This window comes from Halomicrococcus gelatinilyticus (genome assembly GCA_024227995.1).
Lineage (GTDB): Archaea > Halobacteriota > Halobacteria > Halobacteriales > Haladaptataceae > Halomicrococcus > Halomicrococcus gelatinilyticus.
Window position 1 is genome coordinate 1,926,469 of sequence record CP100465.1, and the last position, 216,782, is coordinate 2,143,250.

A 216,782-nucleotide genomic window follows, 5' to 3' on the forward strand; every position below is an offset into this window, starting at 1 on the left:
GGCAGCCGTCGAGGACGACGAGCGCGTCCCACTCGCGGTCGTAGACGGCGTCGCCGTAGTCGGTGCGCTCGCCGACCCGCCGGAGGACGCCCTTGTAGAACTCGTACGCGGACGTCTCGGCACCGCGCCACCCCTCCTCGCGGACGCGCTCGTGCGTCTCCGCCAGCCAGTCGCCGAAGGTCATCCGTCGGCCCCCGAATAGCGGATGCGGTCGACGGCCTCCCAGACGCCGCGCCGCCAGAGCCAGTCGTTGACCTTCCCGAGCGCGGTGTCGGGGACGACGCGTTCCTCGTAGCGTTCGGGGTACTCCCGCTGCAGCCGCGTCTCGAGTTCGTCGTCGATGCGGGCGCGCGTCCGGGGCGGATGCTGCATCACGAGGTCGGGGTCGTACCGCGTCGGGCCGCGTTCCTCCATGCGCCAGCCGAACTCGGTGTCGTCGCGCCAGCCGGCGTACTCGCTGCGGAAGCCGCCCGCGTCGAGCGCCGTCTCCCGGTCGAACGCGAGGTTGCAGCCGACGTACATGCCGGTGCCGCGGTAGGTACGACCGCCCTCGACGCGCCCCTCGACGCAGACGACGTCGTCGTCCGCGAACGCCGCCCGGACGCGGTCGACCCACTCCGGCGGCGGCACGCAGTCGTCGTCGGTGAGCGCGACGACGTCCGCTTCGGCGGCCTCGATGCCGGCGTTGCGCGCCTCGCAGATGTCGAGGTCGGCGTCGTCGACGACCAGCACCTCGAACGCGTCGGCCGTCCCCGCGCGGAGGGCGTCGACCACCTCGTCGTGGTCGTTGGTCGGCAGCGTCGGGACGACGACGGAGACGTCGGGGTCAGCCGACGCGTACGGTCTCCGTATCATCGATCTCGACTGCCGCGCGCCTGTCGGCGGCGGCCACGTGGGCACGGCTGACGACCGTCTGCAGGTTCTCTGCGAACGATGCGTAGTCGTAGCGGCCGGCGAACTCCCGTATCTCCTCGGGGTCGAAGTCGTCGGGGTCGAACCGCCGGACGGTCTCGCGCAGCGACGCCACGGTCGGCTCGAACGCCAGGCCGGTGGTCCCCTCGACGACCTGGTGGCGCGTGAACCCCTCGTCCACGCCGAGCAGCGGCTTGCCCGCCGAGAGGGCCTCCGCGCCGACCAGTCCGAAGTCCTCGTCCTTCGGTGCGTAGACGACCGCCGTCGCCCGGGCGACGAGGCTCTCGACGTCGTCGACGTAGCCGCGTATCTCGACGTTGTCGTGGCCGGCGGCCATCCGTTCGAGGCGCTCCCGTTCGGGACCGTCGCCGGCGACGAGCAGGCGTTCGTCCAGCCCGGTGAAGGCCTCGACGATCAGGTCCATCCGCTTCTCGGGGACGAGCCGCGACCACGTCACGAAGTAGCCGTCGTCGCCGTCGTCGCGCCAGTCGCCCGTGACCGGCGGGTAGACCACGGCGGCGTCGCGGTCGTAGAACCGCCGGATGCGGTCGCGGACGAGTTCGCTGTTGGCGACGAACCGGTCGACGTAGTCGTTGGCCTCCTTGTCGAGCGCGCGCCAGAGTTTCGCGTATCCCCGCACCGCGAACCCGACGCCGGGGTAGTCGAGCGCGCCGAGGCGGTCGCGGTAGCTGTCGTACAGCCAGCGCGGCGGGCTGTGGGGGTAGTGCACCACCGTCTGGTCGACCGCCGGCACGTACGACTTCGACAGCGGCGCGCTCTCCAGCACCACGTCGTACCGTTCGAGGTCCGGGTGCGCGTCGGTCATGTCGAGCGCGACCGACAGCGTCTCCAGCGGGTTCATCCCCTCGTTCTTCCACTCCAGTAGCCGACCGGAGAGCCCGCGCGTGTACTTCGATTGTTTCATCGGGACGACCGTCACGTCGCCGGGGAGGTCGGTCCCCCCGGCCACGTAGGTCGTGAAGATGGGCGCGTCGAGCACCCGGGCGGCCTCGACGGCGAACCGCTCCCCGCCCCCCATCCCCGGGAACCTGTCGTGTAACACCGCTACCGAAACGTCCTCTATCCCGTAGTTCATCTACTACTCCCTGGGTTCGGCGATGCTACGGCCGTCTTACGTATAAATTGAATGTAGTATTTGAAACAGTGTCTGCTCTCGGACTGCTCTCGCCGTTCACGGTGCGGGGGACGTCATAGGTCGTAGAGCTCGCCGTACTTCTCGGTGACGTAGTCGAGGAAGTAGTCGGCGGTGAGCGGTTCGCCGGTGGCTTCCTCGACGAGTTCGTCCGTGGTGTAGCGCTGGCCGTGGCGGTGGACGTTCTCGGTCAGCCACTCGCGGATGGGGCCGAACTCGCCCTCGCGGATGAGCGCCGTCGGGTCGTCGAGTTCGTCCTCGATGGTCGCCCAGAGCTGGGCGGCGAGGACGCTGCCGACCGTGTAGTTCTGGAAGCCGGCGAACCGGCTGGACCAGTGGATGTCCTGGAGACAGCCCTCCGCGTCGGTCTCCGGGCGGACGCCGAGGTACTCGTCCATCAGGTCGTTCCAGCGGGCGGGCACGTCCTCGACGTCGAGGTCGCCGCCGACGAACTCCTTCTCGATCTCCGAGCGGAGGATGATGTGCATGTGGTAGGTCAGCTCGTCCGCCTCGGTGCGGATGCAGTTGTCCGTGTACACCTGGTTGACCGCCTCGTAGGCCTCCTGGACGGTCACGTCCTCTGCCTGCGGGAACCGCTCCTGGAACGTCGGCAGGAACCCCTCCCAGAACGCCTTCGTGCGACCGACGTGGTTCTCCCAGAACCGCGACTGGGACTCGTGGATGCCGGAGCTGCGCGACTCGCCCAGCGGCGTCCCGTACGCCTCGTCGCGGAGCCCGAGCTGGTAGGTGGCGTGGCCGAACTCGTGGACGGTGCTCGTCAGTGCGCCGAGGGGGTCGGACTCGTCGAAGCGCGTGGTGACGCGCGCGTCGAACTGGTTGCCGGACATGAACGGGTGGGGCGCGGTGTCGAGGCGGCCGCGGTCCCAGTCGTAGCCCACGTAGTCGAGCACGTCGCGGGCCAGCGCTTCCTGGGTGTCGACGTCGTACTCGCCCGCGAAGGCGTCCGTCGCGATGTCGGCCCCCTCCGTCCTGATGTCCTCGATGAGCGGGACCAGCCCCTCGCGGAGCTCGTCGAAGATGCGCTCGACGGTCGACAGCGGGAGGTAGGGCTCGCCGTCCTCGAACAGCACCTCGTAGGGGTCCGTCTCCGGGTCGACGTGCTCGGCGCGCTCGACGTGGAGTTCGCGTAGCCGGTCGAGGTAGGGCGCGAACGTCTCGAACTCGTCTTCTTCTTTCGCCTCGCGCCAGGCCTGCTGGGCCTCGCTGACGGTCTCCGACAGCTCCTCGACGAGGCCGCTAGGGACCGTCACCTCGCGCTCGTACTCGCGCCGAATCTCGCGGACGACGGCGGCCTGCTCGTCGTCGAGGTCGGCGTCGGCGAGTTCGTCCAGCAGTTCGCCCGTCCGCTCGTCGGTCAGCAGGTCGTGTCTGACCGACTGGAGCGTCGACAGCTGTTTCGAGCGGGCGGGCGTCCCCTCGTCGGGCATCTTGGTCTGCTGGTCCCAGTAGAGCACGCCGGCGGCGTTGCCCACGTTCGAGATGCGTTGCACCCGGTCGTGCAGTTCCGCGTACGCTTCGTCAGCGTCGGTCTCGGCAGTTGCCATGCGCGTTGGAACTCCGTCACTCGTTATCAAGGTCCGGATAGCGGAACCGCGGCGCGGAGGAGTAGCTCTCGGGGAGTAGCGACGAAGAGAAGCGCCGTCGCCAGGGCTCGAACCTGGGACAACCACGTTAACAGCGTGGTGCTCTACCAGCTGAGCTACGACGGCTTCCGAACGCACTCGTTTGTTGACGCAGTTCGTTCATAGGGCTTTCGCTTTCACCCGACGGCATCGACACGCTTTCACCTCCGCGGGGGGACGTACCCGACAATGACAGCTTTCGAGGACGCCGTCGCGACGGTTCGCGAGCGGGTCGAACCGGACCGGGCGGAGCGCGAGCGCCTCCGCGAAGTCGTCGCCCGTCTCGTCGAGCGGACCGAGGCGGCCGTCGCCGACCTGCCCGTCGAGGCGGACGTGCTCCAGGTGGGCAGCACCGCCCGCGGCACGTGGCTCAGCGGCGACCGCGACATCGACCTCTTCGTGCGCTTCCCGCCGGACCTCGACCGCGACGACCTCGAATCCTGCGGGCTGGACGTCGGTCACGCGGTCCTGCCGGACGGCCACGAGGAGTTCGCCGAGCATCCGTACGTGAAAGGCGAGTTCGAGGGGTTCGACGTCGACCTCGTCCCCTGCTACCGGGTCGAGTCCGCGACCGACATCCGGTCGGCCGTCGACCGCACGCCGTTCCACAACCGGTACCTCCAGGCGCGCCTCGACGACGGCCTCGCGGGCGAGGTCCGCGTGTTCAAGCAGTTCCTCGCGGGCATCGGCGCGTACGGCAGTGACCTCCGGACGAAGGGCTTCTCCGGCTACCTGACCGAACTGCTCGTGCTCGAACACGGCGGCTTCCGCGACCTCCTCGAAGCGGCCGCCGACTGGCACCCGCCGGTCCGCTTCGACCCCGAGGACCACGGGACCCGCACGTTCGACGACCCGCTGGTGGTCGTCGACCCGACCGACCCCGAGCGCAACGTGGCGGCCGTGCTCTCGGACGCCAACCTCGCGCGACTCCAGCACGCCGCCCGCCAGCAACTCGCCGACCCCGACCCCTCTATGTTCTTCCCCGACCCGCCCGCCCCGCTCTCCGCGGCCGACGTCCGCGACTATCTCGCCGACCGCGGGACCACGCCGGTCGCCCTCCGCTTCGCCGCCCCGGACGTCGTCGAGGACCAGCTCTACCCGCAACTGGCGAAGTCGCTGTCCGGCGTCGGCGACGCGCTCGACCGGCGCGACTTCGACGTGCTGCGCGCCGACCTGTTCGCAGACGACTCGGCGGTCCTCCTCTTCGAACTCGCGGTCGCCGAGCGGCCGGCGGTCGAGCGCCACGAGGGGCCGCCGGTCCACGTCCGCGAGCACGCGACGGGGTTCTACGAGGCGTACGCCGACGACGCCGACGCGTACGGCCCGTTCGTCGACGGCGACCGCTACGTGGTCGAGCGCCCGCGCGAGTTCACGACCGCGACCGACTTCCTGGCGAGCGACGCGCTGTTCGACGCGGCGCTCGGCGTGCACGTGGCCGAGGCGCTGCGCGACGACTACGCGGTGCTCGCCGGCGACGAGGTGGCGACACTCGCGGAGGAGTTCGGCGTCGAACTCGCGCGGTACTTCGACCCCGGACCCTGAACGCTGGACGCTGAGCTAGCGGTCTGCCTGTCCTCCGCGAAGAAGCGGGCGCGTCAGTCGGCGGAGAGTAACGGGTGCGTCTCGCGAACCTCGTCGATCAACTCCAGGACGTCATCGTTGGCGCCCTCGTCGGAGACGACCGGTTCGCGGCCGTCGAACACCTCGTGGACGATGCCGACGCCGTCCGAGAGGGTGTCGAGGCTGTAGCCGCCCTCGAGGACGAACGCGAGCGCGGCGTCCGTCTCCTCGGCCGCCTCGCGGACGCGCGCGGTGAGCATCCCGTAGCCCTCGGTCGATACCCGCATCCGGGAGATGGGGTCGTGGCGGTGGGCGTCGAAGCCCGTGCTCACCAGCAGCAGGTCGGGGTCGAACGACGAAAGCACCGGCGCGACGAGGTCGTCGAACGCGGTGCGGTACTCGGGGTCGCCCGACCCGGCCGGGAGCGGGGCGTTGAGCGTCGTCCCCGCCGCGTCGCCGTCGCCGACCGCGTCGACGTCCCCCGTGCCCGGGTAGAGGCCGTCCTCGTGCAGCGACGCGTAGAACACGTCGTCGTCCTCCTCGAAGATCTCCTGCGTCCCGTTGCCGTGGTGGACGTCCCAGTCGAAGATGGCGACGCGGTCGGCGTCGCCGGCGTCGAGCGCGTGCCGGGCGGTGACCGCGACGTTGTTGAAGAAACAGAACCCCATCGCGTCGTCGACGAGGGCGTGGTGGCCCGGCGGTCGCCCGAGCGCGAACGGCGTCTCGCGCCCTGCGTCGCCGGCCAGCGCGGCCGACGCCGCCCAGCGCGCGAGGCCCGCACTCTGGAGTGCGGCGTCCCAGGTCGCCTCGACGGCGACGGTGTCGGGGTCCCAGTTGCCGCCGCCGTTCGCGCAGAACTCGCGGAACTCCTCGACGTAGTCGGCGTCGTGGACAGCGGTCACCGTCGCCTCGTCGGCGGGGTCCGCCTCGACGTACTCGACGCCGTGGCGGCGCGCGAGCGTCTTCCGGATGGCGCGCAACCGGTCCGGGCTCTCCGGGTGGCGCCCGCCGGTGTCGTGTTCCAGACAGACCTCGCTGTAGCCGAACTTCATTCGAACAGTTCGAAGTACGTCTCGATGTCCTCGGCCTTAACGGTTCTGCGGTCGGCGTGCCGCGCGAGGACGGCCGCCGCCTTCGCGACGTTGTCCGCGTAGTCCTCGAGGATGTCCGCGAGCGCGATTCGCGCGTTCATCGATACCCGGTAGTCGTCGCCGATGTCGAGTCGGGCGATGCGGTCGACGGGCGCGACGGGCAGCGTGAGGTCGTTCTTGTCGACGACCTGTTCGACCTCGAAGTCTTCGGCCATCAGCGTCTTCCGTCCGTCGGCGGTCGCGCGCTCGGCCGCGTCCGCCGCGAGTTCGGCCCCGTGGACCTGGATGCGATGGGCCAGTTCCTCGGCGGCGTCCGCACTGACTCGGAGATCCCCCGCATTCCGTCGGATGATGGTGTCGACCGGCGCAAACGGAAGCTCAACGCTCATGGTCCAAAGGCGGAAGCCTGTTGTCCTTAATCTTTCCCTACCGTCGTTTCCTCGAAACCCGAACTCGACAGACAGCCGCCAGCAGGTCTACAAACGTTGCTCCCGACCCCGTTCGTGTGTCCGACGAACACGAACGCGACCGCACGATGGCGAAGGAGAAAGGCGAGGAAGAATCGCCGACCGAGGACGAGGCCGAAGCAGAGCACGCTCGCGAGGAGGAACTGGAGGACGAGACCAGGGTCGAGCACGACCAGGCGCGCGAGGACGCCGCTGCCGAGGAGCAGAACGTCGACGACCACCGCGACGGAGAACCACACCAGAGCTAGCGGTCGCCGGCTCGCGACCGCCGGCCGGTCCTGAACTGCACTCTTCTGCGCTAGAACACGTCGTCGGCGTCGAGGCGGCCGTCACGCAGCTCGCCCCGCGCGGTGACCTCCTGCCCGAGGTGCACGTCGGCGTCCGTCTCCACGCTGACCGTCTCGTCGCCGTCGTCGAGCACCACGGGACTTCCCGCCTGCACGACCGTCCCGGTGAACTCGACGTGCTCGCCGTCGCTCGCCGGTTCGTCGCTCGTCGCACCGCCCGCCGTCGACGCACTCTCGTCCGTCGTTCCCGACGAGTCGTCGCCGAACGCGTCGAGGCCGGTGTCGGCTCCGCTACCGCCGTCGCCCGTCGACTCAGCCGAACCACCGCCCGCGCCGACGTCGTCGCCGCTCTCGAGGACGGTCACCGTTGACTGCCAGCCGGCGGATCCCTCGATGTCGTCCTCCCAGCCGTCCTGGACGTCGATGTCGGCGAACTGGACCTTGTCCCCGGGCGCGATGTCGCGGTCGGCCTTCTCGCCCCAGAGGGCGATGCGGATGTCGCCCGTCTCGTCCTGCACGCGCACGTTGCGCACCTGCCCCTCGGAGCCGTCGTCGCGGTCGAACGTCCGTTTCGGGTCGGCCGACCGGACGACGCCGGCGACGTCGGCGGTGTCTCCGAGCTGCAGGTCGGCGATGTCGGTGCTCTCGGGGACGTACTCGACCTCCTCGTCGATCTCCTCGACGGCGCCGCGGTTGCCGACGTGGAGTTCGAGGTTGCCGTCGCGCTCGCGGACGTAGCCGTCGACGATCTCGACGGAGATGCCGGGGTCGAGCTCCTCGGCGAGGTCGGCCCGGTCGTCCCAGAGCGTGACCCGTACGCGGCCCGTCTCGTCGCCGACCGTCAGGTTGGCGACCTTCCCCTGCGAGCCGTCGTCGCGGTCGAAGGTGCGCACCGAGTCGGTGTCGAGCAGCTTCCCGCGGAGGTTCACGTCCGAGAGGCCGAGCGAGAGGTCCTCGACCGCGTAGGTGTCCTGTATCTGGACGTCGACCTCGGTGTCCTCGTCCGGTTCGGCCTGGTCGACGGCGACCTCGGTGCCGTTGTAGCCGTCCTTCGGGCGGCCCTTGATGCGCAGCACCTGCCCCTTCTCGAGTCCCTCCTCGGCGGCCTTCGCCTGCTCGTCCCAGAGCGAGATGCGGATGGACCCGGTCTCGTCGGCGACTTCGACGTTCAGCACGTAGCCGTCCTCGTCCTCGCCGTCGCGTTCGAACGTCCGCACGTCGCCGACGCTGACGACCTTGGCGACGAACTTCGCTTCCTCCATACCGGGTTCGACGTCCGCGACGCCGTTCACCTCGTTCTCCCCGAGTTCGTGGGCGATGAGCATCGCGGCGGTTTCCTCGTCCGCCAGCCCGCCCATCTGGTCGACCTTGTCCTCGACCGCTTCCCGGAACTCCTCCAGAGAGACGTCGGCGTCGAGGTCCCCGTGTACGTCCTCTATAACGCCCATAATCGTACTGAAATGGTGGATTGGCCGTTGCTTAAGCGTTGTCCTTGACCTGGAGACCCGCCGCAGTCCCGCGATTTGATCGTCGTTCCGCTCACGCCGACGTTTTGTCCGTTTTCCTCTATAAACCTACGCGAACCGGGACATCGGTCGCGTCGGTCCGTCTCCGCTCGGGGCTCGTACCCTCCGGCGTCGCCGCGCCCGCCGGCGTCCGTCACGCGGTGGTCGTCTCCGGCGTCGCGGTCGCGACGGTCCGCCGTCCCGCCTGTCCGTCGTGGACGACCGCGACGGACGACGGGAGCGCGCCCTCGAACGCGAACGTCGCCCGGTACCGGATCTCGGTGATGCAGTCGGCGCAGGCCGTCCCCTCGCTCGCCTGGCGCGTCGTCTCCACCATGACGGTGAACGCCCCGTCCTCGTACCGCGCGCTCGCGATCCGGGCGACGGCGCAGGAGTCGCTACCGCTGATGGTCCCCTCGACCGTCAGCGTCGCGGCGTCCCGGTCGAACGCCAGGGACGCGTCGCCGCCGACGGTGCCGCACCCCGAATCGAGCACCTCGAACGAGTGGTTCCGCAGCGTCGGTCTTCCCTCTGTCGTCCCGGCCGTCGCGTCAGTCGTCGTTCCGGTCGTCCCGTCGACGGGCGCTGCGGCGTCCGTCGCGTCGCGATACCGGTCGATGCAGCCCGCGAGGAGGCCGACGCCCGCCACCCCTCCGGCCCGGAGCACGTCTCGGCGATTCATGGTCGTCCTTCGCTTCCACTTCCAAAAACGCTCGTGGTAGCGCAAAGAGGGATTTGAGTGACCGCCGACTCGACGACGTCGTCGTCGCCCATCGCGTTCCGTCGCACCGTCGTGTCACGACGACGGTCATTGAGTCGCCGTCTCACTGCACCGGAAGACCGTAACCCCTATTACCCAAACCACGAAAGGAGAAGATGAGTCCTGATAGGGTAGTGGACTATCCTCTTGGCTTGCGGAGCCAGGGACCGGAGTTCAAATCTCCGTCAGGACGTTTCTGCCGACGCGACGTCGACGAGCGACGCGTCTTCCCGGTCGACGGTAGCCGCCACACCGACGAGCAACTGCTGTGTTTCCTGCTTCGACTGCCCGTCCGGTAGCTACCGCTCCGGTCGTCGCGTCCATCTCCGGTCGTCCCGTCGCGGCTCTACGGTCGTAGCTCCACGATGGCCCTGTCAGGGCCTCTCGTGGCGCTCGTCCCGTACCGAAGGACTTTTGAGCTCGGCGCGAATATTTACTCGTGTATGAGTAAAAGTGTTCACCTCCGGCTGTTCGCACAGGACTTCAAGAAGTGGGCCGCGAAGAAGCTCGCCAAGTAGAACCATCCTTCCCGGCGATCTGCGGTCGAGGCGGTCCCGGCGCGCCGTCCGGCGCGCGAGGCCGTCGCTCGAAGGAACTTTTCGCCAGTAGCGAGTACGGGATGCGTATGGACGCGCATCTCCGGGCCGGCGTCGCCATCTTCAACGCGGGCGAGCACCACGCCGCCCACGACGCCTGGGAGGACCACTGGCTCGACCTGCAGCGCGGCACCGACGACGAGCGGTTCCTCCACGGTCTCATCCAGTTCACCGCCGCCGTCCACCACGCCCACGGCAACAACTGGGCGGGCGTGCGCGGCCTCGCCGAGAGCGGCGCTGGCTACCTCGCCGACCTGCCCTCGACGTACCGCGAGGTGAACGTCGGGCGCGTGCGCGAGTACCTCCGCGCCGCGAGCGCCGACCCCGAACACGTCGAACGGGTCGCGGTGCCCCGTCTCACCCACGAGGGAACCGCTATCGTGCCCGAGGACCTCGACTTCGAGGCGGCGGGCGTGGCGGCTCACGCCCTCGCCGAGGAGTACGCCTACGACGAGACGGTGGTCGAGCGCGGCGTCGCGTTCGGCCGCGCCGACCTGGAGGACGGGCGCGCGACCAGCCCGTTCGTCACCCTCGTCATGGACTTCGCGCGCGACGAGGCCAACCGCGGACTGGTGTTCCAGCGCCTGCGCGAGCACGTGAGCAAGCGCCAGCACCGCGAGGAGGACGTCGAGGGGTTGTTCGACTGACGTCGCACGCGACTGGAGACGGTGAGAAAGTGCGCTACGCGTCGTACTCCGCGGAGTTGTCCTGCGGGTCGTAGTCGAGGACCTCGCGGGCGCGGTCGATGGAGTAGTACTTGCGGTCGTTGTCCGAGATGCCGTAGACGATCTCGTACTCGTAGTCGGCCTGCAGGCAGCGGTCGAACAGGTGCGCGCAGTCCCGATGGGAGAGCCACATCGCCTGCCCGCGCTCGTAGTCCTTCGGCGGGTGGTTCTTCGTCAGGTTGCCGATGCGGACCGCGACGAAGGGGAGGTCGTGCTCGTCGTGGTAGTAGCGGCCGAGGGTCTCGCCGGTCGCCTTGCTCACGCCGTAGAGGTTGCTGGGCCGCGGTAGTTCGGTACCGTCGAGGCGGAACTCGTCGTGGGAACGGTAGAGGTCGGGTTTGCGCTCCTCGGTCTCGTAGGAGCCGACGGCGTGGTTCGAGGAGGCGAAGACGAACTTGTCGACGCCGACGTCGACGGCGGCCTCCAGGACCGTCCGGGTCCCGTCGATGTTGTTCTCGAGAACGCTGTTCCAGGGCGCTTGCGGGCGCGGGTCGCCGGCGAGGTGGACGATGGCGTTGACGCCCTCGGCCGCCTCGCGGACGGCGTCGTAGTCCGTGATGTCCGCGACGTGGAACTCGTGTGGCGTCTCCTCGGCTGGGGGTTCGCGGTCGAGCAGTCGCCAGTCGTACGACTCAGACAGATCGGCGAGGATCGCCGACCCGACGCGGCCCTCGGAACCCGTGAGCAGAACGGGGTCGTCCATTCACGTGGAGGAAGGCAAACGAGCGATAAGAACCATACGATTTGCGAGCGGACTCAGGCCAGTCGCGGCAGGAGCAGTTTCTCGTAGCCGAGCTTCGCGCCGGCGACGAGCGCGACCGCGCCCATGACCGCGAACCACGCCGCGAGCGTCAGGTGGCCGTCCGTGGCGTTCTGGAGGCTGTCGTACTCCGCGACGACGCCGATGGCGGTCAACAGCACCGACCCTGCGGCGTACAGCAGGACGGTCCCGATCTCGATGCCCGCTTCCAGCAGCGAATCGTGCATACCCGCTCTCGGCACCCGCCACGCAAGTAGCTTCTGTGTCAACGAACTGTCGGCTACGGTCAGGAATCGTTTTCTTCTAGCGCGGATATCGCTCACGTATGGGTCGCTACGGAGACATCGACTATCCGACGTACACCAAGTACGGCTTCCTCTTCGGCGTGTCACTGCTCGCGCTCGGTGCACTCGGCGAGATCGTCGGCACCGCACTCTACGGTTCGCTACCGGGCTGGGAGAACGTGCTCTTCACCGAGATGGAGGCGATCGGCGTCGTCGCGATGCTGCTCTCGCCGTTCGTGTTCGGCATCCTGCTGCCCCTGACGGAGTGACGCCGTCCGCCCGTCGACTGCACGCACCCCCGGCACGTGAAACGGTTCATCCGTCCGACGTGTCGTGTACGACGGCCGTTGGAGGCCGGCCACACGCTTACGACTCCGACCGGTGAACGTTTGTATGGACTGGCGAACCGTCGTGGCTGGATTCACAGCAGGTGCTGGACTCGTCATGGGATGGCTAGAATCCGGTACGATCGGTGGGGCCGTTCTCTCAGCCGTCTTCGTCGTGGGGCTTTTCGCGGTCAGCTGGGCGATCGACGACCGCCTCTACGACCCCTGAAGACAGAGCCCGCGCCGAAGACAGAGCCCGCGCCGCTACCTTACGCTTTGCGAGCGAACGCGAGGTCGCCGTTGACGCTCTCGATGTACGCCGTGACGGTATCGCCCTCGCGGGCGCCCGAGACGAAGATGGTGTACTTGCCGCGCTCGGCGACGCCGTCGCCCTTCCGCCCGGTGCCGGTGATCTCCACCTGGTAGGTCTTGCCCTCCTCGACGGCCTCCTGCTGCTGGTGCTGCTGGGTGGCCGTCCGCTTGGTGACGGGCCGGAACGCACCGCAGGCGTCGCAGCGGAGCATCAGGTTGCGGTTCTCGCGGACGAGTCGGGTGTCCGGCAGGCCACACTCCGTGCAGAGGACGAACTCCTCGACGTACGCGTCGAGCGCGGCGTCGAAGTCCCGCTCCGAGAAGTTGCCGCTGTACCGCGCGCGTCCCTCGTCGAGGGTGCCGCTGGTGCCGAGCTGGCGCTGGAGCGCGCTGTGGACGTGTTCGGGGTCGCGCGAGAGCGCCTCCGCGATGGCGTCGAGGTTGGTCAGGCGCGTGAACGAGCCGTCCTTCTGGGCCGTCGCGCTCGGGTAGGAGAACCGGTCGTCGCCGCCTTCGAGGTCGGGGACCTCGTCGAGTCCCCTGTCGAGAGCTGAATCGTAATCCATACCTCTGGGAGGGTGTCGGAACGGAAAGACCCTTCCCTTCTTCGTCGTCCGACCCTCATCCGCCCTCTTCGACCGCGGCGTCGCCGTCCTCGCCGCCGTCGGTCGTGGCGTCCTCGACCCGCGCTCGTCGCCGGATGGCGCGCTCGACGAACTCGCTGGACAGGTCGTCGACCTCGCCGGCCTGCACGCGCCAGAGGTCGGCGTAGAGGCCGTCCGCGGCGAGCAGTTCCTGGTGGGTCCCCCGCTCGACGACCCGCCCCTCGTCGAGCACGAGGATCTGGTCCGCGTTGCGGACGGTCGAGAGGCGGTGTGCGATGGCGAACGTCGTCTTGTCGGCGGCGACGTCGGCGATGCTCCGCTGGATGAGCGCCTCGGTCTCGGTGTCGACGTGGCTCGTCGCCTCGTCGAGGACGAGGATGGCGGGGTCTTTCAGTATCGTCCGCGCGATGGAGACCCGCTGGCGCTGGCCGCCGGAGAGTTTGACCCCGCGCTCGCCCACCGCCGTGTCGTACCCCTCCGGCAGGTTCGTGATGAACTCGTGGGCCTGCGCGGCCTTCGCGGCTGCCTCGATCTCCTCGTCGCTCGCGTCGAACGTGCCATAGGCGACGTTCTCGCGGACCGTGCCGTCGAAGAGGAACGGCGTCTGGCCGACGTAGCCGACGACCGCACGCAGGCTGGTCGGCGACGCCTCGCGGACGTCGGTGCCGTCGACGCGGACGGTGCCCTCGTCGACGTCGTAGAGCCTGACGAGGAGCTTGAGGACGGTGGACTTGCCCGCGCCCGTGGGGCCGACCAGCGCCAGGGTCTCGCCGCGCTCGACCGCGAAGGAGAGGTTCTCGACGATGACCTCGTCGTCGTAGCCGAAGCTGACGTCGTCGTACTCGACCCGGCCGGCGGTGACGTCGAGGGCCGGCGCGTCCGCGTCGGCGACGAGGCGGCCGCGCTCGGTCAGCAGCTCGAACACGCGGTCGCTGGAGGCGCTCGCGCGCTGGTAGGCGTTGACGACCTGGCCGAACTGGGCCATCGGCCAGACGAACTGCTGGCTGAGGACGACGAACGTGACGAACTCGCCGGGGGCCAGCGACCCCGAGAGCGGGCCGGGCGGCCCGGCGAGCAGCCAGTAGCCGCCGACCGCGAACGTGACGACGAACCCGAGACCGGTGATCAGGCTCAGCCCGGGGAAGAAGGTGATGCGCGTGCGGATGGCGTCCCAGTTGGCGTCGTAGTACCGCCGAGAGGCGTCGGCGACGCGCGCGCTCTCGAACCGCTCGGCGCGCTCGGTCTTGATGACCGCGATGCCGCCGAGGTTGTTCTCCAGGCGCGCGTTGAGCGCGCCGACGCTCGCCCGCATCGTGGCGTACTTCGGCTGGATGACCCGCACGAAGCCGTAGGTGAACGCGGCGAGCAGCGGCACCGGCAGCAGCGCGACGAGCGCGAGCTGGGGCTGGAGCGAGACCATGACGAGGCCGATGCCGAGCACCGTCACGGCGATGGTCAGCCCCGTGCTCACGCCGTCCGTGAGGAACGACTCGAGCTGGTTCACGTCGTTGTTGAGCACGCTCATCGTCTCGCCGGTCTGGCGGTCGTCGAAGAAGCCCATGTCGAGCCCCTGCACCGCGTCGTAGGTGTCGACCCGGAGCGCGTGCTGGACGCCCTGCGCGAACGCGTTCCACCCCCAGTTCTGCAGCCACGAGAACAGCGCGCCGACGACGAACGACCCCGCGATGACGGCGATGGACAGCGCGAGCTGGTCGAGCGCGGTCGCCGGCACCCACTCCGCCGGCACCAGCGGGAGCCGGTAGGGCCGCTCCCGGAGGAAGACCCCGTCGATGGTCAGCCCGAGGACGAGCGGCGGCACCAGCCCCAGCAGGCGCGCCAGCAGCGTCGCCACCACGCCGGTCGCGAACTGGACCGTGCGGCCGCGCCCGTAGGTCGCGTAGAGTCGCCACATCGACCCCCCACCGTCCTCCCACGCCGGACCGTCGCCTTCTCCGGGCAGACCGGCGTCCTCCCGCCGCGTTGCGTCGTCCTCCCCCGGTGTCGCGTCGCCGTCCTCCCGCCGCGTTGCGTCGTCCGTCCGTGTCTCGTCACTGTCGTTGAATCGTACCACCGACCGAACGAGCTAGGGGCCGCGCGGCTTTGTGCCTTTCAGTCGGGGCTGACCGGTCGCCGTCGGACCGCCGGCACGTCCGCGTCTTCGCCGTCGTGCGCTTCCACTTTCGCTCCGCTTTCGTGAGCAACCGACAGGCATAGGCCGGTCCGGTGGCTGTTCTCGTATAGATGAGCAAGGAGTACATCGAAGTCCGAGGAGCCGAGGAACACAACCTCAAGGACCTCGACGTCCGGATTCCACGCGAGTCGTTCACCGTGGTGACCGGCCTCTCGGGGTCGGGGAAGTCCTCGCTCGCCTTCGAGACGGTGTACGCCGAGGGGCAGCGCCGCTACATCGAGAGCCTGTCGGCCTACGCCCGAAACTTCCTGGGGCAGATGGACAAACCGCAGGTCGAGAACGTCGAGGGCCTGTCGCCGGCCATCTCCATCGACCAGAAGAACGCGGCGAACAACCCGCGGTCGACGGTCGGGACGGTGACGGAGCTCCACGACTACCTCCGCCTGCTGTACGCCCGCGTCGGGACGCCCCACTGCCCGGAGTGCGGCCAGGAGGTCGGCGAGCAGAGCGCCCAAAACATGGTCAGCCGGGTGCTCGAACTCCCGGAGGGGACCCGCGCGAAGATCGCCGCGCCGGTCGTCCGCGACCAGAAGGGCGCGTTCGAGGACCTGTTCGACGACCTCGTCTCGGAGGGGTACAGCCGGGTCGAGGTCGACGGCGAGGAGTTCGACCTCACCCTCGACCGACCGGACCTCGACGAGAACTACGACCACGACGTCGACGTCGTCGTCGACCGCATCACCGTGAGCGAGGAGGCGCGCAGTCGCATCACCGACAGCGTCGAGACGGCGCTGGAGGAGGCCGACGGCGCGATGAAGCTCATCGTGCCCGACCCGCCCGCGGACGTCGACATCGGTGGCGCGACGGTGCGGTCGACCGGCGACCTGGCGAGCGAGGCGCAAAGCGCCTCGGATGCGAGCGGTGGAACCGCGGGCGAGGGCGACGACCGACTGGTCGTCGAGTTCTCCGAGGACCTCGCCTGCACCCACTGTGGCATCGACTTCCGGGAGATCGAGACCCGGAGCTTCTCGTTCAACAGCCCGCACGGCGCGTGTCCCGAGTGTGAGGGCATCGGCGAGACCAAGGAGGTCGACGAGGACCTCGTGGTCGTCGACGAAAGCAAACCCCTGAAACACGTCTTCGAGCCGTGGAGCTACCAGCGGTCGTACTACCGCCGCCAGCTCGACAACGTCGCCGACCACTTCGGCGTGAGCGTCGACACGCCGTTCGAGGACCTCGACCCCGACGTCCAGGAGGCGTTCCTCTACGGTACCCGCGAGTCGGTCCACTTCGAGTGGACGACGAAGAACGGCGTCCGCGAGAAGGACGAACCGTTCGAGGGCGTCATCCCGAACCTCGAACGCCGCCACGTCGAGACCGAGAGCCAGAGCACCCGCGAGCACATCGAGGACTACATGGCGGTCACCGAGTGTCCCGAGTGCGACGGGACGCGCCTGAACGACCAGAGCCGGTCGGTGCTCGTCGACGGCACCTCCATCACCGAGGTGAACCGGATGTCCATCGGCGACGCCCTCGCCCACTTCGAGGGGCTGGAGGCGAACCTCTCGGAGCGCGAGACGAAGATCGCCGAGGAGATTCTCAAGGAGATCCGCGCCCGCCTCGGGTTCATGGAGGAGGTCGGCCTGGAGTACCTCACCCTCGACCGCGAGGCGTCGACGCTGTCGGGCGGCGAGAGCCAGCGCATCCGGCTGGCGACGCAGGTCGGCTCCGGCCTCGTCGGCGTCCTCTACGTGCTCGACGAGCCGTCCATCGGCCTCCACCAGCGCGACAACGACCGCCTGCTGAACACCCTGGAGGGACTGCGCGACCTCGGAAACACCCTGCTCGTGGTCGAACACGACGAGGAGACGATGCGCCGCGCGGACAACGTCATCGACATGGGCCCCGGCCCGGGCAAGCGCGGCGGCGAGGTCGTCGTCCAGGGCGACGTCGACGAGGTGATGGCCCACGACGACAGCATCACGGGCGACTACCTCGCGGGGCGCAAGGACATCCCCGTCCCGGACGAGCGCCGCGACAGCGACGCCACGCTGACGGTCAGGGGCGCACGCCAGCACAACCTCAAGGACGTCGACGTCGACATCCCGGTCGGGGAGTTCACCGCCATCACCGGCGTCTCGGGGTCGGGCAAGTCGACGCTGATGCACGACATCCTCTACAAGGGGCTGGCCCGCGAGATGAACGACAACACGAGCGTCGACCCCGGCGACCACGACGCCATCGAGGGAATCGACAACGTCGAGAAGGTGCGGCTCATCGACCAGTCGCCCATCGGACGCACCCCGCGGTCGAACCCCGCCACCTACACCGGCGTGTTCGACTACATCCGCGAACTGTTCGCGGAGACGAAGCTCGCCAAGCAGCGCGGCTACGAGAAGGGTCGCTTCTCGTTCAACGTGAAGGGCGGCCGCTGCGAGGAGTGTGGCGGCCAGGGCACCGTCAAGATCGAGATGAACTTCCTCTCGGACGTGTACGTCCCCTGCGAGGAGTGCGGCGGCGAGCGCTACAACGACGAGACGCTCGACGTCACCTACAAGGACGCGACCATCTCGGACGTGCTCGACATGAGCGTCGAGGAGGCCTACGAGTTCTTCGAGGCGAACAGCCAGATCCGCCGTCGGCTGAAGCTGCTGAAGGACGTCGGCCTCGACTACATGAAGCTCGGCCAGCCGTCGACGACGCTCTCGGGCGGCGAGGCCCAGCGCATCAAGCTCGCCGAGGAGCTCGGCAAGAAGGACAGCGGCGACACGCTCTACCTGCTCGACGAGCCGACGACGGGCCTGCACAAGGAGGACGAGCGCAAGCTCATCTCGGTCCTTCAGCGCCTCGCCGACCAGGGCAACACCATCGTCGTCATCGAGCACGAACTCGACCTCGTGAAGAACGCCGACACGGTCGTCGACCTCGGCCCCGAAGGCGGCGAGAACGGCGGCGAGGTCGTCGCGACCGGGACCCCGGAGGCGGTCGCGCGCGACGAGGACTCCTTCACCGGGAAGTACCTCCGCGACAAGCTTCCGGACGTCGACCTCGACGGGCCGCGTGCAGAGCAGCGCGCGCCGGCGGCGATGGACGACTGAGACGCTGACGCGGCGCACGGCCGCCGTCCTCGGCGTCGCGCGTGTGCCTGCGGACGGGTCGCACGGGTACCGTCCGTGACCGGTTCCGTTTCTGGACGGTCGACGGTCACGAATCTGACGCGACGCGATACGGGGGCTCCTGTCCAGAATCGCCTCGAGAAGTGCTCTCTCGGCGTGAATGCTAGCGTTGTCCGTCCGAACTGCGGGCTTAAACCCCGATATTGTAAGGTGGATTACAGTGGGGTTCGGCTAAGCACTGGATAACAAAGTGCCGTCCGCGGTAATCTCACGGTCGCGGAACGACGGGTGGCCATGGCACAGATACAACAACCGATTGCGGGTTCCAGATAGCATGAGTTCGACTGACGGTACTCCACAAAAGCTCTCCGAGGATCTCATCTTCGACATCCTCAAAAACCGGCGACGTCGCTACACGCTCCATTATCTCAAGCAGCAGGACCGTCCGGTCGAACTCAGCGAACTCGCCGAGCAGGTGGCGGCCTGGGAGAACGACACGACCGTCGAGGGGTTGTCCGCCAACGAACGCAAGTCGGTGTACACGTCGCTCTACCAGACCCACCTCCCGAAGCTCGCTGACGCTGGTATCGTGGATTACAACCAGAGTCGCGGGGTCGTCGAACTCTCGGAGAACGCCGCCCAGCTGGAGGGGTACCTGCGCCCGCAGGACGAGTTCCCGTGGATCAGGTACTACCTCGGCCTCGCCATCGTCAGCGCCGTCCTCGTCCTCGCCGACTGGCTCGGTATCCCGCCGTTTACCGCCATCCCGGACGAGATCTGGGGCGTCATCATCGTCGCGGCGTTCGCCCTCTCGGCGCTGGTCCACTACGTGCGCCGTCGTCATCTCGGCGACGCCGAGCGACCGCCGACCGCACGGTGACTGCGCGGACGGTCGAGTGAACCGGCCGCGGCGAGAGCCGGTACGGACGGACGGCCCTCCCCACGCGAGACGGCGCGTCGCGCTGACGGTCTCGCGTGCGACGACCTCACCGTCGGCGACCTCGCCGTAACCGGACGGTTCTGCCGAGCGGACGCGAACTACCGGCTGCTAGCCACGGTCTTCGTCGGCGTACAGCGGCTCACTCGTCCGATGTCGCCAGTCGACGGACGGTGGCCGATTGCGGGGGTAGCGCTCGCTTACGTTCCGCTTTCGCGTCGCTTTCCCGACGGTCGTGGTGGCGGCCGACCGTCGCCGCAGCTATCATCTGAACGACACGAACGCGACCCCGACGCCGTCGACGGGTACTGACGCTCCGGCGGAGCGCAGGACGGGAACATTTATCAGCGAAGGCGGGTTCAATCGAAGTATGAGCGTGACTGCGTCGGTAGTACGTCTCTAGCGTAGCGAAACGTTACGAGTCGGCCGCGTTCTCCCTGACAACTCGCAGCGACACGACTGACATTCTCCAGAACACATGACTGACGTGCCAGACGATTACGACCCGGAACGTATCGAGCAGAAGTGGCGGACGGAGTGGCAGGAGTCCGACGTGTACCGGCCGGACGAGGACGCCGACCTGGACTACGTCATCGACACGCCGCCGCCGTACCCGACCGGCAACCTCCACATCGGCCACGGTCTCCAGTGGTCGTACATCGACTTCGCGGCCCGCTTCCACCGACTGCAGGGGGAGAACGTGCTCTTTCCGCAGGGCTGGGACTGCCACGGCCTCCCGACCGAGGTGAAGGTCGAAGAGAACCACGGCATCCACCGGACGGACGTCTCCCGCGAGGAGTTCCGCGACCGCTGTATCGACCACACGGAGGAGCAGATCGACGCGATGAAGGAGACGATGAACGAACTGGGGTTCTCCATCGACTGGAACGCCGAGTACCGGACGATGGACGCCGACTACTGGGCGAAGACCCAGCGCTCGTTCGTCGAGATGGACGACTACGTCTACCGCGACGAACACCCCGTCAACTGGTGTCCGCGCTGCGAGACCGCCATCGCGGACGCCGAGGTCGAGAACGAGGACCGGACGGGGACGCTGTACTACGTCACCTTCGAGGGCGTGGGTAACGACGACATCGAGATAGCGACGACGCGACCGGAACTGCTGCCAGCCTGCGTCGGGATGGCCGTCGACCCCGACGACGAGCGCTACGCCGACCGGGTCGGCGACACCTTCGAGGTGCCCCTGTTCGGCCAGAAGGTCGAACTCATCGCCGACGACGACGTCGACGGCGACTTCGGGACCGGTGCGGTGATGGTCTGCACCTTCGGCGACAAGCAGGACGTCGACTGGTGGGCCGAACACGACCTCGACCTGCGCCCGGTGTTCACCGAGGACGGTCACCTGAACGAACTCGCCGGCGAGTTCGAGGGGCTCCCCATCGACGCGGCGAAGACCGAGGTCGCGGAGTCGCTGGACGACGCGGGCTACCTCAACGACTCGGAACCGACCGAGCAGTCGGTCGGCACCTGCTGGCGCTGTGACACGCCCATCGAGATCCTCTCGAAGGAGCAGTGGTTCGTCGAGGTCCGCCAGGACGAGATCCTGGAGCAGGCCGAGCAGGTCGAGTGGATCCCCGACCACATGCAGGCTCGCCTGGAGGAGTGGACCGAGGGGATGGACTGGGACTGGGTCATCTCGCGCCAGCGCGTGTTCGCCACGCCCATCCCGGCGTGGGAGTGCGACGAGTGCGGCCACTGGCACATCGCCGACCGCGAGGACCTGCCGGTCGACCCGACGGAGGACGACCCCGTCGTCGGCGACTGCCCCGAGTGCGGTGCGGACGCGTGGGTCGGCGAGACCGACGTGATGGACACCTGGATGGACTCCTCCATCACGCCGCTGCACGTCTCGGGCTGGCCCGACGACCTCGACCTCGACGAGTTCGACCCGGTCGGCCTGCGCCCGCAGGGCCACGACATCATCCGGACGTGGGCGTTCTACACCCTCCTGCGCACTGCGGCGCTGGCCGACGAGCACCCGTGGGACACCATCCTCGTCAACGGGATGGTGTTCGGCCCGGACGGCAACAAGATGAGCAAGTCGCGGGGCAACGTCGTCGCGCCCACCGAGGCCGTCGAGGAGTACAGCGCCGACGCCTTCCGGCAGTCGCTCGCGCTCGGCGGCCAGCCCGGCAGCGACATCCAGTTCCAGTGGAAGGAGGTCAAGTCGGCCTCGCGGTTCCTGACGAAGGTGTGGAACATCTTCCAGTTCGCCGCCAGCCACTTCGACGAGGACACCGCCGACGTGGCGGACCCGGCGTACCGCGACGCCGACCGCTGGATCCTCTCGAAGCTCTCGCGGACCGCCGACGCGGTCGAGGCGGACATGGCCGACCACCGCTACGACACCGCGCTGCGGACGCTGCGGGAGTTCGTCTGGGAGGACCTCGCGGACGACTACCTCGAACTCGTCAAGGGTCGCCTCTACGAGGGCCGTCCCGGCGAGCGCGACGCCGCCCGGCACGCGCTGTACACCTGCGTCTCAAGCGTCGTCCGGATGCTCGCGCCGTTCTCGCCGTACCTCACCGAGGAGGTGTACGACCACCTCCCCGGCACCGAGGGCAGCGTCCACCGCGCCGACTGGCCGGACGTGGCGATGCACGACGAGCAGGCCGAACTGGCCGGCGAGGTCATCGCCGAGGTCGCCGGCGAGGTCCGCGCCTGGAAGTCCGACGAGGGGATGGCGCTCAACGCCGACCTCGACCGCATCGAACTGTACGCCGACCTCGAACGCGCGCCGGACACCTACGACCTGAGCGAGACGGTGGCCGCGCCGGTGTACATCGAGCAGGGTCGCCCGAACGTCGAACTCGCCCCGGTCGACGTCGACCCGGACCACTCGTCCATCGGGCCGGAGTTCCGCGACCGCGCGGGTGCCGTCGTCGGCGCGCTCGAAGCCGCCGACCCCGCCGAACTGAAGGCCCAGAAGCAGACCCACGGCGAGGTCACCCTCGACGCCGGCGGCGAGGAGGTCACCCTCGACGGCGACTGGTTCGCGGTCGAGGAGGAGTACCGCGCCGAGAGCGGCGAGGAGGTCGAGGTGCTGGAGACCGAGCACGCGACGGTCCTCGTGTTCCCCTGACCGACGCCCGTCAGTCAGCGAGGACCTGACCGTCGAGATTCACGCTCGACGCCCGAACTGCGCCGCGAACTTCCCTCAGAGCTGCTTTTGCATGCAGGTCGCCGAGTCCGGACACAGCTCCGCGAACTCGGTCGTTCCCTGGATGCTCGACGGGACTGTCTCCCGGGCGACCGCCTCGTACCCGCGCTGGTTGAAGAACGCCGCTGCGGTCGTGGTCAGCAGGTAGAGCGTCTCCACCCCGCTAGTGCGTGCGCGGTCCTCCAGCGCGTCGCACAGCGCCGTCCCGTACCCCTGTCCGCGGTTCGACTCCGCGACGACCACGGACCGAAGGAGTCCGTTCGCTCCGTATCTCTCGATTCCGCCGATTCCGACGACTTCCGTCCCGGAGCGGGCGACGAAGAAACACTCCGGCTTCGAACGGACGTCCCGATGCGGAAGCTCGTTCGTTTCCAACAGGGATTCGACGCGAGCGACGTCGTCGTCGCTCGCCTGCCGGACGGTCAGCGATGGCGCGGTCATGCAGTATCGCTGTCCTCCTGTGAAGGCGTTCGGGCACTGCGCTGTGGTCGACGCATCGGTCAGCACACCTCGTCGGCGGGGAGCTGTCTGACTGTTATTCGGGCCCTGCCGCCGAGGTCGAACGCGAACCCCTCGCAGTCGTAGAAGCAGCGGACCAGCGCGTGGGCGCGGCGCCCGCCGACGACCAGGCCGCCGGCGGCCGCGATGGCCGCGGTGCCGACTAGGGGTCGACTCGCAACCCACGGCAGCACGGGGATCGCGGCGACCATGGCGTAGCTCAGGAGGACCTTCCGCCAGGTCGGCTGTTCGATTCGTGGACGGTCTCGTGGATCAGACGGTGGTCTGTACATTGATACGGTATCCTGTGTACTGGCGTCTGTCGTGGCTGTTCCAACTGACGCGGCCGGCGGCCCGCTCGTCACCGCGACGATGGCGCTCGTGCGGGCCCGTTCTCAGGCTACGACTCCGCCTCCGTGGCTGGCTTCTCGGCCTCGATCCTCGCCGAGACGACGTAGTCGCTCAGGTCGCGCTCGTCGTCCCAGTCGCGGATGAACTCGTCGCTGTCCGACTTCGGCTCGATGGATACGGCCGTGAATCCGGCGTCGGTCAGCATCGCCTCCAGCGCGGAGATCGACGCCGCTCCGCCGACGCACGCCGCCACCGACGACGGGTCGGCCTCCAGTTCGGTCGGTAGCTCCGTGGTCAGGACCACGTCCGAGATGGCGATGCGTCCACCTGGTCGGAGGACGCGATACGCCTCGCGGAACACCTGGGACTTGTCCGGCGAGAGGTTGACGACGCAGTTCGAGATGATGACGTCCACGGATGCGTCGGCAACCGGGAGGTGTTCGATCTCCCCCAGGCGGAACTCGACGTTCGACGCGTCGTTCTCTTCGACGTTGTCGCGGGCCTTCTCGACCATCTCGGGCGTCATGTCGACGCCGATCACGTGGCCGTCCGGGCCGACCTCCTGGCTCGCGAGGAAGCAGTCGAAGCCGCCGCCGGAGCCGAGGTCGAGGACCGTGTCACCCGCCTCAAGGCTGGCGATGGCGGTCGGGTTCCCGCAGCCGAGGCCCAGGTTCGCGTCCCCGTCGACGGCGTCGACGTCGTCGTCCGAATAGCCGAGCTTCAGCGACTGATCGGCGGCGGTAGTTCCACAGCAGGCGTCGTCGTCGCTGTCGTCGCTGCAACACGACGACGCTGTGGTCGACGACTCCTCGGCGATGCCCCCGTACCGTTCGCGCACCGCGGTGCGCTGCGCTGCCGGGTCGAGACCGTCGCCGTCCGCACTGCTGCCGTCCGTGCCGTCGCCGTCCGCGTCGACGGCGGGAGCCTCATCGGCCATTCTCTGCCCTCCTGTCGTCGAGGACGCGGAGCAGTCGTTCGGCGGCCGGCGTCGCGGTGTAGTACCGCCACCGTCCCTCCTTCCGCCGCTCGACCAGTCCGGCGCTGAAGAGCCGCGAGAGCGCCTGGCTGACCGCCCCCTGGCTCACGCCGAGCGCGGGCTCCAGTTCGCACACGCAGACGTCGTCGTCGGCCTCGGCGATGAGCCGAAGCGCCTCGTACCTGGTGTCGTTACCGAGGGTCGCGAGGATGTCGACGTCCGCAGCTACCTCCGACTCCGACAGCGAATGGGAGTGACTGGCCGAACAGCATCCGGTCTCTTGCTGGCGTTCCGTCTCGGCTCGCTGACTGTCCGTCTTCTGCCCACTCATTTTAGCACGTGCTAATATTAGACTTCGCTAATATAAGTCTGCTGGTCAACTGACGGTCGGGACTGGTGCGGACGAAGGCTGGAGCTACGGCGGCCAGGAACCGGTTCCGGACCCGCGATTCCGGTCGCTCACGGGGGGACGAACGCCGAGAAAGGGTCTATGGACGCGATTCGACGGCGCGTCAGAGCACCTGCCGCTGGCAGGAGCCACAGAGGTTCTCCTCTTTCACGTCGACCTCGCGGACGGTCGGCGAGAAGTTCATCACGCAGCGGGAGTTGTCGCAGTGTTCGAGGCCGATGGTGTGGCCGATCTCGTGGACGACCTCCTTGCGGACGCGGTCGGAGAAGACGTCGCTCGCCGACTTCGTGGCGAGGCCGCCGTCGGAGGAGGTCTGCAGGCGGTAGGTCGAGATGACGCTGCCGGCACCGTCGAGGTAGGCGAGGCCGAAGACGTAGTTGCGCCGCCGGTAGAAGAGGTCGCGGGGCGTGATGGCGATGTTCTTGTCGCCGGTGCCGACCCGTCCCGCGAGTTCGATGAAGTCCTCGGCGCGGTACTGGTCGCGGTTCGGGTCGTGGGACCCGGCCGGAATCTCCTGCCGTTCGTGCACCGTCACGTCGCTGTCGTAGACCGACCGCAGGGCGGCTGATGCCTCCCGCTTGACCCGTCCCGTCACGTCCCCCACGGGGACGATGTCAATCAGCATAGCAACCCATATGGCGGGGCCCCCCATAAACATCCCGCCGTGAAGCCGACCACCCGCGACGCCATCGTCGCCAAACTGGCCGACCGCGACGCCGCCGTCGAGGTTGGCGTCGGCAATCGTCACGACGTCGCCACCGCACTCGCGGCGGCCGGCGTCGCGGTGACCGCGACCGACGTCGTCCCCCGCGACGTCCCGGGAGACGTCGAGTTCGTCGTGGACGACGTGACCGACCCCGCCCCCGACGTCTACGCCGACGCCGAGGTGCTGTACGCGCTCAACCTGCCGCCGGAGCTCCACCGGCCGTTCGCGGCCGTGGCCCGCCAGCACGGGGCCGACGCCGTGTTCACGACGCTCGGCGCGGAACAGCCGGCCGTGGCCGTCCGCCGCGAGACGATCCCCGGCGACACCCTGTTCTGGGCGCGCGAGTAGGTTCCTCGTGCGGACGGAGTCGTCCGGTCGCGCGAACCGGCTCTTTGATACGCCGAACCAACGCACACCACAAAGTATTCGAGCGACGCGTTAGGACGACGACACATGGAGTTCGACATCGAGAACGGCCCGAGCAATGCGGTCCTCGTCGCGACGCTGGACGCTGACGAGCGCATCGAGGCGGACCCGGGGACCATGATCTCCCGGAGTGCTGCCGTCAAAAGCGACGCGACGAGCAACGGCGACGGTGCGACGGGCATGCTCAAGAGCGCGCTCAGCGACGAGCGCGAGGTCCTCAAGACCGTCTTCGAGGCGGAGGCGGACGGGAGTACCGTCACGCTCGGTCCCGACCTGCCGGGCGACATCACGCGCGTCGACCTGGCGGAGACTGGCCGCGTGAAGGTCCAGTCCGGCGGCATCGTCGCGTGGACGCCGGACGTCGAGAAGTCGACCGCCGTCAACGAGGCGGGCAACTTCTTCTCGTCGGGCGAACTCACCGTGCTGGCGCTCGACGGCGACGGCGTCGCCTTCCTCTCGGCCTTCGGCGCGCTGCGCCAGCACGACGTCACGCCCGAGGACCCGCTGGTCGTCGACGAGGACCACCTGCTCGCCTGGACCGACGGCCTGGACGTCAGCCGGACGAAAGACTCCAGCCTGAAGTCCTCGCTGCTCGGCGGCGAGGGCTTCGTCACGCGGTTCGAGGGCGACGGCCACGTGTGGCTGCAGACGCGCGACCCGCTCGTGCTCCGCGGGAACAACGCCTGACCGTACTCGAACAGTTCATTCTGTTCGTTGGCGTCTCTTTCCGGGACGCAGTTCGGATGCGGTTCTCCACCTCCGTGTCGGAAACCCGGTCGGCCGGCGGCCTGGCGGATTGAAAGGGCGAGGCTGGTTCGGCGTCTCCGCGAGCGCAGCGAGCGGATGGCTCGGACGACTCGCGGTGCTCGTCGTCCGGCGAACCCCGGCGACGAAAGCACCGCAGCCGCCGGAGGCGGCGAGGAGCACACCGAGCCGCGGGAGTCGAACCAGGCGAGGGCTTTCTGGCGGTCCTGCTGAATCGCTTCGTTTCGACCGCGCGTACTCTCTACACCCCTTCCAGAGCGCCAACCTAGTTTAGCCCGGCGTCCGAAGGGCCGGTATGATCGAACCGGACCTCGCCGACAGGGTCGCGCTCGTCACTGGGAGTTCGAAGGGCGTCGGCCGCGAACTGCTGCTCTCGCTGGCCGACTGCGGCGCGGACGTGGCCGTCCACTACCGCAGCAGCGACGAGCGGGCGCGGGAGGTGGCGACGGTCGCCCGCGAGCGCGGCGTCGACGCGACGGTCGTCCAGGGCGACGTGACCGACCCGGACGACGTCGACGCGCTGTTCTCGGCCGTCGAGGAGGACCTCGGGAGCGTCGACGTGCTGGTGAACAACGTCGGCCCGTTCGCGCCGAAGCACTGGGAGGAACTGTCCGTCGAGGAGTGGAACGCCGTCCTGCTCGGGAACGTCAACAGCACCTACCTCGCGTCGCGGCGCGCGCTCGACGGGATGCGCAAGCAGGGGTACGGCCGCATCGTCAACGTCGGGTACGCCAGCGCCGAGAAGGGCCTCGTCGCGCCGAAGAACGCGCCGTACTTCATCGCCAAGGCGGGCGTGCTGACGTTCACGCGGATGCTCGCCGCCGACACCCAGGACGACGGCATCACGGTCAACGCCGTCTCGCCGTACGTCGTCGAGAACTCCGACGTGTTCCCGGACGAACTCCCCCGCGGACGCCCCGCGGAGTTCGACGACCTCTCGCAGGCGGTCCGTTTCTTCCTCGAAGAATCGAGCGGCTACCTCAGCGGCGTGAACGTAACGGTCGACGGCGGGTGGCTCCCGGAGAAGGTGTAGCCGTCGGCGCGAACGGTTAACTCGCCGCGCGTCGAACTCCGACGTGCCATGTCATCGGGGGAGAAACCGACGCCGGTCGAGATTCCGGTGGACGGCGTCACGCTCGAAGGCGACCTCGGGATTCCCGAGGGGGCGACCGGACTGGTCGTCTTCGCGCACGGGAGCGGCAGCAGTCGGAAGAGCCCGCGCAACCAGTTCGTCGCCGAGCGCCTGCGCGACCGGGGGCTCGGGACCTTGCTCTTCGACCTGCTCACCGAACAGGAGGACCAGCGGTACGAGACGCGCTTCGACGTCGACCTGCTGGTCGACCGCCTCGTCGCGGCGAGCGAGTGGGTCGACGAGGAGGCCACGACGCGCGACCTCCGGGTGGGGTACTTCGGGTCGAGCACCGGCGCGGCCGCCGCGCTCCGGGCCGCGGCACGCCGGGACGTCGACGCCGTCGTCTCGCGCGGCGGCCGCGTCGACCTGGCGTCGGCGGTGCTCGGGGAGGTGACGGCGCCGACGCTGTTCGTCGTCGGCGGCGCGGACCACACGGTGCTGGAACTCAACCGCGAGGCATACGACGACCTGACCTGCGAGAAGTCGCTCGAAGTCGTGGAGGGCGCGGGCCACCTCTTCGAGGAACCCGGCGCGCTGGAGGCGGTCGCCGACCACGCCGGCGACTGGTTCGTCGACCACCTCGCGTGAGCGCGCGAGCCCTTCCGCTTTTTGCCGCCGTCGTCGTAGCCGACGGCATGTCTCACGCCGGACCGTCCGCCGCCCAGCGCTTCTACGGGCGGTGGGCGCGGCTCTACGACGTCCTCGCGTCGGCAACCCCCGGACTCGCCCGCCTGCGCGACCTGGCGGTCGACCGCCTCGACCTCGCGCCGGGCGACACCGTCGTCGAGATGGGCTGTGGCACCGGCGCGAACTTCCCGCACCTGCGCGACCGCGTCGGCCCGTCGGGGACGGTCGTCGGCGTCGACTTCACGCGAGAGATGCTCGCACAGGCCCGCGACCGGGTCCGGCGGGAGGGCTGGACGAACGTCCACCTCGTGCAGGCCGACGCCGCCTCGTTCGCGCCCCGGGAGCCGGTCGACGCCGTGCTGGCGACGTTCGTCGTCGGGATGCTGGACGACCCCGCCGCGGCCGTCGACGGGTGGGTCGACTCGCTGCGCCCCGGCGGTCACCTCGCGCTGCTGGACGCCGCCCAGAGCGGACGAGCCTCCGCCTGGCCGGTCGACGTCGCGTTCCGCGGCCTCGTCCTCGCGTCGACGCCCGGCGACCGGTCCGGGTTCGACGACCCGCCCTGGCAGGTGCTCGACGAGCGGGTCGCGGCGGCGCGAGCGGCGCTGGCCGAGCGCGCGGTCGACGTCGCGGACAGCGAGCACGTCCTCGGCGTCGTCCGCGTCACCGGCGGGCGGGTCCCCTGAACCGCGCTGGCGTCGTCAGTCGTCCGCGGGCGAGGGGCTGGGCGTCATCTCGACGTCGCCGCCGACGCCGAGTTCGTCCAGCGCGACCTGGGCGGCGCGCTTGCCCGACAGCAACATCGCGCCGAACGTCGGTCCCATCCGGGTCAGGCCGTACGTCGTCGCGGTCGCCAGCCCCGTGGCGACGAGGCCGTCGTGGACCGTCCCGGTGTGTTCGACGACCTCGTCCTCGCTCTTGGCGACCCACATCGAGTCGTGACCGGGCGAGTCGTGGCCGGGCGCGCCGTACTCGTCGTCGCCCGACCGGTCCATGCCGGTGGTGTGCTCCTGGGCGTGCTCGATGCCGGGAGCGTCGAGGACCCCTCGTTCCTGCAGCTTCGAGACGACGACCGCCTCGTGGCCCGTGGCGTCGACGACGAGGTCGGACTCGACCGCGATGGGGTCGACGCAGGTCAGTTCGCGCGGCAGGGCGTGGACCGGCGTCCAGTTCATCACGACGCCGCCGACGTGGTGGCCCTCGCGGACGACCACGTCGGTGAACTCCGTCATGTTCTGCATCTTCGCGCCGGCGTCGCAGGTCGCCTCGATGAGCGCCGAGCAGGCGTGGGGCCCGTTGGCGACGTAGAGGTCCTCGCTCTCGTCGCTCGCCTCGTAGGGCACGTCGAGTTCGTCGAGGACGGACTGGGCGGGGTCGCGCACGGTGACCTTGTTCATCAGGAAGCCGCCGAGCCAGAACCCGCCGCCGAAGTAGTTGTTCTTCTCGACGACCATCGTCTTCACGCCGCGCTCGGCGAGTTCCTTCGCGGCCGTCAGCCCCGAGGGACCGCCGCCCACGACGACGACCTCGCTCTCGCTGAAGTCGATGAACTCGTCGCTCCACTCCTGGCCGATAGCGCGCGTTACCTCCGCTTCGCCGACGTCGCTGAAGCCGTTGAACTCCTGCATACCACCTAGTGATATACCTGGGTGGTTGAAAGTAGTTTCCCCCGGGACTCGGCGTCGTCGTCTGGAACGCGACTCGCACCGGGCGTCGCGGTCGAGGACAGGATTGCCGCCAGAGGGGCCGAACGGCCGGAATCACGGTTTCGGTTCCGGCGACGGTCTGTCTGACCATCAGGGTTATATGGGTGGTGTGCCTTACCATAGCACGTATGGCTTCCGCACCAACCGGCGACGCTGACGAATCCGTTTTCGACCAGTTCCTGTCCGACCGTGGTCACGAGACAGAGCAGGTAGACTGGGAACGGGAGTACAACAAGAAGCAGTGCCCGGAGTGCGGCGGACTCCACGACCTCTCGGCGGCCGACTGTACCGTCTGTGGGTGGTCCCCGTAGCGGCGACCAGCGACCGACCGAACCGCCTTCCGAACGCCATTTTTAGGAGTGTCCCTGCCGGAGAGCGTGTGCGCCGACGATTCCGGCGCGGAACGAGCCCGCACGGAAGTCCACCAGTGCACGGGTTGGCCAGCGAGCAGGCCCGCCAGGGCGCGACGTCCGTCGCGGACCGCGGCCGCGGTACGGCGTGGCTACTCCCGGTAGGCGCGCCCACGTGAGCCTACAGGGCGGTGATGATGCCCGCGCCGACGACCACCAGCGTCGCGCCCGCGACGACGCCCCGCGTCACGCGTTCGAGGTCCTTCAGGAGGAAGTAGGCGAACCCTGTCGTGAACAGCGGCGCGGTCCCGGTCAGCGGGTCGACGACGGCGATGCGGCCCTCCGGGAGCGCCAGCGCGGCGAACAGCGACAGCAGCGCGACCGCCGTGAGGAGGCCGCTGACGGCGAACCGGCCGTAGGTCCGCCGGGGGGCGTCCAGCACGTCCCGGCGACCGCGCGCGACGGCGTACGCCGCGAGCGCGACGAGCGCGGCGGTCTCGTTGATCGCGACCGCCTGCAGCGGCGTCGCCGGCGTGACGTCGAGGCCGAACCGCCGGACGACGTTGCCGACGGCGAACGCGGCCGCGGCGGCGAGCGGGAAGGCGAGGTCGCGGGGCTGCCAGCCGCGGACGTCGCCGCCTTTGGCGAGCGCGAGCACGGCGAGGCCCGCGACGAGCACGACGATGCCGACCGCCGTCGCGACCGACACCGGTTCGCCCAGCCACGCGAACGCCAGCGCCGTGGCGAACAGCGGGCGCGCGCTGATACCGGCGCTGTTGACGCTCGCGCCGACGCGGTGGACGCCCTCGAACGTCGCCAGCCGGCCCACCGCGGTGCCGACGAAGCCGGCGAAGAGGAAGACAGCGATGGCGCTCGGGGCGAGCGCGGCGAGCGGGTCGGTGCCGCGCAGCGCGAACAGCGCGACCCAGTAGATGGTGCTGTCGACGACGACCACGACCAGCGACGCCTGGAGCGCGCTCCCGCCGGCGTCCATCCCTCGCTTCGAGACGACGGGCTCGAACCCCCACAGCAGCGCGGGGACCAGCGAAAGCGCGTACACGTCGAGCGGTGACGCCATCGCCGGTACTCGCCGCTCCGGCGGCTTAGCTGGTGCGGTCCCGTTCCGGTCGTTCGGTCGGTGCGGTCCGGCTTCGTGGATTCGTTGCAGCAGCGTCGAAGGATGCCGATAGACATTTAGTGTAACATAAAAAATTGGTTCGTGGGAGAGAGAGCATGCCAGAGTGCAAGAACTGCGGCACGTTCGTAACCGCCGACTACGCACGGGTGTTCACCCCCCAGGGAGTCGACGAACCCCGCGTCTGCCCGGAGTGCGAGGACAAGATACGTGACGGCGCCGACGTCCGCGAGGCGCGCTCGCCCCGCGGCAACTGACGCCGTCGGACCGTCCCGTTTTCCAAACAATCGAGGCCGTCGCGCCGTCTCGATTCACGTCGTTTTATGGGTTCCCGTCACCTGTGGTGGTGTAATGACGACGACCGAGGCCGAGACGGACGCGAAAGTGACCCGGCTGTTCGGTGGACCGGGAAGCGGTAAGACGACCGAACTGCTGGACCGCGTCGAGGACATCCTCGACCGCGACGACGTGGACGTCAACGACGTGCTCGTGGTCTCCTACACGCGAGCGGCGGCGAACGAGGTCCGTGAGCGCCTCGCGGAACGGCTCGACGTCGACCCCCGGACGCTCCAGGGGAACGTCTGTACGATGCACGCGAAGGCGTACGAACTGCTGAACCTCTCCCGCGGCGACGTGGTCGGCGAGAGCGACAAGGAGGAGTTCTGCGAGGAGTACGGACTGGAGTACGAGGACGAGTACAGCGGCTCCGGTCGGCGGACCGCGCGCTCGACGACGCTGGGCAACAAGATAATCGCCACCTCGCAGTGGCTCCAGCGCACCCGGCGCGACGTCGCCGACTGGTACGACGTCCCCTTCCAGTGGAACGAGGAGGAGGTCCGTCTGCCGCCCGAGATCGACCCGAACGCCCAGGAGGGCAACAAGTACACGCCGACCTGGCCGAGCGACGACGACCGCTTCGACGTCCCCGAGGCCATCCGCGGCTGGCGCACGTACAAGGGCGAGAACGACCTCGTCGGCTTCGCGGACATGCTCGAACGGGTGAAGCAGCGCTCGCTCCTGCCGAACGTCGACTACCTGGTCATCGACGAGTTCCAGGACATCACCCAGCTCCAGTACGACATCTACGAGGAGTGGAAGCCGCACATGGAGAACGTCCTCATCGCGGGCGACGACGACCAGGTCGTCTACGCCTGGCAGGGTGCGGACCCGCAGCTGCTGCTCGGCGAGGGCGGCAACGACGTCATCCTCGACACCTCCCACCGTCTCCCCTCGAAGATACTGAAGGTCGTCCAGCAGGAGGTCGGCCACATCGACGAGCGCCAGGAGAAGAACCTCTCCCCGCGCGTCGAGGGCGGCACCGTCGAGGCCGTCGAGAGCCCGTCGATGTTGGAACTCGTGCGCAACGTCCGCTACACCGTCGAGGAACACGACGGGACGCTGATGGTGCTGTTCCGCGCCCGCTACCAGATGTTCCGGTTCATCGACGAGTTCATCGACGAGGGCATCCCGTTCAGCACGCTGACCGACCAGCGGATGTGGACCGACCGGCTGAACCAGTACGTCGACGCCGTCGAGAAGGTCGACCGCGATGAACCGGTCGACGGCCTGGAGGCCCGACGGCTCGCCGACATGCTCGCCGACTCGGCGTTCGGAACGAACGAGCGCGACGACTTCTTCGACGACATCGACGAGCGCAAGGAGGAGGCCGGCGTCGACGACCTCACCGAGATCGAGGTCGACCCCGAGTTCGTCACCGACCACGTCCCGTTCATGCCCGCGCCGTCGTCGGCCGCCGACATGGTCCGGAAGGTGACGAGCTACCAGCGCAACTCGATGGAGGCGTACTTCGCGGGCGACTACCGCGACATGGACCGCGACCGCGTCCGCGTCGGCACCATCCACAGCGCCAAGGGTCGCGAGGCCGACCACGTGTTCGTCGCCACCGACCTCACCGAGAAGGTGGTCGAGCAGATGGCCGCCTCTATCGACGACGAGACCGAGGTACCCGAGGTCGACGAGTTCACCTCCCGGACCGACCCCGTGCCCATCCTGACCGACAACGAGCGCCGCGTCTTCTACGTCGGGATGAGCCGTGCCCGCGAGCGCCTCGTGCTCATGGAGAACCTCGTCAGCGGCGCGCCGACGCTCCCCATCGACGTCCTCCTGGACAACGAACCGGGCGAGATGACGGTCGAGGACGTGCTCGGCGAGGAAGTCGAGACCACGCCCTGAACACCCGGCGACTCTCCTCCGTACTTTTCCGGTCCGTCCGCGGTCCCGGTCACTCCTCGTCGTCGGTCGAGGTCACTCCTCCTCGTCGTCGGTCGTGGCGACGCGGCCGGCGACGCGCTGGGCGACCGCCGCCGGCAGGTCCGAGGGCGTCGTCAGCCACTCCTGGAGGACGACCATCAGGACGCCGACGGCGACGAACGCGCCGCCGACCAGGGCGTCGCCCGCGACCAGGCGGTCGACGCCCAGCAGGGCGACGGGGAGCGCGAACACCAGCGTCGCCGCCAGGCTGACGGTGTCGAGGATGCCGAGGTTCATGCACGCCGGTAGCCTGCGGGCGAGTAAAAGTCCGCCGGGAGTCGGTGAGTGCACGGTTCGCCGACCGCCCCGTTCGGCGAACCGTCCGCCGGAGGGGCGACCGGCGTCGTGGCCGGACGGGGGTACGGTCGCGGTCCGGCGTCGCGACCGGCTTCCGGAAGGACTTTCACCCGACCGCCACCACGAATCTGGTATGTTTACCGGAATCGTTGCGGAGTCGGGCGAGGTGCGCGAGGTCGTCGACGACGAGGGCGGCCGGCGGTTGACCATCGCTGCCGACGAGGTGCTCGACGGGCTGGACCACGGCGCGAGCGTCAGCGTCAGCGGCGCCTGCCTCACGGTCGAGGCGTTCGACGACGAGACGTTCGAGGTGTTCCTGGCCAGCGAGACGCTGGAGAAGACGTACTTCGACGTGGTGGAGGTCGGTGATTCGGTCAACCTCGAACGCGCGCTCCGGGCCGACGCGCGCCTCGACGGCCACTTCGTCCAGGGGCACGTCGACACCGTGACCGAGGTGGTGGACGTCCGGGAAGTTGGCGAAGACTGGGAGTACGAGTTCGCGGTCCCCGAGGCGTACGACGCCTACGTCGCCGACAAGGGGTCGGTGGCGCTCGACGGCATCAGCCTCACGGTCGCGGAACGGGGCGAGGAGACGTTCACCGTCGCCGTCATCCCGACGACGCGGGAACTGACGAACCTCTCGGGGAAGGAGCCCGGCGACCCGGTCCACCTCGAGGTCGACGTGCTGGCGAAGTACGTCGAACGGATGCTGGACGACTAGTCGCTGGCGGCCGAGGCCGCGGTCCGCTCGTACATGCGACGGTAGCGCGACAGCTTCCGGTAGAGCAGGAAGCCGAAGATGCCGTCGTAGACGAGCACGAAGCCGACGAACGCCGCCGACTCGGGAACGCTCGGGTAGAACGCGGTGACCATCGCGGGGACGACGCCGACAAGCGAGTTGTAGGTCGCGTGGATGAACGACGCGACGATCAGCCCCTTCACGACGATGGGGCCGGCGTTCTCGCGGTTGAACTTCGCGAGCCCGAGGTAGTAGCCCGCGAACGCCGAGTAGATGACGTGGCCCGGCCCGGCGAACAGCCGGAACACAGCCGTCCGGCCGGCCCGGAAGAACGTCTCGGCCGTCGTCGACGTCGCGAGGACCTCCTGGCTGATGTAGATGGCGTTCTCGATGGTGGCGAAGCCCAGGCCCGCCATCGCGCCGTACACCGCCCCGTCGACGACGGCGTCGAACGAGGGCCGCCGGTAGGGGTAGAGCCGTATCGCGAGCCACTTCACCGTCTCTTCGACGGGCGCGACGACGATGTAGAAGAAGAGCACCATCCCCACGACGGGGACGCCCTCGAACGCCGGGAGCGCCAGGGTGTTCACGACGGCGGCGAACCCGGCGAACAGCACGCCCAGCATGAAGGTCCCGACGAGCAGTTTCAGCGGTTCGCCGGTCGTCACGTCGGCGTGCCAGATGTACGCCGCGAGCGCGGTCGCCGGGACGACCGACAGCAGCACGAACGCGCCGACCCAGGGGTCGGTGAGCGCCGCCAGGCCGCCGAGGGCGAACTGGGCGGCGAGGATGACGGCCGCGAGCAGGACGACGACGACGCGCGTGATCGTCACGATGCCGCCGTAGACCCGCGCCGCGAACCAGTCGAGGCGACTGCGCTCCTCCCAGGTCGAGACCCCGTAGAGGTCGACGGAGTCGTCGGCCGAGCGTGCGACCGGGTCCCGTGATTCGTCCATGCGGTGGGATGCGTACGGGGAGGCGGTAAATCGTTCGGCGACCGACCATTATTATCCCTAAAATGTATTTATATTCCATTCATTCTCGTAGGGGTGTGCTTATCACTGACTATCGGGGACGCTGTACCAACATGGCTCCGTACAGTTCGAGCAGGGGGATGATGTACTCCGCACCCCCGACCGCAGACGACACGACCGAGAAACGAAACGAGACACGATCCGCGGACGCCGTCGCGGCCGACGGCGGGGCGGACGACGCGCTCGACGAGGAATCGACGACGGACGCCGGATCGCCCAACGAGATCGGCGCTCCCGGCGTGACCGACGCGAACTGGACCGGCAGCGTCCCCGCCGACGACTGACTCCGGACGACACTTCTGGGTCGCGTCGGCGGGCCGCCCGGCGACCGACCTCGCCACCCTCAAAAGGTCACCCCACGAACTGGGTGACATGCCAGCTACCGCCGACCGTTACGTCGTTCTCCGACCGCCGGAACCAGCACGTCCGGCGTCGCCGCGACCATGAGCACGGTGCGCGTCCGCGGCATCTACACGACCGCGCTGACCCACCTGCTCACCGACGAACGTGACGAGTACGACGTGGTGCAGGCGTCGCCGCCCATCCGGCGACGCTTCGACCGCGAGTTCGGGACCGCCGAGTACGACGCCACCGTCGAGACGACCGACGACCGGCAGGGGGTCGGCGTCTTCGGACCGGACGCCGCGGCGGTCGCCGCCGACCTCGCGGACGTCGGCCGCGACACGTTCCGCTGGACCGACGCCGCGCCGCGCGGTGCGGTGTTCCACGGCGTCGTCGACGAGACGCTCGGCAGCGGCGCGGTCGTCGACCTCGGGGACCGCGAGGGGTTCCTCCCGTTCCGGACGGTCGACCGCCGCGTGGACGAGGGCGACCGCGTGCGCGTGCAGGTCCACGACCCGGCCGCGCCCTGGGAGAGCGACCGGCCGCTGCTGGGGACCGACGTCGAGGTGTTCGGCGGCGTCGCCAGCCTCTCGCAGGGCGTCGGCAGCGTGGTCGCCAGCGCGCCGGACGACGCGAGTCGACGCGAGCTCGCCCGGACGACCGAGATGCTCCCGACCGAGGTCCCCGACGACTGGGGCGTCCGCTGGGAGTACGCCGCGAGCGAGGCGAGCATCGACGAGATGGACGCCGCGCTCGCTCGGGCCGTCGACGCGGCGACGACGGTCGAGGACGCGCTCGCCGACGCGCCCGACCCCGGCGAGCACGCGACCCAACTCGTCGCCGCGCCGGAGGAGACGGCGTGGCTCTGGTTCGGCCGCGAGTCGCGGTTCGAACTCGACGCCGTCCGCCGCGCGGTGGCGACCACGATGCCGGGTCACCACCGGGTTAAGGCCGCCGACGAGGCCGCCAGCACCGCCGTCGACTTCGTCGAGGACCTCTGCGCGCCCGCTGAGTCGTTCCCGACCGGGGCCGCGCTGCGGCAGTTCGGCCCGGCGGAGGGCGCGAGCGTCGCCATCGACCACGGCAAGCCGGACGGCCGCTGCTTCTCGCTCGGTCGCGGCGAGGTGACCGACTGCGACCCGGAGGAGGGGACCGTCACCGTCCGTCGGCAGATGCGCGGCGGCGGCGACTACGACGCGCTCGGCGTCCCTCGCGAGGACGGCGACGTGGCGGTGACGAAGCTCCGGGAGGGTCGCTGGTGGTACCCGACGGTGTACCGGGACGAGGACGGCGACGCGAAGGGCACCTACGTCAACGTCTGCACGCCTGTCGAACTGTTCCCGTCGTCGGTCCGGTACGTCGACCTCCACGTCGACGTGGTGAAGTTCCCCGACGGCCGCGTCGAGCGCGTTGACGACGACGAACTCGACGCCGCCGTCGAGGACGGCGACGTCTCCGAGGCCCTCGCGGAGAAGGCGCGCTCGGTCGCCGCGAGCGTCGAGTCGGCGCTCAGGTGAGGTCCGACCGCCGCGAGATGATCGCCGCGGTGAGCAGCGCCACCAGCAGTGCGGCCCCGCCGATCCGCGGGTGGTCGAGGACCGTCGCCGGGTCGAGCAGCGACCCGTCACCCTGGCCGTCGCCGGGCGTCGTCGCTCCCGGCGAGTCCGCCACCCTGAGCGTTCCCGCCCCGACGCCGTCGACGGCGAGCCGGCGCTCTCCCGTCTCGTTCGCGCTGTAGGTGAACGTCACCCGCTCCGAACCGTCGGCCGGCACCTCGACCCGTTCGCTGGCGACCACCTCGCCGCCGACGGTGAGGTTCGCAGCGACCGTTCTCGCACTCTCCCCGCCGTTCTCGACGGTGGCGGTCACGGTGACCGTCTCGCCCGGCGCGACCGTCGTCGCCGAGAGCGTCGCGTTCGTGACGGCCACGGCGCCGGGCCGGTGGACGTCGACGGTCGCCGTCGCGGTGACCGCGTTGCCGCCGTCGTCGACGACCGTCACGTTGACGTCGCGGGTTCCGGCGGCGTCGTAGGTGTGCTCGACGGTCGGCCCGGTCGTGGTCCGTTCGACGCTCCCGTCGCCGTCGAAGTCCCAGCGGTAGCGTTCGACGTCACCGTCCGGGTCGGTCGTCCCGCTCGCGTCGAGGGTGACCGCCTCGCCGACGAAGCCGTCGGCGGCGGCGAGCGCGGCGTCGGGCGGAGCGCCACAGCCGCCGGACCGGACGACCACCGGTTCGCTCATGTCGAGTTCCGTCCGCGTGGGACTGGACGCGTTGCCCGAGACGACCGCCCAGGACGTGATCGGCTCCGTCGGCCTGTCGGGCGTGTAGAGGGCGGCGTCCTCGTTGAACGTCGGCGCGATGGTGAGGCTGAAGTCGCCGGCCAGCCCGCGGAAGACGCCGCCGTCGGTGCGCGACCCGCCCCAGCGCCAGTCGATGCGGTTCCGGTCGAAGCGGTCGTCGCGGCCGTCGTAGGTGTCGTCGACGAGCACCCACTCGCCGCTGTCCGGCAGGCCGTCGAACCGGAAGGTGACGGCGCTGCGGGGGAGCGGCCGCACCTCGCGGGCTGCCCGTTCGTCGTGGACGACGACGAGGCTGACGACGCCGTCCGGCCCCTCGTAGAGGAACAGCGAACTCGCGTTCTCGCGCGTGAACCGGTCGGGCACGAACGAGCTGTACCGGTAGCTGCTCTCGTTGGTGTACGGCGTCCGGTAGTCGTAGAACTCGTCGACGCGCTGGTTCCCCTGGAACGGCTCGACCGGGACGCAGGTGTCGCCCTGCTTCACCGAGAACGTTCCGGCGTCGGCGGCGGGCGCGTCCGGCAGGTCGTCGCCGGGCAGCCCCGGCGGCGGCCCGGGCGGCAGGGCGACCGCGAGGCCGCTCAGCACGACCGACGCCACGACGAGCAGCGCGACAGCGGTCGCGCCCCGTCTCATCGGTCGTCCGGCCCCCGCGATGGGTCGCGATTCGTCCAACTGTCCTCCGGTCCGGCGTGCGGGTCGTCGGGTGAGACGACCGACGCGCGGGCGGGGGGTGTGCTCTGCTCCGCCAGGCGACGCTCGGTCACCGCGTCGGTCGTGGTCTCGGGGCGGCTCACTGCCGACCCGAACGGGGGACGGGGTCTTCGTTATACGCCGCCTGACGGCGAGTAGACGCGCACTGACGTCACGCTACCCGGCGAGCGCCCCGAGCACGGCGTCGCCCTCGACGTACGCCAGCCAGCCGGCGAACGGGAGCGAGACGACCAGCCACGTCACCCTGAACGGGGTCGGGTCCCCGGCGACGGTCGCGTCCAGCGCGGCGACGCCGGCCCAGGCGACGACCCACAGCGCGCCGACGAACAGCGCGTGCTGTCGGCGGGACGGGTCGCGGCCGAGGACGACGTACGCGCCAGGGAGGGCGACGACGAGCAGCGGCAGCGCGAACACAACCTGCGTGAACGGGTCCGGCGGCGAGAAGACGGCGCCGAGCAGGAAGGTGACCAGTAGCGCGAGCGGGAGGGCGTTCCCGGCGCGTTCCAGGGAGACCATGCCTGACGGGTCGCGTCCGCGGAACTTAGTCCTCCGCCAGCAGGTCCGGCAGGTCGTTCACGGAGTCGAGAACGGCGGCCGCGCCGGCGTCCTCGTACTTCCGCCGGCCCGACTCGCCGGTGAGCCCGCCCGTGAGCACGCCGACGCCGTGGTAGTCGCGGTCGGGGTCCGCCTCGGCGGCGTTGACCGCCGTCCGCACGTCGTCGAGCGTGTCGCCGACGAAGACGACGCTCCCGGCCTCGAACCGCTCTGCGAGCGTCGTCAGCGCTCGCGGGTGGGGCTTGCCCTCCTCCCAGTCGTCCATCGTGAACCGGCGGTCCGCCGGCACGTCGACGCCGGCCCGCTCCAGCGCGATGTCGGCCTCCGCCGCGGGGCGGCCGGTGACGACGCCGACCGGGTACCGCTCGGTGAGCGTCGCGACCGTCTCCGGGTCGACCAGCACCGGTTCGTCGTCGATGTATCCCAGTTCGTCCCCCGCGCCGTCCGCGTCCTCGGCGAGGTCGGGCTCGCCGCCCTCGATCTCGGCGTACAGGTCCGGACCGAGGTAGAGCTGCTGGAACACGTCGCGCAGGCGCTCGCGGTCCCACGCCTCGCGGACGCGCTCGGCGGCCGCCGCGGACAGCGCGTCGTCGACGACCGCCTCAGCGGCCGCGACGCCGCTCCCCGTCTCCGCGATGCGGTCGGTGAACTCGTCGACCGACGCCGACAGCCCCTCGCGGCTCGCGAGGACGTACAGCGCGGCGGCGTCCGTGAGCTCCCAGTCGTTGTTGAACCCGCCCGCGTCCTTGAACGCCTGCACGTCCGCCTTCGGGATGGTGTCCCCGTAGACGTGGTCGACGGCGTCGACGATGGCGCGGCGGTAGGAGTCGGCGACGTCCACGAGCACCCCGTCGATGTCCAGCACGACAGCGTCGGCTTCCATGCCCGTGCGCTGGCGGCGAATCGCCAAGGGTCTGCCGGATTCGCGCCGCCGGTCGCGACCCGTCCCGGCTGGTTCGACCGCCGTTGCGCTCCCGGATGAACCGCTCCCCCACCTTTATCATTCTGGGTGGCGGCGTGGTAGCATGGCGATAGAAACCGTTCTGCTCGCGGTAGGACCGGGGGACGAGGACCGGGCTGACCAGCTCTCCTCGGCCGTGGCCGACGTGGCCGGGCCGGCCGGCGCGACGGTCGTTCTCGCGCACGTGTTCACCGACGACGAGTTCGAGGAGGTGGTCGACCGGCTGGACTACGACCCGACGGGCCAGCCGAATCCGGACGAGGTCGCGGCCAGGCACGCGACCATCCGCTCGCTCGCCGACGACCTCGACGAGGCCGACGTGGGCTACGCCATCCGGGGCGCCGTCGGCGAGCACGGCGAGACCATCGTCGACCTCGCGGAGGCCGTCTCCGCCGACAGCGTCTTCGTCGGCGGACGCAAGCGGTCGCCCACCGGCAAGGCCGTCTTCGGCAGCACTGCACAGGAAGTGATGCTCTCGGCGCCCTGTCCCGTCACCTTCGTCCGGACGGACTGAGTCAGGCCGTCAGCCCCTTCGCGACCGAGTCGAGTAGCAACTCGCGAATCTCCGCGTACCAGCCATCCCCGTACTCCCCGAACTCCTCCTCGTAGAGCGCCAGCAATCCGATCGACTTCATGAGACCGAAGAACGGCAGCGGGTCGACCGCCCGCATCTGGCCGTCGCGCTGCCACGCCTCGAGGATGGGCGCGAGCGCGTCCAGCATGACCTGCATCTCCTCGGCGATCGCTTCCTCGGAGACGTCGCGGTAGACGGTCTCGTGCTCGTTCTCGAGGACGACCCGCTGTATCGGCGGACTCTGCTCGATCCAGGTGAGATACACCTCGAACAGCGTCCGCAGGCCGGTCTCCGCGTCCTCGACGCCGTCGAGCTCGCTCGCGAGCGCGTCGAGGAAGTCGTCGCGCTCGCGCACGAACACCTCGAAGTAGAGCTCCGACTTCGAGTCGAAGAAGCGATAGAACGTGCTCTTGGCGATGCCGACCTCGTCGGTCACGTCCGCGACGTTCGTCTTCTCCGGCCCCCACCTGAGGAACAGTTCCCGTCCCGTCTCGATCAGGTTCTCCCGGATCTCCGCCCGTTCCTCGTCGCTGAATCCCCGCATGGACGACCGATGACTCCATGATTCATTAAGTTTTTACTTTCCCACGTCGTCCACCGACGGGAGACGCCGTCGGCCAGCGACCCGACTCGTCGGTCGTCCGTGCGTCGGGGTCGTCGCCGGACGGTGCGAGACCGAACAGTTCGCCGACCGGTCGGCGGCACAGAACTCGCTGGCGAGTAAATGCTTGTAGTTAAGTGTGCAGGCGGTCGTTTGTACAGCTAAATGGGCTACTACGCGGGCGTCGACCTGGGTGCGACGAACGTCAGGGCGGCAGTCGCCGACGAGGAGGGGACGGTCATCGCGACCCACGACCGTTCCACCCCACAGGGCCCGGCCGGTATCGCCGTCACGGAGGCCGTGCTCGGATGTCTGCGCACGGCGTGCACGTCGGCGGACGTCGCGCCGTCGGAGATACGCGCGGCGGGCATCGGCAGCATCGGGCCGCTGGACCTCGCCGAGGGGACGGTCGACAATCCGGCGAACCTGCCGGACAGCATCGACCGCATCCCGCTGACCGGTCCCGTCGAACAGTTGATAGAGAGCGACCAGGTCTTCCTCCACAACGACACCAACGCCGGCGTCATCGGCGAGCGCTTCCACAGCGACCGCAACCCGGACGACATGGCGTACGTCACCATCTCCAGCGGCATCGGTGCCGGCGTCACCGTGGACGGCAACGTCCTCTCCGGGTGGGACGGCAACGCCGGCGAGGTGGGGCACATGGTCGTCGACCCGCAGGGGCGACGCACCTGCGGTTGCGGCCGCGAGGGCCACTGGGAGGCGTACTGCTCGGGCGACAACATCCCCGAGTACGCCCGGATGCTCGCCGACGAGTCCCAGGTCGACACCGCGCTCCCGCTCGACGACCCCGACTTCTCCGCGCCCGACGTGTTCGAGTACGCCGGGATGGACCAGCTCGCCGACCACGTCGTCGACCAGCTCGTCCACTGGAACACGCTCGGTCTCACCAACATCGCCCAGGCGTACGCGCCCATCGTCATCTACGTCGGTGGCGCGGTGGCGCTGAACAACGAGGAGCTCGTCGTCGACCCCCTCCGCGACCGCATCGACGACTACGTCTTCAACAACGTCCCCGACGTCGAGCTCACCACGCTCGGCGACGAGGTGGTGCTGAAGGGCGCAATCGCGAGCGCGATCACCGACGGGACGGGCGACCGCAGCCGGATGCGGAGCTGACGGGAACACTTATCATCGCACCGCGAGAGCCCGCCAACGTGCTCCGCGACGCCCTCCTCTCCCCGGACCGCTTCTTCCGCGACCGGACGCGGGCGACCCTCCCGCGTGCCGCCCTCGTCGTCACGCTGGTCGCGCTCGTCTCGACGCTGTCGATCGCCGGTATGGGCTGGTACCTCGGCCAGCAGGTCGACGTGACCACGCAGGTCGACAACCCCGCCTACCCGGGCGATCTGCTCTGCGACGGCGACGGATTCGGCACGACGCCGTCCGGCTGTGACGCCCCGAAGACGAAGACCGTCGACGTCGGCGCGAAGCTCTGGGACGAGTTCGTCCAGCGGCTTCCCGTCGTGTTCCTCGGATCGTACGCGGCGTGGCTGCTGTTCGGCGTGCTCCTCCACGCGTCGTCGTGGTTCGCCGGCGGCGAGGGGTCGTTCTCGGACACGCTCGTCGTCACCGCGTGGGGAATGGTGCCCAGCATCTTCCAGACGGCGGTCGGTATCGGCCTGTTCTACCTGTCCGTCCGGAACGCCGACTTCGCCACGACGCCCGAGGCTCTCGTCCAGCAGTTCCGGACCCTGACCCGGGCCGCTCGGGGTGGCAACGCTGTCATGACCCTGTTCGTGACCGCCTGGTCGTGGTACGTCTGGAGCTACGGCCTGAAACACCGCCGCAACCTCCCGACTGGACAGGCCGCGAAGGCGGCCGGCGCGGTCGCCGTCCTCGTCGTCGTGCTCGACCTGCTCTGACGACGCTCTCGGGCCGCGCCGCCGTTCGTCGGACACCGAGATATTTACGCCCCCCGCGCCGAACCTCCGCACATGATACTCTCCGACGCGGACATCATCCGTCGCCTCGACGAGGGGGACCTCGTCGTCGAACCCATCGACGACCCGGCCCTGCAGATCCAGCCCGCCAGCGTCGACCTGCGCCTCGGCGAGACGTTCCTGGAGTTCAAGCGGACCAACATCCCCTGCATCCACCCCGACAGCGAGCAGGAGGTCGAGAGCTACGTCGACGAGACGACCGTGCCGGAGGGCCAGGAGTTCATCCTCCACCCCGGCGACTTCGTCCTCGGGACGACGAAGGAGCGCGTCGAGATTCCCGCCGACCTGCTCGCGCACGTCGAGGGGCGGTCGTCGCTCGGCCGCCTCGCGGTCGTCGTCCACGCGACCGCAGGCGTCGTCGACCCGGGCTACCGCGGCCAGATCACGCTCGAACTGTCGAACCTCGGCACCGCGCCGGTGGCGCTGACGCCCGGCACGCGCATCTCCCAGCTCATCTTCACCGAGCTGAAGAACGCCTCCGAGCGCCCCTACGGCAGCGAACGCGGGTCGAAGTACCAGGACCAGCAGGGGCCGCAGGCCTCGCGCATCGGCGGCGACGAGGAGTTCGGCGGTGAGCAGACGTGAAGTTCGCCGAGGAGATCGTCGTCGAAGAGTTCCTCCCGACGTTCCGGTCGATGCTCGCAGCGGACCTCCGCGAGCGCGGGCTGACCCAGAGCGAGGTGGCCGACGCGCTCGGCGTGAGCCAGAGCGCCGTCTCGAAGTACGCCCACGGCGAGGTGGCCCAGAACGACCGCGTCCGCGACGACGAGCGCGTCCAGGCGCTCGTCGCGGAGGTCGGCGAGGGGCTCGCCGACGGCAGCATGAGCCCCGTCCAGGCGCTCGTCGAGGTCGAGGTGCTCGTCCGGCGACTGGAGGACCACGACCTCATCGCCCAGCTTCACGAGGAGGCGATGCCGGAACTGGAGGGGTACGGCGGCGACTTCAACGTCCACGACCCCGACGACGAACTGCGCGCCACCGAGCGCGTGCTGACGTCGATGCGGCGCGCCATCCGCGTCGTCGAGAACACCAGCGGGTTCGCCTCGCTCATCCCGGCCGTCGGGTCGAACCTCTGTGAGTGCCTGCCGGACGCCGAGGGCATCGACGACGTGGCGGCCGTTCCGGGGCGCATCTTCGACGTGAAGGGGCAGGCGACCATCCCGGCGGAACCGGAGTTCGGGACGAGCGAACACGTCGCCTCGGTCCTGCTGGCCGCGCGCGAGCACGGCACCGACGCCCGCGCCGCGCTGAACCTCCGCTACGACCCCGACCTGATCGACCGCCTGAAGGAACTCGGCCACGTCACCGCCGAGTTCGACGCCGAGTACGACGACGTCGACGAGGCCGTCGGCGAGGCGCTGTCGGCGACTCCGGACGCGACCGTGCTCTACCACACCGGCGGATACGGCATCGAACCCATCACCTACGTCCTCGCGGACCGCGCCGACGAGGCGGCGCGCGCCGCCCGCAAACTGGTGTAGGGCGTCCGACATCCGCGCCGTTCGACGACCGCGCCCGCCCGGCAGGACGGGCGAGCTATCACGTTCCTGACCCCCGGGAAATCGATATGCACAAAGTATATACCGAATCGGCCTCTCGTTTTACACACCTCGGGTAGGGGTACACGAGGTATTCTTTCAGCGCCAGAGGACGAGCGCCAGCCGTCGGTATCTCTCGCCGACCGGCTGTTCCGGACCTGTCACTTCCCGGTTTCGAGGACGACGCGCTCGTCGTCGACGTCCGCCACGTCGTCGTCCTGGATGGCGTAGGTGTCGTCCCCGTACTGCCCGGCGTCGAACCGCGTCTTCAGTTCCTCGACGACGTCGTCGGGGGCCTCGACGTGCGCGGTCCCGTGCTGGACGTCGGCGACCATCCCCACCTCCGTGCCGTCGGCGTCGAGCACTCGCTTCCCCTCGTCGTCCGTCGAGAGTGCGACCGTCATCGGCAGAACAGAGTACGGCGTCGGGTTTCAGGGCTGTGGCCGACGCGGCGTCGTCGAGCGTGACGTCACGGTCCGCCCGCACGCCGTCGGTGGCGTCGTCGAGCGCGAGTCGTGGTCGGCGCGCCGTCGGTGGCGTCGCCGGCGGCGGGCACGGTCGTCTCTACGGCAGAAACAGGGGGACGAGCACGAGGACGAGTCCCAGCACGAGCACGCAGAGACCGTAGGCCTGGCACCGGACGACTCCGAACCCGCCGGACTCGGTCCCTGGGGAGGCGAGGTGGAGCGACTGGCCGAGCACCAGCACGTCCCGCGGTCGCGTCGCCATCGCGGCGCCGATGCCAGCCAGCAGGAGTCCCACGAACGCCGGTTCGACCGCTATCATATCTTCACTACATAGAGTATATAGTAAAATCTCTTTCGACTGGTACGACGGACGAAAGCCGTCAGTACGCCGCTCGCAAGACGTACGTCATCGCGCTCGCGCCGACCATCCCGCCGGCACCGAGGCTGCCGACGATGGCCATCGCGCGCCGCGAGTCCGCCTCGGTCCAGTCGGACCCGGAGTCGAGGTGGTCCTGCATGGTCTCGACGGCCTCGCCCGCGAACACGGACCCGGACCAGCCGAGCAGCGCGAACCCGAAGGCGAGCGCGCCGACGGCGAACACCTTCGTGCTGGCGAACCGGATCGATTCGCCCGCCGCGACGACCGTCGAGACGCCGACGCCGCCGACCGCCACGCCAGCCAGTCCGTACCGGACGATGAGGCGGACGCGGGGGCGGAGGGTGGCGCGCGCGTCCATCAGTCGACGGTCTCCCGCATGCGCGGGTCGAGCGCGTCCCGCATCCCGTCACCGAGCAGGTTGAAGCCCAGGACGGTCACGGCGAGGAACAGGCCGGGGAAGAACGACCACCACCACTGGCCGGTCAGCAGGCCCTGCTCGACGCCGTTGGACAGCATCAGGCCCCACGAGGGCGTGCCGACGCTCGCGCCGAAGCCGAGGAACGACAGCGCCGCGAGGTCGATGATGGCGAGGCCGAAGTTGAGCGTGCTCTGGACCGTGATGGGCGCGAGCGAGTTGGGGAGGATGTGGCGGACGAGCACGCGCGGGTCCTTCGCGCCGAGCGCGACCGTCGCGTCGATGTACTCGTCCTCCAGCACCTTCAGCGCCGCACCCCGGACGACGCGGGCGAACCGCGGGGTGTAGACGAGCGTCAGCGCGGCGACCGCACGCCAGAGACCCCAGTCCTCGGGGAAGATGGCGACCAGCGCCAGCGCGAGCAGCAGTGCGGGGAACGCCAGCAGCACGTCCATCGAGCGCATGATGACGTTGTCGGCGACGTCGCCGTAGTAGGCGGCGAGCGTCCCCAGACCGACGCCGAGGACGGTGGACGCCCCGACCGTGATGGTGCCGTACTTCAGCGCCAGCCACGCCCCGTACATCGTCCGGTGGAAGATGTTGCGCGCCTGGACGTCGGTCCCGAACGGGTACGACCCACAGGACCCCGCCGAGGCGAAGATGTCGAGGACCGCGCGCTCCCCGCACGGCCCCTGCAGGGACGGGTTCGTGCCGAACTGCGACGACGACAGCGCGCCGACGTCGAGCAGCAGTCGCGACGCGACGGCGGTGACGACCATCCCGCCGATGATGGCGAGGCCGACGACCGCGAGCCGGTTCGACAGGAGTTCGGAGAGGAACGGCGACGCGCGCAGACGTTCGAGGAAGCCGCGCGTCGTCACGTCCTCGCTCTGGGTTTCCGTGCTCATTGTTCGATCCTCGGGTCGAGATAGGAGTAGGTGATGTCGACGCCCAGGTTCACCAGCGTGAACAGGAACGCGAACAGCAGGACGGTGCCCTGTACGACGGGGTAGTCACCGACGCGGATGGCGCTGACGAGCAGCGTGCCGATGCCGGAGATGCCGAACACCGTCTCGGTCAGCACCGCACCGCCGAGCAGCGTTCCGAACTGGATGCCGATGACGGTGACGACGGGGATGAGCGCGTTCCGGAAGCCGTGTTTCAGCGTCGTGATCTTGACGCCCTGACCCTTCGCGCGGGCGGTCCGCATGTAGTCCTGGCGGACGACCTCCAGCATCGACGAGCGCATCATCCGCGAGATGAGCGCCATCTGGTAGACGCCGAGGACGACCGTCGGCAACAGCAGGTGCCGGGCCGCCGAGACGAACGCGTCGACGTCGGCGACCAGCAGCGTGTCGATGGTGATGATGCCCGTGATGGCCGGCACCGAGTACTGCGTGGCGATGCGGCCGCTCGTCGGGAGCACGCCCAAAAACTGGGCGAAAAACAGGATGAGCAGCGGGCCGCTCCAGAAGATGGGCACGCTGATGCCCGTGAGCGCGCCGACGCGGGTGAGGTGGTCGGTCACCGTGTTCTGCTTGACGGCGCTGATTATCCCGAGCGGAATCCCGAAGAGGATGCCGAGTATCTGGCCGTAGATGGCCATCTCGATGGTGACCGGCAGCCTGTCCGCGAGGACCTGCGTCACCGGCGTTCCTTTCTGGATGGAGTACGACTGGCCGAACTCAAGCTGGACGGCGTCGAAGAGGAACCGGCCGTACTGCACCCAGATCGGGTCGTTGAGGCCGAGCTCGCGCTCGACCTGCTGGACGAACTCTTCGGACGCCCGCTGCCCCGCGATGACGCGGGCCGGGTTCCCGGGCGAGAGATGGAGGATGGCGAAGACGAACGTCGCAACCCCCAGCAGCACCGGGATGAGCAGCAGGAGCCGCTTGATAACGAACCGCTTGCTAATCATCACCTAGCTGGATGAGGGTGGGAGACAAAAAAGATGCGTTACGCGGTCCCTGAAGTCGGCTCCGGTTCCCGATTCGAGAGCCCGGTCAGCTCGCGGTCAGGGGGTCGGTTCGCGGTCCGGGAACCGGTTGCGGTCCCGGGTGGTCGGTCGCGCCTCGCGGTCTACAGTTTGACTCGCGAGAGGAACGGACCGCCGATCTTCGCGAGGTTGAAGTTCTTCACGTCGTCGTGGACGCCACGGATGACCTCGGTGTGCGTGACGAACACCCACGGGGCCTCGTCGTGGGCGATCTTGCCGGCCTCCGTGTAGTACTCCTCGCGCTTGCTCTTGTCGGACTCCTTCTGGCCCTTGTCGAGGAGTTCCATGAACTCCGCGTTCGCCCAGGCGGCGTAGTTGCCGGTGTTCCCGTTCTCCATCAGGTTGCTCCACTCGATCCAGTCCTGCCCGTCGGGCGACTCCATCTGGGGGTGCAGGAGCGGGTAGAAGAAGTTGTCCGGGTCGCCGTTGTCGGACATCCAGCCGATGAACCCGGCGTCGTGCTTGCCCTTGTCCATGTAGGTGGTGTGGGCGTCCCACTTCTGCTTCGTGATGTTGACCGTGACGCCGACGTCCTTCAGGTTGGACTTGATGGTGTTCGCCGTCTGGGTCGGGGACGGGAAGTACGGGCGCGGGTTGGTCATCGTCGCCAGTTCGAAGGTGAACCCGTCGCCGTAGCCGGCCTCCTCCAGCAGCGACTTCGCCTTCTCCACGTCGTGCGGGTAGGGGTCGAGGCTCTCGTTGTAGCCCATCACGCCCGGCGGGAGCGGGTGGCTGGCCTGCGCGGCCATCCCCTTGTAGATGTTGTTGACGATGGACTCCGTGTTGATGGCGTAGTTGATCGCCTGACGGACCTTCTTCTTCCGGAAGGCCTCGACGCGGGACATGTTCATCACCATGTACCCGATGTTCATCCCTTCGGTCCGCTCCAGGCTCGCGCCGTCGCCGTTCTTGACCTGCTTGGCGGGCTGGACGCCAAGGCCGTCGACGATGTGGGTCTCGCCGTTCAGCAGCGAGGAGGCGCGCGTGGAGTTCTGCGAGACTGCCTCGAAGACGACCTCGTCGACGTGCGGGCCCTCGCCCCAGTAGTCGTCGTTGGCCGTCAGGCGGATGGTCGTGTTGCCCTTGTTCCAGTTGTCGAACTCGAACGGGCCGGTCCCGACGGGGTCGTCCATGACCGCCGCGCCGTCCTCTTCGATCTGCTTCTTCGAGAGGACCGACAGCGCGAACACGGCCAGGTTGGCCAGGAACGGCGTGTACTTCGACGAGAGCGAGATGGTCACGCCGTAGTCGCCGTCCTTGCTGACGTCGTCGACCTTCCCGAGCAGGTACGGGCCGTAGATGGAGCCGTGCGTCCCGCTGTCGTAGACCTTGTTGACGTAGTACTCGTACTCCTCGTCGAGGAAGCGCCGGTACGTCGCGATGAAGTCGTCGGCCGTGAACTCCTCGCCGTCGTGGAACTTCACGCCCTCGCGGAGGGTGAGATTCGCCTCGGTGCCGTTGAGCTCGTACTTCTTGGCGAGCCCCGCGGTGAGGCTCGTTCCGCCGGGCTTGAAGTGGACGAGGCGGTCGAAGATCTGGTTCGTGACCTTCGCGTCCTCGCCGCTGGTCGTGTCCTGGGGGTCGAGCGTCGCCGAGTCGGCACCCCGGGAGTACGTCAGCGGGCCGCCGTTCCCGCCGCCGTCGCCGTCGTCGCCGTCGTCGCCGTCGTCGCCGCCGATACATCCCGCAAAGCCGGCCGCAGCCGCAGCACCGCCAGCCGCTTTCAGAAAGCTACGCCTGTCAGTACCACTGTCGCGTGGTGCCATAAACCAGAGTGGCGGTGAGCTCTATATAAACATACCGAAGCGTTAGGAGAAAACAACGTTGTGGGATGTTACCGAATCCCTACTGGTTGCCCAGCGACACGAGCCGGAGGAACGGTCCCGAGATGAGCTCGAGAACGTACCCGTTCACGCGGTTGCTGACGCCGCGTAGCTCCTGGGCGTGGTCCATGAACACCCACGGGGCCTCGTCGTGGGCGAGCCTGCCGGCCTGCCGGTAGAGGTTCGCCCGCTCCTGCTCGTCGTACGTCGTCTGTGCGCGCTCCACGAGGTCCATGTAGTCGGTGTTGGCCCACGCGGCGGCGTCGTTGGTGTTGAACCCCTCGGTGTCCCAGCTCACCCAGTCCTGGCCCTGCGGTACGTCGTCCTGCGAGATGCCCGGATGCAACAGCGCGTAGTAGAAGTTGTCCGGGTCGGCGTTGTCGGTCATCCAGCCGAGGAAGCAGGCGTCGTGTTTCCCCTGGTCGATGTACGTCAGGAAGGGATTGAACGGCTGGCGGTTGATGGTGACCGTGACGCCGATCTCGTTGAGGTTCGATCTGACCACCTGCGCGGCCTGCGCCGGGTTCGGGTTGTAGGTGCGCGGGTTCTGGAACGTCGCCAGCTCGAACTCGAGGTTCTCGTAGCCGGCCTCCTGCAGCAGTTGCTGGGCGCGCTCCGGGTCGTGCGGGTACGGATCCAGGTCGTCGTTGTACCCGAGCACGTTCGACGGGATGGGCTGGCTCGCCTGTTCGGCGATGCCCTGGAAGATGTTGTTGACGATAGCCTCGGTGTTGATGGCGAGGCTGATGGCGCGGCGCACCCGCCGGTCCCGGAACGCCTCCACGTTCGCCATGTTGAACGCCATGTAGCCGACGTTGATGCCCTGTTCCTGGATGAGCTCCGCGTTGTTGGCCTGGTCGACGATCTGGGACGACTGTGCGCCGAGCCCGTCGATGATGTCGACCTCGCCCGTCGACAGCGCCTGCGCGCGCGTGGAGTTCTGCCCGATGGCGGTGAACACCACCTCGTCGACCTGGGGCCCCTCGCCCCAGTAGTCGTCGTTGGCCGACAGCCGTATCTGCTGGTTGCCCTTGTTCCAGTTGTCGAACTGGAACGGACCGGTGCCGACCGGCTGGTCCGACAGGTCCTGGCCGAGGTTCTGGATGGCCTGCTCGGAGAGCACGCTCGACGCGAACATCGCGAGGTTGCGCAGGAACGGCGCGTACCGCTGGTTCAGCTCGATGGTGAGGCTGTAGTCGCCGTCCTTGTTGACGTTCCCGACCCAGTTCCCGAGGGTGAAGGAACTGTACGCCGAGACGTACTCGTCTCCGGGGTAGTTCTCGTAGTCCGGGTCGGTGAACCGACGGTACGTCGCGATGAAGTCGTCGGCGGTGAACTCCTCGCCGTTGTGGAACTGCACCCCCTCGCGGAGCGTCAGCGTCGTCGTCGTTCCGTCGAGGTTCCACTCCGTCGCCAGCCCCTGCGTGAGCGAGGTCTCGCCCGGTTCGAACGCGATGAGGGTGTCGTATATCTGGTTGGTGACCTTCACGTCCTCGCCGCTGGTCGTGTTCTGTGGATCGAGGGTTCCCGAGTCGTTGCCGCGGGCGTACGTGAGCAGACCGCCGCCCTGCTGGTTGCCCTGCTGGCTCGCCGCGCCGGTCCCCGCCCCCCTGGCCGGGTCGACCGCTGCGGCCGCCGCCGCGCCGCCCGCTGCCTTCAGGAACGTTCGCCTCGAAACGTCCGTGTCGTTTGGTATCATCCGGCGAAGACGTCAACGATTATGGTGATAATTCTGCCGGACAGGACAGGGACGACGGGGGTTTGGTTCAATTCGAGAACCGGTCGAGAATCATACCGTTCGGCCACCGAAACAGAATGGCTAGTTCGGCTGGTCGTAGAGGTGACACGCCGACGGGTGGGCCTCGTCCTGCAGCACCGGGTCGACCCGCTCGCAGACGCTCTCGAACTCCTCGGCCAGCAGCGACTCGGCCGCCTCCCAGTCGCCGTCGGCGAGGTGGTCGAACGACTCCTCGACGACCCGCCGCGGCCGTCCCGTCGGTTCGACGGCGAACAGGCGCTCCCAGAGGACGTCGTGGAACGCCGCCGTGTCTCGTCGACCACCGTCGGCCGCGGTCGCCTCCTGCGTGGGCGCGCCGCCGCGGGTGTCGGCCTCCTCGCGGACGGATTCGAGGTTGATGGCGCGGTCCTCGACCCGGCCCCGGTAGTCCATCACCTGCCGGTAGGCCGCCTGTTCGATGTCCATCCCTTCTGGCGGGATGACCTGCGGACAGCGCGTCCGGAAGTGACAGCCAGAGGGCGGGTCGATGGGCGAGGGGACGTCGCCCTCGAGGATGACCCGGTCCTCGGTGTCGGCGCGCGGGTCGGGTTCCGGGATGGCCGACAGCAGCGCCTGCGTGTAGGGATGTTTGGGGTCGGCGAACAGTTCGTCGGTGTCGGCCACCTCGACGATCTCGCCGAGGTACATCACGGCGACGCGGTCGGAGATGTGCCGAACCACGGAGAGGTCGTGGGCGATGAACAGGAAGGTCAGCCCGAACTCGTCCTGGAGGTCCTCCAGGAGGTTGATGATCTGGGCCTGCACGGAGACGTCGAGCGCGGAGACCGGCTCGTCGGCCACGATGAAGTCGGGGTCGACCGCGAGCGCCCGCGCGATGCCGACGCGCTGGCGCTGTCCGCCGGATATCTCGTGGGGATAGCGGTCGCGCTGGCCGGGTTCGAGGCCGACCGCCTCCATGAGCTGGGTGACGCGGGCACGCCGGACCGCGCTGGTCGAGCGCGTCGACACCGACACCGAGATGCCGCCGTCGCGCTCGTCGACCGTCGCGGCCAGCCCCTGCGGGACGCTGGCGACGACCTCGCCGCCCTCCCGGGTCACGCGGACGGGGACGCGCGCGACGCCACCCTCGGCGTCGACCAGCTTGTCCGCGTCGTCGTCGACGTCGACGTCCACGGGGCGGTCGACGCTACTGTCGACCGCTGCGACGGTCTCGACGTCCGGGTCGGATTGGGGCAGGTCGTGGATGTTCAGCGGTTCGGCGATGGTGTTGCCGACCGTCATCCGGGGGTCGAGGCTCGACAGCGGGTCCTGGAAGATCATCTGCATGTCCTTCCGGAACTCCCGGAGCTCGTCGTCCTCGAGGTCGGCGACGTCGGTCCCGGCGAACAGGACCCGGCCGTCGGTCGGCTCCTCGAGGCGGAGCAGCGTCCGGCCCGCGGTCGACTTCCCGCAGCCTGACTCGCCGACGAGGCCGAGCGTCTCGCCCTCGTAGATGTCGAAGGAGACGCCGTCGACGGCCTTCACGCTCTCCGACTCGCTGGAGAGCCACCGGTCGAGGACGTCGTCGGCGCGCGAGAAGTGTTTCTTCAGCCCATCCGCTCTGAGCAGCGAGTCGCCCGTCTCGTGGTCACTGGCCGTGACCGTCGACTGGTCCTCGACGTACTCGCTCTCGTCGAACGATTCGAGGATACACTTCGCGCGGTGGTCGACGTCGTCGGGCCCGTGCTGGAGGTTCGGGATCGCACCCTGCGTGCACTCCGGCTGCGCCCACGGGCATCGGTCCGCGAAGTGACAGCCCTCGGGCATGTCGATGAGGTCGGGGACGTTGCCCTCGATGGGGGTGAGCCGCTCGCGGTCCTCACGCGGGACGGATTCCAGCAGCGCGTAGGTGTAGGGGTGGCTCGGGTTGTGGAAAATCTCGTCGACCGGCCCGACCTCGACGAGGTCGCCCGCGTACATCACGGCGACGCGGTCGCAGACCTCCGCCACGACGCCGAGGTCGTGGGTGATGAACAGGACGGACATGCCGAGTTCCTCCTGCAGGTCGTCGATGAGGTCCAGTATCTGGGCCTGGATGGTCACGTCGAGCGCGGTCGTCGGCTCGTCGGCGATGAGCAGCTTCGGCCGGCAGGCGAGCGCGATGGCGATGAGGACGCGCTGGCGCATCCCGCCCGAGAACTCGTGGGGGTACTCCTCCACGCGGGACTCCGGTTCGGGGATGCCGACCTCCTCGAGGATTTCGATGGTCTCTTCGAGCACCTCCTCGTCGACCTCGTCGCTCAGCTTCGGCGCTATCTCCCGGACGGCGTTCCACCAGTTGTCCTCGCTCTTGTCGCCGTGCCGGTGGAGGCGGAGGCTCTCGGCGACCTGCTCGCCGACGGTGAGCGCGGGGTTCAGCGACGTCATGGGGTCCTGGAAGATCATCCCCATCTCGCCGCCGCGGATGTCGCGCATCACCGACTCGGGCGCTTCCATCAGGTCGACGTAGCCCGCCTCGACGGTGACGAACGTCTCCTCGTCGTCGTCGGGGACGGCGACGCCGTCGGGGTGCTGGCGGGCGAGTCGCCCGGCGAGCTCGGTCTCGGACAGTTCCTCGTCCGCCGGAATCGCGCCGTCAGGGGCGGCCCCCCGGTCGACGGTCGCTTCCTCGACGACGACGAAGCCGTCCTGCCCGTCGGTCGCGACGCCGTCGGGATACTTGCGCGCGAACCGGGCGACGGTGTCGGCGTCCTGGAAGCGGACGTCACCCGCCGCGACCTCGCCGGGGTCGTCGACGAGCTGCATCGCGGAGAGGGCGGTGACGCTCTTGCCGGACCCCGACTCCCCCACCAGCCCGACCGTCTCGCCCTCGCGGATGGTCAGGTCGAAGTCGTCTACCGCTTCGACCGTCCCTCGCTCGGTGTTGAACTGCGTTTTGAGGTTGGAAATGGATAGCAGATCAGTCACGATTACGCGGCTATGGACGGTGCGCGGCAAAAAATGGTTCGGTCGTGTGTATCATGAACCACGTTCCCACGGAGACGACGCTCCTCACAGTCGCTCCGCCGTCCTGCGATAGATGCGGTAGCAGCGTTCGAGCACCTCGACGCTCACGCTCTCGTCGTCAGTGTGGGCCTCCCCGGGTTCGGAGGGGCCGCAGACGACGCAGGTCGTGCCGGCCTTCGCGAGCCACCCGGCGTCCGTGGCGTGGGGCTTCGTCACGAGCGCCGGCGCGCCCGCCTGGGCGTCGCGGGCCGCGGCGAGCACCGCCTCCGCGAACGCGTCGTCGTCGCAGCGCATCGGCGGGAGGTCCTGGTCGACCGTCCACTCCACGCCCGGGACCGCCTCGACGGCGTCGAGGGGCGCACGCTCGCCCGGCACCGTACGCTCGTCGACCGTCACCTCGCACGTCTCCGGGACGACGTTCCACGCGCTTCCACCGTCGATGCCCGTGACGGCGACGCTCCCCGTCAGTCGCTCGCCGGCGACCTCGACCGTCGGCACCTCGCAGTCGCGGACGACGTCCGCCGCGTCGCAGGCGCGGTACACCGCGTTCTCGCCCGCGTCGGGTTCGCTGGCGTGGGCGGCTTCCCCGTGGGCCGTGATGGTGCTCCCGCGGCGGCCCTTGTGCGCGACGGCCACGTCGGTCACGCCGTCGGTTGAGTAGCCCGTCGACCCCTCGCCGACGAGCGCGTAGTCGGGCGCGAACCCGTCGTCGATGGCCGCGCGCGCTCCCTCCCCGCCGACCTCCTCGCCGACGAAGCTGGCGAACACGAGTTCGCAGTCGGGGTCGCTGTCCCGGAACGCGAGCATCGCGGCCGCGACGCCGCCCTTCATGTCGGCCGTCCCGCGGCCGTGGAGGCGGCCGGCGCGCTCGGCGACGGCGAACGTCTCTCCCCGCTCGGCCCACTGCGCGTCGGCCGGCGGCACCACGTCGTGGTGGCCGACGAGCGCCAGCGACGTGCCGCTCCCGCGCCGCGCGACGACGTTGCCGACCGCGTCGCGGGTCACCTCGGCGTCCGTCTCGGCGCGCAGCCACGCCTCGATGCGGTCGCCCGCCGCCGTCTCGTCGTCGTGGCTCGGGATGGCGACGAGGTCCCGGGTCAGTGCGACCAGTTCGTCCCGTCGAGTCTCGTCCATGCGCGGGCGTTGGCGCGCGGGCAGTTAGTTGTCCGCCTCGCGGCACGAGGGCAACGAGAGTTTAAGGGGGATGACGGGCCAACTGCCAGGCATGATAGACACCGTCGTCGTCGCCACCGATGGTTCCGAAAGCGTCACGCGAGCGGTCACCGTCGCGCTGGACCTCGCGCGCCGCTTCGATGCGGACGTACACGCCCTCTACGTCGTCGACAGCGGTGAGGTAGAGTCCTCCCCGGAACCCATCCAGGACGAACTCCACGAGGCCCTGGAGGAGCAGGGCACCGAGGCGCTCGACACCGTCCGCGAGCACGCCGACCGCTCGGTCACCACGGCGGTCCGGGAGGGCGACCCCGCCGCCGAGATCACCGAGTACGCCCGCGAGCAGGGCGCCGACGTGGTCGCGACCGGGACGCGGGGCCGTCACGGCGAGAACCGGTTCCTCATCGGCAGCGTCGCCGAGCGCGTCGTCCGCAGCTGTCCGACACCCGTGTTGACGGTGCGCCAGCTGGAGGACGGCGCGGCGTAGGCGACCGAGACGCCCGTCTCGGTCGCATCGGTCACGCCCGTCGTGCGGGGCGAGAGCTACGTTCTCCGGCCGGCGTCACGAAAATATATGCGTTCCCGCGAACAGGAGTGGGTATGGCCGCCATCGAACTGGACGGCGTCTCGAAGCGGTTCGGGAACGTCGTCGCCCTCCGTGACGTCGACCTCGTGGTCGAGGAAGGCGAGGTGTTCGGCTTCCTCGGCCCGAACGGCGCCGGGAAGTCCACCACCATCGACGTACTGCTCGACTACGTTCGCCCGACGACGGGCACCGCTCGCGTGTTCGGGCACGACGCCCAGCGCGAGACCCGGAGCGTCCACGAGCGCATGGGCGTCCTCCCGGACGCCTACCACACCTACGGACACCTGACGCCCACCCAGCACGTCGCGTTCGTCGCCGAAGCGCGCGGCGTGGACGCCGCTCCCGAGCAGGTACTGGACCGCGTTGGCATCCTCGGCGCTGCGGACCGCCGCGTCGAGGGGTTCTCGAAGGGGATGCGCCAGCGCCTCGTGCTCGGGATGGCGCTGGTCGGCGACCCCGACCTGCTCGTCCTCGACGAACCGACGACGGGGCTGGACCCCAACGGCGCGCTGGCGATGCGCGAGATAATCCGCGCGGAACAGGAGCGCGGCACGACCGTCTTCTTCTCCAGCCACATCCTCGAACAGGTCGAGGCCGTCTGCGACCGGGTGGGCATCCTCCAGGACGGCGAACTCGTCGCGGTCGACTCCATCGACGGCCTCCGCGACGCTGCGGGGGCCGAGGCGACGCTGTCGGTCACGGTCGACCGCGTGCCGCCGGACGCCCCCGCCGCTGTCCGCGCCGTGGAGGGCGTCGCGCGCGTCGCCGTCGAGGGCACCACGGTCACCGTCGCGTGCACCGACGCCGCGAAGAAGCCTGCGCTCGACGCGCTGGAGCGGGCGGGCGCGACCGTCGAGGACTTCGACACGGAGGAGGCGTCGCTAGAGGAACTGTTCGCGACGTACACGACGGAGGTCCCGGCATGAACTGGCGCGTGTTCGCGAAGAAGGACGTGCTGGACGCCTATCGGACGTGGCGGCTCGGCATCACCGCCGTCGCGTTCGTCCTCTTTCTCGCCGTCCCGACCTACTTCCGAATGGACAGCGCGTTCGCCGACGACCCGAGCTTCTTCTCCGGCGTGGGCTTCGTCCTCTTCCTCGTCCCGCTGGCGGCGCTGATGCTGAGCTACGACGCCGTCGCCGGGGAGCGCGAGCGCGGCAGCCTGAAGCTCCTGCTCGGGTTGCCCGCCACGCGCCGGGACGTGGTGGCCGGCATCGCTGTCGGGCGGAGCGTCGTCGTCGGTACCGCGACCGTGGTGGGCGTCGTCGCGGCGGCGCTGGTGTTCGTCGCGCTCGGCGGCTCGTTGCCGGTCGGGTCGTTCGTCGCCTTCCTCGCGCTCGCCGTCCTCCTCGGGGCGGCCTACGTGGGGCCGGCGGTCGGCCTCTCGGCCGCGCTCTCGACGGCCAACCGCGCGATGGCGGCCACCGTCGGCTTCTTCCTGCTGACGCTGCTGGGCTGGTCGTCGATCCCGAACCTGCTGCGGTACGTGCTGAACGGGTTCGCCGCCCCGCCCGGCCCGAAGCCGGAGTGGGCCGTCTTCCTCGACCGCCTCAGCCCGGTGAAAGCGTACGACGCCGCGTTCTCGGGCTACGTCGAGACGGAGGGGGCGCTGGTCTCGTCGGGAGACGCCTTCTACTTCAGCGACTGGTTCGGCGTCCTCGTCCTCGTCGCGTGGGCGGTCGTCCCGGTGGCGCTCGGCTACCGCCGCTTCCGGCGGGCCGACCTCTGACGCGGGTCGACGCGTCACCGCTCCGGTCGCGGCACCACCTGCGCCGCAGCGTCGACGCGTAACCGGGAACTCTTTGCGCCGGGCGACGGAGCACGGGTATGGAAGACTGGCTCATCGACGACGACGATCTCTCTCTGGAACGGAAGTCGCTGCTCCCGGGCGAGGGCTTCTTCGTCCCCGACTCCGTCGAGGAGGCGAAGGAGGAACAGGAAGCGAAGGAGGCCCTCGACGGCGCGGAGGTCGCCGTCGTGGCGGACCCGGACGCCGACGGCCTGGCCGCGACGGCGCTCGTCCGCGAGGCCTACGGCGAGGCGGCGCTCATCGACGCCGGTCCGCACGACCTGGCGGACGCGCTCGAACGCGTCGCCGCCTACACCGAGCCCGGCGCGACCGTCGTCGTCTGCGACCTCTGCCCCGACGCGTTCGACCCCATCGCCGCGGAACTGGCCGTGCTGGTCGAGGAGTCCGACGGCGTCGCGTGGTACGACCACCACCAGTGGGACGACGCGGTCGCCGAGGCGGTCCGCGACGCGGGCGTCGACCTCGTCGTCGGCGAGTCCGAGGAGGAGTGCACAGCCGACGTGGTCGCGCGCTCGCTCGACTACGACTTCCCGGAGTACCTCGTCGAACTCGCCGCCGTCACCCGCGACCACGACCTCTGGCTGCGCGAGGACCCGCGCAGCGACGACCTCGCCGACTACGCCTACTGGGCCGAACCGGAGGAGTACATGGCCGTCGTCCAGGAGCACGGCGCGGACCTGCCGCCGGAGGTCGAGGCGTTCATCGCCGAGCGCCGCGTCGAGAAGGAGGCGCTCATCGAGCGCGCCGTCGACCGCGCCGACCTGAAGACGGTCGGCGACTGGACGGTCGGGGTGACCTACGGCCGCTGCTCGCAGAACGAGGTCGCCGAGGCGATGCGCGAGGAAGGTGCCGACGCCTCGGTCGTCGTCAAGCCCGCCGGCAGCGCCTCCATCCGCGGCACCGACGAGTTCGAGCGCTGCCACGAGGTCGCCCGGCAGGTCAACGGCGGCGGCCACCCGAAGGCTGCGGGATGCAAGCCGGACGTCTACGACGACATGCTCGACTACGCCCACCACTGGACGACCCAGGGCGCGGTCACGAAGCGCGTCATCCTCGACGCGTTCCGCACCCTTCCCGAGGAACCGGCGGGCGAACAGGACTGACGCTCCGGGTCGCTTAACCCCGGTCGCGCCGACGCCCCGCTATGAACCGAATCGACGTCCTCGACGTCCTCGACGCCGACGCGCCCGTCGTCGGCATGGTCCACCTGCCCGCGCTGCCGGGCGCGCCCGACTCCGACGGCGACCTCGAAGCGGTCGTCGAACGCGCGCTGGCGGACGCCCGGGCGCTCGAAGCCGGCGGCGTCGACTCCGTGCTAGTCGAGAACTTCGGCGACGCACCCTTCTACCCCGACGCGGTGCCGAACCACGTCGTCGCCTCGATGACCCGCGTCGCGACCGCGGTACGCGACGCCGTCGACGTGCCGCTCGGGGTGAACGTCCTCCGGAACGACGCCGACGCCGCTCTCGCGGTCGCCGCCGCGGTCGACGCGGCGTTCGTCCGCGTGAACGTCCACACGGGCGCGCGGGTGACCGACCAGGGCGTCGTCGAGGGGCGCGCCCACGAGACGCTGCGTCGCCGCGCCGAACTCGACGCCGACGTCGCCATCCTCGCCGACGTAACCGTGAAACACTCCGCGCCGCTCGCCGACCGGCCGCTCGACGAGGTGGTCGCGGAGACGCTCGACCGCGGCCGCGCGGATGGCCTCGTGATCAGCGGCCCCGGTACGGGTCGAGCGGTGGACGCCGACCGCCTCGCGGCCGTCGTCGATCGCCGCGACGACCTCGGCGCGGATGCGCCGGTGTTCGTCGGCAGCGGCACGACGCCGGAGAACGCGGCGGACCTGCTCGCGGTGGCCGACGGCGCCATCGTCGGCAGCGCGTTCGAGGAGGGCGGCGAGGCCGGCAACCCCGTCGACCGAGAGCGCGTCGCGGCCCTCGTCGACGCGGTGTGAGCGGCTACGGCCGGCGGAACTCGTAGTCGAAGTCGTCGCCACGGACGACGATAGCGCCGCCGTCGTGGTCGAAGAGCAGGACGTCTGCGACCGCCTCGAAGTCGTGCAGCGGCATGCCCGCGCTCACCTCGCCGTCGCGGCCGACCGAGAACGACGCGCTGTCCATCTCTGCGACGATGCGCTCCCCGGCGGCGTCGACGCGGCCGGTGTCGGCGAACCGCCGGAGGCGCTCCTCGACGGCGTCGAAGTCGTCTGTCGTCACGCGGTCGTAACGGGCGTCCTCGGGGTCGGTGGGCATGGAACGTTCCCCCACTGCGCGCGGCAAAACCGTGCTGGCCGTCGATACCGTCTACCTGTCGCCGGCGACCCACTTGTCGGAGTAGGCCGTGCCGCAGTCGCAGTAGGCGTAGGCGTGGATGACGTCACCCTCGCCGTACAGGCCGCCGACCTCCTCGTTCTGCTCCTCGGCGAACGCGAAGACGAACTCGGGGTCGTGGTCGGCGTCCTCGCCGCTCTCCGCGTCCCCGCTCGCCGCCGGGCACTCGCCGCCAGCGAGGTCCGCGTCGATGCGCCCCTCGGTGCCCATCGCCCGCTTGGCGAACCCCATCGCCTCCATCCCGGTCGCGGTCTGGAAGACGCTGCGGCCCGTGTCGCCGGGGACGACCAGCAGGGTGCCGCCCGGCACCGACTCGCCGTGCTCCGCCAGCGAGTCGCCGGAGACGAAGGAGTCCGCGAGGAAGAGCGCGACGTGGTCGGGGCGGTCGCCGGCCAGGAAGGCGTCGCGGTCGGTCATCGGTCCTCGACCTGCTCGGCGATGTTCGCGAGGCCCTCGTCGGGGCCCTCAGTGGCGTCGTAGACGGTGCGCTTGCCAGGTTCGCGGAGGCCGTACCGGAACCCCTCCGAGACGACGTCCAGCAGGACCGACTGGTCGAACTCGCGGTTGCTCGCCTCGAACCACTCGGCGAGGCGGTTCTCGCCGTCGCCAGGGTTGCGGGCGAGGGTGGGCGTGTCGTAGGCGCCGCGGACGAGGCGGCCGTCGCCGGTCAGCGGTCGCTCGATGCGCGCGCGGTACTCGGTGTCGTCGATGACGAGACGGACGAGTTCGTCCGCCGGGAACGCGTCGGCGTCGTCCGCGGGGATCTCGACGCACGGGCGGTCGGTGGCGCCGCTCCGGGTAATCGTCGCCCGGACGGTGTCGACTGTCTCGCTAGAAACCCGCTGGGTCATGTTGCCGAGAATGGGGCGCGGATGTTTGAGTCCTTTGCTAGAGGCGAAGGACCATCTCCAGTTCGAAGCTCTCCGAACTGGCGGTCTCGAACCCGACGTCCTCGTAGAGGCTGACCGCCGCGCGGTTCCACCGCTCGACGGTGAGCCAGACCTTCTCGACGCCGTTGTCCTTCCCGTGGCCGAGCAGCGCGCGGATGAGCTTCGAGCCGATGCCCGCGCGCTGGTACGTCTGGTGGACGAAGATGGCGAGCTCCCAGGCCTCGTCGCCGTCCGGGACGAGCGTGGCGTGGCCCGCCACCTCGTCGTCGTGCCACGCGACGACGTTCAGCCCCTCGACGAGCGTGTCCACCCAGTCGCGGACGCGCGACTCCATGGCCGGTGGGATGCCCTGCGCGCGGTCGGCGGGGTCGAAGTCGACGTACATCTCGACCAGCGCTTCCTCGTCGCCCTCCTCGTACGCCCGCACCTCGACGTCGCGTCCCTCGCGGTCGGTGAACGAGAGCGGCGGCTCCGGGAACGGGCCCGCCCGCTTGTCCGGGAAGCTCCGGTCCTTGGCGTTCATGATTCTCGGACGAGTTTCACCGTGACGTGGGAGTTCAACAGGACGAACTCCGCGATGTGACCCAGCTTTATCTTGCCCATCGGGCTCCGCTGTCCCCCGCCGAGGACGATCTGGTCGAACCCCTCCCGCTCGGCCACGTCGAGTAGCTCGCTCCCCGGGTCGCCGGACAGCGTCCGCACGTCGACGGCGAGCTCGACGTCGGCGAGCGCCTCGTCGATCCGCTCGCGTATCTCGTCCGGCGTCCGCTCGCTCTCGGGATTCTCGACGATGCCGATGGTGAGGTCGTCGCCGGCCGCCGTCGCCCGTTCGAGCGTCTGTTCGAGCGCCGTGAACGAGTCGTCGCTTCCGCCGATTCCCAGCAGCACTTTCATACCACCCACTTCCGGACCGGACGTCAAAACAGTTCGCCCCTCGCGCCGGTCTCGTTTCACTGTCCGGCACCCGTGACGTCACCGGTCGGGTCGCGTACGGGCCGCCGCTGTCACCGTGTTCCGGACGCGCCTGCGCCCGTCACACCGACGACACTCTTTTCCACCCCCGTTCGTAAGGTCGGGTATGCCAGACGATTCCCCGCTCCCGGCGGAGACGGACGAGGACGCCGACGACCGGCCGGCGTCGTCCGCCGACCGGCGGACCGCCGCGGACGACGCTGCAGACGTGGACGCCGCGGACGACGCGAGTGCAGACCCCGCAGACGATGCCGCCGACGCGGACGACGGCACGGGCCCCGGCGTCGCGGACTCCGCGGTCGACGCTTCTCCGGACGGCGACGGTGCGACGGATGCTGGTCCCGCTGCCGACGCTCCCGGAGCGGACGACGCGACGCCGGACCTGCCGCCGGACGTCCAGAAGTACGAGCGGTTCAAGAAGATGGACGGCGCGCAGTACGACCGCGTCAACGAGTTCCTCCGCGAGCGCACGTACATCACCGCCCGCGAGTGGGCCATCGCGCGACTCTGCGCCGACTTCCGGACGGAGACCGGCGTCGAGATGACGAAGATCGGGGAGAACCTGCCCCACCTCATCCCGTTCATGACCGACACCTACACCCCGCAGGCGGTCAACCAGGCCCGGTCGAGCTTCGAGGAGAAGGTCCACAAGGCCGGCGCGACGTTCCTCTACGGCGCGATGTGTAACTTCTTCACCGCCGAGGAACTGGACGACCTGATGTACGAGGTGACGGAGGTGGCGAAGTTCCTGCTGGAGGTCGAGGGCGTCGACCTCTCGGTCGAGGAGGAACTGGCCGCCGAGGACCGCATCTCCGACGTCATGCGCGAGGTGCGCGAGTCGAGCGAGCAACTCCGCCACGACGAGGTGGAGTGCCCCAACTGCGGTCACGAGATCCGCTCCGACGCGGAGTGAACCTCGTCCCTACTCCGCGTCCGTCGTCCCGGAATCCGTCGACTCGCCGTCGTCGCCCTCCCCGGACGGTTCCGGCGGCTGGAACGCGCTCCCGTCGTCGTGGGTGAACCGGATGCGGTCCTCGCTCAGCGTCCGGACGAACGTGTACATCGTCCCCGTCTCGGCCGCGACGTCGAGCATCTCCTGTGCCCCCTGCACGTCGTAGTACGCGGGGTAGAGCACGGCCGTCTCGGCGTCGTGGTCCTCCATGGCGACGACGAGGTAGACCATCCCCTCCGCCCGCGCGCTGAACGCCTCGAAGGAGTCGAACCCGACGCCGTCGTCGAGCAACTCCTCCAGGTCCTCGAACTCGTTGTCGGGGAGGAGCACGTCGAGGCCGTACTCGGCCACCTCGCCGTCGTCGTCGGTGTGGACGACCGGCGTCACGTCGCCGGGGTGGCACATGAACGCGTACCAGCCCTGGTCGGCGTACTGGTTCGCCGTCACCTCCATGTCCTCGACGACCTCTTCCCAGAACTCCATCGCCCGACTGTTCGCCGTCAGGTTCGCCGCGTCGCGGTCCATACTCTCACACCGCGTCCTTTTCGGCCAAAAGCGTTGTGTCATCGACACGCACGCTGACCGCTCCGCAGTCGGGGGATCGGCGGCACCGTCTCCCGGTCCGGAGCGCCGTCGTCGCCGGTTCCGGAACCCACGACTTGATAACCGTTGACAGTAAATTCAGCGGTGATGGCAACCGAAGCCGCAGACGCGGACGTGGACGCGTACGAGCAGTTCCTCCAGAAGGTGCAGCGAATCCACAACGTCAAGCACGCGGGCATGATCCTCTCGTGGGACCAGCAGGTCACGATGCCGGAGGGCGGCACGCCTGCTCGCTCCCAGCAGAGCTCCACGCTCTCTGCGATCAGCCACGAACTGCTGACCGACGACGAGATGGGCGAGTTGCTCGACGAACTCGAGGACCGCGACCTCGACGACGAGCAACAGGCCGTCGTCCGCGAGGTTCGCCGCGAGTACGAGCGCGCAGCGCGCGTGCCGAACGAACTGGTCGAGGAGCTCACCCAGACCACCTCCGAGGCGCTGCCCAAGTGGGAGCAGGCCAAGGAGGAGGACGACTTCTCCATCTTCGCGCCGACGCTCGAGAAACTGGTCGAACTGCGCCGGGAGTACGCCGAGCACATCGACCCCGACCGCGACCCATACGAGGTGCTGTTCGAGGAGTACGAGCCCTACCTGGGCATCGACACCGCCGAGGAGACGCTCGAACGCCTCCGCGACGAACTCGTCCCGCTCGTCGACGACATCCGCGACAGCGACGTCGAACTCGCCACGCCGTTCGACGGGACCTACGACGCTGACACCCAGGAGGACCTGGCCCGCGACACGCTCGACGCGCTCGGGTACGACTGGGACCGCGGCCGCCTCGACACCGCCGCCCACCCCTTCTCCAGCGGCAACCAGTTCGACGCGCGCGTCACCACGCGCTTCGACGAGTCCGACCCCCTCGGCGCACTGACGAGCACCGTCCACGAGTTCGGCCACGCCACCTACACCCAGGGCCTTCCTGACGAGGAGTACGGGACGCCGCTGGGCGAGTCGCGCGACCTCACCGTCCACGAGTCCCAGTCGCGGCTCTGGGAGAACCACGTCGGCCGCTCGCGCGCGTTCTGGGAGCGGTTCCTCCCCGAACTCGCCGAGCGGTTCCCCGAGGCCGACGACGTCACCGTCGACGAGATGTACGAGGCGCTCAACCGCGTGTTCGAGGACAACCTCATCCGCGTCGAGGCGGACGAGCTGACCTACCACATGCACATCGTCGTGCGGTTCGAGATCGAGAAACAGCTCATCCGCGGCGAGATCGAGGTCGAGGACGTCCCCGAACTGTGGAACGACAAGTACGAGGAGTACCTCGGCATCCGCCCCGACACCGACGCCGAGGGCTGCCTGCAGGACATCCACTGGAGCCACGGCAACTTCGGCTACTTCCCGACCTACTCGCTCGGCAGCGTCCTCGCCGCCCAGCTCTACGCCGCCGCCGAGGAGGAGATCGACGACCTGGAAGGGAAGATTCGCGAGGGCGACTTCGAACCGCTGCACGAGTGGCTGACCGAGAACGTCCACCAGCACGGCGCCCGGTACACCACCGACGACCTCATCGAGGAGGCCACCGGCGAGTCGTTCACCGCCGACTACTTCCTCGACTACGTCGAGTCGAAGTTCGCCGACCTGTACGACCTCGACCGGTAATCGCTGATATCCCGTTCTACCGTTTCTCCACGCGCTCGCTCGCGTCGCCCAGCAGGCTGTCGAGTATCTCCGGCGTCGTCGGGTGGTAGGCGCGGTCCGGCACGTCGCGGACGTCCATCCCTGTCTCGACGACGACCTGCATCGTCTTCGCCATCACGTCGGCGTGGTAGTGCAGCCCCTGGTAGCCGAGCACGGTGCCGTCGGCGGCGTCGACGACCAGTTTCGCCAGCCCCTCGGCGGCCTGCTTGGTCCTGAACACGCCGTCGTCGCTGGCGTGGCGGGTGACCGCCACCACGTCGCGGCCGATTGCCTCGGCCGCCGTCTCCGAGAGGCCGACCCGGGCGAAGGGGTAGACGCCAGCGCCGGCGAACATCACGTGGTGGTGGACGTTCTCGTACGGTTCGAGCGACTCCCCGCGGGCGTGCGCGAGGATGTTGTCGGCAGCCGTGTGCCCCTGCTCTTTGGCGACGTGGAGGATGGGCTCGCGGCCGTTGGCGTCGCCGACGACGAACGTCCGGGGGTCGTCGCGGGCCTGCATGGTGTCCGCGACCCATCCGGGTCCGGGTTCGAGCGCAGTGTGTTGCAGGCCGAGGCCGTCGAGGTTGGGTCGCCGCCCGGTGAACAGGAACAGGTCGTCGGCCTCGATTGCGCGCTCCTCGCCACCCAGTTCGACGTGGAGGCGGACGCCGCCGTCGTCGGTGGGTTCGACGCGCTTCTCGTACGTCTCGGTCAGGACGTCGACGCCGAACTGGTCGCGGTAGATGTCGAGCAGTTCGTCGCCGAAGGCGTCGTCGGCCTCGTCGAGCGGCCGTGCGTCGTGCTCGATGGCGGTGACGTCCATCTCGGCCGCCTCGCTCAGGTATGGGACGAGTTCCAGGCCGACGAAGCCGAGGCCCATCACGACGCCGGAGTCGGGGAACTCGGTCGCGTCGAGGACGTCGGCGCTGGTCATGAAGTCGACGTCGTCGAGGCCCGGGAGGTCGGGGACGTTCACGACCGACCCCGTCGCGACCACGACGTAGTCGGCGTCTATCTCGCGGTCGCCGACCGCCACGGTGTGGTCGTCGACGAACCGTGCGGTGTCGTGGACGAAGGTGACGCCGTCGCGCTCGGCCAGGTCGTGGACGCCGGCCCGGCGGTGCTCCGCGAAGTCGAGCACGTGCTCGTCCTTGACGTCGACGACCTTCTGGAGGTCGACGGCGGGCGTCGCCTCGACCCGGGGGTCGTGGCGTGCCCGGTAGTGGTTGGCCGCGGCGGACAGCACCTCCTTCGAGGGCATACAGCCCCGGAGGATGCAGAGCCCGCCGCCGGGGTCGCCGTCGTCGATCAGCGTCAGTTCCACGTCGGGGTCGTCGACCAGTCGCCGCGCCACGGCGACGCCCGCGCTTCCGTACGCACCGATGATGACGACGTGCGTGCTCATGGTGGCGAAGAGGCCAGCCGCGCATTTAGGGGTTTGTCAGTCGGCGGGAACGGCCCCCTGTCGTCGATACCGGCGGACTCGTCCCCGTTCGACGGTCGCATCGGACTGGCGGCCGGCTACCCGGCGCGCTATCGCGATATCTCGCGGGCGTCGGCGTCGACGACCGCCTCGACCTCCTCGCGCGTGACGACCGCCACGTCGCCCGGAATCGTCCGCTTGAGCGCGGCGGTCGCGGTGCCGTACTCGAGCGCGGTCGGCACGTCGTCGCCCGCGATGCGACGTGCCAGGAACGCGCCGACGAAGGCGTCGCCCGTTCCGATGGGGTCGACCGTCTCCGTCTCGACGGCCGGGCACTCGTGGACCGCGTCGTCGTGGAGTGCCAGTGCGCCGGCGTCGCCGCGCGTCACGACGACCGTCTCGAACCCGTGGTCGTCGGCGAGGCCGCGCGCGATCTCGGCGGCCGACCCCTCGCGCGCCAGCACGTCGCGGGCGTCGCGCTCGGCCGTCACCAGCACGTCGACGGCGGAAAAGAGGTCGGTCAGCGTCGCCCGGGCCGACGCCGGCGACCAGAGCTTCCCCCGGTAGTTCACGTCGAAGGTGGTGGTCGTCCCCGCCGCCTGCGCCGTCTCGAGCACGTCGGCGACGGTCGATTCGAGCGTGTCCGAGAGCGCCGGCGTGATGCCGCTCGTGTGGAACGCGGCCGCGTCCCGGACGGCGTCGAGCGGCAGGTCGTCCGGGCGGGTCGTCGTGACCGCGGCGTCCGAGCGGTCGTAGACGACGTTCGTCCCTCGCGGGGCCGCCCCGTGTTCGAGGTAGTAGGTCCCCTGGCGACCCTCGTCGCTCCACGCGACCGCCGTCTCCAGGCCGTGGGACCGCAGTTCCGTCGCGACGCGACGCCCGAGCGGGGAGTCAGGTAGCTTCGAGGCCCAGACGGCGTCCGCACCGAGTCGCTCGGCCGCGATGGCGACGTTGCTCTCCGCGCCCGCCGCCCGGAGTTCGAGCGTCGCCGTGGTCTCGAGGCGCTCGTGGTCCGGCGGCGAGAGGCGCAGCATCGTCTCGCCGAAGGTGACGAGGTCGGTCATGTGCGCGAGGATGGCAGCGACGCCCATAGTTCGTCCGGTCGTCGACCGGGCACCGCCAACCGGGCGTCGTCGTCCGTCGGTCCGATCTACGCCTCGACTGTCGTTCCACCGTCGGTGGAACGTTCTCTCCCCGTCAAGTATATCATACTTTGATGACAAACACTCTCGGGAGCCCCTGCCGACCGAGCATGAACGAACCTCCACAACCGGACCCAGACGGCCAGTCGTTCGACGAAGCGCTCTCGGCGAGCGTCTACGACGTGTTCCCGGACGTCCTCTACGCGTTCGACCTGGACTGGCAACTTCGCCGCTGGAACGACAGCCTCCTCGAACGCACCGGGTACACGTCCGACGAGATCGCCGACATGAGCCCGCTGGAGTTCGTCCCCGAGGACGAGCGCGACCGCATGCGCGCCATCGTCGAAGACGTGCTGACGAACGAGGAGACGCGGCGGGCCGAGTCGGAACTGCTCACCCGGGACGGCGAGCGCATCCCCTTCGAGTTCAACGGGTCGCCGATGACGGACCCGTCCGGCGACGTCGTCGGCCTGGCCGGCGTCGGCCGCGACATCTCCGCGCGCAAGCAGCGCGAGCAGGAACTCCGGCAGTACGAGACGCTGTTCGAGACCATCGACGACGGCGTGTTCGTCCTCGACGAGGAGATGCGGTTCGTCGACGTGAACCAGGCGTTCGCCTCGATGGCGGGGTACGACCGCGAGGAACTGTTCGGGGAGGACGTCTCGACGGTCAGTCGCGACGTCGACCTCGATGCGGCGGTGCGACTGTCGGAGGAGATACGCGACAGCGACCGTGACGTGGCGTCGCTCGAAAGCCGCCTCGTCACCGCGGACGGTGACTTCGTCCCCCTGGAGACGCACTTCTCGCTCCTCCCGAGCGACGCGGAGTTCGAGGGGACCGTCGGCGTCAGCCGCGACGTGAGCGAACGGAAGGCCCGCGAGCGCGAACTCCGGCAGCGCCGCGACCAGCTGGAGACGCTGAACCGCATCAACGTCGTCATCCGCGAACTCGTCCGGTCGCTCGCGACGACGGCTTCCCGCGAGGAGATCGAGGAGACCGTCTGCACCCACCTGGCCGACTCCGATCTCTACCAGTTCGCGTGGATCGGCGAGCGCACGCTCGACGCAGACGTCTCGGTCCGCGCCGAAGCGGGCGCGGACGTCGGAACGCGCGGGATAATCGGGGACGCTGCCGACCGCGAGGGGTGGGAGCGTCCGGCCAGCGTCGCGCTGCGGACCGGCGAGATACAGGCCGTCAACGACGCTACCGTCGACACCGAGATGTCCACGACCGTCGAGAAGTTCACCCGCGACCTGCCGGTCCAGTCCGGCATCGCGGTCCCGCTCTCCTTCGGGGAGACGACCTTCGGCGTCCTCGTCGTCTACGCGACGCGGACGGACGCCTTCGGCGAGCGCGAGCGGGCCGGGTTCGCGGCGCTGGGCGACCTCGTCGCGTTCGCCATCAACGCCGTCGAGAGTCGACGACTGCTGTTCGCCGACACCGTCGTCGAACTGGAGTTCCGGCTGGCGGACCCTGGGGCGCTGTTCGTCGGCCTGTCCGACGACCTCGACTGCGAGTGTCGACTCCGGGACGCGATCCCCGCCGAGGACGAGACCATGCTCTGTTACGTCGAGGTGACCGGCTCGTCGCCCGAAACCGTCCTCGACGCGATCGACGACGCCGAGGCGGCCGACGGCGCGCGCATCGTCGAAAGCGGCGACGACGTGGCGCTGATCGAGTTCCGGATAACCGGCGCCTCGCCCATCGTCACGCTGGCCGGACACGGCGCGTCCATCACGCGCGCGGTCGCCGACGTCGGCGAGGCGCACGTCGTGGCCGAACTCGCCCCGGACGCAGACGTCCGCTCCATCGTCCAGTCGCTACAGTCGACGTTCCCCGCCATGGAACTGGTCGGAAAACGCGACGTCGAACGCCCCGCTGGTACGGTTCAGGAGTTCCGGACGGCGCTCGACGACGCCCTGACGGACCGCCAACTGGTCACGCTGCGAGCGGCGTACCGTGCAGGCTACTTCGACTGGCCGCGCGCCAGCACCGCCGAGGAGGTGGCCGAGGGGCTCGACATCTCGTCGGCCACGCTCCACCAGCACCTGCGGAAGGCACAGAAGAAGGTACTCGAAGCGTTCTTCGCGGGCTAGCTACCAGGGCGCGAAGTCCGGGTCGACCTGCCGCTGTTCGCGGTCGATGCTCTCTATCTTCGCGACGTCCTCGTCGTCCAGTTCGAGGTCCAGCGCGTCGAAGTTGTCCTCGATGTGGGCGTCGCTGCTCGCCTTCGGGATGGCGACGACGTTCTCCTTGCCCATCAGCCATGCCAGGCTGACCTGCGCCTCGCTGACGCCGTGCTTCTCCGCGATCTCGGTCAGTTCGTCGACCTCGAACACCTTCCCGCGCGCCAGCGGGGAGTACGCCACGAGCGTGAGGTCGTGCTCCTGGGCGTAGTCGACGAGTTCGTCCTGCTGGAGCAGCGGGTGCATCTCCACCTGGTTGGCGAACAGGGGTGCGTCGAGCAGTTCCCGTGCCGCGTCGAGGTGGCGCGGTTCGAAGTTGCTCACGCCGACGCGCGCTATCTTGCCGGCGTCGTACAGTTCGTCGAACGCGGGGAGGGTCTCCTCGGCGTCGTACTCGCCCGCCGGCCAGTGGACGTACAGCAGGTCCACCGCGTCGACGCCGAGTTTGTCCAGGCTCTCGTCCGTGCTCGCCAGGACGTCGTCGTGCGCGAGGTTGCTGATCCAGACCTTCGTCGCGAGGAAGACCTCCTCGCGGTCGACGTTCGCGGCGGCGATGCCCTCGCCGACGTACTCCTCGTTGTCGTAGGCCTGGGCCGTGTCGACGTTCCGGTATCCGAGGTCGAGCGCGTGCGCGACGCTCTCCGCACAGGTCTCGGCGTCGGTGTTCTGCCACGTTCCCAGTCCGAGCTTCGGCATCTCTCGTCGTTCCAGCGTTCCAGACATCGGTGTCGCCGACTTGGCACAGCGCCCGGAAAGCGGTTACGGCGTCGGAAAGCGGCGTCCGTCTGCCGTCCTGTGTCTTCCGTCGCCGAACGGCGCGAACGGGGAACGTTCTCCGTCGCGGTCCGTCCCGGACGGGAGCGTCCGCCTACTCGCGGACGTTCTCGCCGGCCGCCGCGCCGAACGCGCCGTCGGCCGGTCCGACCCCGTCCGGCGTCAGCGACGCTTCGGGGTCCTCGTAGACGACGTGCCCGCGCACCATCGTCAGCTCCGGGAAGACCCCGGTCATGCCCTCGAACGGCGTCCATCCGCACTTCGAGTGGAGGTCGTCGCCACGGATCTCGCGGGTCGCGTCGGGGTCGACGAGCACGAGGTCGGCCATCCGACCCTCCTCGATGCGTCCCTTCCGGGGCAGGCCGAACACCTCCGACGGATTGCGAGCCGTGAGGTCGGCGACCCGCTCGTAGCTCAGGGTGCCCTGCCGGGCCTGCTCCAGCAGGAGCGGCAGCATCGTCTCGACGCCGGGGACGCCGCTGGGCGCGTCCCAGATGCTCGCGTCCTTCTCCTCGCGGGTATGGGGCGCGTGGTCGGTCGCGACCACGTCGACCGTCCCGTCCGCGACTCGCTCGAACAGCGCCTCGCGGCGGTCCTCGCTCCGCAGCGGCGGGTTCATCCGGCCGAACGTCCCGAGGTCGTCCAGGTCGTCGCGCGAGAGGAACACGTGGTGGGGCGTCACCTCGCAGGTCGCGCCCGCGTCCGACGCCGCGTCCACGGCCTCCGGCGTGCTCGTGTGGGCGACGTGGACGCGCGCGCCCACCTCCTCGGCGAGTTCGAGCGCCCGCTCGACGGCCGCGATCTCCGCCTCGGCCGTCCGGTAGGCGCTCCAGGCGTCGGCGTCGTCCCGCTCGCGGGCCGCCTCGTCGAACAGGTCTGCGTCCTCGGCGTGGACCGTGACCACCCGGTAGGCGTCGCTCGCGCGCTCCAGCGCCTCGCGGAACAGGTCCTCGTCGATGCCCATGTCGCCCGTCGAATCGGCGAGGAACACCTCGCCGAGCGCGAGCAGCGGGCGCTCGAACAGTTCGTCCGGGTCCCAGTCGGCCGTGACGCCGCCGTTGATGCCGTAGTCGACGTGCGACGCGGTCGCCAGTTCGGCCTTCTCGTCGAAGGCCGGGCCGTCGACCGTCGGCGGGTCCGTGTTCGGCTGGTCGACGACCGTCGTGACGCCGCCGGCGGCCGCGCTGCGACTCCCCGTCTCCCACGTCTCCTTGTGCGGGAAGCCGGGCTGGCGGAAGTGGACGTGGGCGTCGATGCCGCCCGGAAGGAGCCGTCTCCCCGAGGCGTCGATTACCTGGCCGGACTCGGTGAGCGACGAACCGACGGCGGCGATGCGGCCGGCGTCCGTGTCGATTCGAACGTCGCGCTGGCTGCCGTCGGCGAGCGTCGCGTCCCGGATGGTGAGCATACCGGCCGTTGTCCGGTCAGTCGGTATAAACTTTCGCGTCGAGCCGCCGACGCTTCTCCGTCACTCCTCGGCCGCTTCCACGTCCGGTTCCGTCCCCGGCTGCGGCGAGGCGGACCCGGCCCGGTCGACGGTCTCGACCGACGGGTCCGCGTCGCCGACGAGCAACTCCTCGACGAGCGCGACGACGCGGTCCGGGTCCGCCTCGCCGCCCGCCCGCTCGATGCTGCCGACCGAGTCGGGGTCGAACGGGACGTCGAGCGCGGCGTAGATCGGGTCCAGCGCGCCCGCGATCTCGTCGTGGTCGGCGACGAGGACGACGCCGGAGACCAGCGCCGCACCGCTGCGGACCCGCTGGGCGACGCCCGCGATCTTCCCCTCCCACTGGAGGGAGTAGTCGCCGGGACAGAACGACCGCGGCGGTTCGCCGTGCTGGGCGGGGACGTCCAGCCGCCAGAGCGCACGCTGGACCGCCTGGGTCGTCTCGGCGTACCGCCGTTCCATCCCCGTCCGGATGTCGTCGAGGGGGACGGTCCGCGCGAACGCGACGGTCGTCCCGGTGTACGCGACCGCCCGTCCGCCGACGCTCCGCTCGACCGGTTCGAACCCACAGGCCCGGGCGACCGACTTCGCCACCTCGAAGTCGTCGGTCCGCGCGTCGCGTCGCCCGAACGCGACCTGGCGGTGGGGCGTCCACACGCGGACCGCGGGCTCGCCGGTCTCCGCGGTGTCCGCGAGCATCGCCGCGGTCACCGCCCGGTCCTCGTCCCGCGTCCCTGCCCGGCCACGGAGCACGCGCATACGCACCCATTGTGACCCAACGTATGTAAACGCTGGCCGTTCCAACCGGGGGTATGGTCACCCTCTCCGACGGGGCGCTCGCCCACTTCCCGCGCTTCTCGCTGTACAACTCGCCGTACGTCGCCCACGACGAGGGCTGCGCTATCGACCTCTACCCCGGTGCGTCGGACCCGACGACGGACAGCAGGGCGGCGTCGGCGGACGACCTGGCGGCGTCGACGGACACCTCGGGGGGTCGACCTCGCGCGACGCGCGCGCCCTCGCCCGTCGCGGGCGAAGTAGTCGAGACGCGCACCGTCGACGCGCCACCGAAGCCGTACGCGGTCGAACACGACCACCTCGTCGTGGTCGACACGGGCGAGCACCTCGCGCGGATGCTGCACGTCGACCCCGCGGTCGAACCGGGCGACGAGGTGGCCGTCGGCGACTCGCTGGGTGAGCTCGTGCGCTCTGGGTTCTTCGCGCCCTGGGTCGGCAACCACGTCCACCTCGGCTTCCGGGAGCGAGACGCCGACCCCCTGCGCGCCTCGGGGTCGCTGCCGGTTGACGTCGACGTCTCTCTCGACCCCGTCCAGTGGGACGGGACGGGGCGGGTCGTCCGACGCGGCGGGACCTACGTGGTACTGGACGCGCCCGAGCACCCCGCACCGGGCGAGCGGTTCGCGGGCATCGCCGCCGGCGACGGGACGGTGCTCGACGGGGGCTTCCCGCACTACGCCGGCGGAGGAGCGTTGCCTGCCGACGGGACGTGGGTCGGCGACCCGGACGGCGGCGGTGCGTCGGCGAGCGGGGCAGTGGGGACCGGGACGCACGAGTCCCCGGTCTCGCTCGCCGGTCGGCGCGTCGGCGTGGCGAACGGTCGGACGGTCTCGTGGGACGACGTCGAGGTGTGCGCCAACGGGACGCCCATCACGGGCGTCTCGCTGTTCCTCTCCCGGGACGAGTTCGGCGCGAAACTCGTCTGTCCCGACCACGACTTCGCGGTGGGCGAACGCGTCGAGGTGACGGTCGTCTGACCGGGTCGCGTTCGGTCGTCGTCAGTGGATGGTTCGGTTCACCTCGCCGGTTCTGGTCCCGGCATCACTGATAAACGTTCGTCGCCCGGTCGGTCACGCTCAAACCTATCGGTGGAGAAATTATTTTGCGACGGGGAGCGAACGCCCGCCTATGCGTTCCCGCTCCCGAATCGGCACGGTCGTCGGTCTCGCGATGTTCGTCGTCGCCGTCGTCGGCTACGTGGTCTACGGCTGGCGGTTCGGCGACGGCGTGAGCAGTCCGGTCGCGATGGCGCTGGCGCTCGTGGCCGTCGCCGTCGCCGTCGCGCTGAACGTCCGGAAGGCGCTGTAGTCCGTCAGTCGAAGGCCACGTCGTCGAGGAAGACGCGCTCCCCGAACAGCCAGTCGGCGTGCTCGGTGGCGTACTCGTGGTGCTCCTCCTCGAGGTAGCCGATGGCGTCCTCGACGAGCACCGGTCTGTAGTCGCGGAGCCCGGCGCTACCGGCGGTGTGGAGGACGCAGACGTTCGCCAGCGTCCCGCAGATGAGCAGGTCGTCGATGCCGTGTGCGTCGAGGTGGCCTTCGAGGTCCGTCCGGTAGAAGGCGTCGTAGGTGTGTTTGTCGACGACGTGGGCGTCCCCGACCGGCAGCTCGTCGACGATCTCGGTCTCCCACGACCCCTCGACGACGTGTTCGCCCCAGCGCTCGAACTCGTCGTAGTAGTGGTTGCCCTCGAACTGCTCCGGCGGGTGGACGTCGCGGGTGAACACGACCGACGCTCCGGCGTCGCGGGCGCGCTCGACCAGCGATCCGACGGGGTCGATGACGGCCTCGCTCTCCGGCGCGTGGAGGCTCCCGTCCGGGTGGCAGAACCCGTTCTGCATGTCCACGACGACGACCGCAGTGGAATCGGGGTCGAAGGTCATGCGTGACTGTATGGACTGTCGACACGAAACGCTTTCGCAACCCCGGGAGCGGTCGCCTTTCACGAGATTTTTTCACTGAGTAGTCCTACGTGTTGGCACACGAATGCGAACCGTCACCGCCATCGCGGTCGCCGCCATGCTCGTCCTCGCGGGCTGCTCGCAGGCCCCCGGTACCTCCCCGACCGGTCCGGACGCGTTGGAACAGTCGCCCGCCGGGCAAGACGGCTCGGCAGCTACCACTCCGTCCGACCCCACGTCCGACAGGCTCGGCTGGGAGAACGGCGTCTGGTACAACGAGACGGTGTCGGTCACCCGAGCCGACGGCCTGAACGAGACCGAACTGGACGCGGTCGTCAACCGGTCGATGGCGCGCGTCGAGCGGATCCGCAAGCTGGAGTTCGAAGAGACGGTCCCGGTCAAGGTGATCTCGCGCTCCGAGTTCAAGGAACAGCAGCAGAACAGGACGACGCCGGCGAAGCGGCGCCTGTTCGACAACGTCAAGTACGAAGCCCTGATGATGATCGGCGAACCGGACGACTCCATCGACGTCCAGACCCAGAACGCCGGGGCGTCGGTCGGTGGGTACTACAGCCCGAAGAAGGAGGCCATCGTCATCGTCTCGAACAACGAGACGGCGCCGAAGATGAACGAGGTGACGCTGGCCCAGGAGCTGTTCCACGCGCTCCAGGACCAGAAGTTCAACCTCTCGTCGTTCGACCAGTCGACGCGCGAGAAGCACAACGCCGTCGACGGCCTCATCGAGGGCGACGGCAACTACGTCGACTACCTCTACGAGCAGCGCTGCAAGGACGAGTGGGAGGGGACCTGCCTGATGCCGAACGCCGACGGCGCCGGGAGCGGTGGTGGCGGCGGCCTCGCGAACATGGGCCCGTACCTGCTGAAGTTCCAGCCCTACAGCGACGGCCCGCCGTTCGTGAAGGGGATCCGCGAGCAGGGTGGCTGGGAGGCCGTCAACGACCTGTACGAGAACCCGCCCGCGAGCACCGAGCAGGTCATCCACCCGGAGAAGTTCCGTAAGGACGAACCCACCTCGTTCACCATCGACGACAACACGAGCGACGGCTGGACGCGCCTGAAGCCGCCGGGGCGACCGAACTACGGCGAGGTCGGCGAGGCGGGCATGCTCTCGATGTTCATGTTCCCGGGCTACGAGAGCAGTCGCGAGGTCCAGATCGTCCCGCTCGACAGGTTCCTCAACACGAAGGACGGCAATATCCAGACGCTCGACCCGCTCAACTACGTGAGCGAACCGAGCGCCGGCTGGGACGGCGACCGCATCGCCGTCTACACCAACCCCGGGACCCCGCGCGGGGAGACGGGGTACGTGTTCGAGACGCGGTGGGACTCCCCGCAGGACGCGACGGAGTTCGCCGACGCGTACCGGCGACTGCTGCAGTACCGGAACGCGGAGCAGGTCGACGGTCGCGCGAACACGTGGCGGATCCCGGAGAGCTCCGACTTCGACGACGCCTTCCACGTCGAACGGCGCGGGGACACCGTCGTCGTCGTCAACGCGCCGACCGTCGAGGACCTCTCGGACGTCCACGCCGGGGCCGCGCCGAAGCAGTAGACGGGACGGCGACCAGTCGGGCCGGACGCCACCGCCCGGACGCTGCTGCACTCCCCGCGCGAATCCGGACCCTTTTTCTCGCCTCCGTCGCATACCCCGGGGCATGACCGACGAAGCGGGCGGCGGGCGGTTCGACGTCGTTCCCGACGAGGCGATCCGCGACGGCAGCGCGACCGACGCGTACTTCCTGCGGACCGAGACGACGCTCGACGCGGTGGGGGCGAACCCGCGCGTCGTGGCCGAGGTGACCGCCGACCAGTTCCCGACCGGCGAGTTCGAACTGCTGGCGGGCGTGAAGGACGCGGCCCACCTGCTCGAGGGGCTCCCGGTCGACGTCGACGCCATGCGGGAGGGGCGACTGTTCGACGGCGGCCCCGTCCTCACCATCGAGGGCCGCTACCGCGACTTCGCGCGCTACGAGACGTCGCTGCTGGGGTTCCTCTCGCACGCCTCCGGCGTCGCGACGAACGCGCTGGCGGCGCGGCGGGCCGCCCCCGACTCGACGGTGCTGAGCTTCGGCGCGCGACACGTCCACCCCTCGATCGCCGCGATGGTGGAGCGTTCGGCCCTGCTCGCGGGACTGGACGGCTTCTCGCACGTCGCCGCCGGCGAGGTGCTGGGTCGCGAGCCCGGCGGGACGATGCCGCACGCGCTCGTCATCTGCCTCGGCGACCAGGAGCGGGCGTGGCGGGCGTTCGACGACGCCGTGCCAGCGGACGTCCCTCGCGTCGCGCTCTGTGACACCTACTCCGACGAGAAAGACGAGGTGCTGCGGGCCGTCGAGACGCTCGGCGACGACCTCGACAGCGTCCGCATCGACACGACCGGGTCGCGCCGCGGCGACTTCCGACACATCCTCCGCGAGCTGCGGTGGGAGCTCGACGCACGGGGCCACGAGGACGTCGGCGTGTTCGCCAGCGGCGGCCTCGGCCCGGCGGACCTCCGGGAGCTACGGGACGTCGCGGACGGCTTCGGCGTCGGCAGCTACGTCAGCAACGCCGAACCGGTCGACTTCGCGCTCGACATCGTCACCGTCGACGGCGAGCCGTCGGCCAAGCGCGGCAAGCTCTCGGGGAAGAAACAGGCGTATCGGACGGGGGATGGCGGCCATCACGTCGGCCTCGCGCGCCACGACGGTCCAGCTGACGGCGAACCGCTCCTCGAACCGCTGCTGCGCGACGGCGAGATAGTGCGCGAGTTCGACCTCGACGCCGCGTCGGCACGCGCTACCGCCGACGCTACTGCGGTCGGATTTCGGGACTGAAGGCGACGCGTCGGTTATATCCGCTCGATGCTGCCTTCCGGTTCGCGTTCGCGGAAGACCGGCCCCTCGACGAGCAGGACGGTGACGTCGTCGTCCTCCCACGCGCCGCGCGGGAGGTCGGCCTTCCGGCAGGTGCGGTCGAGGTACTCGAACTCGTTCCAGTCGTTCTCGACCGGGAGCGTCGGGAACATCGACGCGCTGGTGCCGCGTCCTTCGACGGCGACCCCGTGCGTGCCGAGTTCGATGTCCTCCGCCGGGTTCTCCGTCTCGACGGTGTTCTCGACGACGAAGACGGAGATCTGGAGGTTCGAGAGCTCCGGCGGTTCGACCTCCGACCCGCAGGAGTCGTCGCTCGCCGCGGAGATGGCGGAGTCGACGATGACGTGTCCGAGCTGTTCGCTCGTGTCGTGTGCACCGGCGCACCCGCGCAGGCTCTGGCGCCCCCGCGTCGACACGAGTCGGACGAACACCCCGGTTCGTGCGTAGAACGCTTCACGCATGCTTCCGGGCTGTTCACGTTGTCCGTTTATCACGTAAGAATCGACCGCCTCCCGTGCCAGCTCGACCGCGCGCGTGCCATCCTCGTAGGTGAGGGTCACTGCCTGTGCCTCAGACATACGTAGTGTCTTATGCACAGGTCCATCTTCAACGCTTCCCTTCAAACTGGGCGATTTTAAGGCGATATTACCGGTTCGTAGGCAGAAATTTCCACCTCGGCCGACGTAACGAACCGGGGTCGTCGTTCCGCTCGCGCGGCGGTAATCACCCCTTACCGGCGGTATGCCGTGGTTGAACGTCCCACGGTAGGCAGTTCGGAGGGCGCGTCTCCCAGGGGGTCGACGCTCCAGCGGCCCACCGGACGTCGCTCGCGCGCGGTCGCCCGTGCCTCGACGGAGGTTCGCCGTGACGGCGACACCGGTCGGCGCTCCGCGGCGCGACCGCTGCGGTTCGCCGTCGGACGTCGAAGAACGGGCGGTCGACGGTGTGCAACGACCGTCCCGGGAGACAGATTGCACCGTCCAGGGTGAACGCGATCGGTGGAATCGGGGGTGCCGACCGTCGCTGGTCGACGGAGAGGTCGTGCGGCCCCGGACCGGCGGGGCGCGCGGTGACGAAGCAGTCCGCAGTCCTCAGGGCGTCTCGTTCGTCTCGATGCTGATGTCCGCCTTCGGGTGGGCGGTGCAGGTCAGGACGTACCCCTTCTCGACCTCGTCGTCGCTGAGCGTCTCGTTGGTGCTGTGGACGACGTCCTCGGGGTCGCCCTCGACGATCTTCCCACCGCAGGAGAGACACTGGCCCTGCCGGCAGGAGTACGGCAGGTCCCAGCCCTCGTCCTCGCCCGCGTCGAGCAGGGTCTCGTTGTTGGCGACCTCGATGGTCGCGCCCTCGTTGACGTACTCGACGTCGTAGTACTCGATCTCGTCCTCGGGGATGGCGTCGGGGTCGAAGCCTTCCTCTTCCTCCTCGCCCTCCTCGCCTTCGAGTTCGCCCTCGGTACCGGCGCCGACGGCGACAGCGCCACCGCCGCCGCCGATGGAACGGTTCATCGGTTCGGGGAAGTCGGTCTCGGGAACGGTTTCGGCCCGCCGTTCGAGCACCTCCTGGGAGATGTCGTCCGCGGGTCGCCACTCCGTCCCCTTCGTGAAGTGAAGGGCCACCGCGACGAGCGCGAGCAACAGTCCGAGTCCCAGTCCCAGTGTGTTCACCATATGTCGGGGCCTACGGAATGGTGGTTTAACTGCATTGTGATTGAAGCGAGCGGATTCCCCCGCCGACTCCCGGTCGGTCCCGGTTCGCGCGCCGCGTCCGCGCCGCCGTGCCGGTGGACCGCCCGCGACGCCAGACGCTCCGGAGCGACGACCGGACGCTCCGGGACCGCCGGCGAGGCCGGGCCGTCACGGGGCCTCGACGCGTTCCTTCAGCGCCTCGAGGCTCCGCCCCTCCGCGATGAGCGTGTCCACCTCGCCGTCCTCGTCGCGGACCGGGCGGATGAGGACGTCGAGCAGCACGCGACCCTCGTTGCCGCTCCCGTCGTCCTCGACGACGTTCCGGGCGTGGAACCGGACGAAATCGCCGTCGGCAGCCGCGTCGATCCACGAGCGCAGGTCCTCGCGGACGTCGTCGGGCCACCACGGCGTGCGCCAGAACTTCTCGTCCTCGACGTCGTCGGCGTCGGCGTCGACGGCGTCCAGGGCGGTCTGGTTCACCCGCGTGACCGTGCCGTCGGTCTCGAGGAGCCCGATGAAGGAGTTGGGGTCGTGGAAGACGGCGTCGAAGCGGTACCGGCTTTCGCGGAGGGCGCGCTCGGTGCGGTGCTTCTCGACGGCGTTCTCGACGGTGTTCGCCAGCACGGCGAACTGGTCCGTCCCGACCTCCTTCTGGAGGTAGTCGGTCACGCCCGCCGATATCGCCTCGCTGGCGATCTCCTCGCTCCCCTTGCCGGTGAAGAGGACGAACGGCAGGTCCGGCGCTCGCTCGCGGACCGCGGCGAGCAGTTCCAGGCCGTTCATCCCCGGCATGTCGTAGTCGCTGACGACGCAGTCGTACGGTTCCGCGTCGAACCGTTCGATGCCGTCTGCTGGGTCGGTCTCCACGTCGGCAACGAGGGCCGTCCCCTCCCGCTCCAGGAAGACGCTCGCCATCTCCGCCAGGTCGGGTTCGTCGTCGACCACCAGCACGCGAACGTCCTCGGCCATGGCCAGTTCTACTCGCCTCGGAACATAAATTTGGTGCACTAATCATATCAAGATTGATGGGTTTGCGGTGTGACGACCCAGGAATCGGGGAAGGCCGGAAGTTATAACCTCGGAGCACGACGATTCCACCAGTGATGGCGCTCCTCGAACTCAACCTCGAAAAACCCGCCCTCGTCGAGGAGCGGGTGACCGAGACAGGTACGTCCCGCTCGACCGGCCCGTCCGGGACGGACGACGGCGGACGCGGTCCCGGCCTCCTGGCGGTCGGCGTTCTCGCGGCGGTCCTCGTCGTCGCGCTCGCCGTCCGGCGACTCCGCTCCTCGTCCGACGAACAGTCGACCGATACCGCCGCCGACGAGACGAGTCGACTGCCGCTCGTCGGTAGCAGCGTCGCTCGCGTCGCCGGCCTCCTCGGCGTCGTCGTCGGCGTCGTCGCGTTCGCGCGGCGACTGCGGACGAACTCCTGACGAACGAACTCCCGACCGCTTCCACTTTTCTCCCGGCCGACGCCCCGACGAGCGACTGCGCGATGAGCGACTCAGTCGTCGCCGCGTCGCAGGTGGGCCCAGGTGCCGAGCCCCACGCTCGCCAGTCCGGCGAGCACGCCGACTCCCGCCTGTCCGGCCGACAGCACGGCGTCGTTCTCTTCCGCCCCGTCGTCCTGGTCCGGCGTCGACTGCCGCGGCGCCGTCGGTTCGCTGGCGTTCCCGCTTCCGTTGCCGACGAGGGCGGGCGGACTCGACTGCTCGCCGGGGCGGTTCGGGAACGTGTACAGCGCCCCACGCCCGTCGTCGCCGCGTCCCATGCTACTCGCGACGAAGAACCGCCCGTTCACGCGCCTGGCGGTCCAGAACGACGTCTCCTGTGGCTTGCGCCACCACGCGAGCTGCCGGGGGTTGGAGGGGTCGCTCACGTCGTGGATCTTGACCCCGCCCTGGTACCACGAGGTGAACAGGCGGTCGCCGACGAGGTCGAAGTTGTGGGCGGTGGTCCAGACGCCGCTCGACGACGACCCCCCGCCGCTGCAGTCGTGACAGCCGCGGTGGGCGACGCCGCCGGCGACTCCCGCCGCGCCGACGCCGACCGCCAGGTCGAGGCTCCCGACGTCGGCGGCGACGCCCGCGCCGAGACCGCCGAGGCCGTAGGACGGGTTCGGGGTCGCCGGCGGTGCGATGGTCGACAGATTCCGCGGTTCGGTCGGCGTCGAGACGTCCCAGAGTTCGACACCGGCGGGCCCACCGCTGCCGTCGTCGGGGTTGGCGTCCCACGCCTCCTTGCCCACCCCGAGCAGGGTGGCGTCGTCGTTGGTCATCACGTAGTGGTGGTTGCCCGGTCGCCCGACGACGGCCTCGTTGGTCTGCCCGGACGGTATCTTCGCGAGTTCGTCGAGGGGTCGCCCGCCGAGGTGGGCGACGTAACTCGGATCGGCGGGGTCGCTCACGTCGACCACCCACGTCCCGGCGTCCCACTGGGCGAGGTAGGCGACGCCGTCCTGCACCCAGAGGTCGTGCAGCGTCCGCACCCAGGCGTCGACCTCCGACCACGCCCGGTCGTGGTCGAGCATCGACCAGCGCCCCACCTCCCGGAGGTCGTCGCCGGTGACGTCGACCATCACCAGCGGGTTCGCGTCGCCGTCGTTGCCCGTCAGGTAGGCGACCCCGTCCTTCAGGTCGACGTTGTGGATGGGGACGTCCATCTCGTGGATCCCGGTCCGTTGCGGGTCGGCCGGGTCGCTCACGTCGTACAGCAGGAGTGCGTGGACGCCCTTGCTGTCGATGGGGTTGGCCGGCCCGGCGACGACCAGGCGGTCGCTCTCGACCTTCGCGTCCCAGATCTGTGTGAGCGGGCCGTGCTCGCGGTCGGCGAGCAGACCGCGCCGCTCGGCGAGGACTGCGGGACTCGCGGGGTCGCTCACGTCCACCGTGGCGAACCCGTCGGTCGCGGCGACGTAGGCCGTCGTCCCGTCCGGCCCGACCACCGCTTCCTTCGCGTTCTCGATGTCGACGCTCCCGAGCGGTCCGTACCCTTCGCGCGCGACGCCCCGGGACGCGGCCGTCGCGCTCACACCCCCGACGGCGGCGATGCGGAGGAAGTCTCGCCGACGCATGGCAGCGTGGACGGGCGCCAGCGAGATAAGTTCGGGGGCGCTGCGGGCGCGAGTAGCCAGCGTTTTAGGCCCCGCCGACGACCCCCGGACGTGACATCCTCGCCCGCCCTAAAGGGCGGGGCTTCCTACAAGGGAAGCCTCGCGTCGAGGGAGGTTTCAGGACTGAAACGCCGCAAGCGTCGTCTGTCCAGGTTTCGGACTCGGCGTGCGGTGTCCTGCGGTGCTGTCACAAGCACTCCCGTCCCGAGGCGAGTCATCGCCCGTCGGTTTCAGCGACAGGCTCTCTCCCCACGGGTTGAGGCGGCCAGCGATGTTGCCCGCCGCGTTGATGTCTGCTTGATACTCCGTCACCCAACACTCATCGTTCGTGCATCGGAACTGTGCCTGCGAACTCCGAGAACCAGGGTGTCCGCAGGCGTGACACGTCTGACTCGTGTACGCCGGATTCACGAACCGCACCGGGATTCCCGCTTCGAGGGCTTTGTCCTCGATGCGCCCGGTGAGTCGTGCAAACGCCCAGTTGTGAAGACTGCGGTTCATCCACTTGCCGTAGTCGAGATGTTCGCGGATGTACGACAGGTCTTCGAGAACGATAACGGGTTTCTCGAACTGTTGGGCGTACTCGACGGCTTCCCGAGACGCCTTCTCTACGATGTCCGTGAGAGCGTTCTGATGGTGGTCGAATCGCTCGTCAATCCGCCACTCGGCGGCGTCACGCTCTTGGAGACGGCGGAGCGTCGTGAACATCTCCTTGCGGAGGTGTCGCGCTCGCCCGCCGTCGAACAGCATTGGGTTGGTCGGAGTATTATCCTGACAGGCACAGCCCGTCAGGAGTTTGGATTCCCCGATGTCGAATCCGACCGGCGTCGGGTCGTCCGGCTCCTCTGGTTCCGCGACCTCGTACTCGACGGTGACGTGAAGCACCCACGTCGTTCTGTGTTCTTGCAGTCGGAACTCTCCGACCGTCACGTCGCCGTCGAGCAGGTCCGTCCACAACTCTCGTTGAGCGGGGTTGATGCAGAGCGGTATCCAGAAGGCGTTGCCACGTCCGGCCTGCGGAACGCGCCAACAGAACTCGTGCGTTCGTTCCTCGGAGTGGTCGAGACGCCACCCACGGTTCGTGAATCGAACCGGATGGTCATCGTCGAGTTCCGAAGCGTTGTACGTGTCGCGGAGTTGCGGGACGTAGTTCTTGAGCGCGTCCTTCGCGTAGGACGTGAGGGTGTAGCCGGTGACGACATCGTTGACCGCCGACTGCGTGTCCGCACCGCGCTCGAACGATTCGGCGAGGGCACGGCGGTAGGCCGCCATGGTACGCTGAAGCCGATGCTCTTTGTGCGCCGTCGGTGGCGCGAGCGTGGCTTCAAGCGTTTTGGTGGCGGTGGCAGTCATCCGACAGTACAGTTAACACGACCAAAGCACATAAACTGCACGGATACGATAAAGATGTATGAGCAAATCAATACGGTTCGAAGTGGAGGACGAACAGTACGAATGGCTAAGCGACCTCAAAGACAAGCGCGGTTACACGTGGAAGGGCCTCATGTTAGAGGGCGCGAAGGCACTCGACACCGACGGAACGCAGTAGTTGGACAGACGGCCAAGTGGCGCATTCCTCCTCGCCGCAAGCGGCGGGGTTTCCTGCTTGAAGAAGGATGAAACAGGCAATCGTCGCACGGGCCGACCTCGGGATGGGCGAGGGGAAACTCGCCGCCCAGGTCGCTCACGCGTCGCTGTCGGCCTACGAGGACGCCGGCAGTCGGGCACGCAAACGCTGGAAGGGCGAGGGGCAGAAGAAGGTCGTCCTGCAGGCCAGCTGCGAGGACGCCGTCTTCGCGCTGGCGGAGAAGGCGAACGCCGAGGGACTGCCGAACGCGGTCGTCCGCGACGCAGGACACACGCAACTCGACCCCGGGACCGTCACCGCACTGGCGGTCGGTCCGGCGGACGACGACCTCGTGGACCGCGTCACCGGCGACCTCTCGCTGTACTGACCCGCGGCGACCCGCTCCGAACGCTTCGAGCGACCTTCACGACCGCGTTCTCCCGCAGTGTCCGTCGCCGCCGCCGTCGAACGGAAGTCGGCGCGACCGACACACGTAGGTGGAGGACTCTTGCCCGTCAACTACCTCCGTTCGAGTGAAGGTTCGATGAGCAACCAACCACACTCCCCGGTACCGTCCTCCCGCCATGGCACAGAGTCGCCGACCGACGCGCTCTTCGAGGTACTGGCGAGTCGCTACCGCCGCCTCGTTCTCGCGGAACTCGCCCGGAGCCGGACGCCGACGACCGTGCCCGAACTCGCACGTCGGGTAACGGCACAGGAGATCGGCTGCCCGGTCGCCGACGTCCCGGACGACGAGTGCGACAGCGTCGAGAGCGTGCTGTACCACGCTCACCTCCCGAAGCTGGCGGACCACGAGTTCGTCGAGTACGACCCCGAACGCGCCGTCGTCGCGTCCAGTGCCCGGACCGTCGACGCGATCCCGTTCCTCGAACTCGTCGTCGCGGAGTGAGTCGCGTGGCCCGGCGTCCGCGGCCGGCAGCGGTCGGAGCGTAGCCTTTAGTTTCCGCGGTGCGGAGTCGGTGACGGATGCGCGAGGCACACCCCATCGAGGCGGCGGTCGGCATGGAGTACTACGTCAGCGACGCCGAGGGCGTCGGCGGCCACCTCAGGGACGCGGACGCGGCGTTCCGGGTGCGCGAGATAGAGCAGTTCGACGCCGAACCGCTCGACGCCGACCCCGGGTCGTACCCCCACCTCGTCGTCAGGGCGACCCTGCGCGGGTGGGACACCAACGACTTCGCCCGCCGTCTCTCCGACGCGCTCGGCATCAGCCGCGAGCGCGTCTCGTGGGCCGGAACCAAGGACAAACACGCCGTCACGACCCAGCTCTTCAGTCTCCGGCACGTCGACCCGGCGGCGTTGCCCGACGTCAGCGACGCCGACGTCGAGGTCGTCGGACGGGCGGGCCGGGCGCTCCAGTTCGGCGACCTCGCGGGCAACGAGTTCGAGATCGTCGCCAGCGACCCCGACCGCCCGGAGAACGTCGCCGCCGTCACCGACGAACTCGCGGCGTTCGCCGGCGGCGAGTCGACGCAGGCGAACGGTGACGTGGTCCGCGACGCCGCGGTCGGCGTCCCCAACTTCTTCGGCCAGCAGCGGTTCGGGAGCCTGCGCCCCGTCACGCACGAGGTCGGCCTCCACGTGGTACGCGAGGAGTGGGAGGACGCCGTCATGGCCTACGTCGGCAACCCCTACGAGAGCGAACCCGAGGACACCCAGCAGGCGCGCCGCCGCGCCGAGGAGTGCGCGCCCGACTGGCCCGCCGTCCTCGACGCGCTCCCCCGGAAGCTGGGCTTCGAGCGCGCGATGGTCCACGAACTGGTCGAGAACGGCGGCGACGACCCCGCCGACTTCCGCGCCGCGCTGGAGACGCTGCCGACGAACCTCCAGCGCCTGCTGGTCAACGCCGCCCAGTCGTACGTCTTCAACCGGGTCCTCAGCGAGCGCCTGGAGCGAGGGCTTCCCTTCGACCGTCCCGTCGCGGGCGACGTGGTCGCGTTCGCCGAGACGGTCGACGGCTTCACGGTGCCCGACACCGACCGCCTGCAGCGCGTGACCGAGAGCCGGCTCCGGACCGTCGAGCGCCACTGCGAGCGCGGGCGGGCGTTCGTCACCGCGCCGCTGGTCGGCACCGAGACGGAACTCGCCGACGGCGAGCAGGGCGACATCGAGCGCGCCGTGCTCGCCGACCTCGGCCTCGAACCGGGGGACTTCGACCTGCCGGGCGAGTTCGACTCGACGGGGACGCGCCGCGCCGTCCTCGTCCGGACGGACCTCACTGTCACCGCCGACCCGCTCACCTTCGAATTCGCGCTCCCCTCGGGGTCGTACGCGACGACGGTCCTCCGAGAGTACCTGAAGACCGACCCGGTCGACATGGGGTGACCAGAAGACCGTCCTCGTCTGGCCGTCCGCGTCGGGCGTCCGCGTCCGGTCGCCCGCGCCTGGCCGTTCGCGTCCGTCGGTAGCGCCTCTCACACCGCCGAAAGCGCACGTTCGTGCATATCTCGCCCGTCGAACCGGCGATAGTTCAGCACGGAGATGGAAACTACTTAGTCGAGTCACGGCAACTCCCGTGCATGACGAGTGTCAAGGAGTTCCGGGTCGAACGCGAGGCGACCCCGGACTCGCTCGGGCAGGGGGCCTTCGTCTTCACCGACGACTACTCGGTGTTCGACTGGGGGAAGATGCCCGACGAGATTCCCGACAAGGGCGCGAGCCTCTGCACGATGGGCGCGTACAACTTCGAACTGCTCGAAGCGGCGGGCATCCCGACGCACTACCGCGGCGTCGTCGACAGCGAGACGCGGTGGGGCGCGGACGACGGCGAGGTCGTCCCGCTCTCGGAGGCCGAGTCGCGGCCGACCGAGATGGCCATCGACCTCACGCAGGTGCCGAACCTCCCGCGGGAGGGCCGCGACTACGACTACGAGATGTTCCACGGCGCGGCCGACGACAACTACCTCATCCCGCTGGAGGTCGTCTTCCGCAACAGCGTCCCCGTCGGGTCCAGCCTCCGGCGGCGCACCGACCCCGCGGACCACGGCCTCTCCTTCGACGAGTGGCCCGACGGCGCGGTCCAGCTAGAGGAGCCCATCGTCGAGTTCTCCACGAAGTTCGAGGAGAGCGACCGCTACCTCTCCCGCTCGGAGGCCGACCGTATCGCCGGCGTCGCGGACGTCGACGACCTCGAAGCGGTCGCTCGCGAGGTGAACCGCGTCGTCACCGAGCACGCCGCCGAGGCCGACCTCGTCCACGAGGACGGCAAGATCGAGTGTCTCTACTACGACGGCGAGATCCGCGTCGCCGACGTCGTCGGCACGTTCGACGAGAACCGCTTCACGTTCCACGGCCAGCAGGTCAGCAAGGAGTTCCTTCGGCAGTACCACAAGCGCGAACAGCCGACCTGGGCCGACGCCGTCGTCGAGGCGAAAGAGGAGGCGAAGACCAACGACGTCGCCGACTGGAAGTCGCTGTGCGACGCCACCCCGGAACCGCTCCCCGACGAGGTCGTCACCGCGGCGCGCGACCTCTACGCCGCTGGAACCAACGCCTACGTCGACCGCGAGTTCTTCGACGCGCCGTCGCTCGCCGACGCCGTGATGGCCGTCAACGACCTCTGAAGACAGCCGCGACCTGTCCTTTCCTGCCCTGCCGACCACTGCACACCGCGATGTCTTTCGGATGCGTCCGCTCCCGCCCGCACGACCGTGACGACGCGGGAGAGACGACCAGCTGACGGCGAACAGGACGGAAAACTGCCAGAAACGATTCCGGAAGACGGTCGTCGACGCTAGCCTAGGAGCACTCGCTCCAGCCGCATGACTCGCAGGTCTTGCAGCCCTCCGAGAAGTACAGCGACATCGAGCCACACTCGGGACACTCGGGGCTCTCCCCGGCGTCGATGATGCTCTGCTGGTCGCTGTCCGCTCCGTCGGTGGTCTCCTTCGTGGTCACGCCGGCGGTGGCGGTCGCGCCGCTGCCGTCGGTCTCGGGGACGCTGGCGTCCGCATCGGCCTCGTCGGCCGTCTCTTCGAGGGTCTGCTGCTGCGGGTACGCCTTCTCGACGTCGCCGTCGAGGTAGCGCTGCATCGCCGTGCCGATGGCGTCCGGGATGGAGTTGATCTGCTCGCCCTTGTCCCAGGCGACCTTCGGACTGCGGATGCCGCGGAGTTCGTTGGCGATCTCGCGCGGGTCGACGCCGCTGCGCAGCGCGGTGCTGATGGTCTTCGCCAGCGCCTCGGTGAACGAGGCCGTGAAGCCGCCGGAGTTGCCGATGTTGGCGAACAGCTCGAACGGCTGGCCCTGCGCGTCCTCGTTGATGTTGACGTAGAGCTTGCCGTAGCCGGTGTCGATGCGCTGGGTCACGCCGTGGAGCACGTCCGGGCGCGGACGCTTCTTGCCGAGTTCGACCTCGTCGGTGTCGAGGATGGCTTCGAGGTCCTCGCCCAGGGCCGCCTGGACGTCCTCGTTGTCGAGGAAGCCGTCGATGCCGCCGAAGACCTCCTCGATGGTCTCGACGATGCTCTCGGCAGCCTCGCTCTCGTCGGCGAACTCCTTGTTGTCGGCGCGCGTGGTGAGCACCTGCTTGCTGCGGGTGCCGTCCCGGTAGACGGTGACGCCCTTGCCGCCGTTATCGTAGATGTACCGGTACACCTCGTCCATGTCCTCCTTCGTCGCGGAGTTGGGGAAGTTGCAGGTCTTGCTGATGGCGGAGTCGACGCCCTCCTGGCAGGCGCACTGCACGGCGGCGTGGTCCTTGCCGGAGAGGTCGGAGGTGACGACGAACAGTTCGCCGATGGCGTTCGGGACGGTCGACAGCCCCTCGACGCCATCGAACTCGTTCGCTGCCATCTGTTCCTGAGCCTCCTCCTTGACGGCGTCGACGTCGATGTCGTTGGCCTCCAGCGTGCGGAGGAAGTAGTCGTCGAACTCGACGAGCATCTCGTCGCCCTGGACGTCGTCGGAGACGTTCTTGTAGTAGGCGACGTTGTAGATGGGTTCGCAGCCGCCGGTGGTGTTGCCGACCATCGAGGTGGTGCCGGTCGGCGCGATGGTCGTCGTGTTGTGGTTGCGCATCGGGAAGCCGTCTTCCCAGTTGTCGGCGTCGAGGCCGGTCTGGTGCTCGAACCACTCGCGGTACTCCGTCGGGTTCGCGTACTTGCTCTTGTCCCACTCGTCGAACGAGCCGCGGACCTCCGCGAGTTCGTGGGAGGTCCACTTCGACTCGTGGTTGATGTGGGTCATCAGCTGACGGGCGATCTCGTTGCCCGCCTCGCTGCCGTACTCGACGCCGAGCTGGATGTACAGCTGCGCGAGGCCCATGACGCCGAGGCCGATCTTGCGCATCTCCCGGACCTTCTGCTCGATCTTCTCGACCGGGAAGTCCGACATCGTGACGACGTTCTCGAGGAACCTGGTCCCCCACTCGATGCGGTGGTCGAACTCCTCGTAGTCGACGGCGTCGCGGAGGAAGGCGTCGACCGCCGCCTCGAAGGAGTCGTAGTCGTCGCCGTGCTCGTCGTACCAGACGCGCCAGTCGGGCGCCTCGTTGTCGGCGAGCGTCGAGAGGTTGATGTGGCCCAGGTTGCAGGCCTCGTACTCCTCAAGGGGCTGCTCGCCGCACGGGTTCGTCGCGAGGATGCGGTGGTCGGGGTGCTTCTCGACGTCGAAGGAGTGCTGCTTGTTGACGCGTTCGAGGTAGATGACGCCGGGTTCGCCGTTCTCGTGGGCACCCTCGACGATGCGGTCCCAGAGGACCTCGGCGGGGAGCGACAGCTCTTCGCCCACCTCGACGTACTCGCCGAGGCCGAACATGTCGTAGAGCTCCTTCGTGTGCTCGGTGGCGACGTGGGCCTCGCCCGTGCGCGGGTTCGTGAACGTGAACTCCTCGCCGTTCTGGAGCGCCTCCATGAAGCCGTCGGTGACGCCGACGGAGATGTTGAAGTTCGAGAGGTGGCCCTCGGCGGCGTTGCGGAGGTGCTTGGGGACGCGGCCGTCCTCGTCGATGAGTTCGCGGGCCTCCTCCAGCGCCTCCTTGAAGGAGTTGTGCGTGTAGTCGTCGGGGTCGTTGAGCCGCAGGGTCTCCGCGAGACTGACGTCCTTGTTCTTGGCGTGGATGAACTGGATGACGTCGGGGTGGGAGACGCGCATGACGCCCATCTGTGCGCCGCGCCGGGCACCGCCCTGCGCGATGGTCTCGCACATCTGGTCGTACGTGCGCATGAAGGTGATGGGGCCGGACGCGATGCCGCCCGTCGAGCCGACGGCGTCGCCGTAGGGGCGGAGCTGCCAGAACGCGTAGCCCATGCCGCCGCCGGACTGGAACACCTGGGCCGCCTCCTTGGCGGTCTGGTGGATGTCGTCGATGTCGTCGTCGGGCGAGTCGACGAAGCAGGCCGAGAGCTGCTGGAGCTCGTCGCCCGCGTTCATCAGGGTGGGGGAGTTGGGGATGAACTTGAGATTCTCCATCAGGCCGCGGAACTCCGACTCGACGGACCGGACGTGGTCCTGGATGTCGTCGGGGAGCTCCGGAACGACCGTCTCGTAGGCGAACTTGTTGACGTTGTAGATAGACAGCGCCGTCTCGGCGTCGTCGTCGGCCGTGGTGCCCGTGCCGAACACCTCGGCGGCGAGCTCGTCGCGCCGGGGGTGGTCGGGCTTGAGCTGGTCGGGCGTGACCGTAATCTCGGTGCCCTGCTTGTCGGCCTCGTACACTGCCTCCGCGAGGGCGATGTTCCGGGCGACGCGCGGGAACAGGTCCTCCTGCTCCTCGATGAGGTCGCCGTCGGCGTTCTTGCGCAGGTAGCGCGCGGGAAGGATGTTGTGGTAGGCGTTCCCCGTCAGTCGGTCCTCGAGGGTCTCGCCCCGGGTCCGCTTGACCGGTAGCGTGACCTCGTCGGCGTCCGCGTCGTGCGCGCCGCTCATGCGATCGTCACCGTCCCCGTTTCCGTGCTCTGTCTCCCGATTCTTCGTTCGGTGCGTCGGTGAACCCGTTTCATTCGTGACGGAGAATCCATCTTACCCCACCTAAATTAAGCTTACTTTCCCTGGTTCAATTCTACTTGCACTCGTGCGGAGATGGGTCTGGCGGTTCAAAATATCGCTCGACTGACCGTCGGGTGCGTCACGGTCCCCTAACCACACCTAACATCCGGAAGGTTATAAGAGTGTTCAGACCGCGGTGAAAGTGTTCGACAACGGTGAATTACCGCCTGTAACGACCGATTGACACCGCTGCGTCCCGCAGTCAGGGTCCCGCGTCAGATTCTCTCCCGCCGGTACGTTTACCCCGCAGCAGGTCGACTGTCTCGACATGCTTTCACCGCTCCTGGCGCTGAACACCACGACCGCGCTGGCCGCACTCGCCCTGCTCGCGGTGCTGTTGCTCGTCGGTCGTCTCGTCCTCAACGTCGCGTGGAAACTCGTCATGCTCGCGCTAGCCGTCACCGTCGCGCTGTACGGCTTCGGCGTTCTGGTCGGCTGACCGGCGCGCTCAACGGGTCGTCGGCGTCGCACCGTCGCGGACCGTCCCCGCCTCCACGCCGTCGACGAAGTTCGCGACGACGTCGCGTCCGTGCGCGGTCAGCACGCTCTCGGGGTGGAACTGCACGCACTCGATGGGGTGTTCGCGGTGGCGGACGCCCATCACGAGTTCCTCCTCGCCGGCGGCACCCCCGTCGTGCTCCCCGCCCGTACTTCCCTCGGTCGTGTCGTCGCCGACCGCGTGCGTCGTCGTCGCGGTCACCGCGAAGCAGTCCGGCACCTCGGTCGCCACCAGCGAGTGGTATCGACCGGCGCGGAACCCCTGCTCGATGCCGGCGAAGACGCCCCGGCCGTCGTGGTCGACGGGGAACGCCTTGCCGTGGACCGGCTCCGGCGCGCGACCGACCGTCCCGCCGTAGGCGTACACCGCCGCCTCCAGACCGAGACAGACGCCGAACGTCGGCACCTCGGTGGCGAGTTCGCGGAAGACGTCGAGGGTGACGCCGACGTCGCGCTCGTTCTTCGGGTGGCCCGGGCCGGGGCTGACGACCACGGCGTCCGGGTCGGTGTCGCGCACGTCGGCCAGCGAGGCCGTGTTCTTGAGAACCGTGGTCTCGGCGCGTTCGCTGACGTACTCGACGAGGTTGTACGTGAACGAGTCGAAGTTGTCGACGAACGTGACCCGCGTCATCGCGACACCTCCGTCGGTTCTGGGGTCGGGTCGTCGCTGGCCTCTTCCGGGACCCGCTCGATGCGCTCCAGCGCCGCGAGCACGCCGTCCATCTTCTGCTCGGTCTCCGCGAACTCGGCGGCCGGGTCGCTGTCGGCGACGACGCCCGCGCCGGCCCGGACGGTGATGCGGTCCGGAGCGTCGTCCGCGCGTTCTCCGTCGGCGTCCGCGTCGGGGTGTGCGTCCCCGGACTCGACCGTCGCGGTCCGGATGACGATGGCGACGTCGGCGTCGCCGGTCCAGGAGTAGTAGCCGACGCCGCCGCCGTAGACGCCCCGGGGCGTCCGTTCGAGGTCGTCGATGATCTCCATCGCGCGTATCTTCGGCGCGCCCGAGAGCGTCCCGGCGGGGAAGGCGGCCCGCGTCGCGTCGAAGGCGTCGGGGCCGTTCTCACCGTTCCCGTCGGCGTCCGCGAGCGTTCCGGTCACCGTGCTCTCGATGTGCTGGACGTGGCTGTACTTCAGGACGTTCATGAACTCGGGGACGCGGACGCTACCGGGTTCGCTGACGCGACGCACGTCGTTGCGCGCGAGGTCGACGAGCATCGCGTGTTCGGCGCGCTCCTTCTCGTCCGCCAGCAGTTCGCCCGCGAGTTTGCGGTCCTCCATCGGACTCGCGCCGCGCTCGCAGGTGCCGGCGATGGGGTTGGCGACCACCTCGTCGTCGCGGACCGAGACGAGCGTCTCCGGACTCGCGCCGACGACTGTCCGGTCGCCGTACCCCAGGAGGTACATGTACGGCGAGGGGTTCACCTCGCGCAGGGCGTCGTACAGCCCCAGGGGGTCGACGTCGCCGTCGAGGCGTCGCTCGCGCGAGACGACGCCCTGGTAGATGTCGCCCGCCGCGACGTGCTCTTTCGCGCGCCTGACCGCGTCCTCGTACGCCTCGCGCGGTCCGGCGTGCTCGTCGGCGGGGACGAACCCGTCGGTCTCCAGCGGTTCGGCCGCACTTCGTTCGAGTCCTTCGCGCACGCGTCCGACGTCCGCGAGCAGTTCGTCGTACACCGCCCCGGGGTCGTCGTCGGGCCAGACGACCGGGGTGAGCGACAGGGAGACCCCGTCGGCGACGTGGTCGAAGACGACCGTCGTCGTGCTCAGGACGAACTGTGCGTCCGGGAACCGCGATTCGGGTCGCTCGACGCCGCGCTCGTCGAGCCAGAGGTCGTAGACCGCGTCGTAGGCGAGGAAGCCGACGAGGCCGCCGGGGAGCGGTCCCGCGTCGTCGAACCCGCGCCGCGGCAGGTCCGGCAGCGCGCCGCGGAGTCGGTCGAGGACGTCAGCATCAGCGTCGGCGTCGTCCCCCTGTGGTCGCAGCAACTCCGCGTACCGGTCGTCGCCCAGCGCCTCGACGCGGGTCCCGTCGGGGTCGACCGTGACGACCGCCGCGGAGTCGACGCCGACGAAGGAGTGGCGGGCGTGGCGGTCGTCCGCGGTCGGGGCGAACGCCCCGTTCGGGTCGCTGGAAGCGACCTTCTCGGCGCTCTCCAGCAGGAAGTCGTACTCGTCGTCGCCGAGCGCGGCGTACGCCGCGAGCGGGTCCACGTCCACGTCGAGGTCGGTCGCGACGTGGACGACGACCGGTTCGTCTCGACCCGCCGCCCGCTCGACGAACGTCTCGCGGTCGATCATGGACTGACGATGCGTCTGGCCCGCCGTGCGTTCGCGACGAACGACCGGACGGCGTCGGCGTCCTTCTCGCCACCCGTGGCCTCGACGCCGGTCGCCACGTCGACCGCGAAGGGGTCGACGGCGTGGACCGCCTCGGCCACGTTCGCGGGGTCCAGGCCGCCGGCGAGCACGACCGGCGAGTCCAGACCGTCGACGAGGTCGCCCGCGCGCTCCCAGTCGTGGGTCTCGCCCGTGCCGCCGGTAGCGGCCGCGTCGAGCAACAGCGCGTCCGCGACGCCGTCGTAGTCCGCCGGACGCTCCGACGTGGCGTCGACGGCCCGGACGAGGTCGGCGTCCAGGGTCGAGGCGAGGAACGCGAGGTCGCCGCGGCCGGTGCCGTGGACCTGCACCGCGTCGGGGTCGACCGACCGCGCGAGTTCGACGACGCGACCGGGGTCGTCGGGCATCGTGACGAGCACCGTCGTGACGAACGGCGGGACGCTCCCGGCGAGGTCGGCGGCCCGCCCGGGCGATATCTCGCGCGGCGAGTCGACGGGGACGTCTACCAGCAGGCCGACCGCGTCGGCACCCGCGTCGACGGCCGCCTGGAGGTCGCGCTCGCTGGTGATACCGCAGACCTTCACCCGCGTCATGCGGACACCGTCCGCGTCATCGCCGCGAGCTGCTCGGCGGCGTCGCCGTCGTCGATGGCCTGCTCTGCGCGCTCGACGCCGTCCCGGAGCGACGTCGCCTCGCCGGCGACGTAGACGGCGGCCCCGGCGTTGGCGACGACGATGTCGCGCTTCGCCCCGCGGACGTCGCCCTCGACGATGCCGCGCAGGTCCGCGGCGTTCGCCTCGGGCGTGCCGCCGGCGACCGCCGTGACGTCGTGGCGGTCGACGCCCAGGTCCTCCGGCTCGAGCCGGTACTCCTCGACCGACTCGCCGTCGACCTCGGCGACGGTCGTCTCGCCGTGGACGGCGATCTCGTCCATGCCGTCGCCGTGGACGACCAGCGCGCGCCCGACGTCCATCTTCGCCAGCGAGCGCGCGAGCACGGGGACGAGGTCGGGGTCGTAGACGCCGACGACCTGCGCGTCCGCGCCGGCCGGGTTCGTCAGCGGGCCGAGCACGTTGAACACGGTCCGCATCCCCAGCTCCTGGCGCGGGCCGATGACGGCCTTCATCGCGGGGTGGAACACGGTTGCGAGCATGAAGCCGATACCCTGCTCCTCGATGGCGCGTTCGACGGCGGGCGGTTCGGCGTCGATGGTGACCCCGACCTCCTCCAGCACGTCGGCGCTGCCCGACGAGGAGGAGACGGAGTAGTTGCCGTGCTTCGCGACGGGGACGCCCGCGCCGCTGGCGACGATGGCGGCCGTCGTGGACACGTTGATGGTGTCGTAGTCGTCGCCGCCCGTGCCGCAGGTGTCGACGAGCGGTTCGCGGTCGGGGTCGATGGTCCGCGCTGCCGCGCGCATCCCCCGGGCGAATCCGGCAATCTCTGTCTCCGTCTCGCCCTTCGAGCGCAGGGCGGAGAGCAGCGCCCCGATCTGGGCGTCGGTCGCGCCCTCGAACACCTCGCTGGCCGCGTCCTGCGCTTCGCCGAGGGTGAGGTCCTGTCCGTCCGCCACGCGTTCGATGTGAGCCTTCATGCTGGAACACCAGTGTACTGTTTCGGGTTACAATGAACAACATAGTACACTGACTTAAATCTGCTGGGTGGAGAAACGCCATCGAACCAACAGCCTGCGGTCGATTCCGAAACCTTCAATTATCCCTGCCGCCAACGATGAGATGCGTTCGAGAAGCCGACTGGGTTTGTGGTCTAGTTGGTTATGACACCTCCTTGACATGGAGGAGGCCGGCAGTTCAAATCTGCCCAAACCCACTCGTTCTGTGCCGAACGAACTCGTGAGGCACGAATCTGTCGTTTGGCAGTTTGAACTAGACGAGACGAACGCCCGCGAACGAAGTGAGCAGGAACGTCTCGGCGCAGTTCAAATCTGCCCAAACCCACTTTCCTTCCGCGAACTACACGGCGAGCCATCCGTGCTGCCGTGATTCGACCCTTGCGTCAACTGCGCTCGACGGAACGGCTACTGTCCAGCCGTGTTCCTCTCGCGCCTCCGGCGGACGACGACTATCACGAGGACGACGAGACTGGCCGCGACGTAGAGTACGCCGGCGACCCAGACGCCGATCAGTTCGGCGATGCCGACGAGGTACGGGACCACGAGCAGGACGGGCACGAGTCGCTGCCGTCGCTCGATCCGGTCGAGCCGGCCCCGGAGCGCGGATTCGTCCATCCGGTGACGGAACGGAACGTGGTCCTAAACTCGTTCCTCTGTAACGTGTCGCGTCCGTCGAGCCCCGAGAACTGCCAGAAGTCACCGTGGAGTCGCGCCTAGCGGTCCTCGAGGTCGGGCGTCTGTGCGCCCATCCCCGGCGCGTTCCGTGCTTCCACCGTGTGCGCGATGGCGATCAGCGTGAACCCGGCGGCGAGGATGCCCGCGAGGAGGAGACCGGCCAGTCCGTTGAACGGGGGCACCCCGAGGGCCGCCGCGACGATGGCCGCGACCCCGACGCCAGCAAGCGCCAGGTAGCGGCGGCACCAGGTGATGTCGTCGCGGGCGTCCATCTCGAGGTAGGGGTCGATCTGTTCGGCCGCGGTCGACAGCTCCACGATGCCACGGTTCTGGTTGTAGTCCACGATGCCTGCGTCGTCCAGTTTCGGTAGATGGGACTGGTAGAGAGCAGTGTAGACTCGTTTTCGTTCGGCGGCCGAGATCGCGTCGACGGTCGTGTCGTTCTCCCACGCCGCCACCTGCTCGGCGAGGTCGCTCAACTGGACCGTACCGTCGACGCTCTTCAGATAGTGGAGCGCGTACCGACGGCGCTGGTTCTTCAGAACGTCGAACACCATGTCCCGCGAGAGGAGCTCGGCTTCCGAATCGGGTGCTCCGTCGGAGTCGAGAATGTCGGAGACGTGCTCGGCCATCCCGGACTTCTCCCCGTCTGTTTCGTCGTGATCGTCGCTGCCTGCACCGGAGGAGTCGCCGATAGTACTCATTACTATGCCACCCCAAGCTCGTAACCCAGCATGGATTCGAACATTACCGGGTTTAGCCTTTGTTATTCACCATTTACCGGTCGGAAACTTACCATTACCGGAAACCGCAGCCCCGTCGTACCGCCGCGCCGTCTCGCGGTAACGGCTCCTTACCGTTCGAAAACGCCGGTCTGGACCGTGGGCGGTTCCGGGTCGAGTGCGACCGCATCCTCCGTCCTGTTCGTGCCGGATGGGTGAGCTCGGTGGCGTCCGGGGCCGGTGTGTTCTTCCGGGGTCGGTCGACGTGGTCCGGTTCGTCTCACTCCCCCCGGTGGAGGTTCTCGTGGACGCCGACGACGAGCGCGGGGACGACTATCATGAACAGGTGCTCCTCGACGGGGATGCCGAGCAGTTCCACGCCGGTCCGGAGCCGTATGGCGAACACGCCGATGGCGAGCGTGTACCAGTCCCAGACGTAGGCGACCGGGTAGAGGACGAGAATGGTCTTGCCGGCGCGCTCGACGGCGTCGGCGCGGATCAGCAGCGCCAGCGCGACGCCCCCGAACGCTATCTCGGAGGCGAGATACGTGTACGGACCGAACCACGCGCCGACGTCGGGGAGCAGACCGGCGATGTCGGGCGGAAGGCTAGCGATGGTAGACGGCACGGCGGAACGTACGCGGCGGGACGGCAAAAGTCTCCAGAAATGCGGGAATTGCGACAAAGTTCAAGAGCGAGGAGCGCCTCGTTCAAAACGAAGATGGATATCTCTACCATTGCGACCACGGACTACTACGAGATCGAGGCCGAGGAACGTCTTGGAAAGGCCCGTTCGACGTTCGAGGAACATAATCCGAAAGGCATCATCGTCACCGAGGCCGGCGACTACGAAGGTGTCATCACGCAGAAACAGCTCCTGCAGTCTCACATCGAGGACCACACGAAGGTGTCGACGCTCACCAAGCCCGCGCCGAAGATCGGTCGCGACGCAGACGTCCGTGACGTCGCCCGCGAACTCGTCGAGGGCGGGACCAAGGTCGCACCTGTCTTCGAGGACGACGGCACTCTCTGGGGCATCGTCGACGAGGACATGATCCTCGATGGCGTCCTCGACAACCTCGACGCGCTCACCGTCGAGCAAATATACACCGAGGACCCCATCTCGGTGCCCGAGAGCGCGACGCTCGGCCGCGTCATCAACCTGATGCGAGAGCACGGCATCTCGCGACTGCCCGTCGTCGACGACGACGGCTTCCTCACCGGCGTCGTCACGACCCACGACGTCGTCGATTTCGTCACCCGCAACGTCGAGAAGTCGACGGAAGGCGAACGAACCGGCGACAACGACCGGATGCTCGACCTGCCGGTCTACGACGTGATGACGTCGCCCGCCTCGACGACGTCCCTGTCCGACACCGTCGAGGACGCCGTCCGTCGCATGCTGGAGGAGGACTACGCCGGCCTCGTCGTGACGCCCGAGGACGACGACCGCGTCGTCGGCGGCGTCATCACCAAGACGGACGTGCTCCGCGCGCTGACGTTCACCGAGGAGGACCACATGGACGTCCAGATCACCAACGTCAGCCTGCTGGACACCATCTCCCGCCAGCACATCCGCGAGAGCATCGAGGAGATCACCGACAAGTACCAGAAGATGCAGGTGCGCCACGCCCACGTCCGCTTCCACGAGCACAAGGAGAAGCTCCGGGGCACGCCGCTCATCCAGGCGAAGATCCGCCTCCGGACGAACCGCGGCCAGGTCGCCGGCTCCGGCGAGGGATACGGCGCCGAGCAGGCGTTCAGCGTCGCCCGCGACACCCTCGAACGCAACGTCCTCGAACTGAAAGGCCTCGAGAGCGACCGCGAGTACGAGGGCCAGCTCCTCCGGAAGCTGGGAGAACTGTAACGCGAACGACGGCGGGAACGAACCGCGACGGCGACCGCTCGCCGTCGTCCGATATTTTCTGCGAAAAACGAGAGCGAGCGCCGAGTTACTCGAACGCCGCCAGCACGCCCTGGCCGTCGGTGTTCCCGATGTCGGGCAGCGACGCGCGCTCGGGGTGGGGCATCATCACCGCGACGTCCTCCGTCTCGCCGAGGATACCCGCGACGTTGCCCTTCGACCCGTTGGGGTTCGCCGCGTCGGTGACGTTGCCGTCCTCGTCGCAGTAGCGGAAGAGGATGCGGTCCTCCGTCTCCAGTTCCGTCAGCTTCTCGTCGGTTATCTCGAACCGGCCCTCGCCGTGCGCGATGGGGACCTCGACGACCTCGCCCTCGTCGTAGGCCTCGGTCCACGGCGTGTCGGCGTTCTCGACCCGGAGGTGGACGGGTTCGCACTGGAAGCGGGCGCTCCGGTTTGTGGTGAACGCGCCCGGGGTCAGCCCAGACTCGCAGCCGACCTGTGCGCCGTTGCAGACGCCCAGCAGCGGGACGCCCGACTCGACGGCGTCGCGGATCTCGGCCATCACGGGGGAGTTGGCGGCGATGGCGCCCGCGCGGAGGTAGTCGCCGTAGGAGAACCCGCCGGGGAGCATCACGCCGGAGACGTCGTCCGGCAGGCCGTCCTCGTGCCAGACGATCTCGGCGTCCACGCCGAGGTGGTCGAGTGCGCGCTCGGCGTCGCGGTCGCAGTTGCTGCCGCCGAACTGGACGATTGCAACTGTCATTTCTGTTCGACGTCGACGGCGTAGTCGTGGATGGTCGGGTTGGCGAGCAGTCGCTCGGCCATCTCGTCGGCGCGCTCGGCAGCCGCCTCGGCGTCGGCCGCGTCGAGGTCGATCTCGAACTCGTCGGCCGAGCGCAGCGCCTCCAGTTCGAAGCCGAGGCGCTCCAGCGCCCGCCGGGTGGTCTCTGCCTCGGGGTCGAGGACCCCCGACTTGAGTCGGACGGTCACCGTCGCGGTGTAGGCAGTCATCATCCGTTGGTGGTCGTCCATGCTCAAAAGCTCTTTTGGAACGACTGCGTTATCCACGAACGTGGATACGGCCGGGGAGTGTTGCGCCTGACCGAACGCTTATCTCCGGACGCGGTCATCCCCGACGGTACATGGTAGGCCCCCGACAGCGGCCGGTGGAACGATGACAGCCCGCGACCTGACCGAGATAACCGTCGTCGGCGAGGACGACACCGGACTGATCGCTCGCGTCACCACCCTGCTCTTCGAGCACGGCGTCAACATCGAGGACGTCGACCAGGCGGTCCGCGACGGACTGTTCCGGATGACGATGCACGTCGACGCGACCAACGCCGACGCCAGCGAGCACCGCCTCCGGCGCGAACTGGCGGAACTCGGGGACGACCTCGGCGTCGACGTCCGGGTCCGGTTCCCCGCGGACCGCGACGCCCGCCAGCTCGCGGTGCTGGTCACCCGGGAGTCCCACTGCCTGCAGCGACTCCTCGACGCGCGGGAGGCGGGCGAACTCGACGCGGAGATCGGCGTCGTCATCGGCAACCACGACGACCTCCGGCCGCTGGCCGAGCGTCACGGCATCCCGTTCCACGACGTCGGCGACGAGGACGGCAGCCACGACGAGGAGCGCTTGCTCGAACTGCTGGACGACTACGACACCGACCTCGTCGTCCTCGCGCGGTTCATGCGCATCCTCAGCCCGAAGGTGGTCTTCCGCTACGAGGGGCGCATCGTCAACATCCACCCCAGTCTCCTGCCGGCGTTCCCCGGCGCGAAGGCCTACCGGCAGGCGAAGGAGGCCGGCGTCCGCGTCGCGGGCGTCACCGCCCACTACGTCACGACCGACCTCGACCAGGGCCCCATCGTCACCCAGCGCGCGTTCGACGTCCCGGACGGCGCGAGCGTCGACGACATCCGGGAGCGCGGCCAGCCCCTGGAGGCCGACGCGCTGCTGGAAGCGGTCCGATTGCACCTCAACGGCGACGTCGCGGTCCACCGCGGCCGCACCGAACTGCGCGACCCCGGCCGCGAGTACCAGCTCGGCCTCTCCGACGTGGCCGACGCCGCGACGCCCGACCATCCCGTGGACGGCGAAGTCGAGATGACGAGCGACGACTAGAACTCTGCTTCGACCGCGGCGGCGACGGCCGGCACGACGCGTTTGACCTCTGCACCGCTCTCGACGAACACGAGCACCCGTGGCGGCGTCACCGCCTTCGGCCGGACGCGCAGGCCGGCGTCGCTCGCGGCTTCCTCGACGGCGTCGACGCCCGTCGCGAACTCGACGTGCGCCCGGTCAGGGTGGACGTGGACGCTGCCGAGAATCTCCTCGCTCCCGTCGTCGTCGCTCTCCCCGCCGGTGCCGTCTTCGCCTCGCAGTGCTATCTCGTACGCCAGCGCGCCGTCGACGGTCGGCTCCACGTCGTCGTCGGCGTTCACGACGGCGAGGCGGTCCAGTGGTGGGTCCTCCCGGCCGTCGAGTTCGGACGCAAGGAGTTCGGCGATGCGCGTGCCGTCCGTGATTCGGTCCTCGACCATACCGGGCGTTGGCGCGGCCGGCGCTTAGGCCTCCCGTCTCGCGGTCGGACCCGCACGGAGAACGGCGGTGCCGCCGGCGGTCACTCGTCGGCCTTCAGTTCGTCGAGCGCGGCCGTCGCCTCCTCGTGCACGTCGAGGTCGCGCCGGCGGGCGTAGACGACCGCGGCGGCCTCCACGGTCAGCCCGAGTTCCTGCTGGAGTTCGTTGACTTCGGCGACTGCGGTCTGCTTGTCGGTGCCCGCGGAGACGACCTGGTCGAGGACCTTCTCGAACGTCGACTGCTCGCGGAGCAGGCTCTCGTCCGGGACGAACTCCTCGGGGACCGACACGTCGCTCGGGTCGAACTCGGCGACGAGGTCGCCGTCCTCGCGCGCGAGCAGCCCCTGGCTCGTCGCGACGTCGACGAGGCGCTTGGCCTGGTCCGGCGAGAACCAGTCGCGGTCCAGCGACAGCGCGACGACGTACTCGCTCTCGCTCATCCGCTCGCTGCCGGTCTGTCGGAACGGTGCTGCGACCGCTATCCGCAGGCTCATCGTCCCGCCGTCCCGCCCGCGGCGGCCTAAATCTGCCGATGTCGGCCGCCCGAATCGAGTCATTGAAGTACGACGTACACGACCTGCCGTACATGAAAGACCAGGGAGGCTCCACGCGCAAGCGGACCGGCGGCCGACTGAAGCCGCTCCACAAGAAGAAAAAGCACGAGCTCGGTCGCGAGCCGACGGAGACGCAGGTCGGCGACCCCGACTTCCGCACCATCGACGCGCGCGGCAACACGGAGAAGACCCGTGCGCTCACGACGAACGTGGTCAACGTCACCGACGACGGCGAGACGGTCAGCGCCACCATCGAGGACGTCGTCGAGAACGACGCGAACCCCAACTACGCCCGCCGGAACATCATCACCAAGGGCGCCGTCATCGAGACGAGCGAGGGCCGCGCCCGCGTCACGTCGCGTCCCGGCCAGACCGGTCAGGTCAACGCCGTCGCCGTCGAGGAGTAACTGGTTCTCCGCCGCGCCCGTTCGGGCGTGCCGAACCGTTCTACACGCCGACGAGCGACTGCTGTCCCGTTCCGTGGTCACGCTGTCGACGACTCTATCGGGAGCAGACGCGACTACGGCCGGTCGGAGAAACGGCGGGTGCCGGAAAAGGGCCGGGAGGGCGTCCTGGCCGACTCAGGGGTGCGGTGCCGCCTTCTGCATCGCGGTCTCGGCGATGTTGCCGCCGTAGTCGGCGCAGCGGGAGAGGGAGTCGACGACGAGCCGGAGGAGCTGGGCCTGCTCGGCGTCGAGTTCCCGGACGACGTCGCTGACGTGGCGGTTCTGGCGGTCGAGTTCGCGCACCCGTTCGCGAGCGTCGTTGGCGAGCTCGGTCGCCTCGTCGCCGTCGTCCTCGAACAGCGCGTCCATCGCCATGTCGACGACCTCGGTGGCGTCAGCGTGGAGTTCGTCCAGCGCGTCGCAGGCCTCCTCGGGCACCTCGTCGAGGTCCAGCGCGATGTGGGCGATCTTGGCCGCGTGGTCGGCGATGCGCTCCAGCTGACGGGCGCTGGAGTGGAAGTCGAAACACGTCTCGCGCGGGACGCCGATGTCGATGGCGGCGCTGGGGTTCCGCAGCGCCGAGCGGAACACGCGCGAGACCATGAACCAGAGGCGGTCGACGTCGTCGTCGCGCTCGATGACGTCGTTGGCGAGGTCGTCGTCGTCCTCCTTGAGCGCGGTCAGCGCGTCCTCCAGCATCGTCAGAGCGACGAGCCGGATGCGCGTGACGGCGTTGTGGATGGACAGCTCCGAGGAGTCGAGCAGGTCCTGGAGGACGACCCGGTCGCCGGTCTCCTCGATGACTTCCAGGCCGACGAGTCCCTGCGTGGCGTCGCGGATGGTGCGGCGCTGGTCGGCACTCACGCGCGGCGTCTCGAGGCTGATGACGTCGAAGCCGCTCACGTACAGCGTGAAGACGGTCCGGGTGAGGTTGGCCCCCTCCAGTCCCGTGATGTCGAACGACCCCTCGATGGTGTCGTCGGCCGTGCGCGGCGACAGTAGCATCGAGTCGCCCTCGGGGTGGAACTCGACCCTGCTTCCCGCTTCGATACCGTTCTCGTTCGCCCAGGACTTGGGAATCGAGACCGTGTACGTGGACCCGCCCGTCACCTGCACCTTCCGGGTTTCCATGGCCGAGGTTCGTGAACGTTGGACTATAAAAGTACCTGTATCTATATATCGGCGAGAACGGACACGTTGGGGCCCGGAAAATCAAGCGATGTTTGGAGAGAATTCAGGATATACTGTCGATTACTTTAGCTTCCCTGCCGTACGGTGCGTTAGATTACGGGACTTTCACCGGGTGTCCCGCCGTCTATCCATCCCGATATGCATGACTACGTACGTCTATATAGATATAATAGAAGGGTATTTACTCATTCTTCGGCAAATCGGGAACGATGCGTGATAGTCCTCTAGACCGTCGGAAAGTGCTACTGGCGAGCGGGGCGGCGGCGGCGTCGCTCGCGGGCTGTCTCAGTACGAACTCGACCCCGCCGGGTGACGCGGGGTCGGACTCCGACGGGTCCGGAAACGACGACACGAGCGACGGGGGGAACAGCGTTCGACCACTCAGCGCCGGCGGCTCCTCGACGGTGTACCCCATCGTCAGCGGTGCCGCGTCCGTCTGGAAGGCGAACCGACCGGCCGGCGACGAGGATTACTGGCAGCCGAGCGAGTACGGCATCCAGACCGACGAGAACCTCGCGGAGTACTGGGGTGGCCTGTACGGTTTCGACGACGGGTCCGGTGCTCCGTTCGACGTGACCGTCGGCCTCAGCCACTCCGGCACCGGCATCAAGAAGCTGAAGAACGGCCAGACGGACATCGCCAACGCCAGCGCGCCGGTGTCGGCCGAACTCCCGGAAGCCGACGAGTCGACGCTGGAGAAGTTCGCGAACCACGTCGTCGGCGTGGACGCCCAGCCCATCGTCGTCAGCAAGGAGATCTACGACGCCGGCGTCACGAAGCTCACCGCCGAGCAGGTGCGGAAGATCTACGAGGGCCAGATAACGAGCTGGTCGGAGATCGACTCCTACAGCGGCCCCGACAGGGCGATCCAGGCGGTCGGCCGCGCCGAGGGTTCCGGCACCGACACCGCGTTCCGGTCGAACCTGCTGGGCGACTCGAAGGCACCGATGCCCGGCCTCGACGTCCGCAAGGGACAGAATCAGAAGGTGAAGTCGCTGGTCGAGAAGTCCGACAACGCCATCGCCTACATGGCCCTGGCGTTCGTCGGCGGCGACGTCGAGACGATCGCGCTGTCGTTCGACGGCACCGAGTACGTCCCGGGCGAGAACCTGGCCGACGAGGACTATCCACTGTCGCGCGACCTCCACTGCTACACGTGGGAGGGTACCTCGAAGAAGGAGGCGGCCTTCCTGCGACTGATACTCTCGGACTACGGACAGCAGAACTTCGTCGAACCGGAGGGCTACTCGAAGCTCACGAAAGAACGCCAGAAGAACCAGATCGACAAACTCCCCGACCCAGAGCGGTGACATGCTGAGCAACGTACTTCAGGCGAGCGGCTTCGGCGGTTTCGTCGAGAACACCGACCGCCGAACGAAGGCGACGAGCGCCGTCGTCGTCTTCGCCGTCCTGGCGATGGTCACGTCGTTCCTCGCCAGCCCCGGACTGCTCGCGTTCCCCACGCTCCTGTTTTTCGCCGCGGTCGCCTACGGCTGGGTGACCGACCAGGAGACGACGGCGAAGCTCCTGATGTTCCTGATGACGGTGTCGACGATCCTCGTTCTCGGACTCATCATCGTCTATCTCATCTCGCGGGCGCTCCCGGTGTTCGAACTGATGGGGCTGGACCTCGTGTTGAAGACCGACGTCGCCGGAGCGAGCTCCAGCAACCCGGACCTCTGGGACCCGACGAGCGACCTCTACTCGCTCGTGCCGATGATCTGGGGCACGCTGGTGACGACGTTCATCGCGATGCTCATCGCCGCCCCCGTCGGCGTCGCCGGCGCGGTGTTCATCAGCGAGATCGCACCCCCGTGGGCGCGGGAGATACTCAAACCGAGCGTCGAGACGCTCGCCGGCATCCCCTCCATCGTGTACGGGCTGCTCGGGTACACCATCCTCAACTCGTACGTGTTCGAGGAGTTCCAGACCCCGACGTTCGGGAGCCTGTTCCTGGTCGGGACCGTCATCGGCGCGATGGCGCTCCCGACGGTGGTCTCGGTCGCCGAGGACGCCATCTCCAGCGTCCCCGAACCGATGAAGAGCGGGGCGCTCGCGCTCGGCGCGACCGACTGGCAGACCATCAAGACCGTCACCATCCCGGCGTCGTTCTCCGGCATCTCCGCCGCCGTCCTGCTCGGCGTCGGCCGCGCGATGGGCGAGACGATGGCCGCGACGGTCATCATCGGCCACTCGCAGAAGCTCCCGGACCCGCTGTACGACGTCTTCGGTAACACCGAGACGCTGACGACGCTCATCGCCAGCCAGTACGGGAACGCGACGCCCACGCAGCTGTCGGCACTGTTCGCCGCCGGCGTCGTGCTGTTCGTCACCGTCCTCGTCCTGAGCGTGGCGTCGCAACTCATCGAACGTCGCATGAAGCGCAAGCTGGGTGGGAAAGAATGAGCTACGAGAACGCGGTACTGGTCGAGGACGAATCGTCGTCGATGGAACAGGCTGCGGCCGGTCTCGTCGGCCTCAGCCTCCTCTCGATGATACTCGGCTGGACGACGCTGTTCCAGTGGACGACCGCGACGGGGACGCTGTTCGGCGTCGCCCTCTTCGACCTGTTCGGCGTCGCGCTGACGCTGAACGGACTGGGCATCGTCGCGCTCGGCGCCGTCTCCGCCGCCGGCATGGCCGAGACGACGCCGAGCGACTCCGCCGGGCTCCTCACCGGTGCGCTGTTCGGTCTCGTCGGCCTCGCCGCCGGCGGGCTCGTCGCCTCGCAGACGTTCGGCCTCGGACTCGTCGGCTGGGTCGTCGTCGCGCTGCTCGCCGGATTCGGCGTCGCGGCGGTGACGGTCCTCCCGCGCGAGGACGTCGGGTCGACGCTCCCGACCGGCGCGCTCTCGGCGCTCGTCGGCCTGCTCGTCCTCGGCGGCGTGTTCACGCCCGGGTGGACGTGGTCGCCGAACGACTTCTCGGCGACGTTCGGCGGCGACGTCGTCGTGCCCCTGCTCGTGGTCTTCGTCGGCCTCGTGAGTGCGTGGGGTGCGGCGAAGGCCCACGAGGGCTTCGGCACGCGCGGCCGCCAGACCGGCGCCTACCTGCTCATCGGGATGACCGCGGTCGCCATGCTGGCCGTCCTCCTGCTGCTCATCGGCCAGGTCCTGAAGAACGGCTGGGGACCGCTCACGCAGAAGGTCAAGTTCGGGCTGTTCACGGAGCCGATGTTCTGGTTCCACATGCCGGTCCTCGACGAGTACGTCATCCTGGAGGCACCCGGCGTCTGGTTCCACTGGCCGTTCACCATGACGGGCGAGACGCTCGGCGAGGAGACGGTCAACGGCGTCGCGCCGGCCATCGCCGGCACCTTCTGGCTGGTGCTCGGCGCGGTCGTGTTCTCCGTCCCGCTGGGCGTCGGTGCCGCGGTGTTCCTCACCGAGTACTCCGCGAACGAGGCGTTCACCAGTGCCGTCGAGATCGCGACCAACGGCCTCTGGAGCACGCCGAGCATCGTCTACGGCCTGTTCGGCTACGCGTTCCTGGTGCCGCGGCTCGGCAACCAGTCCACGCTGCTCGCCGGCCAGCTCGTGCTCGGGTTCATGATGCTGCCGCTGGTGCTCATCACCAGCTACGAGGCCATCAAGACGGTGCCCGACGAGTACCGCGACGCGAGCGCGGCCCTCGGAGTCACCAAGTGGGAGACCATCAAGAGCGTCGTACTGCCGGCGGCGATGCCGGGCATCATCACCGGCAGCATCCTCGGCGTCGGTCGCATCGCGGGCGAGACGGCACCCATCATGCTGGTCGCGACCATCAACAACGTCCCGGCACCGGAGGTGCTCGGGTCGTTCCAGTTCACGACGGGCGCTCCGTTCGTCGAGAACACCGCACTGCTCCAGTCGATCAACGCGCTCCCCTACGAGGTGTACTCGAACATCACGCAGGGCGAGACGGCACACGCGTGGGGGACCGCGCTGATGCTGCTGATAGTCGTGCTGTCGTTCTACGCGGTCGGCATCTCGATGCGCATCTACTTCCGGAGGAAACTACAGCAATGAGCAACGCACAACCATCCACGGCGAGTACGGAACCGTCACAGACCACCAGCGGCGAGAGCGCGGAGGAGATCCGCGAGGAGTGGACCGACTACGCGTTCGCGGGCGAGCCGAAGATCTCCGTCGAAGACCTCGACGTCCACTACGGCGACGACCACGCGCTCCAGAGCGTCTCGATGGACATCCCCGAGGAGAGCGTCACCGCGCTCATCGGGCCGTCCGGCTGCGGGAAGTCGACGTACCTGCGGTGTCTCAACCGGATGAACGACCGGATCAAGAGCGCGCGCGTCGACGGGTCGGTGGAGATCGACGGCGAGGAGATCTACCAGGAGAACGCCAACCTCGTCGAGTTGCGCAAGCGCGTCGGCATGGTGTTCCAGTCGCCGAACCCGTTCCCGAAGTCGATCCGCGACAACATCACCTACGGCCCGCGCAAGCACGGCGACCTCGACAGCGGGCTGTTGGCGTCGCTGCTCGGCCGCAGCACCGACGAGAAGGAAGACGAACTGGTCGAGCGGTCGCTGAAGCAGGCGGCGCTCTGGGAGGAGGTCAACGACCGCCTCGACGACAACGCACTCGGGCTGTCGGGCGGCCAGCAACAGCGGCTCTGCATCGGCCGCTGTCTCGCCGTCGACCCCGAGGTCATCCTCATGGACGAGCCCGCGAGCGCGCTCGACCCCATCGCCACCGCCAAGATCGAGGAACTCATCCAGGAACTCGCGGAGGACTACACGGTGGTCGTCGTCACGCACAACATGCAGCAGGCGGCCCGCATCAGCGACCAGACGGCGGTGTTCCTCACCGGCGGCGAACTCGCGGAGTACGGCGAGACCGAACAGATCTTCGAGGACCCCAACAGCCAGCGCGTCGAGGACTACATCACCGGCAAGTTCGGATAGATGGTCCGGGACGGCTTCGACGACGAGCTGGCGGCGCTGCGCGCGGACGTCGTCGAGATGGGCGACGTCGTCGTCGAGCGCCTGGAGACGGCGCTGATGGCGCTGGAGGAGCGCGACGCGGCGCTGGCCCGCGAGGTGGTCGACGGCGACGACGAGATCAACGAACTGTACCTCGACCTCGAGAGCGACTGCATCGATCTGTTCGCGCTCCAGCAGCCGCTCGCCGGCGACCTGCGGTTCGTCGCCGCGTCGTTCAAGATCCTCACCGACCTCGAACGCATCGCGGACCTGGCGGTCAACGTCGGCTCGTACACGCTCGCGCGGGACCACGAACTCGTCCCCGACGTCGACCTGCTCCAGATCGGCGAACTCGCCGTCGAGATGGTCGAGGACGCGCTGGCGGCCTACGCCGAGGAGGACGCCGACGCCTGCGTCGCGGTGGCCGACCGCGACGACGAACTCGACGCCCTCTGTGAGCGCGTCGGCGAACTCGTCGTCCGCCACCTCACGTCCACCGACGACGACCCGACGACGGAGTGGCTGTTCACCGAGGTGACGAAGCTGTTGCTGACCGTCCGCGACATCGAGCGCGTCGGCGACCACGCCGTCAACGTCGCCGCGCGCACGCTGTACCTCATCGACAACGACCCCGATCTGCTGTACTGACGGCGCTTCCTCCGGGGTTCGTCCCCTCTTTCGAGATTCGAACTTCTTCTACGTCATCGACAACGACCCCGATCTGCTGTACTGACGGCGCTTCCTCCGGGGTTCGTCCCCTCTTTCGAGATTCGAACTTCTTCTACGAAGGTCGTCGCCTAGCCGCGCCGCTCGTCGAGGATGAGTCGCGTCTTCGTCTCGATGACCTCGTCCAGCTCCCGGGCGCGCGTGATGAGTTCGTTGACGCCCTGGGTGTCGGCGGCGTCGACGACGAGCACGATGTCGTCCTCGCCGGAGACCTGCCAGACGAAGTCGACCTGCTCCCACTCGGCGAGCCGGTCGGACATCGTCGTCGTGTTCACGGCGACGTCCACGCCGATCTCGATCATCGCCTTCACGTTGCCGGTCCGGGTGGCGACGGTAAACCGCTCGATGACGCCGTCCTCGGTCATCCGTTCGACGCGGTTCCGGACCGTCCCCTCCGAGGTGCCGACCTCGTCGGCGATCTCGGTGTAGGGCATCCTGGCGTCGCGTCGCAGGAGATCCAGTATCTGACGGTCGAGTGCGTCCATGCCGGTGGTTGCGGCCGGTGGAACTTGGCTGTTACGAATATCGTAACATCGCTTCGAAAGCAAGGTTTATGATGCCGGCTTTCATATGAATCTCGTAATGGCTGGTGCCTACGTCGCACTGGAGGGCGGCCGCGTCGTCGAAGCGCGCTGTCGTGCTCCGGGTACAGGCCGTGGAGAACTGGTATTCACTACAGCGTACACGGGCTACGAGGAGAGCCTGACGGACCCCTCCTACGAGGAGCAGGTACTCACGTTCTCGTACCCCCTCATCGGCAACTACGGCGTCCGAGAGGAGCGCTTCGAGAGCGACCGCGTGCATCCCACCGCGGTCGTCGCGCGCGAGCTGACCGACGACGTCGCCGAGTGGCTCGACGAGGAGGACGTCCCCGCCGTGGACCACCTCGACACGCGCGACCTCGTCGGCGGCATCCGCGAGGAAGGGGCGATGAAGTGCGGTATCGCCGCCGGCCCCGACGCCACGCCCGAGGACGCGCTCGCCGAACTGGAGGCGTGTCCGGGCATGAGCGACCACGAGAACATCGGCGCGCAGGTCAGCGTCGCAGAACCCGAGGTCCACAACGCCGACGCCGACGGCGCCGACGTGGCGCTCGTCGACTGCGGCGCGAAGGGCAGCATCGTCGAGTCGCTGGTCGACCGCGACGCGACCGTGCACGTCCTGCCCCACGACGCCACGCCCGCCGACATCGAGGAGGTCGACCCCGACCTCCTGTTCGTTTCGAACGGCCCCGGCGACCCTGCGAATTTCGAAGCGACCCAGGCGCTGGTCGAGACCTACGCCGGCGACGTCCCGCTGGCGGGCATCTGTCTCGGCCAGCAGATCATCGCCCGCGCGCTCGGCGGCACCACCGAGAAGATGGACTTCGGCCACCGTGGCGTCAACCAGCCCGTCCGCGACCTGGAGACGAACCGGGTCGTCATGACGACCCAGAATCACGGGTACACCGTCGCCGACACCGGCGAACTCGACGTCACGCAGGTCAACGTCAACGACGACACCGCCGAAGGACTGGAGAGCGACGAACTCGACGTCATCACGCGCCAGTACCACCCCGAGGCCAACCCCGGCCCGCACGACACCCTCGACTTCTTCGACGACGTCCTCGACATGACCGGCCCCCGTCGACGACTCGTCTCCGCGGACTAGCTAGTCCCCCTCACCAGCCGATTTCTACCGCTCTCCCAGCGGTTTCGCTCGTCACTCCCCCGCCGTCTCGCCTGCTGACTCCGCTGGCGACTCGCCGTTCGACTCCTCGACCGCGATGGACGTCTCGGTCGGCGAACGCCAGTCGAGTTCGACGAGGCCGCGCGCCCGTCCGCGCAGGCCGTCGCGGCTCACCACCTCGAAGGTGCGGTTCTCGCTCTCGGGCGTGAACGGCGCGGCGACCATCAGCCGCGCCACGTCCGCCCGAGGGATGGAGCCCGAGACGGTCGCGCCGCCCTCGCCGACGAGCACGTCGCCCGTCGGCGGTGCGTCGGTCAGTCCGCCGGGACGGAGTATCGTGTGTGAGACTCCGGACGTGCGGAGCGCGGCCTCAGCCCTGTTTTTCGCCTGGAGCACGCGCCGGATGACCAGTCGGAACGGCGTCGGCATCTGCTCGCGGGAGTCGCCGACGCCGAGCGAACTCTCCATGACGAACCGCTCAACGTCGGCGGCGACGGCGGCGTTGACCAGGTTCTCGACGCCCTCGCCGTCCACGAGGTCGCCGACGAGCATCCGCCGCGCGGACTGGGTCCCGACCGCGCAGAGGACGGCGTCGCAGCCGGCGACGGCGCGCGCGGCGTCGTCTCGGTCGAGGAGGTCACCGACGACGACCTCGTCGGCACCCCGTTCGTTGAGGTCGCGCTCCTTCTCGGGCGAGTGGGTCAGCGCCCGCACCTCCAGGTCCGCGTCGGCGAGCAGGTCGAGTATCTCGCTGCCGGTGCCGCCGCTGGCGCCCGCCACGAGGATCCGTTCGATGTCGGTCATGGCCCGTGGCGACGACGCCCGGGAGTAAATGCCTCGCGGCCGACGCCCCCTGCCCTCGCCGGGCCGATGACGGCCCTGCCACGGCCGCCGTCCCGGGATTCAAGCGTCGTCGGGGCGAATCCGGAGGCTTTTGCCCCGGAGGTTCCAAGAGTCGCCCGTGACTGACGCCGAGAAGATTTCGACCGGGTGCCGGCCCATCGACGACCTGCTCGGTGGCGGCTTCGAGCGCGGGACCGTCACGCAGGTGTACGGCCCGCCCGCCGCGGGCAAGACGAACGTCGCGCTCGGCGCCGCCGTCGAGGCGGCGAGCGAGGGCGGCACCGTGGTGTACATCGACACTGAGGGGCTGTCCGTCGAGCGGTTCGAACAGGTCGCCGACGCGCGGGCCGAGGACGTCGACGACGTCGCCTCCCGCATCATCATCAAGGAGGCGTACGACTTCGAGGAGCAGGAGGAGGCGGTCCGCGACGTCTCGGAGTTCGCCGAGCGCGCCGACCTCGTCGTCCTCGACAGCGCGACCGGGTTCTACCGCCTCGAACGCGCCGCCGACGAGTCCGGCGGCGAGTCGCTCCGGAAGGTCGCCAGCGAGGTGACCCACCTGCTCTCGCTCGCCCGCAAGCACGACATCGCCGTCGTGCTCACGAACCAGGTGTACACCGACCCCGACTCCGACGGGACCCGCCCGCTCGGCGGCCACACCCTCGAACACTGGACCGGCGTCGTGCTCCGCGTGGACCGCTTCCGCGGCGGCAAGCGCCGGGCCACCCTGGAGAAACACCGCTCGAAGCCGGCCGGCGAGCGCGCACAGTTCCGCATCACCGACGCCGGCATCGAGGGCGGCGACGACGCCGTCTGAACCGTCCGGCCGGTCCCCGCGAACCTTCTCGGTCCCTCGCCGTCTCGCCCCGATTATTTCTCGCCAGCAAAACAAAGATAAAGGCGCGCTCCGAACGACGACCATGGGAAAGTCCGTCTTCAGCAGCTCCAACGCGCTGACGTACACGGAGGTCCACGCAGCGATCATCGGCGTCGTCGTGGGCGTTCTCGCGGGGTACGCTCGCGTCGTCGGGTACGAGACCGTCGCCGTCGGTGGCGGCGTCGTCTTCGTCGCGCTCGCGCTCGGCCTGGGCGCACGCGGCGAACTGCCGGCAGCCCAGACGACGCTGCGCCGCGAACCCTGGTACGGGCTCGCGGCGTTCCTCGTCGGCGGCGCGCTCGTCACGGTGCTGTGACCGCTCGTGCGTCGTCGAGCAGTTCACCGCGTCCGTCGCGACGGTGAGCGGCGTCGCTGGCGCGTCGCGGTGCGAGCGAGGAAGAAGCCGAGAAGTCCGCTAGTCCGCTAGCCCCACCGCTCGTCGTTCTTCGGCCGGTCGTCGACCGACTCGACGGCGAGCGGCTCGTCGCGCGCGGCGAGCGCCTCCAGTGCGGCCTCGGAGGAGGGAACGGTCGAGTAGTACGGCAGTTCCTCCTCGATGGCCATCCGAAGGGCGTCCGGGTCGTCGCTGACCAGCAGGTCGAGGTCGCCGTTCTTCACCGCCTCGGCGGTGTCGTCGAACTCGCGGACCTCGTAGTACTCGCTGAAGCCGTCGACGGGGAGTTCGACGGCGGCGACGCCGCCCTCGGGGAGCGGGTTGTCGGCGGCCGACTGGGCCTTCTCGTAGGCCTTGCCGAACGTCTCGGCGGTGCCCATCACCTCGCCGGTGGACTTCATCTCGGGGCCGAGACGCGGGTCGCTGTCCGGCAGGCGGTCGAACGGCAGCACGACCTCCTTGACGCTGAACTGTTCGGGCACCTGCTCGTCGACGTCGAGGTCGTCGAGCGACTCGCCGGCCATCACCTTCGCCGCGAGCTTGGCGATGGGGACGCCGGTCGCCTTCGAGACGAACGGGACGGTGCGCGACGAGCGGGGGTTCGCCTCGAGGACGTACACGTCGCCGTCCTTGACGGCCAGTTGAACGTTCAGGAGGCCGACGGTGTCGAGCGCGGTCGCGATGTCCTCGGTCACCTCGCGCACCCGGGCGAGTTCGTCGTCGGTCAGGCCGCGCGGCGGGATGACGCAGGCCGAGTCGCCGGAGTGGATGCCGGCGCTCTCGACGTGCTCCATCACGCCGCCGACGACGGCGCGCTCGCCGTCGCTCACGGCGTCGACGTCGAGTTCGACGGCGTCCGCCAGGAACTCGTCCACGAGGATGGGCTTGTCCGGGGAGACGCGGACGGCCTCCTCGATGTACTGGCAGAGCTCGTCGTCGTCGTGGACGACGTCCATCGCGCGCCCGCCGAGGACGTAGGAGGGGCGCACGAGCACGGGGTAGCCGATGTCGTGGGCCAGTTCGAGCGCCTCCGCCTCGCTGGTCGCGCTGCCGCCTTCGGGCTGTTCGATGCCGAGGTCGTCCATCAGGCGGTTGAAGCGGTCGCGGTCCTCCGCGAGGTCCATCGCGTCGACGGTCGTGCCGAGGATCTCGCAGTCGAGGCCGCGCCGGTCGAGTTCGGTCTCCAGCGGGTGGCCGATGTCGACGGAGGTCTGGCCGCCGAACTGGACCATCACGCCGTCGGCGTTCGTCGCCTCGACGACGTCGGCGACCTCCTCGGCGGTGATGGGCTCGAAGAACAGGCCGTCGCTGGTGTCGTAGTCCGTCGACACCGTCTCGGGGTTGTTGTTCACGACGTGGGTCTCGATGCCCATGTCGCGCAGGGCGCGCACCGCGTGGACGGTGCAGTAGTCGAACTCGACGCCCTGTCCGATGCGGATGGGGCCGCCGCCGACGATGACGACGCTCTCGACGTCCGTGTTCACGCGGAGTTCGTCGCGCCCGCCGAAATCGGTCTCCAGCGCCGAGCGCGCGGAGTAGTAGTACGGCGTCGAGGCGGCGAACTCGCCCGCACAGGTGTCGACCTGCTTGAACGAGCGGTCGGGCGCGCTCGCCTCCACGTCGCCGACGAGGTCGCCGTCCGCAGCGCCCGTGCTGTGGGACGCTATCGGCGTCTCGCCGCCCTCGGCGCCGGCCATCGCGGCGACCTCCCGGTTCGTGAACCCGGTTTCGGCGGCGGCTCCGAACTCGCCCTCGGCAGCGGCCTCCGCGGCCTCGGCGACGTTCTGGTAGCGCTCGACGTACCACTCCTCGATGCCGGTGAGGTCGACGACCTCCTCGACGGTGTAGCCGCGGTCGAACGCCTCGAACATCGCGTACGGGCGGTTCGGCGTCGGCCGTTCGAGGTACGCCGTCTCCAGTTCCTCGTCGCTCACGGTCGCCCAGTCGACGTCGGGGTCGTACTCCGAGGAGCGAAGCGCCTTCAGCAGGCTCTCCTCGAAGGTGCGGCCGATGGCCATCGCCTCGCCGGTCGACTTCATCGCGGTGCCGAGTTCGAACTCCGTCTCGGGGAACTTCTCGTTCGGCCAGCGCGGCACCTTCGTGACCACGTAGTCGATGGCTGGTTCGAAGGCGGCGGTCGTCTCGCCGGTGATCTCGTTCTCGATCTCGTGGAGGCGCTTGCCGAGCGCGACCTTCGCGGTGACGCGGGCGATGGGGTAGCCGGTCGCCTTCGACGCCAGTGCCGAGGAGCGGGAGACGCGCGGGTTCACCTCGACGACGCGGTACTCGCCGCCGGGCGTGCCGTCGTCGCGCCAGGCGAACTGGATGTTACAGCCGCCCTGGATGCCGAGGTCGCGGATGACCTTCAGCGCCGCGTCGCGCATCTCCTGGTGGCCGTCGTCGGGGATGACCTGCGACGGCGTGACGACCGTCGACTCCCCGGTGTGGATGCCCATCGGGTCGATGTTCTCCATGTTGCAGATGATGATGCAGGAGTCGTCGGCGTCCCGCATGACCTCGTACTCCAGTTCGACCCAGCCCGCGATGGACTCGGTGATGAGCACCTCGTCGTTGCGCGAGAGGCGCAGGCCCTTGCGGACGCGGTCGAGGAGTTCCTCCATCTCGTGGACGACGCCGGACCCGGACCCGCCGAGGGTGTAGGTGGTGCGGGCGATGACCGGCAGGCCGCCCACCTCGTCGACGGCGGCCTCGACGCGTTCGCGGAGGTCGGCTTCGGTCATCTCCGTCGCCGACTCGTCCTCGTCGAGGGTGATGGTGGTCGAGCGCGCGACGGGCTGGCCGAGGTCGCGCATCCGCTGGCGGAACAGGTCGCGGTCCTCGGTCGCGTAGATGGTGTCCAGCGGCGTCCCCATGATGTCGACGTCGTACTCGTCGAGGACGCCCTCCTCGGAGAGCTCGGCGGTGACGTTCAGCCCCGTCTGCCCGCCGAGGCCGGCGATGACGCCGTCTGGACGTTCCTTCCGGATGATCTCGGCGATGGCGTCCGTGGTGATGGGCTCGATGTACACCTCGTCGGCCATCTCCGGGTCGGTCATGATGGTCGCCGGGTTCGAGTTCACCAGGACGACCCGCGCCCCTTCCTCCTGGAGCGCGCGGCAGGCCTGCGCGCCCGAGTAGTCGAACTCCGCGGCCTGTCCGATCTGTATCGGTCCGCTCCCGATGAGTAGAATCGTGCGGTCCTCGGCTTCCTCACTCATGGCTCGTTGTCAACACCGAGTTCGTACATCGTAATAAGCTCCACGAAAGATTACGAGTAGCGAAATCGAGTTTCGAAATTCGGAAATCCGGGCGAGCGCCGCGGAGACCGCGCCCAGCGACACTCGCGGTGACCGTGGCGGCTTTGTAGCCCCCTTTCCTACGTCTCGTCGTGACCGTCGTCGTCGCCACCGAGGACTTCGAGCTGTACCACGGGGTCGTCAACGAGCTGCGGGACCGCGGCGTCGACTTCACCACCGTCGAACCCGGCGACGACGTGCCCGACCGCGCACGCGTGGTCGTCACCGCACCGGACGACGAGGTGACGACCGACCGCGACGTCGTCGTCGCCGACCCCGAGCACCCGCGCCGCGCCGTCGAGGAGGCGCTCGCGCTGCTCCGTAGCGGCGAGGGCCGGACCGTCGTCGGCGTCGACCCCGGGACGCGTCCGGGCATCGCCGTCCTCTCCGGCGACGTCGTGACGGCGGCGTTCCACGTCCCGCTGGAGGACGCCGTCGAGACCGTCCGCGCGGAGGTGGCCGACGCCGTTGACCCCGTCGTCCGCGTCGGCGATGGCGCGCGCCTCCAGGGCGCACAGATAGTCGAGAACCTGGAGGACGTCCCGGTCGAACTGATCGACGAGACGGGGACGACGCCGTACCTCGGTACCGGCGCGCGCGGGATGGGCGACGTGCTCGCAGCGGTGAACATCGCGCGGCTCTCCGGCGAGGTCGTCGAGGAGCGCGACGTCGAGCCGACGGCGGGCGAACTGACCGCCATCAAGCGCCGGTCACGCCAGCGCTCGGCGGACAACCGCGAGATAGACGAGGACCTCGCCCGCCGCGTCGCCGCCGGCGAGTTGACCGTCGACGAGGCGCTGGACGAGCACCGAAGCTAGAGTTCGACGAGGACGGTGTACCGGTGGTCGTCGTCGACGGGACACTGCAGGTGCTCCTCCTTGACGATGGTCCCCGAGAACAGTTGCTTTCCCACCTTCTGGAGCGTATTCAGTTCGACGTGGCCCTTCTCGCGGGCGATGACCTCGCCCTCCGGGTCGGTCTCGAACTCGCCCATCCCGTCGCAGCCGTCGTAGGGGCACTGCACGCGAACGAGGACCATGCGTCCGGTTGGTTCCGTCGTCGGTTATAGGTTCTCCCTGGCGCGGGCCTCCGCGTGGCGCATCACCTCGCGCACCGGAACCGCCGTCTCCTGCGCCACCGCGAGCGCGTCGTCGAACTCCGCGCTCACGTCGAACACCGTCCCGTCCGCCGTGCTCGCGACCTTCACGTCCACGTCGCGCTCCTCGCCGCCGACCGCGACTGTCGCGGTCCGGACCTCGCGCTCGGCGATCCAGCGGTGGGACGCGCCCGTCTCACGGACGCCCAGCGTCCCCGTCTCCTCGGCGAGGCGTTGCGCGACGCGCTCGGCGTCCTCGGGCCTGGCCACCACCTTCACGAGATGCCCCGGCCGCGACTTCTTCATCGTCGTCGGCACGATGGAGACGTCCCGCGCGCCTGCGTCCGCGAGCGTCTCCTGCAGCCCGCCGAGCACCTCCGGCGGCGCGTCGTCCAGGTTGGTCTCCAGGACCGTCACGTCGTCGCGGACCAGCCCCCCTTCTCCGTCGCCGACGAGCACCCGCAGGACGTTCGGATGCTCGGCGAAGTCGTACCCGCCCGCGCCGTACCCCGACGCTTCGACGTCGAGGCCCGGAAGCGTCTCGACGCCGTCGGCGAAGTGCGCCAGTATCGCAGCGCCGGTCGGGGTCAGCAGTTCCGCCTCGACGGGCCCGCCGTCGAGCGACCAGTCCGCGCCCTGCGCGATCTCGACCACCGCCGGGGCCGGGACGGGGTAGATGCCGTGGCTCATCTCGACCGCGCCGCCGCCGGTCGAGAGCGGCGTCGTCACGACGCGCTCGACGCCGAGGTCGTCGAGCAGCAGCGCCGCCCCGACCACGTCCGCGATGGCGTCGTCGGCCCCGACCTCGTGGAAGTGCGTCGATTCGAGGTCGGTGTCGTGGACGCTCGCCTCCGCCCGCCCGAGTATCTCGAAGACCGCCTTCGCGTCGGCCTCGACGCTAGCGTCGAGGTCCATCGATTCGACCAGTTCGACCACCTCGCGGTACGTCCGCTGGGGCCCGGCCCCCTCCGCGTGGTCGTGGTGGTGGTCGTGGCTGTGCGAATGGTCGTCGTGCTCGTGCTCGTGGCCGTGGCTATGCGAGTGACCGTGCTCGTGGTCGTGCTCGCCGTCGGAGTGACTGTGGTCGTGCTCGTCGCCACCGTCATCCGTAGTTGCGTCGCCGTCCTCACGGTCCAGCAACACCGTCACGCTGGTCGACGCGATGCCGTTCTTGACGACGTTCTCGGTGGCGTACTCCACCCCGAGCGCGTCCTCGACTGGCGCGAGCGCGGCCGGGTCCGCGCCCGCGTCGAGCAACGCGGCAAGAATCATGTCCCCGCTGGCCCCCATCCGTCCGTCGAACGCGAGAGTTCTCATGGTCGTACCGGGGTCGCCGAGCGCGAAAAACCCCACGAAGCTGGCGGTTGTGGGCCTGAACGTGGTCGCGTGCTGTGATTCCAGATGGGAGTGTTTGAGTCGCGTAGTACTCCACTTGGCCGGTCGTTACTACCTCGAACGCCCATGGCGGTTCCGGTCGAGGGCAGTCCTCCCGGAACCGCCAGCCCCTTTCAGTCTCGCCTGCGTAGCTCGTCCGGCCAGCCGAAACGGGTGGGACTGAAAGGGGCCGCGTGTTGGGCGAACCCGGGCGACGTCGTCGTGAGCGAAGCGAACGACGGCTCGGCGAGCTCGCTCGCCATTGCAAGCACCGCAGCCGCCGGAGGCGGCGAGGAGCGCAGCGAGACCTGGGAGCCCAACACGCGGGGGCTTTCGAGGTTCCTATCACCCTCGCTGTTCGCTCGGATGCGAGTCGTCACGGTTGCTGTTCCCTCGAACGAGAGCTATCGCCACTCCCTCGACCACCTCTCCAGGTCCTCCCCGAACGCAGAACGCGGGAGGTTTTAAGCGCGGGGACGAACTCCGCGAGTATGCTCATCACGCTGGAGGGTCTGGACGGCAGCGGGAAGACGACCGTCTGGGAGGTGCTCCGCGAGGAGTACGACGACGCGGTGTTCACCCGCGAGCCGACCGACTCGTGGTACGGCGAGGCGGTCGAACGCTCCATCCAGGACGACGACGCCGACGCCGTCGCCGAACTGTTCCTCTACACCGCCGACCACGCAGCCCACCTCGCCGACACCGTCGAACCCGCGCTGGAGTCGGGGAAGCTCGTCGTCTCCGACCGCTTCTCCGACTCCCGGTACGCCTACCAGGCCGTCAGCCTGGAGGGCGTCGTCCCGCGCCCGATGGAGTACATCATGGGCGTCCACCGGCCGTGGACCCGCAAGCCCGACTGCACCATCTACCTCGACGTCGACCCCGAGACGGCCGCGGCCCGCAGCGGCGCGACCAACAAGTTCGAGCAGGCCGGCTTCCTCGCGCAGGTGCGGGCGAACTACGAGCGCCTCATCGACGCGGAACCGGGGCGGTTCGTCCGCGTCGACGCCACCCAGTCCCCCGAGGCGGTCGTCGAAGGCGTCCTCGACGTCGTCGAGCGCGTCACCGACGAGCACGACGACGGATAGCCAACACCTGCCTGCGGACGAGCCACCTTTGTCAATCGGTCCCGTACGCTAGTCTATGGCGGACGACGACGGCGACGACGGCCTCGGGTTCACCCTCCCGCCGCTCCGACTGCCGGCGTTCACGCTGCCCGACCACCTCGGGTTCGCGTTCCCCCGGACGCCGGAGAAGCGCGCCCCGGTCCGCGTCGACGCCCGTACCGTGTTCGTCGCCGCGCTGGCGTTCGACCTCCTCGACGCGCTGGTGGTGCTCCTCGCCGGTGCGGCAGTCCCGTGGCCGCGCGCGTTCGTCGGCACGCTCGCGCTCGCGCCGCTGGTCGGCCCGGTCGCACTGGCGTACGCCTGGGAGGCCGTCGCCGCGACGGCCGGCCTGCCGTGGCTGGCGGTCGCGCCGTCAGCGACGTTGCTGGTCCTCGCGCGCCTGTTCCGGTAGCTCCATCTCGTCCGGTGGCGGCATCCAGAAGAGGTCGATGGAGATGCCGAGGGTGAAGGGAAGCACCCAGACGAGGATGAGCACGGTGCCGCGGTCGCCGAGGCCACTGCCGCCGAGGCCGACCGCGCCGCTCAGCACGAGCGTCGTCGCCACGTACACGAGCGGCATCAGCAGGAGCGTGTAGACGACCGCGCCCCAGCGCGTCGAGAGCCGCATCCGGAAGAACCGCACGGTGACCGCGGTGATCACCGTGTTCACGAGGATGATGAACAGGAACCCGAACGCGGTGGCGGCCGAAATCATGTCCGGACGTAGGAAGGCCGGACTCTTTTGCGTACCGGAACGGCCGTGCTACGACTCGTCGCCGACGCGGAGGAACATCCCGCGCGACGCCGGCGCGGTGTACGCGAAGCCGAACCGTTCGTAGAACCCCTCGACGTCTGCCATCAGGTTCACGTACGCGCTATCGGGTGCGTTCTCGTCGAGGTACGTCAGCAGTCGCTCCATCATCCGCGAGCCGAGACCCTGGCGCTGGTGGTCGGGGTGGACCGCCATGTCGCAGACGTGGTAGACGCTGCCGCCGTCGCCGACGATGCGGGCCATGCCGACGACCCTCTCCTCGGTGTCGGTGTCTTCGGACTGTGCCTCCGCCGTTCGGGCGTCCGCTGCTCGGTCGTCGCCTCGGCCACCGTCGCCGTCCGGCCGGTGGACGACCGTCACGGCGAAAAGGGAGTTCGGCAGGCCGCGCTCGACGGCCTTCGGGCTCCGGGATGCCATGTCGGCGGCGTCTCGGAGCGCGACGAACCGCTCCGGCGTCGGCGGTTCGTCGCGGAGTTCGTAGGGCATGGACGAGCGTCGTGCCCGTCCGGACGTAGTTCTGTCCGTTCTACTCGGCGACGAGTTCCTCGGCGACCGTCGCGGGGGCGAGCAGGTTCGGGTCGAGGATGAGGTCGGCCTGCCCGCGAGCGAACTCGGGGATGGTGTCCTCGTCGTAGACGACGACCTTCACGGCGTCGTTGACGTCCTTGGCGACGGGGATGGCGGTCGCCTGGGTGACGTCCGTGAGGACGAACAGGTCGGCGTCGTGGATGCCGCCCTCCTCCAGCGCGGGTCGGGAGGCGACGCCGTCGACGCGGGTCGTCTCGACGCCTTCCGATTCGAGCGCGTCGCCCAGTCCGTCGTCGTCGGGGCCGGCGATGACTGCGCGCATCACTCGTACTCGATGGTCGCCGGGGGCTTATGCGTCACGTCGTAGACGACGCGCGCGACGTTCTCGTTCTGGCCGGTGATGCGCGACTGGATGCGCTGGAGCGTCTCCCAGTCGAGTTCCTGGGCGCGGGCGGTCATGCCGTCGCGCGACTCGACCGAACGGACGGCGACGACGTGGCCGTGAACGCGGTTGTCGCCCTTGACGCCCGTCGCCTTGCCGAGGACGGCGGCGAACGCCTGCCAGGGGTCGTACTCCTCCAGTTCCTCCTCGACGACGTGGGTCGCGTCGCGCGCGACCGCCACCTTCTCGGGGGTCACCTCGCCGATGACGCGGACCGCGAGCCCGGGCCCGGGGAACGGCATGCGCTCGGCGATGATCTCCTCGAGGCCGAGCGCCCGGGCGACCTCCCGGACCTCGTCCTTGTACAGGTCGCGGACGGGTTCGACGATGCCGTCGAAGTCGACCGCGTCGGGGAGTCCGCCGACGTTGTGGTGGGACTTGATGTTGCCCTCGCTCTCGATGCGGTCGGGGTAGATGGTCCCCTGGACGAGGTACTTCGCGTCGGACTCGGTCGCCTCGCGCTCGAACTCGCGGATGAACTGCTCGCCGATGACGTGGCGCTTCTCCTCGGGGTCGGTGACGCCTTCGAGCGCGTCGAAGAACCGCTCCTCGGCGTCGACGACGCGCAGCGAACTCATGTAGGAGAAGGTCTTTCGGATCTGGTCCGTCTCGCCCTTCCGCATCAGGCCCGTGTCGACGTACACCGGCGTCAGCTGGTCGCCGATGGCCTTGTAGGCGAGCGCGGCCGCGACCGAGGAGTCGACGCCGCCCGAGAGCGCGATGATGGCGTGCTCGTCGCCGACCTCCTTGCGGATCTCGCTGACCGCCTCCTCGATGAACTTGCCAGTTTCGACCATCAGGCCTCCACCTCCTCGCGCTGCTCGGCCGTCGCAAGCACGCTCTCCAGCAGGCCGACGAACGGCGGACTCGCCCGGCCGGGCCGCGAGCGGAACTCGGGGTGGAACTGCGTGCCGATGAAGTAGGGGTGGTCCTCCAGTTCGAGTATCTCCATCCGGTTGCCCGAGTGGCCGGAGAAGACGAGGTCCTCGCCCTCGAACGCGTCGAAGTACTCGGGGTTGACCTCGTAGCGGTGGCGGTGGCGCTCGGTGCAGGAGGTCGCGCCGTACACCTCCTCGGCGAGCGTCCCGGGTTCGATTGCCGTCTCGTGGGCGCCCAGGCGCATCGTCCCGCCCATGTCCTCGACCTCGTACTGCTCGGGGAGGATGTCGATGACGGGATGTTCGGCGTCGGGGGCGACCTCCGCGGAGTGAGCGCCCTCCAGGCCGAGCACGTTGCGCGCGTACTCGATGACGGCCATCTGGAAGCCGAGACAGAGGCCGAGGAACGGCACGTCGTTCTCGCGGGCGTAGCGGACGGCTTCGATCTTGCCGTCGAGGCCGCGACTGCCGAACCCGCCGGGGACGACGATGCCGTCGGCCTCCTCCAGGCGGCGTTCGTGCGCCTCGGTCATCTCGTCGCTGTCGACCCAGAGGACGTTCACGTCGACGTTCTTCTCCAGACCGGCGTGCTTCAGCGCCTCGTGGATGGAGAGGTAGGCGTCCTCCAGCGCGTACTTGCCCACGAGCGCGACGTCGACCTCGCCGGTCGTCTCCTGGGTGACGAGCTCGCGCCACTCGTTGTCGCGCTCGCTCTCCGGGAGCGCCCGGTCGGCGAGGTCGAGGCGGTGCATCACGTACTCGTCGAGGCCCTCCTCCTCGACGAGCAGCGGGACGTGGTAGATGTCCTCGACGTCCGGGTTCGAGAAGACGGCGTCGGTCGAGACGTCGCAGAACAGCGCGATCTTCTCCTTCGTCTTCGGTTCGAGACGGTCGTCACAGCGTCCGACGAGGACGTCGGGCTGGAGGCCGATGCTCCGCAGTTCCTTCACGGAGTGCTGGGTCGGCTTCGTCTTCTGCTCGCCGTTCTTCGAGTAGGGGACGAGCGTGACGTGGGTCAGCAGGAAGTCGTCGTCGTCCTGCTCGTGGGCGAACTGGCGCAGCGCCTCGAGGAACGGCATCCCCTCGATGTCGCCGACGGTGCCGCCGACCTCGACGATGCAGACGTCGTGGCCCTCGGCGGCCTCGCGGATGCGGCGCTTGATCTCGTTGGTGACGTGCGGGATGATTTGGACCGTCTTCCCGAGGTAGTCGCCGGCGCGCTCCTTCTCGATGACGTGCTTGTACGCCTTCCCCGTGGTGACGTTGTGGTCGAAGGTCATGTCCTCGTCGAGGAATCGCTCGTAGTTCCCCAGGTCGAGGTCGACCTCGCCGCCGTCCTTCAGCACGTACACCTCGCCGTGCTGGTAGGGATTCATGGTCCCGGCGTCCACGTTCAGGTACGGGTCTATCTTCACTGCGGTCACGTCGAAGCCGGCGTTCGAGAGCAGTCGGCCGGTGCTGGCGGCCGTGATGCCCTTCCCGAGCCCCGACATGACGCCCCCAGTGACGAAAATGAACTTGTTCCCCAGAGTGGGGTCGTAGTCCGTCTCTGGTTCGGTCGGCATACCGATTGTCTGCGAGCGGTGGTGAAAACGGTTTCGGACCCCCGGTTCTCCGCCAGGGAGTAGCACGGCTGCGTCGGCCTCCTCGCCGGCGGTTTCGCGGCCCGCTCCGCCCCCGTTCGTCGCCGTCACCCGAGTCGTTCGACGAGGAACTCCCCCACCTCGGCGGCCACCTTCTCCTCCTGGCCGACGAAGAAGTGGTCGGCGCTGAACTCCACGACCGTCCGGCCCTGCTCGCGGGCGGCCTCGACGAGCGGCTCCCAGCCCGCCGTGTCGTCGCGGGTGCCGTACAGCACCACCAGGGGCGCCTCGACGTCCGCCAGCGCCGCGGCCGCGTCGAGGTCCTCGGTGAGCCGCGAGGCGGGCGCGAGCAGGCCGACGGCGTCCGGTTGCGGGTCGAGGGTGGCGGCCGCCAGCGTCGCCACCCCGCCGCCGAAGCTGAACCCGAAGAGGCCGACACGGTCGTAGCGTTCGCGCGCCCAGCGGACGGCGTTGCGGGCGTCCTCCCGTTCGCCGTACCCCTCGTCCCAGTCGCCGTAGTCGAACCGCAGGCAGGCGACCCCGCGCTCGGTGAGGTACTTCCCGAGCGCGACGAGCCGCCGGTCCGTGCGGCTCCCGCCGAACTCCGGGTGTGGCGGGCAGGCGACGACGACGGCGTCGGTCTCCTCGTCTGGCGAGTCGAGCGTCGCGCGGACGTCCCGTGCGCCGGGGACGACGACTTCCTTCGACGTCATGTCCGGCTGTTAGCGTGGTGAGGATTTTAAGTATCGGGTACTGAATGTAGCTGTATGGGAGTGCTTTCACGGCTGTCGTACGTCATCCGGTCGAAGGTCAACGCGGCCCTCAATCGCGCCGAAGACCCCACAGAGACGCTCGATTACTCCTACGAGCAGATGCGCGACGAACTGCAGGACGTCAAGCAGGGCATCGCCGACCTCACGACCCAGAAGAAGCGCCTCGAGATCCAGAAGCGCCGACTGGAGGAGAACGTCGAGAAACACAACGACCAGGCCCGGGAGGCCATCAAGCAGGACCGCGAGGACCTCGCCCGGCAGGCGCTGGAGAAGAAGAAACAGAAGATGACCCAGATAGAGGACCTGGAGGGGCAGATCGCCCAGCTCCAGAGCACGCAGGACGAACTCGTCGACAAGAAGGACGAGCTGAAGAACCGCATCGAGGAGTTCCGCACGAAGAAAGAGAGCATGAAGGCGCGCTACGAGGCCGCCGAGGCCAACACCCGCGTCTCCGAGGCGATGACGGGCGTCGGCGACGAGATGGAGAACGTCGGCCGCGCCATCGAGCGGGCCGAGGAGCGCACCGACGACATGGAGGCGCGCGCCGAGGCGATGGACGAACTCCAGGACGAGGGCGCGTTCGAGGACGCCATGTCGGACAAGGACCAGCTCGACCGCGAACTCGAGGAGATGCGGACCAGCGGCGAGGTCGACTCCGAGCTGGAGACGCTGAAGGCCGAGATGGGCGTCGAGGAGGAGACCGAGACCGAGACGGAGGACGTCTCGCTCGAGGACGTCGACGCCGGCAGTTCGTCGAGCGACGAGATCGACGAGGAGCTCGAGGAGCTGAGAGAGGACGAGGAGAGCTCCTGACCCCGACCGCCGCCTCCCAGGCCGCCCGCCTCGCTCGTCGGCTCGCCCTCCCGCTCGACGGTCGGGCGTTCCGCCGACCGCGACCGGAGCACTGACTCTGTCCTCCCCGCCCGCTCGCCTTTCCGCTGTTCGCTGGCTGTTCTCCTCCTTCGGCACGCGCTACACCGACGAGGCCGCCGTCAGCTGGCCCGGAGACCGGTGACTGCTCGACGGGGAACGGCGATAGAAATCGGTCCGGGACGGCGGCCCGCCGTGCTCAGGCGAGGAAGTCGGGGTCGGTCCGCTTCTCGTCGCGCTCGCTCACGAGGTGGTCGCGGAACGTCTCGACGGCGACGTCCTTGGTCTCGCGCTCCTTGCGGTCGCGGACCGAGATGGTGCCGCTCTCCTCCTCGTCGTCGCCGACGACGATCATGTAGGGGACGCGGTCGTCGTGGGCCTGCTGGATCTTCCGGCCGACGGTCCACGAGCGGTCCTCGACCTCGACGCGGAAGCCGTCGAGGTCGTTTGCGACCCGGTGGGCGTACCCGAGGTTGTCGTCGCTGACGGGGAGAACGCGCACCTGCTCGGGCGCGAGCCAGAGCGGGAACTTCCCGTCGAAGTGCTCGATGAGCACCATGAAGAAGCGCTCGTAGCTGCCGTACAGCGCGCGGTGGATCATCACCGGGCGCTCCTCCTCGTTCGCCTCGGTGACGTAGCTCAGATCGAAGCGCTCGGGCATGTTGAAGTCGAGCTGGACGGTCGGACCGTCCCACTTGCGCCCGAGGGCGTCCTCGAAGGCGAAGTCGATCTTCGGGCCGTAGAACGCGCCGTCGCCCTCCTCGACCTCGTACTCCATCCCGGACTCCTCCAGGACGGACTCGAGCTGGGACTCGGCTTTCTCCCATATCTCGTCGCTACCGACGGACTTCTCGGGGCGGGTCGCCAGCGCCACCTCGTAGTCGAGGTCGAACGTCTCCAGCACCTGGAAGATCATCTCCATGATGGTGTCGACCTCGGCGCGGATGCCCTCCGGCCGGACGAACAGGTGGCCGTCGTCGATGGTGAACGCCCAGACGCGCGAGAGTCCGGAGAGCTCGCCGCGCTGCTCTTTCCGGTAGACCTTCCCGTCCTCGAAGTACCGCACGGGGAGGTCGCGGTAGCTCCACGAGCCCTGGTCGAAGATGGTGGCGTGGCCCGGGCAGTTCATCGGCTTGAGGCCGTACTCCTCGTCGTTGACGTCGAGGAGGAACATGTCGTCGCGGTAGTTGTCGTAGTGGCCGCTCTGCTTCCACAGCTCCGTGCGGAACAGGTGCGGCGTCTCGACGGGTTCGTAGCCGGCGTCGAGGTTGAGCTCTTCGACGTACGACGACAGCTCGTCGAGGATGCGCTTGCCGTTGGGGTGGTACAGCGGCAGCCCGGGCCCGGTGACGTCGGGGATGGAGAACAGGTCGAGCTCCTGGCCGAGGCGGCGGTGGTCGCGCTCCTGGGCCTTCCGGCGCTGTTCGAGATACTCCTCCAGCGCGCCCTGCGTGGGGAAGGCGGTGCCGTAGACGCGGGTCAGCGTGTCGTTGTCCTCGTCGCCGCGCCAGTAGGCCGCCGACGTCTCCAGCAGCGCGAAGCCGCCGATCTCGCCCGTCGAGTCGACGTGCGGGCCCTGGCAGAGGTCCTCGAACTCGCCCTGTTCGTAGAAGGAGACGGACTCCTCGCCGGCCGCCTCGGTCTCCAGGACGTCCCGCTTGTAGGGGTTGTCCTCGTACACCTCGAACGCCTCCTCGCGCGGGCGCTCGAACCGCTCGACGTCGAGGTCCTCCTCGATGATGTCTCGTGCCTCGTCCTCGATGGCGTCGAGGTCGTCCTGGTCGAGGTCGACGCCGGTGACGTCGTAGTAGAAGCCGTCGTCGGTCCACGGACCGATGGCGAGCTTCGCCTCGGGGTACAGCCGCTGGAGCGCCTGCGCGAACACGTGGGCCGCCGAGTGGCGGAGCACGTCGAGGTACTCGTCGCTCTGGTCGGTGACGATGACGAGTTCGCAGTCGTCGTCCAGCGGGGTCGCCTTGTCGACGAGGTCGCCGTCGACGACGCCCGCGACGGTGTCCTCGCCGAGGCCGGGTCCGATCTCGTACGCCACGTCCTCGACCGTCGCCCCTTCCTCCACGTGGAGTTCGGAGCCGTCCGGGAGCGTGACAACGATGTCGCTCATGGGCGGATTACGCGCCACGCGCCAGATAAGTGTGTTGAGACGCCGGCGGAACGGCGGTGAACTGTCGAACGGGCGAGAGAACCCGCCGCCTCCGCGCGTGGGAACGCGCCGTCAGTCAGCGCGATGGAACCCGCCGTCAGTCAGCGCGGAGGTTCGCGTACAGCGTCGTCTCCTCCTCCGGCGCGGCCGAGGTGACCGCGGAGACGCCGACCGTGAGAACGAGGCCCAGGACCATCCCGACGACCGACGCGAGCCAGCCGCCGTAGGAGGCGGGCACCTGCGGCAGGAAGACGCTGGCGAGGTAGAACGTCTGGCTGCCGACGACGCCGGCGAACATGCCGGCCCGGGTCGTGCCGGTCCAGTAGAGCGCGACGACGACCGGCAGTGCGAGCTGGGCGAACCCGCCGAACGCGGTGGAGCCGATGTCGACGAGCGTGCCAGGCGAGTAGAGGCTGGCGACGAACGCCGCGACTGCGAAGACGGCGACGCCGATGCGCCCGAGCACGTCCTCGCGGCGGTCGCTGGCGTCGGCGTTGACGAACGGGCGGTAGAGGTCGCGCGTGAAGTACGACGACCCCGAGAGCAGCATCGAGTCGGAGGAGGACATCATCGCGGCCATCGCGCCCGCGACGACCAGTGCCGCGAACCAGCCAGGCGTGTACTCGTTCAGCAGGATGGGGAGCACGTTGGCGTTGTCGGGCACGTCGATGGGGAGTCCGCGCGCCCACGCGCCGAGCATGAACGCGGGGACGAACAGGAGGACGACGAGCACGGGCCACAGCGAGAAGGTGCGCTGGAGCACCTTCTTCGAACGCGCGACGAAGAAGCGCTGGTTCACCTGCGGGAACATGGCGACGCCGAACGCGATGCCGATCGCCTGCGAGAGCATCCACTGCGGCGAGTAGGTGCCGCCGCCGAGCGCGAGGAACTCGCCGTCGACGCCGGCGAGGTTGGCGGTCGCGGCCTCGGCACCGCCGAGTTCTGCGAGCACCCAGAGCACGGCGGCCCAGACCATGACGAGCATGAACGCGCCCTGGAGCGTGTCGGTCCACGCGATGCCGCGCATCCCCGCGAGCACGACGTAGGCGATCATGAACACCGTCACTAGCCCAGCGCCGGCGGCGTAGGGGAGCTCGCCGCCGGTCAGCGCGGCCAGCGCGGTGCCGGCCCCGACCTGCTGGAGCATGACGTACGGGAACAGCCAGAAGAGGCTGATGGCGGCGACCAGCCCGCGCAGCAGCGGCGAGCCGAAGCGGTCGCCGAGCATCTCGCCCAGCGTCACGTAGCCGTGCTCGCGCCCGAGCAGCCACTGCTTGTAGCCGACGACGTACCAGAGGATGGCGAAGACGACGCCGTCCATCAGCCCCATCACGAGAATCCACTCCGGCCCGGCCGCGTAGGAGAGGTTCGGCCCGCCGAAGAAGGTGAACGCCGACAGCAGCGTGGCGAACGTCGTGAACAGCAGGACGACGGTCCCCAGCGTTCGACTCGCGAGGTAGTAGTCCTCGGCGCTGCGCTCGGTCAGCCGGTACGCCAGCAGCCCCACGACGAGCGCCACGACGAGGTAGCCGCCGACGATGGCGAGCTGGAGGCCCGTCTGGCTCACGCGCGACCACCCTCCGTTGCGGAGCGGTCACCCGCGGACCGGCCGCCCTCGACGCCGACGCCCCAGGCCCGGCGGGCGAACGTCCGGAAGGCGAGCGCGACGACGCCCATCCAGCCGACGTGCCACCACAGCCAGACCGGGAGGCCGAAGACCACCGCAGACGACCCCCAGAGGAACCAGGGGATCGACAGCACTGCGAGTGCGACGAACGCGGTCGCCCATGCGTAGGATTCGAAGCTGGCCATTATGATTCGAACGTTCGACTGAATCCCGTTAAAATTGTTGATTGGGTCCAAAGGAGGGTTTCGAAGAAGATTATTCTTCATAGCCCGTCGACGACAGCGCTCCGCCGACTGCGGACCGCCGCTGACCGACGCGCTCGCCCCCGAACTGGCGGATTCGTCGCGTTCGGGGCCGCCGGAAAGAATCCCGGTGACGACAGCTATTTGGGTGCTGGAGCGCCAAGCATACACGAAAATTCCATGGCGCAGTTCATGGACACGCCACGCCCCCGACAGGGGGAGTTCACCACTCATGGACGATACAGCGAAATACCTCATTCACGCCGACATCACCGCCGACGGGGTGGTAGAGCGGAGTGACGTCGTCGGGGCCATCTTCGGACAGACGGAGGGGCTGCTCGGCGACGACCTCGACCTGCGGGACCTCCAGCAGTCCTCGAAGGTCGGTCGCATCGACGTCAGCGTCGACAGCGAGAACGGCCAGTCGTTCGGACACGTCACCATCGCCAGCAGTCTCGACAAGGTCGAGACGGCCATCCTCGCCGCCGCGCTGGAGACCATCCGGCGCGTCGGCCCGTGCCGCGCCCGCGTCAGCATCGCTAGCATCGAAGACGTCCGCGCCGCCAAGCGCCGCCAGGTCGTCGAGCGCGCGAAGGAACTGCTGTCGTCGTCGTTCGACGACAGCGTGATGACGAGCGACGAGATCCTGGAGGAGGTGCGCCAGAGCATCCGCGTCGAGGACATCGTCGAGTACGAGGGGCTGCCGGCCGGCCCGAACGCCGCCGACAGCGACGCCATCATCGTCGTCGAGGGCCGGGCGGACGTGCTGACCCTGCTCCGGTACGGCGTCAAGAACGCCATCGCGGTCGAGGGAACGAACGTCCCCGACGCCGTCGCCGACCTCACGCAGGAGCGCACGACCACCGTGTTCCTCGACGACGACCGCGGCGGCGACCTCATCCAGAAGGAACTCGACCAGGTCGCGGACGTCGACCACGTCGCCGTCGCGCCGGCCGGCAAGTCGGTCGAGGACCTCTCGCGCGACGAGGTGATGTCCGCGCTCCGCGACAAGCGCCCCTACGAGTCGTTCGTCGAGGGCGAGGTCGCGGCCGCGACCGACGGGAGCACGTTCCCCGCGCCGGAGCGCGACGACGCGTCCGTCACCGAGTCACCGCCGGACCCCGTCGTCCCCGACGACGAGTCGGGGAACCAGGCCGGCGGTGACGAGCCGGACCCGACCGCCGCGGCGTCGTCCGCCGCGACCACGTCCGCGAGCGAGACGGCCGAATCGTCTGCCGACGCGGCGGCGTCCGCGTCGTCGCCGGGCGACGAGACGACGACTGGAGCGTCGACCGACGACGCGGACGCCGAACCGACCGACGACAGCCCCCTGACCCTCCGCGGTCACGTCGACGGGGTCGTCGGCGACGGGACGGGGACGGTCAGGCTGCTCGACGACGAGTTCGCGGTCGTCGCCGAAGCGCCCGCCGACGAGGCGTTCGACGCCATCGAAGGCGCTGCGACGGCCCCCGAAGCGGTCGTCCTCGACGGTCCGCTCGACCAGCGCGTCCTCGACGTGGCCGCCCAGCGCGGCGTCGACCAGGTCGTCGCTCGCGAGGAGGGGGAGTTCGTCAAGAAACCGACGAACGTCCGCGTCGTGACCGCCGACCGCTTCTAGAGGTCCCGACCCAGCACGAGCGCGTCCGCGCCGTCGGCGTAGTAGTTCTCCTCGCGGTCGCGTTCCTCGAAGCCGAGCGACGCGTACAGCGCCCGCGCCGCGTCGGCGTCGGGCCGCACTGAGAGCGTCACCCGCGAACAGCCTCGTCTCCGGAGGCGGTCGAACGCGGCGGTCAGGAGCCGTCGTGCGCGACCCTCCCGTCGGTGAGCGGGTTCGACGACGAGTTCGGCGACGTAGCCCGCGTCGCCGTCCGCGAGGACGAGCGCGTAGCCGACCGGCGTCCCCGCCGCGGTCGAGACGAGCACGAGCGGCGGACCGTCGACGGCGTACTCAAGGAGCTGCGGCGTCGGTTCCGGGAGGAACTCGCGGAGGCGCTGCAGGCGCGGCAGGTCGTCGGCGGTCGCCTCGCGCATCACGGCAGGCCCACCAGCAGTGCGAGCGCGGCCCCGAGGATGGCCCCCGAGAGCGTGGCGAGGAAGTTGACGGTCTGGTTGCCGACCGTCTCTCCTTCGACGGTCGCGCCGAGGAGACTGTCGACGGTCATCCCGCCGACGCCGGCCAGGGCGACGACCGCGCCGCCGAGGACGCCGACCGCCTCGAACAGCGCGACGGCGATGACGGCGACGAAGGAAGCGCCGGCCGCGCCCGCGAGTTCACCCTGCCAGGTCACGCCGCCGTCGGTGCCGGGTTCGACCGGTTCGAGCGTCGTGATGAGCCGCGGGTCGTCGAAGACGCCGCCGATCTCGCTGGAGAGGGTGTCGCTCATCGCGGTGGCGATGCTGCCCGCGAACGCGAACAGGAAGACGCCGCCGTCGACGGGCAGGTGCGTGCGCGCGGCGAACGCCAGCACTGCGACCAGCGCCACCGCGGCGTTCCCGAGCACGTTCCCGCCACCGCGCGCGCCCTCGTTCGCCTCGGCGACGCCGTTCTCGCGCTTCTGGTCGTAGCGGAACTTCGTCGAGAGGCCGCCGAGGGCGAAAAAGGAGATGAGGACGGCGAACCACGGGTAGCCGCCGAGGACGATGGTCAACAGTGCGAGCAGGACGCCGGTCAGCATGCCGGTCACGGAGGCGGTGTCGAGCGCCCACGAGAGGTAGCCGAACCCGACCGTGACCGCGATGGCGATGGCGATCTCCGAGGGGGTCACGTCGACGGCCAGCGACGTGAACAGCCACAGCAGCAGCGCGACCGAGAACAGCACGAGCGGATCGTCGCGCTCGAAGAGGACCGAGCGCAGCAGCGCCGCCAGGAGCGCACCGCTGGCGGCGAGGAAGACGACCTCCGGACCGTCGACGGTGCTCACCCCCTCGAGGGTCGGGACGATCACCTGTGCGGCGGTCGCTGCCAGGAAGCCGCCGACGGCGAACGCGGCCGTGGCGCCGATGGCCGACGTCGTCCGCTGGCGGGCGACCTGCTCGGTGAGGTTGCCGTACGCGAGCAGGACGACCGTCGCCGCGAACACCTGGACCGGGAGGTCGACGAGCATGACGAGCATCGCGAGTCCGGCCGTGGCGAACGAGAAGGCGGCCAGCCCGCGCAGGCGTCGCTCCTGTCGGTCGCTGGGTCGTGCGAAGAGTTCGAACAGCGGCCCGTCGTCGACGACGAGCGCGAGCGCACCGAGCGCTGCGAAGAGGGCGGCGACGCCCTCGACCAGCAGCGGCGCAGCGAGCGCGAGCGTCCCGACCCCGGCGAACGCGGCCGCCCGCCGAACACTCCCTTTCACGTTACTGGCCGTTTTCGGGACGTACACTTAACGTTCCCGAAGACGCGGGGTCCCCAGGGAAGCGGACCGGCCGACGGACGGCCGGCGGTGTTCTCCTCACTCGAAGTCACGGCGCATCGCGATCTCGAACCACGGGCAGAGCCGCAGTTGCCGGTACCACTCGGGGTGCTCGTGCAGGCGCTCGTAGGGCACCCACATCAGGCCGGCGACCTCCTCCTCGTCGGGGTCGAGGCTCGTGTCCTCGAGGCTGATCTTCAGCACCGCACAGACCTCGTGTTCGAGCCCCTCGTTCGGGTAGTGACGCCGGTACTCGAAGCGGTCGGTCAGTTCGATCTCGTCGTACTGGTCCGGCGTGATGCCGAGTTCCTCCTCGAGGCGCTGGCGCGTCGCCTCGACCTGGGTCTGGCCCTTGACGGGGTGGGAGGCGACGGTGCCGTCCCAGTAGGTGTCCCACAGGCGCTTGTCGGGGCTGCGCTGGGCCAGCAGGATGTTGCCGTCGCCGTCGAAGACGAGCGACGTGAACGCGCGGTGGCGGACGCCGTCGCCGGTGTGGGCTTCGAGCCGGTTGACGGTCCCCTGCTCGTTGTCCTCGGCGTCGACCGCGACGACGTGCTGTTCCGCGTTCTCGTGCAGTGCGTCCTCGGTGGACCCGGAGGCCTCGTCTGCGCTCATGCCCGTACAGACGGTTGCTTCGTTTCAAAGTCTCTTCGGAACACCACGGGCGCATCCGCGATGCAGCTATCGCGGTCGTCCCACTGTCCGCTGCGTCGTCCCGGCGTCCGCTCCCGTCGCCACCGCGGCCGCCGTCAGTCCTGTACCTCGACGGAGCTCCCGAGGTACTTCGAGATAACCTCGGACACGGAGTCCGCCTTGAACTCGTCGAGGTCCGCGCGGATCGCGTCCTTCAGCGCGTCGAGGTACGCTTCGTCCGTCTCGAACGCGCGGTACTCGACGCTCGTCGCGGGGACGCCGAGCGCGTCCGACGTCAGCCGCCGGAAGTGCTGCTCGTCGCCGAGTTCGCCGCGCCAGAGGTTGTCGCGGAAGAACAGCCACCCCTCCTCGCCGGGCGGGTCCGCCGACCGCGAGAGACGCGTCTCGAACTCCGCGGGCTCGACCGCGACGCCGTCGACTGCCGGGTCGAGGCGGAACCGGACGGCGAAGACGTACCGGGCGTCCATCAGCGAACGTCGTCGAACCGCTCGGCCAGTTCGACGTCCCGGTCGGTGATGCCGCCCGCCTCGTGGCTGGTCAGGCGGACCTCGACCTCGTCGTACCGGACGACCATCTCGGGGTGGTGGAACTCCTCGTCGGCTATCTCGCCGACCTCGGAGGCGAACGCGACCCCCTCGAGGTAGTCGTCGAACTCGTAGACGCGGACGATCTCGTCGCCGTCGCGCTCCCAGTCGGCCGGCAGGCGGTCGTCGATCTCCTCGTTCGAGAGCAGGTCTGCCATACGCCGACCGACGTCGCCCGGGAAAATAAAGCTCGTTGCCGGCGCTAGTCGTCGGCGGTGGCGTCGTCGGACGCCTCGGTGACGAACGGCGGGAGCTCCTCCTCCTCCTCGTCGAACGCCGGGTTGAACAGGCGGAGCGCGGTGTTGATGGTCGTCCAGTCGTCGTCGCCGGCGGCGTCGCGGAGGCTCTTGGTCGGCGGCGCGAGCAGCTGGGAGACCAGCGCGTCGGCCATCGACTCCACGACGGCCCGCTGCTCGTCGTTGAGGTCGCCGTGGGCGTCCAGCCGCGAGAGCGCGGTGTCGAGTTCCCGCTCCTTGACGCGCTCGGCACCCTCGTACATCGCGGCGATGACCTCGTCGGCGCGCTTGCGCTTGTACTGCTGCAGCAGGTGGTCGAACTCCCGGTCGACCATCGCCTCCACGGACTCGGCCGCGGCGCGGCGGTGTGCGCGCGTCTCGTTGGTCACCGACTCCAGCGCCGCCATGTCGTGGACGGTCACGTCCTCCTTGGCCGCGGCCGCCGGCGAGACGTCGCGTGGCTGGGCGATGTCGACGACCAGCGTCTCCCCCGCCTCGTCGAGCGTCTCGGCGTCGACGACGTGGGCGTCGCTCCCGGTCGCCGTCACGACGATGTCCGCGCGTGCGACCCACTGGTCGAGCGCCGTCAGTCCCACGGCGCGGGCGTCGCCGAGTTCGACCGCCCCTGCGAGCGCCTCGGCGCTAGCGACCGAGCGGTTGGCGACGACGAGCGTCGCGACGTCTGCCTCGGCGAGCGCGTGGGCTGCGACGGTGCCCATCTCGCCGGCACCGACGACGAGCGCCGTCGCGTCCGCGAGGTCGCGCTCCGTGGCGGCGAGTTCGACGGCGGCACTCCCGATGGAGACGACGCCCTCGTTGATGGCCGTCTCCGCGCGTGCCCGCTCGCCGACGTGGATGGCCTTCGTCACCGCCTCGTCGAGCACGGGACCGATGGCGTCGGCCTCGCGGGCGTCCTGGTACGCATCGCGAACCTGGCCGATGATCTGGTCCTCGCCGATGACGATCGATTCGAGTCCCGCCGCGACCCGGAGCATGTGGCGGAGGCTCTCCTCGTGGCCCATCTCGACCACGCCGTGCCCGCCGACGTCGGGCGCGAACTCGGCGAGGACGGCCCGACCGGTCTCCGGCGCGTCCGTGACGACGTACGCTTCGAAGCGGTTGCACGTCTGCAGCGCGTACGCCTCGTGGACGCCGGACTCGTCCGCGAGTCGCTCGACGACGTCGCTCTGGTCGGCGTGGCAGGCTCGCGCCACGTCGTCGAGGCTAGCGCGGTCGTGAGAGATACGAACCCCCGAGATGACGCCGATGCCGGCGGTCACGGGTTTCCCCCTCGGGTGAGCGTTGTCGTTCGATTCATCGCAGACCATCCGGGTGGTTATTATCGGAAGCTTGGAACGGCCGGTACGTAAACCCTTCTAACCCTCGACGCCGGTGACTTCGACCCCGATGTCGCGGACGTCCGACAGGATGGCGTCCTGGTCGGCGCTGGCCTCGTAGTAGAAGACGACGTCGAAGGAGCCGTTGCGCAGCAGTTGCTGGCACTCCCAGACGAACTCCTCGTCGTCCAGCGTCAGCCCCTGGTGCTGGTTCGAGGCGAAGTCGGTGTCGTCGGTCCCCGAGTAGACGAACGTGTCCGTCGGGTCGTGGCCCGCGTGTTCGGCGATTATATCGCCCACGTCGACCGTCAACTGGTGCATCTCGATGTCGTCGCTGCCGTCGAGGTCCGTGTGGACGATGGCCCCGTTGAGTTCGATGTCGCCGGGTTCGAGCAGTTGCTTCGTCCGCCTGTAGAGTTCCTCGTCGATGGCGCCGTCCATATGTGACGGTACGCGTTCCAGGCGTTAAACGGCCTGCGATTGCGACGGGCGAACTGCGGTAGCGAAAGGCGAACCCCCTTCGAGTGGGGTTCGCGACGCGACACCCGGAGCAGATCGCCGGCAAGGGTCTGGCGTCCGCCACCGACGTTCCGGTAGCGGCGACCGTTCGACTGGCAGATAGTTTTACCTACCATGCCGTACATATCCATGGTATGAGGGTTCTCGTCACCGGTGGGACCGGCTTCGTCGGCCGCAACCTCGTCCGGGAACTGGACGACCGCGGCCACGACGTGACGGCGCTCGCACGCGATCCGGCGTCGGCCGACCTCCCGGAGGAGGCCGAGACGGCGATGGGGGACGTGACCGCCTACGACTCAGTCGAGGGCGCGTTCGCGGACCAGGAGGTCGTCGTCAACCTCGTCGCGCTCTCCCCGCTGTTCGAACCGCCGGGCGGACTGACCCACATGAGCGTCCACCTCGGCGGCACCCAGAACGTCGTCAGGGCGGCCGAAGCCCACGACGTCGACAAGGTCGTGCAGATGAGCGCGCTCGGGGCGGACCCGGCAGCGCCGACGTCGTACCTCCGCTCGAAGGGACAGGCCGAGGAGGTGGTGCGGAACGCGGACCTCCGGCGGACCATCTTCCGCCCGTCGGTGATATTCGGCGACGGCGGCGAGTTCGTCCCGTTCACGAAGAAGCTGACGCCGCCGTACCTCGCCCCCCTGCCGGGCGGCGGGAAGACCCGCTTCCAGCCCATCTGGGTCGGCGACGTCGCGCCGATGCTGGCCGACGCCGTCGAGGAGGAACACGACGGCGAGACGTACGAGGTCGGCGGGCCGGAGGTGCTGACGCTCGCGGACGTGGCGAAGCTGGCTCGCCGCGCCGAGGGGCAGTCGGTCACCGTCGTCCCCGTTCCGATGTCCCTCGCCGGTGCGGGCCTGAAGGTCGCGGGGGCGCTCCCCGGCGTGCCGATGGGCGCGGACCAGTTCCGCTCGCTCGAACTTGACAACACGGTTACAGACAACGACGTCGACGCGTTCGGCGTCGCACCCGAAGACCTGAAAACCCTCCGAGAATATCTAGGGGTTGAACGGCGCGCCTCCGTCTGACGGTCCCCGCAGTGACAGTTCCCGCACGGAACTGACGGTCGGCAGACACGAGTGGACATATCCAGACTTAAAGAGAGGGTGTCTGATAGGTGTCCCGTCGATTACCAAGGCACTGATAGAACGACGCCGTCTGGCGATTTTTTGCAGAGCCTGTCTTTTAAGTGAAACGCGAAACACCAAAAAGCTTATCTGGTTATTCATTCTGGTGTTCTTCAAACGGAGAACGGTACCGAAAATGAAACTCGCGATGATCGGGTTCGGTCAGGCCGGTGGCAAGATTGTCGACAAGTTCCTGGAATACGACCAGCGAACTCAAAGCGGAATCGTCCGCGCGGCAGTCGCCGTCAACACGGCCAAGGCCGACCTCATGGGGCTCGAGAACATCCCGCAGGACAACCGGGTGCTCATCGGGCAGTCCCGGGTCAAGGGGCACGGAGTCGGCGCGGACAACGAACTCGGCGCGGAAATCGCCGAAGAGGACATCGACGAGGTGCAGGGTGCCATCGACAGCATCCCCGTCCACGAGGTGGACGCGTTCCTCATCGTCGCCGGCATGGGCGGCGGGACCGGCAGTGGCGGGGCGCCCGTCATCGCCAAGCATCTCAAGCGCATCTACACGGAACCGGTGTACGGCCTCGGCATCCTGCCGGGCAGCGACGAGGGCGGCATCTACACCCTCAACGCCGCGCGCTCGTTCCAGACCTTCGTCCGTGAGGTGGACAACCTCATGGTGTTCGACAACGACGCCTGGCGCCAGTCCGGCGAGAGCATGGAGGGCGGCTACGAGGAGATCAACGAGGAGATCGTCACCCGGTTCGGCATCCTGTTCGGTGCCGGCGAGGTCGGCGGCGACGACGACGTCGCGGAGAGCGTCGTCGACTCCAGCGAGATCATCAACACGCTGGCAGGCGGCGGCGTCTCGACCATCGGCTACGCGGCCGAAGAGGTCGAGATGCAGGACTCAGGCGGTCTGCTCTCGCGGTTCACCGGCGGCGACGGCGACGCCGGCGACACGGCACACACCACCAACCGCATCACCAGCCTCGTCCGGAAGGCGGCGCTCGGCCGGCTCACGCTCCCGTGCGAGATCGACGGCACCGAGCGCGCGCTGCTCGTCATGTCCGGCCCGCCGGAGCACCTCAACCGGAAGGGAATCGAGCGCGGCCGCAAGTGGCTCGAAGAGCAGACCGGCAGCATGGAGGTCCGGGGCGGCGACTACCCCGTCAACGAACCGAACGTGGCCAGCGTCGTCCTGCTGTCGGGCGTGAACAACGTCCCCCGCATCAAGGAGCTCCAGCAGGTCGCCATCGAGGCCCAGGAGAACATCGACGACATCCGTCAGGAGAGCGAAGAGAACCTCGAAAATCTCGTAGAAGATGAAGAAGATGAACTCGACCCGTTGTTCTAGGCTCGTCGCACTGCTCGTCGTCGCAACCCTCGCCCTCTCGGCCGTCGTCCCGGCCGCGGCGTTCTCGACCAGCGACAGCGGCGTCCCGAGCGACGCCGCGGTGGAGGAGGAGGTGAGCGCGACGCTGACGGTCACGGAGCTCTACGAGAACTACGAGGAGTGGACGCTCCACGGCGAGACCGAACTGACCGGCGTGACCTGGAAGGTCGTCCAGTACGACCAGGCCGGTAACAAGATCGGCGAGGCCTCGAACGCGTACGACGGCCAGTCGTTCAACCAGTCGGTGAGTATCGATTCGGACGCCAGCAAGATCGAGGTGAAGGTCACGGGGACGGTCCCCGAGGTGGAGAACTTCACCTACGCCGACCAGCAGACGTTCGAACTGGCGACGCTCGACCAGGTCCGCCAGGGCGGCAACACCGAGGCCATCGCGTCGTGGACGCCGAAGTACCACACCGACGCGAGCAAGGAGGCCCGTAGCGCCATCTCGGACGCCGAGGCCGCCATCGAGGACGCGCCGAGCGGCGCCGACACGTCGGAAGCCGAGAGCGACCTCGACTCCGCCATCACGGCCTACAACGGCGAGAACTTCGACCTCGCCGTCGAACTCGCCGACAAGGCCACGGAGAAGGCCAACACCGCGGCCAAGAAGGCCGAGCAGTCGAAGCAGCAGTCCCAGCTCCTGATGTACGGCGGCATCGCCGTCGTGCTCCTGCTGCTCGTCGGTGGGGGCGTCTACTGGTACCGTTCCCAGCAGGGGAACACGAGCAAGCTGAAGTAACCCCGTCTTTTCTCGTCCGGACGCCTTCCACAGTTCCTTAACCCCCCGTCGACTACGGCCGACCATGCAGGTCGTCGTCCCGTTCTCGGCCGCCGAGCCGAAGACGCGGCTCGCCGGAGTGCTCGCCCCCGACGAGCGGCGCGCGTTCGCGCTGGCGATGCTCCGGGACGTGCTCGACGCGGTCCGCGCGACGGGCCGGGGGCCGACGGTGCTCGCGACCGAACCGGTCGACGTCGACGCTCCCGTCACCGTCGACCCGCGGCCGCTGACGCCCGCCGTGAACGACGTGCTGGACGACGATCCGACGGCGGTCGTGATGGCCGACCTCGCACTCGCGACGCCGACCGCGCTGGAACGGCTGTTCGACGCCGACGGCGACGTGGTCCTCGCGCCGGGCCGCGGCGGCGGCACGAACGCGCTGGTCGCCCGCCACCCCGGGTTCCGCGTGGACTACCACGGCGCGTCGTACCTCGACCACCGTACCGCCGCGAGCGACGTCGGCGCGACCGTCACCACCGTCGACTCCCACCGCCTCGCGACGGACGTCGACGAGCGCGGCGACCTCGCCGAGGTCCTGCTGCACGCCGACGGCCGGGCGCGCGACTGGCTCGTCGACGCCGGCTTCTCGCTGTCGGTGACCGACGGCCGCGTCGAGGCGGCCAGAGAATAGCGTTACGCGGACGCGTTGGCGACGTAACTTGCCCGGAGTCCGGTCGAGTCGAGCGTCGGGGCCGGCGCGTCGGCCATCTGCAGTCGCACCCAGCCGAGCCACGGGACGCGCAGTTCGGCGGTGCCGACGACCCACCCGGGCCTGACCGGGCCGGTGTTCGCGTAGGTGCCGGCCTGGTCGTAGACGCCGTTGGCGTCTCCCTTCGTGATGAATCCGGCGTGCGGTGCCGGGCAGTGCGCCAGTTCGCCACAGTCGTCCGCGCCGCCGACGTAGTCGGGGTCGGCCTCGTCGTACCAGTTCTCGCCCTTCTCGACCCAGAACATCGCCCGGTGGATGATGGGCGTCCGTCCCGACTCGCCGTCCGGCCTGTAGATGACGACGTCGCCGTAGCTCCCGAACCGCTCGTAGCCGGCCCGCTGGCCTGCCCGGTGGGTGACGACGCCGGTGCCGGCCTGGGCGGCGTCGCCCGCGAGGCGGTGTTCCTCCATGACGAATATGAGGTCGGTGCGGTGCATGTGCGGCTCCATGCTCCCGCTCTCGACGGCGACCAGCGGCGGCCAGATGCCGCTGACGGCGAACAGCAGGAGGCCGATGCCGACGACGACGGCCGTCGTCGTCAGCACCTCGCGAGCGACGACCACCGCCTCGGCGTCGGTCGTCCGGAACCAGCGCAGCCACTCCCGCGGGTCGGCGTCGGTCGGCGGTGACATCGCCCCGAGACTGTGTCTCGCTGTCGCTTGAACGTTCCCATTCCGTGACCGGTCGGCGGCGTCGGCGTTCGCTCCGGCAACCGTCTCCGCGGTTCCAAACCCTTTTCCCCGGCGTCGCGTAGTACGAAGCGATGATTCCGGGGACCGCAGAGTACGACGTCGACGTCACTATCGACCAGCGCGAAGTCGACGACCTGCTCGCGGTCACGCCCGCGGACGTCGACCCCGCGGACGAACTCACCTTCGCGAAGAACGTCTTCGTCCCGCTGACGACCGCCTGCCGGTACACCTGCACCTACTGCACCTACTTCGACGCGCCGGGCGAGGCGTCGCTGCTCTCGCCCGAGGAGGTGCGGGACGTCGTCCGGCGCGGTGCGGACGCCGGCTGTACGGAGGCGCTCTTCACCTTCGGCGACGACCCGGACGACCGCTACACCCGAATCCACGACCAGTTCGCCGAGTGGGGCCACGACTCCATCCACGACTACCTCCGGGAGGTCTGCGAACTCGCGCTGGAGGAGGGCCTGCTCCCGCACGCCAACCCGGGCGACCAGACGCGCGAGCAGATGGAACGCGTCGCGGACGTCAACGCCAGCATGGGCGTGATGCTGGAGACGACGGCGGACGTCGACGCCCACGCCGGCCCGCGCCAGAAGAGCCCGGGCCAGCGGCTCGCCACCATCCGTACTGCCGGCGAACTCGGCGTGCCGTTCACCACGGGCATCCTCGTCGGCATCGGCGAGAGCTGGCGCGACCGCGCCGAGAGCCTGCTCGCCATCCGCGAACTGCACGAGCGCTACGGCCACGTCCAGGAGGTCATCGTCCAGAACGTCGTCCCGAACGAGCGTTCCCGGTTCGAGCGCCCCGACGTCGATACCATGCGCCGCGTCGTGGCGATGGCCCGCCACGCGCTCCCCGACGAGGTGTCGGTGCAGGTGCCGCCGAACCTCTCGCCGACCCGCGACCTGCTGGACTGCGGCGTCGACGACCTCGGCGGCGTCTCCCCCGTCACCGACGACCACATCAACCCCGAGTACGAGTGGCCGGCGCTGCGCGAACTCGAGGCCATCGCCGACGAGGCGGGCGTCCCGCTACGCGAACGGCTCCCGGTCTACGAGCGGTTCGTCGACGACGGCGACTGGCTCTCGGAGTGCATCGAGGCGGCCATCGCCGCCGAGGACGTCCACGGCGAGCGCTTCCGGTCGGTGTTGCGGGACGGCGACGGTTTCACAGACGGGTGACGCAGTTCCTACTCCACGAGCGGCGTCCCGTCGGCGCGCGGACCGAGTCGGGGGCCGACGGGCGATTCGTCGGGGTCGACCTCGCGAATCTGGCGGTAGTCGGTCGAGCGCTCGGCGGGCGTGCGACCGATGGCGGCTATCATCTCGGCGTACTCCGAGAAGGAGCGGAACTCGCCGAACTCGCCGCCAGCGCGCTTGGTTATCTCCTCGGAGAGGATGGTGCCCATGAAGTCGTCAGCGCCACAGGAGAGCATCTTCAGGCCCTGCTCGTCGCCGTACTTCACCCACGACGACTGGACGTGGTCGACGTTGTCGAGGAAGAGGCGCGAGACGGCGATCATCAGTTCGTCCTCGTCGGTCGACGCGCCGGCGTCGACCATGCCGCGCTCGTGGAGCGGGGTGTTCCGGTGGACGAAGGACAGGGGGACGAACTCCGTGATAGCGCCGGTTCGGTCCTGGAGGTCGCGCACGCGGTCGAGGTGCATGACGCGGTGCATCTCGTTCTCGACGTGGCCGTACATGATGGTCGCGGTGGTGTCGAGGCCGACCGACGCGGCGGCCGCCATCGCCTCCAGCCACTCGTCGGTGCCGATCTTGCCGGGGCAGATGACGCCGCGGACCTCGTCGACGAGAATCTCCGCGGCGGTGCCGGGGACGCTGTCGAGGCCGGCGTCCTTGAGACGGCCGTAGACGCCCTCGTAGCTCCAGTCGGTGCCTCTGCGGGCGTGGTAGGCCTCCTCGGGCGTCATCGAGTGGAGGTGGACGTCCCCGACCGACATCGCCCGCATCTGTTCGGCGTAGGTGCCGGGGTCGGTCTCGTAGGCGTCGGCAGACCGGTAGTTGAGGTCGCCGCGGTCGCTCGCCTCGAGTATCTCGCGGTGCTCGTCGTCGAGCGCCAGCGCGGGGTGGAGGCCGCTGACGGACGTCACCTCGTAGATGCCGCGGTCGAGCGCGTCGCTGACGACGTTCCGGGACTCGGCGGGCGTCTTCGTGAACCCGCCGTGGTCGACGTCCGTGCCGACCTCGAAGTCCTGGGCGGTGTCCTTGAAGTTGCAGAACAGACAGCCGGTGTTGCAGGCCGTCGTCACGTTGTTGTTCAGGTTGGCGACGAAGGTGACCCGGTCGCCGACGACCTCGGCCCGGCGGCGGTCCGCCGCTTCGAGGACGCGCTCCTTGCGGGCCCGGTCGATGCCGGGGACGTCCGTGCCGGTCGTCAGTAACTCGACGCCGTCCGCGACGTCCAGACGTCGGCCGTCGCGGGCCTTCGCCAGGGCGTTCTCGAACGACTGGTCCGTCTCGGGGCGGTGCTCGAAGTCGAACCGGCCCCGGGGGACGTTGCTCCGGTTCCGTGCGTCGGCCATACCCGTCCAACTGGTCCGACGGATAAAAACCGGTGGGATAGCGGAACGCCCCCGGAGAACCCGGCACTCGACGACGGGTTCCGAAAGCTTGACTCCGGCCGCCACGAGAGCATCCACAGTGACAAGTTATCGGAACGTCGCGCTGTTCGTGTTGCTCGCGGCGGTCTGGGGGTCCGCCTTCATGGCCATCAAGGCCGGTCTGGACTACTTCCCGCCCGTGCTGTTCGCCGCCATCCGCTACGACGTGGCCGGCGTGCTGATGCTCGCGTACGCCGTCTACGCGACCGACCGCTGGCGGCCGCGGACCGGCGACGAGTGGCGACTCGTCCTCGTCGGCGGCGCGCTGATGATCGCCGGCTACCACGCCTTCCTGTTCGTCGGCGAGATGGAGACGACGAGCGCCGTGGCGGCCATCGTCGTCAGCACGAGCCCCATCCTGACGACGGGGTTCGCCCGCGTGCTGCTGCCGAGCGAACGCCTCACGCCCGTCGGCATCGTCGGCCTGCTCCTCGGTCTCGTCGGCGTCGCCATCCTCAGCCTGGGGACGTCCCAGGCCGGCGCCGTCGTCACGCCGGGCGTCGTCGGCAAACTCCTCGTCTTCGCCGCCGCCGTCTCGTTCGCGCTCGGGAGCGTACTCACACGGCGCATCGACGCCGACCTCCCCATCGAGACAATGGAGGCGTGGTCGATGGTGCTCGGTGCCGTGATGATGCACGTCATCAGCTTCGCCCGCCCCGCCGAGTCGCTCGCGATGGTCGAGTGGACCGCGGAGGGCGTCGCCGCCCTCGCCTATCTCTCGCTGGCGGCCAGCGCGCTCGGCTTCCTCGTCTACTTCGACCTGCTGGAGCGACTCGGCCCCATCGAGATCAACCTCGTCTCCTACGTCGCGCCCGTGTTCGCGGCGGTCTCCGGCTGGCTCTTCCTGCACGAGCAGGTGACGGTCGTGACCGGTCTCGGCTTCCTGGTCATCTTCGCCGGGTTCTGCCTGCTGAAACGCCGCGCGCTCGCGAGGGAACTCCCCCAGCTCCGGTCGTCGCTCCGACTGTAGCTGCACCCCCGTCGGCGCTGCGCTCGCCGCCGTTCGACGGCTGCGGGCCCGCAGAAGCCGCCGGTCACCTCCCGTCGACCCCAACAATTTTATCATTTCGATAGGTAAGTAATTCAAAGATGTCGTCCCTGCAACTCCGCATCCGGGGCGAGGATTCGCCGAGCGAGTTCGACGCCGTGCTCCGGCAGTTGAAACGCGACGGCTGTCACCTCCTCGTCACCGGCGACGTCGACGGGGGGGTCGCCGGCCGGGCGACGCGTCGTCTGCTCGGCGACCCGAACCGCGACCGCGAGCGCGTGCTCGCCGTCACCGATCCGACCGCCGACCACGTCGACCACTGTCTGCCGGCCGGCGTGCGCCGGACCGACCCCGACGTGTGGGTCGCCGACCCGACCGGCAGCCAGCGGTCCGTCCCGACGGACGCGGCGGGCGTCGAACTGCCGGCCGACTGCGCCGACAGGAGCGACCTCGGCCGTCTGCGGGCGGAACTCGTGCAGGCGGTAGGCTTCTTCGACGACGTCCGGAACGGCCTCAGCCCGGCTGAGCTCCGGGTCGGGATCGCGTCCGTGACGCCGCTGTTCGACGCGCACGACCGGGAGACCGTCAGACGGTTCCTGCGAGCCGTCGGCGCGATCGTCCGCGGCGTCGACGGAATGGGCCACGTCCACCTGTCGCTCCCCGACGACCATCCAACGGTCGCCGACCTTTCGCCGCTGTTCGACGCCCGCATCGAACTGCGCCGACGCGAGGGGCTGGTCCCCGAACAGCGCTGGCACGTCCCCGAACACGACATCACGAGCGACTGGACGAAGCTCTGACCGCGCGAGCACCGTCGGCTACGAAGCGCGGCCTACGAGCGGCGGCGCGTGAACTAAGTCGCCGGCAGCCGTCGCCTGAACCCGATGGCCGGGCACACGACCCCTCCGACGGCGGGCGAGACCCACACCGTACAGCGCACGTTCACGACCGCGGACGTCCGGCGGTTCGCTGCGGTCTCCGGGGACCAGCAGCCGCGTCACACCGAACCGGACGAGGACGGCCGGCTGCTGGTGCACGGCCTGCTGACGGCGACCCTCCCGACGACCGTCGGCGGCGACCTGGCGGTGCTCGCCAGCTCGATGTCGTTCGAGTTCGTCCGGCCGGTGTACACCGGCCAGGCGATCACCTGCACCTGGACCCACGACGACGTCGAGGAGCGCGAGGACCGCTACGAGCTCACCGTCGACGTGGTCTGCGAGAACGAGCGCGACGAGGTCGTCCTGACCGGCACCCTCTCCGGTCTGGTCTGGAAGGACGACTAGCCGCTGCGGAGTACTGCCGTCCGGCGTGCTACTGGTGGACCGTCACGGACTCGAGGACGACGTCCTGTTTCGGCTCGTCGTTCGGGCCCGTCTCGACATTCCCGATCTCGCGGACGACGTCCATGCCGTCGGTCACCTCGCCGAAGACGGCGTGGCGGTCGTCGAGGTGGGGCTGGGCGTCGAGGGTGATGAAGAACTGCGAGCCGTTCGTGTTCGGGCCGGAGTTCGCCATCGAGAGGATGCCCTCGCTGTCGTGGCGCAGTTCGGGGTGGAACTCGTCGTCGAACTGGTAGCCGGGGCCGCCGCGTCCGGTTCCGGTGGGGTCGCCGCCCTGGATCATGAAGTCCTCGATGACGCGGTGGAAGAGCACGTCGTCGTACAGCGGTTCGCCGTCGACGGTCTCGCCCGTCTCGGGGTCCTCCCACTCCTTCTCGCCCGTGGCCAGGCCGACGAAGTTCTCCACCGTCTTGGGGGCGCGTTCGTCGAACAGTCGGACGTCGATGTCGCCGTGATTCGTGTGAAGCGTCGCTGTCAGTTCGTCTGCCATGCTCCAACCAAGGGCCCCCGGCGGGAAAAAGCGTTCCGTCCCTACTTGCTCGCCGTCGTGTACAGAAGCGGCGCTACCACCACGAGCGCGAGGCCGAGGAAGGCGTACGTCGACGGCGCACCCATCGACACCACGAGCATGAACAGGACGCCGAACAGGACGGTGTTGATCGCGAGTACCTTCCGCGAACCGAGTGGAATCGCACCGAGAATCGACAGCACGAACAGTGCCAGGACCGCGTGTCCGACGTGGTAGTTCACCAAGAAATCGTCGACGAGGGGGAGTGGGACGAACTCGATCATCCTTGTCGAGAAATCGCCCCGAGTTGTCCTTTAAACTTCCGCTATGCCCCTCCGGGGCCTTCGAACTCCAGCGGTCGGATCCAGATGAACCAGATGGCGACCGCCGCGGTGAAGTAGCCGGTGTAGAAGACGACGGTCCCCAGCGTGTCGTATCCTCCCTCCGTCAGGGCGTACTTCGCCATCCCCGGCACGAGGACGCCCAGCGCCAGAGCCAGGCCGAACCGGACCTTCCCCGCCGCGTCCGTGGTGCTCATGCGTCCCTGTTGCGACTCCAGCGGGGTGAATCGCTCGGTTCGCTCCAGCGCCACCGACGGCAGTACTCGCTGACGCCGGCGTGTCACCCGGCCGTCCCCCGACGCCTTCCGCGGAGTCATGCGGTCGTCTGACGCGGTTTTAAGTCGTCGAAGTGCCGACTCCGAAACGGGCGCGCACCACAGCCTCTCTCCCATCCTCCCACTTCGCGCGCCCGGACCACCACCCACATCCTCCCCTCCCCTCCCCGCTCTCCCCCTTCACCTCCGTTCCCCTTGCCACCGAGACGCGATTGCACCGACGTCGCTCGCTCCTCACAGTCCCGGCGTTCGACGGATTTCCCGCGTCGTCGCTCGCTCGGTGCCACCGCGCTGTCGGGGGCCGTCAGGCGTTCCCTACTGCGGAAACGTCTGCTCCCTCACCGGTACAATCGGAGCCTGTGAGTGACAAACTGCGCCTGTCACCCGTCCAGACGGCCCATAACAAAGGGGGATTCGGTCATCCGTACAGGTGCGCCCGACGGCTCGGGCGCGAAGCGTGTCGCAGTCTCGCGGTGGACGTCCGGCGACGCCGGGAGCTCTGGCGGCGGGCTGGCCTCCCGCCACAGTGTCACCAACCTCCCCACGAAAGTTCTCGTTCCGGCCGTCCCCAGAACCCCGCGCTGCCCATTTTCCTCCCTCCGAATCACCAGTAGCGGTGTGCGTCTCCCGCCGGCCAGCAGTCGAAGCGAGGATATCGTGACCCGACGCCGGCTCAGCCCTGGAGGCGCTCGCGGACCTCGGGAACGGCGTCCCGCTCGGCGATGAGCGCCACCCGGTCGCCGGCCTCGATGGTCGTCGCCGGGAGCGGTATCGTCATCCGCTCGTTCTCCCGTCCGTGCGCGTAGATGCGCGCGTCGCGCGGGAGGTCCACCGCCGACAGGCGCTCGCCGACGACGGGGGACGCCTCCGGCACCGCCAGCGTCGTCAGCTGGAGCTGTTCGGTCAGGTCGGCGATGACGTGGAAGTCGCCGCCGAGCAGTGCCGTCTTCGCCCCTGCCGCGCCCATCCGCTCGGGGTAGACGACCTCGTCCACGTCGTCGGCGAACTTCCGGTAGATGTCCTCGCGGTAGTCCTCGTCGATGCGCATCACCGTTCGACAGCCGTGGTGCTTGCCGACCATGCAGGCCGCGAAGTTGACGTTCAGGTCGCCCGTCAGCCCGCCGATGGCGTCGGCCGACGCGACCGCCGCCTTCTCGAGGACGTCCTCGCTGGAGCCGTCGCCCTCGACGACCGAGAACTCCTCCTCTCTCGCTCGCTCGGCCTTCTCGTGGTCGTTCTCGACCAGGGTCACCTCGTGGCCCTCCTGGCGGAGCACGCGCGCGGTCCGGAGCCCCACGCGACCTGCACCAACGATAACGAATCGCATGGCTGGTCAATCGCGCAGGTGGACCAAAAGCGTTGGTGCTGGACGGGTCGCGCCCGTCCCCCTCACTCGATGCGGGGGTCGAGGAAGGGCTCCAGGAGGTCCTGGAGCGTGGTCGCGAGGATGCCGGCGATGGCGATGACCATCGTCGTCCCGACGATGAGCGGCATGTCGCGTTGCCGGACGGCGAGGTAGCCCATCTTCCCGACGCCCGGAATCCAGAAGACGTGTTCGAGGACGTAGACGTGGAGGACGAGCACGCTGACGAGGTCGGTGGCGAAGAGGGTCACCAGCGGGAGCGCCGCGTTCCGGAGCACGTGTCGGCCGAGCGCCCGATTGTTCGCGCCCTTCGAACGCAGGGTCTTCACGAACTCGGCGTTCACGTACTCCGAGGACTCCGCGCGGGCGTACCGGACCCAGCTGGCGAAGAGGGTGGTCGCCAGGACGAGCGCCGGCATCGGGCGTATCGTGAACGGAATCCCCGCCACCACGAACGGATGCGGCTGGAGGACTGTCTGGAGCCAGCCCGCGTAGTCCGCGACGAGGACGGGTAGCACCGCTGCAAGCCAGAAGTTCGGGAGCCCGAGACCGACGTACGCGACGAGGTTCGCGAACCGCTCGGTAGCGCCGCTGTCGCCGATCGCGGTGGCGACGCCGAGGAGGATTCCGGGGAGCGTCGCGAGCAGGATTCCCGGGACGACGTACCCCAGCGTCGCCGGGATGGCGCGGGCGAGGATGTCGGTCACCGGCGCCTTCTTCGCGAGCGAGCGACCCCAGTCGAGCGTGCTGACGTCGACCAGCCAGCGGAGGTATCGCTCGTGGACCGGGTCGTCGAGATTGTGCGCCTCCTTGTAGGTGGCGAGGGCCTCGTGGGTTTCCGAAGCGTCCGTCCCTGCGTCGCGCACGCCGTACGCCACCATCCCGAGGTTGGGGTCCGGCGTGAGTGCGACGAACATGAACGCCACCGTCATCACGAGGTAGATGGAGAGGATGGCGAAGCCAACGCGCTTGAGGACGCGTTCCCGGTAGCTCATCGCTGGGCACCTCGTTCGTCGTCGGGACCGCTCTGGAGGGGCGTCAGGGCGAACATCGCTTGCGTTCCTGTTACTGATGGTTCATTTTAAACGTTCATGTCCTCTCCCGACCCGGCCGACGGTTCGGCCTCGTCGATGGCCTGCGACGACGCAGGGCCGGTCGAACGTTCGTCGGCGTCGTCGTTGTCGTCGGCGACGCCGACAGGCGCCGTCCGTTTCTGTCCGCACTTCGACATCTTGTAAACGCTTATGACGGAGGAGAGACGTTTCCGAGTCGATGGCCGCGGAGCCCTCCAGCGAGCAGTTCGAACGAATCGACTGGGAGTCGCTCGACGGTGGCAGGTGGCGAGTCGCCGTGCGGACGAAGGCGTTCCTGCTCGGGACCGCGATCCTCGCCGTCCTGTTCTGTTACGACCTCCTCGTGCTCACGAGGCAGGAGGAACTCGTCCGGTGGTGGGATTTCACCCGGATCGACTGGCTGTTCGTCCTCTCGCTGCTGGCGCTGTTCTGCTACGTCGTCGTCCCGCTCGCGACGAACCGCGAACAGACGCGGCGGTACTGGCGACGCCTCCGGTCGGACCGCGCCGCGCTCGCCAGCTTCGTCTTCCTCGTCGCCTTCTTCCTGGTCGGTACGGTCGGGTCGATGGTGTACTACCCCGACATCGAGTTCGCGCACGCGAAACAGCCGCCCCTGCTGTTCCCCGTCGACGACGCCTACGCGCTGCACTGCCTGGGCGTCGAGTCGAACGGCCTCTGTCACGGGACGTGGCGGTACCCGCTCGGGACGAACGCCGACGGCAAGGGCGTCCTGCGCCTCATCGTCGCCGGCACGCGCGTCAGCCTCATCGTCGCGCTCGTCACGTCGATGATCGTCGTGCCGCTGGCGACCGGCGTCGGCCTGCTCGCCGGCTACCGCGGCGGCTGGGTGGACGACGTCCTGATGGGATACGCCGACGTCCAGCAGACGGTGCCCGCGTTCGTCATCTACCTCGTCACGATATTCCTCTTCGACTCCAGCCTCTTCCTGGTCGTGGCCGTGTTCGGACTGACGAGCTGGGGGAGCGCCGCCCGCCTCGTGCGCAGCGAGGTGCTCCAGCGCCGCGAGGAGCCGTACGTCGTCGCCGCGCGCAACGCCGGCGCGAGCGACCGCTTCATCATCCGCAACCACATCCTCCCGAACGTCTCCAGCACCGTCGTCACCGCCGTCACGCGCCAGATTCCGACGTTGCTGCTCGCCGAGGCCGCCATCGCCTACATGGAGCTGAACGACATCATGGTCCAGTCGTTCGGCGAGACCATCGCCTACGGTCTCCGCCAGGACTGGCAGACGATGTGGTGGTCTTCCGTGTTCCCTGTCATCGCCTTCGCGCTGCTCGTCGTCTCCTTCAGCGTGTTCGGCGACGCGCTCCGGGACGTGCTGGACCCTCGTGGTGACGTGTAGCGTTCGGGTCGAAGCGTCTCGGCTCCGGGATCGTCGCGTTCGGGTCGAAGCGTCTCGGCTCCGGGATCGTCGCGTTCGGGTCGAAGCGTCTCGGCTCCGGGATCGTCGCGTTCGGGTGCGTTTGAGCGAGGTTCTGCTCTCGTGACCTGACACACCGAGCTATCAGGCTGCCGAACAGCCGACGGAAGTGAAAGCCCAGGCCAGGATTCGAACACGCCGAGACGGTCGCCCTCGTTCGCTCGAGCGCTGCGACTCGTCTGCTCAAATCCCGGGTTGGCTTTTCACTCGCTCAGACCCCTCGCTATCGCTCGGAGATCATCGCTCGGAAAAAAGCCTAGGCCGGGATTTGAACCCGGGCTCTCGTCCTTACCAAGGACGCGCTTTACCGCTAAGCTACCCAGGCGCGGTGTCGCTTGGATGCATTATTTCGTACACGCCGAACCGTCTTTAGGCGTTTCGATTCGCATCAGGGGTCGGTGACCGACGATGACCGCCGTTCGTCGACGCCGACGGTCGCGTTCCGCGACAGTTTCGACAGCGCGTCCTCGGCGTCGTCGGGGAGCGCGCCGATCTCCGGCGCGTCGACGGGCGTCTCGTCGCCGTCGACCACGGAATCTGCCAGCTCGGACGCGTACTCGCTCGCCTTCGAGGGGGCGTCCGCGCCGGCGACGGTGGTGCCGGCGACGATGGCGAGTTCGAACACGTCGGCCTCCAGCGACCGGTCGAGACCGTCCGGTGTCGTCTGGTCGCGGCCGAACGACTGGACGGTTTCGACGGCCTTGTCGGCGGCCTCGGTGCGCGCCAGCACGTAGAACCCGCGGGAGACCATCACGGTGGCTGCCAGGATGGCGACGTTGCTTTCGGTCTCCGTCGACGTCTCCTCCCAGGGTTCGTCCACCGCGAGCGAGCGGGTGAGTCGCAACCCCTCGTAGATGAGCTGGACGCCGGCGGCGCGGTTCCGGGCGCCGGTCGCACCCGTCGCTCCATCCACTGCACGAGCGCTCAGTAACGTCAGCACGCCCGGGGTCATCGCCGACGATTCGAGCAGTCCGTCGATGTAATCACGGAGATGCTCCGGCGTGATGTCCCGGACTGCCTCGCGCGCTGCCCCACGAGCCCGGACGGCCTCTTCCATCGTCGGTGGGTTACGACGGAACTGCCAAAGACCTTTGGAAACCGCCGCCAAGTACGGCCTATGATTCGCGTCTCCGACGACCCGGACGTCCGCACGGTGACCCTCTCGCGCCCCGAGCGCCGCAACGCGCTCACCCGCGACGGCCTCGACGACCTCGCAGACGCCGTCGCCGACGCCGACCAGCCCGTCGTCCTCCTGCGCGGTGCCGGGCCGGCGTTCTGCGCCGGTGCCGACCTCGACGTGGTGGCCGACCTCGACCGCGACGCCGCGGTGGCGTTCGCCGAGCGCGGCCAGCGCGTCGCGAACGAGATAGCCGACGCCGACAGCGTCGTCGTCGCCGGCGTGGACGGCGCGGCCCGCGGCGGCGGCGTCGAACTCGCGCTCGCTTGCGACGTGCGCGTCGCCACGCCGGACGCCACCTTCGCCGAACCCGGCGTCCAGCTCGGCATCTTCGGCGCGTGGGGTGGCACCGTCCGCCTGCCGGACGTCGTCGGCCAGGGCGAGGCGCTCGACCTCGCGCTCTCCGGCCGCGCCGTCGACGCCGACCGGGCGCTGGAGATGGGGCTCGTCTCGCGGATCGTCGAATCCCCGCGCGCGGTCGCCGACGAGATCGCCGCCAACGACCCGATGGCGCTCCGGGTGGTCAAGGAACGAGTCCGCGACGCGTCGGCGCCGAGCGTCCAGGAGGCGCGCGAGGCCGGCGCGTTCGGCGACCTCGTCGCGACCAGCGCCGCCGACATCGCCGCGAGCCGTGAGGAGTAGCAGTCGCGTTCGAACGTTCAGTCCAGCCGTTCGGGGCTCGGCGGGACGGCGCGCTTGTGCTCGCTGCGCTCGTACATCTCCCGGACGCGCCGGACGTCGTCCTCGCTCGCGCCGTCGACCTGGCGGGCGGTCGCGGTGACCGACAGCGGACCGTCGACGTGCAGCGCGAGGATGGCGTCGAGCGTGTCGTAGTCGATGCCGAGCTCCTCCTCGTCGGTCTGCCCGGCCCAGAGCCCGGCGGTGGGCTCCTTCTCCGCCAGTTCGGCGGGCACGCCGACGTGCTTCGCCAGCTGGCGGACCTGCTGCTTGTAGAGGTTGCCGATGGGGTGGCAGTCGACCGCACCGTCGCCGTACTTCGTGAAGTAGCCCACCAGCGCCTCGGTGCGGTTGCCCGTCCCGAGCACCAGCGCGTCCTCGTGGTTGGCGACGAGGTAGTTCAGCACCGCCCGCGTTCGCGCCCGGGCGTTGCCGACCGCCACCGTGTCGCCCTCCGCCTCGGGGTAGGCGTCGAGGAACTGGTCGACGACGGGGTTGATCTCGAAGACGTCGTAGGGGACGTCGAGGCCCTGGGCGACCCACTCCGCGTCGCTCATGTTCTCCTCGCGGCTGACCGCGCCGGGCATGACCAGCCCGTGGACGTTCTCGCTCCCCAGCGCCTCGACGGCGAGGTTCGCGACCAGCGTGCTGTCGATGCCGCCGGAGAGCCCCAGCACCGCCCGCTCGACGCCCGCGTCGTCGACCGACGCGCGGACGAACTCGACGATGTGCTCCCGGTGCGCTTCTAGCTCCGCCTCCGATAGCGCCAGCTCTATCATGGCCGTGTGTAGGGCAGGTGACGACTAAAGGTTCTCCACCGCCGTCGTTTTCTGGACGAACGTCCGGAAGCGCTACGTTCAAGTGCCGCCAGAGTGAACTTCCGGGTGCATCCGTCGTGCCGTGGTCCGACGATCCGTTCGTCTGCCCGCCCGGCACGACCTTCGTGCGCCGGTGGTCTAGTGGTAGGACATGAGCTTCCCAAGCTCATAGCCCGGGTTCAATTCCCGGTCGGCGCATTCTGCGACGAACGGACGTGAGGAGCGAATGCGGTACGGAGGGAATTGAATCACGCAAATCCGAGCGACAGCGAGGATTTGCAATCGGGTTCAATTCCCGGTCGGCGCACTCCCTGCGGTCGTTTGCCGGCCGACGTTCACCTCGCTGCGCTCGGTGAACTCCCGGTCGGCGCATTCTGCGACGAACGGACGTGAGGAGCGAATGCGGTACGGAGGGAATTGAAGTAGAGAAGACGCAGCGCCGAGCGGAGCGAGGCGACCGTCTTCGCGTGGTTCAATTCCCGGCCGGCGCATTTTTCGGCGACCACACGGCGAGCAGTTCATCTGCTCGCCACTCCGGGAGCCGTAAAATCGCCCACGGATTGAACCCTGCAAGTCACAGCCCACGCAGGGAGCGCAGCGACCGAGTAGGAATGTCTTGCTCCGGTTCAATTCCCGGTCGGCGCACTCCCTTCGGTCGTTTGCCGACCGACGTTCACCTCGCTGCGCTCGGTGAACTCCCGGTCGGCGCATCCGGGTTTCTCTTGGTCGAACTCAGGCGTTTGAGAGCTACTTCTCTCCCATCGATGGGTGCGTAGCTCATAACCCTGGGTCGATCCGATTACTTGAATCCAACGACTGGATCGGGAGTGGGGTTCGCATACGTCTCGCGTCCCGGTCTGTGGAGTCGTATGGACTGGTGGACGGAAGGAACCGCAATACGGATTCTCGACACGCTCCATCAAGAGCCAGTGACCGTGAGTCGTTGCCGAACAGCGGATGTTCGTCTTCCGTTCACGTGCCGAACCCCGACTATCGTGACCTGACTGACAGAGGAACGATTATGACACTGGAGACAGTACTGACATACGTGCCGATCGACATCGAGACCTTCAGTAACGCCAGCGACGAGGAGCTCACGGAGGTGACGAACGCCGAGAAGGTCGTCCGGTTCCTCCACCGGAACAACGACAAGGCGTTCACTCCCTCCGAGATCGCGGAGGGTGCAGGCGTCAAGAAGAGTTCGATAAGTACCGTCCTCCGTCGACTACGAGAGCGGAATCTCGTCGAACACAAGGGAGACTACTGGGCGATCGGTGACGAGAAAACGGTCCGAGAGGCGTTTCGATTCCACCGGAGCATGGAAGACCTAGACGACCGGTTCGGAGCAGAAGACATCGACGAGTGGCGGGACCATGCCGCGGCGAACCGAGACGAATGAGTTGGGGACGCGGGGACGTCGTGGTCGCAATCGACCCGTTCAAGGACAACGATACAGCTGGCCGCCCGTTTCTCGTTATCAGTGACAGCGAGACGCCGTTTCATGGCGATCAGTACATCGCGCTTTCGCTGACGACGCGGACATGGCACGACGAACGAATTCCACTCGAAGACGAACACTGGACAGATGGAGGTGCGCCAAAGTCCAGTTCTATCATGCCGTGGTCGGTGAACGCCATCAGAAGCGAGTGGATAGACTACCGACAGGGAGCGCTCCGCGAGGATGTCGTTGAGCGGGCGGTCTCCCACGTCGTGGAGTACATCGACTAGTTGATGACCAGCGCCCCCGACCTCGACCTCGGCTTCACGGTCGGCCTCGGCATGCCGTTCGACGAGGCCGTCGCGTGGGCGGCCGAGGAAGGCTTCCGGTTCGTGGAACTGCTGCTCGACGGGCCGTACGCCCGCGAGCGCATCGCCGACGAGCGGGCGGCGATGCGGCGGACGCTCGACGACGCCGGGATGGGCGTCGTCGTCCACCTGCCGTTCGCCGCCGACCCCGGGTCACCGTTCGCGCCCGTGCGGGCGGGCGTGGTCGAGGAGTTCACCGCCGGGATGGACCTCGCGGCCGACCTCGGCGCGGAGACGGTGGTGTTCCATCCGTCGTCGGACGCCTGGGACCTCGGCTGGACGGCGGCGGAGTCCCGCGAGTTCGTCCACGACGCGCTGGACGACCTGGTGCCCGCTGCCGTCGAACGCGGCCTGGAGCCCTGCCTGGAGAACGTCGTCTCCAGCTACTACGACGTGACCGCCTTCCCGGAACTGCTGGAGCGCTACCCCGAGGCGTCGATGGCCTTCGACATCAGCCACGCGCTGCTCGCCGGGATGGACGAGGCCGGGATGGCGCGGTTCTGCCGCGAGCACGCCGACCGCATCGGGCACCTCCACCTGGTCGACACGCGCGGCGGCGACGACGAACACCTCCCGGTCGGGATGGGGACCGTCGACTTCGAGACGGTGTTCGAGGGGCTGGCGGACGCCGACTGGTCGGGGACGGCGACGCTGGAGATCGGCACCGAGGACTACGACACCATCGCGCTCGGCAAGCGTCACGCCGAGGAACTGCTGGCGAGGGAGTGAGGTCGGCCGGGAGAGTCTCGGCCGTCCGGGTGCTACCGCCGACGGTGACAGGATGGGGGAGTACGTCTTCGCGCAGTACAACGTCGAACGGCTGACGACGGAGAAGGTACAGCGACGCGGCACCGACCAGCTCGAGGCGGCCGCCGAGATGGTCCAGCGCCTGCCGACGCCGGACGTCCTGCTGGTGAACGAGATGGACGACAACTTCGTCCAGGGGTGGGAACGGCGGCACAACGCGGCGGCGTTCCTGGCGGACTACCTCCGCGAGCCACAGGAACCGGACCTCGCGGGCGTCGACTTCGCGGCGTGGTACGCGCCGCGGTGCAACACAGGCATCCCGAGCGGGATGGACGTCGGCAAGGACGGCGTCGGCGTCGAACCGGGGACGGACGCGTACGCCCGCGACTGCTTCAGCTACGCTCCCTATCCCGGCCGGTACGGTATGACGCTGTACAGCGCGTACCCCATCGACACCGACGCCGTCCGCACCTTCCGGACCTTCCGCTGGGCGGACCTCCCGGGCCACCGCATCCCGACCGACCCCGAACGAGACCTCTATCTCACGTCCGCCGAGCGCGAACGGTTCCGCCTCCCCGCGAAGACGGTGGCAGACGTCCCCATCGAACTGCCCGACGGGACGGTCCACGCCGTCGTCGCACATCCGTCGCCGCCGCTCGCCGACGGCATGGCGACGCTCAACGCGCCGCGCTGCCACGACGAGATCCGCTTCCTTGGTGACTACGTCGCCGGCGCGGACTACCCGATCGACGACGAGGGCGTCGCGGGCGGTCTCTCGCCCGACGAGCGGTTCGTCCTCCTCGGCGACCTGAACGCCGACCCCCGCGACCGGCCGACCGACGACGCCGTCGCGCGCCACCTGCTCGACTGCTCGCGGGTGGTTCCGACGACCCCGTCCGGTCGCGGCGGTCGCGAGTGCGGCGCTCCGCACGCGACCGGCGACCTCTCCCGCGGTCCCACCCGGGCCGACTACGTCCTCCCGTCGACGGACTTCGAGGTCGCGGCGTCCGGCGTCGCCTGGCCGGCCGCGACCGACCCGGACCGTCCCGTGGCCGAGCGGGCGTCCGACCACTTTCCGGTCTGGGTCGCCGTGCGTGGGTGACTACGTCCTGCCGACGAGCGCCGCTACTCGTCGGACGGGGACACCCGAAGAACGGAAGCAGGACGTCGATTGCGGTCTCACCCGGACGTCGTGGTAGTCGTGGTTCGCGAGGTAGCAGAGGTTGTGGTACCGGTAGTCGTCGCCGTGGTGGTCGTGGTGGTCGAATCGGCGGTCGACGTGATGGTCGTGGCGTCGGTAGTCGTCGCTGTCGTAGCGGTGGCGGTCGTCGTTGCAGTGGTGCCGGCGGTCGTCGTCCCGTCGGCAGTGTCGACTCCGGCGATGGTCGTCGTCTGGGTGGTCGCAGTTCCGTGGACGGCCGTCGTCCCTTCGCCAGCCGTCCCGTTGGGGGTCGTTCCGTTCTCCGTCGAACTGATATCGGCGGGCGTCGCCTCGGCGTCGGACGGCGTCGAGTCGGCGGCGATGATCGGTCCGGAGTCGACGGTTTCGGTGTCGGACAGCAGCCCCCAGGAGAATCCGACGTTGCCCGCCCCCAACGACAGCACGGCGACCAGCGCGAGCGCGAGGAGGCCCGTGCGTGGGGTCATCCCTCCCCCTCCCCGGAGGTGGCTCCGGCGTCGGAGTCGCCGAACGCCGCGCGCGCGAGTTCGTACGCCTCGGTGACCACGAGCAGGACCGACGGGACGACGACGAGCGTGATGACGCCAAGACGGGACTGCGCGAACAGCACCAGATGCCCCACGTACGGCAGATGGAACCAGACCCGTCCCACGACGTCGTCGGCCGGTATCGGACGGGGGTCCGGGTCCTCGTTCGCGTCGCCTTTGGTCTGGAAGGCCGGCTGACCGCCGCTGTGGTCCACCGCCACGACGCGGTGGGTGGTGAGGACGGAGTTGGAGTCGGTCCCCGACCGGAACGTGATGACGTCGCCCTCCTCGATCGACGCCGGGGCTGCGTCGCGTACGAACACGACGTCGCCCGCCTCGATCGTCGGACTCATGCTCCCGGACATGACCACGTAGCTGTGGTTCGCGCCGACCACCTGCGGGGCGGCGACGGCGACGCTCACCACGACGCCGGCACAGAGCAGCGCCAGTCCGCCGAGGTGGACCAACCGCTTCGCTGGAACGGTCGCGACGAACTGTCGCAGGGTCGACGGCGAACCGCTCATACCGGCGGGCTGCCCTCCGCGCCGAGCCGGTTGCGTCGGTCGTGCCGCCGATGCGCGACCGCCGATCCGACGAACAGCGCCGTCACGACGGCGCTCCACGCGATGCCGGGGAGGACGTCGAACGGGAACAGTCCGATCCAGGCGACCGTCACGACGACCCCCGACAGCACGCCGAGTCCGAGGTAGTAGCTACTCCAGGGAATCTCGTCGTGCGGGACGATGTCGAGGTACACCTCCAGCTTCGTCGCCTCGTCCGTGAGCCGCGTCTCGCCGGCGTCGGGGTCGAATTCGACGAGCCCCTCGTCGTCCATCTTCGGCAGGTGCGACTGTCGTAGCGCCGTGTACACCCGCATCCGCTGTTTGTACGTGACCTCGTCGTAGTGGACGTCGTTCTCCCAGGCTGCGAGTCGCTTCGAGAGCTCGTGGAGGGAGACGTCCTCCTCCCGCTGCAGCAGGTAGTGGATGACGTGCCGCCGCCGTCGGGAGCTCAGCATCTTGAAGGCGACGTCCTGCGTGATGTCGTCCGACCCGTCGTCTATCGACGGCCCATCGGCCGACGGAGAGACCGTCGTGCTCATGGTCGGACGAGGTAGTATCCGGTTGTGTGGCTGATTCTCATGGGGCTCACCCGGTCGACCCTGCGTCTCTCGACGGGATAGTTATACGGATTATAACATTTTTGGTGAAGGTATGCTGACAGTATCTCCCGGGTATTGCCCCCGATATCACGTCCGAAAACGGCGATATACTGGACGTAGCGTCGGCTAGACTGTTCGTCATCCCTCCCGGCACCGAATACAGCCTCCGTATCGGTATCTGATACATCGTCTATGGAACCACGACCGTGTGTATATATACTGGGGTGTCCGTGGTAGCTCGATTCGCATCCTCGGCCCGTCCGGCCCTGCACCGGGCCGTGGCGAGGATCGGGGAGCGGTAACAACAATGTCGGACGACAAATTCGATCTGACGCGACGCAAAGCACTGCTCGGACTCGGCGGTATCGGCGCTGGCGCTGCGCTTGGTGGTGCAGGAACTGCTGCGCTGTTCAGCGACAGCGAATCCACCAGCGGCACGTTCACCGCCGGTAAACTCGACCTCCAGATTGGTTGGGAAATCAGCCACTATGGGAACAACGTCCAGCCGACCACCCGTTCTGTGGGTGACACCGACGGGTCGGAGATGGGAATCCAACTCAACGACATAAAGCCCGGCGACAAGGGCTGGATTCGATTCGAAATCAAGAACATCGCAAACCCGGCGTGGGTTTGGTTCCGCGGCCGCCTCAAGAACTCGCGGGAGAACGGTCAAAACGACGCTGAACTGGCAGCGGAGGGTGAAGACACCGACGGCTACGGTGAACTGGACGAGACGCTGGAGTTCAGGTCGTTCTACGACCAGAACGGCAATCACACCGTCAATGACGGCGACGGTCCTCACGAGGGCGACCTCTGGAACGACCGTTACATCCAGAAGCCGCTCACGCTCGATGAGGTCAAGACGACGGAACCGCAGAAGGGATCAATCCCTGTTCTGCTCGATGGCGTTCGCAACGCTGAGTCCCCTGACGTGGTCGGTGGCGCCTATCCCGAAGGCGAGCCCATCGACCCGTTCGGGAATGGCACGTCCCAGTACGTGCTCGTTCGATGGCGTCTTCCGAAGTCCGTCGGCAACGAGGTTCAGGGTGACTCTATCACGGTCTGCTTCGACTTCTACTCGGAGCAGTCCCGCCACAATCCCAACGGGCGGTTCCGTGGAACCGATGACGGCGAAAGCGCGACGCCGGACTCCAAGTACCCAGCCAACCCGTGGGAGGGCGAATACGCAGACGAGGCGTTCATGTCGCTCGCTGAGCAGGACGTGATTCTGGGTCCGCACCCTGACAACGGGCAGGAAGACAGCAGCGCCAGCAGCACCACCAGTAACACGTAACCGTGAACAGGTGGCTACACCGATTCGGTGTAGCTGTACTCCTACTCATCGCCATCCCATTCTTGTTCCACGCGTTCCCAGCAGCAGGAGGGATGGACGAGAGCTACGTCGTCCTCTCAGGAAGCATGGAACCCGCACTCAGTTCCGGAGACGTCATATACGTCAACGATGTTCCTGCCGAGAGCATCAACGAAGGAGACGTCATCACGTTCAGTGAAGGCGGCGCGGGGAAGACGACCACCCACCGTGTAGTTGAGAAAACAACACAGGGCGGGCAGGTCGCGTTCATCACGAAAGGAGATAACAACGAAAACCGTGACGCTGAGACACGACAGCCCGACGAAATTATTGGGGTCGTCGCGTTCAGTGTCCCACTCATAGGGGATCTCCTGCAGTTCGCCGGAGCGAGGTTCGGCATCCTCGCGTTCATCGTGGTCCCATCCATCCTGTACATCGCGCTGACTGCGAAGGACTTGTGGGATGAAGCTACACCCAGCCAAGACGACTCTACGAACCGATGAAGCTCACCAAACGAAAACTGCTCTCCACACTCCGTCTCGTTAGGGCCGCTGCTGCAGGCGGAGTAGGTACACTCGCCTACTTCTCCGATGACACTGAGATTCGAGCCGGGTTAATCGCCGCCAGCATCGACTTATCAGCAAATCTGTCCTACCCCGATTTCGGGTAAGTAAAGGCGGGCGACCGTTCAACGCACACACCACAATCACCATCGCTGGCACTATCCCAGCCAAGGAGGTGTATGTAGTGGATTATGCCGGGGTCAAGAGAAAAGTGGCCGTAACGCATACTGGATGTCTGGGCGGGAGCTACCGCGACGAAGACCTGACGCGGCGGCTGTTCGTATCTTCTCCTGACAACTGCACATCAACGAACTCAGACCACTCAACGCCGTCGGATTTGCCGTTACCCGAAACAGCTTCCGAACGCCCCGTCGTCGCGAATCGAGAGCAGTTCCGTGGTCGCCGCCTCGTCGAACCGCATCGGCCGCCGCCACCACGGTCCCTTCCCGGAGTCGCTGGAGAGGTCGGTCACCACGCGGTTGGCGTCCACCCCGCGCTCGCGACTGCTCAGCGGGACTGCCGTCTCGTACAGTTCCGACCCCTCGTCGTCGCCCAGCAGCAGCACCGCCGCGTCGAACGTCTCCCGTTTGACGTGGGCGTTGTTCGCGAAGGCCGCCCGCTCGTCGGTCGGTAGCGCCTCGAAGGCGTCGCCGTCCAGCGGGTCCCGTGCCAGTCGGAACTGGCCGACGACGTACGCGCCCCAGTCGGGCGCGATCCAGTCTCGTCGGGCGTCGGCGGTGCTGGTAGTGTCGTCGACGTCCGACGTCGTCAGCGTCGCGTAGAAGAACACGTAGTCGCCCGCCGTCAACTCCAGTAGCGGCCGGGCCTTCACGCCGAAGGGGTCGCCGTAGGTGTAGCGCTCGCACCCGGGGTACTCGGCGAACTCGGGGTCGAGGTGGACCGGCCGCTCGCCCGCGCCCGGTGGCAGGTCGACGTCGAGGTCCAGGTCGGCGTACGTCGGCACCGGTGTCGCGGTCGGTTCGGACTCCGGGATGGGCACGTACTCGAAGCGGCCGTCCGGGTAGATGGGACCGCGGACGCCGGGCTCGTTCGTGTTGGCGGCCACGTTCAGCGCGACGGCGCGAGCCATACCCGTCGGTCGGCGTCCCCGAGCAAAAAGCGCCCCGTTCCCCCGGTCCCCGCTACCAGACGCCCAGCGGTTCGACGCACTCGCGGCAGTAGGTGTAGCCGTCCCCGTTGCTCGTTCCACAGTGCGGGCAGTGGCGTGCGTCCGCGTCGTCGGACGCGTCGCTCGTCGTCTCGTCCTCGGCGAGCTCGTCCAGCACGTAGTCGTTGCGGACGTCGTCCGACACGGACCGGTCGGCGCTCGGTGGCGTCGACCGCAGCAGTGGTGCGTCGTCGTCGCTTCTCAGGTACCTGTATATCAGCAACTGCAGGACCGAGAAGAGCACGACGTAGAGGACGATCCAGCCCCAGACGTTCATGTCGTGTGCTACCATACGTCGGCGAAACACTTGGTAGCTTCGCCCCGCCAGTTGGGCCGTCGCTCTCCGTCGTCGAACGTCCGGACGACGGTGGAACTGTCCCACCGTCTCCTCACCGCTACCGGGTCCGAAGAACACGCGTCGAGCGACCCCGGGACGCTACGTCGACCGGTCGCCCCGTCCGACGAGCAGCGACCAGACGACGCCGACGAGGGCGACCCCGAGGAACGCGACGAACAGCGGCCAGAGGACGACCGGCCCCGCGACGCTCGTCGCCGGGACCCACGCGCTCATCGACGTACCTCTGCCGGCGAGTCGGTCGCTATCCACCGCTTCCTGCTGTCGGGGTCGCGTATCTCCAGCCACCCGTTCGAGCAGAAGACGGTCTCGTAGTCGTTCCATCCGTCTGGCATCGTCGGTCGTCGAGCAGACGGCGGCGCGGCACCGACGTCGTCGACAGTTCACCCGGCCGCTGGTTCGCGGGAACACGACTTTGTTACACGCCGGGTATCGCGCGGTAAGGCGCACCTACCAGCGGAAACGTCTCCGAACCGCTCGCCGTCGACTCCTCGACGACCTTTGCACCGCAACGGTCGTGACAGAAAACATTCACCGGCGGTCCCCGCACTCCCGTCCATGCCCTCCAGACGCGCCCTTCTCAGCGCTGGCGTGAGTGTCGTAGCGACCGGCCTCGCCGGCTGTCTCTCGTCGCTCACCCGTGGGTCCGACGACCCACCGGAGCGTTCACCGGACAGCGCGACCGGGACCCGGCCCACCGGGACGACCGGTCGGTCCGGAACGTCGGACGGGCCGGCGGAGACGACGGGCGGAACGACCACCATGCGCACCGCATCGATGGAGGAACGGACGGTGTCGCCGGAACGCGTCGACCGCGGCGTCCCGCTCGCGCTCCCCGACGCCGGCGTCTCGCTGGACGGTCAGCCCGCCCACGCGCTCGCGGTCGGAACCGACGACGGAGAGGACCCGAAACCTCGTCACGTCTGGGTGTGGAACGGGACGGACGGAGAGACGACCGTCGAACTGCGCCTCACGACGGCCGTACTCGGGGGCATGCCGAAGAAGGTCTTCGAGAGGTCGATACCGCTCGATGCCGGCGACGCGGTCGCTGTCTCGCTCCGGAAGCCACAGAACTACGTGCTGACGACCAGGGTCGGCGACCGGACGCACGAGGTCGCCTACGGGTACATGGACTTCGACTGCAACGACGCTGCGACCGACGTCGTCGTCACGAGCGACGGAATCGAGTCGAGCACGGTGTCGACGTCGATGGACTGCGGAACCCAGACCGTCGTCTGATTATCGCGCCAGCGGCAGGCTGTAACTCCGCTCGCGCTCGACGACGGCCTCCCAGGTGGCCTCGCAGTCGCAGGAGACCTCGGAGAAGACGGACGGGTCCTGGCGCAGGTCGAAGTCCTTGATGGCCTTCTGGACGACGTCGTCGCACTCGCCGCAGTTGTGCGGGCCGCGGTCGCTGCCGTGGCCGACGGGGTCGGAGACGACGATGGCGTCGACGTCGGCGGTGTCTTCCAGCACTTCGGCGACCGACCAGAGCCACGGCGGGCGGTAGCCGTCGCGGAAGTACAGTTCGTCGACCATGGTGTACCGCTGGACGTTGGTCGGGTTCATCGAGACGGTGTGAGCGTACTCGGCGCAGCGTCGGACCGAGGACTTCATGTCCTCGATGGCCTCCGACTCGCTGAGGAACGGCGGCTTCATCAGCAGGTAGGCCTTCACGCCCGCGCCGGCCGCGTCGGCCGCCTCGCTGGCCGCGACGAAGTCCTCGAAGTCGAAGTACTTGTTCACGCAGTCGTGGCGCACGCGGTCGGTCGCGGTCTCCAGGCCGATGGCGACGTCCGTCTCCAGTCCCTTCCCGGTGAACTCCGCCAGTTTCTCCTGCTCGACGAAGTCCGGGAGGCTCTCGACGACGATGCGGTCGCGGTCCGCGAACGTCTCGGCGATGGCGCGGCGGGTCTCCGCGCCGACCTCGCGCTCGTCGAGGAAGGAACCGGAGGTGTAGATCTTGATGAGGCCGCTCTTCTCGTCGGCGTTCTCCCGCTCGTGCTCCAGGCAGACGTCGATCTGGTCCATCAGCGCCTCGTGGCCGACGCTGCCGCCCTCGACCGACTCGGCGACGTAGCCGCACATCGTGCAGCCGCCGGCGCGGGCCCACCGGCACCCGCCGGTGTTGAGGATGATGGTGAGGCTCTGGTAGATGCCGTCGGGCGTGTTGTCCTCGTCGATCCACACGCGCGTCGGCTCGTGCGGGTCGTACTCGGCCTCTTTCTGCGCCCGGATACGGCGCATCACCTCGTTGTGGGCGTCCATGCCCTTGCCCCGCTCGTAGACGTCCGGACTCGGCTTGCTCATTACCGGAACCGAACGGCCACGGGCGTAAATCGGCTTCGGAGCGGCCCGGAGACGGGTCAGCAGATCGGCTCGCTGTCGCCGTACACCGCCAGCACGACGGCGGTCGCGTACGTGCCGCTGTCGGCGTCGGTGGTGACGGTCCGCGTCTCCTCGTCCGCGAAGTCCCAGTCGCGGAGTTCGCGCCCCGCCGCGAGTCCGGCGCGGACGCGCTCGTCGATCTCCGCCTCGTCGGTCTCGCCCGCCGACTCGTAGAAGAGCCCGGGACCGTCGCCGGTCGTCCAGCCCAGGCCGGCGGTGACGTGGCCCGGCCCGGCACGGGTCGCGCGCGCCTCGACGACGGTGAGGCGTTCGCCGGCGGGGCCGAGGTCCGGCGCGGTGCCGACGGCCTCGACGGTGGCGTCCGCGGGAATCACGGAGGAGACGGCGACGAGGTTGTAGTTGTGGACGTTGGCGTCCGCCAGCGCGGCGTCGTACGACGACATCCTCGTCGGTCCGCTGGCGGTCCCCCAGACGACCCGGATGGTGCTCATACCTGCTGGATTCGTGCGTTCGCGAAAGGGTCTGTCGGTTTCAGGCCTCTCCGCGAGTCAACCTCACCCGCTGGCTGCGTCGCAGACTCCGGTCGGTAGCGTCGCAGCCGCCACCGGCGGTGCGCCGGTCGTTCGCCACGGGGAACCGCGACCCGCGCCATTTACCTGTCATCGGACCCGAGGCCGAGGTGATGAGCGACACCGCCACGGCCGGGGAGTCGGCTCCCGACGAGGAGGACGGATACGCCGGGCTGTTCGGCGCGTTCCGGTACGGCTTCAGCGCGTCGGACTCGCGGCTGTTCCGCGTCTACGCCTTCGTCAGCTTCGTCGTCGGCCTCCTGCTCGGATTCGTGTTCGTGCTGGCGCTCGTGCGCTGGTTCTTCACCACCCTCGGCCAGTCGGCGCTCGCCACCACGTCGAACGCCTTCCTCGGCGTCGTCGCCATGTTCGTCCTCGGGCCGCTCTTCGCGCCCGTCCTGTTCGTCGCGCGCCGCCACCGCCGCGACGAGAGCACGCCGACCTACGACGCCGGCGTCGCGCTGGCCGGATTCGTCTTCCTCGTCTCGCTGTACGTCGGTCTCGTCGTCTCCGTCCCGCCGCAGTACCAGTCGGCCGACCCCGGCGCGGTCGGGTCGGTCCTCTACTCGCTCCCCCAGCTCTGGGGGCTCGTCCCGCCCGTCGTCGGCGCGGCGCTGGTCGTCGCCGTCCACCGGCTTCTCCGCTGACGACGGGACGACGGAACGCAATCCGGAAAAGCCGCGAGCGTCTATCCTCGCCCATGACCGAGAAGACCAGCACGTTCCTCGTCACGCACGCCGAGAGCGACTCGGCGGTGCTGAAGGACGTCCACGACGGGCAGGTGCACACGCTCTCAGACAACCCCGGCGTGGAGGTGCACGACGCCGTCGAGGCGACCGTCGCGCCCGAACCGCCGATGGAGGTGACGTGGGAGGTCGTGGAGGTCGCCGAGCAGTGGTCGCTCAGCGCGGCCGAGAGCGACGAACCGCCGACGCCGCAGGAGCGCGACGTCGCCGCCGAGCAGGACGTCGGCGACGTCGACCGTCGTGAACGCGCCGGCACCGGCGAGATACACGTCCTCTCTGTCCCCCCGGCGGACACCGCGGACGCGGTCGCCGACGTGCTCGACGACGAGGGGACGTACAGCCGCGCGGCGCGCCTCGGCGTGAACCGCGTCGAGGTGCGCTCTGACGAGGGCGTCGTCTGCGTCCGGTACCTCCCCTGACTCCTTGCGGCGGCGTCGGCGCTGGCCGACGGTTTATGGCTCTCCACGGCTGACGGGAGCGCATGGGGGTAGAGTCGAGGGGCTCCTCGTGGCAATCGCCCGTCGGACTGACCGTGGTCGTCGCCTTCCTCGGGATAGCAACCGGTATCGCGGTCATCGGCACCGAGGCCGTCGTGTGGCCGCTCCGGAGAGTCGTTCCGGCGACCGTTCGCCGACTGGCCGGGTTCACGGGCGTCGTCGCGAGCTTCCTCCTGCTGGTGGCGGCGTACGGCCTGCAGCGCGGGTACCGCCTCGCGTGGGTCACGACGGTCGTCCTGCTGACCGTCGTCGCGCTCCACGGTGTCCTGCAGGCGAGTCCGTTCTCGCTCGTCCTGCTCGTCGTCGCACTCGTTGCACTCGCGGTCGTGGCCCGGGACTACCGGCGGTTCGACCGACGACTCGCCGCGACCAGTGCCCCGGTCGTCGCGCTCTCGACCCTGCTCGCGATGCTGCTGTACGGCGTCGTCGGGACGTACACGCTCCGCGGGCAGTTCACCGGCGTTTCGACGCCGCTCGACGCCCTGTACTTCACCGTCGACACCGCGACGACCATCGGATTCGGCAACGTCCACGCGACGACCCAGGGCGGTCGACTGTTCGTCCTCTCGCTGGTCCTCCTCGGTCCGAGCGTGGTCGCCGCCACCGTCGGCGTCGTCGTCGAACCGCTGTTCTCGTCCCGACGCGAGAACGGAGCCACGTCGACGACTGACGTGGATTCGACCGACACCGACAGGAGCGGCGTCGACGTGGACCGACTCGACGACCACGTGGTCGTTCTCGGACGCGGACAGGGAGTACTGACGACCGTACGGTCTGGCGACCGCGACGACGCCGACCTCGTCGTCGTTGTCACCGAGGACGAATCGGCCGGTATCGACGGCAGCAACGTTCCCGTGCTTGTCGGCGATCCGACGGACGACGAGACGCTCGACCGCGTCGGCGTCGACCGAGCGCGTGCCGTCGTCGTTGCGACCGTCGACGACGCGACCACCGCGCTCGCCGTGCTGGGCGTTCGGGAGGTCGCGCCGGACGTGCGCGTCGTCGCGGCGGCCCGCGACGAGGACGCCGTCGAGAAACTGGAGCGGGCTGGTGCCGATGCGGTCGTCGGCCCGGCGGTCGTCGGAGACCTGCTCGTCGCGTCGGCGCTCGACGACGGCGCGGACCGCGCCGACGACTGACCGCTCGGGCGACCTGCGAGCCGACGGACGGCGGCGCGACAGTCGTCTGACCGGGACGCACGATTCCGACCGTTCACGGCCGATGGACGATGGCGACGTCGGCGTCGAGCTCCTGGAGCCGCTCGAACGTCGGCGGCGAGACGAACCGCGAGGCTGCGCTGCGGTCCGTGCTCGCGCCGATGAGGAACAGGTCGTAGTGGTCGTCGTTGGCCGCCAGGAACCGCGTGATGTCCGCCCGGGCGACGCGGGTCTCGAACGTTCCCTCGAACGCCTCGACGAGGTCGGCGAGCATCGACTCCGCGTCGCGGCGGTCGGATTCCCGCTGGATGCAGTTGCAGACCCCGACCGACCCGGTGCGGCCGGTCAGCCGCCGGGCGAAGTCGATCATCGCGTGGGCCGTGTCGCCCGCCCGGCGGACCGGGACGAGCACGTGCCGCCAGCGCCGCCGGGGGTCGCTGTCCGGCGCTGGCCGGTAGGCGATGGCGTCGACGTCGCCCTGGAACAGCGACCGCACGAACCCCGAGAGCGCGCCGCGATGTTCCTCGTACGGCGCGACGACGAGGTCGCAGTTGGTCTCGTCCGCGGTGTCGAGCACGGTCCCAGCGGGGTCCGAGCCGTCGCTCGCGACGACGACCTCGCAGCGCACGCCCACCTGGGTCCGGATGCGGTTGGCCTGCCGCTCCAGACGCTCGGCAGCCGTGTCGGCGGCCTGCGTTTCGGCCGCCTCGGCGTCCAGGTCGGCCGTCTCGGCGTCGACGACGTCCGTGTCGGTGTCGCCCGCCGCCGCCAGCGTCTCGGCGGCCGCCTCGATGGCGTCCTGGTCGACGACGTCGACGAGCACGACCTTCCCGGTGTCGTGGGCGGCCGCGAGCTTCGCCCCGAACATCGCCGTCGCCTCGGCGTCCTCGCCGCGCATCGGCACGAGCACCCGGTCGTCGCCCTGTGTCGACCGGTAGAGGTACCGGTTGCGCTGCTCGTAGAACTCGCGTCGCCAGAAGTCGAACGCGACGGCGACGACGCTACTGGCGACGAACACCGACCCCGTGTACTGCAGCAGGAAGTGACCGACGCTGACGGGACTCGTGAACTCCGGCGCGATGAGCGCGAGCAGCGCCGTCGAGAACGCCGACGGCTGTTCCAGGTCGAACGCCCACGTGGCAGCGCCCGTGAGGAAGACGGCGAGCGCGGCCGTCACCGGCGACACCGCCAGCGTCTCGGCCTGGAGCGGGTTCTGCAGCGTCGTGTAGGCGGCGACCCAGATGGCGGCCGTCCCGCAGAGCGCGCCGACGGTCAGCCCCGCGACGAACGTCAGCGGCGAGGCGTACTTCCCCTCCGGGTCGGCGAACAGGGTGAACGTCCCGGACGCCAGCGGCGGGAAGAGGACGAACGGGAACACGTTCACGTTGTTTGAGATGACCGTGACAATCGCGATGAGGATGGGGACGAACAGCAGCACGGAGAGGTGGACGAGGTTGCGCGTGTGTTCGAGCCAGACGACGAACTCGCGGAGTTCGCGCCGTTCGGCCCGCCTGGCCCGGCGGAGCCACTGGCGGGCGGTGTCCAGCAAGTTCGACATTGTCCCCGGCATTCCAGTTGCTACCAACGCCACTGGGGCTGAAAAGCCTGTCTGCGGTGCCTGTAGACCGCCCGTCGCTCAGTTCCGGCGCGAGGCTACCGTCCCACTCGTCCCGAGAGCCAGCGCAGCGGCTGGCGGCGGTTCGTGGCGGGGGAGAATCGCCGACGACCGCGACCGTCGCGGTGGCCGACTACAGCGTCGTCACGGCGTCGAGCGCGATGCGGATGGCGCGCTCGACGTTGTTCTTCGCCTTCTCGGGGAGCTCCTCGTCCTCGGTGTCGGTGCCCTTCTGGGTGCCCTCGACGAGGTTGCCGTCGACGGTGCAGATGGCGCCCGCGCGCATCCCCTTCCGGCGCGCGATGGAGAAGACGGCCGCCGCCTCCATCTCGACGCAGAGGATGTTCGCCGCCTCCCAGTCCGCGACGTACTCGTCCGTCTCGGCGTAGAAGGCGTCGTCGCTCGCGATGGGACCGACGTGGACGCGACTCGCGGCTTCGCCGCTCGTTCCGTCCGCGGCCTCGCCGGCCGCGCGCTCCTCGTTGCTTTCGGCAGAGTCGACCAGCGCCGAGAGCACGTCGTAGTCCGGGACGGCGGGGTACTCGACCGCCTCGTAGCGTCGACTCGTCCCCTCGTTCTTCGCCGCACCCGTCGCGACGACCATGTCGCCGATGTCGATGTCGGACTGGAGCGCACCGGTCGTCCCGACGCGGATCACCGTCTCGACGCCGACGGCGTGCAGTTCCTCGACGGCGATGGCGGCCGACGGACAGCCGATGCCGGTCGAGCAGATGGTCAGCGGTGTGCCCTCGTACTCGGCGTTGACGACCTTGTACTCGCGGTTCTGGGAGACGACCTCGGAGTCGTCGCACAGCGCGGCGATGCGGTCGACCCGTCCGGGGTCGCCCGGGATGAGCGCGACGTCGTGGAGGTCACCCTCGTCGACGAGCAGGTGTGGCTGCGTTGCCATGCGATGTGGTTCCGCTGACGGGCAGAAAAATCGTCCGGAACCCTGCGGACGGAAAACGACTTGCCGTCCCGGGCCCACGGACGACACATGAAGTGGAAGCTGTTCGCCGACCTCGCGGACCTCGCGGGCGGCAAGGAGGTGTCGGTCGACGTCGCGCCCGGGGACACCGTCGGCGACGCCCTCGACGCACTGCTGGACCCGCGCCCCGAACTCCGCGAGCGCGTGCTCGACGAGGACGGGACGCTTCGCGACCACGTCAACCTCCTCCGCAACGGCACCAACGTCACCGCACAGGACGGCCTCGCGACCGAACTGGAGCAGGGCGACGAACTCGCGCTGTTCCCGCCCGTCAGCGGCGGATAGCAGGGAAGGGGTTCGATACCGGGTGCGTCGCGAACGGTGAGCGGAGCTCGGCATCGCTGAGACTGCCTTCTGTGAAGGTTCTTCGAGGTCACCACCGGCGACGGACGCCTCGAAAGCCCCTGGCGGCTCCGGTCGAGGGGCTTGCTGCGCGCGCTCCCTTCGGTCGCGTGCTTGCTGCGCCCGTCTTCCCGGAGCCGCCAGCCCCTTTCAGCCCCACCCGGTCGGTTGGCCAGCAGAGCTACGGGAGTGGACTGCGGCATCGTCGGCTCTGCGGTAGCTTCGCGGGCGGCGCGAATCCGGGGAAAGTCAACAGGAGCGCCCGGAGTGTTCAGTCGGCTAGCAGGGAAACCGCGAGAGGCGTCAGTAGTCGCGCGTGAGGTCGGCGGCGAGTACGAAGTCCGGTTCGTCGGCGACGCCGACCCGGCAGTAGGCGGCGTCGCTGACGTGGCGCGGCGTCTCGGGAACGAGGACGCGCGTCTGCGTCGCGCCGCAGTCGGCCGCGTCGGCGGCGACGGCCGCGAACAGGCTCCGGGCGGCCGTCGCGTCGGCCCACGCACCGACGCCGTACTCCGCCCACGTCTCCGTCTCGCCGTCCTCGTTCTCGCGGTCGTACGTCCGGACGCGGTGGGCGAACCCCCGTGTGCCGTCGTCCTGGACGACGAACAGGCCGTCGTCGTCCGCCGCACGCTGGAGGTTCTCGCGTGTCAGCTCCGAGAGCGCCCACGTCTCCTCCTCGTCGAGGGCCAGCCCCGAGAGGTGCGCGCGGGCGTCGCTGTCCGTCCAGTAGCGCCAGGCGGCAGTCGGGTCCGCCGTCACGTCGAGGGTCGGGGTGGCGTCGGGGTCCGGCTCCGGGGTGGCCCACCGGAACTCGGTCGCGGGGTCGTAGCCGCAGGCCCGCGACTGCCCGAGGCCGCCGACGTTCCAGGAGAACACCATGTTCCGGAACACCCGTGCCCCGCGACCGCGGGTCCAGTCGAACAGGTCGTGGGTCATCGCCGTGGCGACGCCCTCGCCGCGGAACGCCGGGTTGACGCGCATCCCCTGGCCCCACGCCTCCCAGTCGGAGAGTACGACGCCCTGGGCGATGCCGGCGATGTCGTCGCCCGCGTCTGCGACGACGGTTCGCCGCTCGTCGCCCTCGATCCAGTCGTGGTAGATGTCGGGGATGTAGTCGCCGCCGTCGCGGTCCGGCCACGTGTCGCGGGTGAACGCCGCGACGGCGTCGTAGTCGTCGTGGGTCGCCGCGCGGAGTTCGATGCCGTCGGCCATGTCACTCCCAGGGGACCGACCGCTCGGTTATCTCGCCCGCGAGCGGTTCCTGCATCGCGGTCGCCGGGTCGTCGGCGTTCGCGAGCGCCCACATCAGTTTCACCTTCGCCGTGCCGGGGAGCACGTCCTCGCCCTCGACGACGCCGGCGTCGAGCAGGTCGCGGCCCGTGTCGTACACGCGGTCGCAGACCCGTCCTTCGAGGCACTGGCTGGTCATCACGACGGTCGTACCGTCGTCGACGAGGTCGGCGATGCGGTCCGCCCAGTCGGAGTGGACGTGACCCAGGCCCGTGCCCTCCAGCACGAGGCCGGCCTTGTCCTCGGCGACGTCGAGCGCGTCGACGCCCATGCCGGGCGTGAACTTCAGCAGTTCCACCTCCGATTCGAGGTCGGACGCGAGCGCGAGGTCGGCTTCGCCGCGCTCGCTGTACTCGCGTCGGAACGTGACCTCGCCGGTGTCGTAGTCGACTTCGCCGAGCGGCTCCGCGCCGACCGTCTCGAAGGCGTCGCGGCGGCTGGTGTGGTTCTTCCGGACGCGCGTGCCGCGGTGGAGCGCGCAGTCGTCGTCGCTCTCGGAGGCGTGCATGCAGACCATCACCTCGGCGGCGTCGGCCTTCGCGGCCTCCACCGCACAGACCGCGTTCATCACGTTGTCCGAGGAGGGCCGGTCCGCCGAGCGCTGGCTGCCCGTGAACACGACCGGGACGGGCGTGTCGAGCATGAAGGACAGGGCGCTCGCGGTGAACTGCATCGTGTCCGTGCCGTGCATGACGACGACGCCGTCCGCGCCGGCCTCGATCTCGTCGTACACGGCCTGCGCGAGGTCCTGCCAGACGTCCGTCGTCATGTTCTCGCTGAGGATGTTGGCGACGACGCGCCCGCGGTAGTTCGCCCGGCCCGCGAGGTCCGGCACCGCCCGGAGCACGTCCTCGGCGTCGAACTGCGCGGTCACCGCGCCGGTGCGGTAGTCGACCGTCGACGCGATGGTGCCGCCAGTCGAGATGAGCGAGATGGTCGGCAGGTCGGGGTCGAACTCCACCGCCGACGACTCGCTGGTCTCGCCCTGCTCGATCTCGTAGACGTCCGGTTCGAGCACGTCGACCGACGCCGCCTCGCGGTCGACGCCGACGTTGTACCCGCCGTCGAGCTTGACGACGAGGTTCTCGTCCGTCGACGAGGGCAGCAGCACGCCCTCGTACGTCTGGTCCGCCCGCTCTACCCGGACTCTGTCCCCTGCGTTCATGTCTCGCCGTTACGCTCCGCGAGACTTGAATCCCCTCGTTTGGGTTCCGCGACGGCCGCTGGTTCGCGTCACAGTTCGCCTCACGGTCGTCGTCGCGTCACGCCCGGGGAAAGGCCCATTACGGCAGCCGGCCAAACCGAATCCATGCCCCAGCGCAGTCGAACGCGGGAGTCGGACGACGTGGCGGACCTGCTCGACGACGTGGAGCCGGAGGAGTCGTCGAGCGAGTCCGACGACGGGTTCCGCGCTCGCGCGAAGCAGCGCGCGGTCGGCGTGTTCTCGCCGCGCTTCTTCCTGGTCGCGGCGGCGGTTTCGACGGTCGCGATGCTGTTCGGCGGGGCGTTCGTCCCGCTCGGCGGGAGCCTCGCCGGCCTCGTCTCGGTGTTCCTCGCGTCGTTCGTCCTCGGCGCGGTCACGAGCGACTCCCGCATCCTGGAGACCGCCGCGGGCGGCGCACTCGGCGCTGGCCTCGCCTTCCTCCTCCAGAATCTGATGCTCATCGCCATCGGCGGCGTCCCGTGGGCCGTCGTCGGCGCCGGCGCCGGGTTCCTGGTCGGCGCGCTCGGCGCGTACTTCGGCAACGACCTCCGCGACGGCCTCACCCGCGAGATATAGGGCTCCCGTTCGCCGACGCAGTCGCTCTCGGCGGTCGGCGTCGGTCCAGAACCAGCCGCTTCGCTCTCAGGTCGCCAGTGTCCAGCGGTCGCCGTCGCGCTCGACGACGCCCTGCTCGGCCATCTCCGAGAGGTTGCGTTCGACGATGGGGGCGGGCGCGCGCACCTCGTCGCTGATCGCCGGCACCGTCTCCGCGCCGGCGGCGATGGCGGCCAGCATCTCGGCGCGCAGGTGGCCCTCGTTGTCGCCGTCGACCGCGTCCGACAGCGAGTCGAGGACGTCGGTCATCCGCCCGTGGACCCACCGCTGGGCGAGCGACAGCTCGCTCTTGAGGTCCTCCAGGCAGCTGAGCTCCTCCGCGAGCCCGGCGACGTCGTCGACCGCTGCGTCGTCGAGGCTCTCCCCGTCGTCGTCTTCCCTGGCGTCGTCCGTCGAACTCGCGGCGACGGCGTCCGCGGGCGGGCCGTCGGCCATCGCCGTCGCGGCGTCGTCCTCGCTCGCGGTCTCGTCGCCCGCAGCGTCGGAATCGTCGTCGCTGACCTGCATCGTCTGCTGGAGGTCGAGCGAGACGTACCGACAGGCGCTGACGTCGAGGCTCGCGCTCGCCGGGTACGCGCTCTTCATGCCGAACTCGTAAGGGGAGACGTCGACCTCCAGGCGGAGGTTCCGCGAGATGTGGAAGTACTTGCGGCGCTGGTCGTCGGTCCGGCTCTCGACCAGGCCGGCCTCCTCCAGCTTGCGGAGGTGGTCGATGACCGCCTTGGGGCTGACGCCGAGGTACTCGCTTATCTCCGTAACGTAGCAGGGCTTCTGCGAGAGCAATCGCAGGATGCGCCTGCGATTCTCGTTACCGAGGATGTCGAGCAGCGCTGCGGAATCCATTCACATCGGGAGTTTCGTCGCGTGAACTGAAAAGGGTGTCTCTCGCCGGCTACGGGGCTATCTCGGTCTCGACGGGGGCGAGAACCCCCGTATCGCCCAGCGAGGGGTTGTTGGCCTGTCCACCGCCGCCGCTCGGCGTGGTGTCCTGCCCGCTGTCCACGCCGCCGGTCTGTCCGCCGTCGGGCGCGGTGTCAGTGCCACTGCCGGCACTGACGTCGGTCTCGTTGCCGACGCCTGCCTTGTTCGCTGGCCCGGTCGCCACGTCGTTGTTGTTGCCGCCGTCGTTGCCGTTGCCCGTGCCCGCTCCCGGGCCGTTCGACTCGTTGCCGGCGGACGCTCCGGGGGTGTTGCCGTTGCCGGTGGACGCGCCGGGGGTGCCGCTCTGGCCGGGCGGCGTCGTGCCGGCGGCGCGAGCGCTCTGGTTCGGCACGTTCACGGTGTTGAGCGACTGGGCGACGGCCGCGACCTCCGGCCCGACCGTTGCGTTCGTCCGGTTACTGAGCGCCGTGACGGCGCGGACGTCCGCCCCGACGGCCCGTGCGCGGGGTTCGGTCTCGTTGATCGCCTGCTGGACGGACTGGATGCGGCCGATGATGCTGCTCATCTGGGCCTTGTACTCCACCCTGGTGATGTTCCCGTTCCGGTAGGCGGTGATGATGGCCTGCTTCTCGCGCTGGAGCGTGTCGAGTTCTCTCCCGAGGGTCGTCACCTGCTGGTCGACGAGCGACTGCTTGGCCGACTGGTTACCGGAGGCGTTGTACTCCGCGACCCACATGCCGGTGTCGACCGCTCCCTGTGCTTCGGCGGAGCTGACCTGCATGAACGAGGAGATCTCGGCGCCGAGCGATTCGTTCGTCGTCTGGTTCGCCTGAACTGACTCGACGGTCGACTGGACGGAGCGGACGTCGCCGTTCGCGTCGCTGGGGGAGGAGGTCGGGCCGGCGGCCGTCGGCACCGCCACGAGGAGTGTCCCACAGAGGACGACCGTCGCCAGCAGGACGGCTCGAGCGGAGTTCATCTATCCCTCCTTACCGACCCCGTAGGTAAAAATGCGGATATTCGTTCGTTCCGTTCACGGGTCGAAACGAGCGGGAGAGATTCCTGTAGAGCGTTCAAAGGCGGATTAGGCGTCGCCTAGCCGTCCGAACGCGCGGTCGGCCGCGACCACCGCGAGCAGCGTCAGTCCCACGCTCGCGAGCGGCAGCAGGAGGCCGGGGTCGTACCGCAGTGGCGGGTGCAGTCCGAGGCCGTAGTCGAGCGCGTCGTTGACGAGCGCCAGTCCGAGCGCCGCCCCCAGCGCGCCGCGGGTCGTCGTCCCGTAGTGCGGCACGAGGTAGGCCTCCGCGACGAACGCGAGGTGGGTGACGACGATGCCCCAGTAGTCCCATGCCGCCTCGGGGTCCCACGGCGGGCCGAAGTAGTCGCCGAACCCGAGGTTGAGCGCGACGAACGTCCAGAGACCCATCTTCACCAGCCAGACGAAGGCGATGGTGTGGAGGTAGGCCAGCGGGCGGTTCTGGGGCGCGTCGTCGAGTCGCTTGCCGAGGTTCGGCAGCAGCGTCACCAGCGAGGCGGCGACGAGCGCGAGCGCGGTCGGCGAGTCGGCGTACAGCGGCCAGAGGAACGTCGACACCGACGGCATCGTCTCGACGTAGAAGCGGATGCCCACGAGGATGGCTGCGGCGTTGACGACGAGCAGCCAGACGAGGCTCGGCGCGTTCTCCAGGTAGTAGCGAGCGTACCGCTCCGGGATCGCTCGTCGGCCAGGTAACACCCTCGCGCCCGGGATTTCCATGGTCGCTCTCGCGCGGGGACGACCAAAAGGTCTGCCTATCCCTCGCGGCGCAGGCGCCGGAGGACGAACTCCCGGTCGAGGTTGGCGAGGAAGGGTCCGAGCTTCGGCCCCTCGTCGTCGTCGAAGAAGAGCCGGTACCCCGTCGCGAAGAAGCCGCCGACGTCGACGTCGTGGCGCTTGGCCGTCTCGTATATCTCGCCCTGGATGGCCTCGGGGTCGTCGGTGGTCTCGACGAAGTCGGCGAGTTCGTCGAGCGCCGCCTTCGTGTCGTCGTCGAGGTCGACGTCGGGCATCTCGGCGCGCTTCAGCCGGTAGTTGTACGCGTTGTCCGTGCGGTGGGCCCACTCGCGAGCGCGCTCGACCCGTTCGAGGGCGTAGTCGACCGCCCACTCTGGTGCCGCGTCCGTGACGTGGCCTTCGCGGCGGGCGATCTGCTCGCGGAGGTCGACGTCCTCGGTCATCCCCAGCACGGCGGCGAACGTGTACGGCAGGCGCACGCGCTCCACGAACGTCTCGTCGACGACGTCCGTGTACGTCGCGCGTCGGTCGGGGTCGCCGACGGGAACGCTGTCGCGGTCCGCGGCCGCCACGGGAGCGCCGTCCTCGTCGAATCGGGCGGCGACGGTCGGCCGGACGACCGCCCGGTAGGCGGCGTCGGCGACCTTCTCGGCCACCTCGTCGGCCTCGAACTCGCCGTAGTAGGTCGCCTCGAACTCGTCGAACTCGTTGACGAGGAACTCCAGGTGTTCGACGCTGAAGTCCCGGGCCTTGCTCGGGTCCTTGGTGAAGAAGTACCGCAGGACCTCGGGTTCGACGGTCTCCAGCACGTCGTGGACCATCACGACGTGGCCGGCCGACGAGGAGAACGCCTCGCCGTCGAGCGTGAACCACTCGTAGGCCATCGGGACCGGTGGCTCGTTCTCCAGGACGTTCCGCGCGACGTCGGCACCCGAGGGCCACGAGCCCTCGGCGTGGTCCTTGCCGAACGGCTCGAAGTCGACGCCGAGCACCTGCCACTGCGCGGGCCACTCGAACCGCCACGGGAGCTTGCCCTCGCGCAGGGTAGCGGTCCCCTCGTGCCCACAGCCCTCGATGGTCCGGTCGCCGGCCTCCATGTCCGTGCAGACGTAGTCGACCGTGCCCTCGTCGGCGCGGACGTCCGTCACCGTCTCCGTTATCTTGCCACACTCCTCGCAGACGGGGTTGAACGGGACGTAGTCCTCGTCGACCTTGTCCTGGTACTCCGCGAGGACCTCCCGCGCTCGCTCGCGGTTCTCGAGGAGGTAGCGCGTGACCTCCTCGAGGTCGCCGTCCTCGTACAGCTCCGTGTTCGACACCATCTCGACGGGGATGCCGAGCAGGTCGGCGCTGCGCTCGATGAGGTTCGAGAAGTGGGCGCCGTACGACTCGCAGCACCCGAAGGGGTCCGGCACGTCGGTGTACGGCTTGCCGAGGTTGCGGCCGAGCGCACCGGCGTTAACGTCGCCGAAGTCGACGACGTTGCCGTCGAGGTCCGCGAGCTTCCGGGGGAGCTTCCGGAGTGGGTCGCGGTCGTCGGCGGTGAACACCTGCCTGACCTCGCGTCCCCGGTCGCGAAGCGCCTCCGCGACGAAGTAGCCGCGGACGATCTCGTTCATGTTGCCCAGGTGCGGAACGCCCGAGGGCGAGATGCCGCCCTTGATGACGATGGGATCGTCGGGGTCGCGCGCCAGGATGCGCTCGGCGACCGCGTCCGCCCAGAAGGCGTGTTCCCCCGCCTCCTGGAGGACGTAGGGGTCGTCGTCGGGGTGTCGCTGCCCGTCCCCGTCGCTCATAGCTCGTCGTCCACCCAGTAGGTCATCTCGTCGTCCGCTCCGGCCGGGACGACGTCGGTCCCGTCGTGTTCGCCCCGGAGGACGGCGTCGGCGATGCGCTGCGGTTCGGTGCCGTCGAGGACGATGGTGCGGACGCCCGACCGCTCGATGAGCTTCGCGGCGAGCAGGTCGACGGGCGCGGAGCTTCCGGCCACCATCTCCAGGTCGGCGATGACGTCGACCAGTTCGCCCGCGGTGAGTTCGGTGTACTTCGTGGCGTCGTCGACCTCGTTGGGGTCGTCGCTGAACACGCCGGGGACGCTCGTGGCGTAGACCAGCAGGTCGGCGTTCACGTACTCGGCCAGCGCGGCGCTCACCGCGTCGGTCGTCTGCCCGGGCATCACGCCGCCCATCACCGCGATGTCGCCGCGGTGCATCGCGGTCCCGGCTTCCTCGTACGTCTCCGGAGGGCTGGGGGCGGCCTGCTCTCCCAGTGCCGCGATGAGCAGGCGGGCGTTCAGCCGCGTCACGTCGATGCCGATGTCGTCGAGTTCGATCTCGTTCGCTCCGAGGTTGCGGGCGGTTCCGATGTAGTCGCGGGCCACGCCACCGCCCCCGACGACCGCACCGATCGTACACCCCTCCGACGCCAGCGACTCGATGACGGCCGCGTGCTCACGGACCCGTTGTGACTGGAGGTCTGGCGCGAGAACGCTACCGCCGATGGAGACGACCACCTTCATGTTATCGCCGAGTTACCCGGACGCGGCCTTAAGCGTTCTCAACTTCAGAGCGACCGCCCGGCGTTCGTGCCGCGAACACGCACGACATCCGCCGATTCGCGGCGTTCCGCCTCCGGAGCCGATTCGATCCGTCGACGGTACGCGTCGCCCCGTCCTGTCGTCGCTGCCCGGTTCCGCCACCTCGCCCGTCGCGCCACTGCACCGTTCCACCGCCTCGTCCGCCGCTTCGCCGCGCACCGCGACCGAAGGCTAAAAGCACCTTCCGCCCGTCCCCACGGCCATGCAGCCAGTTGGCGTCAGCGGTCCGGAGGCCGAGCGCGCTGGCGACCGCCTCGCCGCGCGACTCGCCGACGAGGGGCGGGTCGCCACCGTGGAACGCGGTGCGTCCGGGAGCGACGGGGCCGACGCGACGGCGTCGGACGCCGTCGCGACCACCGCCGTCGAACTCGGCGACGAGGAGCGGGTCGTCCGCGACGACGCACGCGACCTCCCGTCCGTGCTGGACGACCTCGCGACCGACCACGACTACGTGGTCGTCGTCGACTTCCCCGGGGCACAGATTCCCCAGGTCGCGCTGGGCGACGCCGACCCGGCGGGCGACACCGTCGCCACCGCGGCCGACGCGGACGCGCTGGACGTCGACGACGTCTGCGCCGCGCTCGACGCCACCGAACCGTACGAGACGCTCGAGTCGCTCGTCGCACGGGCGAAGCAGTCCGAGTCGGCCGACCGATCGGGCGCTATCGCCACCTTCACCGGTCGCGTGCGTGCGAAGGACAGCGACGGCGACGCGCCGACGGAGTACCTGGAGTTCCAGAAGTACGAGGGGGTGGCCGACGAGCGGATGGCGACCATCCGGGAGGAACTCGAGGCGCGGGACGGCGTCTTCGAGGTCCTGTTGCACCATCGGACCGGCGTCGTCGAGGCGGGCGAGGACATCGTCTTCGTCGTCGTGCTGGCGGGCCACCGCCGCGAGGCGTTCCGGACCGTCGAGGACGGCATCGACCGCCTCAAGGACGAGGTCCCGCTGTTCAAGAAGGAAGTGACGACCGACGAGCAGTTCTGGGTCCACCAGCGGTCGTGACGCGACGGCCCGCGTTCGGCCGCCGCTGCAGTGCAGAGAAACCGTGAACGGCCATCATGGGCCGTCTCAGTCTCCGCGGCGCATCGCCGACGCGAACCGGTAATACCGGCGTTTCTGGTGGCGTCAGCCGCCGAATCAATTCTGGATATCTGTCTCGAAACAAAATATTAGAGATGGTTTTGAACTTTTTAGCGGAATCTAAGTAGGTTGTGAAAAGACCATTTTCGCCTTGTTCATGCGGATTTCGCCCTCGAAAATGACAAAGAATGCCGAAACGAGCCGAAGCTTCCTTCCTTTATAACAGCCCCCGTATCCATGGGTCGGATGGAGCCCAACGATGAGCGCAACCACGCAGTCCGCCACTGAAAGCCCTGAACCGGAGAGCAAGGAAGAGCGCCTGAAACAGTACCTGAGCCGGAAAGCCAGCGACGGCGAGATGTACTTCAAGAGCAAGTTCATCGCGGACGAGGTCGGCCTCTCCGCGAAGGAGATCGGTGCGCTGATGGTGAAACTGACCGACTGCGCCGAACTGGAAGTCGAGAAGTGGTCGTACACGAGCGCGACGACGTGGCGCGTCGCTCCCGCCTGATGCAGGGCCCGGTCCCCGAACAGCTCCCCGCCCCTCCAGTCGCCGAACCGCCTCGGTGCCACGACAGCCCGCCACCGCCTCGGGCCGCCGTTGTCCCCTGACGGCGGCCCCGACCGTCGCGTCGCCGCGGTGACGCGCTCCCCTCGTTTTCCCCCTTCGATGCATTTGTAGTCCAGCGGCAACTCCGTCGGCGTGTGTCGCTGCTCTCTGCGCTGACGAACGCCATCCTGCCCGTTCTCGCGGTCGCGGCCGTCGGCTTCCTGCTCGGGTCGCGCCGCGAGATCGACGTCGACGGGCTCGGGACCGTCACCATCTACGTCCTCACGCCGTCGCTGGTCTTCCACAGCCTCGCCACCACGTCCATCGACGGCGAGACGGCGGCGACGCTGGTCGCCGGCGTCGTGGCGTTCACGCTGGTCATGGTCGCGCTCGCGGAGCTCGTCGGCCGCGCGCTCGGGGAGTCGGAACCGGTACTGGGTGCGCTCGTGCTGACGAGCACGTTCGCCAACGCCGGCAACTACGGCATCCCGCTCTCGCAGTTCGCGTTCGGTCCGGTCGGCCGGAGCACGGCCATCCTCTACATCGCCGTCCAGTCCGTGCTCATGTACACGGTCGGCGTCTACCTCGCCTCGCGCGGCGACGACACGTCGAACCTCGGCGCCGTCCGGGAGGTGTTCGAACTCCCGCTCGTGTACGCCGTGCTCGCGGCCGGGCTAGCGCGCGTCCTCGACGTCGTCCCGCCCGCCGACTCGGCGGCGATGGAGACGCTGAAGCTCACGGGCGACGCCGCCATCCCGGTGATGTTGCTGCTGCTCGGCATCCAGCTCGCCAACACCGACTCGGGTGCCGCCATCCGCCGCGTCGGCGTCTCGAACGCGATGAAGCTCCTCGTCGCACCGGTCGTCGCCGCGGGCGTCGCCCTGGTCCTCGGTTTCGGCGACGCCACCGTCGCACGCGTGTTCGTCCTGGAGTGTGCCATGCCGGCGGCGGTCACGCCCCTCATCCTCACCATCGAGTACGAACGCGGCGTCGACTCCGGGCTATCCGGTCCCGAGTACGTCAGCACGGCGATCTTCGCCAGCACGCTCGCGAGCGTTCCCGTCCTCACCCTCCTCATCGCCGTCCTGCAGTCCGGTGCCGTCGTCTGAGGTCGTCCGACGTCGTCTGGCACACGAAATTTCCCCCGACAGCCTGCCGTCGTCTAGGGGTTTATACGCGTCCACATCGTACTGCGGACGAATGGCTTCGACCGAGCCGCCCGAAGCCGGTCCCCCGCTCGACAGGTTGAACTCGGTGTTCCGGGTGTACGACGTGCGCGAGGAGGGCGACCAGCTGGTCTACTACGGCGAGCCGCTGGTCCCCCACGACCGGCTCATGAAGACGGTCTGGCCGCTGTTCCGCGAGGCCGGGTACGAGGCCTCGCTGACGACCCGGACCGGCGAGTACGCCATCGTCGCCGAGCCGCTCGACCTCGGGCCGGACGGGGTCCCGTGGAAGAACGTCCTGCTCTTCCTGGCCACGGTGGTGTCGACGCTCTGGGCCGGCGCGTCGTGGTACCACGTCAACCCCCTCACGAACCCGGTGCTGGCGCTCCAGGAGGCGTGGCCCTTCGCCCTCGCCGTGTTGGGCGTGCTCGGCACGCACGAACTCGGCCACTACGTGATGAGCCGCTACCACGGCGTCGACGCGACGCTTCCCTACTTCATCCCGATGCCGACGCTCATCGGCACGATGGGGGCCGTCATCCGGATGAAGGGCCAGATGCCGGACCGCGAGGCGCTGTTCGACATCGGCATCGCCGGCCCGCTCGCGGGGCTCGTCGCGACCGTCGTCGTCACCGCCGTCGGGCTGACGATGGAGCCGGTGACCGTCTCCCAGGAGTTCATCAGGCAATCCAGCACCGTGCAGGTCGAGTTCGGCTATCCGCCGCTGCTGAAGGGTATCGCCGCGCTGATGGGCGAACAGCTCACCTACGACGACCCGACGAAGTCGGTCAACCCGGTCGTCATCGGCGGCTGGGTCGGGATGTTCGTCACGTTCCTCAATCTCATCCCGGTCGGCCAGCTCGACGGCGGGCACATCGTTCGGGCCATCATCGGCGAGCGCCAGGAGAGCGTCGCGGCGCTCGTCCCCGCTGCCCTCTTCGGGCTCGCGGCGTACGTCTTCTACGTCCTCGACGTGAGCAACGCGACGGTGCTGTGGGTCATCTGGGGCTTCCTGTCGATGTTCTTCGCCTACGTCGGCCCCGCGAACCCCATCGACGACGACGACCTCGACCCGCGCCGGAAGCTCCTCGGCGTGTTCACGTTCGTGCTCGGCCTCCTCTGTTTCACGCCGACGCCGATCGAGATAGTCCCCTGACCGCGCTTTCCGTCATCGCCCCCTGACCACGTTTTCCGTCACCCTTCGCCGTCGACCCTCGCTCACTCCTGGCCGTGGGTGTACCCCCGGTCGGGCAGGGGGTCGCCGTCCATCCGGACGCCGTCCTCGGTGACCTCGCCGACGACCCTCAGCGGGACCGGCGACGCCTCCCTGGCCGTCGCGATCGCGTCGTCGGGGAGCGTGACGACGAGTTCGAAGTCCTCGCCGAAGAACGTCGAGAGCCGGCGCTCCTCGGCGTCGTCCTCGGCCACCTCACGGACGCTGTCGGCGACGGGGAGGGCGTCGCCGTCGAGGTCGAACCCGCAGTCGCTGGCCTCCGCGAGCTGGTGGACCGACCGCGCCAGCCCGTCGCTCGAGTCCATCATCGCGGTCGCGTGCGGTGACAGCGCCCGCCCGGCCGCGACCCGCGGCTCGAACCGGAACAGTTCGTTGGCGCGGTCGTGGTCGCCGCGCTCGAACAGGCGGAGCGCGGCACCGCTCCGGCCGAGCGTGCCGGTGACGGCGAGCACGTCGCCCGGACGGGCACCGGAGCGACGTACCGGTTCCTCGGTGCGGCCGAGCGCGGTCGTGGTCGCCGAGAACTCGGAGAGCGTGTCGAGGTCGCCGCCGACGTAGCGCGCGTCGACCGCCTCGGAGACGTCGCGAGCGCCGGCGACGAAGTCGCGTAACTCGTCGGCGTCGAACTCCGGCGCGGCGTACACCGCGACGGTCGCCGTCGCTCGCGCCCCCATCGCGGCGACGTCGGACAGCGACGCGCCGACCGCGCGCCAGCCGGCGGTGTACCTGGTCGTCCCCGTCGGGAAGTCGGTCGTCTCGTGGAGCATGTCGGTCGTGACGACCTGGCCGTCGACGACGGCCGCGTCGTCGCCCGCGTCGGGGAGGTCGTCGGCCAGCAGTCGCAGCGCCGCCCGCTCGTCCATACCCCTTCTCTCTCGCGCCCGGGAAAAAAGCCGACCGGTCTTCGCTGGGTTCAAGCACTCCCCCCGAGACGGTCGAACCGATGCGTCTAGACCTGGGTGACCTCCGGACGATCGCGGTCGGGTTCGTCGCCGCCATCGTCGTGCTGCTGGCGCTGTTCACCGTCGTCGGGGTCGACCGGGTGCTGGACGCGCTCTCGCTCGCCGACACGCAGGTGGTCGCGCTCATCCTCGTCGTCGCGCTCGGGTGGCTGGCGTCGTGGGCGATGGCGCTGCGGACCGTCCTCGGCGTGCTCGGCGTCGGCATCTCGCCACTCCGGGCGTTCATGCTCTACGCCGGCGCGACGTTCGCCAACAACATCACGCCGTTCGGCCAGGCCGGCGGCGAACCGTTCAGCGCGCTGCTCATCTCCCAGGACACCGGCGCCGAGTACGAGACGGGGCTGGCGGCCATCGCCAGCGTCGACTCCATCAACTTCGTCCCCTCGATCGCGTTCGCGCTCGTCGGCGTCGGGTATTACGCGACCGTCCTGACCGTCGGCGACAGACTGCAGATCGAGTACATCGCGCTCGCGGTGGGGGGGCTCGCCGTCGGCGTTCCCGTCGCCGCCACGCTGGCGTGGCGGGCGCGCGACCGCGTCGAGGTCGGCGTGGCGGGCGTCGTCGTCCCCGTCTTCGGAGCCGTCGCGCGGGTGGTTCCCCGGGTCGAACCGACGACTCGCTCGGCCGTCCGGCGACGCGTGCGGGGGTTCTTCCGCGCCATCGAGCGCGTCGCCGGCGACCGGCGCAGCCTCCTGTTGGCCGTCTCCTTCTCCGCACTCGGCTGGTTGCTGTCGGCGACGTCGCTGTGGCTGTCGCTGTACGCGCTCGACGTCGTCGTGCCCTTCGCGGCGGTGCTGTTCGTCATCCCGCTCGTGAGCATGGCCGGCGTCGCACCGCTGCCCGGCGGCCTCGGCGGCGTCGAGGCCGCGCTGGTGTTCCTGCTCGGCCCCATCGCCGGCATCTCCGGCTCGATGGCGGCCGCGGCGGCGGTCATCCACCGCGCGGCGACGTACCTGCTCCCGGTGGTCCTCGGCGGCGTCTCGACGGCGATGCTCGGCGCGGACCGCGTCAACGGCGAGTGAACGCGGGCCCTTCGGTTCGTCCCCGAGCCATGCCCCAAACGCTATATTCCGGGCGGACAAACCGCTATCACATGGCCGACAAGGAGACCACAGGAACCCTCTTTGGCGTACCGTACAACTTCGAGCGTCCCAGCGTCGGACGGATGCTGTCGGCGTACTGGCAGCCCGGCGAAGGGATGCTCGTCGAGAAGCCGTTCGGCATCGGCTACACGCTCAACCTCGCCAACTGGCGGTCGTGGGTCATCCTCGCCGTCGCCGGCGTGCTGTTCTGGCAGGAGCGCGGCGACGAGGCGGCTCCGGCCGACGACGAACCGGTCGAGGTCGTCGTCGACGACTGACGACGGGCGCTACCCCGCTGTTTTCTGCCGGTCGTTTCCGGGTGCCGTCAGTCGACCCGACTGTCGCCGCCGGACGCTGCGAATCAACGGCTATTTCGTTTGCGCACCCGACTCCCCGCACATGATCCGCTTCGTCACCGGGAACGAGGGGAAGGTCCGTGAAGCGCGCGAGTACCTCGACGACGACGTCGAGCAAATCGACTACGACTACACGGAGGTCCAGAGCGACGACCTCGCCGACGTCGCGGTCGCCGGCGCTCGCGAGGCGTTCGAGGCGACCGGCGGCGAGGAACCGGTCGTCGTGGACGACGCCGGCCTGTTCGTCGACGCCGTCGGCGGTTTCCCGGGGCCGTACTCGGCGTACGTCGAGGGCACGCTCGGCGTCGAGCGCGTCTGGAAACTGGTCCGGGAGGAGGAGAACCGGCGGGCGCGGTTCCGCTGCGTCGTCGCCTACTACGACGGCGAACGAACGGAGACGTTCGACGGCGCGGTCCCCGGCCGCATCGTCGCGCCGCGCGGTGACGGCGGGTTCGGCTACGACCCCATCTTCGAACACGAGGGGACGACGCTGGCCGAGATGAGCACCGAACGGAAGAACGCCATCTCCCACCGGGGTCGCGCGCTGGCGAAGTTCGCCGACTGGCTGGCCGACGACTAGTCCCGCGGGTCCCTGTCCGGGCCGGGATACTCCCCGCCGACGACCGCCTCGTACAGGCTCGCGGCGTCGAACAGCGAGACGAACCCGTCGGGGCGCTTGACGCTGACGTCGATGCGTCCCTGCAGCGCCGCGCCGGTCTTCGCGCTCCGGAGTGCGTCGTCGTACGAGAGGACGTGCGCCGCGCCGCCCGCGTAGGCGCTGGCGAGCGCGGGCTGGTCGCCGGCCTCGTGTTCGACGCGCACGCGCAGGTCGTCTACCTTCTCGCGCCACGCCGTCGCCAGGTCGTCGTCCGCCAGGTCGGCGACGATGCGCTCGGCGTCGTCGAGCAGCGGGTCGCTGGCGACGAGTTCGACCCACGAGTGCTTCCGGACGACGTCCATCGCCTGCCGCGCGTCACCGCCGACCAGCAGGTCTGCCGCGAGCACGTCCGCGTCGGCGACGACGCGGGCGGGGTTCGGGTCACTCATCGCGGCGCTCCGCGAGCGCCTCGCGGACGGTCGTGACGTCTGTCGCGTAGCGGTCCGCCTCGTCGAACAGTTCTGCCCATCTCATCGCCCGTCCTTCGGCTCGCCCGGTGAAAAGCGGCGTGCCACTCTGTTGCCGTCAGACGTGTCCCCTCGTTGTCGTCAGACGTGTCCTATCGCTGTCGGTTACCGCTGGCCTCGGCCGTCGGTTCGTTGTCCTGCGTTGACGTTCTCACGCTCGTCGTCGCCTGTGGAATCGACGGCGTCCCCTCAATCGCCAGACGTTCCCACGGCAAAGGGTAGCAGATGCACCAGTTTAACCAAAGAGCTTTATCATAACATTCCGACGATATCTCCTATGAGTCGGAGACAGAAAGTGTCGACTGCACTGGCGGTGATGCAGGTGCTCGTCCTGCTCGTCGCTCCGGTTGCAGCGACCGCCCCCACTGCGGACACGATGAGTGGAAACGCCCTCCAGACCAGCGCGGACGACGACGACATCGAGACGGCCGACACCGTCTACGTGAAGGAGAACGGCGACGCCGTGCTCGCCTACAACGAGACGAGCACGTCGGACGGCACCGGCCAGTTCGGCGTCGACGTGACGTCGGGTCTCGTCCACATGCTGGTCACCACGGAGTCCGAGGAGATATCCGAGGTGAGCGGCCAGGGGAACGTCGTCATGACGCCCAGCAGCATCACCGGGAACGGCTCCATGAGCGTGCCCCAGCCGAGCACGCTGTCGAGCTTCTCGATGGACGCGTCCGGCGTCCAGAACGCGGAGAAGGCGTCGATGGACGCGACGATGACGGCGACCGTCGGCGGCATGCGCAGCGTGAGCGCGTTCGCCCCGGCGCACACCGAGGGTCACGTGACCATGACGTCCGACGCGTTCTCCACGTCCGGGTCGGCGACCCTCTCGATGCCGTCCGCGACGGGGTCCGACAGCGCTCTCGGGTTCCAGCTCGAGAGCACCCAGGACGGGTACGTGTTGACGGGTGAACGCTCGGGCACCGTCAACTACTACGCTCGCGAGCAGTGGGACTCCCGCAGCGCCGCCAAGTCCCACCTGCAGACGCAGTACGCCGAGGTCGCCGAGCAGCTCGGCGGGTCGGCGACGGTCACCATCGACCACTACGAGTACACCGAGTCCGACGGCGCCGGTAACCTCGACGTCGAGTACTCGGTCGAGTACTCCGACGTCAAGGACGGCCTCGCCGACCAGCTGGCGACGCAGCTCGCCAGCTCGCCCGAGGTCGACCTGAGCGACGCGGCGGCACAGCAGGTCGCCGACGACCTCGCGAAGATCGATGTCGACCACGCGTCGTTCGAGATGGTCCAGCGCGACGGCGAGATGTCCGTCACTTGGGACGCGACGGTCGAGAACTTCGACGGCGCGACCGCCGCGATGGTCACGCTCGTCGAGAACATGGAGAGCCAGAACCTCGACCAGAAGCAGATCGACCGGATGAAGAAGACTATCGAGGCCCGGCAGTCCTCGAACCTCCAGCAGAAGATCACGTGGACGGCCGACGTCTCCCAGGCCGGCAGTGACGAGGCGACGGTCGAGGCCGAACTCCACTACGACACGAAGAACTGGAAGGCCTACGCGAGCGCCGTCCAGGAGAAGGGCATCAAGATGGGCTCGCTGTCGTTCGACGTGCAGGCCCAGTCCAGCGGTGACGAGGTGTCCGTCGACGCGTCGTTCGAGGTGAACCAGCAGCAGATGCTGTCGACCGCGCTCGACTCCGCCGTCTCGTCGCTCGACCCCAGCACCGACACGAAGGCGATGGAGTTCGTCGAGGCCTTCCGCGACAGCGACTTCCAGAAGGCGAAGATGAGCGTCGACGCCGAGGAGGGTACGATGACCCTGGAAGGCGGTGCGAAGTTCGACAACCTCACCGCGATGAGTGACGTGTTCGCCAAGCAGTACGGCGGCATGACGGTTTCCAGCATCGCTGGCGAGGCCGGCAACGATTCGACGACGACCTACGTCACGGTGAAAGACCTCGTCGGCGAGGACGCAACGAAGGAGGACGTCCGGGCGCTTGAGGTCACCGACGAGGAGACCGAGATCGTCATGCCGGGCAACTGGAGCCGCGAGTTCCCGTCGATGGACCAGCAGGAGGTTTCGGACTACCTCGGCGTCCAGTACCAGAGCGGTGACGAGGGGAGCACGACGACGAACGACGGCGGTCAGCCCGGCTTCGGCGTCGCCGCCGCCCTGGTCGCGTTCGTCGGTGCCGCCCTGCTCGCCCGCCGCGACTGAACGACTCGACCCGCCCCGCTTTTCTGCGCACCCACCGTCGCCGCCGAGCGTCCAGCGTCGAATCCCGGCATCGGACGAAGCATCGAATCCCGGCATCGGACGAAGCATCGAATCCCGGCATCGGGTGACGGCGCCGTTCTCAGCCACCGGTTACTGCCGGCAGAGTTAATATCTACCAGAGACATCGTTCAACTACAGCCGCCCTAACAACTGCATAACAAAGTGGTTGATTGCAGTACTGTGAGGCGCACGAACTCACTGGCGTCACGCCAGCAACAGAGTGGTGATACTACGATGGCCCTAATCGAACTCAATCTGGAGAAGCCGGCACTGAAGCGAACCGAACGCGTCGAAGAGAGCGAGTCGTCGGAGACCGAAGCGACCGAGGCGTCCGAAGCGACCGAAGTCACCGTGGAGGACGACGAGGAGACGACCGAAGTGACCGTGGAAGACGAGGAGTCCGGCGGCCGCGGAACCATCCGGACGCTCGTGCGCCGCGTCGTCATCCTCGGCGGTGCCGTCGCCGGCGTCGTCGCCGCGCGGAAGCTACGCAAGCGCCGCAGCAGCGACGACGACCAGGCGGAGATCGAAGAGGACTGGCAGACGGCGGAGTAAGCTCCGGCGTCGATTCGCTTCCACCGTTTTCGTCCCGTTCCCAAACGCCTTTGAGCGACGCGACCCTCCTTTCGGCCGATGGATACGCTCGTGTGGGTGCTCGTTGGACTCGTCGTCTACTGGGGTACCCTCATCGCACTCAGAGCTAACGGTCTGCTGCCCTCCTACGTCGGCACGCAGGGGCCGATACTGACCCTGCACACCCGGCGCGGCAAGGAACTGCTCGACCGCCTGGCCCGCCCGAAGCGGTTCTGGCGGGCGTGGGGGAACTTCGGCCTCGGCATCGCGCTCGTGGTGATGACCGGCACCTTCCTCGTGCTCGTCGTGCAGGCGGTCCTGGTGGTGCAGAACCCGCCCCAGCCGACCGCCGTCAGCCAGCCGCGGAACGTGCTCGTCATCCCTGGCGTGAACGACTTCCTCCCGCTGTCGGTCGCGCCGGAGATCCTGCTCGGTCTCCTGGTCGGTCTCGTCGTCCACGAGGGCGGCCACGGCCTGTTCTGCCGCGTCGAGGACATCGACATCGAGTCGATGGGACTGGCGCTGTTCGCCGTCGTCCCCATCGGCGCGTTCGTCGAACCGGACGAGGAGAACCGCCGCGAGGCCGACCGCGGCAGCCAGAGCCGGATGTTCGCCGCCGGCGTGACGAACAACTTCGCGGTCACGCTGCTCGCGTTCGCGCTGCTCTTCGGCCCCGTCATGGGGGCGGTCGCCGTCGCGCCGGGCGCCGCCGTCGGCGGCGTGTTCCCGAACTCCGCGGCCGACGACGCCGACATCCAGCGCGGCGACCGTATCGTGGCCGTGAACGGGACCGACGTCGCGGGCAACGCCGACCTCGACGAGGCGCTGGCGAGCGTCGAAAGCCGCGCAGTTCCGGTCACCGTCGACGACGGGGACGGGACGCGGACGACCGTCATCGAGCGGTCGCTGCTCGTCACCCGCATGGTCGAGACGTCGCCGTTCGCCGCCGAGGGACCGGCCGGCGTCGACACCAACCAGACGATAACCGCCGTGAACGGGACCGCCGTCTACACCGAACGCGAGCTGACCGACGCGCTCGCCGACCGGCGCATCGCCACGCTCACCACCGCCGACGGGACGACGGTGACCGGTCCGGTCGGCACGCTGGCGGCGGTGCAGGGTGACGGCGCGCTCGCCGCGGCGTCGAACCTGAGCCAGGGTCAGACCGTCGTCATCACGGCCGTCGACGGGACCCGCGTCACGAACAGCAGCGACCTGTCGACGGTCCTGGACGGGTACGGTCCCCAGGACACGGTGACCGTCGAGACGTACGTCGCAGACGGCGAGAGCTTCGACCGCGAGACGTACGACGTCACGCTCCGTGACGACGGCAGCGGCGACGCGCTCGTCGGCATCCTCCCCGCACCCGGCGTCTCCGGCATCACCGTCAGCAGCTTCGGCACGGAGCTCTACCCGGCGTCGACGTACGAGTCGCTGCTGGGTGGCGGGTTCCTCTCCGTCTTCGGCGGCGGAGGCAACGGCCCGGTCGTCTCCTTCCTGATGGGCGTCGCCGGAACCCTCCTGTTGCCGTTCGCCAGCCTCTCGATGGGGCTCGGGTACAACTTCGCCGGCTTCGTCGCCTGGAACAGCAACTTCTTCCTCGTCCAGGGGCCGCTGGCCGCGCTCGGCGGCGGCGTCTTCCTGCTCGCGAACGCGCTGTTCTGGACCGGGTGGATCAACCTCAACCTCGGTTTCTTCAACTGCATCCCGGCGTTCCCGCTCGACGGCGGGCACATCCTCCGGATGAGCGCCGAGGCGGTCGTCTCGCGGCTGCCGACCACCCAGCGCCGGCAGGTGACCACCGCCATCACGACGACGGTGGGCCTGGTGATGCTGGCCAGCCTCGTGCTGATGCTCTTCGGGCCGCGCCTGCTGTCGGGGTGACGGCGCGGCTCCTCGGCGTTCGACGGACGGTCAGAAACAGCGCGCGGAACGTCTTCGTTCTCGGTGCTCGGTACCGTTCTCAGTGCTCGATGCCCAGTCGCTCGTAGAACTCCTCGGGCGTGTCGGGGATGCGCTCGAAGTCGCCGAAGTCCCGCTCGTAGTGGCGGACGAGCTGTTCGACGATCCAGGCGTTGAACGTCTCGTCGAACCGCCACTCGTCCGGGCGGTCCTCGACCTCGAAGCGGTCGTCGGTGGCGAACGCCGCGAAGACGTGGTAGAAGCCGAGGATGACGTCGGCGAAGTCGCGGGCCTTGCCGCCGGTCTCATCGCGCTTCTCTTCGAGTTCCTCGCGGCCCGCGTCGGTGAGTTCGAAGTACTTGCGGTCGGGTTCGTCCTCGCGCTCGATGCGCTCGGCCCATCCCTTCTCCTCGAACTTGTAGAGGATGGGGTACACCGACCCGTAGGAGGGCTCCCAGTGTCCGCCGCTGATATCCTTGATCTCCTTGAGTATCTCGTAGCCGTACCTCGGCCGCTCGTCGAGGAGTTCGAGCACCATGTACGAGATCAGGCCTTTCGGCGGACCACTCTTCCGCATCGACTCCTCATTTAAGTCGAGTTTTTGAAAGGGTTTCGGTCGGTGGGGGAACGCGTCCCGTTCCCTCAACCGTCGCCGCGGTCGAACGGTGGCGGAGGGGCCTGGCGGTCGTCTCCGTCCACGGGTCGACCCGCGTTCGACGGCCCCGAACTGCGGTCGGTCCGCTACCCGCCCGGTCTGCGAGGTCGGCTCGCCCCCGACTCCCACGCGCCGGGCGCGCCGGCGACTCAAAAGTTCCTTGGTCGGTCGCTGCCAAGTCCCGCCTATGACGAGAGAACCCCCTGCGACGAACGAGGGCTGGTACGCGCTCCACGACTTCCGGACCGTCGACTGGGACGCCTGGCGCGACGCTCCCGAGCACGTTCGCGAGCGCGCGCTCGACGACGGCGTCGATTACCTGCAGGCCCACGAGGACGTGACGGACGCCGAGGACGGCTCCTCGGCGGTGTTCAGCGTCCTCGGCCACGACGCCGACCTGCTGGTCATCCACTACCGGCCGACGATGGCCGCCCTCGACACGGCCGAGCGGACGTTCGAGGGGACGGCCTTCGCGGAGTTCACCGAACGGGCGACGTCCTACGTCTCCGTCACGGAGGTCGGCGGGTACAACTCCGAGGAGATGGCGAACGACCCCGCGGACATCGAGGACACTGGGCTGGCGCGCTACGTCGAGAGCAAGCTCTACCCCGAGATCCCGGACAGCGAGTTCGTCTGCTTCTACCCGATGAGCAAGCGCCGCCGGCCGGACGCCAACTGGTACGACCTGCCGTTCGACGAGCGCGCGGAGATGATGGACAGCCACGGCGAACTCGGCAAGGGCTACGCCGGCAAGGTGACCCAGGTCATCACCGGCTCCATCGGCATGGACGACTACGAGTGGGGCGTCGACCTGTTCAGCAACGACCCGACCCACATCAAGGACCTGCTGTACGAGATGCGCTTCGACGAGGCGAGTTCCATCTACGGCGAGTTCGGCCCGTTCTACTTCGGGCGTCGCTTCCCGCCGACGGACCTGCCGGCGTTCATGGCCGGCGACGAGGTCCCCGTGCCGGAGGACGCCGGCGAGACGGCCCACGCACACGGGCACGGCGGCGAGAGCGCGCACGGCCACGGCGATGAGGGCGGCCACCCGCACGGCGAAGGCGGACACGGCCACGGCGACGAGGGCGGCCACCCGCACGGCGACGCCGACGAGGACGAGTCCGGCGGCATCCGCGAGGAGCTGGCCGACATGGACATCTACGCCGGCCAGCCCCACGGCGAGGACGTGTACGCGATGGTGCTCTACTCCGAGACGGACCCCGACGAGCTGTTCGAGGAGGTCGACGGCCTGCGCGCGAACTTCGAGCACTACGACACGCACGTCAAGACCGCCGTCTACGAGGCACGAACGGACGAGTCGGGCGGCGACGCCCAGCACTCCGCCGTCGTCAGCATCTGGGAGACCCAGTCCGCCGCCGAGACGGCCGGCGGGTTCCTCTCCGACCTGCCCGGCGTGGTCTCGCAGGCGGGCGAGGAGAGCGGCTTCGGCACGATGGGGATGTTCTACACGGTCAAGCCCGAGCGTCGCGAGGAGTTCGTCGCGAAGTTCGAGACGGTGGGCGAGGTGCTCGCCGACATGGAGGGCCACCACGAGTCCGAACTGCTCGCCAACTACGAGGACGAGAACGACATGTTCATCGACAGCCAGTGGCGCTCGAAGGACGACGCCATGGACTTCTTCCGCAGCGACGCCTTCAGCGACACCGTCGACTGGGGACGCGACGTGCTGGCCGACCGCCCGCGCCACGTCTTCCTGGCGTAGTCGGCGACGCTTCCCCTTCCCGTCGCGACGCTCGACCACCGGGGAGACCGCTCACGGCCAGTTCCGTGCCTGACGACCGCGACGACGGGGAGTCAGCATTCACCGCCGCAACCAAAACCCCCATCATTGCGGGACCAGTAGTACGCGATAAGAAACCGATGGTGACACCAGTATGACAAAGCGACACGTCACGCTCCCGGAGTCCGCGGAGGCGGGACTGCGGGGTTTCATCGAGGAGGTGGACGAACGACTGGCGAGCGACGAGGACACGTGCGACGTGGTCGAGGACGTGCTCGTCGACCTCTACGGCGACCGGGACGCCTACGAGGCGTGGCAGAACGGCGAACCCGTCTCGAACGCCGAGCGGGTCCGCCTGCAGGGGTACGACCCGTGCAACTCGACGCTGGAGAGCGAGTACTACGCGGAGAAGGACGAGGAGACGTTCCGCGAGTCGAAGCACCTCCAGTGGCTCTGGCGGCAGTTCGACGCGACGCCGATGGCCGACAACGTGGAGTTCGCGCTCCGGTTCCGCCGGATGCTCGCCAAGCACCTCTTCGAGGAGTGCGGCGACGACTGTCGGTTCTTCAAGGGCATCACGTTCACCTACGGCCACAACATCAGCGTCGGCGACAACGTCGTCGTCCACGACGACGTCCACCTCGACGACCGCGGCAAGCTCACCATCGGCGACCGGGTGTCCATCTCCGACGACGCCCACGTCTACAGCCACGACCACGACGTCGTCGACCAGACCGAGGTGTCGAACTACCACACCGTCATCGAGGACGACGCTCGCATCACCTACGACGCGATGGTCCAGGCGGGCGTGAAGGTCGGCGAGAACGCCGTCGTCGGCGCGAAGTCCATCGTCCAGCGCGACGTCCCCGCCCACCACGTCGCCGTCGGCACGCCGGCCAAGAGCGTGAAGGTCAAGCCCGGCTGGGAGGACGTGGCCGAACCGCTGGAGGACGCGAACGCGAACCGAAAGGAAGAGCGCCGCATCGAGTACGACCTCGACGACGACCTCGACGTGTTCGACGAGTTCCAGCGCGACCTCCAGCCGCCGAAGTAGCGCCCTCCTCGTCCGGCGCGCTGGCGGCGTCCTGTCTCCGGCGCGCGTGGACGCCACCACCGCGTCCGGACCCGACCGCGAACTGAAACCCATACAGTTTTTCGCCCCGACCTCTTTGGTTCCCGCATGCGACGACGCACGTTCCTCCGGTCGCTATCCGCCGGAATCGCCGGTCTCGCGGGGTGTGTGGACGCTCCGGGGAGTCGGTCCCAGACGACAACCGCGGAGCCTGGGCCGGAGGTGCGCGTCAAGACGGTCGCGATGCATCTGGAGATTCCGTGGGGGACGGCGTTCGCCCCCGACGGCGACCTCTATCTCACCGAACGCCCCGGACGCATCAGGCGGATCCGCCCGAACGAGAACGAGACGGTCGCGGACTTCACGGACCAGATCGCCCACCAGGGCGAGGGCGGCCTGCTCGGACTGGTCTTCCACCCGGAGGACGACGACCTGGCGTTCACCTACCAGACGTACCGGGCCGACGGCGGCCTCCACAACCGCATCGTCCGCCACCGGGTGAGCGAGGGCTTCGAGCCCGAGCGCGTCCTCCTCGACGGCATCCCTGGTGCGTCCATCCACGACGGCGGCCGACTTGCCGTCCGCGGCGACGCGCTGTACGCGACGGCCGGCGACGCGAGCGACGGGGCGAACGCCCAGGACCGCGACATGCTCGCGGGGTCGGTCCTCCGGCTTACGCTCGACGGCGAGCCCTACCCGGACAACCCCTTCGGGACCTCCGTGTTCACCTACGGCCACCGCAACCCGCAGGGGCTGACGTTCCGCGACGGCACCCTCTTCAGCACCGAGCACGGGCCGGACCACGACGACGAGATCAACGTCCTCGAAGCCGGCGGCAACTACGGCTGGCCGGACGTGATGGGCGTCGGCGGCAGCGACTACGTCGACCCTATCGCGACGTACACGCCCACCATCGCCCCGGCGAGCGCGACGTTCTACGACGGCCCCATCGAGGAGTGGCAGGGGGACCTCTTCTTCGGCACGCTCGCCGGCACCCACCTCCACCGCGTCCGCCTCGACGGTCGCGATGTCGTCGAACAGGAGCGCCTGCTGGCGGGCGAGTACGGTCGCCTCCGGACGGCGTTCACCGGACCGGACGACCACCTCTACGTGACGACCAGCAACCAGGACGGCCGCGGTGGGACGCCGGCACCCCAGGACGACCGGGTGTTGCGGCTCCAGCCCGCATAGTGGGTCAGCCCGCGTACTCGCGGTACGCGCCGACGGCGAGTTCGCCGAGCGTCCAGAGGACGACGAGAAGCATGGCGGCCATCGTCGCGAGCTCCGGCAACTTGACCCACGCGGGGAAGACGAACGCCGCGTACGCCTCGGCCTGCTGGAGCAGTCCGGTCGCCGCGTTCGGGTCGCGGAAGTGGCTGTCGAACTGCGTCGCGGGGACGGTGTCGGTGGAGTTCTCCGGGACGGTCATCCGGTCGGCGGAGTACGGCATCCGGACGCCCTCGTAGCGCCAGACCACCTCGCCGGCCGGGTTGATCTCGACGACGCGGTTGTTGAACGTGTCCGTGACGAGCGTGTTGCCGTTCGGCAGGCGGTCGGCGTCGCGCGGCCAGTGGAGCAGGCTCTTGCCGCCGTACTGCCAGACCACCTCGCCCGTGGTCGCGTTCAGTTCGACGACGCGGTCGTTCTCGCTGTCGGCGACGAGCAGGTGGTTCCACCGCTCCAGGCGGTCGGGGTTGTGCTGCTCGTTCATCACGGAGTGGTTGCCGTACTCGCCGACGACGTCGACGATCTCGTTCGTCTCGCAGTCGACCTCGACGACGGCGTCGAAGTTCCGGACCGAGAGCTGGACGTTGCCGTTCTCCAGCACGTCGATGTCGTTCATGTGCGTCCAGTCCTTCTCGCCGCCCGGGTCCTCGGGTCCGCCGTACTTCCGGTGGAACTCGGTGCCTTCCGAGAGGTGCTTCTCCGCCTGCCACTCCCAGGTTATCTCGCCGGCCTGGTTCACGATGAACGCGCGGTCGTTGCCCATGTCGACGATGGCCGTCTTCCCGTTGTCGAGGCGGTCGACGTCGTGGACCTCGTGGTGGGTGATGTACTCGTCGTACCAGGAGTACTCCCAGACGACCTCCTTGCCCGGGTGGTCGAGTTCGAGCACCTTCGCCTCGATGCACTGGTCGGACGCGACCTGGAGGTGCTGGTCGGGACACTGCGCTGGCGGGAGCTTCGTCGTCACCGCGACGAGGACGTTGCCGTTCGCCAGTTGCTCGGCGTCGAACACGCGCGAGTCCGGCGGGTCGTACTCCCAGACGACGTCGTTCGTCGTGGTGTTCACCTCGACGAGGCGGCCGCGCGTCTTGTAGCTCTGGACAGAGATGAGCGTGTTCCCCTCGTACGGTCCCTCTGCAATCGTCCTGGCGTCGACGCCCTGGTCGGCTGTCACCGCCTGGAACCCGAGGACCGCGGCGAGGGCAACGAACGCCACGGCGAGGTATCGGACGCGGGGACGGTTCATATCCCTCACTCATTGACGACGGTTCTAAATCTGCCGATGGTCAGTGATTCCGCCTCTCGCCGTCGCCCCCACACTGATACGCCTCGCCGGCGAACCCCCGGTATGAGCGTCAGTGGCCTGTGCCAGGTCTGCGAGGCCGCGGCGGCGTCCCACGACTGCGACCGCTGCGGGACGCTGGTCTGCGAGGAGCACTGGGACGGAGACAGCGGAATCTGTGTCGAGTGCGCGGCGGAACTCGGTGGGAGCGAGCGCCGGACGCCGTCCGGTCCCGGTGCGGAGGACGTCCGGCCGCCGGACACCGACGACGAGACCCACCGGTTCTGACCGTCGACGTCGATAGCTGCGCCGCCGTCGGGATCAGCGGTACTGGTTCAGTTGCTGCTTGAGTCGCTTCGCGGCCTGGCCGGCGGCCCGGAAGTACTGCTCGTCGTCGTCCGCCGCGCGGTCGCCCGCGGCGGCCCGGCCCTCGCTCTCCTCGCCGGCGAAGATGATGCCGCGCGAGGAGTTGACCAGTCCGGCGCCGCCCGCGGTGGCGTACGTCGCGGCCGCCTCGACGTCGCCGCCCTGCGCGCCGACGCCGGGGACGAGGAAGGGGAGGTCGGGCACCTGCTCGCGCAGTTCCTCGAGTTCGTCGGGCGATGTCGCGCCGACGACGAGGCCGACGTTGTCGTTGCCGTTCCAGAGGTCGGCCAGCGACGCCACCCGTTCGTAGACGTGCTCGCCGGAGTCGAGTTCGAGGTCCTGCAGGTCGGCCGCACCGGGGTTGGAGGTGCGACAGAGGACGAACACGCCGGCCTCCTCGCGGGAGAGGAACGGGTCGAGCGAGTCCCGGCCCATGTAGGGGTTGACCGTGATGGCGTCGGCCATCTCCAGCAGGTCGGCGTACTGGCGGGTCGTGTTGCCGATGTCGGCGCGCTTGGCGTCCAGCAGCACGGGGACGCCCTTGCCGTGTGCGTACGCGATGGTCTCCTCCAGGGCGGCCCACCCGCCCGGGTGCTCGTAGAAGGCGGCGTTGGGCTTGTACGCCGCGGCGTGTTCGTATGTCGCGTCGATGATGCGGCGGTTGAACGCCCACTGCGGCAGGTCGCGGTCGTGGAGGTGGTCGGGGATGCGGTCCAGGTCGGCGTCGAGCCCGACCGAGACGATGCTGTCGGTCGCCGCGATGCGGTCGGCGAGCCGGTCGAAGAAGTTCATGTTCGCCGGTTCTCGCGGGGGCGGCATGGCTCTGTCGAACGCAGTCCTGAAGACGGGGGGAGTTCAACGTGCCGACGAATGGCACCGACCGCCGTCGCCTTCGACCTGGACTCGACGCTCGCCGTGACCGACCGCTCGCGGACGGCGCTGCTCGCCGAGGCGACGGAGACGGCCGGTGCCCCGTCGCTCGCCCGCGAGGACTACCTCGACGCGCACGGCCGCCACCTCGCCAGCGAGACGCGCGAACCCATCTTCGCCGACCTCCTCCCGGACGACGCCAGCGTCGCCGCCGCGGACGTCGCCGACGCCTACCGGCGGGCCATCCTCGACGCGCTCGAACCCGTCCCCGGCGTCGCCGAGATGCTCGCTGACCTCCGCGAGCGGTACCGCGTCGGCCTGCTGACGAACGGCCCGGTCGTCGCCCAGCGCGGCAAGCTCGCTGCGCTGGGCTGGGAGGACCGTTTCGACGCCGCGGTCGTCACGGGCGAACTCGACGCCGGCAAGCCCGACGAGCGCGCGTTCGCGGCCCTGCTCGACGCGCTCGACGCGACGCCGGCGGAGACGGTCTACGTCGGCGACGACCCGGAGATGGACGTGCAGGGCGCGACCGACGCCGGTCTCTCCGCGATCCAGGTCGTGTACGACGGCGGTCCGGGCCCTCACCCCGCGGCCGACGACCACGTCCGCCGCGCGGACATGCCCGAGCGCCTCCCCGACGTGCTGACAGGTGGATAGGGAACCGCCGCGACCGGCACACCGCCCGGAGAGCGTCGCCGCTCCCGGTCGCGTCGCCCGTCGGCGAGCGCCGGCGCAGGGGGTAAAGCGTTTACAGTCCGAACCACAACGTGTTCGCATGTGGAAACGGCTGCTGGCGCTCCTGCTGCTCGTCCCCCTCGTCGACGGGTTCCTGTTGATCTACGTCGCGGGACAGATCGGCTGGGAGGTCACCGTCGCCCTCGTCGTACTGACCGCACTCGTCGGGACGCTGCTCGTCCGTGCCGAGGGTCGCCACACCATCCGGAAGCTACAGGAAGGAATCGCGCGCGGCGACCTCCCGACCGACCGCATCATCGACGGCGGGTTCCTGCTCGTCGCCGGCGCGCTCCTGCTCACGCCCGGCCTCGTCACCGACGCGCTCGGGTTCCTGTTCACCCTCCCGCCGACGCGGGCCGTCTTCCGCGTCGCCGCGAAGAAGTGGGTCATCACGCCCTACGTCGAGAAACAGACCGGCGGCTTCGCCACGGGAAACGTCTACACCTTCGGGTTCCCGAACGGTGGCGACGCCGGCGGGTCCGGCCCGGGCGGGTTCGGCGGACCGGGGACCGGTGGCCAGAACCTCGGCGACTCGGGCGGCGCTGACGACGACACCTACCGGATGGACGACGACGCGTACGACGTGGAATTCGACGACGGCGGCGACACGAAAGGAAACTCTTAAAGGTAGCAAGGCGCAATCTGAGAATGCGCTCGCCTGGGCCAATAGCTCAATCAGGTTGAGCGCTCGGCTGATAACCGGGAGGTTCGCGGTTCAAATCCGCGTTGGCCCATACCCAATTCGGGCGTTCTTCAGCCCGAGGGAATCTGGGGCCTCAACTCCCCAGCCCCCTAATTTCGCGGCTTCGACGAAATTACGAGCGACGGCTTTCTGTTCGACTCGGAAGGAATCCTACCGCACCCCGTCGTAGTCCGTCGAATACTGTAGCCGAAGCGAGATGGTCGGCGAAGCTCTTGACCAGGACAGGCGCGGCGAGCGTCCCGATAACGGCGTAGCGCTCCCACTCGGGGCGCGCCATCAACTGCGACAACTGGAGGTTGCCGTTCGTCGCGAACGCGACGGAGACGGCGAGCCAGATGCCGAGCGTCGACATTGAGAATTCGAATGGGCCGGCGGCGAACGCTACTTTCGTCAGGTCCATTCCGTACAGCATGGAGCCCGAGATGCCGGTGAGTGCGGTTGTCGAACTGTACAGCACGAGCGACCCGAAGATGTCCCCCAGGTCGTAGTGTTCTTCTAGGATTCCCATTGTTTGAGTCGAATTTTGGACTGGTTCGCGGGCAGTTCTCCGTCTGAGCGCCGCCAAGACGTCCCGGCCGGCGCAGCTCCTCTATCACTTTTTCTGCGTGATTTGGTGTGCCGACGCGGAGACCCGCCTTGCCTTAAATTTCTGGAAAAGGATACCGTCAGTAACTCGCGCCTATCGCCTCACTAAGAATTAAGTCACGGCGGGTGGCCCGCACAAGCGCCATGTTCCGCAAACTCCGCGACCACGACGGGACGCCACTCGTTGCGCTCGACAAAGACGAGCTCCGCATCGACAACGTCCTCTCCGACGACGGTGAGATCCCCGACGACCAACAGATGCACGTCCAGCGGCTCGGCGAGGGCGCGGATCTCGTCCGCTCTGTCACCGAGGACCAGATGCGCCCACTCTCGGAGGTGATGGAAATTCCCGGCTTGTGAGTGTCAGACCCTGTTGAAACGCAGAGAGACTGATAGGATTCTCGTTCTGAATACAGAGAACTTATCGAACGGGGTGGTATTCGGCTCTATAGAGGAAATTTCTAATCGTGGTGTGCTTGGGTAATATCGATACCATCGTTTTTGAGATACACGTACACGCTGTATCCCCGACAGCATGTTTCGATTTCTTCCTCGAGAGAGTCATTCGCAGTACTGACGGTGAGTAAGTATCGCGAATCGTTTGAGAATACCCCGTGCGTAGCAATCCTCTCATCGGCAGCAAAGGTGAATGACCCTTCCAAGATAGGCTGCTGCGATTTGGGGTTCGATAACGAAAGATCGACGTTACTCGGTGTTGATTTAGAGTTCTCTACTACAAAGGTGCTACTGTACGACTCTAATGCGTCAAGAGTGAAGATTCCGATAGCGCTGACACCAATGGCTCCCCCGATGAGTGCCCGCCTACTGACATTCATAGAGGAAATCATATCCGAGTTGGTGAATAGTTTCTGTCTGCTCAAATCGTGCCCTGTATGCGGCTCGACGTCTGAAACCGCTCATCGTTTGCGGGCTTCGACAGAGCTGAGTGTCGATGAATCAGCCCTGAACCGCAACCACCAGGGGTTGCAGAACGAGAGAAATGAATCCCCGAAATTGCACACATCATCCGCGCCCACCGTGTGCACATTGACTCGCGCTCGACCGTGATCGAGCTGGCCGAGTTCTACCTGCAGATGCGCGGGGGACCGCGGCCGTCCCGAACGGGGCCTTCGAGGAGTTGATGACGACCGCCGAGCGCCAGAGGGGCGTCACACCAGAGGAGATCGCCGAGATACTCGACACAGACGCGATACCAGTGCAGGCGGGGACGCGATGGTCTGTCGGAGACGAATAGTTGTTTTCGCTTCGGTCACGGTCGCGATTGTTCTCCGATATGGTTCCGGTTTACGTCAGGATAAGACGTATTCTGAATACTTACAACTGCAACGGTTCAATCAGCCAATCTACGTCGAGTAGAACGTCGTTGAAATGGAGGATACTCCGAGAATAACCGATCTGCAGAGCCACAAACGGGTTCATATCTACTATAATACAACCCAAGAAGTATACCCTATATCTGAGAATATATGGGTGTCCAAATGGTGACCTCGAGACGAAGATTCCTATCTGCCGCTGGCACCATCGCACTCGCTGGGTGCACGGCTCCAAAACAGCAGGACCAACAACACCCTGGGAAGGACTACGTCTCACTTCAAACCGAGCCCTCGCTAGAAACCCTCAAACGGAAGAAAAAACCTACTATCGACCTTTTCATTGTTGGTGGACAGTCCAACGCAGTTGGGAAAGGGAACAGATCAAACAGCCCAAACCTGTCAGCGGAGACTGCCATCAAGATTGATCCCAGGGCGTCTGGAGACGCCCGACTAAAGCCTCTCCGCGATCCGATTCGAATGCTGGGACAGAAATCGTCTACCGGTAGTGCATGGCCCTCGTTCGCAAAAACATACACTACATTAACCGATAGACACGTCGCAATCATCGGTGCCGCTAAGGGGGGAACAGCGCAGCACGCCGACGCCGATCTCGGATACGGTAACTGGGATACTGGGGGCCTCACAAATGCACTGATTGATAGGACGGGTATCGCACTTGATGCACTACAGGACTCTGGATTTCGTCCCCAGATTCAGGGCGTACTATGGCACCAAGGAGAAAGGGACGCCCAGGCCATCAACAACGGTAAAATAAGCCAAGAAGACTACTTGACAGCTCTCCAAACTATGGTCAAAACACTCCAGTCTCGTCTGGGATCACACATGCCGTTTTGGCTATTCCAAGTTGGGAAACCAGCCTCAGACAGTAACATATCTGCGACCGGCTTCCAAAAAGTTGCATCGGCGCAAGCCCAAGCTGCTAATGACGACTCGGAAATCTATCTCGCATCGACTCGACAGCAAAAATACTCCAACGCTGGATTGCAAACCGACTCACTCCATTACAATCAATTTGCGCTGAATATCATGGGCCGTGTAGGAGCGATCACCGTGACGTCTGTATTACACGACAACTGACGCCGAATCGAACACTGGACAGACCATGCTCGAACTGACGCAGCTCGACGCCGGCCGAGCGAAGACGATTCTCGACTTTCTCCGGGAGTACCGCTACGCGTCGAAGGAGCACGTCACGCTCTTGCTCATGTGGCGAACGTCGGCCCGACGCGGTGGCATTCGCGCGCTCGACCTGGAGGACTTCGACGCCGACGACCGAGCGGTGTGTTTCCGTCATCGGTCGGGCGAAGGAACCCGCTGAAGAACGAGAACGTGGGCGAACGCGACGTTTCGCTTGAGCCCCACGTTGCGAACGTCGTCGAGGACTACATTCGTGGGCCGAACCGGCACGACGTTACCGACGAGTATGGGCGGAAGCCATTGATTACGACGCAGTACGGCCGTCCGTCGCTGACGACGATTCAGAACTGGATCTACCGAATCACGCGGCCGTGCGAGATGGGCGAGGCGTGCCCGCACGACGAGGACCCGACGACCTGCGAGGCGGCAGGCAACGACGGAGCGAGCAAGTGCCCGTCGTCGCTGTCTCCGCACCCGGTTCGGACCGGCTCGATCACGGCCCTCCGTGATGCCGGGACGCCCCGGCAGGTCGTGAGCGACCGTGGCGACGTGAGCGAGAAGATTCTGGAGAAGCACTACGACAAGGCATCGAAGCGCCAACGGATGCGCCGTCGGCGCGACCACATCCCGGAGGAACTCTAACCATGACGCCGAAACACGCGAATTCCCGAGTTACGACCGCATCACACGGCCGAAATACATACCCCGCGTTGGCCCACCTCCATCCCTGTCGGCTCTTGGCCGACGGGGAACTGGGGCCGCAACTCCCCAGCCCCCTAATTTCGCGGCTTCAACGCTTCTCCAGCGACTGCTGTCGTCTCGAACCCGGACGAAGGACGCTACCGAGCGACCGCTCCAGTCGCGAGCGCGCCGCTACCGCGCTCCCGGAGGGAGAGTCCGAAGACGACCCGGACGCGGCCGTAGCACAGCATCGGCATCTCCTGCCCCAGCGTCGGAGCAAGGGGTCGAACTCGCGTAGATCGATAATCACACCAGGCGTTCTACGAACCTGGCCGTCGGGCACGGACGACGTCCGCTCACGGACGCGGGACCGGCGACGTCGCCGACGCTCCGCGTCACCGACGTTCCGGGCCATCAGCGCCCTCCGCTAGCTGGTCGACGCCGACCACGGACCCCTCCCGGTCGACGGTGACCTGGAGCGGGTCGTCGGCCACGTCCGTGCCGACGGCGACCCGAAGACGGAGTGGGTCCTCCGAGACGACCGTCTCGGCGCCGGCCTGCCGGAACGGCAGCGTCCAGGGAACCCGCCGCCGCACGTCGACGCCGCGGTCGGCGAGGAAGCAGGCGACCGTCGGGTGGGTGGCCACGCAGCTTCCGACGGTGGCCATGAACCGGCTGCCGCAGCCGTCGCAGGGCGCCCGGTAGACGTAGCAGTCGCCGCGGTCGAGCCACTCGATCTCACCCTCCCGCCGCCGGTGGCACTTCGGACACACTCCGGAGACGCCGGGTTCGGTCGCCTGCGTGTTGACGAGGCCGAGCGTGGCCGCAGCCTCCTCGGGGGACTGGTCGGCGACGACGTCCGCGTGCCCGAAGATACCCTCGTTGACGGTGTGGCCCGCCCGACAGACCACCCGGAGCGAGTTCTCCTCGGACTCGACGCGGAGCGACCCGCCGCACTCGTGGCACGTTCCGGGCAACTCGATGCCGTCGACGGTGGTGTCCGGGTCGTAGAGGCCGGCGGTCATCGGCGCGAGGACGCGGAAGCCGTACCGCGAGAGCCGGTAGCCGTCGTCGGTCTTCGCGACGACCGTGCCAACGAGCCTCCCGAGGTGGTAGTTGAACCGGCCGGTGTCCTCGATGCCCGCGGCCTCTTTGAGTTCGGTGAACGAGTGGTGGGGGTCGTCCGACTCCCGTCGCGCGGACAGCAGCGCCCGGAGGATGGCCATCCGGGCCTCCTGGCCGACGAGTTCGAACAGGTCGGTCGACGGGGACGCGTCGCTCATGCGCCCCACTCTCTCCCGGGTCGGTGAAACCGTTTCGGTGGTGTCGGATTTCTTTAAGAAACGCGCTTCTCAAATCGCTTATCGGAGCGCGGGACCAGGGACGTGATATGACCGAAAACGTTCGACAGGACGATAGTTCTCTGGAGCGGTTCGACCGCGACGCGCTCGCCGAGGACGCCAGGGAGCTCGTCGCGGCCATCGAGGAGATACATCCCGACCCCTACGTCGGCTACGACGGCCGGGTCGCCCTGCACGCTCGACTCGAACGGCTCGTGCGGGAGCTGCCGGAGTCCGCGACCACCGAGGAGTTCTACCGCCGCGCCGCGCCACTGGTCGCCGGTCTGCAGGACGCCCACTCCCTCCTCAAGGCCCCGGAGCGGACGGACGACGGCGCGGGCGACCGCACGCTACCGGTCGAGTTCAGGGTGGTCGGCGACCGTCTCTACGTCGAATCGGTGGCCGACGACGCGCTCGCGGACCTCGTCGGCGCGCGCCTGCTCGCCGTCGCGGGCGAGTCGGTCGCGACGCTCGTCGACCGCGGCGCGTCGTTGCGCGGTGCCGAGAACGGGTACATGGAGCGCTACTTCGCTGCCGGCATGATCGAGCACCACCGCCGGCTGGCGCGCCTCCTCGACCGCCCGGAGCCGCCGGCGGAGCCGACGCTGCGGTTCGAGACGGCGGACGGTGAGCGGTCGGTCGCGATGACGCCGGTCGCCCACGACCGCGAACCGACACACGACCTCGGCGCGACGTTCCCCCACCCGACCGGGTCCGGGCCGCGCTATCGGCTGTACGAGGGCGGCGACGCCGCGGTGTTCGTTCCCGGCGACCTGCAGGGCTACCGCGAGAGCTTCGAGGTGGCGATGGCTCGCGGGGCGACGACCGCCGACGAACTCGCGCCGGCCGCCTACGAGCGGCACGTCGGCGGCGACCCGCCCGACGACCTGGACGCGATGGTGGCGGCGCTGCCGTCGATGGCCGAGACGCTGGCCGACCTGGCCGACGCGATGGCCGCCGCGGACACGGACACGCTGGTCGTCGACCTCCGCGACAATCCTGGTGGCGACTCGCAGTTCGTCTTCCACCTGGCCTACGTGCTCGCCGGCTGGGACGCCGTCGCCGACACGGTGGCGGGCGTCCGGTCGCTCAAGCGCCGGACCGACCGCCATCGGGAGCGCTACGGGACCGGCGAGGCAGGCCTCGGCACTGCTGCCGACAGCCCGGTCGACTACGACTTCAGCGACTTCCTCGACGACGGTGGCGGGACCGCAGAGCGGCTCAGGGACGGGCTCACGCAGTCGGACACCTTCGCGCGGTTCGTCGAGGACGGGAGCTACGAGGGCGCGTACGCACCCGAACGCATCGTCGTCGCGGTCTCGACGGGCACGCTGAGCTCCGGTTTCGCGGGAGCGGCACAGCTCACCAGCCTCGGGGCAGAGGTCGTCGGCGTCCCCTCCGGCCAGGCGCCGAAGTCGTTCGGCGAGGCGGTCGAGGTGACGCTGCCGAACACTGGCCTGACCGCCAACGTCGCGGGCGCGATGTACCACTGGACGCCCGACCCCGACGCGGCCGTCCTCGAACCGGACCGCGAGCTGACGCCGGCCGCGTTCGAGGCGTACGACCGCGCGGGCGACGCCGGCCTCCGGCTCGCGTTCGACCACGCCGGGGTCACGGACGGCGACCCGCCGGAAACGGTCGAGTAGCCGCGGTCGAACACGAGCTTTAACCGCCAGCCCCACCGAACCCCGGACCATGGCAGCGACACGACGCGCCGCGGACCCGCCGGAGTCGATATCGGTTCTCGTCGCGGGCCGGGCCGACTGGCGCGACGACGTCGTCGCGACCGTCCGGGAGGACGGGGAGCTGCTCGCGACGACGGCGACGCAGGGTCGCGACGGCTACGAGTGGCTCGCGACACAGCCAGGCGAGGTCGACTGCGTGGTCTGTCCCGACGACCTGCCCGACATGACCGGCGTGCGGTTCGTCGAGACGGTCCGCGCGGTCGCCCCGGACGTGCCGGTCGTCCTCGTCGCCGGCGACGGGAGCGAGGACCTCGCGCGACGCGCCATCGCCGCCGACGTCACGGAGTACGTCGTCGACGACGGCCGCACCTCGCTGGCGGCCGACGTGGCGCGTCACGTCAGGCAGGCGGCGGCCGACTACCGGGCGACGCGGACGCGTCGTCGGCGAGCGCGGCAGTTCGACGCCGTGTTCGACGACCCCGGAACCTTCACCTGGGTGGTCGCGCCGGACGGCCGTCTCCGGCGCGCGAACCGGACCGCGGTCGCCCACGTCGACGCGGCCCGGGCGGACCTGGTCGAGGAACCGTTCGCCGCGACGCCGTGGTGGGGCCCGTCGACGCGCGACGACGTCCGGACGGCGCTACGGACGGCGGTCGACGGCGAGGTGACGCGGTTCGAGACCGAACTGGCCGACGAGGGCCCGACGCTCGACCTGTCGTTCCGGCCCGTGCGCGGCCCCGACGGGACAGTCGCCAGCGTGGTCGTCGAGGGCGTCGACGTCACCGAACGGGCCGACCTCGAACGCGAGCTCCGCGAGTCCGAGGAGCTCCACCGCGTCACGCTGAACAACATGACCGACACGGTGCTCGTCACCGACGACGACGGCGAGTTCACCTACATCTGTCCGAACGTCCACTTCATCTTCGGCTACTCCGTCGAGGAGATCGAGGAACTCGGGTCCATCGACGCACTGCTCGGCGAGGACCTGTACGACCCCGAGCGACTGGAATCGGAGGGCGTCCTGACGAACGTCGAGTGCACGGCGACCGACAAGGCGGGCCGGGAACACACGCTGCTCGTCAACGTCCGGCAGGTGTCGATACAGGGCGGGACGACGCTGTACAGCTGTCGCGACATCACGAAGCGCAAGGAGCGCGAGCGGGCGCTGACGGCGCTCCACGGGACGTCCAGGGAGCTGCTGTACGCCGAGACGGAGCGTGAGATCGCCGACCGCGTCATCGAGGACGCGGCCGACGTCCTCGACGTCGACGGTGCCGCCATCTACCTGTTCGACCGCGACCGCAACGAGCTCTGGCCGGCCGCCAGCACCGACAGCCTGGCGTCGCTGTACGGACCGCTCCCACGGTTCGGCCTCGACGAGACGAGCCTCACAGCGCGGACGTTCGTCGAGCAGGAGACCAGCGCGGTCGACGACGTCCGGACGGTCGAGGCGTTCCGGGGGCCGGCGGCGGACGTCCGGAGCGCGATGTTCATCCCGCTCGCCGACCACGGCGTCTTCGTGGCCGTCGCCCGCGAGCGCGGCGCGTTCGACGACGTGACGCGCGAGGTCGTCGACCTCCTGGCGGCGACGGTGGAGGCCGGCCTCGACCGGGTCGAGCGCGAGGAGGAACTGCGCGAGCAGGAGCGGACGCTCCAGGACCGCAACCGCCAGCTCACTCGCCTCAACCGGACGAACGAGATCATCCGCGAGATCGACCAGGCGCTCGTCACCGCCGACTCCCGGGAGGCGATCGAACGCGCCGTCTGCGACCGCCTGACCGCGAGCGACCGCTTCGCGTTCGCGTGGGTCGGCGAGGTGTCGCCCGGTGCGTCGACGCTGCAACCGCGCGCCTGGGCCGGCGCGGACCGCGGCTATCTCGACGGCGTCGACCTGGGGCTCGACGACCCCGCGACGCCCGCCGCGAAGACGGCCGAGAGCGAGACGGTGACGGCCGTCGACAACGTCGCGGACGACCCGCAGGTGGCTCCCTGGCGGACCGCGGCGCTGTCGCACGGCTACCAGTCGGTCATCAGCGTGCCCCTGACGCACGACGGCGTCACCTACGGGACGCTGTCGGTGTACGCCGACCGGGCGGACGAGTTCGACGAGCGGGCGCGCACCGTCCTCGGCGAACTCGGCGTGACAATCGCGTCCGCCATCCGCTCGGTCGAGCGCAAGCAGGCACTGTTCAGCGACACCGTGACCGAACTCGACTACCGCATCACGGACTCGAACTGCGTCCTGTACGCGCTCGCGCGGCGGACCGACTGCTCGGTCGACCTGCAAGGGGGGCTCCGGCAGGCCGACGACGGCGTCCGGGTGCTGGTCGCGGTCGACCGCGACCCCGCGACGGTCGTGTCGGCGGCGGACGACCTGGTCGGCGTCGCGTCGGCGCGCGCTCTCTCGACCGTCGGTGACGGCGGCGTCGTCCAGTTGACCCTGACGCGCCCGTTCCTCGCGACGAAGCTCGCGGACCACGGCGCGACCCTCACGTCGCTCACCGCGGACCCCGACGCGGCGACGGCGACGGTCCGCGTGCCGAACCCGGTCGAGACCCACACCGTCGACGACGTCGTCTCGACCGCGCTCGCGGACTCCGAACTCGTCGCCCAGCGCGAGCGCGACCGACAGGTCGCGACCGCCCGGCAGTTCCGCTCGCGGTTCCTCGACGACGTCACGGAGCGCCAGCTGGAGGTCGTCCAGACGGCCTACTACAGCGGCTACTTCGAGGCGCCGCGGGCGAACAGCGGCGAGGACGTCGCCGCGGCGCTCGACATCTCGCCGGCGGCGTTCTACGACCACCTCCGCAAGGTGCAGCGGACGCTGTTCGAGACCCTGTTCGAGACGGCGGTCGGCACGACAGGGAGGTTCAACAACTAGCCCTCGCTGTTCGGTGGGGGTAGACTATTCAACGGCCAGCTACTTGCTCGGCTCGCAAAAATTGCAGAGCGTGAGCGCGGCGACCAGTCGGCGCCGAACGCGGAGCCAGCCGCCACGGAGGCTACCACGATGAGAGACGTCCAGTACGATTCGACGGCCGAACAGGACTACGAGTGCCCCCGCTGCGGTGACCTCGTCACCGCGCAGTCCCACCCCGGAACGTGCGCAGACTGCGGCATCACGTTCCGCAACCGTGGGACGCCGCTGGAGTGACACCGGCAGATGCAAGCCAACAGGACCACGTCGGACGACCCGACTGAGGAGCCGGAGACGGCGCTCGAGACGGCCCGCAAGCAGCTGCGCGCGGCGGCCGGTCATCTCGACATCGACCCGGACATCGTCGAGCGACTCCGCCACCCGACCCGCGTCCAGCGGGTGACGGTTCCGCTGGAGCGCGACGACGGCTCCGTCGAGGTGTTCGCGGGCTACCGCGCCCAGCACGACGCCGTCCGCGGCCCCTACAAGGGCGGACTCCGGTACCATCCGGGCGTGACGGAGGAGGAGTGCATCGGGCTGTCGATGTGGATGACCTGGAAGTGCGCGGTGATGGACATCCCGTTCGGCGGGGCGAAAGGTGGCGTCGTCGTCAACCCCAAGGAGCTCTCGACGGACGAGAAGGAGCGACTGACGCGTCGGTTCGCCCAGGAGTTGCGCGACATCGTCGGCCCGACGCGCGACATCCCCGCGCCCGACATGGGGACCGACGCGGAGACGATGGCGTGGTTCATGGACGCCTACTCGATGCAGGAGGGCGAGACCCAGCCCGGCGTCGTGACGGGGAAACCCCCGATAGTCGGCGGGAGCTACGGCCGCGAGGAGGCGCCCGGCCGCAGCGTCGCCATCGTCACCCGTGAAGCCTGCGACTACTACGACTACGGCCTCGACGGCACGACCATCGCCGTGCAGGGCTTCGGCAGCGTCGGCGCGAACGCCGCCCGCCTGCTCGACGACTGGGGCGCGACCGTCGTCGCCATCAGCGACGTCAACGGCGCGGCGTACGATCCGGACGGCATCGACACCGACGCCATCCCGTCCCACGAGGAGGAGCCGGAAGCGGTGACGACCTACGCGACGAACACCATCGGCAACGACGAACTGCTGGAGCTGGACGTGGACGTGCTCGTCCCCGCCGCCGTCGGCAACGTCATCACCGCCGAGAACGCTCCCGACGTGCAGGCCGACGTCGTCGTCGAGGGTGCCAACGGCCCCACCACGTCCGCCGGCGACGCCGTGCTCGCGGAGCGCGACGTCCCCGTCATCCCGGACATCCTGGCGAACGCCGGCGGCGTGACGGTGTCGTACTTCGAGTGGCTCCAGGACATCAACCGCCGCAAGTGGCCGAAAGAACGCGTCGACGAGGAACTCGAGTCGGAGATGCTGTCGGCCTGGAACGACGTCCGCGCCGAGTACGACGACCGGGACGTCACCTGGCGCGAGGCGGCCTACGTCGTCGCGCTCTCCCGACTCGCCGAAGCCCACGACGCCCGCGGGCTCTGGCCGTAGTCGAGTCGGTTCGGGTCGCCCCCGTTCGACGCCGGCACCGCCCGCGCGCCGCCTGAAACCTGCCAACGAAGCGACGGAACGAGGCGTTGCTTCGCGTTCCTACTTTCGCTTCTTCGCTTCCTCGACCGCCCCGGGCGCGTAGACGATGCCGGCGCCGAGGTCGGGGTCGCCCTTGCCGTTCGCGTACCGCGCGCTGTTCTCGATGATGCTCTGGACCTGCTTTGCGTTCAGGTCGGGATTTACCTCGCGGACGAGCGCGACGAGGCCGGCGACCTGCGGCGCCGCCATCGACGTGCCGGCGTAGTAGTCGAACGCAGCGCCGTCGTTGAGGTCCGGTGGCACCGTCGACAGCACGAGGTTCGTCGGGTACGGCCACTCGGTGTCGGTGGCGAGCGTCTTCTCCAGCGTCTCGTAGCCGCCGCCGGGGGCGGCCACGTCGACGTCGCTGGTGCCGTAGTTCGAGTAGAACGCGAGTTCGTTGTTCGGCCCCGTCGCGGAGACGCCGATGGACCCCGGGACGCTGTTCGGCAGGGTGTAGTAACCCCCGTGCTGGAGGTCGGCGCTGGCGTTGCCTGCGCTCGTCGTCACCACGGTCCCCCGCTGGACCGCGCTCTGGATGGTCGTCTGGTAGGCGACGTGCTCGCCGTCCCTGTGGGCGCTGCCCTTGATGACCCCGCCGCCGAGGCTCATGTTCGCCGCGTCGACGCCGATCTCGCCCGCGTAGTCGATGGCGTTCAGGATGTCGAAGTCCGTCGTCCACAGCGTCGTCACCGTCACCGACTCCTCCTCGCCGTCACCGTCGACGTCGTACGGATAGCCGTCGTACTCCTTCCAGTAGAACACCCGCAGCGGGACGGCCTCGGCGTCCGGGGCCACGCCCGCGATGCCGAAGTCTTCGCCGACCGCGGTGTCGCCGTTCCGCGCAGTCGCGATGCCCGCACAGTGGCTGCCGTGGGAGTCCACGTCGTCCGCGGCCGCCTGCTCGCGGAGCTTCGGTTCTCCGAGGTAGGTGTACGCAGCGACTTCCTCCGCGTCCGGTTTCAGCCGCGCCTGGATGGTCGCGTCGCCGTCGACGACGGGACTACCGTCCGGACTGCTCGCGCCGTCTGCACGGAACAGCGCGCCCTTCCCGACGCTGTTGCGCAGGTCGGGATGTTCGGTGTCGATGCCGGTGTCGATGATGGCGACCGTTCGTCCCTCGCCGGTCGCGACGTCGTGCGCCTCGAACGCGCCCGTCGTCTCCGCGTGCTTGTCCCACTGGAGGTCGGCGAGTTGCTCGTCTTTCGATTCCGCTGTCGACTGGAGTTCGGGTCCGACCGGCCGATAGCCCTGGTTCGGCGTGACGTCCTTCACGCCGCTGACCCCGCTCACATCGTCGGCGCTTTCGGCCGCGACGAGCGCCACCCGTCCATCCGCGACCGTCGCCTGGACGTCGACGCCCGCCCGTTCGAGTCGTTTCTCGGTTCCCTTGCCTCGGCCAGTTACGACGTACTGGTCCCGGCCGTCCGCCGCGCTGGCGACGCCCATCGTCGTCAGTGCGACGGCACCGGTTGCCATACCTTTCAGGAGGTCTCGCCTGTGAACTTCCGGCATACCACGTAAACATAATTTCTCGTCGATAAATATCTTATTTCAGTGATTATAGAGGAACAGACGGCCGGCACCCGACGTTCCCACCACCGACTGGAGCCGTCGCGGTCGTCCTGTCCCGACACCTTCGCTGGTTCACTGCACAGTGCCGTGACCGGCGAGACCGCCCCGGGACCATCTCGCACGCCCTGGGACAGAAAGTAAACGTTATTCCTGCCGAGCGGGTTCTTGCCAATGCGGGTCCGTGGTCTAGTTGGTTATGACGCGGCCTTTACAAGGCCGAGACCGGTGGTTCGAATCCGCCCGGACCCATCCTGCGACGAACGAACGTGAGGAGCGGATTGCCCTCTCTGGATTCGAATCAGGGAGTGAAGCGTAGCGGAACGACCGTGGTTCGAATCCGCCCGGACCCACTTCTGACGGCGTACCGCAACGAGCGAAGCGAGCGCACGCCGAAGTTGTCGTATGGCGTTCCTTCGGAGATGTAGTGTCCGTATGTCCGCCGTTGTCCTTTAACTCTCGATATACGATTAACCACTCCGGGGATTACTAGCTGATTCTAAGAAAGTGATTTATCGTGGGGGGTGCTATGGCCAACCACAGACGGAGGTGATGGAACGGACGACTCCCAAAGAGACCTCGGACATCACGATCACACCACCATTCCACCCGACTTCGGACGGTCCGCCACTGTCCACCAGAAGTCGGTCGTTGCTGCTCCTGCGACGCTCGACGCGTCACGGGGCCGTCGCGCTGACTGGCGTCCGGGTGAGACGCCGCAGCGCTCGCGTCACGCGTGGCGCGTGGAGCCTTTCCTGCCCCATCCCACCGATTCGTCCCCGTCACTGGCTCGTCGTCCGCCGTTCGACGACCACCTCCTTCGTCTTCTTCGCGTCGATGCCGAACAGGAAGCCGGACACGAACAGCAGTTCGTTCCCGACGTAGTACCGCCGGACGACGTGGTCGACGAGTGGGAGCAGCGGGTCGGGCGTCACCTGGAGGAGCACGAGGACGAGCGCCACGACAGCGGCGACGCCGGCGAACCAGCGGACGACCGTCCCGGAGACGAACCCGACGACGAAGACGACGACGGCGGCGAGGAGGCTCATTGAGGGTAGCATACCGCGAGAACGGGCATCAAGTTGTCGCACGGCGAGGTTCGACGCAACTCGACCGGGCGGTTCGTCGTCCGTCGGCAGAGAACGCCTTCGACGGGGGTCGGTCCGGTGAAAGAACGGCGTCCGCGGTGCGTCGTCGGCGACACGTACCGGCGCGATCGGGCGGCAGCGGACGGCTGGGGTCTGCTCGGTACGAAGCGGTGCTGTCGCGGTTCAGAGGCGGCCTTCGTTGACGCCCCACTCGACGAGGGCGGCGAGTTCGACCACGACGAACAGGACGGCTGCGAGCTTCAGTGCGGTGGACAGTTGCTTGCGCATCGAACCCACGTACGGACGTGGGGTAGTAACCGTTGTCGGATTCGGCGACGCCCGCCGTCGTCTTTCGTCTCTCTACCGCTCCATCGGGAGCGCTTCCCTGGTCTATCGCGTGTTTCCTCCTCCTCGCTCGACAACCGTTGACATACGATGCTCTCCCCCGTCAAAAATATAGAAACACAGACACCTTTGATGGTGCTGGGGCGCGTGGAGGTTTTCAGATGTCCGACTACCGCAATCGCTCCGACCACGACGGACGGGACCGACAGCCGCGGGACCTCGTTAGCTGGATCCTGGCCGACGGCCAGCGGCGCGTCGCGCTCTCGCACCTCCGCGAGCAGGGGCCGACGACACTCGACGACCTCTCCGAGCACCTGGCCGACCGCGCCGGTAGCGAGACCGACGACCACCGACGCGTCCGCACCTCCCTCAGCAACCACCATATCCCGCTGATGCGCCGCGCCGGCCTGGTCGAGTACGACGAGGCGGGCGAGACGCTGGCGATGGGGTCGGTGTCGACCGAGGTCGACGACCTGCTGGCTGTGTCGCTCGACGCGGACGCCCCGGCCGAGGAGTGAGTTAGTCGCGCTCCGGCAGCGCCGCGCCGCAGTCCGGGCACGTCTCGTCCGCGACCGTCACCTGCGCGTCGCACTTCGGACAGAAGTCGAGGTAGCACGCGCGGTCGCCCATGTCCCCGTGTGCCACGCGGGCAGACAAAGTGTTTGCGACGCTGACTGACGCCTGACTCCGTCGCCGTACTTCGAAATCCTTTTTTGTACCATCCTCCTCGTTCCAGATGCGCCGCCTTAGCTCAGACTGGGAGAGCACTCGACTGAAGATCGAGCTGTCCCCGGTTCAAATCCGGGAGGCGGCACTTCTTGGATTTCGACACCGCCAGCGAGGCGTTTCATCACCGAGCGATGTGCGTCGAAATCCAGAATGTATCCCGACCGGTTTGAACCCTACCAGAGGCAGCCCGCGCAGCGAAGCGAGCAGGACCCTCTGGTTCCGGTTCAAATCCGGGAGGCGGCATTTTCCTGCGAACAACGTGAGCCGTGAAAATGCTCACAACCGTGATTTGAATCCTGGAAGTCGCAACCGAGGGCGGCATCAAGCGCAGCATGTCCGGCTCGCTTGGCGAGGCCCGCGTGCAGGTGATGGCATTACCACGACGCAACCTCGATTAGTGAGGCAACCGGCCGGGAAACAGCGGGATACTTCGATCAGTGTGGTTCCTGGTTGGCGGGGCGAATGAGATGTGAAAGCAGTGGTGTCGTAGGGTTCGACGCCCTGTGAACGCGTCCGATAACGGTCTGTTGAATCGGCCGTAGTTTCGGGTGAGACACCCGAACGGATGCAAACGGTCACTCCGGGGTTCCGAACGGGAGTAAACGGTAGCCCGGGTATTTACTGGCGCGACTGGATGAGCAGCATGGCCTACGAGGCGACGCGCAGCCGAATTCCCGTCCTCGTAGG

The 216,782-nt window shown here is 68.7% G+C and carries 231 protein-coding genes and 8 tRNA genes (1 of these 239 running past the window's edge); 114 read left to right on the top strand and 125 right to left on the bottom strand.

Annotation, left to right across the window (positions count from 1 at the left end; translation table 11 throughout):
- The 5 genes from NKT36_RS10110 to NKT36_RS10130 form a co-directional block, all read right to left on the bottom strand.
- Positions 1–184, bottom strand: partial view of a hypothetical protein gene (locus NKT36_RS10110; RefSeq protein WP_327050923.1) — the start only. It extends 773 nt beyond the left edge of the window; only the first 184 of its 957 coding nucleotides appear in the window; it begins with the start codon at positions 182–184; its stop codon lies off the left edge, out of view.
- Complete coding sequence (locus NKT36_RS10115) at positions 181–855, bottom strand: glycosyltransferase (protein WP_327050924.1); 675 nt, start codon at positions 853–855, stop codon at positions 181–183. Before NKT36_RS10115 ends, NKT36_RS10110 begins: the two co-directional genes overlap by 4 nt.
- Positions 827–2,008 carry a glycosyltransferase gene (locus NKT36_RS10120; RefSeq protein WP_327050925.1) on the bottom strand — a complete coding sequence of 394 codons (1,182 nt, stop codon included), beginning with the start codon at positions 2,006–2,008 and terminating at the stop codon, positions 827–829. The genes NKT36_RS10115 and NKT36_RS10120 overlap by 29 nt, the downstream gene beginning before the upstream one ends.
- Positions 2,009–2,121: 113 nt before the next feature.
- A complete protein-coding gene (locus tag NKT36_RS10125) occupies positions 2,122–3,630 on the bottom strand; it encodes a carboxypeptidase M32 (RefSeq protein ID WP_327050926.1) in 1,509 nt (502 codons plus the stop codon).
- Between the two features lie 92 nt (positions 3,631–3,722).
- Positions 3,723–3,795 (bottom strand) — tRNA-Asn (locus NKT36_RS10130).
- Positions 3,796–3,897: 102 nt separating this feature from the next.
- Between NKT36_RS10130 and cca the strand changes: the two genes are divergently transcribed.
- Entirely contained in the window at positions 3,898–5,250 is a 1,353-nt protein-coding gene (gene cca / locus NKT36_RS10135) for a CCA tRNA nucleotidyltransferase (RefSeq protein WP_327050927.1), read from the top strand.
- Positions 5,251–5,303: 53 nt separating this feature from the next.
- Here cca and NKT36_RS10140 read toward each other — a convergent pair whose 3' ends face one another.
- Together NKT36_RS10140 and NKT36_RS10145 are read right to left on the bottom strand one after the other, a co-directional pair.
- Positions 5,304–6,320 carry a histone deacetylase family protein gene (locus NKT36_RS10140; RefSeq protein ID WP_327050928.1) on the bottom strand — a complete coding sequence of 339 codons (1,017 nt, stop codon included), beginning with the start codon at positions 6,318–6,320 and terminating at the stop codon, positions 5,304–5,306.
- Positions 6,317–6,748, bottom strand: coding sequence for a histone (locus NKT36_RS10145; RefSeq protein WP_327050929.1), 432 nt, complete (start codon positions 6,746–6,748; stop codon positions 6,317–6,319). The genes NKT36_RS10140 and NKT36_RS10145 overlap by 4 nt, the downstream gene beginning before the upstream one ends.
- A 116-nt stretch (positions 6,749–6,864) precedes the next feature.
- On the opposite strand from NKT36_RS10145, the gene NKT36_RS10150 reads away from it, so the two are divergent.
- Positions 6,865–7,074, top strand: coding sequence for a hypothetical protein (locus tag NKT36_RS10150; protein ID WP_327050930.1), 210 nt, complete (start codon positions 6,865–6,867; stop codon positions 7,072–7,074).
- A 50-nt stretch (positions 7,075–7,124) separates the two neighbouring features.
- On the opposite strand, the gene NKT36_RS10155 is transcribed toward NKT36_RS10150, so the two are convergent.
- Positions 7,125–8,561, bottom strand: coding sequence for a single-stranded DNA binding protein (locus tag NKT36_RS10155; protein WP_327050931.1), 1,437 nt, complete (start codon positions 8,559–8,561; stop codon positions 7,125–7,127).
- A gap of 211 nt (positions 8,562–8,772) precedes the next feature.
- Positions 8,773–9,300 (bottom strand): hypothetical protein, encoded by a 528-nt coding sequence (locus NKT36_RS10160; protein WP_327050932.1) that lies wholly within the window; start codon positions 9,298–9,300, stop codon positions 8,773–8,775.
- Positions 9,301–9,498: 198 nt separating this feature from the next.
- Between NKT36_RS10160 and NKT36_RS10165 the strand changes: the two genes are divergently transcribed.
- Positions 9,499–9,571, top strand: a tRNA-Arg gene (locus NKT36_RS10165).
- Between the two features lie 432 nt (positions 9,572–10,003).
- Complete coding sequence (locus NKT36_RS10170; protein ID WP_327050933.1) at positions 10,004–10,621, top strand: DUF309 domain-containing protein; 618 nt, start codon at positions 10,004–10,006, stop codon at positions 10,619–10,621.
- Positions 10,622–10,655: 34 nt separating this feature from the next.
- Here NKT36_RS10170 and azf read toward each other — a convergent pair whose 3' ends face one another.
- Positions 10,656–11,402 (bottom strand): NAD-dependent glucose-6-phosphate dehydrogenase Azf, encoded by a 747-nt coding sequence (gene azf, locus NKT36_RS10175; RefSeq protein ID WP_327050934.1) that lies wholly within the window; start codon positions 11,400–11,402, stop codon positions 10,656–10,658.
- 53 nt (positions 11,403–11,455) lie between these two features.
- Entirely contained in the window at positions 11,456–11,686 is a 231-nt protein-coding gene (locus NKT36_RS10180; protein ID WP_327050935.1) for a hypothetical protein, read from the bottom strand.
- Positions 11,687–11,784: 98 nt separating this feature from the next.
- Here NKT36_RS10180 and NKT36_RS10185 point away from each other — a divergent pair, with 98 nt between their 5' ends.
- Both NKT36_RS10185 and NKT36_RS10190 read left to right on the top strand, forming a co-directional pair.
- Positions 11,785–12,012, top strand: a complete 228-nt coding sequence (locus NKT36_RS10185; protein WP_327050936.1) for a DUF7860 family protein — start codon at positions 11,785–11,787, stop codon at positions 12,010–12,012.
- Between the two features lie 124 nt (positions 12,013–12,136).
- Entirely contained in the window at positions 12,137–12,298 is a 162-nt protein-coding gene (locus NKT36_RS10190) for a hypothetical protein (protein WP_327050937.1), read from the top strand.
- A gap of 40 nt (positions 12,299–12,338) precedes the next feature.
- Here NKT36_RS10190 and NKT36_RS10195 read toward each other — a convergent pair whose 3' ends face one another.
- Both NKT36_RS10195 and NKT36_RS10200 read right to left on the bottom strand, forming a co-directional pair.
- Complete coding sequence (locus NKT36_RS10195) at positions 12,339–12,947, bottom strand: translation initiation factor IF-2 subunit beta (RefSeq protein WP_327050938.1); 609 nt, start codon at positions 12,945–12,947, stop codon at positions 12,339–12,341.
- Between the two features lie 55 nt (positions 12,948–13,002).
- The gene (locus NKT36_RS10200; RefSeq protein ID WP_327053384.1) at positions 13,003–14,898 is read right to left on the bottom strand and encodes an ABC transporter ATP-binding protein; all 1,896 of its coding nucleotides are present in this window, start codon (positions 14,896–14,898) and stop codon (positions 13,003–13,005) included.
- A 329-nt stretch (positions 14,899–15,227) separates the two neighbouring features.
- On the opposite strand from NKT36_RS10200, the gene uvrA reads away from it, so the two are divergent.
- The 3 genes from uvrA to NKT36_RS10215 all read left to right on the top strand — a co-directional run bounded on the left by uvrA (position 15,228) and on the right by NKT36_RS10215 (position 22,273).
- Positions 15,228–18,215, top strand: coding sequence for an excinuclease ABC subunit UvrA (gene uvrA / locus NKT36_RS10205; protein WP_327050939.1), 2,988 nt, complete (start codon positions 15,228–15,230; stop codon positions 18,213–18,215).
- A gap of 352 nt (positions 18,216–18,567) precedes the next feature.
- The gene (locus NKT36_RS10210) at positions 18,568–19,113 is read left to right on the top strand and encodes a DUF7344 domain-containing protein (protein WP_327050940.1); all 546 of its coding nucleotides are present in this window, start codon (positions 18,568–18,570) and stop codon (positions 19,111–19,113) included.
- A 535-nt stretch (positions 19,114–19,648) separates the two neighbouring features.
- Complete coding sequence (locus tag NKT36_RS10215; RefSeq protein ID WP_327050941.1) at positions 19,649–22,273, top strand: valine--tRNA ligase; 2,625 nt, start codon at positions 19,649–19,651, stop codon at positions 22,271–22,273.
- 75 nt (positions 22,274–22,348) lie between these two features.
- Here the strand turns inward: NKT36_RS10215 and arsN2 are convergent, their stop codons facing one another.
- The 5 genes from arsN2 to NKT36_RS10240 form a co-directional block, all read right to left on the bottom strand.
- Complete coding sequence (gene arsN2, locus NKT36_RS10220) at positions 22,349–22,792, bottom strand: arsenic resistance N-acetyltransferase ArsN2 (RefSeq protein WP_327050942.1); 444 nt, start codon at positions 22,790–22,792, stop codon at positions 22,349–22,351.
- Positions 22,793–22,851: 59 nt separating this feature from the next.
- Positions 22,852–23,061 carry a hypothetical protein gene (locus NKT36_RS10225; RefSeq protein WP_327050943.1) on the bottom strand — a complete coding sequence of 70 codons (210 nt, stop codon included), beginning with the start codon at positions 23,059–23,061 and terminating at the stop codon, positions 22,852–22,854.
- 188 nt (positions 23,062–23,249) lie between these two features.
- Positions 23,250–24,137, bottom strand: coding sequence for an arsenite methyltransferase (gene arsM, locus NKT36_RS10230; RefSeq protein ID WP_327050944.1), 888 nt, complete (start codon positions 24,135–24,137; stop codon positions 23,250–23,252).
- Positions 24,127–24,507: an ArsR/SmtB family transcription factor gene (locus NKT36_RS10235; protein WP_327050945.1), complete on the bottom strand. Its 381-nt coding sequence runs from the start codon at positions 24,505–24,507 to the stop codon at positions 24,127–24,129. The genes arsM and NKT36_RS10235 overlap by 11 nt, the downstream gene beginning before the upstream one ends.
- A 181-nt stretch (positions 24,508–24,688) precedes the next feature.
- Positions 24,689–25,210 carry an archaemetzincin family Zn-dependent metalloprotease gene (locus NKT36_RS10240; RefSeq protein ID WP_327050946.1) on the bottom strand — a complete coding sequence of 174 codons (522 nt, stop codon included), beginning with the start codon at positions 25,208–25,210 and terminating at the stop codon, positions 24,689–24,691.
- A 39-nt stretch (positions 25,211–25,249) separates the two neighbouring features.
- Here NKT36_RS10240 and NKT36_RS10245 point away from each other — a divergent pair, with 39 nt between their 5' ends.
- The 5 genes from NKT36_RS10245 to NKT36_RS10265 all read left to right on the top strand — a co-directional run bounded on the left by NKT36_RS10245 (position 25,250) and on the right by NKT36_RS10265 (position 28,927).
- A complete protein-coding gene (locus NKT36_RS10245) occupies positions 25,250–25,639 on the top strand; it encodes a UPF0146 family protein (protein ID WP_327050947.1) in 390 nt (129 codons plus the stop codon).
- Between the two features lie 105 nt (positions 25,640–25,744).
- Entirely contained in the window at positions 25,745–26,404 is a 660-nt protein-coding gene (locus NKT36_RS10250; RefSeq protein ID WP_327050948.1) for a TIGR00266 family protein, read from the top strand.
- 373 nt (positions 26,405–26,777) lie between these two features.
- The gene (locus NKT36_RS10255; RefSeq protein ID WP_327050949.1) at positions 26,778–27,515 is read left to right on the top strand and encodes an SDR family oxidoreductase; all 738 of its coding nucleotides are present in this window, start codon (positions 26,778–26,780) and stop codon (positions 27,513–27,515) included.
- A gap of 48 nt (positions 27,516–27,563) precedes the next feature.
- Positions 27,564–28,202 (top strand): dienelactone hydrolase family protein, encoded by a 639-nt coding sequence (locus NKT36_RS10260; RefSeq protein WP_327050950.1) that lies wholly within the window; start codon positions 27,564–27,566, stop codon positions 28,200–28,202.
- A 47-nt stretch (positions 28,203–28,249) separates the two neighbouring features.
- Complete coding sequence (locus NKT36_RS10265) at positions 28,250–28,927, top strand: class I SAM-dependent methyltransferase (protein ID WP_327050951.1); 678 nt, start codon at positions 28,250–28,252, stop codon at positions 28,925–28,927.
- A gap of 15 nt (positions 28,928–28,942) precedes the next feature.
- Here NKT36_RS10265 and NKT36_RS10270 read toward each other — a convergent pair whose 3' ends face one another.
- Positions 28,943–29,869: a sulfide-dependent adenosine diphosphate thiazole synthase gene (locus tag NKT36_RS10270; RefSeq protein WP_327050952.1), complete on the bottom strand. Its 927-nt coding sequence runs from the start codon at positions 29,867–29,869 to the stop codon at positions 28,943–28,945.
- A gap of 206 nt (positions 29,870–30,075) precedes the next feature.
- Here NKT36_RS10270 and NKT36_RS10275 point away from each other — a divergent pair, with 206 nt between their 5' ends.
- Positions 30,076–30,258 carry an HVO_0416 family zinc finger protein gene (locus NKT36_RS10275; RefSeq protein WP_327050953.1) on the top strand — a complete coding sequence of 61 codons (183 nt, stop codon included), beginning with the start codon at positions 30,076–30,078 and terminating at the stop codon, positions 30,256–30,258.
- A gap of 220 nt (positions 30,259–30,478) precedes the next feature.
- Here the strand turns inward: NKT36_RS10275 and NKT36_RS10280 are convergent, their stop codons facing one another.
- Positions 30,479–31,375, bottom strand: a complete 897-nt coding sequence (locus NKT36_RS10280) for a DMT family transporter (protein WP_327050954.1) — start codon at positions 31,373–31,375, stop codon at positions 30,479–30,481.
- A gap of 155 nt (positions 31,376–31,530) precedes the next feature.
- Between NKT36_RS10280 and NKT36_RS10285 the strand changes: the two genes are divergently transcribed.
- Together NKT36_RS10285 and NKT36_RS10290 are read left to right on the top strand one after the other, a co-directional pair.
- Complete coding sequence (locus NKT36_RS10285; protein WP_327050955.1) at positions 31,531–31,689, top strand: DUF7563 family protein; 159 nt, start codon at positions 31,531–31,533, stop codon at positions 31,687–31,689.
- Between the two features lie 94 nt (positions 31,690–31,783).
- Positions 31,784–33,625: an ATP-dependent helicase gene (locus NKT36_RS10290; protein WP_327050956.1), complete on the top strand. Its 1,842-nt coding sequence runs from the start codon at positions 31,784–31,786 to the stop codon at positions 33,623–33,625.
- 72 nt (positions 33,626–33,697) lie between these two features.
- On the opposite strand, the gene NKT36_RS10295 is transcribed toward NKT36_RS10290, so the two are convergent.
- Positions 33,698–33,940, bottom strand: a complete 243-nt coding sequence (locus NKT36_RS10295) for a DUF7533 family protein (RefSeq protein WP_327050957.1) — start codon at positions 33,938–33,940, stop codon at positions 33,698–33,700.
- Positions 33,941–34,133: 193 nt separating this feature from the next.
- On the opposite strand from NKT36_RS10295, the gene NKT36_RS10300 reads away from it, so the two are divergent.
- Positions 34,134–34,721, top strand: a complete 588-nt coding sequence (locus tag NKT36_RS10300; RefSeq protein ID WP_327050958.1) for a riboflavin synthase — start codon at positions 34,134–34,136, stop codon at positions 34,719–34,721.
- Here the strand turns inward: NKT36_RS10300 and NKT36_RS10305 are convergent.
- Positions 34,718–35,695 (bottom strand): PrsW family intramembrane metalloprotease, encoded by a 978-nt coding sequence (locus tag NKT36_RS10305; protein WP_327050959.1) that lies wholly within the window; start codon positions 35,693–35,695, stop codon positions 34,718–34,720. The genes NKT36_RS10300 and NKT36_RS10305 overlap by 4 nt on opposite strands.
- Positions 35,696–35,826: 131 nt before the next feature.
- Here NKT36_RS10305 and NKT36_RS10310 point away from each other — a divergent pair, with 131 nt between their 5' ends.
- Together NKT36_RS10310 and NKT36_RS10315 are read left to right on the top strand one after the other, a co-directional pair.
- Complete coding sequence (locus NKT36_RS10310; RefSeq protein WP_327050960.1) at positions 35,827–36,057, top strand: hypothetical protein; 231 nt, start codon at positions 35,827–35,829, stop codon at positions 36,055–36,057.
- A gap of 159 nt (positions 36,058–36,216) precedes the next feature.
- A complete protein-coding gene (locus tag NKT36_RS10315; RefSeq protein ID WP_327050961.1) occupies positions 36,217–37,632 on the top strand; it encodes a DUF402 domain-containing protein in 1,416 nt (471 codons plus the stop codon).
- On the opposite strand, the gene NKT36_RS10320 is transcribed toward NKT36_RS10315, so the two are convergent.
- From NKT36_RS10320 to NKT36_RS10330, 3 genes are all read right to left on the bottom strand, one after another.
- The gene (locus NKT36_RS10320) at positions 37,625–39,049 is read right to left on the bottom strand and encodes a PKD domain-containing protein (protein WP_327050962.1); all 1,425 of its coding nucleotides are present in this window, start codon (positions 39,047–39,049) and stop codon (positions 37,625–37,627) included. The two genes, NKT36_RS10315 and NKT36_RS10320, sit on opposite strands and share 8 nt — an antisense overlap.
- 234 nt (positions 39,050–39,283) lie before the next feature.
- Positions 39,284–39,643, bottom strand: coding sequence for a hypothetical protein (locus NKT36_RS10325; RefSeq protein ID WP_327050963.1), 360 nt, complete (start codon positions 39,641–39,643; stop codon positions 39,284–39,286).
- Positions 39,644–39,668: 25 nt separating this feature from the next.
- Positions 39,669–40,565, bottom strand: coding sequence for a TIGR01548 family HAD-type hydrolase (locus NKT36_RS10330; protein ID WP_327050964.1), 897 nt, complete (start codon positions 40,563–40,565; stop codon positions 39,669–39,671).
- Between the two features lie 142 nt (positions 40,566–40,707).
- Here NKT36_RS10330 and NKT36_RS10335 point away from each other — a divergent pair, with 142 nt between their 5' ends.
- Positions 40,708–41,157 carry a universal stress protein gene (locus NKT36_RS10335; protein WP_327050965.1) on the top strand — a complete coding sequence of 150 codons (450 nt, stop codon included), beginning with the start codon at positions 40,708–40,710 and terminating at the stop codon, positions 41,155–41,157.
- A 1-nt stretch (position 41,158) separates the two neighbouring features.
- Here NKT36_RS10335 and NKT36_RS10340 read toward each other — a convergent pair whose 3' ends face one another.
- Positions 41,159–41,761, bottom strand: coding sequence for a TetR/AcrR family transcriptional regulator (locus tag NKT36_RS10340; protein WP_327050966.1), 603 nt, complete (start codon positions 41,759–41,761; stop codon positions 41,159–41,161).
- Positions 41,762–41,983: 222 nt separating this feature from the next.
- Here NKT36_RS10340 and NKT36_RS10345 point away from each other — a divergent pair, with 222 nt between their 5' ends.
- From NKT36_RS10345 to NKT36_RS10360, 4 genes are all read left to right on the top strand, one after another.
- Positions 41,984–42,958, top strand: a complete 975-nt coding sequence (locus NKT36_RS10345; protein WP_327050967.1) for an ROK family protein — start codon at positions 41,984–41,986, stop codon at positions 42,956–42,958.
- Between the two features lie 38 nt (positions 42,959–42,996).
- Positions 42,997–43,704 (top strand): Yip1 family protein, encoded by a 708-nt coding sequence (locus NKT36_RS10350; protein ID WP_327050968.1) that lies wholly within the window; start codon positions 42,997–42,999, stop codon positions 43,702–43,704.
- A 72-nt stretch (positions 43,705–43,776) separates the two neighbouring features.
- Complete coding sequence (gene dcd / locus NKT36_RS10355) at positions 43,777–44,367, top strand: dCTP deaminase (protein ID WP_327050969.1); 591 nt, start codon at positions 43,777–43,779, stop codon at positions 44,365–44,367.
- Entirely contained in the window at positions 44,364–45,263 is a 900-nt protein-coding gene (locus NKT36_RS10360; RefSeq protein ID WP_327050970.1) for a thiamine-phosphate synthase family protein, read from the top strand. The genes dcd and NKT36_RS10360 overlap by 4 nt, the downstream gene beginning before the upstream one ends.
- A gap of 218 nt (positions 45,264–45,481) precedes the next feature.
- On the opposite strand, the gene NKT36_RS10365 is transcribed toward NKT36_RS10360, so the two are convergent.
- From NKT36_RS10365 to NKT36_RS10405, 9 genes are all read right to left on the bottom strand, one after another.
- Entirely contained in the window at positions 45,482–45,724 is a 243-nt protein-coding gene (locus tag NKT36_RS10365; RefSeq protein WP_327050971.1) for a PRC-barrel domain containing protein, read from the bottom strand.
- Between the two features lie 160 nt (positions 45,725–45,884).
- The gene (locus NKT36_RS10370) at positions 45,885–46,106 is read right to left on the bottom strand and encodes a hypothetical protein (protein WP_327050972.1); all 222 of its coding nucleotides are present in this window, start codon (positions 46,104–46,106) and stop codon (positions 45,885–45,887) included.
- 61 nt (positions 46,107–46,167) lie between these two features.
- A complete protein-coding gene (locus NKT36_RS10375) occupies positions 46,168–46,524 on the bottom strand; it encodes a DUF7268 family protein (protein WP_327050973.1) in 357 nt (118 codons plus the stop codon).
- Positions 46,524–47,489 (bottom strand): ABC transporter permease, encoded by a 966-nt coding sequence (locus NKT36_RS10380; RefSeq protein WP_327050974.1) that lies wholly within the window; start codon positions 47,487–47,489, stop codon positions 46,524–46,526. The genes NKT36_RS10375 and NKT36_RS10380 overlap by 1 nt, the downstream gene beginning before the upstream one ends.
- Entirely contained in the window at positions 47,486–48,499 is a 1,014-nt protein-coding gene (locus NKT36_RS10385) for an ABC transporter permease (RefSeq protein WP_327050975.1), read from the bottom strand. The genes NKT36_RS10380 and NKT36_RS10385 overlap by 4 nt, the downstream gene beginning before the upstream one ends.
- Before the next feature lie 161 nt (positions 48,500–48,660).
- Positions 48,661–50,343, bottom strand: coding sequence for an ABC transporter substrate-binding protein (locus NKT36_RS10390; protein WP_327050976.1), 1,683 nt, complete (start codon positions 50,341–50,343; stop codon positions 48,661–48,663).
- A 79-nt stretch (positions 50,344–50,422) separates the two neighbouring features.
- Positions 50,423–52,099, bottom strand: coding sequence for an ABC transporter substrate-binding protein (locus tag NKT36_RS10395; protein WP_327050977.1), 1,677 nt, complete (start codon positions 52,097–52,099; stop codon positions 50,423–50,425).
- Positions 52,100–52,219: 120 nt separating this feature from the next.
- Positions 52,220–55,084, bottom strand: a complete 2,865-nt coding sequence (locus NKT36_RS10400; protein ID WP_327050978.1) for an ABC transporter ATP-binding protein — start codon at positions 55,082–55,084, stop codon at positions 52,220–52,222.
- Positions 55,085–55,168: 84 nt separating this feature from the next.
- Positions 55,169–56,257 carry a M20 family metallopeptidase gene (locus NKT36_RS10405; protein ID WP_327050979.1) on the bottom strand — a complete coding sequence of 363 codons (1,089 nt, stop codon included), beginning with the start codon at positions 56,255–56,257 and terminating at the stop codon, positions 55,169–55,171.
- A gap of 91 nt (positions 56,258–56,348) precedes the next feature.
- Between NKT36_RS10405 and NKT36_RS10410 the strand changes: the two genes are divergently transcribed.
- The 5 genes from NKT36_RS10410 (at position 56,349) to NKT36_RS10430 (ending at position 60,646) form a co-directional block, all read left to right on the top strand.
- Positions 56,349–56,783 (top strand): universal stress protein, encoded by a 435-nt coding sequence (locus NKT36_RS10410; protein WP_327050980.1) that lies wholly within the window; start codon positions 56,349–56,351, stop codon positions 56,781–56,783.
- 113 nt (positions 56,784–56,896) lie between these two features.
- Positions 56,897–57,808 (top strand): ABC transporter ATP-binding protein, encoded by a 912-nt coding sequence (locus NKT36_RS10415; protein WP_327050981.1) that lies wholly within the window; start codon positions 56,897–56,899, stop codon positions 57,806–57,808.
- Positions 57,805–58,611, top strand: a complete 807-nt coding sequence (locus NKT36_RS10420; RefSeq protein ID WP_327050982.1) for an ABC transporter permease subunit — start codon at positions 57,805–57,807, stop codon at positions 58,609–58,611. The genes NKT36_RS10415 and NKT36_RS10420 overlap by 4 nt, the downstream gene beginning before the upstream one ends.
- Positions 58,612–58,709: 98 nt before the next feature.
- Positions 58,710–59,795, top strand: a complete 1,086-nt coding sequence (locus NKT36_RS10425) for a DHH family phosphoesterase (protein WP_327050983.1) — start codon at positions 58,710–58,712, stop codon at positions 59,793–59,795.
- A gap of 41 nt (positions 59,796–59,836) precedes the next feature.
- On the top strand, positions 59,837–60,646 hold the full coding sequence (locus NKT36_RS10430; RefSeq protein ID WP_327050984.1) for a BtpA/SgcQ family protein: 810 nt from the start codon (positions 59,837–59,839) through the stop codon (positions 60,644–60,646).
- A gap of 4 nt (positions 60,647–60,650) precedes the next feature.
- On the opposite strand, the gene NKT36_RS10435 is transcribed toward NKT36_RS10430, so the two are convergent.
- From NKT36_RS10435 to NKT36_RS10455, 5 genes are read right to left on the bottom strand one after another with little or no spacing between them, the layout of a single operon-like run.
- Positions 60,651–60,944: a hypothetical protein gene (locus NKT36_RS10435; RefSeq protein WP_327050985.1), complete on the bottom strand. Its 294-nt coding sequence runs from the start codon at positions 60,942–60,944 to the stop codon at positions 60,651–60,653.
- Positions 60,945–60,995: 51 nt separating this feature from the next.
- A complete protein-coding gene (locus NKT36_RS10440; protein ID WP_327050986.1) occupies positions 60,996–61,439 on the bottom strand; it encodes a DUF5807 family protein in 444 nt (147 codons plus the stop codon).
- Positions 61,436–61,873 carry a DUF7112 family protein gene (locus NKT36_RS10445; RefSeq protein ID WP_327050987.1) on the bottom strand — a complete coding sequence of 146 codons (438 nt, stop codon included), beginning with the start codon at positions 61,871–61,873 and terminating at the stop codon, positions 61,436–61,438. The genes NKT36_RS10440 and NKT36_RS10445 overlap by 4 nt, the downstream gene beginning before the upstream one ends.
- Before the next feature lie 37 nt (positions 61,874–61,910).
- Entirely contained in the window at positions 61,911–62,435 is a 525-nt protein-coding gene (locus NKT36_RS10450) for a GNAT family N-acetyltransferase (protein ID WP_327050988.1), read from the bottom strand.
- On the bottom strand, positions 62,432–62,806 hold the full coding sequence (locus tag NKT36_RS10455; protein ID WP_327050989.1) for a universal stress protein: 375 nt from the start codon (positions 62,804–62,806) through the stop codon (positions 62,432–62,434). Before NKT36_RS10455 ends, NKT36_RS10450 begins: the two co-directional genes overlap by 4 nt.
- 184 nt (positions 62,807–62,990) lie before the next feature.
- On the opposite strand from NKT36_RS10455, the gene NKT36_RS10460 reads away from it, so the two are divergent.
- Positions 62,991–63,797, top strand: coding sequence for a DUF5806 family protein (locus NKT36_RS10460; protein WP_327050990.1), 807 nt, complete (start codon positions 62,991–62,993; stop codon positions 63,795–63,797).
- Between the two features lie 9 nt (positions 63,798–63,806).
- Here the strand turns inward: NKT36_RS10460 and NKT36_RS10465 are convergent, their stop codons facing one another.
- Entirely contained in the window at positions 63,807–64,361 is a 555-nt protein-coding gene (locus NKT36_RS10465) for a DUF7529 family protein (RefSeq protein ID WP_327050991.1), read from the bottom strand.
- A gap of 165 nt (positions 64,362–64,526) precedes the next feature.
- Here NKT36_RS10465 and NKT36_RS10470 point away from each other — a divergent pair, with 165 nt between their 5' ends.
- On the top strand, positions 64,527–66,044 hold the full coding sequence (locus NKT36_RS10470; protein ID WP_327050992.1) for a carboxypeptidase M32: 1,518 nt from the start codon (positions 64,527–64,529) through the stop codon (positions 66,042–66,044).
- 16 nt (positions 66,045–66,060) lie between these two features.
- Here the strand turns inward: NKT36_RS10470 and NKT36_RS10475 are convergent, their stop codons facing one another.
- Both NKT36_RS10475 and kdgK1 read right to left on the bottom strand, forming a co-directional pair.
- Positions 66,061–67,467 carry a dihydrolipoyl dehydrogenase family protein gene (locus NKT36_RS10475; RefSeq protein WP_327050993.1) on the bottom strand — a complete coding sequence of 469 codons (1,407 nt, stop codon included), beginning with the start codon at positions 67,465–67,467 and terminating at the stop codon, positions 66,061–66,063.
- 128 nt (positions 67,468–67,595) lie between these two features.
- Positions 67,596–68,549: a bifunctional 2-dehydro-3-deoxygluconokinase/2-dehydro-3-deoxygalactonokinase gene (kdgK1, locus tag NKT36_RS10480; RefSeq protein ID WP_327053385.1), complete on the bottom strand. Its 954-nt coding sequence runs from the start codon at positions 68,547–68,549 to the stop codon at positions 67,596–67,598.
- Positions 68,550–68,701: 152 nt separating this feature from the next.
- Between kdgK1 and NKT36_RS10485 the strand changes: the two genes are divergently transcribed.
- Entirely contained in the window at positions 68,702–70,723 is a 2,022-nt protein-coding gene (locus tag NKT36_RS10485; RefSeq protein WP_327050994.1) for a bacterio-opsin activator domain-containing protein, read from the top strand.
- On the opposite strand, the gene NKT36_RS10490 is transcribed toward NKT36_RS10485, so the two are convergent.
- The 3 genes from NKT36_RS10490 to NKT36_RS10500 all read right to left on the bottom strand — a co-directional run bounded on the left by NKT36_RS10490 (position 70,724) and on the right by NKT36_RS10500 (position 73,793).
- Positions 70,724–71,509 (bottom strand): aldo/keto reductase, encoded by a 786-nt coding sequence (locus NKT36_RS10490; RefSeq protein ID WP_327053386.1) that lies wholly within the window; start codon positions 71,507–71,509, stop codon positions 70,724–70,726.
- Between the two features lie 172 nt (positions 71,510–71,681).
- Entirely contained in the window at positions 71,682–72,995 is a 1,314-nt protein-coding gene (locus NKT36_RS10495; RefSeq protein WP_327050995.1) for a dihydroorotase, read from the bottom strand.
- 60 nt (positions 72,996–73,055) lie between these two features.
- Positions 73,056–73,793, bottom strand: a complete 738-nt coding sequence (locus NKT36_RS10500; protein WP_327050996.1) for a lipoate--protein ligase family protein — start codon at positions 73,791–73,793, stop codon at positions 73,056–73,058.
- Positions 73,794–73,846: 53 nt separating this feature from the next.
- Here NKT36_RS10500 and NKT36_RS10505 point away from each other — a divergent pair, with 53 nt between their 5' ends.
- Together NKT36_RS10505 and NKT36_RS10510 are read left to right on the top strand one after the other, a co-directional pair.
- Entirely contained in the window at positions 73,847–74,809 is a 963-nt protein-coding gene (locus NKT36_RS10505; protein WP_327050997.1) for a hypothetical protein, read from the top strand.
- A 151-nt stretch (positions 74,810–74,960) separates the two neighbouring features.
- Entirely contained in the window at positions 74,961–75,140 is a 180-nt protein-coding gene (locus NKT36_RS10510) for a hypothetical protein (protein WP_327050998.1), read from the top strand.
- 4 nt (positions 75,141–75,144) lie between these two features.
- On the opposite strand, the gene NKT36_RS10515 is transcribed toward NKT36_RS10510, so the two are convergent.
- A complete protein-coding gene (locus NKT36_RS10515; RefSeq protein ID WP_327050999.1) occupies positions 75,145–75,714 on the bottom strand; it encodes a cysteine hydrolase family protein in 570 nt (189 codons plus the stop codon).
- Between the two features lie 103 nt (positions 75,715–75,817).
- On the opposite strand from NKT36_RS10515, the gene NKT36_RS10520 reads away from it, so the two are divergent.
- Together NKT36_RS10520 and NKT36_RS10525 are read left to right on the top strand one after the other, a co-directional pair.
- Positions 75,818–77,305, top strand: coding sequence for an Hvo_1808 family surface protein (locus NKT36_RS10520; protein WP_327051000.1), 1,488 nt, complete (start codon positions 75,818–75,820; stop codon positions 77,303–77,305).
- Positions 77,306–77,408: 103 nt separating this feature from the next.
- The gene (locus NKT36_RS10525) at positions 77,409–78,569 is read left to right on the top strand and encodes a nicotinate phosphoribosyltransferase (protein ID WP_327051001.1); all 1,161 of its coding nucleotides are present in this window, start codon (positions 77,409–77,411) and stop codon (positions 78,567–78,569) included.
- A gap of 14 nt (positions 78,570–78,583) precedes the next feature.
- On the opposite strand, the gene NKT36_RS10530 is transcribed toward NKT36_RS10525, so the two are convergent.
- From NKT36_RS10530 to NKT36_RS10540, 3 genes are all read right to left on the bottom strand, one after another.
- Positions 78,584–79,186 (bottom strand): TIGR00296 family protein, encoded by a 603-nt coding sequence (locus tag NKT36_RS10530; protein ID WP_327051002.1) that lies wholly within the window; start codon positions 79,184–79,186, stop codon positions 78,584–78,586.
- A 513-nt stretch (positions 79,187–79,699) separates the two neighbouring features.
- On the bottom strand, positions 79,700–80,278 hold the full coding sequence (locus tag NKT36_RS10535; protein WP_327051003.1) for a 2Fe-2S iron-sulfur cluster-binding protein: 579 nt from the start codon (positions 80,276–80,278) through the stop codon (positions 79,700–79,702).
- A gap of 186 nt (positions 80,279–80,464) precedes the next feature.
- The gene (locus NKT36_RS10540; RefSeq protein ID WP_327051004.1) at positions 80,465–81,265 is read right to left on the bottom strand and encodes a response regulator; all 801 of its coding nucleotides are present in this window, start codon (positions 81,263–81,265) and stop codon (positions 80,465–80,467) included.
- 134 nt (positions 81,266–81,399) lie between these two features.
- Here NKT36_RS10540 and NKT36_RS10545 point away from each other — a divergent pair, with 134 nt between their 5' ends.
- On the top strand, positions 81,400–81,732 hold the full coding sequence (locus NKT36_RS10545) for a hypothetical protein (RefSeq protein ID WP_327051005.1): 333 nt from the start codon (positions 81,400–81,402) through the stop codon (positions 81,730–81,732).
- Between the two features lie 71 nt (positions 81,733–81,803).
- Here the strand turns inward: NKT36_RS10545 and NKT36_RS10550 are convergent, their stop codons facing one another.
- Entirely contained in the window at positions 81,804–83,372 is a 1,569-nt protein-coding gene (locus NKT36_RS10550; RefSeq protein WP_327051006.1) for an LVIVD repeat-containing protein, read from the bottom strand.
- Positions 83,373–83,528: 156 nt separating this feature from the next.
- Entirely contained in the window at positions 83,529–84,764 is a 1,236-nt protein-coding gene (locus NKT36_RS10555) for a transposase (protein ID WP_327051007.1), read from the bottom strand.
- A 58-nt stretch (positions 84,765–84,822) separates the two neighbouring features.
- Here NKT36_RS10555 and NKT36_RS10560 point away from each other — a divergent pair, with 58 nt between their 5' ends.
- From NKT36_RS10560 to NKT36_RS10580, 5 genes are all read left to right on the top strand, one after another.
- Positions 84,823–84,960, top strand: coding sequence for a hypothetical protein (locus NKT36_RS10560; protein WP_327051008.1), 138 nt, complete (start codon positions 84,823–84,825; stop codon positions 84,958–84,960).
- Between the two features lie 67 nt (positions 84,961–85,027).
- Positions 85,028–85,366, top strand: coding sequence for a peptidyl-tRNA hydrolase Pth2 (gene pth2, locus NKT36_RS10565; protein ID WP_327051009.1), 339 nt, complete (start codon positions 85,028–85,030; stop codon positions 85,364–85,366).
- A gap of 156 nt (positions 85,367–85,522) precedes the next feature.
- Complete coding sequence (locus NKT36_RS10570; RefSeq protein WP_327051010.1) at positions 85,523–85,888, top strand: DUF7344 domain-containing protein; 366 nt, start codon at positions 85,523–85,525, stop codon at positions 85,886–85,888.
- Between the two features lie 77 nt (positions 85,889–85,965).
- The gene (truD, locus tag NKT36_RS10575) at positions 85,966–87,324 is read left to right on the top strand and encodes a tRNA pseudouridine(13) synthase TruD (RefSeq protein ID WP_327051011.1); all 1,359 of its coding nucleotides are present in this window, start codon (positions 85,966–85,968) and stop codon (positions 87,322–87,324) included.
- Positions 87,325–87,518: 194 nt separating this feature from the next.
- Positions 87,519–88,562, top strand: coding sequence for a phosphoribosylaminoimidazolesuccinocarboxamide synthase (locus NKT36_RS10580; RefSeq protein WP_327051012.1), 1,044 nt, complete (start codon positions 87,519–87,521; stop codon positions 88,560–88,562).
- Between the two features lie 175 nt (positions 88,563–88,737).
- Here the strand turns inward: NKT36_RS10580 and NKT36_RS10585 are convergent, their stop codons facing one another.
- The gene (locus tag NKT36_RS10585) at positions 88,738–91,866 is read right to left on the bottom strand and encodes an adenosylcobalamin-dependent ribonucleoside-diphosphate reductase (protein WP_327051013.1); all 3,129 of its coding nucleotides are present in this window, start codon (positions 91,864–91,866) and stop codon (positions 88,738–88,740) included.
- A gap of 388 nt (positions 91,867–92,254) precedes the next feature.
- On the opposite strand from NKT36_RS10585, the gene NKT36_RS10590 reads away from it, so the two are divergent.
- Positions 92,255–92,425 carry a hypothetical protein gene (locus tag NKT36_RS10590; protein WP_327051014.1) on the top strand — a complete coding sequence of 57 codons (171 nt, stop codon included), beginning with the start codon at positions 92,255–92,257 and terminating at the stop codon, positions 92,423–92,425.
- 9 nt (positions 92,426–92,434) lie between these two features.
- Here the strand turns inward: NKT36_RS10590 and trpG are convergent, their stop codons facing one another.
- From trpG to trpD, 4 genes are read right to left on the bottom strand one after another with little or no spacing between them, the layout of a single operon-like run.
- A complete protein-coding gene (gene trpG / locus NKT36_RS10595; protein WP_327051015.1) occupies positions 92,435–93,115 on the bottom strand; it encodes an anthranilate synthase component II in 681 nt (226 codons plus the stop codon).
- Complete coding sequence (gene trpE, locus NKT36_RS10600; protein ID WP_327051016.1) at positions 93,112–94,782, bottom strand: anthranilate synthase component I; 1,671 nt, start codon at positions 94,780–94,782, stop codon at positions 93,112–93,114. Before trpE ends, trpG begins: the two co-directional genes overlap by 4 nt.
- Positions 94,779–95,414: a phosphoribosylanthranilate isomerase gene (locus NKT36_RS10605; RefSeq protein WP_327051017.1), complete on the bottom strand. Its 636-nt coding sequence runs from the start codon at positions 95,412–95,414 to the stop codon at positions 94,779–94,781. Before NKT36_RS10605 ends, trpE begins: the two co-directional genes overlap by 4 nt.
- Positions 95,411–96,415, bottom strand: coding sequence for an anthranilate phosphoribosyltransferase (gene trpD / locus NKT36_RS10610; RefSeq protein WP_327051018.1), 1,005 nt, complete (start codon positions 96,413–96,415; stop codon positions 95,411–95,413). The genes NKT36_RS10605 and trpD overlap by 4 nt, the downstream gene beginning before the upstream one ends.
- 162 nt (positions 96,416–96,577) lie before the next feature.
- Here trpD and NKT36_RS10615 point away from each other — a divergent pair.
- A tRNA-Val gene (locus NKT36_RS10615) sits at positions 96,578–96,651 on the top strand.
- 208 nt (positions 96,652–96,859) lie between these two features.
- Here NKT36_RS10615 and NKT36_RS10620 read toward each other — a convergent pair.
- The 3 genes from NKT36_RS10620 to NKT36_RS10630 form a co-directional block, all read right to left on the bottom strand.
- Complete coding sequence (locus NKT36_RS10620; RefSeq protein ID WP_327051019.1) at positions 96,860–97,069, bottom strand: hypothetical protein; 210 nt, start codon at positions 97,067–97,069, stop codon at positions 96,860–96,862.
- 98 nt (positions 97,070–97,167) lie between these two features.
- Positions 97,168–97,833 (bottom strand): DUF7344 domain-containing protein, encoded by a 666-nt coding sequence (locus tag NKT36_RS10625; RefSeq protein WP_327051020.1) that lies wholly within the window; start codon positions 97,831–97,833, stop codon positions 97,168–97,170.
- A gap of 298 nt (positions 97,834–98,131) precedes the next feature.
- Entirely contained in the window at positions 98,132–98,437 is a 306-nt protein-coding gene (locus NKT36_RS10630) for a lycopene cyclase domain-containing protein (protein ID WP_327053387.1), read from the bottom strand.
- A gap of 135 nt (positions 98,438–98,572) precedes the next feature.
- On the opposite strand from NKT36_RS10630, the gene NKT36_RS10635 reads away from it, so the two are divergent.
- Positions 98,573–99,718, top strand: a complete 1,146-nt coding sequence (locus NKT36_RS10635; RefSeq protein WP_327051021.1) for a CBS domain-containing protein — start codon at positions 98,573–98,575, stop codon at positions 99,716–99,718.
- Positions 99,719–99,803: 85 nt separating this feature from the next.
- Here NKT36_RS10635 and purQ read toward each other — a convergent pair whose 3' ends face one another.
- Both purQ and purS read right to left on the bottom strand, forming a co-directional pair.
- Positions 99,804–100,478 (bottom strand): phosphoribosylformylglycinamidine synthase I, encoded by a 675-nt coding sequence (gene purQ, locus NKT36_RS10640; RefSeq protein WP_327051022.1) that lies wholly within the window; start codon positions 100,476–100,478, stop codon positions 99,804–99,806.
- Entirely contained in the window at positions 100,475–100,726 is a 252-nt protein-coding gene (gene purS / locus NKT36_RS10645; RefSeq protein ID WP_327053388.1) for a phosphoribosylformylglycinamidine synthase subunit PurS, read from the bottom strand. The genes purQ and purS overlap by 4 nt, the downstream gene beginning before the upstream one ends.
- A 163-nt stretch (positions 100,727–100,889) precedes the next feature.
- Here purS and NKT36_RS10650 point away from each other — a divergent pair, with 163 nt between their 5' ends.
- Entirely contained in the window at positions 100,890–101,840 is a 951-nt protein-coding gene (locus NKT36_RS10650) for a formyltetrahydrofolate deformylase (RefSeq protein WP_327051023.1), read from the top strand.
- Here the strand turns inward: NKT36_RS10650 and NKT36_RS10655 are convergent.
- Both NKT36_RS10655 and NKT36_RS10660 read right to left on the bottom strand, forming a co-directional pair.
- The gene (locus NKT36_RS10655; RefSeq protein ID WP_327051024.1) at positions 101,837–102,259 is read right to left on the bottom strand and encodes a hypothetical protein; all 423 of its coding nucleotides are present in this window, start codon (positions 102,257–102,259) and stop codon (positions 101,837–101,839) included. The two genes, NKT36_RS10650 and NKT36_RS10655, sit on opposite strands and share 4 nt — an antisense overlap.
- A gap of 80 nt (positions 102,260–102,339) precedes the next feature.
- On the bottom strand, positions 102,340–102,792 hold the full coding sequence (locus tag NKT36_RS10660) for a DUF2240 family protein (protein WP_327051025.1): 453 nt from the start codon (positions 102,790–102,792) through the stop codon (positions 102,340–102,342).
- Between the two features lie 92 nt (positions 102,793–102,884).
- Between NKT36_RS10660 and NKT36_RS10665 the strand changes: the two genes are divergently transcribed.
- Complete coding sequence (locus NKT36_RS10665) at positions 102,885–103,259, top strand: 30S ribosomal protein S8e (protein WP_327051026.1); 375 nt, start codon at positions 102,885–102,887, stop codon at positions 103,257–103,259.
- A gap of 174 nt (positions 103,260–103,433) precedes the next feature.
- Here NKT36_RS10665 and NKT36_RS10670 read toward each other — a convergent pair whose 3' ends face one another.
- Positions 103,434–104,429, bottom strand: coding sequence for a phosphate uptake regulator PhoU (locus NKT36_RS10670; protein ID WP_327051027.1), 996 nt, complete (start codon positions 104,427–104,429; stop codon positions 103,434–103,436).
- 269 nt (positions 104,430–104,698) lie between these two features.
- Here NKT36_RS10670 and NKT36_RS10675 point away from each other — a divergent pair, with 269 nt between their 5' ends.
- Genes NKT36_RS10675 through phoU form a run of 5 tightly spaced genes read left to right on the top strand, consistent with a single transcriptional unit; the run spans position 104,699 to position 110,058 of the window.
- On the top strand, positions 104,699–105,799 hold the full coding sequence (locus tag NKT36_RS10675; RefSeq protein ID WP_327051028.1) for a PstS family phosphate ABC transporter substrate-binding protein: 1,101 nt from the start codon (positions 104,699–104,701) through the stop codon (positions 105,797–105,799).
- Between the two features lies 1 nt (position 105,800).
- Positions 105,801–106,895 (top strand): phosphate ABC transporter permease subunit PstC, encoded by a 1,095-nt coding sequence (pstC, locus tag NKT36_RS10680; protein WP_327051029.1) that lies wholly within the window; start codon positions 105,801–105,803, stop codon positions 106,893–106,895.
- Positions 106,892–108,496, top strand: coding sequence for a phosphate ABC transporter permease PstA (pstA, locus tag NKT36_RS10685; protein WP_327051030.1), 1,605 nt, complete (start codon positions 106,892–106,894; stop codon positions 108,494–108,496). Before pstC ends, pstA begins: the two co-directional genes overlap by 4 nt.
- Positions 108,493–109,392 carry a phosphate ABC transporter ATP-binding protein PstB gene (pstB, locus tag NKT36_RS10690; RefSeq protein WP_327051031.1) on the top strand — a complete coding sequence of 300 codons (900 nt, stop codon included), beginning with the start codon at positions 108,493–108,495 and terminating at the stop codon, positions 109,390–109,392. The genes pstA and pstB overlap by 4 nt, the downstream gene beginning before the upstream one ends.
- The gene (gene phoU, locus NKT36_RS10695) at positions 109,393–110,058 is read left to right on the top strand and encodes a phosphate signaling complex protein PhoU (RefSeq protein WP_327051032.1); all 666 of its coding nucleotides are present in this window, start codon (positions 109,393–109,395) and stop codon (positions 110,056–110,058) included. It begins immediately after the preceding gene.
- A gap of 149 nt (positions 110,059–110,207) precedes the next feature.
- Here phoU and NKT36_RS10700 read toward each other — a convergent pair whose 3' ends face one another.
- Complete coding sequence (locus tag NKT36_RS10700) at positions 110,208–110,621, bottom strand: Lrp/AsnC family transcriptional regulator (protein WP_327051033.1); 414 nt, start codon at positions 110,619–110,621, stop codon at positions 110,208–110,210.
- Positions 110,622–110,718: 97 nt separating this feature from the next.
- Here NKT36_RS10700 and carA point away from each other — a divergent pair, with 97 nt between their 5' ends.
- On the top strand, positions 110,719–111,786 hold the full coding sequence (gene carA / locus NKT36_RS10705; RefSeq protein WP_327051034.1) for a glutamine-hydrolyzing carbamoyl-phosphate synthase small subunit: 1,068 nt from the start codon (positions 110,719–110,721) through the stop codon (positions 111,784–111,786).
- Positions 111,787–111,837: 51 nt separating this feature from the next.
- On the opposite strand, the gene NKT36_RS10710 is transcribed toward carA, so the two are convergent.
- A complete protein-coding gene (locus NKT36_RS10710) occupies positions 111,838–112,608 on the bottom strand; it encodes an NAD(P)-binding oxidoreductase (protein ID WP_327051035.1) in 771 nt (256 codons plus the stop codon).
- Between the two features lie 157 nt (positions 112,609–112,765).
- On the opposite strand from NKT36_RS10710, the gene radB reads away from it, so the two are divergent.
- Complete coding sequence (gene radB / locus NKT36_RS10715; protein ID WP_407652170.1) at positions 112,766–113,464, top strand: DNA repair and recombination protein RadB; 699 nt, start codon at positions 112,766–112,768, stop codon at positions 113,462–113,464.
- Between the two features lie 103 nt (positions 113,465–113,567).
- On the top strand, positions 113,568–113,840 hold the full coding sequence (locus NKT36_RS10720; RefSeq protein ID WP_327051037.1) for a hypothetical protein: 273 nt from the start codon (positions 113,568–113,570) through the stop codon (positions 113,838–113,840).
- A 107-nt stretch (positions 113,841–113,947) separates the two neighbouring features.
- Here the strand turns inward: NKT36_RS10720 and carB are convergent, their stop codons facing one another.
- On the bottom strand, positions 113,948–117,136 hold the full coding sequence (carB, locus tag NKT36_RS10725; protein WP_327051038.1) for a carbamoyl-phosphate synthase large subunit: 3,189 nt from the start codon (positions 117,134–117,136) through the stop codon (positions 113,948–113,950).
- Between the two features lie 170 nt (positions 117,137–117,306).
- On the opposite strand from carB, the gene NKT36_RS10730 reads away from it, so the two are divergent.
- On the top strand, positions 117,307–118,032 hold the full coding sequence (locus tag NKT36_RS10730; protein ID WP_327051039.1) for a hypothetical protein: 726 nt from the start codon (positions 117,307–117,309) through the stop codon (positions 118,030–118,032).
- Here NKT36_RS10730 and NKT36_RS10735 read toward each other — a convergent pair.
- Positions 118,029–118,253 carry a hypothetical protein gene (locus tag NKT36_RS10735; RefSeq protein WP_327051041.1) on the bottom strand — a complete coding sequence of 75 codons (225 nt, stop codon included), beginning with the start codon at positions 118,251–118,253 and terminating at the stop codon, positions 118,029–118,031. The two genes, NKT36_RS10730 and NKT36_RS10735, sit on opposite strands and share 4 nt — an antisense overlap.
- A 24-nt stretch (positions 118,254–118,277) precedes the next feature.
- A complete protein-coding gene (gene larC, locus NKT36_RS10740) occupies positions 118,278–119,627 on the bottom strand; it encodes a nickel pincer cofactor biosynthesis protein LarC (RefSeq protein ID WP_327051042.1) in 1,350 nt (449 codons plus the stop codon).
- 279 nt (positions 119,628–119,906) lie between these two features.
- On the opposite strand from larC, the gene NKT36_RS10745 reads away from it, so the two are divergent.
- From NKT36_RS10745 to NKT36_RS10755, 3 genes are read left to right on the top strand one after another with little or no spacing between them, the layout of a single operon-like run.
- Positions 119,907–120,152, top strand: coding sequence for a hypothetical protein (locus NKT36_RS10745; protein WP_327051043.1), 246 nt, complete (start codon positions 119,907–119,909; stop codon positions 120,150–120,152).
- A gap of 23 nt (positions 120,153–120,175) precedes the next feature.
- Positions 120,176–120,772 (top strand): dTMP kinase, encoded by a 597-nt coding sequence (gene tmk / locus NKT36_RS10750; RefSeq protein ID WP_327051044.1) that lies wholly within the window; start codon positions 120,176–120,178, stop codon positions 120,770–120,772.
- A gap of 55 nt (positions 120,773–120,827) precedes the next feature.
- Positions 120,828–121,202, top strand: coding sequence for a hypothetical protein (locus NKT36_RS10755; RefSeq protein ID WP_327051045.1), 375 nt, complete (start codon positions 120,828–120,830; stop codon positions 121,200–121,202).
- On the opposite strand, the gene NKT36_RS10760 is transcribed toward NKT36_RS10755, so the two are convergent.
- The 6 genes from NKT36_RS10760 to NKT36_RS10785 form a co-directional block, all read right to left on the bottom strand.
- The gene (locus tag NKT36_RS10760; RefSeq protein WP_327051046.1) at positions 121,164–121,505 is read right to left on the bottom strand and encodes a hypothetical protein; all 342 of its coding nucleotides are present in this window, start codon (positions 121,503–121,505) and stop codon (positions 121,164–121,166) included. The genes NKT36_RS10755 and NKT36_RS10760 overlap by 39 nt on opposite strands.
- 48 nt (positions 121,506–121,553) lie before the next feature.
- A complete protein-coding gene (locus NKT36_RS10765) occupies positions 121,554–122,048 on the bottom strand; it encodes a GNAT family N-acetyltransferase (protein ID WP_327051047.1) in 495 nt (164 codons plus the stop codon).
- A 40-nt stretch (positions 122,049–122,088) separates the two neighbouring features.
- Complete coding sequence (locus NKT36_RS10770) at positions 122,089–122,412, bottom strand: DUF7126 family protein (RefSeq protein ID WP_327051048.1); 324 nt, start codon at positions 122,410–122,412, stop codon at positions 122,089–122,091.
- Positions 122,412–123,329 carry a glutamine-hydrolyzing GMP synthase gene (gene guaA, locus NKT36_RS10775; protein ID WP_327051049.1) on the bottom strand — a complete coding sequence of 306 codons (918 nt, stop codon included), beginning with the start codon at positions 123,327–123,329 and terminating at the stop codon, positions 122,412–122,414. Before guaA ends, NKT36_RS10770 begins: the two co-directional genes overlap by 1 nt.
- On the bottom strand, positions 123,329–124,975 hold the full coding sequence (gene pyrG / locus NKT36_RS10780; RefSeq protein WP_327051050.1) for a glutamine hydrolyzing CTP synthase: 1,647 nt from the start codon (positions 124,973–124,975) through the stop codon (positions 123,329–123,331). Before pyrG ends, guaA begins: the two co-directional genes overlap by 1 nt.
- A gap of 125 nt (positions 124,976–125,100) precedes the next feature.
- Positions 125,101–125,706: a CocE/NonD family hydrolase gene (locus NKT36_RS10785; protein WP_327051051.1), complete on the bottom strand. Its 606-nt coding sequence runs from the start codon at positions 125,704–125,706 to the stop codon at positions 125,101–125,103.
- 54 nt (positions 125,707–125,760) lie between these two features.
- On the opposite strand from NKT36_RS10785, the gene NKT36_RS10790 reads away from it, so the two are divergent.
- Positions 125,761–126,579 carry a PspA/IM30 family protein gene (locus tag NKT36_RS10790; protein ID WP_327051052.1) on the top strand — a complete coding sequence of 273 codons (819 nt, stop codon included), beginning with the start codon at positions 125,761–125,763 and terminating at the stop codon, positions 126,577–126,579.
- Positions 126,580–126,835: 256 nt separating this feature from the next.
- Here NKT36_RS10790 and thrS read toward each other — a convergent pair whose 3' ends face one another.
- The 3 genes from thrS to NKT36_RS10805 all read right to left on the bottom strand — a co-directional run bounded on the left by thrS (position 126,836) and on the right by NKT36_RS10805 (position 130,609).
- Positions 126,836–128,758: a threonine--tRNA ligase gene (gene thrS / locus NKT36_RS10795; RefSeq protein WP_327051053.1), complete on the bottom strand. Its 1,923-nt coding sequence runs from the start codon at positions 128,756–128,758 to the stop codon at positions 126,836–126,838.
- A 136-nt stretch (positions 128,759–128,894) separates the two neighbouring features.
- Complete coding sequence (locus tag NKT36_RS10800) at positions 128,895–130,364, bottom strand: sodium:solute symporter family protein (RefSeq protein WP_327051054.1); 1,470 nt, start codon at positions 130,362–130,364, stop codon at positions 128,895–128,897.
- The gene (locus tag NKT36_RS10805) at positions 130,361–130,609 is read right to left on the bottom strand and encodes a DUF3311 domain-containing protein (protein WP_327051055.1); all 249 of its coding nucleotides are present in this window, start codon (positions 130,607–130,609) and stop codon (positions 130,361–130,363) included. The genes NKT36_RS10800 and NKT36_RS10805 overlap by 4 nt, the downstream gene beginning before the upstream one ends.
- 289 nt (positions 130,610–130,898) lie before the next feature.
- Here NKT36_RS10805 and dnaG point away from each other — a divergent pair, with 289 nt between their 5' ends.
- Positions 130,899–132,284, top strand: a complete 1,386-nt coding sequence (gene dnaG / locus NKT36_RS10810; protein WP_327051056.1) for a DNA primase DnaG — start codon at positions 130,899–130,901, stop codon at positions 132,282–132,284.
- On the opposite strand, the gene NKT36_RS10815 is transcribed toward dnaG, so the two are convergent.
- The 7 genes from NKT36_RS10815 to NKT36_RS10845 all read right to left on the bottom strand — a co-directional run bounded on the left by NKT36_RS10815 (position 132,281) and on the right by NKT36_RS10845 (position 137,316).
- A complete protein-coding gene (locus NKT36_RS10815; protein ID WP_327051057.1) occupies positions 132,281–132,697 on the bottom strand; it encodes a GNAT family N-acetyltransferase in 417 nt (138 codons plus the stop codon). The genes dnaG and NKT36_RS10815 overlap by 4 nt on opposite strands.
- Positions 132,697–134,007 (bottom strand): DUF92 domain-containing protein, encoded by a 1,311-nt coding sequence (locus NKT36_RS10820; RefSeq protein ID WP_327051058.1) that lies wholly within the window; start codon positions 134,005–134,007, stop codon positions 132,697–132,699. The genes NKT36_RS10815 and NKT36_RS10820 overlap by 1 nt, the downstream gene beginning before the upstream one ends.
- A 96-nt stretch (positions 134,008–134,103) precedes the next feature.
- On the bottom strand, positions 134,104–134,679 hold the full coding sequence (locus tag NKT36_RS10825; RefSeq protein WP_327051059.1) for an NUDIX hydrolase: 576 nt from the start codon (positions 134,677–134,679) through the stop codon (positions 134,104–134,106).
- 134 nt (positions 134,680–134,813) lie between these two features.
- Positions 134,814–135,185: an LWR-salt protein gene (gene lwrS, locus NKT36_RS10830; RefSeq protein WP_327051060.1), complete on the bottom strand. Its 372-nt coding sequence runs from the start codon at positions 135,183–135,185 to the stop codon at positions 134,814–134,816.
- Entirely contained in the window at positions 135,185–135,460 is a 276-nt protein-coding gene (locus NKT36_RS10835; protein ID WP_327051061.1) for a 4a-hydroxytetrahydrobiopterin dehydratase, read from the bottom strand. The genes lwrS and NKT36_RS10835 overlap by 1 nt, the downstream gene beginning before the upstream one ends.
- Positions 135,461–135,504: 44 nt before the next feature.
- Complete coding sequence (hemA, locus tag NKT36_RS10840; RefSeq protein WP_327051062.1) at positions 135,505–136,818, bottom strand: glutamyl-tRNA reductase; 1,314 nt, start codon at positions 136,816–136,818, stop codon at positions 135,505–135,507.
- Between the two features lie 96 nt (positions 136,819–136,914).
- Positions 136,915–137,316 (bottom strand): DUF5778 family protein, encoded by a 402-nt coding sequence (locus tag NKT36_RS10845; protein WP_327051063.1) that lies wholly within the window; start codon positions 137,314–137,316, stop codon positions 136,915–136,917.
- Between the two features lie 212 nt (positions 137,317–137,528).
- Here NKT36_RS10845 and NKT36_RS10850 point away from each other — a divergent pair, with 212 nt between their 5' ends.
- The 4 genes from NKT36_RS10850 (at position 137,529) to cofC (ending at position 141,284) form a co-directional block, all read left to right on the top strand.
- On the top strand, positions 137,529–138,425 hold the full coding sequence (locus NKT36_RS10850; RefSeq protein ID WP_327051064.1) for a complex I NDUFA9 subunit family protein: 897 nt from the start codon (positions 137,529–137,531) through the stop codon (positions 138,423–138,425).
- Positions 138,426–138,660: 235 nt separating this feature from the next.
- Positions 138,661–139,833: a tubulin/FtsZ family protein gene (locus NKT36_RS10855; RefSeq protein ID WP_327051065.1), complete on the top strand. Its 1,173-nt coding sequence runs from the start codon at positions 138,661–138,663 to the stop codon at positions 139,831–139,833.
- Entirely contained in the window at positions 139,802–140,614 is an 813-nt protein-coding gene (locus NKT36_RS10860; protein ID WP_327051066.1) for a hypothetical protein, read from the top strand. The genes NKT36_RS10855 and NKT36_RS10860 overlap by 32 nt, the downstream gene beginning before the upstream one ends.
- A gap of 64 nt (positions 140,615–140,678) precedes the next feature.
- Positions 140,679–141,284, top strand: a complete 606-nt coding sequence (gene cofC, locus NKT36_RS10865) for a 2-phospho-L-lactate guanylyltransferase (protein ID WP_327051067.1) — start codon at positions 140,679–140,681, stop codon at positions 141,282–141,284.
- Positions 141,285–141,286: 2 nt separating this feature from the next.
- Here the strand turns inward: cofC and NKT36_RS10870 are convergent, their stop codons facing one another.
- Positions 141,287–141,994: a S26 family signal peptidase gene (locus NKT36_RS10870; protein ID WP_327051068.1), complete on the bottom strand. Its 708-nt coding sequence runs from the start codon at positions 141,992–141,994 to the stop codon at positions 141,287–141,289.
- A gap of 131 nt (positions 141,995–142,125) precedes the next feature.
- Between NKT36_RS10870 and cofG the strand changes: the two genes are divergently transcribed.
- Positions 142,126–143,235 (top strand): 7,8-didemethyl-8-hydroxy-5-deazariboflavin synthase subunit CofG, encoded by a 1,110-nt coding sequence (gene cofG, locus NKT36_RS10875; RefSeq protein WP_327051069.1) that lies wholly within the window; start codon positions 142,126–142,128, stop codon positions 143,233–143,235.
- Positions 143,236–143,243: 8 nt separating this feature from the next.
- Here the strand turns inward: cofG and cofH are convergent, their stop codons facing one another.
- A complete protein-coding gene (cofH, locus tag NKT36_RS10880; protein ID WP_327051070.1) occupies positions 143,244–144,596 on the bottom strand; it encodes a 7,8-didemethyl-8-hydroxy-5-deazariboflavin synthase subunit CofH in 1,353 nt (450 codons plus the stop codon).
- 118 nt (positions 144,597–144,714) lie between these two features.
- On the opposite strand from cofH, the gene NKT36_RS10885 reads away from it, so the two are divergent.
- The 3 genes from NKT36_RS10885 (at position 144,715) to NKT36_RS10895 (ending at position 146,945) form a co-directional block, all read left to right on the top strand.
- Complete coding sequence (locus NKT36_RS10885) at positions 144,715–145,644, top strand: DMT family transporter (RefSeq protein ID WP_327051071.1); 930 nt, start codon at positions 144,715–144,717, stop codon at positions 145,642–145,644.
- A 119-nt stretch (positions 145,645–145,763) separates the two neighbouring features.
- Positions 145,764–146,462 carry a DUF7504 family protein gene (locus NKT36_RS10890; RefSeq protein ID WP_327051072.1) on the top strand — a complete coding sequence of 233 codons (699 nt, stop codon included), beginning with the start codon at positions 145,764–145,766 and terminating at the stop codon, positions 146,460–146,462.
- A gap of 84 nt (positions 146,463–146,546) precedes the next feature.
- On the top strand, positions 146,547–146,945 hold the full coding sequence (locus NKT36_RS10895) for a MaoC/PaaZ C-terminal domain-containing protein (RefSeq protein ID WP_327051073.1): 399 nt from the start codon (positions 146,547–146,549) through the stop codon (positions 146,943–146,945).
- A gap of 28 nt (positions 146,946–146,973) precedes the next feature.
- Here NKT36_RS10895 and NKT36_RS10900 read toward each other — a convergent pair whose 3' ends face one another.
- The 6 genes from NKT36_RS10900 to NKT36_RS10925 all read right to left on the bottom strand — a co-directional run bounded on the left by NKT36_RS10900 (position 146,974) and on the right by NKT36_RS10925 (position 150,720).
- Positions 146,974–147,492, bottom strand: coding sequence for a peptidylprolyl isomerase (locus tag NKT36_RS10900; protein WP_327051074.1), 519 nt, complete (start codon positions 147,490–147,492; stop codon positions 146,974–146,976).
- Between the two features lie 41 nt (positions 147,493–147,533).
- Entirely contained in the window at positions 147,534–147,794 is a 261-nt protein-coding gene (locus NKT36_RS10905) for a hypothetical protein (protein ID WP_327051075.1), read from the bottom strand.
- Between the two features lie 41 nt (positions 147,795–147,835).
- Complete coding sequence (locus tag NKT36_RS10910) at positions 147,836–148,048, bottom strand: hypothetical protein (RefSeq protein WP_327051076.1); 213 nt, start codon at positions 148,046–148,048, stop codon at positions 147,836–147,838.
- Between the two features lie 751 nt (positions 148,049–148,799).
- A complete protein-coding gene (locus tag NKT36_RS10915; protein WP_327051077.1) occupies positions 148,800–149,453 on the bottom strand; it encodes a potassium channel family protein in 654 nt (217 codons plus the stop codon).
- A gap of 62 nt (positions 149,454–149,515) precedes the next feature.
- Positions 149,516–150,484: an ABC transporter permease gene (locus NKT36_RS10920; RefSeq protein ID WP_327051078.1), complete on the bottom strand. Its 969-nt coding sequence runs from the start codon at positions 150,482–150,484 to the stop codon at positions 149,516–149,518.
- An 86-nt stretch (positions 150,485–150,570) separates the two neighbouring features.
- Positions 150,571–150,720 carry a hypothetical protein gene (locus NKT36_RS10925; protein ID WP_327051079.1) on the bottom strand — a complete coding sequence of 50 codons (150 nt, stop codon included), beginning with the start codon at positions 150,718–150,720 and terminating at the stop codon, positions 150,571–150,573.
- A gap of 41 nt (positions 150,721–150,761) precedes the next feature.
- Here NKT36_RS10925 and NKT36_RS10930 point away from each other — a divergent pair, with 41 nt between their 5' ends.
- Positions 150,762–151,925 carry an ABC transporter permease gene (locus NKT36_RS10930; RefSeq protein ID WP_327051080.1) on the top strand — a complete coding sequence of 388 codons (1,164 nt, stop codon included), beginning with the start codon at positions 150,762–150,764 and terminating at the stop codon, positions 151,923–151,925.
- A 331-nt stretch (positions 151,926–152,256) separates the two neighbouring features.
- On the opposite strand, the gene NKT36_RS10935 is transcribed toward NKT36_RS10930, so the two are convergent.
- Positions 152,257–152,328, bottom strand: a tRNA-Thr gene (locus NKT36_RS10935).
- A 63-nt stretch (positions 152,329–152,391) separates the two neighbouring features.
- Positions 152,392–153,060 (bottom strand): DUF7114 family protein, encoded by a 669-nt coding sequence (locus NKT36_RS10940; protein WP_327051081.1) that lies wholly within the window; start codon positions 153,058–153,060, stop codon positions 152,392–152,394.
- 60 nt (positions 153,061–153,120) lie between these two features.
- On the opposite strand from NKT36_RS10940, the gene NKT36_RS10945 reads away from it, so the two are divergent.
- The gene (locus NKT36_RS10945) at positions 153,121–153,822 is read left to right on the top strand and encodes an enoyl-CoA hydratase/isomerase family protein (protein ID WP_327051082.1); all 702 of its coding nucleotides are present in this window, start codon (positions 153,121–153,123) and stop codon (positions 153,820–153,822) included.
- Between the two features lie 17 nt (positions 153,823–153,839).
- Here the strand turns inward: NKT36_RS10945 and NKT36_RS10950 are convergent, their stop codons facing one another.
- On the bottom strand, positions 153,840–154,637 hold the full coding sequence (locus tag NKT36_RS10950) for an NAD+ synthase (protein ID WP_327051083.1): 798 nt from the start codon (positions 154,635–154,637) through the stop codon (positions 153,840–153,842).
- 166 nt (positions 154,638–154,803) lie between these two features.
- On the opposite strand from NKT36_RS10950, the gene NKT36_RS10955 reads away from it, so the two are divergent.
- The 5 genes from NKT36_RS10955 (at position 154,804) to NKT36_RS10975 (ending at position 158,331) form a co-directional block, all read left to right on the top strand.
- A tRNA-Gly gene (locus NKT36_RS10955) sits at positions 154,804–154,874 on the top strand.
- 850 nt (positions 154,875–155,724) lie between these two features.
- Complete coding sequence (locus NKT36_RS10960; RefSeq protein WP_327051084.1) at positions 155,725–156,075, top strand: helix-turn-helix domain-containing protein; 351 nt, start codon at positions 155,725–155,727, stop codon at positions 156,073–156,075.
- Positions 156,076–156,095: 20 nt separating this feature from the next.
- The gene (locus NKT36_RS10965) at positions 156,096–156,404 is read left to right on the top strand and encodes a type II toxin-antitoxin system PemK/MazF family toxin (protein WP_327051085.1); all 309 of its coding nucleotides are present in this window, start codon (positions 156,096–156,098) and stop codon (positions 156,402–156,404) included.
- 3 nt (positions 156,405–156,407) lie between these two features.
- Positions 156,408–157,211 carry a sugar phosphate isomerase/epimerase family protein gene (locus tag NKT36_RS10970; RefSeq protein ID WP_327051086.1) on the top strand — a complete coding sequence of 268 codons (804 nt, stop codon included), beginning with the start codon at positions 156,408–156,410 and terminating at the stop codon, positions 157,209–157,211.
- Positions 157,212–157,263: 52 nt separating this feature from the next.
- Positions 157,264–158,331 carry an endonuclease/exonuclease/phosphatase family protein gene (locus NKT36_RS10975; RefSeq protein ID WP_327051087.1) on the top strand — a complete coding sequence of 356 codons (1,068 nt, stop codon included), beginning with the start codon at positions 157,264–157,266 and terminating at the stop codon, positions 158,329–158,331.
- Positions 158,332–158,408: 77 nt separating this feature from the next.
- On the opposite strand, the gene NKT36_RS10980 is transcribed toward NKT36_RS10975, so the two are convergent.
- The 3 genes from NKT36_RS10980 to NKT36_RS10990 are packed head-to-tail and all read right to left on the bottom strand — an operon-like array spanning position 158,409 to position 160,038.
- Positions 158,409–158,876, bottom strand: a complete 468-nt coding sequence (locus tag NKT36_RS10980; RefSeq protein ID WP_327051088.1) for a hypothetical protein — start codon at positions 158,874–158,876, stop codon at positions 158,409–158,411.
- Positions 158,873–159,460 carry a signal peptidase I gene (locus NKT36_RS10985; protein WP_327051089.1) on the bottom strand — a complete coding sequence of 196 codons (588 nt, stop codon included), beginning with the start codon at positions 159,458–159,460 and terminating at the stop codon, positions 158,873–158,875. The genes NKT36_RS10980 and NKT36_RS10985 overlap by 4 nt, the downstream gene beginning before the upstream one ends.
- Complete coding sequence (locus tag NKT36_RS10990) at positions 159,457–160,038, bottom strand: DUF7344 domain-containing protein (protein WP_327051090.1); 582 nt, start codon at positions 160,036–160,038, stop codon at positions 159,457–159,459. The genes NKT36_RS10985 and NKT36_RS10990 overlap by 4 nt, the downstream gene beginning before the upstream one ends.
- Before the next feature lie 367 nt (positions 160,039–160,405).
- On the opposite strand from NKT36_RS10990, the gene NKT36_RS10995 reads away from it, so the two are divergent.
- The 3 genes from NKT36_RS10995 (at position 160,406) to NKT36_RS19250 (ending at position 162,080) form a co-directional block, all read left to right on the top strand.
- Entirely contained in the window at positions 160,406–161,392 is a 987-nt protein-coding gene (locus tag NKT36_RS10995) for a TasA family protein (protein ID WP_327051091.1), read from the top strand.
- A 92-nt stretch (positions 161,393–161,484) separates the two neighbouring features.
- Positions 161,485–161,913, top strand: coding sequence for a signal peptidase I (locus NKT36_RS11000; RefSeq protein ID WP_407652171.1), 429 nt, complete (start codon positions 161,485–161,487; stop codon positions 161,911–161,913).
- The gene (locus NKT36_RS19250) at positions 161,910–162,080 is read left to right on the top strand and encodes a SipW-dependent-type signal peptide-containing protein (RefSeq protein ID WP_407652172.1); all 171 of its coding nucleotides are present in this window, start codon (positions 161,910–161,912) and stop codon (positions 162,078–162,080) included. Before NKT36_RS11000 ends, NKT36_RS19250 begins: the two co-directional genes overlap by 4 nt.
- 236 nt (positions 162,081–162,316) lie before the next feature.
- Here NKT36_RS19250 and NKT36_RS11005 read toward each other — a convergent pair whose 3' ends face one another.
- From NKT36_RS11005 to NKT36_RS11020, 4 genes are all read right to left on the bottom strand, one after another.
- Positions 162,317–163,063 (bottom strand): Nmad3 family putative nucleotide modification protein, encoded by a 747-nt coding sequence (locus NKT36_RS11005; protein WP_327051093.1) that lies wholly within the window; start codon positions 163,061–163,063, stop codon positions 162,317–162,319.
- A 52-nt stretch (positions 163,064–163,115) separates the two neighbouring features.
- Positions 163,116–163,433 carry a zinc ribbon domain-containing protein gene (locus tag NKT36_RS11010; protein ID WP_327051094.1) on the bottom strand — a complete coding sequence of 106 codons (318 nt, stop codon included), beginning with the start codon at positions 163,431–163,433 and terminating at the stop codon, positions 163,116–163,118.
- A 144-nt stretch (positions 163,434–163,577) separates the two neighbouring features.
- The gene (locus NKT36_RS11015; protein ID WP_327051095.1) at positions 163,578–163,712 is read right to left on the bottom strand and encodes a hypothetical protein; all 135 of its coding nucleotides are present in this window, start codon (positions 163,710–163,712) and stop codon (positions 163,578–163,580) included.
- A complete protein-coding gene (locus tag NKT36_RS11020) occupies positions 163,709–163,831 on the bottom strand; it encodes a hypothetical protein (protein WP_327051096.1) in 123 nt (40 codons plus the stop codon). The genes NKT36_RS11015 and NKT36_RS11020 overlap by 4 nt, the downstream gene beginning before the upstream one ends.
- Positions 163,832–164,054: 223 nt before the next feature.
- Here NKT36_RS11020 and NKT36_RS11025 point away from each other — a divergent pair, with 223 nt between their 5' ends.
- Positions 164,055–164,735, top strand: a complete 681-nt coding sequence (locus NKT36_RS11025) for a hypothetical protein (protein ID WP_327051097.1) — start codon at positions 164,055–164,057, stop codon at positions 164,733–164,735.
- On the opposite strand, the gene NKT36_RS11030 is transcribed toward NKT36_RS11025, so the two are convergent.
- On the bottom strand, positions 164,736–165,806 hold the full coding sequence (locus tag NKT36_RS11030; protein ID WP_327051098.1) for an archaeosine biosynthesis radical SAM protein RaSEA: 1,071 nt from the start codon (positions 165,804–165,806) through the stop codon (positions 164,736–164,738).
- Positions 165,807–165,862: 56 nt separating this feature from the next.
- Positions 165,863–166,336: a pyruvoyl-dependent arginine decarboxylase gene (locus tag NKT36_RS11035; RefSeq protein WP_327051099.1), complete on the bottom strand. Its 474-nt coding sequence runs from the start codon at positions 166,334–166,336 to the stop codon at positions 165,863–165,865.
- Positions 166,337–166,527: 191 nt separating this feature from the next.
- On the opposite strand from NKT36_RS11035, the gene NKT36_RS11040 reads away from it, so the two are divergent.
- From NKT36_RS11040 to NKT36_RS11050, 3 genes are all read left to right on the top strand, one after another.
- Positions 166,528–167,061, top strand: coding sequence for a hypothetical protein (locus tag NKT36_RS11040; protein WP_327051100.1), 534 nt, complete (start codon positions 166,528–166,530; stop codon positions 167,059–167,061).
- 53 nt (positions 167,062–167,114) lie between these two features.
- Complete coding sequence (locus NKT36_RS11045; RefSeq protein ID WP_327051101.1) at positions 167,115–167,579, top strand: DUF5812 family protein; 465 nt, start codon at positions 167,115–167,117, stop codon at positions 167,577–167,579.
- Positions 167,580–167,641: 62 nt separating this feature from the next.
- A complete protein-coding gene (locus tag NKT36_RS11050; RefSeq protein WP_327051102.1) occupies positions 167,642–168,796 on the top strand; it encodes an NAD-binding protein in 1,155 nt (384 codons plus the stop codon).
- A 73-nt stretch (positions 168,797–168,869) separates the two neighbouring features.
- Here NKT36_RS11050 and NKT36_RS11055 read toward each other — a convergent pair whose 3' ends face one another.
- Together NKT36_RS11055 and NKT36_RS11060 are read right to left on the bottom strand one after the other, a co-directional pair.
- A complete protein-coding gene (locus NKT36_RS11055) occupies positions 168,870–170,372 on the bottom strand; it encodes an HPP family protein (protein ID WP_327051103.1) in 1,503 nt (500 codons plus the stop codon).
- Between the two features lie 190 nt (positions 170,373–170,562).
- Positions 170,563–171,339: a nucleoside phosphorylase gene (locus NKT36_RS11060; protein WP_327051104.1), complete on the bottom strand. Its 777-nt coding sequence runs from the start codon at positions 171,337–171,339 to the stop codon at positions 170,563–170,565.
- An 87-nt stretch (positions 171,340–171,426) separates the two neighbouring features.
- Here NKT36_RS11060 and NKT36_RS11065 point away from each other — a divergent pair, with 87 nt between their 5' ends.
- Positions 171,427–171,702, top strand: a complete 276-nt coding sequence (locus tag NKT36_RS11065; RefSeq protein ID WP_327051105.1) for a ubiquitin-like small modifier protein 1 — start codon at positions 171,427–171,429, stop codon at positions 171,700–171,702.
- A 360-nt stretch (positions 171,703–172,062) separates the two neighbouring features.
- On the opposite strand, the gene NKT36_RS11070 is transcribed toward NKT36_RS11065, so the two are convergent.
- On the bottom strand, positions 172,063–172,971 hold the full coding sequence (locus tag NKT36_RS11070) for a GNAT family N-acetyltransferase (RefSeq protein WP_327051106.1): 909 nt from the start codon (positions 172,969–172,971) through the stop codon (positions 172,063–172,065).
- Position 172,972: 1 nt separating this feature from the next.
- Positions 172,973–174,214, bottom strand: coding sequence for a Glu-tRNA(Gln) amidotransferase subunit GatD (gene gatD / locus NKT36_RS11075; RefSeq protein WP_327051107.1), 1,242 nt, complete (start codon positions 174,212–174,214; stop codon positions 172,973–172,975).
- Positions 174,215–174,358: 144 nt separating this feature from the next.
- On the opposite strand from gatD, the gene NKT36_RS11080 reads away from it, so the two are divergent.
- Entirely contained in the window at positions 174,359–174,829 is a 471-nt protein-coding gene (locus NKT36_RS11080) for a hypothetical protein (protein WP_327051108.1), read from the top strand.
- A gap of 66 nt (positions 174,830–174,895) precedes the next feature.
- Here the strand turns inward: NKT36_RS11080 and NKT36_RS11085 are convergent, their stop codons facing one another.
- The 5 genes from NKT36_RS11085 to pyrH form a co-directional block, all read right to left on the bottom strand.
- A complete protein-coding gene (locus NKT36_RS11085; RefSeq protein WP_327051109.1) occupies positions 174,896–175,711 on the bottom strand; it encodes an ArsR/SmtB family transcription factor in 816 nt (271 codons plus the stop codon).
- 49 nt (positions 175,712–175,760) lie between these two features.
- The gene (locus NKT36_RS11090; RefSeq protein WP_327051110.1) at positions 175,761–176,729 is read right to left on the bottom strand and encodes a hypothetical protein; all 969 of its coding nucleotides are present in this window, start codon (positions 176,727–176,729) and stop codon (positions 175,761–175,763) included.
- A gap of 105 nt (positions 176,730–176,834) precedes the next feature.
- Positions 176,835–177,506: a DUF1405 domain-containing protein gene (locus NKT36_RS11095; protein ID WP_327051111.1), complete on the bottom strand. Its 672-nt coding sequence runs from the start codon at positions 177,504–177,506 to the stop codon at positions 176,835–176,837.
- A gap of 35 nt (positions 177,507–177,541) precedes the next feature.
- Positions 177,542–179,320, bottom strand: coding sequence for a lysine--tRNA ligase (gene lysS / locus NKT36_RS11100; RefSeq protein WP_327051112.1), 1,779 nt, complete (start codon positions 179,318–179,320; stop codon positions 177,542–177,544).
- Positions 179,317–180,042: a UMP kinase gene (pyrH, locus tag NKT36_RS11105; RefSeq protein ID WP_327051113.1), complete on the bottom strand. Its 726-nt coding sequence runs from the start codon at positions 180,040–180,042 to the stop codon at positions 179,317–179,319. Before pyrH ends, lysS begins: the two co-directional genes overlap by 4 nt.
- A gap of 280 nt (positions 180,043–180,322) precedes the next feature.
- On the opposite strand from pyrH, the gene NKT36_RS11110 reads away from it, so the two are divergent.
- The 4 genes from NKT36_RS11110 to NKT36_RS11125 all read left to right on the top strand — a co-directional run bounded on the left by NKT36_RS11110 (position 180,323) and on the right by NKT36_RS11125 (position 184,076).
- Positions 180,323–181,126, top strand: coding sequence for a molybdopterin synthase (locus NKT36_RS11110; protein ID WP_327051114.1), 804 nt, complete (start codon positions 180,323–180,325; stop codon positions 181,124–181,126).
- 337 nt (positions 181,127–181,463) lie between these two features.
- The gene (locus NKT36_RS11115; protein WP_327051115.1) at positions 181,464–181,715 is read left to right on the top strand and encodes a DUF7123 family protein; all 252 of its coding nucleotides are present in this window, start codon (positions 181,464–181,466) and stop codon (positions 181,713–181,715) included.
- A 194-nt stretch (positions 181,716–181,909) separates the two neighbouring features.
- A complete protein-coding gene (locus tag NKT36_RS11120; protein WP_327051116.1) occupies positions 181,910–182,863 on the top strand; it encodes an AEC family transporter in 954 nt (317 codons plus the stop codon).
- Between the two features lie 91 nt (positions 182,864–182,954).
- Entirely contained in the window at positions 182,955–184,076 is a 1,122-nt protein-coding gene (locus tag NKT36_RS11125; protein ID WP_327051117.1) for a site-2 protease family protein, read from the top strand.
- Positions 184,077–184,138: 62 nt separating this feature from the next.
- On the opposite strand, the gene thiL is transcribed toward NKT36_RS11125, so the two are convergent.
- Positions 184,139–185,017 (bottom strand): thiamine-phosphate kinase, encoded by an 879-nt coding sequence (gene thiL, locus NKT36_RS11130; RefSeq protein ID WP_327051118.1) that lies wholly within the window; start codon positions 185,015–185,017, stop codon positions 184,139–184,141.
- Positions 185,018–185,097: 80 nt separating this feature from the next.
- On the opposite strand from thiL, the gene NKT36_RS11135 reads away from it, so the two are divergent.
- The 3 genes from NKT36_RS11135 to NKT36_RS11145 all read left to right on the top strand — a co-directional run bounded on the left by NKT36_RS11135 (position 185,098) and on the right by NKT36_RS11145 (position 187,134).
- Positions 185,098–186,138, top strand: a complete 1,041-nt coding sequence (locus tag NKT36_RS11135) for a lysylphosphatidylglycerol synthase transmembrane domain-containing protein (RefSeq protein WP_327051119.1) — start codon at positions 185,098–185,100, stop codon at positions 186,136–186,138.
- 71 nt (positions 186,139–186,209) lie between these two features.
- Complete coding sequence (locus NKT36_RS11140) at positions 186,210–186,476, top strand: DUF5808 domain-containing protein (protein WP_327051120.1); 267 nt, start codon at positions 186,210–186,212, stop codon at positions 186,474–186,476.
- A gap of 121 nt (positions 186,477–186,597) precedes the next feature.
- Complete coding sequence (locus NKT36_RS11145; RefSeq protein ID WP_327051121.1) at positions 186,598–187,134, top strand: XTP/dITP diphosphatase; 537 nt, start codon at positions 186,598–186,600, stop codon at positions 187,132–187,134.
- Here NKT36_RS11145 and NKT36_RS11150 read toward each other — a convergent pair.
- Positions 187,131–187,601 (bottom strand): DUF7384 family protein, encoded by a 471-nt coding sequence (locus NKT36_RS11150; protein ID WP_327051122.1) that lies wholly within the window; start codon positions 187,599–187,601, stop codon positions 187,131–187,133. The genes NKT36_RS11145 and NKT36_RS11150 overlap by 4 nt on opposite strands.
- A gap of 355 nt (positions 187,602–187,956) precedes the next feature.
- Between NKT36_RS11150 and NKT36_RS11155 the strand changes: the two genes are divergently transcribed.
- The 3 genes from NKT36_RS11155 to NKT36_RS11165 all read left to right on the top strand — a co-directional run bounded on the left by NKT36_RS11155 (position 187,957) and on the right by NKT36_RS11165 (position 192,384).
- Positions 187,957–189,867: a PGF-CTERM sorting domain-containing protein gene (locus NKT36_RS11155; RefSeq protein WP_327051123.1), complete on the top strand. Its 1,911-nt coding sequence runs from the start codon at positions 187,957–187,959 to the stop codon at positions 189,865–189,867.
- A 294-nt stretch (positions 189,868–190,161) separates the two neighbouring features.
- Positions 190,162–190,482 carry a hypothetical protein gene (locus NKT36_RS11160; protein WP_327051124.1) on the top strand — a complete coding sequence of 107 codons (321 nt, stop codon included), beginning with the start codon at positions 190,162–190,164 and terminating at the stop codon, positions 190,480–190,482.
- Positions 190,483–190,560: 78 nt separating this feature from the next.
- Entirely contained in the window at positions 190,561–192,384 is a 1,824-nt protein-coding gene (locus NKT36_RS11165; protein WP_327051125.1) for a site-2 protease family protein, read from the top strand.
- 79 nt (positions 192,385–192,463) lie between these two features.
- Here the strand turns inward: NKT36_RS11165 and NKT36_RS11170 are convergent, their stop codons facing one another.
- On the bottom strand, positions 192,464–192,979 hold the full coding sequence (locus NKT36_RS11170) for a PadR family transcriptional regulator (protein ID WP_327051126.1): 516 nt from the start codon (positions 192,977–192,979) through the stop codon (positions 192,464–192,466).
- A gap of 265 nt (positions 192,980–193,244) precedes the next feature.
- Here NKT36_RS11170 and NKT36_RS11175 point away from each other — a divergent pair, with 265 nt between their 5' ends.
- From NKT36_RS11175 to NKT36_RS11185, 3 genes are all read left to right on the top strand, one after another.
- Entirely contained in the window at positions 193,245–194,783 is a 1,539-nt protein-coding gene (locus NKT36_RS11175; RefSeq protein ID WP_327051127.1) for a heme-binding protein, read from the top strand.
- A 172-nt stretch (positions 194,784–194,955) separates the two neighbouring features.
- Positions 194,956–195,855 (top strand): acyltransferase, encoded by a 900-nt coding sequence (locus tag NKT36_RS11180; protein WP_327051128.1) that lies wholly within the window; start codon positions 194,956–194,958, stop codon positions 195,853–195,855.
- Positions 195,856–195,981: 126 nt separating this feature from the next.
- On the top strand, positions 195,982–197,064 hold the full coding sequence (locus NKT36_RS11185) for a PQQ-dependent sugar dehydrogenase (protein WP_327051129.1): 1,083 nt from the start codon (positions 195,982–195,984) through the stop codon (positions 197,062–197,064).
- A gap of 4 nt (positions 197,065–197,068) precedes the next feature.
- On the opposite strand, the gene NKT36_RS11190 is transcribed toward NKT36_RS11185, so the two are convergent.
- On the bottom strand, positions 197,069–198,346 hold the full coding sequence (locus NKT36_RS11190) for an aryl-sulfate sulfotransferase (protein WP_327051130.1): 1,278 nt from the start codon (positions 198,344–198,346) through the stop codon (positions 197,069–197,071).
- A gap of 102 nt (positions 198,347–198,448) precedes the next feature.
- Between NKT36_RS11190 and NKT36_RS11195 the strand changes: the two genes are divergently transcribed.
- Positions 198,449–198,670, top strand: a complete 222-nt coding sequence (locus tag NKT36_RS11195; RefSeq protein WP_327051131.1) for a hypothetical protein — start codon at positions 198,449–198,451, stop codon at positions 198,668–198,670.
- A 33-nt stretch (positions 198,671–198,703) separates the two neighbouring features.
- On the opposite strand, the gene pyrF is transcribed toward NKT36_RS11195, so the two are convergent.
- Positions 198,704–199,540, bottom strand: coding sequence for an orotidine-5'-phosphate decarboxylase (gene pyrF / locus NKT36_RS11200; RefSeq protein ID WP_327051132.1), 837 nt, complete (start codon positions 199,538–199,540; stop codon positions 198,704–198,706).
- 78 nt (positions 199,541–199,618) lie between these two features.
- On the opposite strand from pyrF, the gene NKT36_RS11205 reads away from it, so the two are divergent.
- The 3 genes from NKT36_RS11205 (at position 199,619) to NKT36_RS11215 (ending at position 201,087) form a co-directional block, all read left to right on the top strand.
- Entirely contained in the window at positions 199,619–200,275 is a 657-nt protein-coding gene (locus tag NKT36_RS11205; RefSeq protein ID WP_327051133.1) for an HAD family hydrolase, read from the top strand.
- Between the two features lie 118 nt (positions 200,276–200,393).
- Positions 200,394–200,978 (top strand): FxsA family protein, encoded by a 585-nt coding sequence (locus NKT36_RS11210; RefSeq protein ID WP_327051134.1) that lies wholly within the window; start codon positions 200,394–200,396, stop codon positions 200,976–200,978.
- Positions 200,979–201,013: 35 nt separating this feature from the next.
- Positions 201,014–201,087: transfer RNA gene (locus NKT36_RS11215), tRNA-Ile, on the top strand.
- 81 nt (positions 201,088–201,168) lie between these two features.
- Here the strand turns inward: NKT36_RS11215 and NKT36_RS11220 are convergent.
- Positions 201,169–201,564: a hypothetical protein gene (locus NKT36_RS11220; RefSeq protein WP_327051135.1), complete on the bottom strand. Its 396-nt coding sequence runs from the start codon at positions 201,562–201,564 to the stop codon at positions 201,169–201,171.
- A 221-nt stretch (positions 201,565–201,785) separates the two neighbouring features.
- On the opposite strand from NKT36_RS11220, the gene NKT36_RS11225 reads away from it, so the two are divergent.
- The 4 genes from NKT36_RS11225 (at position 201,786) to NKT36_RS11235 (ending at position 204,775) form a co-directional block, all read left to right on the top strand.
- Entirely contained in the window at positions 201,786–202,001 is a 216-nt protein-coding gene (locus NKT36_RS11225) for a hypothetical protein (protein WP_327051136.1), read from the top strand.
- 1,139 nt (positions 202,002–203,140) lie between these two features.
- Entirely contained in the window at positions 203,141–204,073 is a 933-nt protein-coding gene (locus NKT36_RS19255) for a sialate O-acetylesterase (protein ID WP_407652173.1), read from the top strand.
- A gap of 25 nt (positions 204,074–204,098) precedes the next feature.
- Complete coding sequence (locus NKT36_RS11230; RefSeq protein WP_327051137.1) at positions 204,099–204,314, top strand: hypothetical protein; 216 nt, start codon at positions 204,099–204,101, stop codon at positions 204,312–204,314.
- 11 nt (positions 204,315–204,325) lie between these two features.
- Positions 204,326–204,775, top strand: coding sequence for a hypothetical protein (locus NKT36_RS11235; protein WP_327051138.1), 450 nt, complete (start codon positions 204,326–204,328; stop codon positions 204,773–204,775).
- 434 nt (positions 204,776–205,209) lie between these two features.
- Here the strand turns inward: NKT36_RS11235 and NKT36_RS11240 are convergent, their stop codons facing one another.
- Positions 205,210–206,097 (bottom strand): DUF7351 domain-containing protein, encoded by an 888-nt coding sequence (locus NKT36_RS11240; protein WP_327051139.1) that lies wholly within the window; start codon positions 206,095–206,097, stop codon positions 205,210–205,212.
- Between the two features lie 107 nt (positions 206,098–206,204).
- On the opposite strand from NKT36_RS11240, the gene NKT36_RS11245 reads away from it, so the two are divergent.
- The 4 genes from NKT36_RS11245 (at position 206,205) to gdhB (ending at position 212,283) form a co-directional block, all read left to right on the top strand.
- The gene (locus NKT36_RS11245; protein WP_327051140.1) at positions 206,205–207,800 is read left to right on the top strand and encodes a S41 family peptidase; all 1,596 of its coding nucleotides are present in this window, start codon (positions 206,205–206,207) and stop codon (positions 207,798–207,800) included.
- Between the two features lie 49 nt (positions 207,801–207,849).
- On the top strand, positions 207,850–210,720 hold the full coding sequence (locus NKT36_RS11250; protein WP_327051141.1) for a bacterio-opsin activator domain-containing protein: 2,871 nt from the start codon (positions 207,850–207,852) through the stop codon (positions 210,718–210,720).
- 129 nt (positions 210,721–210,849) lie between these two features.
- Entirely contained in the window at positions 210,850–210,993 is a 144-nt protein-coding gene (locus NKT36_RS11255) for a rubrerythrin-like domain-containing protein (protein WP_327051142.1), read from the top strand.
- Positions 210,994–211,002: 9 nt separating this feature from the next.
- Entirely contained in the window at positions 211,003–212,283 is a 1,281-nt protein-coding gene (gene gdhB, locus NKT36_RS11260) for a glutamate dehydrogenase GdhB (protein WP_327051143.1), read from the top strand.
- 99 nt (positions 212,284–212,382) lie between these two features.
- Here gdhB and NKT36_RS11265 read toward each other — a convergent pair whose 3' ends face one another.
- Positions 212,383–213,876 (bottom strand): S8 family peptidase, encoded by a 1,494-nt coding sequence (locus NKT36_RS11265; protein WP_327051144.1) that lies wholly within the window; start codon positions 213,874–213,876, stop codon positions 212,383–212,385.
- A gap of 235 nt (positions 213,877–214,111) precedes the next feature.
- Here NKT36_RS11265 and NKT36_RS11270 point away from each other — a divergent pair.
- Positions 214,112–214,185 (top strand) — tRNA-Val (locus NKT36_RS11270).
- A 530-nt stretch (positions 214,186–214,715) separates the two neighbouring features.
- Here the strand turns inward: NKT36_RS11270 and NKT36_RS11275 are convergent.
- A complete protein-coding gene (locus tag NKT36_RS11275) occupies positions 214,716–214,982 on the bottom strand; it encodes a hypothetical protein (RefSeq protein WP_327051145.1) in 267 nt (88 codons plus the stop codon).
- A 545-nt stretch (positions 214,983–215,527) separates the two neighbouring features.
- Here NKT36_RS11275 and NKT36_RS11280 point away from each other — a divergent pair.
- Positions 215,528–215,884: a DUF7344 domain-containing protein gene (locus NKT36_RS11280; protein WP_327051146.1), complete on the top strand. Its 357-nt coding sequence runs from the start codon at positions 215,528–215,530 to the stop codon at positions 215,882–215,884.
- A 1-nt stretch (position 215,885) separates the two neighbouring features.
- Here NKT36_RS11280 and NKT36_RS11285 read toward each other — a convergent pair whose 3' ends face one another.
- On the bottom strand, positions 215,886–215,996 hold the full coding sequence (locus NKT36_RS11285) for a zinc-ribbon domain-containing protein (RefSeq protein ID WP_327051147.1): 111 nt from the start codon (positions 215,994–215,996) through the stop codon (positions 215,886–215,888).
- Positions 215,997–216,106: 110 nt separating this feature from the next.
- On the opposite strand from NKT36_RS11285, the gene NKT36_RS11290 reads away from it, so the two are divergent.
- Positions 216,107–216,180: transfer RNA gene (locus NKT36_RS11290), tRNA-Phe, on the top strand.
- Positions 216,181–216,782: the final 602 nt, after the last annotated feature.

What these genes read in the sequence shown, in the direction of transcription:
- NKT36_RS10605 (WP_327051017.1), bottom strand. Translation starts at nt 95,414, where the DNA reads ATGACGCGGGTGAAGGTCTGCGGTATCACCAGCGAGCGCGACCTCCAG.
- cofG (WP_327051069.1), top strand. Translation starts at nt 142,126, where the DNA reads ATGATTCCGGGGACCGCAGAGTACGACGTCGACGTCACTATCGACCAG.
- NKT36_RS10500 (WP_327050996.1), bottom strand. Translation starts at nt 73,793, where the DNA reads ATGCGCGTGCTCCGTGGCCGGGCAGGGACGCGGGACGAGGACCGGGCG.
- pyrH (WP_327051113.1), bottom strand. Translation starts at nt 180,042, where the DNA reads ATGAAGGTGGTCGTCTCCATCGGCGGTAGCGTTCTCGCGCCAGACCTC.
- NKT36_RS10670 (WP_327051027.1), bottom strand. Translation starts at nt 104,429, where the DNA reads ATGGAAACCCGGAAGGTGCAGGTGACGGGCGGGTCCACGTACACGGTC.
- NKT36_RS11080 (WP_327051108.1), top strand. Translation starts at nt 174,359, where the DNA reads ATGCCCCAGCGCAGTCGAACGCGGGAGTCGGACGACGTGGCGGACCTG.
- NKT36_RS10560 (WP_327051008.1), top strand. Translation starts at nt 84,823, where the DNA reads ATGAGCAAATCAATACGGTTCGAAGTGGAGGACGAACAGTACGAATGG.
- NKT36_RS10325 (WP_327050963.1), bottom strand. Translation starts at nt 39,643, where the DNA reads ATGGTCTCCCTGGAACGCGCCGGGAACGCCCTCCCGCTCGCGCTACTG.
- NKT36_RS10915 (WP_327051077.1), bottom strand. Translation starts at nt 149,453, where the DNA reads ATGCGATTCGTTATCGTTGGTGCAGGTCGCGTGGGGCTCCGGACCGCG.
- NKT36_RS10510 (WP_327050998.1), top strand. Translation starts at nt 74,961, where the DNA reads ATGCGTTCCCGCTCCCGAATCGGCACGGTCGTCGGTCTCGCGATGTTC.
- NKT36_RS11005 (WP_327051093.1), bottom strand. Translation starts at nt 163,063, where the DNA reads ATGGCTCGCGCCGTCGCGCTGAACGTGGCCGCCAACACGAACGAGCCC.
- NKT36_RS11115 (WP_327051115.1), top strand. Translation starts at nt 181,464, where the DNA reads ATGAGCGCAACCACGCAGTCCGCCACTGAAAGCCCTGAACCGGAGAGC.
- trpD (WP_327051018.1), bottom strand. Translation starts at nt 96,415, where the DNA reads ATGAAGGCTCACATCGAACGCGTGGCGGACGGACAGGACCTCACCCTC.
- NKT36_RS11175 (WP_327051127.1), top strand. Translation starts at nt 193,245, where the DNA reads ATGACGAGAGAACCCCCTGCGACGAACGAGGGCTGGTACGCGCTCCAC.
- NKT36_RS10895 (WP_327051073.1), top strand. Translation starts at nt 146,547, where the DNA reads ATGGCCGGGCACACGACCCCTCCGACGGCGGGCGAGACCCACACCGTA.
- NKT36_RS11230 (WP_327051137.1), top strand. Translation starts at nt 204,099, where the DNA reads ATGCTCGAACTGACGCAGCTCGACGCCGGCCGAGCGAAGACGATTCTC.
- NKT36_RS11195 (WP_327051131.1), top strand. Translation starts at nt 198,449, where the DNA reads ATGAGCGTCAGTGGCCTGTGCCAGGTCTGCGAGGCCGCGGCGGCGTCC.
- NKT36_RS10970 (WP_327051086.1), top strand. Translation starts at nt 156,408, where the DNA reads ATGACCAGCGCCCCCGACCTCGACCTCGGCTTCACGGTCGGCCTCGGC.
- NKT36_RS10455 (WP_327050989.1), bottom strand. Translation starts at nt 62,806, where the DNA reads ATGAAAGTGCTGCTGGGAATCGGCGGAAGCGACGACTCGTTCACGGCG.
- NKT36_RS10760 (WP_327051046.1), bottom strand. Translation starts at nt 121,505, where the DNA reads ATGATTTCGGCCGCCACCGCGTTCGGGTTCCTGTTCATCATCCTCGTG.
- NKT36_RS10185 (WP_327050936.1), top strand. Translation starts at nt 11,785, where the DNA reads ATGGGTCGCTACGGAGACATCGACTATCCGACGTACACCAAGTACGGC.
- NKT36_RS10815 (WP_327051057.1), bottom strand. Translation starts at nt 132,697, where the DNA reads ATGCGCGAGGCGACCGCCGACGACCTGCCGCGCCTGCAGCGCCTCCGC.
- NKT36_RS10395 (WP_327050977.1), bottom strand. Translation starts at nt 52,099, where the DNA reads ATGATACCAAACGACACGGACGTTTCGAGGCGAACGTTCCTGAAGGCA.
- NKT36_RS19255 (WP_407652173.1), top strand. Translation starts at nt 203,141, where the DNA reads ATGGTGACCTCGAGACGAAGATTCCTATCTGCCGCTGGCACCATCGCA.
- NKT36_RS10470 (WP_327050992.1), top strand. Translation starts at nt 64,527, where the DNA reads ATGGCAACCGAAGCCGCAGACGCGGACGTGGACGCGTACGAGCAGTTC.
- NKT36_RS10225 (WP_327050943.1), bottom strand. Translation starts at nt 23,061, where the DNA reads ATGGTCGCCGCGATCCCCGTGCTGCCGTGGGTTGCGAGTCGACCCCTA.
- NKT36_RS10275 (WP_327050953.1), top strand. Translation starts at nt 30,076, where the DNA reads ATGGCTTCCGCACCAACCGGCGACGCTGACGAATCCGTTTTCGACCAG.
- trpG (WP_327051015.1), bottom strand. Translation starts at nt 93,115, where the DNA reads ATGACGCGGGTCACGTTCGTCGACAACTTCGACTCGTTCACGTACAAC.
- larC (WP_327051042.1), bottom strand. Translation starts at nt 119,627, where the DNA reads ATGAGAACTCTCGCGTTCGACGGACGGATGGGGGCCAGCGGGGACATG.
- NKT36_RS10260 (WP_327050950.1), top strand. Translation starts at nt 27,564, where the DNA reads ATGTCATCGGGGGAGAAACCGACGCCGGTCGAGATTCCGGTGGACGGC.
- dcd (WP_327050969.1), top strand. Translation starts at nt 43,777, where the DNA reads ATGATACTCTCCGACGCGGACATCATCCGTCGCCTCGACGAGGGGGAC.
- NKT36_RS10460 (WP_327050990.1), top strand. Translation starts at nt 62,991, where the DNA reads ATGCCAGACGATTCCCCGCTCCCGGCGGAGACGGACGAGGACGCCGAC.
- NKT36_RS10855 (WP_327051065.1), top strand. Translation starts at nt 138,661, where the DNA reads ATGAAACTCGCGATGATCGGGTTCGGTCAGGCCGGTGGCAAGATTGTC.
- thiL (WP_327051118.1), bottom strand. Translation starts at nt 185,017, where the DNA reads ATGGACGAGCGGGCGGCGCTGCGACTGCTGGCCGACGACCTCCCCGAC.
- NKT36_RS10920 (WP_327051078.1), bottom strand. Translation starts at nt 150,484, where the DNA reads ATGAGCTACCGGGAACGCGTCCTCAAGCGCGTTGGCTTCGCCATCCTC.
- NKT36_RS11125 (WP_327051117.1), top strand. Translation starts at nt 182,955, where the DNA reads ATGGCTTCGACCGAGCCGCCCGAAGCCGGTCCCCCGCTCGACAGGTTG.
- NKT36_RS10180 (WP_327050935.1), bottom strand. Translation starts at nt 11,686, where the DNA reads ATGCACGATTCGCTGCTGGAAGCGGGCATCGAGATCGGGACCGTCCTG.
- carB (WP_327051038.1), bottom strand. Translation starts at nt 117,136, where the DNA reads ATGAGTGAGGAAGCCGAGGACCGCACGATTCTACTCATCGGGAGCGGA.
- NKT36_RS10625 (WP_327051020.1), bottom strand. Translation starts at nt 97,833, where the DNA reads ATGAGTACTATCGGCGACTCCTCCGGTGCAGGCAGCGACGATCACGAC.
- NKT36_RS10540 (WP_327051004.1), bottom strand. Translation starts at nt 81,265, where the DNA reads ATGGCCGAGGACGTTCGCGTGCTGGTGGTCGACGACGAACCCGACCTG.
- NKT36_RS10720 (WP_327051037.1), top strand. Translation starts at nt 113,568, where the DNA reads ATGGGAAAGTCCGTCTTCAGCAGCTCCAACGCGCTGACGTACACGGAG.
- NKT36_RS10825 (WP_327051059.1), bottom strand. Translation starts at nt 134,679, where the DNA reads ATGAGCGCAGACGAGGCCTCCGGGTCCACCGAGGACGCACTGCACGAG.
- NKT36_RS11275 (WP_327051145.1), bottom strand. Translation starts at nt 214,982, where the DNA reads ATGAGCCTCCTCGCCGCCGTCGTCGTCTTCGTCGTCGGGTTCGTCTCC.
- NKT36_RS10265 (WP_327050951.1), top strand. Translation starts at nt 28,250, where the DNA reads ATGTCTCACGCCGGACCGTCCGCCGCCCAGCGCTTCTACGGGCGGTGG.
- gdhB (WP_327051143.1), top strand. Translation starts at nt 211,003, where the DNA reads ATGCAAGCCAACAGGACCACGTCGGACGACCCGACTGAGGAGCCGGAG.
- NKT36_RS11000 (WP_407652171.1), top strand. Translation starts at nt 161,485, where the DNA reads ATGGACGAGAGCTACGTCGTCCTCTCAGGAAGCATGGAACCCGCACTC.
- arsM (WP_327050944.1), bottom strand. Translation starts at nt 24,137, where the DNA reads ATGGCCGATGAGGCTCCCGCCGTCGACGCGGACGGCGACGGCACGGAC.
- NKT36_RS10160 (WP_327050932.1), bottom strand. Translation starts at nt 9,300, where the DNA reads ATGAATCGCCGAGACGTGCTCCGGGCCGGAGGGGTGGCGGGCGTCGGC.
- NKT36_RS11150 (WP_327051122.1), bottom strand. Translation starts at nt 187,601, where the DNA reads ATGAGTGACCCGAACCCCGCCCGCGTCGTCGCCGACGCGGACGTGCTC.
- truD (WP_327051011.1), top strand. Translation starts at nt 85,966, where the DNA reads ATGCGCGAGGCACACCCCATCGAGGCGGCGGTCGGCATGGAGTACTAC.
- NKT36_RS10200 (WP_327053384.1), bottom strand. Translation starts at nt 14,898, where the DNA reads ATGTGGCGACTCTACGCGACCTACGGGCGCGGCCGCACGGTCCAGTTC.
- NKT36_RS10410 (WP_327050980.1), top strand. Translation starts at nt 56,349, where the DNA reads ATGATAGACACCGTCGTCGTCGCCACCGATGGTTCCGAAAGCGTCACG.
- thrS (WP_327051053.1), bottom strand. Translation starts at nt 128,758, where the DNA reads ATGAGCGACATCGTTGTCACGCTCCCGGACGGCTCCGAACTCCACGTG.
- NKT36_RS10155 (WP_327050931.1), bottom strand. Translation starts at nt 8,561, where the DNA reads ATGGGCGTTATAGAGGACGTACACGGGGACCTCGACGCCGACGTCTCT.
- tmk (WP_327051044.1), top strand. Translation starts at nt 120,176, where the DNA reads ATGCTCATCACGCTGGAGGGTCTGGACGGCAGCGGGAAGACGACCGTC.
- NKT36_RS11140 (WP_327051120.1), top strand. Translation starts at nt 186,210, where the DNA reads ATGGCCGACAAGGAGACCACAGGAACCCTCTTTGGCGTACCGTACAAC.
- NKT36_RS10375 (WP_327050973.1), bottom strand. Translation starts at nt 46,524, where the DNA reads ATGGACGCGCGCGCCACCCTCCGCCCCCGCGTCCGCCTCATCGTCCGG.
- lwrS (WP_327051060.1), bottom strand. Translation starts at nt 135,185, where the DNA reads ATGGACGCCCGGTACGTCTTCGCCGTCCGGTTCCGCCTCGACCCGGCA.
- NKT36_RS10425 (WP_327050983.1), top strand. Translation starts at nt 58,710, where the DNA reads ATGGAAGACTGGCTCATCGACGACGACGATCTCTCTCTGGAACGGAAG.
- pstB (WP_327051031.1), top strand. Translation starts at nt 108,493, where the DNA reads ATGAGCAACGCACAACCATCCACGGCGAGTACGGAACCGTCACAGACC.
- NKT36_RS10755 (WP_327051045.1), top strand. Translation starts at nt 120,828, where the DNA reads ATGGCGGACGACGACGGCGACGACGGCCTCGGGTTCACCCTCCCGCCG.
- NKT36_RS10240 (WP_327050946.1), bottom strand. Translation starts at nt 25,210, where the DNA reads ATGCTGATTGACATCGTCCCCGTGGGGGACGTGACGGGACGGGTCAAG.
- NKT36_RS11110 (WP_327051114.1), top strand. Translation starts at nt 180,323, where the DNA reads ATGCAGCCAGTTGGCGTCAGCGGTCCGGAGGCCGAGCGCGCTGGCGAC.
- NKT36_RS10520 (WP_327051000.1), top strand. Translation starts at nt 75,818, where the DNA reads ATGCGAACCGTCACCGCCATCGCGGTCGCCGCCATGCTCGTCCTCGCG.
- carA (WP_327051034.1), top strand. Translation starts at nt 110,719, where the DNA reads ATGGCTGGTGCCTACGTCGCACTGGAGGGCGGCCGCGTCGTCGAAGCG.
- kdgK1 (WP_327053385.1), bottom strand. Translation starts at nt 68,549, where the DNA reads ATGACCGACCTCGTCACCTTCGGCGAGACGATGCTGCGCCTCTCGCCG.
- pstC (WP_327051029.1), top strand. Translation starts at nt 105,801, where the DNA reads ATGCTGAGCAACGTACTTCAGGCGAGCGGCTTCGGCGGTTTCGTCGAG.
- phoU (WP_327051032.1), top strand. Translation starts at nt 109,393, where the DNA reads ATGGTCCGGGACGGCTTCGACGACGAGCTGGCGGCGCTGCGCGCGGAC.
- NKT36_RS10980 (WP_327051088.1), bottom strand. Translation starts at nt 158,876, where the DNA reads ATGACCCCACGCACGGGCCTCCTCGCGCTCGCGCTGGTCGCCGTGCTG.
- NKT36_RS10700 (WP_327051033.1), bottom strand. Translation starts at nt 110,621, where the DNA reads ATGGACGCACTCGACCGTCAGATACTGGATCTCCTGCGACGCGACGCC.
- NKT36_RS10860 (WP_327051066.1), top strand. Translation starts at nt 139,802, where the DNA reads ATGAAGAAGATGAACTCGACCCGTTGTTCTAGGCTCGTCGCACTGCTC.
- NKT36_RS11210 (WP_327051134.1), top strand. Translation starts at nt 200,394, where the DNA reads ATGTGGAAACGGCTGCTGGCGCTCCTGCTGCTCGTCCCCCTCGTCGAC.
- NKT36_RS10660 (WP_327051025.1), bottom strand. Translation starts at nt 102,792, where the DNA reads ATGAGCCTGCGGATAGCGGTCGCAGCACCGTTCCGACAGACCGGCAGC.
- NKT36_RS10590 (WP_327051014.1), top strand. Translation starts at nt 92,255, where the DNA reads ATGCTTTCACCGCTCCTGGCGCTGAACACCACGACCGCGCTGGCCGCA.
- NKT36_RS10195 (WP_327050938.1), bottom strand. Translation starts at nt 12,947, where the DNA reads ATGGATTACGATTCAGCTCTCGACAGGGGACTCGACGAGGTCCCCGAC.
- NKT36_RS10320 (WP_327050962.1), bottom strand. Translation starts at nt 39,049, where the DNA reads ATGAGACGGGGCGCGACCGCTGTCGCGCTGCTCGTCGTGGCGTCGGTC.
- NKT36_RS10545 (WP_327051005.1), top strand. Translation starts at nt 81,400, where the DNA reads ATGGCGCTCCTCGAACTCAACCTCGAAAAACCCGCCCTCGTCGAGGAG.
- NKT36_RS10405 (WP_327050979.1), bottom strand. Translation starts at nt 56,257, where the DNA reads ATGGACGAGACTCGACGGGACGAACTGGTCGCACTGACCCGGGACCTC.
- NKT36_RS11025 (WP_327051097.1), top strand. Translation starts at nt 164,055, where the DNA reads ATGCCCTCCAGACGCGCCCTTCTCAGCGCTGGCGTGAGTGTCGTAGCG.
- gatD (WP_327051107.1), bottom strand. Translation starts at nt 174,214, where the DNA reads ATGAACGCAGGGGACAGAGTCCGGGTAGAGCGGGCGGACCAGACGTAC.
- NKT36_RS10710 (WP_327051035.1), bottom strand. Translation starts at nt 112,608, where the DNA reads ATGACCGACATCGAACGGATCCTCGTGGCGGGCGCCAGCGGCGGCACC.
- NKT36_RS10435 (WP_327050985.1), bottom strand. Translation starts at nt 60,944, where the DNA reads ATGCCCACCGACCCCGAGGACGCCCGTTACGACCGCGTGACGACAGAC.
- NKT36_RS10300 (WP_327050958.1), top strand. Translation starts at nt 34,134, where the DNA reads ATGTTTACCGGAATCGTTGCGGAGTCGGGCGAGGTGCGCGAGGTCGTC.
- NKT36_RS11060 (WP_327051104.1), bottom strand. Translation starts at nt 171,339, where the DNA reads ATGGCAACGCAGCCACACCTGCTCGTCGACGAGGGTGACCTCCACGAC.
- lysS (WP_327051112.1), bottom strand. Translation starts at nt 179,320, where the DNA reads ATGAGCGACGGGGACGGGCAGCGACACCCCGACGACGACCCCTACGTC.
- NKT36_RS10555 (WP_327051007.1), bottom strand. Translation starts at nt 84,764, where the DNA reads ATGACTGCCACCGCCACCAAAACGCTTGAAGCCACGCTCGCGCCACCG.
- NKT36_RS11135 (WP_327051119.1), top strand. Translation starts at nt 185,098, where the DNA reads ATGCGTCTAGACCTGGGTGACCTCCGGACGATCGCGGTCGGGTTCGTC.
- NKT36_RS10485 (WP_327050994.1), top strand. Translation starts at nt 68,702, where the DNA reads ATGACAAACACTCTCGGGAGCCCCTGCCGACCGAGCATGAACGAACCT.
- NKT36_RS10505 (WP_327050997.1), top strand. Translation starts at nt 73,847, where the DNA reads ATGGTCACCCTCTCCGACGGGGCGCTCGCCCACTTCCCGCGCTTCTCG.
- pyrF (WP_327051132.1), bottom strand. Translation starts at nt 199,540, where the DNA reads ATGAACTTCTTCGACCGGCTCGCCGACCGCATCGCGGCGACCGACAGC.
- cofH (WP_327051070.1), bottom strand. Translation starts at nt 144,596, where the DNA reads ATGGCCGACGCACGGAACCGGAGCAACGTCCCCCGGGGCCGGTTCGAC.
- NKT36_RS10495 (WP_327050995.1), bottom strand. Translation starts at nt 72,995, where the DNA reads ATGCTCACCATCCGGGACGCGACGCTCGCCGACGGCAGCCAGCGCGAC.
- NKT36_RS11165 (WP_327051125.1), top strand. Translation starts at nt 190,561, where the DNA reads ATGGATACGCTCGTGTGGGTGCTCGTTGGACTCGTCGTCTACTGGGGT.
- NKT36_RS10370 (WP_327050972.1), bottom strand. Translation starts at nt 46,106, where the DNA reads ATGATAGCGGTCGAACCGGCGTTCGTGGGACTCCTGCTGGCTGGCATC.
- NKT36_RS10285 (WP_327050955.1), top strand. Translation starts at nt 31,531, where the DNA reads ATGCCAGAGTGCAAGAACTGCGGCACGTTCGTAACCGCCGACTACGCA.
- NKT36_RS11050 (WP_327051102.1), top strand. Translation starts at nt 167,642, where the DNA reads ATGGGGGTAGAGTCGAGGGGCTCCTCGTGGCAATCGCCCGTCGGACTG.
- NKT36_RS10850 (WP_327051064.1), top strand. Translation starts at nt 137,529, where the DNA reads ATGAGGGTTCTCGTCACCGGTGGGACCGGCTTCGTCGGCCGCAACCTC.
- NKT36_RS10385 (WP_327050975.1), bottom strand. Translation starts at nt 48,499, where the DNA reads ATGATTAGCAAGCGGTTCGTTATCAAGCGGCTCCTGCTGCTCATCCCG.
- NKT36_RS11070 (WP_327051106.1), bottom strand. Translation starts at nt 172,971, where the DNA reads ATGGCCGACGGCATCGAACTCCGCGCGGCGACCCACGACGACTACGAC.
- NKT36_RS10380 (WP_327050974.1), bottom strand. Translation starts at nt 47,489, where the DNA reads ATGAGCACGGAAACCCAGAGCGAGGACGTGACGACGCGCGGCTTCCTC.
- NKT36_RS10255 (WP_327050949.1), top strand. Translation starts at nt 26,778, where the DNA reads ATGATCGAACCGGACCTCGCCGACAGGGTCGCGCTCGTCACTGGGAGT.
- NKT36_RS11250 (WP_327051141.1), top strand. Translation starts at nt 207,850, where the DNA reads ATGGCAGCGACACGACGCGCCGCGGACCCGCCGGAGTCGATATCGGTT.
- NKT36_RS10170 (WP_327050933.1), top strand. Translation starts at nt 10,004, where the DNA reads ATGGACGCGCATCTCCGGGCCGGCGTCGCCATCTTCAACGCGGGCGAG.
- NKT36_RS10620 (WP_327051019.1), bottom strand. Translation starts at nt 97,069, where the DNA reads ATGGACGAATCCGCGCTCCGGGGCCGGCTCGACCGGATCGAGCGACGG.
- NKT36_RS10585 (WP_327051013.1), bottom strand. Translation starts at nt 91,866, where the DNA reads ATGAGCGGCGCGCACGACGCGGACGCCGACGAGGTCACGCTACCGGTC.
- NKT36_RS10530 (WP_327051002.1), bottom strand. Translation starts at nt 79,186, where the DNA reads ATGTCTGAGGCACAGGCAGTGACCCTCACCTACGAGGATGGCACGCGC.
- NKT36_RS10770 (WP_327051048.1), bottom strand. Translation starts at nt 122,412, where the DNA reads ATGCGCGCAGTCATCGCCGGCCCCGACGACGACGGACTGGGCGACGCG.
- NKT36_RS10115 (WP_327050924.1), bottom strand. Translation starts at nt 855, where the DNA reads ATGATACGGAGACCGTACGCGTCGGCTGACCCCGACGTCTCCGTCGTC.
- azf (WP_327050934.1), bottom strand. Translation starts at nt 11,402, where the DNA reads ATGGACGACCCCGTTCTGCTCACGGGTTCCGAGGGCCGCGTCGGGTCG.
- NKT36_RS10985 (WP_327051089.1), bottom strand. Translation starts at nt 159,460, where the DNA reads ATGAGCGGTTCGCCGTCGACCCTGCGACAGTTCGTCGCGACCGTTCCA.
- cofC (WP_327051067.1), top strand. Translation starts at nt 140,679, where the DNA reads ATGCAGGTCGTCGTCCCGTTCTCGGCCGCCGAGCCGAAGACGCGGCTC.
- NKT36_RS10765 (WP_327051047.1), bottom strand. Translation starts at nt 122,048, where the DNA reads ATGCCCTACGAACTCCGCGACGAACCGCCGACGCCGGAGCGGTTCGTC.
- NKT36_RS10310 (WP_327050960.1), top strand. Translation starts at nt 35,827, where the DNA reads ATGGCTCCGTACAGTTCGAGCAGGGGGATGATGTACTCCGCACCCCCG.
- NKT36_RS10790 (WP_327051052.1), top strand. Translation starts at nt 125,761, where the DNA reads ATGGGAGTGCTTTCACGGCTGTCGTACGTCATCCGGTCGAAGGTCAAC.
- NKT36_RS10785 (WP_327051051.1), bottom strand. Translation starts at nt 125,706, where the DNA reads ATGACGTCGAAGGAAGTCGTCGTCCCCGGCGCACGGGACGTCCGCGCG.
- NKT36_RS10905 (WP_327051075.1), bottom strand. Translation starts at nt 147,794, where the DNA reads ATGATCGAGTTCGTCCCACTCCCCCTCGTCGACGATTTCTTGGTGAAC.
- NKT36_RS10190 (WP_327050937.1), top strand. Translation starts at nt 12,137, where the DNA reads ATGGACTGGCGAACCGTCGTGGCTGGATTCACAGCAGGTGCTGGACTC.
- NKT36_RS10940 (WP_327051081.1), bottom strand. Translation starts at nt 153,060, where the DNA reads ATGGAAGAGGCCGTCCGGGCTCGTGGGGCAGCGCGCGAGGCAGTCCGG.
- NKT36_RS10925 (WP_327051079.1), bottom strand. Translation starts at nt 150,720, where the DNA reads ATGTCGAAGTGCGGACAGAAACGGACGGCGCCTGTCGGCGTCGCCGAC.
- NKT36_RS10210 (WP_327050940.1), top strand. Translation starts at nt 18,568, where the DNA reads ATGAGTTCGACTGACGGTACTCCACAAAAGCTCTCCGAGGATCTCATC.
- NKT36_RS10315 (WP_327050961.1), top strand. Translation starts at nt 36,217, where the DNA reads ATGAGCACGGTGCGCGTCCGCGGCATCTACACGACCGCGCTGACCCAC.
- trpE (WP_327051016.1), bottom strand. Translation starts at nt 94,782, where the DNA reads ATGATCGACCGCGAGACGTTCGTCGAGCGGGCGGCGGGTCGAGACGAA.
- NKT36_RS10890 (WP_327051072.1), top strand. Translation starts at nt 145,764, where the DNA reads ATGTCGTCCCTGCAACTCCGCATCCGGGGCGAGGATTCGCCGAGCGAG.
- NKT36_RS10335 (WP_327050965.1), top strand. Translation starts at nt 40,708, where the DNA reads ATGGCGATAGAAACCGTTCTGCTCGCGGTAGGACCGGGGGACGAGGAC.
- NKT36_RS10635 (WP_327051021.1), top strand. Translation starts at nt 98,573, where the DNA reads ATGGATATCTCTACCATTGCGACCACGGACTACTACGAGATCGAGGCC.
- NKT36_RS10535 (WP_327051003.1), bottom strand. Translation starts at nt 80,278, where the DNA reads ATGGTGAACACACTGGGACTGGGACTCGGACTGTTGCTCGCGCTCGTC.
- pyrG (WP_327051050.1), bottom strand. Translation starts at nt 124,975, where the DNA reads ATGCCGACCGAACCAGAGACGGACTACGACCCCACTCTGGGGAACAAG.
- NKT36_RS10305 (WP_327050959.1), bottom strand. Translation starts at nt 35,695, where the DNA reads ATGGACGAATCACGGGACCCGGTCGCACGCTCGGCCGACGACTCCGTC.
- NKT36_RS11205 (WP_327051133.1), top strand. Translation starts at nt 199,619, where the DNA reads ATGGCACCGACCGCCGTCGCCTTCGACCTGGACTCGACGCTCGCCGTG.
- NKT36_RS11090 (WP_327051110.1), bottom strand. Translation starts at nt 176,729, where the DNA reads ATGAACTCCGCTCGAGCCGTCCTGCTGGCGACGGTCGTCCTCTGTGGG.
- NKT36_RS11065 (WP_327051105.1), top strand. Translation starts at nt 171,427, where the DNA reads ATGAAGTGGAAGCTGTTCGCCGACCTCGCGGACCTCGCGGGCGGCAAG.
- NKT36_RS10975 (WP_327051087.1), top strand. Translation starts at nt 157,264, where the DNA reads ATGGGGGAGTACGTCTTCGCGCAGTACAACGTCGAACGGCTGACGACG.
- NKT36_RS11170 (WP_327051126.1), bottom strand. Translation starts at nt 192,979, where the DNA reads ATGCGGAAGAGTGGTCCGCCGAAAGGCCTGATCTCGTACATGGTGCTC.
- NKT36_RS11255 (WP_327051142.1), top strand. Translation starts at nt 210,850, where the DNA reads ATGAGAGACGTCCAGTACGATTCGACGGCCGAACAGGACTACGAGTGC.
- NKT36_RS11240 (WP_327051139.1), bottom strand. Translation starts at nt 206,097, where the DNA reads ATGAGCGACGCGTCCCCGTCGACCGACCTGTTCGAACTCGTCGGCCAG.
- NKT36_RS10140 (WP_327050928.1), bottom strand. Translation starts at nt 6,320, where the DNA reads ATGAAGTTCGGCTACAGCGAGGTCTGTCTGGAACACGACACCGGCGGG.
- purS (WP_327053388.1), bottom strand. Translation starts at nt 100,726, where the DNA reads ATGACTGCCTACACCGCGACGGTGACCGTCCGACTCAAGTCGGGGGTC.
- NKT36_RS10655 (WP_327051024.1), bottom strand. Translation starts at nt 102,259, where the DNA reads ATGGTCGAGGACCGAATCACGGACGGCACGCGCATCGCCGAACTCCTT.
- NKT36_RS11245 (WP_327051140.1), top strand. Translation starts at nt 206,205, where the DNA reads ATGACCGAAAACGTTCGACAGGACGATAGTTCTCTGGAGCGGTTCGAC.
- NKT36_RS10345 (WP_327050967.1), top strand. Translation starts at nt 41,984, where the DNA reads ATGGGCTACTACGCGGGCGTCGACCTGGGTGCGACGAACGTCAGGGCG.
- NKT36_RS11145 (WP_327051121.1), top strand. Translation starts at nt 186,598, where the DNA reads ATGATCCGCTTCGTCACCGGGAACGAGGGGAAGGTCCGTGAAGCGCGC.
- NKT36_RS11040 (WP_327051100.1), top strand. Translation starts at nt 166,528, where the DNA reads ATGAGCGACACCGCCACGGCCGGGGAGTCGGCTCCCGACGAGGAGGAC.
- NKT36_RS19250 (WP_407652172.1), top strand. Translation starts at nt 161,910, where the DNA reads ATGAAGCTCACCAAACGAAAACTGCTCTCCACACTCCGTCTCGTTAGG.
- uvrA (WP_327050939.1), top strand. Translation starts at nt 15,228, where the DNA reads ATGAGCAAGGAGTACATCGAAGTCCGAGGAGCCGAGGAACACAACCTC.
- NKT36_RS11220 (WP_327051135.1), bottom strand. Translation starts at nt 201,564, where the DNA reads ATGGGAATCCTAGAAGAACACTACGACCTGGGGGACATCTTCGGGTCG.
- NKT36_RS10290 (WP_327050956.1), top strand. Translation starts at nt 31,784, where the DNA reads ATGACGACGACCGAGGCCGAGACGGACGCGAAAGTGACCCGGCTGTTC.
- NKT36_RS10650 (WP_327051023.1), top strand. Translation starts at nt 100,890, where the DNA reads ATGACAGCCCGCGACCTGACCGAGATAACCGTCGTCGGCGAGGACGAC.
- NKT36_RS10145 (WP_327050929.1), bottom strand. Translation starts at nt 6,748, where the DNA reads ATGAGCGTTGAGCTTCCGTTTGCGCCGGTCGACACCATCATCCGACGG.
- NKT36_RS10845 (WP_327051063.1), bottom strand. Translation starts at nt 137,316, where the DNA reads ATGGACGGCGCCATCGACGAGGAACTCTACAGGCGGACGAAGCAACTG.
- NKT36_RS10430 (WP_327050984.1), top strand. Translation starts at nt 59,837, where the DNA reads ATGAACCGAATCGACGTCCTCGACGTCCTCGACGCCGACGCGCCCGTC.
- cca (WP_327050927.1), top strand. Translation starts at nt 3,898, where the DNA reads ATGACAGCTTTCGAGGACGCCGTCGCGACGGTTCGCGAGCGGGTCGAA.
- NKT36_RS10665 (WP_327051026.1), top strand. Translation starts at nt 102,885, where the DNA reads ATGAAAGACCAGGGAGGCTCCACGCGCAAGCGGACCGGCGGCCGACTG.
- NKT36_RS10125 (WP_327050926.1), bottom strand. Translation starts at nt 3,630, where the DNA reads ATGGCAACTGCCGAGACCGACGCTGACGAAGCGTACGCGGAACTGCAC.
- NKT36_RS10445 (WP_327050987.1), bottom strand. Translation starts at nt 61,873, where the DNA reads ATGACCCAGCGGGTTTCTAGCGAGACAGTCGACACCGTCCGGGCGACG.
- NKT36_RS11265 (WP_327051144.1), bottom strand. Translation starts at nt 213,876, where the DNA reads ATGCCGGAAGTTCACAGGCGAGACCTCCTGAAAGGTATGGCAACCGGT.
- purQ (WP_327051022.1), bottom strand. Translation starts at nt 100,478, where the DNA reads ATGACAGTTGCAATCGTCCAGTTCGGCGGCAGCAACTGCGACCGCGAC.
- pstA (WP_327051030.1), top strand. Translation starts at nt 106,892, where the DNA reads ATGAGCTACGAGAACGCGGTACTGGTCGAGGACGAATCGTCGTCGATG.
- NKT36_RS11280 (WP_327051146.1), top strand. Translation starts at nt 215,528, where the DNA reads ATGTCCGACTACCGCAATCGCTCCGACCACGACGGACGGGACCGACAG.
- NKT36_RS11085 (WP_327051109.1), bottom strand. Translation starts at nt 175,711, where the DNA reads ATGGATTCCGCAGCGCTGCTCGACATCCTCGGTAACGAGAATCGCAGG.
- NKT36_RS10270 (WP_327050952.1), bottom strand. Translation starts at nt 29,869, where the DNA reads ATGCAGGAGTTCAACGGCTTCAGCGACGTCGGCGAAGCGGAGGTAACG.
- NKT36_RS11185 (WP_327051129.1), top strand. Translation starts at nt 195,982, where the DNA reads ATGCGACGACGCACGTTCCTCCGGTCGCTATCCGCCGGAATCGCCGGT.
- NKT36_RS10280 (WP_327050954.1), bottom strand. Translation starts at nt 31,375, where the DNA reads ATGGCGTCACCGCTCGACGTGTACGCGCTTTCGCTGGTCCCCGCGCTG.
- NKT36_RS11225 (WP_327051136.1), top strand. Translation starts at nt 201,786, where the DNA reads ATGTTCCGCAAACTCCGCGACCACGACGGGACGCCACTCGTTGCGCTC.
- NKT36_RS10330 (WP_327050964.1), bottom strand. Translation starts at nt 40,565, where the DNA reads ATGGAAGCCGACGCTGTCGTGCTGGACATCGACGGGGTGCTCGTGGAC.
- NKT36_RS11190 (WP_327051130.1), bottom strand. Translation starts at nt 198,346, where the DNA reads ATGAACCGTCCCCGCGTCCGATACCTCGCCGTGGCGTTCGTTGCCCTC.
- NKT36_RS10235 (WP_327050945.1), bottom strand. Translation starts at nt 24,507, where the DNA reads ATGAGTGGGCAGAAGACGGACAGTCAGCGAGCCGAGACGGAACGCCAG.
- NKT36_RS10950 (WP_327051083.1), bottom strand. Translation starts at nt 154,637, where the DNA reads ATGATAGAGCTGGCGCTATCGGAGGCGGAGCTAGAAGCGCACCGGGAG.
- NKT36_RS10440 (WP_327050986.1), bottom strand. Translation starts at nt 61,439, where the DNA reads ATGACCGACCGCGACGCCTTCCTGGCCGGCGACCGCCCCGACCACGTC.
- NKT36_RS10450 (WP_327050988.1), bottom strand. Translation starts at nt 62,435, where the DNA reads ATGAACGCCAAGGACCGGAGCTTCCCGGACAAGCGGGCGGGCCCGTTC.
- NKT36_RS10675 (WP_327051028.1), top strand. Translation starts at nt 104,699, where the DNA reads ATGCGTGATAGTCCTCTAGACCGTCGGAAAGTGCTACTGGCGAGCGGG.
- NKT36_RS10420 (WP_327050982.1), top strand. Translation starts at nt 57,805, where the DNA reads ATGAACTGGCGCGTGTTCGCGAAGAAGGACGTGCTGGACGCCTATCGG.
- NKT36_RS11030 (WP_327051098.1), bottom strand. Translation starts at nt 165,806, where the DNA reads ATGAGCAAGCCGAGTCCGGACGTCTACGAGCGGGGCAAGGGCATGGAC.
- NKT36_RS10930 (WP_327051080.1), top strand. Translation starts at nt 150,762, where the DNA reads ATGGCCGCGGAGCCCTCCAGCGAGCAGTTCGAACGAATCGACTGGGAG.
- NKT36_RS11180 (WP_327051128.1), top strand. Translation starts at nt 194,956, where the DNA reads ATGACAAAGCGACACGTCACGCTCCCGGAGTCCGCGGAGGCGGGACTG.
- NKT36_RS11095 (WP_327051111.1), bottom strand. Translation starts at nt 177,506, where the DNA reads ATGGAAATCCCGGGCGCGAGGGTGTTACCTGGCCGACGAGCGATCCCG.
- NKT36_RS10990 (WP_327051090.1), bottom strand. Translation starts at nt 160,038, where the DNA reads ATGAGCACGACGGTCTCTCCGTCGGCCGATGGGCCGTCGATAGACGAC.
- NKT36_RS11010 (WP_327051094.1), bottom strand. Translation starts at nt 163,433, where the DNA reads ATGGTAGCACACGACATGAACGTCTGGGGCTGGATCGTCCTCTACGTC.
- NKT36_RS10870 (WP_327051068.1), bottom strand. Translation starts at nt 141,994, where the DNA reads ATGTCACCGCCGACCGACGCCGACCCGCGGGAGTGGCTGCGCTGGTTC.
- NKT36_RS11035 (WP_327051099.1), bottom strand. Translation starts at nt 166,336, where the DNA reads ATGAGCACCATCCGGGTCGTCTGGGGGACCGCCAGCGGACCGACGAGG.
- NKT36_RS10945 (WP_327051082.1), top strand. Translation starts at nt 153,121, where the DNA reads ATGATTCGCGTCTCCGACGACCCGGACGTCCGCACGGTGACCCTCTCG.
- pth2 (WP_327051009.1), top strand. Translation starts at nt 85,028, where the DNA reads ATGAAACAGGCAATCGTCGCACGGGCCGACCTCGGGATGGGCGAGGGG.
- NKT36_RS10735 (WP_327051041.1), bottom strand. Translation starts at nt 118,253, where the DNA reads ATGGTCCTCGTTCGCGTGCAGTGCCCCTACGACGGCTGCGACGGGATG.
- NKT36_RS11055 (WP_327051103.1), bottom strand. Translation starts at nt 170,372, where the DNA reads ATGTCGAACTTGCTGGACACCGCCCGCCAGTGGCTCCGCCGGGCCAGG.
- NKT36_RS10835 (WP_327051061.1), bottom strand. Translation starts at nt 135,460, where the DNA reads ATGGCAGACCTGCTCTCGAACGAGGAGATCGACGACCGCCTGCCGGCC.
- NKT36_RS10910 (WP_327051076.1), bottom strand. Translation starts at nt 148,048, where the DNA reads ATGAGCACCACGGACGCGGCGGGGAAGGTCCGGTTCGGCCTGGCTCTG.
- NKT36_RS11160 (WP_327051124.1), top strand. Translation starts at nt 190,162, where the DNA reads ATGGCCCTAATCGAACTCAATCTGGAGAAGCCGGCACTGAAGCGAACC.
- NKT36_RS10365 (WP_327050971.1), bottom strand. Translation starts at nt 45,724, where the DNA reads ATGACGGTCGCACTCTCGACGGACGACGAGGGGAAGCGAGTGCTCGAC.
- NKT36_RS10340 (WP_327050966.1), bottom strand. Translation starts at nt 41,761, where the DNA reads ATGCGGGGATTCAGCGACGAGGAACGGGCGGAGATCCGGGAGAACCTG.
- NKT36_RS10295 (WP_327050957.1), bottom strand. Translation starts at nt 33,940, where the DNA reads ATGAACCTCGGCATCCTCGACACCGTCAGCCTGGCGGCGACGCTGGTG.
- NKT36_RS10805 (WP_327051055.1), bottom strand. Translation starts at nt 130,609, where the DNA reads ATGGCCAGCTTCGAATCCTACGCATGGGCGACCGCGTTCGTCGCACTC.
- NKT36_RS11155 (WP_327051123.1), top strand. Translation starts at nt 187,957, where the DNA reads ATGAGTCGGAGACAGAAAGTGTCGACTGCACTGGCGGTGATGCAGGTG.
- NKT36_RS10250 (WP_327050948.1), top strand. Translation starts at nt 25,745, where the DNA reads ATGGAGTTCGACATCGAGAACGGCCCGAGCAATGCGGTCCTCGTCGCG.
- NKT36_RS10465 (WP_327050991.1), bottom strand. Translation starts at nt 64,361, where the DNA reads ATGGACCGCGACGCGGCGAACCTGACGGCGAACAGTCGGGCGATGGAG.
- NKT36_RS10490 (WP_327053386.1), bottom strand. Translation starts at nt 71,509, where the DNA reads ATGCCGAAGCTCGGACTGGGAACGTGGCAGAACACCGACGCCGAGACC.
- NKT36_RS10390 (WP_327050976.1), bottom strand. Translation starts at nt 50,343, where the DNA reads ATGGCACCACGCGACAGTGGTACTGACAGGCGTAGCTTTCTGAAAGCG.
- NKT36_RS10570 (WP_327051010.1), top strand. Translation starts at nt 85,523, where the DNA reads ATGAGCAACCAACCACACTCCCCGGTACCGTCCTCCCGCCATGGCACA.
- NKT36_RS11045 (WP_327051101.1), top strand. Translation starts at nt 167,115, where the DNA reads ATGACCGAGAAGACCAGCACGTTCCTCGTCACGCACGCCGAGAGCGAC.
- NKT36_RS10120 (WP_327050925.1), bottom strand. Translation starts at nt 2,008, where the DNA reads ATGAACTACGGGATAGAGGACGTTTCGGTAGCGGTGTTACACGACAGG.
- NKT36_RS10900 (WP_327051074.1), bottom strand. Translation starts at nt 147,492, where the DNA reads ATGGCAGACGAACTGACAGCGACGCTTCACACGAATCACGGCGACATC.
- dnaG (WP_327051056.1), top strand. Translation starts at nt 130,899, where the DNA reads ATGGACGATACAGCGAAATACCTCATTCACGCCGACATCACCGCCGAC.
- NKT36_RS10550 (WP_327051006.1), bottom strand. Translation starts at nt 83,372, where the DNA reads ATGCGTCGGCGAGACTTCCTCCGCATCGCCGCCGTCGGGGGTGTGAGC.
- NKT36_RS10580 (WP_327051012.1), top strand. Translation starts at nt 87,519, where the DNA reads ATGACGAGTGTCAAGGAGTTCCGGGTCGAACGCGAGGCGACCCCGGAC.
- NKT36_RS10475 (WP_327050993.1), bottom strand. Translation starts at nt 67,467, where the DNA reads ATGAGCACGCACGTCGTCATCATCGGTGCGTACGGAAGCGCGGGCGTC.
- NKT36_RS10515 (WP_327050999.1), bottom strand. Translation starts at nt 75,714, where the DNA reads ATGACCTTCGACCCCGATTCCACTGCGGTCGTCGTCGTGGACATGCAG.
- NKT36_RS10995 (WP_327051091.1), top strand. Translation starts at nt 160,406, where the DNA reads ATGTCGGACGACAAATTCGATCTGACGCGACGCAAAGCACTGCTCGGA.
- NKT36_RS10215 (WP_327050941.1), top strand. Translation starts at nt 19,649, where the DNA reads ATGACTGACGTGCCAGACGATTACGACCCGGAACGTATCGAGCAGAAG.
- NKT36_RS10415 (WP_327050981.1), top strand. Translation starts at nt 56,897, where the DNA reads ATGGCCGCCATCGAACTGGACGGCGTCTCGAAGCGGTTCGGGAACGTC.
- NKT36_RS11020 (WP_327051096.1), bottom strand. Translation starts at nt 163,831, where the DNA reads ATGCCAGACGGATGGAACGACTACGAGACCGTCTTCTGCTCGAACGGG.
- arsN2 (WP_327050942.1), bottom strand. Translation starts at nt 22,792, where the DNA reads ATGACCGCGCCATCGCTGACCGTCCGGCAGGCGAGCGACGACGACGTC.
- NKT36_RS11015 (WP_327051095.1), bottom strand. Translation starts at nt 163,712, where the DNA reads ATGAGCGCGTGGGTCCCGGCGACGAGCGTCGCGGGGCCGGTCGTCCTC.
- NKT36_RS10525 (WP_327051001.1), top strand. Translation starts at nt 77,409, where the DNA reads ATGACCGACGAAGCGGGCGGCGGGCGGTTCGACGTCGTTCCCGACGAG.
- guaA (WP_327051049.1), bottom strand. Translation starts at nt 123,329, where the DNA reads ATGGTCGAAACTGGCAAGTTCATCGAGGAGGCGGTCAGCGAGATCCGC.
- NKT36_RS11285 (WP_327051147.1), bottom strand. Translation starts at nt 215,996, where the DNA reads ATGGGCGACCGCGCGTGCTACCTCGACTTCTGTCCGAAGTGCGACGCG.